The following is a 229602-nucleotide window of genomic DNA, read 5'->3' on the forward strand; positions in this document are numbered from 1 at the left end:
TTCGCGGGGTCTCGCCCAAACTCGCTTCGCTCAAACAAGGGCGAGCCCTGATCCGCGAAACGCTGCGCTCCTCGGCGCAGCCAGAGGGGAGGGGAGAAGTACGGGCCTTTGCTTCGCTCGGCCACCAAGGCACGGCAGGCGCTTCGCTCCCGCCGTGCTTGGAATCGATCGTTGGTTGTTGGGGGCGGATTGAATCCGCGCCGAGCAAAGCGAAGGCCAGTCCAGGCTGTTCAAGAAGCCGAGCGAAGCGATGGCACGGGTCGCTCCCTTCTGGCTGCGCCGAGGAGCGCAGACGTAGGAGGGATAAGGGCCGCAGCTGTTTGAGCGAAGCGAGTTCTGCGGACCCCCTCCTACGTCGAGCACCGCAGGTTGCCCGTAGCGAAGCGAAGGGACGCAGACAGTAGGGTCGCCTTTCTTTTGCCTACGTTTCTTTGGCGAAGCAAAGAAAAGTAGGTCGGCTGCCGGGCCGAGACCCGGCCTCGGGAAGCAAACACTCCGCCTACCGAGGCAAAGCCAAAGCAAACGGCAAACTGACAACCCCCAGCAAGGTAGACAAAGTCACCAGCCCCGCCACATAAGGTCCGTTGTACCCCATGCGAGCAGCCAGCACATAAGCACTCGAAGCAGTAGGCACAGCAGAAAACGCCATCAGCACAGCCCCCTGCGCAGCATCCAGCCGAAGCGCCCGAGCCAGCCCCCAGGCCACCAACGGCAGCAACAGATGCCGTATCGCCAGCACAGACACGGCCAGCACCTTCCCCGCCCCGAGGGTGGAAAACTTCATCCCCGCCCCCGCGGCCAGCAGCCCAAGCGCCAGCGAAGCAGCCCCGATCCGCGTCAGCGTGGGAGTTGCCCAGCCGGGCACGCTCAGCCCCAGCACATTGGCCAGCAACCCCGCCACGGTCGCGACGATCAGCGGGTTGCGCACCAGCTGCCGCACGAACCCCGTCTGCGCATGCCGCGTCATCGGCCACACGGCCGCGATGTTGAAGATGGGCACGCACACGCCGATGAGCACGGCGATCAGCAGCAGGCCCTCGGAGCCTGCGAGCCTTTCGGCGAGCGCCAGGCAGATGAAGGAGTTGAAGCGGAACGCGACCTGCGTGCTGGCGGCGTGGTCACGCCGGTCGATGTGCGTGCGCAGGCCCGGTACGAAGGGCAGGGCATAGGCCAGCGCGATGCCGCAGGCTCCGATGCACAGGCCCGCGGTCAGCAGGTTCGACGTGGCGCCGAAGTCGAGCGGGCTGCGCACGATCGAGTGGAACAGCAGTACGGGAAATAGAAAGTAGTAAACGAGACTCTCGACCTGGTCCCACACGCGGCGGTCGAGGGCGGTGTAGCGGCACAGGAGCCAGCCGATGGCGATGAGGGAGAAGTCGGGGAAGAGCAGCTGCGCGTAATTCACCGCTTCGAGGATAAACCCGCTTGACCATGGGTAATCCAGAGCACGGAGACCGCCGGCTAGCCGCTAGCATCCGGGCTTCGTTTTTCGACATCAGCCAAGTCAGATCAATAAGGAGTTTTCGATGCAACGTCGTCAATGGGGCGCGATGGTGGGAGCCGCGGCACTGGTCGCAGTGGCGGGTCAGAGCTTTGCGCAGGGTTATCCCAACAAGCCCGTCGAACTGAGCGTGCCGTTCGCACCGGGCGGCACGACGGACATCGTGGCGCGCGTGATTTCCGATCCGCTGGGCAAGGTGCTGGGCCAGCCGGTGGTGGTGATCAACCGCGCTGGTGGCGGCGGCATCGTGGGCGCGGCCGAAACCGCCCGTGCCACGCCCGACGGCTACAAGCTGGGCATCGCCACGGTGTCGAGCACGGCGGCCAACCCGGCCATCAACCCGAAGACGCCGTACGACCCGATCAACGACTTCACGCCGATCATCAACATCGCGGCCACGCCGAACATCATCGCGGTCAACCCGAGCTTCCCCGCCAAGAACTACGCCGAGTTCGTGGCCGAGCTGAAGAAGAACCCCGGCAAGTACTCGTACGCCTCGTCGGGCACGGGCGGCATCGGCCACCTGCTGATGGAGCTCTACAAGAGCCTGACCAACACCTTCGTCACGCACATCCCCTACCGCGGCGCGGGCCCGGCGCTCAACGACGTGGTGGCCGGCCAGGTGCCGATCATGTTCGACAACATCCCCTCGGCCATGCCCTTCATCCAGAGCGGCCGGCTGATCCCGATCGTGGTGTCGGCGCCGCAGCGCCTGGCCGCGCTGCCCAACGTGCCGACCTTCAAGGAAGTGGGCCTGGAGCCGGTGAACCGCATGGCCTACTACGGCATCCTCGGCCCGAAGGGCCTGCCCAAGGAGGTGGTCGAGAAGATCAGCGCGGGCGTGAAGAAGGCGGTCGAAGAGCCGGCGGTGCGCAAGCGCATCGAGGACACGGGCTCGCTGATCGTGGCGAACACGCCCGACCAGTTCGCCGCGCAGATCAAGGCCGAGTACGACGTGTACAAGCAGGTCGTGAAGAAGCAGAACCTGAAGCTCGACTGAGGATCGCTCCTCGCACCAGGGAAGCCGCCCGCATGCCGGGCGGCTTTTTCTTTTTGCTATCTTGCAAGGCATGAGCACAGAGGCAGCCACGCAGACGACACCCGAGATCGACGATTTCATCGACGCCCTGTGGCTCGAGGACGGGTTGTCGAAGAACACGCTGGCGGCCTACCGCCGCGACCTGGCGCTGTTCGCGCAGTGGCTCGGGGCGCAGCGCAGCGGCACCGCACTCAACGCCGCGAAGGAGACGGACCTGCAGGCCTACATGGGCGCGCGGCTGTCGACCAAGGGCAAGGCCACGTCGGCCAACCGCCGGCTCACGGTGTTCAAGCGCTACTACCGCTGGGCGCTGCGCGAGCGGCGCATCGCGGCCGATCCGAGCATCCGGCTCGTGCCGGCGCGGCAGATGCCGCGGGCCATCAAGACGCTGTCCGAAAAGCAGGTCGACGACTTGCTGGGGGCACCCGACGTCGAGTCGCCACTCGGCCTGCGCGACCGCGCGATGCTGGAGCTGATGTACGCCAGCGGCCTGCGCGTGAGCGAGCTGGTGGCGCTCAAGGTCACCGACATGAGCCTCAACGACGGCGTGCTGCGCGTGCTCGGCAAGGGCAGCAAGGAGCGGCTGGTGCCTTTCGGCGGCGAGGCGCGGCGCTGGATCGAGCGCTACCTGGAAGAGTCGCGCCCGGCCATCCTCGACGGACAGCAGACGCCCGACCTGTTCGTCACCGCGCGCGGCGCCGGCATGACGCGCGTGATGTTCTGGATCATCGTCAAGAAGCACGCCACCGCGGCAGGCATCCACGTGCCGCTGTCGCCGCACACGCTGCGCCATGCCTTCGCCACGCACCTGCTGAACCACGGCGTCGACCTGCGCGCGGTGCAGCTGCTGCTGGGGCATGCGGACATCTCGACGACGACGATCTACACGCACGTGGCGCGCGAGCGCCTGAAGCAGTTGCATGCCACGCACCACCCGCGCGGTTGAGCCTTCGCAGGACTGGCGCATCGGCTGCGCCGGATGGAGCCTGCCGCGCGCGCTGTGGCCGGTGTTTCCGGCCGAAGGCTCGCACCTGGAGCGCTATGCGCAGCGCTTCGACGCGGTCGAGATCGATACCTCGTTCTACCGGCCGCACCGGCGCGAGACCTACGAGCGCTGGGCCGCGAGCACGCCTGAAGGGTTTCGCTTCGCGGTCAAGCTGCCCAAGGCTGTGACACATGAACGCCGGCTGGTCGATGCGATGCCGGCTTTCGAGGCGTTTGCCGCGCAGGTCGAAGGCCTCGGCTGCAAGCTGGGTGCGCTGGTCGTGCAGTTGCCGCCCAGCCTGGCGTTCGATGCAGAAGCGGTGCGCAGCTTCTTCACCGCGCTGCGGCACAGGCACCGCGGCGCGGTGGTGCTGGAGCCGCGCCATCGCAGCTGGTTCGCGCCGCAGGCCGACGGGCTCCTGTTGGACTTCGAAGTGGCCCGCGTGCTCGCGGACCCGGTGCTGTTCGACGAAGCCGCGGCCCCCGGCGGCTGGGCGGGCCTTGTCTATCTGCGGCTGCACGGTTCGCCGCGGCGCTACTGGTCCGCCTACGACGAAGAACTGCTCGCGCGCCTCGCCCGGCGGCTGCAGCGCGCTAAGGAGGAGGGTGCGCAGTGCTGGTGCGTGTTCGACAACACGGCCGGCGGCGAGGCAACGGGCAACGCGCTGACGCTGCAGCGGCTGCTGGAAAATCAACGATCAACAAGAGGAGACGGAACGTGAAATTCAACAGACTCTGCGCAGGCCTTGGGCTCGGCTTTGCAATGGCCGCAGCCGCCGGCCTCGCCGCCGCCCAGGCATTCCCGAGCGCCAAGCCCATCCGCCTGATCGTCGGCTATCCGCCCGGCGGCGGCATCGACTTCGCGGCGCGCACCGTGCAGGTGCCGCTGCAGGAGGCGCTTAAGCAGCAGCTGGTGGTCGACTACAAGCCCGGCGCGAGCGGCATGATCGCGGCCACCGAGCTCACGCGCCAGCCCGCAGACGGCTACACGCTGCTGCTGGCCAACACGGGGCCCTTCGCCATCGCGCCGTACCTGCAGAGCAAGCCACCCTATGACCCGATCAGGCAGTTCACCTACATCGGCCAGATCAGCCAGGGCAGCTACATCGCGGTGACGCGGCCGGACCATCCGGCGAAGAACCTCAAGGAGTTCGTCGCGTGGGCCAAGGGGCAGCCGGGCAAGGTCAACTTCGCCTCGGGCGGCAACGGCACCTCCACGCACCTCAACGGCGAGCTGATGAACCAGGTGACCGGGCTCGACATGACCCACGTGCCGTACAAGGGGAGCGCGCCCGCAGTGCAGGACCTGATCGGCGGGCAGACGCAGATCCTCATCGACGCGGGCAGCGTGCTGCTGCCGCAGGTGAAGGGCGGCAAGCTCAAGGCACTGGCCGTGACCGGCCCGGCGCGCGATCCGCAGCTGCCCGATGTGCTCACGGTGAAGGAGCTGGGGCTGGCGGGCATGGAGTCGGTCGGCTTCCAGGGGCTGGTCGGGCCGGCGAACATGCCCAAGGAAGTCGTCGACCGGCTTTCGAGCGAGCTGGCCAGGGCGCTGGCGCAGCCCGAGATCAAGGCCAAGTTCGCGACGGCGGGCGCCGAGGTGCATTCGCTCGGGCCGGCCGAGTTCGCGGCATTCGTGAAGGCGGACAATGAGAAGTGGTCCAGGCTGATCAAGGAGCGCAAGCTGCAGCTGGACTGACGCCATCCATCAAGCAAGCAGGCAGACGACACGGGCTGCCACACACGACACCATGAATTTCCTCGCTTCCTCGAAGCCCTCGCGCCGCACGGCGACCCGACTCCTCGTCGCCGCCGCGCTGTGCGCCGCATCCGGCGCCTTCGCGCAAACCGTGCCCAAGACCGTGCGCCTCATCGTCGCCTACCCGGCGGGCGGCGTCAGCGACGTGGTCGCGCGTGCGCTGGGTGACCGGCTCGCGGCGCAGATGGGCGTCACGGTGATCGTCGACAACCGCGCGGGCGCGAGCGGCGCCATCGGCATGGACGCCGTCGCCAAGGCCGCGCCCGACGGTGCGACGCTGGGCTTCTCGGCCATCAGCCCGCTGGTGCTGAGCCCGCACCTGGGCAAGCTGCCCTTCGACCCGCTGAAGGACGTGGCGCCCGTGGCCAGCGTGATGTATTCGCCGGTGCTGCTGATCGCCACGCCGGCAAGCAAGGCCAAGGACTTCAAGGCGCTGATCGACGATGCCAAGGCGCATCCGGGCGCGGTGCGCTGGGCCACCTCGGGGCCGGCCTCGCTCGGCCACATCGTGCTGGAGCAGCTGCGCGCCGCGGCCGGCGTCGACATCACGCACGTGCCCTACAAGGGCGGCGGCCAGCAGCTCAACGACGCGATCGGCGGGCAGTTCGAGATTCTTTCCACCAACGCGAGCCCGACGCTCTCCTCGCACATCCAGTCGGGCAAGCTGCGCCCGCTGGCGGTGGGCGCGCCCGCGCGGCTCGACAGCCTGCCGCAAGTTCCCACGCTGGGCGAGCTGGGCTACAAGGCGGCGAACATCAATTCGCTGTTCGGCGTGTTCGCGCCCGCCGCCACGCCGCCGGCGCTGGTCGCGAAGTACAACGCAGAGATCAACAAGGCGCTGGCCACGCCCGAACTGCGCGCCAAGCTGACGGCCACCGACAACGTGCCCACCGGCGGCACGCCGGCCGCGTTCGCGAAGGAAATCGCCAGCGAGTTCGAGAGCAACGGGCGCATCGTCAAGGCGGCGGGCATCAAGGCCGACTGACGCCTTCATGACACCTCCGCTTGTGGGTTGATCTTCCCTACCTTATAGTAGGTAGATGACCAACGCCACAGCCCTGTCCACCGGCAGCACCCGCGAGCAGATCCTCGCGGTGGCGCGGGGCCTGATCGAAACGCGCTCCTACCTGGGCTTCAGCTTCCAGGACGTGGCCGATGCGGTCGGCGTGCGCAAGGCCAGCCTGTACCACCACTTCCCGACCAAGGAGGCGCTGGGTGTCGCGGTGATCCGCGGGGCCACACAAGGCTTCAAGGACTGGGACGCCGCCCGGTCGCGCGAGCCGAAGGACGCGCTCGAATCGTATTTCCGCATGTACCGCAACACGCTCAGGGCCGGCTCGGCGATGTGTCCCGCAGGGGCGATGGCGCCGGGCTGGGGCGTCGTCAACGACGAACTGCGCCTTGCGGTGCAGGAGTTGCGCAACACGCAGGTGACGTGGCTCACCGGCGTGCTGGGCGCGCTGATGCCGCAGCGCAAGACCGGCGCCTCGGTGGCTTCGCTGGCTGCCTACGTCTTTTCCGTATGCCAGGGCGCGCTGCTGTCGGCGCGCATGACGGGCCGCGTCGAAGATTTCGACGACGCCATCGCCCAACTCAGGAGTTCCTTGCCGGGCTGAGGGCCCGGCGCCGTGCAGGCACGCTTCGGCGTGCTTATTTTTCGACCTCGAAGCCTACCGATTGGAAGGTAGTCAAACCTGCTGGAGAGTATTCATGAAAGCCGTCATTTCCGCCTACGCCCGTTCCCCGTTCCATTTCGCGAAGAAAGGCGCGCTCGCCGAAGTGCGCCCCGACACGCTCGCCGCCGGCGTGGTGCGCGGCCTGCTGCAGCGCTCCGACCTCGATCCCGCGCTGCTCGAGGACGTCATCCTCGGCTGCGCCTACCCCGAGGCCTCGCAGGGCAACAACCTGGCGCGCATCGTCGGGCTGCTGGCCGGCCTTCCGCACGAAGTGGGCGGCATGACGGTCAACCGCTTCTGCGGCTCCTCGATGCAGGCGGTGCACATCGCCGCGGCGCAGATCGAGGCGGGCATGGGCGATGCGTTCCTGTGCGTGGGCGTGGAGTCGATGACGATGGTGCCGCAGGGCGGCTTCAACTTCTCGCCGAGCCCGGAACTCAAGGAGCACACCGACGCCTACATCTCGATGGGCGAGACCGCCGAGAACGTGGCGCAGCGCTGGAACGTGAGCCGCGCCGACCAGGAGGCCTTTGCGGTGGAGTCGCACCGCAAGGCGGCCGAGGCGCGCTCTCATGGGCGGCTCGCCGGCGAGATCGTGCCGGTGCGCCTGGCTTCGGGCGACGTGATCGATGCCGACGGCTGCATCCGCCCGACCACCTCCGCCGAGGCACTGGCGAACCTCAAGCCCGCGTTCCGCCCCGACGGCGTGGTGACGGCCGGCACCTCGTCCCCGCTGACCGACGGCGCGGCGGCAGTGCTCGTCACCAGCGACGAATTCGCGGCGAAGCACGGCCTGAAGACGCTGGCGCGCATCCGCTCGTTCGCGACCGTGGGCGTCGACCCGGCGATCATGGGCATCGGCCCGATCCCGGCCACGCGCAAGGCGCTGGCACGCGCAGGCCTGAGCGCGGCCGATCTCGACGTGATCGAGATCAACGAAGCCTTCTCCTCGCAGGCGCTGGCTTGCATCCGCGACCTGGGGCTCGATCCGTCGAAGATCAACCTCGACGGCGGCGGCCTTGCCATCGGCCATCCGCTGGGCGCGACCGGCGCGCGCATCACCGGCAAGGCGGCGTCGCTGCTGGCGCGCGAGAAGGGCCGCTATGCGCTGGCCACGCAGTGCATCGGCGGAGGGCAGGGCATCGCGACGATCCTCGAGCGCGTCTGAACGCAGCGCCGGGCGCGAGAATGACGATCGCCACTGAAGACAAAGGAGACCCCATGGCCAAGCTGTATCTCGAAGACTTGAAGGTCGGCGACCGCTTCCGCAGCGGCGAGCACGCGCTGGATGTGGCGCAGATCAAGGCCTTCGCGCAGCAGTTCGATCCGCAGCCCTTCCACACCGACGAAGAGGCCGCGAAGAACACCTTCTTCGGCGGCCTTGCCGCGAGCGGCTGGCACACGGCCGCCCTCACGATGAAGCTGCTGGTCGAAAGCGGCATCCCGCTGGCCGACGGCATCATCGGCTCGGGCGGCGAGCTGCAATGGCCCCGGCCGACGCGACCCGGCGACGTGCTGCATGTGGAGGGCGAGGTGACCGCGATCGCGCCTTCTCGCTCCAAGCCCGGGCGCGCGATGGTGACGATGCATTGCCAGACGCTCAACCAGCGCGGCGAGGTGCTCCAGGACTTCTCGCCGAAGCTGGTGGTGCACGCCCGCCCGGCCTGAGCCCAGGAAAGCCCCGGGCGCGGCCTCAGGCCTTGTCCTGCGCTTGCGAGAGCTGGCGAAGCTCTTCGGCGCTGAAGCCGGCCCGGCCGCGTGCCTCGAGGTTGAAAGGCGGCTTGTGGCGCGGCGCGTCGTAGCGCGCGACCAGCGCCGGATAGCTGGCCTCCGGGTCGATGCCAGCGCGCTCGCACAGCCAGCGGTACCAGTGGTTGCCGATGGCCACGTGGCCCACTTCGTCGCGCAGGATGATGTCGAGGATCTCCACCGCGCGCAGCGCGTCGGGCGTGTTCACGCGCTTGAGCTTGCCCTGGATGAGCGGCGTGGCGTCGAGCCCGCGCGCTTCCAGCGTGCGCGGCACCAGCGCCATGCGGGCGAGCACGTCGTCCTTCGTCTTCTCGCACATGTTCCACAGGCCGTCGTGGCCGGGGAAGTCGCCATAGCGCCAGCCCATGTCCTGCAGATGCGCATGCAGCAGCGTGAAGTGCTGCGCCTCTTCGTGGGCCACGCGCAGCCAGTCGCGGTAGTAGGCCTCGGGCATGCCGTCGTAGCGCCAGACGGCGTCGAGCGCGAGATTGATGGCGTTGAACTCGATGTGGCAGATCGAATGGATCAGCGCGGCGCGGCCTTCGGTGGTGAAGGGCGAGCGCTTCTGCACGGCCGTGGCGGCCACGCGCAGCGGACGTTCGGGGCGGCCCGGTACGCCCAGATCGTCGCCCGTGGTGCGGATGGCTTCGGTTGCTATGGAATCGGTAGCGCCGTCCAGAGAGATGGCACTGATGGCACGGGTGGCGGCCACCTTTTCATCGGGATCTGTAAGGCGAAGCGCGGCCAGCGCGCTCATTCGGGGGTGCATCCCTACAATTCTAGGTTTTGACCTTGCAGGGACGGGAAACAATGGCGCTCTACGAACTCGACGGTGTGGCACCCCAGGTGGGCGAAGGTGCATGGGTGGCCGACAGCGCGGAGGTGATGGGCAATGTCAGGCTGGCGGACAACGCCAACGTGTGGTTCGGCGCCGTGCTGCGCGGCGACACCGAGACGCTGAGCATCGGGCGCAACAGCAACATCCAGGACCTGTCGGTGCTGCACGCAGACATCGGCTGCCCCCTGACCGTCGGCGACAACGTGACCGTCGGCCACCAGGTGATGCTGCACGGCTGCACCATCGGCGACAACACGCTGATCGGCATCCAGGCCGTGGTCTTGAATAACGCGAAGATCGGCCGCAATTCGATCGTTGGCGCCGGCAGCGTGGTGACCGAGGGCAAGGAGTTCCCCGACAACTCGCTCATCATGGGATCGCCCGCCAAGGTGGTGCGCACTCTCGACGACGAGGCCGCCGCCAAGCTGCGCCAGGGCGCGGAGAACTACGTATCGAATGCCCGCCGCTTTGCCAAAGGGCTGAAGAAGATAGCCTGACCATCCCGGTCGCAGGCACACACACAGAAAGAAGATGTTTTGAGCGAGCTGCACAAATTCCTGTTCGATGGCCTGCCGGTGCGCGGCATGATCGTGCGCCTGACGGACGCGTGGCAGGAGATCCTCGCGCGGCGCGCCTCCAACACCGCCACCGGCGCCTATCCGCAGCCGGTGGTCGAACTGCTCGGCGAGATGACGGCGGCTGCCACGCTGATGCAGGCCAACATCAAGTTCAACGGCGCGCTGATCCTGCAGATCTTCGGCGACGGGCCTGTCAAGGTGGCGGTGGCCGAATCCAAGCCCGACCTGAGCCTTCGCGCCACCGCCAAGGTGATGGGCGAACTGCCCGCCGACGCGCACCTGCCCGACATGGTCAACGTGAACAACAAGGGCCGCTGCGCCATCACGCTCGACCCCAAGGACAAGCTGCCCGGCACCACCCCCTACCAGGGCGTCGTGCCGCTCTTCGGCGACGACGGCGAGAAGCTGGGCAAGCTCAGCGACGTGCTGCAGCACTACATGCTGCAAAGCGAGCAGCTCGACACCACGCTGGTGCTGGCCGCCGACGACAAGGTGGCCGCGGGCCTGCTGATCCAGCGCCTGCCGGTCAGGGGCGAGGGCAACCTCGAAGGCACCTCCGACAAGGACCACGACCAGGCTAACGAAGACCAGATCGGCCGCAACGAGGACTACAACCGCATCTCGATCCTCGCGTCGAGCCTGACGCGCGACGAGCTGCTCACGCTCGACGTCGAGACCATCCTGCGCCGCCTGTTCTGGGAAGAGAAGCTGCTGCGCTTCGAGCCGCAGGCCGGCATGCTCGGCCCGCGCTTCGCATGCACCTGCGGCCGCGAGCGCGTGGCGCAGATGATCCGCGGCCTCGGCGAGCAGGAAGCCGAGAGCATCCTCGCCGAGCGCGGCAACATCGAGGTGGGCTGCGACTTCTGCGGAAAGCAGTACCGCTTCGACGCGGTGGATGCGGCGCAGCTGTTCACGCCGCTGGGCGACCAGATTCCGGGCAGCCCGGTCGTGCAGTAATCAGACGACAGATGCAGGCAGGCGCAACGCCTGCCTGATGCGGCCGAGCCGCCTGCCCCCCGCCGCGGGGGCCTTTCGAGTTCCAGCTTCCCGTTTCCAGGACATCCGCATCGCCCCTGCCTCAGGCATCGGGGCGAGCCGCTGCCGTGGCGCTCAGGGCAAACCCGAGCTTGCCGCGCGCTGCCGCTTGGCACACATTATGCAAATGGATTTGCGAATTTGATTTTCATGCAAATTCAATTGCACCAATTCGGTGAGCTCTTACTCCGGAAGGATTGTCATGAAGAAACTCGTACTCCGACTGCTCGCGGCCGCGGCCGTCGCCACGTCGTTCATCGCCGCTCCCGCCACGGCGGCCGGCCCGCTGCTGGTGGCGGTCGATACCGCATTCGTCCCCTTCGAATTCAAGGAGGGCGACAAGTACGTGGGCTTCGACATCGACCTGTGGGAGGCCGTCGCCAAGGAACTGAAGCTCGAATACAAGCTGCAGCCGATGGACTTCGCGGGCATCCTGCCCGCGCTGCAGACCAAGAACGTCGACGTGGCGCTGGCCGGCATCACCATCAAGGACGAGCGCAAGAAGGTCATCGACTTCTCCGACGGCTACTACGACAGCGGCTTCATCCTCATGGTGCCCACCGCCAGCAAGATCGCCGGCGTGGCCGACCTGAAGGGCAAGACGCTGGCCATCAAGACCGGCACCTCCGCCGCCGACTACGCCAAGGCCAACTTCGCCGGCACCGAGCTGCGCCAGTTCCCGAACATCGACAACGCCTACCTGGAGCTGATGACCGGCCGCGTCGATGCCGCCATGCACGACACGCCCAACGTCCTGTACTACATCGCCACCGCAGGTGCGGGCAAGGCCAAGGCGGTGGGTCCGCAGATGATGGCGCAGCAGTACGGCATCGGCTTTCCCAAGGGCAGCCCGCTGGTGCCGCAGGTGAACGCGGCGCTCGCGAAGATCAAGGCCGACGGCCGCTACGCCACCATCTACCGCAAGTGGTTCAAGGCCGAACCGCCGAAGTCCTGAGCGGCAGCCACGGAGCCATTCATGGATTTCGATTGGTCAGTGATCGCCGGCGCGCTGCCGGCGCTCTTGAAGGGCGCGCAACTGACGGTGCTCATCACCGTGGCGGGTCTTGCCGGAGGCACTCTTCTGGGCGTGCTGTTCGGCCTGATGCGCGCCTACGGGAACAACCTCGTCACGAGCATCGGCTTCGCCTACGTGGGGCTGGTGCGCGGCACGCCCATCGTGGTGCAGGTCATGTTCATCTACTTCGCCTTGCCCGGCCTGCTGGGCGTGCGCGTGGACCCGATGACGGCGGCCATCGCCTCCATCGTCATCAACTCGGGCGCCTACATCGCGGAAATCGTGCGCGGCGCTTTTCTCTCCGTGCCCCGCGGCCTGAGCGAGGCGGGGCTGGCCATGGGCCTGCCGCGCTGGCGGGTGCTGGCGTTCGTCGTCGGCCCGGTCGCGTTCCGGCGCATGACGCCGGCGCTGGGCAACCAGTTCATCGTGAGCCTGAAGGACACCTCGCTCTTCATCGTCATCGGCGTGGGCGAGCTGACGCGCCAGGGGCAGGAAATCATGGCCGCCAACTTCCGCGCCATCGAGATCTGGAGCGCGGTCGCTGCCATCTACCTGCTGCTGATCGGGCTTCTCACGCTCGGCCTGCGGACCGTCGAAAGAAGGATGCGCATCCTGTGAACATCGTCGAATTCAAGAATGTCGAGAAGCGCTTCGGCGCCAACAAGGTTCTCGACCGCGTGAGCCTGCAGATCCGCAAGGGCGAGGTCGTGGTGCTGATCGGCCCCTCGGGCTCGGGCAAGTCGACGCTTTTGCGCTGCATCAACGCGCTGGAGCAGATCGACGGCGGCGACCTGCTGGTGGACGGTCTCAGCGTGCGCGGCGGCAATGCCGTGGCGCGCGAGATCCGCCAGGAGGCCGGCATGGTGTTCCAGCAGTTCAATCTGTTCCCGCAGATGACCGCGCTGGAGAACGTCGCCTTCGGCCCGCGCCAGGTGCGCGGCGCCTCCAAGTCGCAGGCGCAGGCCCAGGCGGCCGAACTGCTTGCCAAGGTGGGGCTCGCCGAGCGCATGAACCACTACCCGAGCGAGCTCTCCGGCGGACAGCAGCAGCGCGTGGCCATCGCGCGTGCGCTGGCCGTGAGGCCCAAGCTGATGCTGTTCGACGAGCCCACTTCCGCACTCGACCCCGAGCTGCGCCAGGAGGTCCTGCGCGTGATGCAGTCGCTCGCGGAGGAGGGCATGACGATGGTGGTCGTGACCCACGAGATGCAGTTCGCCCGCAAGGTCGGGACGCGGCTGATCTTCATGGAGCACGGCCACATCACGGTCGACGGACCGCCGGCGCAGCTGCTGGACAACCCGCCCAACCAGCGCCTGCGCGACTTTCTTCAGCACGTGGAGTGACATGCCGACATTGAATTACCTCGAGGCCGCAGGCTCGCCCTTCGAGACCGGACGAACGCTGGGCCGCTTCGGCGCCGCGGCGATGCAGGACTACGCGCGGCATTCGCCTGCATGGGCATCGGTGATGCACCATCGTGGCACACCCGCCGCGGTGGCGATGTCCGCCTTGGTGCGTTCGCGCTTCCCGCGCATCTGGGACGAACTCCAGGGCCTGGCCGCAGGGCTGGAGCTGCCCTTCGAAGACGTGTTCCTGTGGAACTGCCGCGGCGACTTGTGGGCCATGGCGCCCGACGGCTGCACCACGGTGCAGGAATCGGCCGGCGCGCTGCGCCGCATCACGCACAACGAAGACGGCGACCCGGCCTTCGCCGGCCATTGCGCGATCGCCGGGTGCGTGGTGGAGGGCGGGGCCTCGTTCGCGTCCTTCGTCTATCCGGGATCGCTGCCGGGCCACACCTTCGCGGTGACCGACGGCGGGCTCGCGATGACGGTGAACAACCTTCGATGCCTGAACGTGCGGCCGGGCGTTCCGCGCATGGTGCTCGCGCGGGCGCTGCTCGAAGCCGCCAGCGTGCAGGATGTGCGCACGCTGCTCGAGTCGAACGAGCGCGCGGGCGGCTTTCACCTCACGGTGGCGCACCGAGCGTCGCCGGGGCTCTTCAGCGTGGAGTTCAGCTCCGAAGCATGCTCCATCGTGGAGATCGACGGGCGGCTGCTGCATGCCAACCATGCGCTGCACGCGTCGTTGCGCGACCTGCCGCAGATCGTCACGGGCTCTTCGCGGCATCGGCAGGAGCGCGGCGATGCACTGCTGGCCGGTGAGGGCGTGGCGGTCGATCCGCTGCACCTGCTGGCCGACGGAAGCAACGCGGAGTTCCCGATCCTGCGTGCCAGTCCGGACGACAGCGACGCGGAGAACACGATGGCGACTGCGGACATCCGCTTCGTCGCCGGTGCTTCGCACATCGAGTGGGCGGTGTATGAGCACCCGGCCCGGCCGCCGCGATTCCATATGATCGACGGCCATGCAAGCACCGAAAAAAGCCAGCGTGCCCGCCCAGCCTGATGCCGATGAACCCGCTGACGCCGGCGCGACCGGCGCCTCACCGCCGCGAACCGTAGAGGAGCTGCGCGCGCTGACGGTGAGCCTCGGGCGCGGCGACGCGCTGATCTCGATGGGCGGCAAGGCGCACAGCGTGCTGGCGCGTCTGGTCGAGCGCCCGGAAGAGGTTGCGGTGCGCACCATCACCGAACTGGCCGATTCGCTGGGCGTGAACGCATCGACGCTCACGCGTCTTGCCACTCGGCTGGGCTATGCCGGCTTCGTCGAGTTCCAGACCGTGTTCCGCGACGGGCTGGCGTCCAGGCATCGCCACTTCTACAGCGAGCAGGCCGGCCGGCTGGTGGCGCATGCATCGGAGCGTTCGCAGTCCGAAGGGCCCGGGCAGCGTCCGGAGATCGACACCATGGTGCAGATCGCCCGCGATTCGATTGCCAACACCGAAGGCTTTCTCGCGCAACTGTCGGCCGACGAATTGCAGCAGGCGGCCCGGCTGCTCGCTAACGCGCCACGGGTGCGCGTGCACGGCCTGCGGCAGTTCAGCGCGCTCGCGAGCTTCCTGGCCTACGGGCTGGCGATGGTGCGCGGCGACGTGGCGCTGCTCGATCCGCACGGGCTCGGCGCGGCCGAAGGACTGGCCCAACTGCAGCCCGGCGACCTGGTGGTGGTGACCAGCGTGGAGCCCTACACACGCAGCATCGCGGAGACGGCCGAGGCAGCGGCCAAGGCCGGCATGGTCGTGATCGCCATCACCGACCATCGCGCCTCGCCGCTCGCGGCCTTCGCGAAGCATTCCTTCTTCGTGCCGCATGGCAGCACCTTCTTCAGCAATTCGATGGGCGCCTACGTGATCTTCTGCGAGGGCCTGCTGAACCTGGTCGCGACCGGCCTGGGCAAGAAGGCGCTGGAAGCGCTCGAGCGGCGCGAGCGCTTCATTGCCGACCTGGGCATCGAGTAGGTCCGGCCGCGCGCGGCCTCATTCGCGGTCGTCGAAGCCGCCGAACGCGATGTCCGGCGCGCTCGTGTTGTGCTTCGACGGCAGGCTGCGCCCGAAGCGCAGTTGCGTGCCCTGCAGGCTCTTCACCTCCGGCAGCGGCAGCACCTGCTGCGCCGCCTGGGGCGATGCCTGCCAGCGCACCTCGCTCACGTCAGCGTTGTCGGGCGTGACGTACATCGAGCGCAGCACCGCGAAGGGCTGGGCGCTCGCGGTGGGCTTCGACAGCGTGACGTCGAGTGCGGTGCGCACGCGGCTGATCTCGTCGACCTTCACCGCGGCGCTGCCGCCATCGGTGAAGCGCACATGGATGGCCAGCGGCCGGGGCACGATGCGGATCGACGCGATGTTCACCACCGGCCGCGCGGCGGCCTCGACCGGGCCGAGCAGGAAGGACGAGCCGTACACCCCGTCGCCGAAGCGCGCCTCGGGCAGCGGCTTGATGCGCCAGTAGCCGTCCGACGGATAGAGCACGATGGCTTCGAGCGGCTTGCCGTTCTCCTTCTTGAACACCTGCAGCAGGTGGAAGCCGCGGTCCTTGCGCTTGCCCACCTGCACGGGCACGCGCTGCGGGCGCCAGAAGCTCGGCAGCGTCATGCCGACGACGCGCCACTGGGCGTTGTCCATCAGCACCACGGTGCGCTTGCGGAAGCGGTAGGCCGGGTCGGTGGGGTGCTCGCCGCCGTCGAAGTTGCAGCCGGAGAAGTCGGGCGCGGTGACGTCGTTGCCGATCTTGTCGAGGTAGTCGGGCTGCAGCGCCTCGATGCGCATGCGGCGGATGCCTTCGCCGCGCAGGGTCAGCGAGACGTTGTCCTCCTCGGCGCAGGCGGTGGTGGTGGTGCCGTTCTCGACGGTGGCTGCGACGGGGGCTGCGTGGGCCGGGCCGGTGGCCGGCAGAAGCAGTGCGGCGGCAGGAAGAAGCGCGATGCGCGCGAGGGTCGAAAGGGGCATCGGGTCTCCGGGTAAGGGGAGGGAAGGCGAGGCGCGTTACTCGCGGCGCGCGATGAGATCGCTGAAGAGCTTATGTTCGCATTCCGGGTCGGAGCATTTCTCGCAAGGCCACGACCAGGAGGCGGGTTTCGCGTCGGACTTGACGCGCGTGCGCGGCCGGCCCTCGTTGCCCGCGATGGAGACGATCGCGTTCCAGGCGTTGGCCAGCCGCTCGGCGCCGCCGCCGTGCACCACGGCGTACGAGACCTTCGCGCGTGCGAGCGCGGCGCGCACCAGCGTGTCGGTCGGCTGCTGCGCGTGTGGGCCGTCGCGCATGTCGTCCGCCACCCAGGGCAGGTCGAGCGCGGTCAGCAGCGTGATGGCGTAGCCGCGCTGGGCGGCCAGGGCGGCTTCGTAGAGTGACGTGTCGGCGAATAGCTGTTCGCTGTAGACGGCCGTCATGAGCGCGGTGGTGTCGGCCACCACCACGCCGGTGGCTGCGGCGGCTGCGATACGGCGCGTCTGTTCGTCGGCGATGGCCTGCTGCTCGTCGGGGCGCGGCGTGCGGTTCTCGCGTTCGCACCATTCGCGCAGGTATTCGCTCACCAAGGCGGTCGGCACGCCGCGGTCCTGCAGGCGCTGCGCGATGGCGCGGGCCAGCTCGGTCTTGCCGGTGCTTTCGGCACCCACGAGGGCAATGACGCAGCCGGTCGGCAGCACGGGTGTCATGCGCGCGCAGCCTCGACTGCGGTGGAGGGCGGCATGCGCTGGCGCCAGGCAAGGTAGCCGGCCACGCTGAGCACGGCGAACACCGCGTACAGCCCCACCGTGAGCCACAGGCCCTTGTGGATGAAGAGGCCCACGCTCACCACGTTCACCGCCAGCCAGATCAGCCAGTTCTCGATGAACTTGCGCCCCAGCAGGAACTGCCCGACCAGGCTCAGGCCGGTGGCGAAACCGTCCCACCAAGGCACGTCGGTGTCGGTGAAGCGGCGCAGGAAGAGGGCGACCGCAGGCCATGCCACTGCGCAGGCCAGCAGCGTGAGCGCGACGCCGCGCGACGAAAGCCGGCTGACGCGCAGAGCGCTGCCGTCGGCGCGATGGCCGCGCAGCCACTGCGCCCATCCCCAGAGGGCGACGAGCGCGAAGAAGACCTGCAGCGAGGCGTCGCCGTAGATGCGCGCTTTGGCAAACACCGCCACGTAGAGCACAGAGCTGACGATGGCCAGCGGCCATCCCCAGTGGATCTCGCGCATGTTGCAGCCCACCATGGCGAGTGCCAGCGTCGACGCGACGAGTTCGAGCCAGCTGACAGGAGAGCCCCAGAGCAGGAATGCGGGGGCCGAGAGAAGCTCGGTCATCAGCAGGCGGAAAGATGAAGAAGGGTCAGTGCGCGATTTGTACGAACACTTCGTTCGGTTTCACCATGCCGAGCTCGGCGCGCGCCCGTTCCTCGACCATCTCGAGGCCGTCCTTGAGGTCGTTGACCTCGGAGCTCAGGCGCTCGTTGTTCAGCGCGGCCTTGGCGTTGGCTTCCTTCTGGTCGGCCAGCTTGGTGCGCAACTGGGCCACGTCGCGCACGCTGCCGCGCCCGTTCCACAGCTGCCACTGCAGGATGGCCAGCAGGAGCAGCAGGACGATCGGAGGAACGAGGCGGGCGCGCATGCCGCGTGGCGTCCGGGCGTTACTTCAGGTTGTAGAACGCGCCGCGGCCGGGGTAGACGGCGATGTCGCCGAGGTCTTCTTCGATGCGCAGCAGCTGGTTGTACTTGGCGATGCGGTCCGAGCGCGAAAGCGAGCCGGTCTTGATCTGGCCGGCGTTGGTGCCCACGGCGATGTCGGCGATGGTGCTGTCTTCCGTCTCTCCCGAGCGGTGCGAGATGACGGCGGTGTAGCCCGCGCGCTTGGCCATTTCGATGGCGGCGAAGGTCTCGGTCAGCGTGCCGATCTGGTTGATCTTGATCAGGATCGAGTTGGCAATGCCTTTGTCGATGCCTTCCTGCAGGATCTTGGTGTTGGTGACGAACAGGTCGTCGCCCACCAGCTGCACGCGCTTGCCCAGGCGTTCGGTCAGGTGCTTCCAGCCGTCCCAGTCGCCTTCGTGCATGCCGTCTTCGATGCTGATGATCGGGTACTTGTCGACCCAGGTCGCGAGCATGTCGGTCCAGCTTTCGGCCGTGAGCGAGAGGTTCTCGCCCGAGAGCACGTACTTGCCGTCCTTGTAGAACTCGCTGGCCGCGCAATCGAGGCCCAGGGCGATCTGCTCGCCTGCCGTGTAGCCGGCCTTGTCGATGGCTTCCAGGATCAGCTGGATGGCAGCCTCATGGCTCTCCACGCTGGGAGCGAAGCCGCCTTCGTCGCCCACCGCCGTGCTGATGCCGCGGTCGCCCAGGATCTTCTTCAGTGCATGGAACACCTCGGCGCCGTAGCGCACGGCCTCGCGGAAGCTCTTGGCGCCCACGGGGATGATCATGAATTCCTGCAGGTCGAGGCTGTTGTTGGCGTGCGCGCCGCCGTTGATGACGTTCATCATCGGCACCGGCAGCTGCATGCCGCCCATGCCGCCGAAGTAGCGGTACAGCGGCAGGCCCGACTCTTCGGCCGCGGCGCGGGCCACGGCCATCGAGACGGCGAGGGTGGCGTTGGCGCCCAGGCGGCCCTTGTTGTCGGTGCCGTCGAGGTCGATCATCGTGCGATCGAGGAAGGCCTGTTCGCTGGCGTCCAGGCCGAGCACGGCTTCCGAGATCTCGGTGTTGATGTTCTCGACGGCCTTCAGCACGCCCTTGCCGAGATAGCGGCTCTTGTCGCCGTCGCGCAGCTCGATGGCTTCGCGCGAACCGGTCGACGCGCCCGAGGGCACGGCCGCGCGGCCCATGGTGCCCGACTCGAGCAGCACGTCGCATTCGACGGTGGGGTTGCCTCGGCTGTCGAGAATTTCGCGGCCGACGATGTCAACGATTGCACTCATCTTCTGTCTTTCTCTTTCTGGTCTCTTTGGGCGGATGAATAGATGGGAAAACGGATCGGACGGCTCAGAGGCCCTCGACGGCGATCATGTTCATGATCGCGGCGCCGGCACGCGCCTCGCGCGCCTTGAGGTACTCGGGCGTCTCGTAGAAGGCCTTGGCCTTCTCGAAGCTGGGGAACTTGAGGATCACGATGCGCGTGGGCTTCCAGTCGCCTTCCAGCGGCTGCACCTGGCCGCCGCGCACGCACACCTCGGCGCCATGCGCCTGCATGGCGACGGTGGACCACTTCTTGTATTCCTCGTACTGCGTCGGGTTCGTGACCTCGACATGCGCGATGACGTAGCCGCTGCTCATGCGACGGCCTTCAGGGTCTTGTTGGTGCTGCCCGAACCCTTTTCCTTGTGCTCGAGCGCAGCCTTGATGAAGGCGTTGAAGAGCGGGTGGCCGCCCCACGGGGTCGACTTGAACTCGGGATGGAACTGCACGCCCATGAACCAGGGGTGCACGTCCTGCGGCAGCTCGACGATCTCGGTCAGGTGCTCGCGCTGCGTGAGCGCGGAGATCACGAGGCCGGCGCTGCGCAGCTGGTCGAGGTAGTTGACGTTGGCTTCGTAGCGGTGGCGGTGGCGCTCGGTGACCACGTCGCCGTAGATGCTGTGGGCCAGCGTGCCCGGAGCCACGTCGGAGCTCTGCGCGCCCAGGCGCATGGTGCCGCCAAGGTCGGACTTCTCGTCGCGCGTCTTCACGGTGCCGTCGGCGTCCTTCCACTCGGTGATCAGGGCGATCACGGGGGTGGGCGTCTCGGGGTCGAACTCGGTGCTGTTGGCGTTCTTCAGGCCAGCCACGTGGCGGGCGTATTCGATGGTGGCCACCTGCATGCCCAGGCAGATGCCGAGGTAGGGCACCTTGCTTTCGCGGGCGAAGCGGGCGGCCGAGATCTTGCCTTCCACGCCGCGCTGGCCGAAGCCGCCCGGCACCAGGATGGCGTCGTACTTGGCCAGGCGAGACACGTCCTGCGCGGAGATGGTCTCGGAGTCGATGTAGTCGATCTTCACGCGGGCATGGTTCTTCATGCCGGCATGGCGCAGCGCCTCGTTGAGCGACTTGTAGCTGTCCGACAGGTCGACGTACTTGCCGACCATGGCAATCGACACTTCCTTCTGCGGATGCTCGACCTCGTAGACCAGGTCGTCCCAGCGCTGCAGCTTGGCGGGCGGGGTGTTGATGCGCAGCTTGTCGCAGATCAGGCCGTCGAGGCCCTGCTCGTGCAGCATGCGGGGCACCTTGTAGATGGTGTCCACGTCCCACATCGAGATCACGCCCCATTCGGGCACGTTCGAGAACAGCGAGATCTTGGCGCGCTCGTCGTCGGGGATGCGGCGGTCGGCGCGGCACAGCAGGGCGTCGGCCTGGATGCCGATCTCGCGCAGCTTCTGCGCGGTGTGCTGCGTGGGCTTGGTCTTGAGCTCGCCGGCGGCGGCGATCCAGGGCACGTAGCTCAGGTGCACGAAGGCCGAGTTGTTCGGGCCCATGCGCAGGCTCATCTGGCGCACGGCCTCCAGGAAGGGCAGCGACTCGATGTCGCCCACGGTGCCGCCGATCTCGACGATGGCCACGTCCACCTCGTGCGCCGTGCCGATGCCGGCGCCGCGCTTGATGTATTCCTGGATCTCGTTGGTGATGTGCGGGATCACCTGCACCGTCTTGCCGAGGTAGTCGCCACGGCGCTCTTTTTCGAGCACGGTCTTGTAGATCTGGCCGGTCGTGAAGTTGTTGGCCTTGCGCATCCGCGTGTCGATGAAGCGCTCGTAGTGGCCGAGGTCGAGGTCGGTCTCTGCGCCGTCATCGGTGACGAACACTTCACCATGCTGGAAGGGCGACATCGTGCCGGGGTCGACATTGATGTACGGATCGAGCTTGATGAGGGTGACTTGGAGGCCGCGCGATTCGAGGATCGCGGCGAGCGAGGCGGAGGCGATTCCCTTGCCAAGGGAAGAAACGACACCACCGGTGACGAAGACAAATTTGGTCATGCCAGTTCCGGACGCTGTGAATCCGGGCAGTGGGAAATTGCGATTATAGGTGTGCCCTTCGCGACACCTCCCGCCAAGGGCTTGTTGCCTTGGGGCCGATGGCATGTGAGCAACAATACAGCCCATGCAAGACCTCGCCGGCAAACACATCGTCCTGGGCCTCACCGGAGGCATCGCCTGCTACAAGTCGGCCGAGCTGTGCCGGCTGTTCGTGAAGGCGGGCGCGACCGTCCAGGTGGTCATGACCGAGGCGGCCGAGCAGTTCATCACGCCCGTGACCATGCAGGCGCTCTCGGGGCGTACCGTCTATACCTCGCAGTGGGACACCCGCGAGCCCAACAACATGCCGCACATCAACCTGAGCCGCGAGGCCGACGCGATCGTGCTGGCGCCCTGCAGCGCCGACTTCATCGCCCGGCTGGTGCAGGGCCGCTCCGACGACCTGCTGAGCCTGATGTGCCTGGCCCGCCCGATGGACCGCGTTCCGCTGCTGATCGCCCCGGCCATGAACCGCGAGATGTGGGTTCATCCCGCCACGCAGCGCAACCTGATGCAGGTGGCCGCCGACGGCGCGACCGTGCTGGGCGTGGGTAACGGTTGGCAGGCCTGCGGCGAGACCGGCGACGGCCGCATGCTGGAGCCGGCACAGCTGCTGGAAGACATCACCGCCTTCTTCAGCCCCAAGCTGCTGGCGGGGCAGAAGGTGCTGGTCACGGCCGGCCCGACCTTCGAGGCGCTGGACCCGATACGCGGCATCACCAACCATTCGTCCGGCAAGATGGGCTTCGCCATCGCCCGGGCTGCCCGCGAGGCGGGCGCCGAGGTCACGTTGGTGGCCGGCCCGGTGCACCTGCCCACCCCGCGCGGCGTGACGCGCGTCGACGTGCTCTCGGCGCAGGACATGCTCGAAGCCACCACGCGCGCTGCGCAGAGTGCTAGCATTTTTGTAGCTACGGCGGCTGTTGCCGACTGGCGCCCGGCCACACAGAGCGATCAGAAGATCAAGAAGGACGGCAGCGGCAGGACGCCGGTGCTCCACTTCACCGAAAACACCGACATCCTCCTTTCCGTCGCGAAGAGCGAGCGGGCGCAGTCGAAGAAGCTCTTCTGCGTGGGCTTCGCCGCCGAGAGCGAGAACCTTGCCGAACACGCCAAGGCCAAGCGCGAGCGCAAGGGCATCCCGCTGCTGGTGGGCAATATCGGCCCGCTGACCTTCGGGCAGGACGACAACGCGCTGCTGCTGGTCGATGCCAACGGCGTGCGCGAACTGCCGCGCGCACCCAAGCTCACGCTGGCGCGCGAGCTCATGACCGAGATCGCAGCGAGGCTTCCCGACTGGAGGGTCTGATGATGAACCCCGAATGGAACACGCCGCCTAACGGCGATTTCGCCCGCTATGTCGAGCGGCTGGCCGCGCAGGCGGCGCTGCCGAAGCGGGCCGCTTCGCCTGGCGAGCACGGCCTCGACGTCGGCATGACGCCGACCGCGGGCCCGCACCAGGGGCAGGGCCCCGTCACGGCCGCGATGCAGCGCGCCGAGCTGCCGCCCGGCGAGGTGCCGAGAAAGCAGCCGGGCTCGTTCGACCCGGCGCTGCTCAAGGTGCTCGGCATCTTCGGCGCGCTGGCATTCCTGGTGCTCTGGGCGGCGGGCGTGCCCTTCGGCGTGCTGATCGTCCTGGCGGCGCTGGCCGCCTGGTTCGGCAAGAAACTGAAGGGCGTGAAGTTCACCCCCGGCGTCGCCAAGTGGCAGCAGGTGCTCGAAGAGGCGGCCCGAAAACAAAGAGAACAGCAACAGAAACAAGGCAACAACTAAGTGAAAGTCGACGTTCGCATCCTCGATCCGCGCATGGTGGATCAACTGCCCGCATACGCCACCCCCGGAAGCGCGGGCCTCGACCTGAGAGCCTGCCTCGACGCCCCCATCACGCTGGAGCCCAACGGCTGGCAGCTGGTGGGCACCGGCATCGCCATCCACCTGGCCGACCCGGCCTATGCGGCGCTCATCCTTCCGCGCTCGGGGCTGGGCCACAAGCACGGTATCGTGCTGGGCAACCTCGTCGGCCTGATCGACAGCGACTACCAGGGCGAGCTGAAGATCAGCGCCTGGAACCGCAGCGACACGCCCTTCGTGCTGAACCCGATGGAGCGGCTGGCGCAACTGGTGATCGTGCCCGTGGTGCAGGCGCAGTTTCGTGTGGTCACGGAATTTGCACCTACGCAACGCGGCGAGGGCGGATACGGCTCCACCGGCAAACATTGAGCGAATCCTGAAGATCGGCTGAGTTTCCGGGCGGTAAAGAGCGGAACCGGCCCGGGCCTTGCGGCCTCGAAGGTTTCAGTGTGTGAACGGCGTCATCGCGGCCGATGCTGCGGCGTTAGTCAGGCACACGCAGGGTGCATGCATTCATCATCCTTGCATCGTTCTTTCCGAGGAGCCTCCAACATGAAGATCTCAATGCGCTTTGTTTCCGTCACCGCTTCCGTGCTGGCCGTGGCCACGCTCACGGCGTGCGTGGCACCGGCGCCCGTCTACCAGACCTCGCGCTATCCCTACCAGGCGCCTCCGCAGGCCATTCCCTATCAGGAAGCTTCCTACGTCGAGTACGGCCACGTGGCCAACATCGAGGTGCTGCGCAGCGAAACCGCCGGCACCGGCACCACGGGTGGCGGTGCCGTCGCCGGTGGCGTCATCGGCGGCGTGGTGGGCAACCAGTTCGGCCGAGGCAATGGCCGCGCCGCGGCGACCGCGCTGGGCATCGTGGGCGGCGCCCTGCTGGGCAACACCATCGAGGCGCAGCAGAACGGTCCGCGCGTCTACGAGATGTACCGGGTGTCGGTGCAGACCGACCGCGGCGGCTACCGCGCCTTCGACGTGCAGAGCCCCGGCGACCTGCGCATCGGCGACCGCGTGCGCATCGACAACGGCCAGATCTCGCGGATGTAAGCGAACCCCCGCTCGTCGGGGAACGAAAAAGCCGGGCATGCCCGGCTTTTTCATGGGTGGCGCATGCCGCCGTCAGTGCAGCGTCTCGTTGCCAGGCGCCATCGGCGCGACCTTGAAGAAGCCCGTGCCTGCCGTGCCGCGGCCGATTTCCTCTTCGGTGGCCTCGCGCACCGAGCGCACCGTGATGTCGAGCCGGATCGCGATGCCGGCCAGCGGATGGTTGCCGTCGAGCACGAGGTGGTCGGGATAGATCTCGGCCACGGTGTAGATCGTGTCCTTCGGAATGTCGGCATTCACGCCCTTGGGCAGGGCGGAGCCGTCGAAGGTCATGCCCTCTTCCGTGCCTTCGGGGAAGAGCGAGCGCGGCTCCAGGAAGAGCAACTGGTCGTTGAAGTCGCCGAAGCCTTGTTCCGGCTCGATCTGCAGTTGCACCCGGGCGCCGGGTTCATGGCCCTGCAGGGCCGCTTCGATCACGTCGAAGAGATCGTCGCCGCCGACCAGGAATTCGACCGGCTCGTCGAGCACGTCAAGCACGTCGCCGAGCGTGTCTTTCATCGTCCAGGTCAGGCCGACCACGCATTGTTCAGAGATTTCCATTGCAGAATTCTCCCATGGAGATCAACAAACCGCTGCCCTTGCTGGGTGGCCTGAGCGCCGCGCAGTTCATGCGGCGGCATTGGCAGAAGAAACCCTTGCTCGTGCGGCAGGCGATACCCGCGATGGTGCCACCGATCGAGCGTTCCGAGTTGTTCGCGCTTGCCGGGCGTGAGGATGTCGAATCGCGCCTCATCCGCCACGGCAAGGCCGGCTGGTCGCTGAAGCACGGGCCGCTCGCCCGGCGCGCACTGCCGCCGCTGAAGCAGCCGGCGTGGACGCTGCTGGTGCAAGGCGTCGACCTGCATCACGAGGGCGTGCACGAACTGATGCGGCAGTTCCGCTTCCTGCCCGACGCCCGCCTCGACGACCTGATGATCAGCTATGCGAGCGACACCGGCGGCGTGGGCGCGCATTTCGACAGCTACGACGTGTTCCTGCTGCAGGCGCAGGGGCGCCGGCGCTGGTCCATCGGCAAGCAGGGCGACCTGCGCCTGCAGCCGGGCCTGCCGCTGAAGATCCTCGAGAACTTCGAGCCCGAGCAGACCTTCGTGCTCGAGCCCGGCGACATGCTCTACCTGCCGCCGCGCTATGCCCATGATGGCGTGGCAGTGGGCGACGACTGCATGACCTGCTCCATCGGCCTGCGTTCGTCGGCACTTGGCGAGTTCGGCGCCGACCTGCTCGCGCGCATGGCGCAGGCCTATGCGGAAGACCTGGAAGACGCCGGCCCGGCCGAGCTGGCGCGCTACCGTGATCCGACGCAGCCGGCGGTCGATGCACCGGCAGCGATGCCCGCCGCGCTGCAGGGCTTTGCGCGCAAGGCCATCGAGGCTGCGCTGCGCGACCCCGACGCCATCGAGCGCGCTCTCGGCGAGTCGCTCACCGAGCCCAAGGCCAACGTCTGGTTCGGCGAAGGCGGCGAGGCGCCCGACGCGATGCAGCACGTGAAGCTCGATCGCCGCACGCGCATGCTCTACGACGCGCGGCACATCTACATCAACGGAGAGAGCTTTCGCGCGGGCGGTGCCGACGCGACGCTGATGCGCAAGCTGGCCGACCGCCGCGAGCTCGGCCCGCGCGAACTCGCGCGTGCCAGCGAGGGCGCTCTTGCATTGCTTGGCGAGTGGTGCGAGGCAGGGTGGCTCCATGCCGGATGAGGCGTCCGGTTCAGCCTTGCCTGAAGGGCGCTTCGACGGCCGCGAAGCCTTCGATGCGCTCCTGCGCAACGCGCTCTCTGCCGCGGCGCGCGAGGGCTGGAAGGAGATCGTCTTCAGCGACGCCGACTTCGTTGACTGGCCCCTCGGCGAGCGCGCGACCATCGAGGCGCTGCAAGCCTGGTCGGCGAGCGGCCGCCGCCTGATGCTGCTCGCGCAGCGCTACGACGTTCTCGAACGCGGCCATGCGCGCTTCGTTGCATGGCGCCGCATGTGGGACCACATCATCGAATGCCGCGCCACCGGCAAGGCCGCGGGCTCGGAAGTGCCGAGCGCCATCTGGACGCCCACATGGTTCGTGCACCGCATCGACCCTGAACGCGGCAGGGGCGTGAGCGGGACCGATTCGCGTGCGCGCCGTGAACTGCGCGAGGCCATCGAAGAGTTCTGGCGCCTCGGGCGCGCCGCGTTTCCGGCATCGACACTCGGCTTGTAAGCCAATGCCGCGAATGCGGCCGCGAGACATATTCGGGCGGATATGCAGGTCTAGAATTTTTTCGTTCCTGACCTTCATTGCCAAAGGAGTTTCCATGAAGAAGTCATCGTCCGTCCTGATCGCCTCGCTGATTGCCGCTGCCGCGCTCGTCGCCTGCGGGAAGAAGGAGGATGCAGCGCCGGCTGTAGTGACGCCGCCTCCTGCGCCTGTGACCGAACCCGCGCCTGCACCCGCCGCTCCGGCTCCTGCACCATCGGCCGATCCGGGCGCATCGTCTTCGTCGTCGACCGCGCCTTCCTCGGGCTCTCAATCAGCGCTCGATGCTGCGAACGCTGCGACCGAGGCCGCGAAGAAGAATGAAGCACCGAAGCAGTAAACAGCAAGCGCTGCATCAGCGATGAAAAAGCCGCCATGAGGCGGCTTTTTTTCTTAGGAGAGCGTGAGGGCCCTGGCGCTCAGACGTCGAGCCAGGGCGAGCCTGCGCTGGCCGTGGCCGTCAGCATCTCCGACTCGTTGCCGCCCAGCGCTTCGGCCATGAGGCGCCGCACGATCTCGGGCCGGTTGTTCTGCTCGCTCAGGTGGGCCGCGACCACGTGCCGCAGCCCGTCGTGGAGAAGCGCGCGTGCGATCTCCGCGGCGGCCGTGTTCGACAGGTGCCCGTAGTTGCCGCCCACGCGGTGCTTGAGAAAGGGCGGGTAGCTCGAGTTCGCCAGCAGATCGCTGTCGTGGTTGAACTCCAGCAGCAGCGAATGCACGCCGCCCAGCCGTGCCAGCACGTGGGCCGTGGCGTGCCCCAGGTCGGTCAGCACGCCCAGGGTGCGGTTGCCGTCGGTGCAGCGCAGCTGCAGCGGTTCGCGCGCATCGTGCGGAACGGTGAAGGGCTGCACGCAGATGTCGCCGACCGTGAACTCGGCATCGTCGCGCGCGAGGTTCAGCAGGCCCTCGAAGTCGCGCCCGCCGGTGGCGAGCCACGTACCTTCGCTCATCCAGACTGGAATGCGGTTGCGCCGCGACAGCGAATGGGCGCAGCCGATGTGGTCGCCGTGCTCGTGTGTCACGAAGACCGCATCGATGTCGCTGGCTGCAAGGCCTGCCTGGGCCAGGCGCAGGTCGAGCTGCTTGATGCCGAAGCCGCAGTCGACGAGGAGGCGGGAGGTGCGGCCGGCGCTGGTCGTCTCGACCAGCGCGGCGTTGCCCGTGCTGCCGCTGCCGAGGCTTCGGAAGCGGAGCATGCGGGTTATCTCAGGTCGTCGGCGATGACCTTGACGATGCGCTCGGCGTTGACCGAGGTCTCGGGCGCGCCGGCTTCGTTGAGCACCGACACGGTGGTGGATTCGCCCTGGCCCTTGACCGAGATGCGGAACTTCGCGGGCGCCTCGGTCTTGCTCGAGCCACCGAACAGCTTGCCGAAGAAGCCGGGCTCCTTCTTGTCGGGGTTCGGCGGCACGTAGCGCACGAAGTAGACGCCGGCGGTGCGGTCGCGGTCTTCCACGGTGAAGCCGGTGCGGTCGAGCGCGAGGCCGACGCGGCGCCATGCACGGTCGAAGCCTTCGCTGATCTGCACGACCGGCTGGTTGCCGACCTTGGAGATCGTCGCGGTCTTGGGCGTCGCGGTGGTCGCGGCCAGGATCTTCGACTGTTCCTGCGACACGCCGAGCTTGACCATCAGGCGGCGCAGGAATTCGGTCTCGAGCTCAGGATCGCTCGGGCGGGGCTGCCACACGGTCTGGTCCTGGCGCGAGTTGTTGTAGACCTCCTGCATGCCGCGGTGGCTGATGAAGATCTCGGTGCCGGTACCGGTGGTGCTGCGCTCCAGGCGGGTGCGGAAGCGGTCGAGTTCGCCGGTCGAGTAGACCGAGTCGACCAGCTTGCCCAGCGTGCCGCGGATGATGTCCTGCGGCAGCTTGGCGCGGTTCTCGGCCCAGTCGGTTTCCATGATGCCCAGGTTGCGCTGGTCGGTGGTCAGCAGGAAGCCGTTTTCCTGCCAGAAGTCCTTCACCGGGTCCCAGAGCTGGTCGGGGGTGCGGTTGACGACGATCCAGCGCTGCGTGCCCGAGCGCTCCATGCGCACGTCGCCGATGTTGGCCACCGCGGTGGGGATGCCCGGGGCGTTGGCGATGCCGGCCTGGTACGAGTTGGCGGTCACGGCGCCGCCGGGGATGGCGTAGCGGTTGTCGCGCGAGAGCTGGGAGAGATCGGGTGGGACTTCGAGCGTCGGGGCCTTGCCTGCGCTCTTGTAGTCGATCTTGTCGCTCTCGAGGACGGAGCAGGCGGCGAGGCTGGCAACGAGGGCCAGCAGTGCAAGTCGCGAAAGGTTCTTCAACGTCGTCTTCCTTGTTGGAATGGTTCGGTCAATCTAGGGGCCGCAGTGCCCGCCGCCATCTCTGAGCGCGGTTCGGGCAAAAGGTTGCTTAACCTTGCTGCGGCCAGGGGAAAGGCGGGTCCGGGACGTGCTGGAGAGGAGTGCTCAGCCCTTCAGCAGGCCGGTGGCGCGCAGGGCGCCCTCGACCGCGGGGCGGCTCGCTTCGCCGAGTTCGGTGAGCGGCAGGCGCAGCGTACCGCCGCACAGGCCGAGCCTTGCCATCGCCCACTTCAGCGGGATCGGGTTGGGCTCCACGAACAGGTTGCGATGCAGCGGCATGAGCTCGAACTGGATCTGCATGGCGCGCTTCACGTCGCCCGCCAGCGCAGCCACGCACAGTTCGTGCATCTTGCGCGGCGCGATGTTGGCCGTGACGCTGATGTTGCCCTGGCCGCCGCAGAGCATGAGCGCGACCGCGGTCGGGTCGTCGCCGGAATAGACGGCAAAGTTCTTCGGCACTTCGCGGATGAGCCACTGGGCCCGTTCGATGTTGCCGGTGGCTTCCTTGATGCCGATGATGCCGGGCACTTGTGCCAGGCGCAGCACGGTGTCGTGCGCCATATCGGCGACCGTGCGGCCGGGCACGTTGTACAGCACGATGGGCAGGTCGCCCACGGCTTCGGCGATGGCCTTGAAGTGCTGGTACTGGCCCTCTTGCGTGGGCTTGTTGTAGTAGGGCACGACCTGGAGCTGCGAGTCGGCGCCCACGCCCTTGGCGAACTTGGCGAGCTCGATGGCTTCCTTGGTGGAGTTCGCGCCGCAGCCGGCCATCACGGGCACCCGGCCCTTGGCCTGCTCGACCGAGACGCGGATGATTTCGCAGTGCTCCTCGACATCGACCGTCGGCGATTCGCCGGTGGTGCCGACCACGCCCAGGCAGTCGGTGCCTTCTTCGATGTGCCAGTCGATGAGTCGCCGCAGGGCGGGGTAGTCGACACTGCCGTCGTCGTGCATCGGCGTGACGAGCGCGACGATGCTGCCTGTCAGTTGCTCCAAGGGGGAATCTCTTTGTCGGTGGACGAAAGCGCCGATTCTACTTACTCCGGCGCCCGGCCAGACAGCGGCGCCGGGCCCCTTAGTTTCCCTTAAGGAAGCGGCGCGCCGGCAGGCCGGAATCGGCCGCGGCCGGGCGAACGGCTGCGATGCGTTGCACGAAGCGTTCGGGCTGTTCGATGAAGCCGTCCTCGTACGCCACCACGCGCAGTCCGGCGCATGCCGCCAGCAGCTCGCCCGGCTGCAGCAGGAAGTCGGGCCGCGAGGGCTTGCCGACGGTCTCGTTGCCCGCGGCGAAGGTCTCGTAGAGCAGCACGCCGCCCGGCGCCACGGCAGCCAAAATGTCGGCCATGCGCGGGCGCCAGAGGTAGTTGGTGACGACCACGGCGCCGAAGGCCCGGCCGGAGAAGGGCCAGGGGCCGGATTCGATGTCGGCCTCGACCACCTTGCCGAACGCGCTTGCCGCCTCGACGGCCTCGGGAGAGCGGTCGACGCCGGTGACCGCGTGCCCGCGTCCGGCGAACCACTTCATGTGCCGCCCCGCGCCGCAGGCCACGTCCAGCACCGACGTGCCGGTCGCAAGCAGGTGCGACCACCGCACGATCCATTCGGAAGGTGCACCCAGGCCGTGCATCGGCGCTATTTCTTTCATAGCAATGAGGCTCAGAAGCAGGACCAGATCTGGTCGACCAGCGTCACCAGGAAGTCCGGATGCACGTACAGCGCGAACACGCCGCCCAGCACCGCCAGCGCGGCGGCCAGCCAGCCTGCGTGGACGATGTGATGTCGCATCCGGGGAGTCATGGCCCTGTTTTACACGCAACCGGCTCGGGATCAGCCCGCGGCGCCCACCGGCTGCGGACCGCGCGGAATGGCGCTTTCCTTCACCGGCAGGTTGACCACCGCCGCGAACACGCCCAGCGCGATCGCGATGTACCAGACGATGTCGTAGCTGCCCGTGGTGTCGTACAGGTAGCCGCCCAGCCACACGCCCAGGAAGGAGCCGACCTGGTGGCTCAGGAACACGAAGCCGCTGAGCATCGAGAGATGCGCCACGCCGAAGATGCCCGCCACGATGGCATTGGTGGCCGGCACCGTGGACAGCCACAGGAAGCCCATCGCCGCGGAGAAGAGGTACACGCTCATCGGAGAGATCGGTGCGATCAGGAAGAGCGCGATCGACACCGCCCGCGCAAAGTAGATGGCCGCCAGGATCTTGCGCTTGGCCAGCTTCTGCCCCAGCAGCCCCACGGTGTAGGTGCCGAACACGTTGAACAGGCCGATCAGCGCCAGCGCGTAGCCCGCCACTTCGGCCGGCAGGCTGCGGTCGCGCAGGTAGGTCGGCATGTGGATGCCGATGAAGGCCAGCTGGAAGCCGCAGACGAAGTAGCCCGCCATCAGCAGGCCGAAGCTCGGGTAGCGGAAGGCCTCGCCCACCGCCTGCATCACCGATTGCTCGCGGTGGCCGGCCTGTGCCGCCGTCTTCGGCTCGCGCAGCCCGAAGGCCAGTGGAACGATCACCAGCGCCAGCACCGCTACCACCGCCAGCGCCGTCTGCCAGCCCAGGCTGCCGATCAGCCGGCCCTCGATGGGCGCCATGAGGAACTGCCCGAACGAGCCGGCCGCCGCCGCCACGCCCATGGCCCACGAGCGCCGCTCGGCCGGGATCTGCCGCCCGATCACGCCGTAGATCACCGCGTAGGTCGAGCCCGCCTGCGCCGCGCCGATCAGGATGCCCGCGCTCAGCGTGAAGAGCAGCGGCGTCGGCGAATGCGCCATGCCGAAGAGCCCCAGCGCATAGAAGATGGAGCCGCCGATCAGCACCTTGAACGCGCCGAACCTGTCGGCCAGCATGCCCGCGAACACGCCGAAGATGCCCCACGAGAGGTTCTGTATCGCCAGCGCGAACGAGAAGGTCTGCCGGCTCCAGTCCTGCGCCTGCGTGATCGGCTGCAGCCAGAGGCCGAAACCGTGGCGTATGCCCATCGACAGCGTGACGATCATCGCCCCGCAGAAAAGGACTTGCTTGACCGAGAGGGCGGGGGCGGCTGGGGATTGCATGACTTCGAATGTAACTATTCGCCTGCTCGAGCAGGTGGCGCACCGGCCAAAGCCATTGATGATTTATCGGGCGGGTTTCAATGCACGCAACGCATTGGTGGCATGCCTTGTCACAAGCCTTTGCTGCGATTCGTTACATTCCGGTGGTTTTCTGTTTTCAAATTCCTCCAGGAAGGATGTCGACGATGAGAAGAACCGCCCTGAAATTCATCGCCATTGCCGCATTGGCGCTGCTGTCGGCGGGTTGCGCCAGTAACGGCGGCACGAAGTACCGTGACATGGCCAACGTCCTTGCCAAGATCAAGCCGGGCGAGGGGCGCATCTTCTTCTTCCGGGCCGACACGCCCTTTGGCTCCGCGCTGCAGCCGGGCGTCCGCCTGGACAAGGTGGCTGTCGGAAAGTCGAGGCCCGGCAGCTTCTTCTTCGTCGACCGTCCTGCGGGCACCTACCTGGCGGCAACCGTGGCCGACCCCCAGAAAACGCTCGGTATTCCGCTCGAGGAAGGCGAAACCAAATACGTGCGCATGTCGCCGTCTTTCGGGCTCGTGACCGGCAGCATCGTGCTGGACTTGGAGACACCCGAAAAGGCGAAGGCCGAATTGGGCTGGCTCGCCTATTCGGGCCAGGCCCTCCTCGACAAGTAGCCGCTCCCGTGCGGGCCGCCGCCTGCCGAGCCCGGCAGGCTCCTGTATGGGTATCCAGTTGTTTGGCGGGTACTGACTACAATCCGCCCCCATGGCGACTCCCCCCAAGACTCCCCCCAGTTCATCGTCCGCATCCTCCGGCTATTCGGAAGGCTCCATCCGCGTGCTCAAGGGCCTCGAGCCCGTCAAGCAGCGCCCGGGCATGTACACCCGCACCGACAACCCGCTGCACATCATCCAGGAAGTGCTCGACAACGCCGCCGACGAGGCGCTCGCGGGCCACGGCAAGAAGATCAAGGTCACGCTGCACGCCGACGGCTCGGTCAGCGTGGAAGACGACGGCCGGGGCATTCCCTTCGGCCTTCATCCGGAAGAGAAGGCGCCCGTGGTCGAGCTGGTCTACACCCGGCTGCATGCCGGCGGCAAGTTCGACAAGGGCTCGGGCGGCGCCTACAGCTTCTCGGGCGGCCTGCACGGCGTGGGCGTGTCGGTGACCAATGCGCTGTCGAAGCGCCTCGAGGTGGCCACGCACCGCGAGGGCTCGGTCGCGAAGCTGGCCTTCAGCGGCGGCGACGTGATCGAGGCGCTGGAGGTCCGCAAGCTCGAGGCCGGCGAGCGCAAGCAGGGCACCACGGTTCGTGCCTGGCCCGACGCCAAGTACTTCGAGACCGCCGCGCTGCCCATGGGCGAACTCACCCACCTGCTGCGCAGCAAGGCCGTGCTGATGCCGGGCGTGAGCGTCACGCTCGTCAACGAGAAGACCAAGGAAACGCAGCAGTGGCTCTACAAGGGCGGCCTGAGCGACTACCTGATGCAGACGCTCAACGGCGACCCGGTCATTCCGCTGTTCGAAGGCAGCGGCCACGCCGACAAGAACGCGGACAACTTCGCCGAGGGCGAGGGTGCCGACTGGGCCGTCGCCTTCACCGAGGAAGGCCAGCCGGTGCGTGAGAGCTACGTCAACCTCATTCCGACCAGCGCCGGCGGCACGCACGAAAGCGGCCTGCGCGACGGCCTGTTCAATGCGGTGAAGAGCTTCATCGAGCTGCACTCGCTGCTGCCCAAGGGCGTGAAGCTGCTGCCCGAGGACGTGTTCGCGCGCGCCTCGTATGTGTTGAGCGCCAAGGTGCTCGACCCGCAGTTCCAGGGCCAGATCAAGGAGCGCCTGAACTCGCGCGACGCAGTGCGCCTCGTGTCGAGCTTCGTGCGCCCCGCGCTGGAGCTGTGGCTCAACCAGCACGTCGACTACGGCCGCAAGCTGGCCGAACTGGCCATCAAGGCCGCCCAGACCCGCCAGCGCGCCGGCCAGAAGGTCGAGAAGCGAAAAGGCTCCGGCGTGGCCGTGCTGCCCGGCAAGCTCACCGATTGCGAGAGCAAGGACATCAGCCACAACGAAGTCTTCCTGGTCGAGGGCGATTCCGCCGGCGGCAGCGCCAAGATGGGCCGCGACAAGGAAAGCCAGGCCATTCTTCCGCTGCGCGGCAAGGTGCTCAACACCTGGGAAGTGGAGCGCGATCGGCTCTTCGCCAACACCGAAATCCACGACATCTCGGTTGCCATCGGCGTCGATCCGCACGGCCCCGGCGATTCGCCCGACCTCAGCGGCCTGCGCTACGGCAAGATCTGCATCCTGAGCGACGCCGACGTGGACGGCTCCCACATCCAGGTGCTGCTGCTCACGCTTTTCTTCCGGCACTTTCCGAAACTCATCGAAGCCGGCCACGTGTATGTCGCGAAGCCGCCATTGTTCCGGGTCGATGCCCCCGCGCGCGGCAAGAAACCGGCCTCCAAGGTCTATGCTCTGGACGAAGGCGAACTGACCGCCACGCTCGACAAGCTCCGCAAGGACGGCGTGCGCGAAGGCGCCTGGAGCATCAGCCGCTTCAAGGGCCTGGGCGAAATGAGCGCGGAACAATTGTGGGAAACCACGCTCAATCCCGACACCCGGCGCCTGATGCAGGTCCAATTGGGCCGCTTCGATTTCACGTCCACCCAGGGCGAAATCACCAAGCTGATGGGCAAGGGCGAAGCGGCGGCGCGGCGCGAGCTCATGGAGTTGCGCGCCGATGACGTCGATATCGACGTCTGATTCCGGCCGGGACATTTCTCACGACAGGGCATGAACGGACACAAGATCATTTGCGGTTCGCTGGCAGGGGCTTGCGTTGCTGGAGCAGCAGGCCTGCTGCTGGCGGAGCGCGACCAGGTCGGGCAGGCCGCGAACATGTTCTTCGCCGGAATCTGCATCCTGCTGGCATTCGTGTTCGTCTGGATGGGTTGGTGGGACGACGCGGTCAACGACAACGCCGAGCCCAGCCGCGTCGAGCGGGTTGTCGCTACCACGTGGCTCTGGACGCGCCGCATCCTTTGCTGGAGCGCTGCGCTCATCTTCCTGGGACTGGCCGTGTCGATGATCTTCACCGGCATCGAGGTCGAACATCTGCCCGTCTTTTTCGCAGTGCTCGCGCTGGGCGGCATGTCGCTCTGGGTCGGACTAAAGGGCGGCGGCCATGCGAAGAGCATGGGCGACGATGCCGCCGTTCACGCCGAGCGCCGCAAGCGCTACGGCTGGTGGTTCTGAAGGCAGGACCCGCATCGCCATGAAACGCTGGTTCCGTCCATTCATGCTGTGTGCAGCGCTCGTGCTGTCGCAGCAGGCTGCGCACGCCACCGACATCTACGGCTACATCGACAGCAAGGGCAACGCGCACTTCGCCTCCGAGAAGCTCGACGAGCGCTACCAGATCTTCTTCCGCGGCGGCCAGAGCTTCGATACCGCCAACGGCATCGCCCCGCTGGGCCGCGGCGTGGGCAAGCTCGACGGCAAGGTGCCGCCGGCCTCGCAGAGCCTGCTGGCGATGTTCGAGGCTTCGCCGAGCTACAAGACCGCCAAGTCGGCGCTGCGCGATGCGGCGAGCAAGCACGCGATCGACTACGAACTGCTGCAGGCGCTGGTGGCCACCGAGTCGGGCTTCGACGCGCAGGCCGTCTCGCCCAAGGGCGCGATGGGCCTGATGCAGCTCATGCCCGCCACCGCGCAGCGCTACGGCGTCGCGGCGGACAAGCGCGCGACCATCGAGAAGAAGCTGTTCGATCCGCGCATCAACATCGCCGCCGGCTCGCGCTACCTGCGCGACCTGATCGCGATGTTCCCGGGGCAGATCGAGCTCGCGCTGGCCGCCTACAACGCGGGCGAGGGTGCGGTGCAGCGCGCGGGCAACAAGATCCCGAACTACAAGGAAACGCAGAACTACGTGCAGACGGTGCTGCAGCTGTATGCGTACCTGAAGCCCTCCGTTGCCACCGGCGGCAGCGCGGTCGCACGCGGTGGCAAGACGCCGGGGCGCATCCGCATGGAGCTGACCGTGCCGCAGGGCGGCGCGCTCGGCCGCGGCAACATGCCGTCGGACGCGCCCCGCAACATGCCGGCCATGCCCGACATCCCCGAGCCGTCGACAGTGCCTACGGGCGCGGCCGATGCGCCACCGGGCACGCCGATGTCCTGATCGACCGGAGCAGGGAGGAGGCCATGGATCGTCGAAGCTTCGTTCTCGCGACCGCTGCCGGCATGGCTGCGGGCGCGGCGCGCGCCCAGCACGCGGCCACGCATGACACGCTGCCGGCCGTGCCTTCCTCGGCTGAGCCCTATGCGCGTCTGCAAGGCGGCGTGCCGCACCACATGACGCCCGAGCAGGAAGCCCAGCGCTTCATCGAGAGCTCCGCGCCGCCCGGCCCGCAGGGCCGCTGGGAGCCGCGCGCTGCATTGCCGATTCCCCGCAGCGAGATGGCCTGGGCCACCGCGGCGATGGAGCGCATGCACGTGGTCGGCGGCTATGGCGAAGGCAAGGTCAACCGCGACTACCACCACATCTACGACCCGAAGGCCGACCGCTGGCTCGACGGCGCGCCGCTGCCGCGCGGTGCCAACCACGTCGCGGTGACGGCCGACGGCGGCCGCGTCTACGCGCTGGGCGGCTTCGTCGAGCAGAACCGGCGCTCCGACACCAACACCTACGTCTACGACATCGCCGCCAACCGCTGGAGCGCCATTGCGCCACTGCCCCGTCCGCGTGGCGCCGCAGCCGCCGTGATGCTCGACGGCGCGCTGCATCTGATCGGCGGCGCGTCCGAGCCCGCCGCGGAGCGCGCGAGCGTGGGCTGGCACGAGGTCTACGACCCGAAGGCCGACCGCTGGTCCGCCCGCAAGCCGCTGCCGGGCGCGCGCGACCACGTGGGCTGCGTGTCGCACGGCGGCCAGATCCATGTGATCGGCGGGCGCTTCAACACCTTCGAATACAACACCGACCTGCACCACGTCTACCTGCCCGCGCGCGACACCTGGGAGCTGCGCTCGCCGCTGCCAACCGCGCGATCGGGCCACGGGCTCGTGGTGTATCGCGGCCGCTTCTTCGCCATGGGCGGGGAGGGCGGCATCCTCGTCGACGGCGTGCCGCGCCAGGCGAAGGTGTTCGGCCAGATGGAAAGCTACAACCCCGTCGACGACACCTGGCAGCGGCACGCCCCGATGACCACGCCGCGCCACGCCGTGGGCGCGGCCGTCATCGGCGACTGGATCTACGTGGCCGGCGGCGGCGCGGTGCTCGGCGGCGCCGTACAGTCCGCAGTCCACGAGGCCTTTACCCTGGGCTGAACGCGCAGCCAGCAACAACAAAAGTTTTTCTCACCAGTTCTTTCATGGATTCCCAACCTCCGCTCGATCTCCAGGGTCCCACCGACGGCGACACGACCCTGACCCTCGCCGACTACGCACAGACCGCCTACCTCGAATACGCGCTGAGCGTGGTCAAGGGCCGCGCGCTGCCCGATGTGTCCGACGGCCAGAAGCCGGTGCAGCGCCGCATCCTGTATTCGATGTCGCGCATGGGCCTGGGCTTCGGTGGCACCAACGGCACCGTGGGCGCCAAGCCCGTGAAGAGCGCGCGCGTGGTCGGCGACGTGCTCGGCCGCTTCCACCCGCACAGCGACCAGGCCGCGTACGACGCGCTGGTGCGCATGGCGCAAGACTTCTCTCAGCGCTATCCGCTGGTCGATGGCCAGGGCAACTTCGGCAGCCGCGACGGCGACGGCGCAGCCGCCATGCGCTACACCGAAGCGCGCCTGGCGCGCATCACCAGCCTGCTGCTCGACGAGATCGACGAAGGCACGGTCGACTTCATTCCCAACTACGACGGCAGCACCGAAGAGCCGCGCCTGCTGCCCGCGCGGCTGCCGTTCACGCTGCTCAATGGCGCCAGCGGCATCGCGGTCGGCCTCGCCACCGAGATCCCGAGCCACAACCTGCGCGAGATTGCCGACGCCTGCGTGGCGCTGATCAAGTCGAACGGCAAGCTCAGCGAGGAAGAACTCTTCGCCATCGTGCCCGGCCCCGACTATCCGGGCGGCGCGCAGATCATCAGCAGCGCGGCGGACATCGCCGACGCCTACCGCACCGGCCGCGGCTCGCTCAAGGTGCGCGCGCGCTGGAAGATCGAGGAACTGGCGCGCGGCCAGTGGCAGCTGGTGGTCAACGAACTGCCGCCGGGCGTCAGCTCGCAGCGCGTGCTGGAAGAAATCGAGGAAATCACCAACCCCAAGGTCAAGGCCGGCAAGAAGGCGTTGAGCGCGGAACAGACGCAGCTCAAGGCCGCGATGCTGTCGGTGCTCGACGTGGTGCGCGACGAGTCGAGCAAGGACGCCGCCGTGCGCCTGGTGTTCGAGCCCAAGACCTCGCGCATCAGCCAGGAAGAGTTCATCACCACGCTGCTCGCGCAGACCTCGCTGGAAACCTCCTCGCCGATCAACCTCACGATGGTCGGCATCGACGGCAAGCCCACGCAGAAGTCGCTGCGCCAGATGCTCAACGAGTGGATCGCGTTCCGCGAGATCACCGTCGAGAAGCGCTCGCGCTTCCGCCTGGGCAAGGTGCAGGACCGCATCCACATCCTCGAAGGCCGGCAGCTGGTGCTGCTGAATATCGATGAAGTGATCGCGATCATCCGCGCGGCGGAAGACCCGAAGGCGGCGCTCATCGCGCGCTTCAATCTGAGCGAGATCCAGGCAGAGGACATTCTTGAAATCCGGCTGCGCCAGCTTGCGCGGCTGGAGGCCATCAAGATCGAGCAGCAGCTCAAGGAACTGCGCGAAGAGCAGAAGAAGCTCGAAGACATCCTCGCCAGCCCCGCGGCGCTGCGTCGCCTGCTGGTGAAGGAAATCGAGGCCGACGCCAAGAGTTTCGAAGACCCGCGCCGCACGCTGATCCAGGCCGAGAAGCGCGCCGTGGCCGAGGTGAAGGTGGTCGACGAGCCCGTCACCGTCATCGTGTCGCAGAAGGGTTGGGTCCGTACGCAGAAGGGCTGGGCCAGCGAGAAGGCGGCGGGCAACGGAAACGGTGCGGCGCCCGAGTACAGCTTCAAGTCGGGCGACTCGCTCTACGGCGCCTTCGAGTGCCGCAGCGTCGACACGCTGCTGGTCTTCGGCAGCGCCAAGGACAAGAGCGTGCGCGTCTACACCGTGCCCGTGGCGTCGCTGCCCGGCGGCCGCGGCGACGGCCAGCCCGTCACCACGCTCATCGACCTGGATGCGGGCACGCACGTCACGCACTTTTTCGCGGGACCGGTGGGCGCGAGCCTGCTGCTGGCCAACACCGGCGGCTACGGCTTCATCGCCACGGTCGAGAACATGATGTCGCGCCAGCGCGGCGGCAAGGCCTTCATCGACGTGGGCGAGGGCGAGCAGCTGTGTCGCCCCTCGCTGGTGGGCGGCGCGAGCGGCGCCGAGCCGATGCCCCTGGCCACGCACGTGGCCTGCGCCTCGACCGGCGGACGCATCCTGACCTTCGACATCGCCGAGCTCAAGAGCCTGCCCAAGGGCGGCCGCGGCCTCACGCTGATCGACCTGGAAGCCAAGGACACCCTGGCCGGCGCGGCCGCCTACACGCGCAGCGTGAAGATCGAAGGCATCGGCCGCGGCGGCAAGGAGCGCGAGGAAACGCTGGAGATCCGCACGCTCAACAACGCACGCGGCAGCCGCGCACGCAAGGGCAAGGCAGCCGACCTGGGCTTCAAGCCGACCAGCATCGTGCGGGTGCAGTAGCCATGGGCGGCATCGACATCAGCGTCATCGGCGTCTTCATCGCCGTGGTCACCGGCATCGGCAGCTACGTGCTGGGCCGGCGCATGCGCGAGAAGCGGGCGGCCAAGAAGCGTGAGAAGGACCGCATCGTCTCGCAGGCGAACGAGACGCGCCAGGTGCGGCGCGCCCGCGAGCGCAAGGAGCGCGGCGGCTGAAGCTTGGCGGTCCAGAGCGATCGATGAATAGAAATCGCATCGCAATCATTCAACGGTGTGCTATTCGCGAGACTGAACGCCATACTTCCCTTTTTGAATATTTTTCTCTCTAAGATTGGTTTGCCAATTTCGGCAAGGGAGAAGAAAAATGTTCGATCACAATCACTACGTGCCTGTGCTTAAGTGGCGCATGGGCGAATACCAAGCTCTCATGCGGTTGGGAGAACTCGTCAAGGACTGGGTTACCCCTCTTTTCGAAATACCAACCGAAGGATGGAACTTCGAAACGGAAGCGCCTCTGCGCTCGCTCGATGATCATTTGGCGGGCTTCGGGGAAAAGCTGTTCTCCAAATGGGGCGCTCGGACCTGTTTTATCGACAGTCCCTATCTGGACGGTGCAAGCGTACTTTCGACAGGTGTGCACCATATGCAGCACATCTTCCTGCAGGCAAGGCAGGCCGGCTGTTCGGCGATTCCCGTGATTGGCCTGCAAAGGCATCCCGCTTATCTGGCGGCTGTCCAATTCATCGTTGGCTGGACGCAAAACGGAGTCTGCGTCCGACTGGAAAGGGATGATTTCGGACCTGGGCTTCAATCAACTCTTCAGTCATTGATTCAGGCTCTCGCCATCCCGGTCCGCTACGTTGACCTTGTCATCGACCTTGAGGCGTCAATTGCCGAGGTCCTGCCAATACAGGTATCGACGTGGTCGACCTGTCTTTCGCAGATTTCAGCGACGCCCTGGCGCACTCTCACCTTGGTCGGTACGTCATTTCCTGCAGCACTCGGTGCCGATCAATATCGCCCGCACGGACGGACTCCCAGAAGCGAATGGCTCGCATACAAGGAGCTTGTTCGGCAACTTGCGGTTTCCGCCAGAAAGCCCACGTTCGGAGACTACGCCACATCGAGTCCAAATACGGGAGAGCTCGATCCGCGCATGGTCGATCCCAATGCCAAGATCAAATACACGTTGAGCGATGAATGGATCGTGCACGTGGGGACGCAGGTCAAGCGCTTTGGAAGAGGGCAATATCAAGCTATGTGTCAAGGCATCATCAATGCAAGTCCCTCGTATTTCCCGGGGCCTGGCTATTCATGGGGGGATGCCTACATTCATGGCTGCGCGCTAGGCTCGGAGGGAACGGGTGGCTCGTCTACCTGGCCCTCCGTTGCTGCAAATCACCATGTTACGAAGGCTGTTCGGGACGTCGCCAGTTTTCACGGGACTTTAGCGCCTCCCTGATTTTCCGCCGGACGTCGCCTGGTTGAAAGGAATCAACGAACAAGCGATACAGGCCAGCGCGATTCAGGCCCATTTCCTTTTGAGTTGCGCCGTTTGCCTTCAGTACCTCGACCACCTCGTGTCGCCACATCAGATGTGCCATGTGAAAGAGCGAAGGGTCGGGGTTGTTGCGCAGTCTCCGATGCGTTTCGAGCTTCAAGGCACCTTTGCTCCCCATATGGACGACCTTGATTCCCCACCATGACGGGATCAAAGCCTGCGCTTCCGGCAAATGCGCACTACCCACGACAAGGGTGGCCCTGTCGAGCGAGCGGGAATAGGCCTCGACCTGCCTGGGCAACCTTGAAAGATTGTCTGCGTCGCTCTTGAGTTCGAACCCGTGCAAGTAACCATTCACGACGGCGATGTCGACGCGACATGAGCCGTGTTCCAAGCCGAGCTCCTGAACTATTCGGGCATTGGCATCGTTGGCATGATCGGCCAGCACGGTTCTCAGCACGAGCGACCGCACGTCGCGATCCCGGGTCTTCGGTGGCTTGATCGGCGTGGGGGAGGCGGACATGGCGGCCGAACTATAGAGCATCGCACTCGCAGTTTGCTCTTGCGACGGAACCATCGTCGAGGTGGCCGCGACAGCCGTATTCGCGGTGAATCGCTTCTATCGCAGGCCGACCCACCACCGCGTGTTGGTCCGCGCCGCTCCCACCGTCACCACTTCGCCGATCACCGGCGTCGCCAGCTCGATCTTCCTGGCTTCCGTGAGGGCCGCGATGCGGTCCAGCGGGTCGTGCCAGTTGTGGAAGGCGAGGTCGAAGGTGCTGTTGTGCACCGAGAAGAACACCTTGCCGCGCAGGTCCTCGAAGGCCTTCACGCTCTGCTCGGGCGTCATGTGCACGGCGGGCCACATGCTGTCGTAGGCGCCGTTCTCCATCAGCGCGATGTCGAAGCCGCCGAAGCGCTCGCCGATCTGCTTGAAGCCCGGGAAGTAGCCCGAGTCGCCGCTGTAGAAGATGCGCTGGTCGCCGCTTTGCACCACCCATGAGGCCCACAGCGTGCGGTCGCGGTCGCCGAGCGTGCGGCCCGAGAAGTGCTGCGCGGGCGTGGCGGTGAGCTTCACGCCGTCGTGTTCGGCCGACTGCCACCAGTCGAGTTCGGTCACGCGGTCGGCCGGCACGCCCATCGCCAGCAGCCGCGAGCGCACGCCCAGCGGCACGAAGTAGCGCTTCACGTCCCTGGCGAGGTATTCGATGGTCGCCACGTCGAGGTGGTCGTAGTGGTCGTGCGAGAGGATCACGCCTTCGACGGGCGGCAGGTCCTCCAGCGCGATCGGCGTCTTGTGGAAGCGCTTCGGCCCGGCCCACTGCACGGGCGACGCGCGGTCGCTGAACACGGGGTCGATCAGCCAGTACTTGTCGCGCAGCTTCAGCAGGTGCGATGAATGGCCCAGGCGCACGACGTGGTTGGTTTGGGTGTCGAGCGCGTCGAGTGTGGGCTTGTCCAGCGGCTTCACGGGGATGGGGTCGACCGGCACCGTGTCGATCTTGCTGCCCACGATGAAGCGCGACCAGATGCGCCACGCGCTGGCCTGCTGGGGCAGGTCGGGGTTGGCCATGTTGTGGAAGCCGCCATCCTTGAACTGGGGCGAGCTCTCGTAGCGCGTCTCGCCGCCGCCGGCGGCGCTGCAGCCCGCCACGAAGGCACAGCCGGCTGCGGCGAGCGCGGTGCCGCGGCGCAGGAGTTGGGGCAGGTAGGAGCCTTGCGAGCCGGGGTCTTCAGCCATGGGAGAGCCTTCTGGATTGTGTTTGTCGGATGGCCTGAGACTATCGAAGGCGCATGTTTCAATGGTTTCAGCGATAGAAACATTCGGGCGGGAGGGGCATTCCGGTGCTATGCCATGTGCCGTATGGCGGGCAGCGACGCGGCCCGGCACACTGCCGGACTTCATCGATTTCCAGGAAGCGGCAGATCCATGAGCAGCAATCGCTACCCCATCATCTACGTGCGCGGCTACGCCATGACCGAATCGGAGCGCGACGAGACGGCGGCCGATCCGTTCTGCGGCTTCAACATCGGCTCCACGGTGTACCGCGCCACCGTGAAGAAGGAGGCGCCGGCGCAGAAGTTCGTCTTCGAGTCGCCGATGGTGCGGCTGCTGGCCGACTTCCAGTACCAGAGCGTCTACCAGAATGGCCTGGACATCCTCGACCCTGACTGGAAGCCTTCGCCCGACGCCAACGGCAACGACGTCGACGGCATTCCCTCTGCCTCGGTCATCATCTACCGCTACTACGACTCGGGCTCCGAGCTGCTGGGCGACGGCAAGGCGAAGGACGTCAAGGTGTACGCGCAGGGCCTGAGCCAGCTCATCCTGCGTGTGCGCGACCTCGTCGTGAAGCGCGAGGGGCCGGCGGGCTTCACGGCCGACGACTTCCGCTGCTACCTCGTCGCGCATTCCATGGGCGGGCTGGTGGTGCGCGCCTTCCTGCAGAACCCCGCGCTTGGCGACGCGGCCGCGCGCGCCTGCGTCGACAAGGTGTTCACCTACGCCACGCCGCACAACGGCATCGACATGGGCGGCATCAACGTGCCGGCCTGGCTCACGCTGAACGAGATGAACACCTTCAACCGCGAGAAGATGTCCGAGTTCCTGGCCACGCCCGCCGTCAACGGCCGCATGGACTACCTGCCTGCGGCGGCCTTTCCGCCCGAGCGCTTCTTCTGCATGGTCGGCACCAACCGTGGCGACTACGAGACCGCCAAGGGCCTCTCGCGCATGTTCGCGGGCCATGGCAGCGATGGCCTCGTGCGCATCGAGAACGCATCGCTCTGGGCCGTCGACGGGGCGGGCAAGACGCAGCCGGTGGCCACCGCGTACACCTACCGCTCGCACTCGGGCTACTTCGGCATCGTCAATTCCGAGGAGGCCTACCAGAACCTCACGCGCTTCCTGTTCGGCGACGTGCGCGTGGACCTGTGGTTCGACGTCGACGGCGTCACCCTGCCGCCCGACCTGCCCAAGGACGCCGACGTCGATGCGCTCTACCAGGTCGAACTGCTGGCCGCGCCGCGCGGCAAGCGCTGGTACCTCAGCCGCCGCATCGCCGAGGAAGACTCGCCCGCCTGCCGCACGCACAAGGAATTGACCGACCCGGCTACCGCCGACCGTCGCTCCATCTATCTATCGACCGTGTTCCTCGCCAACCGGGCGCGCGTGAAGCAGGACCGACCCACGCTGGCCTACGCCATGACGCTGGGCGTGCGCGTGCCCGACTACCAGGTCAACAACAAGTTCTGGCTCGACGGCCACTACGAGGGCAGTTCGCTCTTCCGTGACACGCTGATCATCGAGATCGCGCCGCCGCAGCCGGACGACGCAGCGCAGAACTGGAACGTCAAGTACGGCTGGCAGACCGACACCGCCGGCCGCGCCTCGCTGCCGATGAGCCCCAAGCAGCTCGCGAGCGGCAAGCTGCAGTTCGTGGTGCCGCTGTCGAGCCTGGGCGCAGCGCCGGCCGCGCCGGGCATCAGCGGCAAGGTGCGGCTGGAGGTGAGCGCCTGGCAATAGAGCGCCTGGGGGTTGGCAGTAGGGCGCCGGTCAGGCAGGGTCGGGCACAATCGCGCCGGTCAAGAACCCGCCGATCCGGACCCATGAAAACTGCCGTTCTCGTCATCGATGTCCAGCGTGGCCTTTGCGACGATCCGCCGCGCCCCCATGAGGCCCACGAGGTGATGCAGCGCATCAACGCGCTCACCGAACGCGCCCGCGCTGCCGGCGTGCCGGTGGCCTTCATCCAGCACGAGAACGCCGTCGACCTCGAATTCGACTCGGAGCGCTGGCAGCTTGCGAGCGTGCTCAACACCGATTCGCGCGACGCGCGCATCCGCAAGATCACGCCCGATTCCTTCCTGCGCACGCCCCTGGAAGCCTGGCTCTCCGAGCACGGCGTGAAGCGCGTGGTGGTCTGCGGCTATTCGTCGGAGTTCTGCGTCGACACGACAGTGCGCCGCGCTGCCGCGCTGGGCTACCACGTGGTACTCGCGGCCGATGCGCACACTTCGCACGACAAGCCGCACGCCACGGGCGCGAAGATCCGCGAGCATCACAACGCCACGCTCGCGGACATCACGAGCTTCGGCGTGCCGATCCGCGCAATCGCCAGCGCGGAAGTCGCCTTCGGCGACTGAAGAACACAGCCTGCACGAACCGCACGGAGCACGTGCGCGTTGCCTGAGCGCTCACGCGCTGCGTGACATGGCAACCTTGTGCAGAAGCTCGATCAAGATCATTTGCTCGCCCTTGGAGAGGTTGCCGAGCGCCTGCTGCTCTCCTTCGATGACCGACCGCGTCGCGCTGCTCGCAAGGGTGGCGCCGGTCGGGGTGGTGCGAAGGTGCTGGGCCCTGCGGTCCGTTGCGTGCGGCGTGCGGCGGATCAACTCTCGCCGTTCGAGCCGTTCGAGCCATGCGGCGATGTTGGGTGCCGTGACCGCGAGCGCCTTCGCCAGGCGGGCGGCCGACACGTCGGGGTTTTCGTGGATCAGGCACAGCACCGTGAACTCGACCGGGCGCAGGTCGAAAGGTGCGCCCACTCGCTCGGCGAACACTGCGTCGGTGACGATCGTCGCCTGTGCGAGCTGATAGCCGAGCACGTGATGCAGGGACGCTTCGACCAGCCGGCCGGCTGGTGTGGCGTCTACCGGATTGCTTCTGTTCTTGGGCATTCCGGGCATTGTCGTTCGGCCTCCAAGTGATTCACTGCCTGATCTAACTGAATCAGGGGTCGTGCTGGGAATGCAAACTGCTTAATGGAAAACCATAACTGGTTATCTTTGATAGTTAAGTAGATTAACTAATTGGCGCTGAATCCAGGCGTCAAAGGAGACATTCTTGAAGACCTCTGCATCCCTGATATTTGTCGCTTCGTTGCTGACCGCCTGTGGCGGAGGAAATGGCGGTGGCAGCTTTCTCGCCTCGTTCCCCGCGACCGGCACGCCGACGAGCACCCCGCCGGCCGGCAACGGCAATCCCGTGACGCCTCCTCCCGACAATCCGGCGCCGCCCGTCGAGACACTGCCGGTGCTCGGCGCGGCCACCGGCGCGGCGCTCATCGATTGCGCCTCGCTCGCCGGCTTCACCTTTGCTAACACGACCATCACCGCAGCCAATTCGATTGCCGCCGGCGCTCTGAGCGTCGCAGGCAAGCCGGTAGGGGCGCACTGCCAGGTGCGCGGATCGATGTATCAGCGCACGAGTCCGGTCGATGGCCAGAGCTATGCGATCGGCTTCGAGATGCGTTTGCCGGTGAACTGGAACGGGCGGTATTTCTATCAAGCCAACGGGGGGCTCGACGGCAGCATCGGCACTGCTGCCGGGCCGGTGGGCGGAGGCGGCGTTCTGGACAACGCGCTGAACAAGGGCTTCGCCGTGATCAGCTCCGACGCGGGGCACGCGGCACCCACGCCGTTCTTCGGCATCGACCCGCAGGCCCGCCTCGACTACGGCTACCAGGCGGTCGGCAAGCTCACGCCGATGGCGAAGGCGTTGATCGCGTCGGCCTACGGAAAGGGCCCGGACCGCTCCTACATCGGCGGTTGCTCCAATGGCGGGCGCCACACGATGGTCGCCATGTCGCGCTATGCGGACGACTACGACGGCTTCCTGGTGGGCGACCCCGGCTTCCGGCTTCCCCTTGCGGCCTCCGCCAACATCGTCGGCGCCCAGAACTACAACGCCCTGGCAACCACCCCGGGCGATCCGGGCACGGGCTTCACGCTGGCCGAACGCACCCTGGTCTCCAACGCAGTCCTTGCCAAGTGCGACGCCCTCGACGGCACAACCGACGGCATCGTGCAGGACACCGGCGCATGCCAGGCGGCTTTCTCCATCGACCGCGACGTTCCCACCTGCAGCGGCTCGCGCGATGGCACATGCCTCTCTGCCGACCAGAAGCTTCGCATCGGGCAGCTCTTCGCGGGCGCGCTCGACGGCGGCGGAAAGAAGATCTATGCGAGCTTTCCCTTCGATGCAGGCCTGAACACCACCGGCTGGTCGTCGTGGAAGTTCTCGAATTCATTGAACCTCGATTCGGGCGCGGTCGCCTTCGTCTGGCAGGTGCCGCCCGAGAACCCGTCCGGCTTCAATGGCCCCAACTTCACGCTCACGGCCAACATCGATTCGATCCTCGCGAAGATCACCTCGACCGACGGGCTCTACACCGAGAACTCGCTTTCGTTCATGACGCCGCCGAACCCGACCGATCTGAGCCGCTTGAAGAAGCGCGGCGCCAAGGTCATGGCCTATCACGGGACGAGCGATCCCATCTTCTCGAGCGACGACACGCAGCACTGGTATGACCAGCTGACCGCGGCCAACGGCGGCGATGCATCCAACTTCGCGCGCTTCTATCGGGTGCCCGGAATGAACCACTGCTCCGGCGGCCCGACCACCGACCAGTTCGACATGCTCGCTCCGCTCGTCAACTGGGTGGAGAAGGGCGAGGCCGCCGATTCCGTCGTCGCTTCGGCGCGCGGTGCAGGCAACGCGGGCGGCGTGAACGGGGATGTTCCCGCAGGCTGGTCGCCCACCCGCACCCGGCCGCTCTGCGCTTACCCGAAGGTTGCGCGCTACAAGGGCACGGGCGATATCGAGAAGGCCGAGAGTTTCAGCTGCCAATGAAAGGCTTCGCGGCTGGTAGCACTCGGCCCGTGAGCGAACTGCGTGGCCGTACTGCGCCCGTCACGCCGAATGAGGCGTGATCGGGTTTAGCAGCCCGAAGCAACCTCTGCGACGCAATCGACCCGCTTCGGCGGGTTTTTCTTTGCCCGCCGGCATGTATTCCGCGCGTAGCGTCAACGGCCTCAGGGCATCCGGCCAGTGGCGAGTGCGCTCGCCCAGTCCGGCCTGCCATTGGTCATCGCAAGCGCCGCCATGCTCGCGTGGTCGTAGGGCACTGAGATCAGCGTCACAGCCCAGCTTTCGTTCGCCAGCCGCTCGACGATGGCATAGCGCGCATCGGGCGAGCCCGTCTCGACGACGTGCGGATGCGGGTGGATGTCGTCATAAGCCTGCAGCCCGACGCTGCCCGGATTGACGATCAGCTGCCCGCCAGAAGCGCGAACCACGCGCGGCACGTGCGTGTGCCCGCAGGCGACGAGCCGTACCTGCGCATCGACCGTGCCGAGCCGCGCATCGATCTCGGCCATCGTGGCCGGCCTGAGCAGCGAAGGCTCGACCGTCTCCAGGAAGTAGTGCAGATCGCTGTCGGGCGTGCCGTGGCACAGCAGCACCTCGGCGCTCAATCGCAGGCTGCGTTCGAGCGAGGCCATCCACGCGAACTCCTGAGGGCCTAGTCGCGCGTGCGCGAACTCGTCGGACGCGCCGCGTTTGCCGGCAGGAAGGGTGAGCACCTGGCGCTCGTGGTTGCCCGCGAGATGCGTCCAGTCCTGCGCCATCAGGAAACGTGCGGTTTCCAGCGGCATCAGCGGGCCGGAGAGGCTGTCGCCCAGGTTGACGACGGTATCGACGCCGCGGCGGCCGACGTCATCGACGACGGCTTCGAGTGCGGGAAGGTTTCCGTGGATGTCGGAGACGATGGCAATGCGCATGTGCCGATTCTGAGGGAATCGCGAACCGAGTCGCCGCCACGAACACCAATGCCGAGTCGCACGGCTGCGAGCCAACTGCATGGCTATACTGCGCCCGTCACGCCGAATGAGGCGTGATCGGGTTTAGCAGCCCGAAGCAACCTCTGCGACGCAAGCCGCAGTCTCCGCAGGACCTGCGGCTTTGTCATTCGTGCTTCCAGTTTTGGCGGCTCGGATGGGAGGGCTCGCGCCCTGCCGGTTTCTCGCAAGAGGTTGGCCGGTCTGCTAACCCGTCCGAGCTGCCGCCTCGTTTAGCAGCGGGTGTGGCGGTTTTTGCAAATCGCAACCTCTGGAGGTCTTCCGTGACCAAGTCTGCCCGCGTGCTCAAGCACGCGCCGAAATCCGATACCGCTTCAACGCCGAAGCCGGTTCATCCCCATTCAAACGCAAATGCCGAGTCGGCTGCCCTGCAGGCGGGCGACGACGTCGAGGGCATTCGCCAGGTGCACAGCGCCTACGTGTGCCTCGAAAAGCTCGTCGTTCCGATGCAGGTGAACGAGCGCGAGGAGATCTATCCGACGCGATCCGAATTCGGCGCGCTGTTCCGCCTGGTCAACGAGGAGCTGCAACGGCGAATCGAAGCTGCGGACAGCACGATCAGTTCTCTGCGCGATGCTCTGGGGAAATCAGTCAATCCGCCCCAGGCCGCCACACCTTCGCCAGCGCCGCCAGCTTGCCCCTGAACCCCAGCCTGTCGTTCGACAGCGCATCGATGAAGTCCGAGAGCCGCTGCGACTTCACCATCGTGTAGATCGTGAGCCAGGTCGTGGCGACGAACACCACGCCGAACCACACGGCCTTGCGCCACAGCGGCGCCTCGGCCTCTGCCAGCAGGTTCATGCCGAGGAAGCCGGTGGTGATGGTGCCGATGAGGCCGAAGAGCGTGACAACCGTGAGCCGCACCACGGTGGCGGCTTGGCGGCGCAGGCTGTCGGCGTCGAGGTACGTGTTCATGTCGGCGATGCGCGCCTTGACCTCGTCGTAGAGCGGATCGAGCCCGAGGTGCGTTGCGCACATGTGGGAGAGGGCGCGCACCTGCGCCTGCTCGGAGATCTCGTGGAACCAGTAGCGGTGCGTGAAGCGCAAGAAGCGCTCGAAGCTCGCGCGGATGGCGCGCTTGAACTGCTTCACGCTCGGCGTGCTGCGGATGTCCAGCCGCTTCAGCGCTTCCACCAGCTGGTCGGAGAACATCAGCAGCGAGGCCTTCTGGAAGTGCGCGATGAGGAACAGCAGGAAGTGCTGATGCCTGAACTGCGCGAGCACGCCGCGGTCGCGGCAGCAGAAGAACTCGGAGCGCGCGTCGCCCACCACGATGAGCGCGTGGCCGTTGCACAGGTAGCGCGTGTTGGGTGCGGCGCCCGCGTTCACCCAGAAGCGGTCGTAGCAGTACTTGTGCTCGAAGTCGGCGAGATGATGGTCGGCGTAGGGCAGGTGTGCGTCGGTGGCGCCTGCGCCGGTGACGAGCGCCAGCCGCACGAAGTCGTCGCGCGTGAGGCGGCGCGGATCGTCGAGCGACAGATATGCCATCACCGGCATGCGGTAGTACTCGATCTGCCGGTAGCGCAGAACGCCCGCGTCTTCGGAATGGTCGCTAACGAGCGGCTGCATCAGGTAGGCCCAGTGCGCGGCGATGCGCGGTGCGCGGTGCTGCGCCACGTGCGAGAGAAAGGCCTCGCGCTGCTGCGCGTCGGAGCTCGCGAGCACGCGGCCGTCGACGCCCAGCCATTCGACGCTGGTCATGCAATGCAGCGCCGAACCGTCGGCTTCCCAGCCCGAGGGGTAGGCGCGGCCGAAGCGGTAGAGGATGTCCTGCGCCTGCGCGAGGCTCAGGTCGCTCGCGCCGACTTCGAGGTTGAGCATCACCACGTCGACGTCGAAAAAGAAGTAGAGGTCGCAATGGATCACGTCGAGCGTGACCGGTGCATCGCCCGGCTTCGACACGAGGCGCACGGCTGCGACGTCGTGGCGGCGGAAGATGCGCATGGGCGAGTCGCCGTCGCTCCCGTCGCCGTTGCCGCGCGAGCGGCCCTCGCCGTAGAGGAAGCGCTGCACGTACGGCAGGAAGCTCACGAACTCGTTGTAGTGCCGTTCGTGGAAGCGGCTGCTGTCGCCGGTGTATTCGTCGACCTCCTCGCGCCAGGGCGATGCATCGCCCATCTCGCGCAGCACGTGCCATGGCGCGTGATGGTGGCCGGCGTGCGGCGCGGGCATCAGCCGCAGGGGCCAGAGCAGCGCCTGCCTGAAGTGCTGCACGGTGGGCGCGCCCGTGGGGAGCGCATTCGCCTCTGTGGGCATGTTGGCCGCGGGTGGATTCAGCATGGCATTGAAGTAGGCAGAAGGTGGGACAAAACGACCACCTAGGGGAATCCCTATGAAATCCTGAAACCGGTTTCATATAAGCTGCAAGCATTGCTTTCAGGGTCTGCGCGCGTCTGCGCCGCGCAGCTTCAGGGTCCGCCCACCATGAACTACCAGTTTCAATTCGACGCCGTCTTCGCCGCCTGGCCGCTGCTGCTCAAGGGCACGTGGATCACGATCCAGCTCTCGCTCGTTGCCACGGTGCTGGGGCTGGTGGTGGCCATCTTCTGCGCCTGGGGCAAGACCTCGGGCCCGGGCTGGCTGCGCTTCATCATCAATGCCTACATCGAGGTGATCCGCAACACGCCCTTCCTCGTGCAGCTGTTCTTTTTCTTCTTCGCGCTGCCGGCCATCGGGCTGCGCTGGTCGCCGCAGACGGCCGCGCTGGTGGCCATGGTGGTGAACCTGGGCGCCTACGCCACGGAAATCATCCGCGCGGGCATCGAGTCGATTCCCAAGGGGCAGATCGAGGCGGGCAGGGCGCTGAACCTCAAGCCCTGGGAGATCTTCCGCTTCGTCATCATCAAGCCGGCGCTCAAGGCCATCTACCCGGCGCTCACGAGCCAGTTCATCTTGCTGATGCTGAGCTCGGCGGTGGTGTCGGTCATCTCGGCCGACGACCTGACCTCGGTGGCGGCCAACCTGCAGTCGCAGACCTTCCGCAGCTTCGAGATCTACATCGTCGTGGCCGCCATCTACCTCGCGCTGGCACTGGCCTTCTCGGCCATGTTCAAGCTGATCTACAAGCGCACGCTCAACTACCCGGACCGCCGCTGATCACCCAGAGACACAGACGACGGACGGAGCAACAACACCATGCGCACCTTCGGCTTTCCCGAATTCCTTTTCATCCTCGAAGCGGCCAAGTGGACGCTCGCGCTGTCGGCCATCGCCTTCGTGGGCGGCGCGATCCTGGGCCTGGCGCTGGCGCTGATGCGCACGTCGGAGTCGACGTGGGCGCGCGGCGCGTCGACCACCTTCATCCAGGTCTTCCAGGGCACGCCGCTGCTGCTGCAGCTGTTCCTGGTGTTCTTCGGCGCGCCGGTGCTCGGGCTGGACATCAACCCGTGGATCGCCGCCGGCGTGGCGCTCATCCTCAACAGCGGCGCCTTCCTCGGCGAGATCTGGCGCGGCTGCATCCAGGCCATTCCGCGCGGGCAGTGGGAGGCGGCGCAGGCCCTGAACCTCAAGTACTTCGACCGCATGCGCGACGTGGTGCTGCCGCAGGCCTTGAAGATCGCGCTCGCGCCCACGGTGGGCTACCTGGTGCAGATCATCAAGGGCACCTCGCTGGCGGCCATTATCGGCTTCGTGGAGGTCACGCGCGCGGGGCAGATCGTCAACAACGCCACCTTCCAGCCGCTCATCGTGTTCTCGGTGGTGGCGGCGATCTACTTCGTCATCTGCTGGCCGCTGTCGCTGCTGGCCGCGAGCATGGAGCGCAAGCGCGCCCGGGCCCTGGCCCGCTAAGCCCCTTTCGCTTTCTTGGTTCTTCGTTTTTCGTTCTTCGTTTCTCTTTCTTCCTCAGGAGACATCCAATGACCCGTACCACCTCGCGCCGCGTCGCGCTCGCAGCCCTCGGCCTCGGCGCCGCCCTCACCGTGTTCGCTCCCTTCGCCTCGGCGCAGAGCGTGGCCGACATCAAGAAGAAGGGCGAGATCACCATCGGCATGCTGGTCGACTTTCCGCCCTACGGCACCACCGACGCGAAGAACCAGCCCGACGGCTACGACGCCGACGTGGCCAAGCTGCTGGCCAAGGACTGGGGCGTGAAGGCCAACATCGTTCCCGTGACCGGCCCCAACCGCATTCCCTTCCTGCTGACCAACAAGGTCGACCTGCTGGTGGCCTCGCTGGCCATCACGCCCGAGCGCGCCAAGCAGGTGCAGTTCTCGCAGCCCTACGCGGCCGCCACCATCGTGCTGTACGGCGCGACCAAGACCCCCATCAAGGCCGCTGGCGACCTGAAGGGCCTGCGCGTGGGCGTGGCCCGCGCCTCCACGCAGGACGTGGCCGTGACCAAGGCCGCCCCCGAAGGCACCGAGATCCGCCGCTTCGACGACGACGCCTCCGCCATGCAGGCACTGATCTCCGGCCAGGTCGACGCCATCGGCTGCTCGGTGACCGTCGCAGCCCAGATCGCCAAGCGCGTGCCGGCCAACACCTTCGAGAACAAGTTCACGCTGGTGCAGCAGTCGATGGGCATCGCGATGCGCCCCGGCCAGGAAGAGCTGCACAAGGCGGTGAACGACTTCGTGCAGAAGAACACCGCCAATGGTGAGCTGAACAAGCTGTATCAAAAGTGGCTGCAGGCAGACCTGCCCAAGATGCAATAAGCAACCCCGAGGCTGAAGGAATCCTGGCATGACGACGGAATCGATCATCCGCATGGAAGCGGTCAACAAGTGGTACGGTGAATTCCAGGTGTTGACCGGCATCGATCTGTCGGTGCGCCAGGGCGAGCGCATCGTGATCTGCGGGCCCTCGGGCTCGGGCAAGTCCACGCTGATCCGCTGCATCAACCGGCTGGAGACGGTGCAGAAGGGCCGCATCGTGGTCGACGGCATCGACCTCACGGCCGGCGGCAAGAACGTCGATGCGGTGCGTGCCGAGGTGGGCATGGTGTTCCAGCAGTTCAACCTGTTCCCGCACCTCACCATCCTCGAGAACTGCACGCTCGCGCCGATGCGCTCGCGCGGCATGACGAAGGCGCAGGCCGAGGAGGTGGCAATGAAGTACCTCCAGCGCGTGCGCATTCCGGAGCAGGCCAACAAGTATCCGAGCCAGCTCTCGGGCGGCCAGCAGCAGCGCGTCGCGATCGCGCGGGCGCTGTGCATGGCGCCCAAGATCATGCTGTTCGACGAGCCCACCTCTGCGCTCGACCCCGAGATGGTCAAGGAAGTGCTCGACACCATGATCACGCTGGCCGAAGACGGCATGACCATGCTGTGCGTGACGCACGAAATGGGCTTCGCCCGCAGCGTGGCCGACCGCGTGATCTTCATGGCCGAAGGAAAGATCGTCGAGCAGGCGCCGCCGCAGGAGTTCTTCGGCAACCCGAAGGACGAGCGCACGCGCCAGTTCCTCGGCCAGATACTGAGTTCGCACCAAAACCACTGACCTGCCCACTGATGTCCTTCGAGGTTCTCGTTTCCCTTTCGTCCTTCGGCGCGGCCGAGGTGGGGCGGCACGGCCAGCTCTGGTGCTCGCAGCTCTCTCGCGCGGCGGGCGCCGACTCGGTGGAAGTGCGCGGCGAGATGCTGCGCGACGCCGATGCGGAGCTGCCTGCGCTCAACGGTCTGGCTTCGGTCTACTCCAGCCCCGAGGGCTTGTGGGCCGAGGGCGGCTGGCTCGACAGCGCCGCGCTCAAGCGCGGCATCGCCGCCGCCACGCGCGTGGGCGCGAAGCGGCTCAAGATGTCCATCGGCGACTTCCGGCCCTCGTCTCACGGCTCGCTGTGGGGCCTGAAGGTGGAGCTGGCCGAAACCCGCGTCGAGCTCCTGATCGAGAACGACCAGACCGTGCGCGCCGGCACGCTGCCGGCGCTGCAGGCCTTCTTCGACGCGGCCGACCGCGCCGGCCTGACGCTGGGCATGACCTTCGACATGGGCAACTGGCACTGGCTCGGCGAATGCCCTCTGCTGGCCGCGCAGGCGCTGGGCCATCGCGTGCGCTACGTGCATTGCAAGGGTGCGCAGCGCCTGCCGCACAAGTGGGTGGCGGTGCCGCTGGGCGATTCGGTCGCGCCGTGGCGCTCGGTGTTGCGCGCGCTGCCGGCCGACGTGCCGCACGCCATCGAATACCCTCTGGTGGGCGACGACCTGCTGGCCGTTACCCGCGCACAGATCGACTTCATCCGCGCCGCACGCGCATAGAGACGAATAAAAACATGACAGAACCCACCGCCTTCGACGTCGCGCTCTTCGGCGAGGCCATGCTGCTGCTGGTGGCCGACCGGCCCGGGCCGCTGGAGGAAGCGCAGTCCTTCCACAAGCGCACCGCCGGCGCCGAGACCAACGTGGCCATCGGCCTCTCGCGCCTGGGCCTGAAGGTGGGCTGGGCCAGCCGGCTCGGCACCGACTCCATGGGCCGCGCGCTGCTGGCCGCGATGCGCGCCGAGGGCATCGACTGCTCGCACGTGATCACCGACGCGACGCAGCGCACCGGCTTCCAGTTCAAGGGCCGCGTCACCGACGGCAGCGACCCGCCGATCGAATACCACCGCAAGGGCTCGGCCGCGAGCCACATGGGCCCGGCCGACGTCGACGAAGCATGGCTGCGCTCGGCGCGCCACCTGCACGCCACCGGCGTGTTCGCCGCCATCTCCGACACCAGCCTGCAGGCCGCGCTCAAGAGCATGGACGTGATGCGCGCCGCCGGCCGCACCATCTCCTTCGACACCAACCTGCGCCCCACGCTGTGGTCGTCCACCGAGACCATGCGCCACTGGGTCAACGAACTCGCCTCGCGCGCCGACTGGGTCTTGCCCGGCATCGAAGAAGGCCTGCTGCTCACCGGCCACAGCAAGCCGGAAGACGTGGCGAAGTTCTACCGCGAGCGCGGCGCCAAGCTGGTGGTGGTCAAGCTCGGCGCCGAGGGTGCCTACTACGACAGCGACGTGGCCGGCACCGGCCGCGTCGACGGCTTCCCGGTGAAGGAAGTGATCGACACCGTGGGCGCCGGCGACGGCTTCGCGGCCGGCGTGGTGAGCGCATTGCTCGAAGGCCGCAGCGTGCCCGACGCCGTGCGCCGCGGCGCATGGATCGGGGCGCGCGCCGTGCAGGTGCTGGGCGACACCGAGGGCCTGCCGACGCGGGCGCAACTCGAAGAAGCGGGGCTTTGACGACCATGACGAAGAAGAACGTGCTTGTCTTCCGGCCCTTGCCCGAAGACCAACTGGCTCGCCTGCAGGCCGTGCATCACGTGGTCGTGGCCGATCCGCGCAAGGAGCCCGAGGCCTTCGCCGCCGCGCTGCGTTCCGCGCACGGGCTCATCGGATCGAGCCACCCGGTCGATGCCGCGCTGCTCGACGGCGCGCCGCAGCTCGAAGTGATTTCCAGCGTGTCGGTCGGTGTCGACAACTACCCGCTGGCCGAACTGCACAAGCGCGGCATCGTGCTGTGCCACACGCCCGACGTGCTCACCGAGACGGTGGCCGACACGGTGTTCGCGATCCTCATGGCCACGCAGCGCCGCGTGGTCGAGCTTTCGACCATGGTGCGCGAGGGTCGCTGGACCAAGAACATCGGCGAGGAACTCTTCGGCACCGACGTGCACGGCAAGACGCTGGGCATCCTCGGCTTCGGCCGCATCGGCCAGGCCGTGGCGCGCCGTGCGGCGCTGGGCTTCGGCATGCCGGTGCTGTACCACTCGCGCCGGCCGGTCGATCTGGCAACGCAGGCGCCCGAGCTGCAGGGCCGCGCCACGCATACGCCGCTGGACGACCTGCTGGCGCGCTCCGACATCGTGCTCGCGATGCTGCCGCTGACCGATGCCACACGCGGCATGATCGACGCCGCCTTCTTCGCGCGTATGAAGCCCGGCGCAGCCTTCATCAACGGCGGCCGCGGCGCCACGGTGAACGAAGAGGCGCTGCTGAATGCGCTGGACCACGGCACGCTGCGCGCCGCCGGCCTCGACGTGTTCGCGAAGGAACCGCTGCCTGCCGATTCGCCGCTGCGCACGCATCCGCGCGTGACGCCGCTGCCCCACATCGGCTCGGCCACGCACGAGACGCGGCACGCGATGGCCGAACTGGCGACGACGAACCTGCTGCAGGTGCTGGCGGGCGAGAAGCCGACGGCGCCGTACGACACGGCGAGCGCATGACCTTCGCCGGCTGTTTCTCCCTCCCCCGCTGGGGGAGGGCAGGGGTGGGGGCAAGCGGCGCAACCATTGGGCGCCCTGCTTGCCCCCATCCCAACCTTCCCCCAGAGGGGGAAGGGGCAAGACCATGAAACCCACCGGCCGCGCCACCATCGCCGACGTCGCCGAGGCCGCCGGCGTCTCCAAGGCCACTGTCTCTCGCTTTCTCAACCACCGCGAGCGCCTGCTGAGCCCCGACATCGCCGCGCGCGTCGAAGTCGCCATCGCCAAGCTCGGCTATTCGCCCAGCCCCATGGCGCAGGCGCTGAGCCATGGCCGTTCGCGGCTGGTCGGCCTGATCGTGGCCGACATCACCAACCCCTATTCCGTCGCGGTGCTGCGCGGCGCCGAGAAGGCCTGCCAGGACGCCGGCTACCTCGTGATGCTGTTCAACCTCGGCAACGAGAGCGAACGCGAGCGCGAGGCCATCGACGCGCTGGCGGGCTACCAGGTCGACGGCTTCATCCTCAACACGCTGGGGCGCGGCAGCAACGTGGTCGACGCAGTCACGCTGCACGGCAAGCCGGCGGTGCTGGTGGACCGGCGCCACGCGGGCATGCACACCGACTTCGTCTCGCTCGACAACGATTCCGCGATGGCCGCCACCTGCGGCCATCTGGTCGAAGGCGGCTATCGCGAGCTGCTCTACATCACCGAGCCGCAGAAGGGCGTGAGCTCGCGGCGCGAGCGCACGGCCGCCTTCGGCGCCTGCGTGGCCGCGCACGAGCCGCGCGTGGCGGGCGAGGTGTTCGAGAGCGTGGAAGGCGAGACCGACGCGCTCGACGAGGCCCTGCGCGCCCTGCGCCAGCGCGCCAAGCGCGGCCGCCGTGCGGCGGTGGTCGCGGGCAATGCGGTGGTTACGCTGCGCATCGCGCAGGCGATGGCGCGGCTGGGCTGGCAGTTCGGCACCGATCTCGGCTTCGTGGGCTTCGACGATCCCGAATGGGCCTCGCTCATCGGGCCCGGCCTGAGCACCGTGGCACAGCCCACCGATGCCATCGGCCGCGCGGCCGCTACATGCCTGATCGAACGGCTGCGGGGGCTGGATGCGCCTGCGCGCCAGCTGCTGCTGCCTGGAGAACTGGTGGTGCGTGGCTCGTCGCGGGCCGTCTAGCGTCGAGCTCGGCGCGGTCGAAGGTCAGCGGTCCGCGCATCCATTCGGCGGCACGCTCCGCGATCATGATCGTCGGCGCATTGGTGTTGCCGCCGATCAGCGTCGGCATGACCGATGCATCGACCACGCGCAGGTTGGCAATGCCATGCACGCGCAGCTTCGCATCGACCACTGCCATCGCGTCGGTGCCCATCTTGCAGGTGCCCACGGGGTGGTAGATGGTGTCGGCGCGCGAGCGGATGTGCGAGAGCAGCTCCTCGTCGGTGTTCGCGCCGGCCGTGTAGAGCTCGGCCTGCCGGTATTTCTGCAATGCCGGCGCGCGCAGGATCTCGCGCATCTTCTTCACGCCTGCGAGCAGCCGCGCGACGTCGTCCTCGTGCGAGAGGAACTTCGGATCGATGCGCGGCGGCGTTGCCGGATCGGCGTCGTTCAGCCGCACGTCGCCGCGTCCCTTGGGGCGCAGCACGCAGACATGGCATGAGAAGCCGAAGCCGCCGTGCAGCTTGCGCGCGTGATCGTCGACCAGCGCGATCACGAAGTGCAGCTGCAGGTCGGGCTTGTCGAGTTCGGGCGATGTCCTGATGAAGGCGCCGGCCTCGGCGTAGGGCGTGGCGATCAGGCCCTTGCCGCTGCGCCTCCATTCGGGAATTGCCTTCGCGAAGTTCAGCAGCCCCATCGGGCCGAGCCCGGGCAGGCCCTTCTCCTGCGTGCGATAGGAGAGGATGAAGTCGACGTGGTCCTGCAGGTTGCGTCCCACGCCCGGCAGCGCATGGCGCACCGCGATGCCGTGCCGCACCAGCTCTTCCGGATCGCCGATGCCCGACAGCATCAGCAGCTGCGGCGAGTTGAAGGCGCCGCCGCACAGCACCACTTCGCGGCGCGCGAAGAGGGTGTCGGTTTCGCCGTCGCGGCGTATCTCGACGCCGGTGGCGCGACGCTCGTCGAGCAGCACGCGCTGGGCCTGTACGCCGGTCATCACCGTGAGGTTGGAGCGCGCGTTCATCACCGGGTGCAGGTAGGCAGCCGCCGCGGAGCAGCGCTCGCCGTTCTTCGTGCCGCCGTGGAACTGCGTGACCTGGTAGAGGCCGGCGCCTTCCTGGCGCACGCCGTCGTTGAAGTCGTCGTTGCGCGGAATGCCGCATTCCATGGCCGCGCGCACGAAGGCTTCGCCGATCTCGTGCGGCGACTGCTGGTCGGCCACCTGCAGCGGGCCGCCGGCGCCGTGCATCGCGCTCTCGCCGCGCTGGTTGCCCTCGGCCCGTTTGAAGAAGGGCAGCACGTCGTCGAAGGACCAGCCGGTGCAGCCTGCGCGCTCCCAGTCGTCGTAGTCGTCGGGATGGCCGCGCACGTAGAGCATGGCGTTGATGGCGCTGGAACCGCCCAGGCAGCGCCCGCGCGGCTGGTAGCCGCGGCGCCCGTTCAGGCCGGGCTGCGGCACGGTCTGGTAGGCGTAGTTGTTGATGCGCGGCCGCCCCGAGATCATGGCCGCCGCGCCGGCCGGTGCCCGCACCAGGATGCCGCGCCCGTCGCCGCCGGCCTCGACCAGGCAGACATGCACGGCAGGGTCTTCGCTGAGCCGCCCGGCCAGCGTGGCGCCGCCGGAGCCGCCGCCCACGATCACGTAGTCGAACTCCATGATGTGTCTTCCTCTGTGTTGTCTCGGGTCCCGGTCTTTGCCGGGCGTGCGGCTTTATAACCGCATCTCCGGGGGCGTGGGCAGTGAGCGGGCGCCTTCCTGTTCCTGGAGAGCGAGTTGTCGCAGTGCAGTCGTGCGGCCCTTCGAACGCCTTCTAGAATCGTCCGCGCATTTCCCCTCGCGGCTGTACGCAGCCCGCCCGGAGCGCAACGCTCCCCTTTCTACTTTTCCCCCTTGATGCCTTTCAGATTCCGACTTGCTCTTTCTTCTGTTTTCCTGGCTCTTTCCGTTTCCTGCGTCACCTCTGCCTGCGCCGCATCCTCCGCGCCCCAGCTCGTGCTCGTCCCCGAGTCCGAGCGGGCGCCGGAGGCAGCGCGGGTGCCTGCGCTCGACCGCGCCGTGACCGCCTTCGCCGGCCTGGCCTCCGGCTCCTACTACTGGCCTGAAGGCCTGCTGGCCGAGCAGCTGATCGCGGGGCTGGCATCGTCGCGCCATCGCCGGCAGCAGGCAGTGGCCGGCGGTCGGCGCGTGCTGTCGTCCTACCGCCTGCCCAACGGCGGCGGCGAGCGCGCGGCCCTGCTGGTGGATGACCGCAGCGGCGACGTGCTCGCTGCTGCGCTGGCGCATCGCGAGTGCGGCGTGGGCTCCTCGACAAAAGGCTGCCGCGACGACCAGCATGCCGTGCTCTCGATCTTCCTGCGCCCCGGCATCGATCGCGCGCAGGCACAGCCGCTGCTCGAATGGAGCCGCACGGTCCCGAACGAAGACCTGGACTCCGGCGAGGAAGAGAAGTTCGAGAAGACCGAATACACGACGATGGACGCGGCCCACACCAAGGCCTTGCCCGTGGTGCGCCCGAAGGGCTTCGCTGCGCAGGTGCCGCTGTACCCGAGGGCGGTGATCTATCGCACCGGCCAGGATGCGCTGAGCGACAAGAAGGCCAGGCGCGTGCTGCGCCTGCAGACCGTCGACAGCGTTGCGCAGGTGCTCGCGTTCTACAAGCAGTTGTCGCCGCCGCTCGACGGCATCGAGTCGGAAATGGACGGCGCTTCGGGCTACGTGCTCGGCAGCCGCAACGGCATCGCCTTCTCCGTCAACGCAAAGCCGCCGCGCGACATGCCGGCCATCACCAACATCGAAATCGAGATTGCCGAATGAGCGCGCTGATTCCAGGAAAGACTTTGGCGGTGCTGCTGCTCGCCTGCGCGCTCGGCATGCCGGCGCATGCGGCACCTGTCACGACCGAACTGCCTCCGCCCCGCCTGAAGCTCAGCGAGCAGCCGAAGATCCGCAGCGCCGTGATCGCGATGGTCGGCTATGCGCGCGGCAGCTACACCGATGGCGACAGGCTCATTGCGGCGCAAGTGCTGGACGGCATGCGCTCGCGCTTCGACGTCACGCGCACCGTATGGCCCGACGGGCGCACGGTGATCGCGTCGGTGAGCGGCGAAGGCCACGGCGAAGAGCGCTCGGCGCTGCTGCTCGACGGCGAAGGCCGCCTGCTGGCGCTGGGGCTGGTCAACGGCCACTGCCGCGAGTCCACCAGGCGCGACGAGCCCAAGGTGTGCAACCCCGACCCGCAGGCCGTGCTGACGATCTTCCACCCCGCCGACGCCAAGCCATCGGATGCCGAACCGCTGATCGCGTGGGCCAGGACGCTGCCTTCGTACCACGCGCTCATGGCGCAGAGCGACGATCCCGCGGAAGCCGCGGCCGCGCAGAAGATCGCGAGCGTCGAATACATCGCGGGCCAGCCGACGGCGCCGGGTTGGCGCGATGCGCAGTTGCCGGCGGGCTTTCCGGCTTCGCTGAAGCCGTTGCTGGTGCAGGCGGCGGAAGTGAACAGCACGGCCAGCGCCGGCAAGGTCGTGATGCCCAAGGGGCTGGCCGGCTTGCCGATGTACACCGATCGCGAGAACGCCCGGCTCAAGGGCGCACGCTGGCCCGATGCCGAGGTGACGCTGCGCAGCTACGCGCCCTTCGACGATCTGCTCGCCACCTACCGCGAACTGGCTGCGGGAGCGACCGTGGAGGCCGACAACGGCGAAGCCGTGCTCAGCGGCACCGACGGCGTGGGCCGCTACACCGTCAGGCTGCGCGACGCGAAGGAAACCGGCGTGTTCATCACGGTGTCGAGCTGGAAGCGCAAGTGACGATGCGCAGCCACGGCCAGCGGGCCTGGTAGTCGAGCGCCTTCACGCGAAACATCTCCGGCATCGGCAGCAGCGGGTTCATGCGCAGGATGCCGGCGGCCAGGTCGCCGAGCCCGTCGGGCGCGTAGAGCGAGCCGTCGGCCAGGTCGAGGCCCACGCGGGTGCAGGCGATGAGGTATCGGTCGATGCCTTCTCGCGCGGAGCGCAGGCGCGGGTAGGGCGCCTTGAAGCGCTGTTCGTACCAGAGATGCACGCGGGCCTGGTTCTTGACCTCGATGGCCGCGCCGAGGTCGACGGTGGCTTCGCGCACGCGGCGGATGACGGCGTCTTCGGCTTCCCACGACAGGTCGCTGTCATCGAAGTAGAAGACGTCGTAGTCCTTCACGCCCCAGCCCGGCGGGCGGCCAGCGGTGTGGTTCCAGGCGGCCTGGAAGATGCAGCCGGCCGTGAGGAAGCCCTGCTGCAGCCCGAGGCGGGGAAGGCGGTCTGCCAGCGCCGCGTTGACGGGGTCCTGCATCGCCTGCGCGATGAGGTTGTCGGGCGTCGGCGCCAATGCGGTCAGCCGATCTCGGCGATCAGCTCGATCTCCACGCACGCGCCCATCGGAATCTGCGCCACGCCGAAGGCGCTGCGGGCATGCGCGCCCTTCTCGGGACCGAAGACTTCGGCGAAGAATTCGCTCGCGCCGTTGGTCACCAGGTGCTGTTCGGTGAAGGTGCCGACCGAGTTCACCAGGCTCATCACCTTGACGATGCGCTTGACCTTGTTCAGGTCGCCCACGGCCGCGTGCAGCGTGCCCAGCAGGTCGATGGCGATGGCGCGGGCGGCCTGCTTGCCTTCTTCGGTGCCGATGTCGGCGCCGAGCTGGCCGGTCCAGACCTTGCCGTCCTTCTTGGCGATGTGGCCCGACAGGAACACGAGGTTGCCGGTCTGCACGAAGGGCACGTACGCGGCGGCGGGGGCTGCGACGGGCGGAAGGGTGATGCCGAGGCTGGAAAGTTTGTCGTAGACGCTCATTGGGACTCCTTGTCTTGGGAAGGCGATTGTGTCTGTGTTTGCGGCAGGCCATCGACCACTTCCCCCACCGGCTGCACGGTCACGCCGACGCTCAGCGTGTGCCTTGCGCCGCCATGGAGTACGCCGCGCATCGGCGAGACGTCGGAGTAGTCGCGGCCGATGGCCAGCGTGACGTAGTCCTCGCCGGGCTGGCGGCCGTTGGTGGGGTCGAAGTCGACCCAGTCGCCGGGGCTGCCGCCGGTGCCGTCGTCCTCGCCGGGCAGGTACACCGACACCCACGCGTGCGAGGCGTCGGCGCCCACCAGCCGGGGCTGGCCGGGCGGCGGCTGCGTCAGCAGGTAGCCGCTCACGTAGCGCGCGGGCAGGCCCATGGTGCGGAAGCACGCGATCATGATGTGGGCGAAGTCCTGGCACACGCCCTTGCGCTGCGCGAGGGCCTCGACGGCGGGGGTGTTGATCTCGGTGCTGTCGGCGTCGTAGGCGAAGTCTTCGTAGATGCGCTCGGTGAGGTCCATCGCCACCTCGAAGGTCGGGCGGCCGGGAATGAAGCTGGCGCGCGCGTAGGCCACGAAGTCGTCGTGGCGCGGCACGTAGGGCGAGGGGAAGACGAACTCCGACGCCGCGTCGAAGGTGGCGTCCTTGCGGAAGCGGAAGCGCTCGCGCACGGCCTCCCACGGCAGGTCGCGCGCCACGGCGGGCGAGAGCCCCGGCTGCGAGGTCTCGACCACGCTCTCGGCCGTGACCACCAGCTTGTCGTGCGTGGCCTCCAGCGCGAAGAACGCGCGCGTGTTGCCGTACAGGTCGGCCTGCTCGCTGCGCTGCGCGGGCGCTGGCTCGATGGAGAGCTTGTGGCTCACGAGCTTCTGCGAACCGGTGGCCAGCGGCTTCAGGTGCGCGAGGTGCTGCGCCGTCTCGACAGGCGGCGAGTATTCGTAGCGGGTTTCGTGTGTGACGTGCAGCAGCATGGCCGGTGCCCTCGGGTGGCTTGCGTCGTCCGCCTACTTCGACTCGGAGCCGAAGTACGAGGCGTAGATCTTCGCGTAGGTGCCGTCGGCGCGGATCGCCTCCAGGCCCTGGTTGATCTTCGCGAGCAGTTCGGCGTTGCCCCGCTTCACGGCAATGCCGTACTTCTCGACCGGGAAGCTGGTGTCGCTCACCGTCTTGAAGCCGCCGGCGGTGTTGTTGGCGAGGTAGTGCACCACCACGCCGTTGTCGGCCACCACGGCCTGCACGCCGCCGGCTTCCAGTTCCTTGAGCGCCAGCGGCGTCGACTCGAAGCGCTTGATGGCGGTGCTCGACTTGCCCAGCAGCTTGCCGACCACCTCGTCGCCGGTGGTGCCGTTCTGCACGCCGACCTTCAGGGGCTTGAGGTCCTCGAAGCTCTTGATGGGCGCGTCGTTGCGCACGGCGATGAGCTGGCGCGCGTCGAAGTAGGGCTGCGAGAAGTCCATCGTCTGGCGGCGCTCGTCGGTGATGGTGATGGCCGACACCAGCAGGTCGCGGTCGCCCTGGTCGAGCGAATTGAAGATGCCTTCCCACGGCGTGTTGACGAACTTCACCTCGAAGCCGGCCTTCTGAGCGACCGCCTTCACCACGTCGATGTCGAAGCCCACGATCTCGCCCTTGTCGTTCTGCGATTCGAAGGGCGTGTAGGCGGCGTCGGTGCCCACCACGAGCACGCGCGCGGCGGCGGGCGCCGGCGGTGCCGCAGAAACGGCCGGTGCCGATGCGGGCTCCTGCTTGCCGCAGCCGGCGATGGCCAGGGCCGCGAAGACGCTCGCGGCGGTGAGCGCCAGGCGGCGGTCGATGGTGATATGGCGGGGCATGGCGGTGGTTCTCCTTGAACTTATCGTGGAACGCCGCGGAACCGGCTGTGCCGGGCCGCAGGCGTTGCCCCCGGCGAGGGGGTGTGCGTAGCGACACGAAGTGCGCGAAGCATGGGGGAGTACCTGTTCAGGCTCCGACCGAGCGCAGCGACTCCGAGGTCAGCGTGAAGTAGCGCGTGCCGATGGCGTCGGACACGTGGTAGGCCGCGGTCTCGCAGCCGGCGAGCAGCTTCATCAGCTCCGGGTAGTCGGTGTCGGGCCCGGCGGCGCAAAGGTGCTCGAGCGTCCAGCTTGCAGGGTCGGGCAGCTCGTACGAAAGAGCGGTCAGCTTGCCCGGCGCGCTGCCGGCCAGCCGCGCGATGCGCCCGCGCAGGGTCTGCGTGACCCAGGCCAGCGATCGCGGGTTCTCGGCGTCGAGCACCAGCAGGTCGACCATGGTGGCGACGTCGCGGCGCTGCTGGTAGCGGGCGTGGAAGGTGATGGTGCTGTCGAAGAGTGCCACCATGGCCTCGAAGCCGCTCACCTCGTGCACCGCGCCGTTGTCGAAGCCGGCCTCCAGCGCGTTCGCGAGGAAACCCAGCCGCTCGATGTGGCGGCCGATGGACAAGAGCCGCCAGGCGTCGTCGCGCGTCATGCGGTCGGTCTGGGCGCCGGTCATGGCGGCGAGCGCGTTGCTGGCGGATTCGAGGGCGCGCAGCGCGGCGCTGGCGGCGAAGCTGCCTTCGTCGGCCTGCTCGGCGCAGCGGCGCAGGAAGTCGGCCTCGGTGCGCTCGATCTGGTTCCAGGTGTCCTGCGACAGGCGCTCGCGCACGGCGGCTGCGGCCTGCCGGATGCAGCGCAGGCTGAAGCCCACGCTGCCGCCGCGGGCCACGTCGCCCAGCTCGGCGATGAGCGCGCGCTCGAACACGCGGCGCGACTGCGGCGCGCTCGGCACGCCGGCCGGCACCAGCGCATTGCGCAGCGCCATGCGGTGCAGCCATTCGAGCAGCGGGCGCGAGGACTGGTCTTCGCTGCCCAGCAGGCTCAGCGTGAGGCGGGCGAGGCGCACGGCGTTCTCGGCACGCTCGGTGTAGCGGCCGAGCCAGAACATGTTTTCCGCAGCGCGGCTGGTGACCGGCGCGCGGTGCCGCGCGAGCGATGCCGGCGTGCTGTGCGGCTGCAGCAGCGTGGTGCGGTCGACCTCGCCGTGCGTCTGCACCCACACGTCGGCGCTGCTGCCGCCGCGCTGCATCGACGCGAACTGCGCATCGGGCTCGGTGAGCCGCGCCAGCCCGCCGGGCAGCACGCGCCACGACTGCGCGCCGTCGCTCACCGCGAACACGCGCAGCATCACCGCGCGCGGCGCGATGTGGCCGGGGCCCATGTCGTTGGCCCAGGTGGGCATCTGCGACAGCGCCATGTAGCCCTGCACGGTGTGGACGTCGCCCTCGCGCACGATGCGGCCGGCCCATTCGTCGAGCTCGCGCCGGCCGAGCTGGCTGCCGAGCACCGCGTCGAAGCTCGCGCGGCCATCGAATCCGGGGTAGGTGGGCTTGATGGCGCAGTCGCCGAGCTGCGGCAGCACCGACTCGAGCGCGGCGCGCTCGCCGCACCACCAGGTGGGCAGGGCGGGCAGCATGAGCTTCTCGTCGATCAGCCGGCGTGCCAGCCCCGGCAGGAAGCCCAGCAGCGCGGGCGACTCGAGAAACGCCGAACCCGGCATGTTGGCCACCAGCACGTTGCCCGCGCGGATCGCCTGCAGCAGGCCGGGAACGCCGAGCGTGGAGTCGGGGCGCAGCTCCAGCGGGTCGAGGAACTGGTCGTCCAGCCGCTTGATGAGGCCGTGCACCGGGCGCAGGCCCTGCAGCGTCTTCAGGTAGAGCCGCTGGTCGCGCACCGTGAGGTCGCTGCCCTCGACCAGCGTGATGCCCAGGTAGCGCGCGAGGTAGGCGTGCTCGAAGTAGGTCTCGTTGTACGGGCCGGGTGTGAGCAGCGCGATGTGCGGCGGTACGCCGGCCGGGCACATGCGCTGCAGGCCTTCCATCATGGCGCTGTAGGTGGCGGCCAGGCGCTGCACGTGCAGCGCCTCGAAGGCCTGCGGAAACTGCCGCGTGATGGCGAGGCGGTTCTCCAGCAGGTAGCCCAGGCCCGAAGGCGCCTGGGTGCGCTGCGAGACGACCCACCAGTTGCCGTCAGGGCCGCGCGCGAGGTCGAAGGCGGCGATGTGCAGCCAGGTGTCGCCCGGCGGCTTCACGCCGTGCAGCGCGCGCAGGTAGCCGGGATGGCCGCGCACCAGCGCCGGGGGGATCAGACCCTCGGCCAGCAGCTGCTGCGGCCCGTAGGCGTCGGCCATCACGCGGTCGAGCACGCGCACGCGCTGCAGCACGCCGGCCTCGATCTGGCTCCAGCTCTCGGGCGAGACGATCAGCGGGAACAGGTCGAGCGACCAGGGCCGCTGCGGGCCGTTGGCGTCGGCGTACACGTTGTAGGTGACGCCGTTGTCGCGAATCTGCCGCTCCAGGCTGGCCGCGCGCCGGGGCAGGTCGTTGAAGCCGCCCGGGCCGAGTTGTTCGAAGAAGGCGTTCCAGGCGGGGGTGAGCGAGGGCTGCTCGCCGGCGGGGGCCTGCGTCTGTGCCTGGGATTGCCACTGGGACGCAGCTTGGGAGGAAGCCTGAGAAGAGGGTTGGGAAGAGCCCTGGGACTGCGATTGCCCAGCCGCCGCATCGTAGAGCTGCGGGGCGGCCGGGGCCGGAGCCGCCGAAGGCCCGGGCGCCGGTCGGACGGGCACCGCCGGCGTGGCCCGCCCGCGCAGTTCGTCGAAATGGCCGGGCAGGGCAGGCGGGGCGAGCGCCGACGCCAGGGCCGCCGGAAATTCCAGTGCCTGGGCGTCGAACAGGGATTCGTTCAAAGGTTCCACAGGGGGTGAATTGTCACACTGCCGTCACGGGGTGGCCGTTCGGGCAGTGTGACGGATGTCCCCTCAGCGCCGCAGATCGAGCGTGAACGGGAATTCGCGGCTGCCCGGCAGCTCGATGGTCGCCGGCGGCGTGCGCAGCAGGCCGGGGGTGTGGCCGGTGCGGGTGAAGCGCGAATGGCGGCGGCTTTCGGCCTCGTAGGCATTGACCGGGAAGGTCTCGTAGTTGCGTCCGCCCGGGTGGGCGACGAAGTACTGGCAGCCGCCCAGCGAGCGCTTCATCCAGGTGTCGACCAGGTCGAAGGTCAGCGGCGCATGCGCCTTGATGCTCGGGTGCAGCGCCGAAGGCGGGTTCCAGGCCTTGTAGCGCACGCCGGCCACGAATTCGCCGGTCACGCCGGTGGGCTGCAGCGGCAGCACCTTGCCGTTGACGGTGACGACGTGGCGGCTTTCGTTCAGCCCGGTCACGCGCACCTCGATGCGTTCCAGCGACGAATCGACATAGCGCACCGTGCCGCCGGCCGAGCCTTCCTCGCCCATCACGTGCCAGGGTTCGAGCGCATTGCGCAGCGAGAGCTCGACGCCCATGGCCTGCATCTGGCCCACCAGCGGGAAGCGGAACTCGAAGTGCGGCGCGAACCAGTCGGCGTCGAAAGCGAAGCCGGCCTGGCGCATCTCGCTGATGACGTCGTCGAAGTCCATCTTCACGAAGGTCGGCAGCAGGAAGCGGTCGTGCAGCTCGGTGCCCCAGCGGGTGACGGGTGCCTTGTAGGGCTCGTCCCAGAAGCGGGCGACCAGCGCGCGAATGAGCAGCTGCTGGGCGACGCTCATGCGCGCATGCGGCGGCATTTCGAACGCGCGCAGTTCCAGCAGGCCGAGGCGGCCGGTGCTGGAGTCGGGCGAATACAGCTTGTCGATGCAGAACTCGCTGCGGTGCGTGTTGCCCGACACGTCGATCAGGATGTTGCGCAGCGTGCGGTCGACCAGCCATGCGGGCATGTTCTGGCCGTAGATCTCGCGATTCTTGGCGATTTCCTTGAGCGCGATCTCCAGCTCGTAGACCTGGTCGTTGCGCGCCTCGTCCACGCGCGGGGCCTGGCTCGTCGGGCCGATGAACATGCCCGAGAACAGATAGCTCAGCGACGGGTGGTTGTGCCAGTACAGCAGCAGGCTGGCCAGCAGCTCGGGCCGGCGCAGGAAGGGGCTGTCGGCCGGCGTGGCGCCGCCCAGCACGAAGTGGTTGCCGCCGCCGGTGCCGGTGTGGCGGCCGTCGGTCATGAACTTCTCGGCCGACAGGCGGGTTTCGAAGGCGGCGTTGTAGAGGAACTCGGTGTGGTCGACCAGTTCCTTCCAGTTGTGGGCCGGGTGGATGTTGACTTCGATCACGCCCGGGTCGGGCGTGACGGCCAGCATCTTCAGGCGCGGGTCGCGCGGCGGCGGATAGCCTTCCATCACGATGCGCACGCCCAGGTCGCGCGCTGTGGCTTCCACGGCCGCGACGAGGTCGAGGTAGTCCTCCAGGCGCGCGAGCGGCGGCATGAAGACGTAGAGCACGCCCGAGGCATTGCCCTTCTTCTCGGCGGCAGGGCCGTTGGCGCGTCGCGGATCGCGCACTTCGACGCACAGCGCGGTGCGGGTGATCCAGTGGGCCGATTCGCCGCGCCGGGGCTGGCGGGTGGCGGTGGAATCGGCTGTGTCGTTGTCGTCCGCGGCGTCGCCTTCACCGTCGCTCGCGGCGCCCGGCGTCTGCATGCGCAGCGCGGAGGGCACGACCGGCGGCGTGCCGAAGGCATAGGGCACGGAACCGAGGTCGGCTCCGACGCCGCCGCCCGCTTCACCCGTGCCGCCCACGCCAACGGCGTAGCGCGCGCGGTAGTCGGCCGAGCTAGGCAGCGCACCGCGCGGCGCGGTGGGATCGCGTTCGATCAGGTAGGGATAGTCGCCCTTGCTGGCCCACGGCTGCGAGTCGAGCGGCAGGCGGTAGCCCATGGGCGAGTCGCCCGGAATGAGATAGAGCCTGTCGTCGCGCAGGAACCAGGGGCCGGTCTTCCAGGCCGGGCCCGAGAGGGCGGGAGCATCACCGTTCGCATTGCCGGGCTCGATGGGCAGCATGTAGCCGATCACCGCGTCGAGCTTCTGCGTGAACACGCGACGCAGGCGCACGCGCTCCAGCTCGTCGTCGAGCTTCGAGTCGAAGGGGTCGACGTTGACGGGCAGGCGGCGTTCGCGCCAGAGGTAGTAGTAGATGTCCTCGTAGCCCGGCTGGATGTAGCGCTCGGTCAGGCCGAGCTTGTGCGCGAGCAGGTTCGTGAAGCGGCGCGCGTCCTCGCTCGTGTAGTGCGTGGGAAAGCGCTCGTCGGCGAACAGGTCGGGGTCGTGCCACAGCGGCTGGCCGTCGGCGCGCCAGAAGATCGACAGCGCCCAGCGCGGCAGCTGTTCGCCCGGATACCACTTGCCCTGGCCGAAGTGCAGGAAGCCGCCCTTGCCGTATTCGGCGCGCAGCTTGTGCACGAGCTCGGTGGCGTAGCCGCGTTTGGTGGGGCCGAGGGCGTCGGTGTTCCATTCGGGCGCGTCGCGGTCGGTGGTGGCCACGTAGGTGGGCTCGCCGCCCATGGTCAGGCGCACGTCGCCGGCCTTCAGGCGCGCGTCGACCGCATCGCCCAGCGCCAGCACGTCGGCCCACTGGTCTTCGGTGTAGGGCTTGGTGACGCGCGGCGACTCGTAGATGCGCGTGACCGTCATCTCGTGGCCGAACTCGACCTCGGATTCGTCCACGCCGCCCTCGATGGGGGCGGCGCTCGAAGGCGTTGGCGTGCAGGCCAGCGGGATGTGGCCCTCGCCAGCCAGCAGGCCCGAGGTGGCATCGAGGCCGATCCATCCCGCGCCGGGCAGGAACACCTCGCACCAGGCGTGCAGGTCGGTGAAGTCGACCGTGGTGCCGCTGGGGCCGTCGAGCGCCTTCACGTCGGGCGTGAGCTGGATCAGATAGCCCGAGACGAAGCGCGCGGCCAGCCCGCAGTGGCGCAGCAGCTGCACCAGCAGCCAGCCCGAGTCGCGGCAGGAGCCGCTGCCGTTGGTGAGCGTTTCTTCCGGCGTCTGCACGCCGGGCTCCATGCGGATCAGGTAGTTGACGTCCTTCTGGACCTGCTGGTTGATGCCGACCAGGAAGTCGATGGTGCGCTGTTCCTTGCGGTCGATCTTGTCGAGGTAGGCCTGCAGCAGCGGCGTGACCGGATCGGCCACGAGATAGGGCGCCAGTTCCTCGGCCTGCGAGGGCTTGTACTTGAAGGGGAAGTTCTCGGCCTGTGGCTCGAGGAAGAAGTCGAAGGGGTTGTAGACCGCCATCTCGACCACGAGGTCGACGGTGACCTTGAACTCGCGCGTTTTTTCGGGAAACACGAGCCGCGCCTGGTAGTTGGCGAACGGGTCCTGCATCCAGTTGACGAAGTGCTCGGCCGGCTCGACCCGAAGCGAATACGAGATGACGTTGCTGCGGCAATGCGGCGCGGGCCGCAAGCGCACGACCTGCGGGCCCAGCTGCACCAGGCGGTCGTACTTGTAATGGGTGACGTGGTGGAGAGCGGCGTGAATGGACATGCGTTTTTGTGTGCAGTACTGGCAGATTGCATCGAGAAGATGTCTCTGGTGAGACGCATACTAGCCGAGATGCTTAGCAATTAACGCGCCACTGAGCGTGAGTCTGGGGAGGGTTTGCATCATGGTTTCGGGAGTTGTCCGATGACGCGGAATCGCGCGTCTCGCCGGGCCGTGGGCGCCGCCGGCGCGTTCGCGGCGCTGGGCGGTTCGCTGCTGGGAGCGGCCTTGCAACTGCAGCAGCCGATGCTGTGGCCGGCATGGGTTTATGCCGGTTTGCTATGTGCCGCAACGGCCGGCATGTGGTGGCGGCTGCCGCCGGGCAGGTTGCTCCTGTCGATCGCCCTGGCATGCGGGGCGATGGCCGGCTCGGGGCTCGCGGGATGGCGTGCCGTAGCCTATGCCGAAGGTGCGCTGGCCCCCGAGATCGAAGGGCGCGACCTGCGCGTCACGGGTGTCGTTGCGGAGATGCCCCAGCGCAACGAGGCCGGCACGCGCTTCACGCTGGATGTCGAGTCCGCCCGATGGGCCGATGCCGGCACGCAGGGCCTGCCCGCCGTGCCCGATCGCATCGCGCTTGGCTGGTATGCCGAGGGCTCCAGCCTCTGGAGCCGCTCATCCCGGGTCGCCACCGACGTCGCCTCGCTGCACGCGGGCGAGCGCTGGAGCCTGACGGTGCGGCTGAAGGCGCCCCACGGCAACCGCAACCCGCATGGCTTCGACGGCGAACTCTGGATGTGGGAGCAGGGCCTGCATGCCAGCGGCCATGTACGCAGCGGCACGCGCGACGTGGCGCCGGTGCTGGTGGGCTCCACCTGGCGGCACCCCATCGAGCGGGCTCGCGAGGCCGTGCGCGACGCCATCTTCGAGCGCGTGCCCGACCGCGCCCGCGCCGGCGTGATCGCGGCCCTCGTCACCGGCGACCAGAACGCGATCGACCGCGCGGGCTGGGATGTGTTCCGTGCCACGGGCGTGGCGCACCTGATGTCGATCTCGGGCCTGCACGTCACGATGTTCGCCTGGCTCGCCGCGCATGGGGTCGGCCTGCTCTGGCGCCGCAGCGCCCGGCTGATGCTGCGGCTGCCCGCGCAGCAGGCGGCGCTGGTCGGCGGCGTGCTGCTGGCTGCGCTCTATGCGCTTTTCAGCGGCTGGGGCGTGCCGTCGCAGCGCACGGTGTGGATGCTGGCTACGGTCGCGCTGCTGCGCCTCACCGGGCGGCGCTGGCCCTGGCCGAACGTGTGGCTGCTGACCGCCGCCGTGGTGGTCGCGCTCGATCCTTGGGCGCTGATGCAGGCCGGCTTCTGGCTGAGCTTCGTGGCGGTGGGCGTGCTTTTCGCGACCGATGCCGGAATGCCGGGTGAGCGGCAGGCAGGCGCGGCCGCTCGGCTGCTGCGCCTCTTCCGCGAGCAATGGACCATCACGCTCGCGATCACGCCGCTGAGCCTGCTGCTGTTCCAGCAGGTGTCGCTGATCGGGCTGGTGGCCAATGCGGTGGCGATTCCCTGGGTGACGCTCGTGATCACGCCGCTGGCGATGCTCGGCGTGGCGGTGCCGCCGTTGTGGGACGTGGCGGGCTGGGCCGTGCATGCGCTGGCGCTCCTGCTGCAATGGCTGGCCGGCCTGCCGCATGCCACGCTGTCGATGGCGGCGCCTCCGCTTTGGATGGCCGGCTGCGGCGTGGGCGGCGGCGTGTTGCTGGCGATGCGGCTGCCATGGTCGCTGCGCAGCCTCGGCGTTCCTCTGCTCCTGCCGGTGCTGCTGTGGCAGGCACCGCGGCCTGCGGTGGGTGAGTTCGAGCTGCTCGCCGCCGACATCGGCCAGGGCAACGCCGTGCTCGTGCGCACTGCCACGCACAGCCTGCTCTACGACGCCGGCCCGCGCTACAGCCTCGAGAGCGACGCGGGCCATCGCGTGCTGGTGCCGCTGCTGCGGGCCTATGGCGAGCGGCTCGATACGCTGGTGGTGAGTCATCGCGATGCCGACCACATCGGCGGCGCGCCCGCCGTGCTCGCGATGCAGCCCGGGGCCGAACTGCTGAGTTCCATCGAGGCGGCGCATCCGCTGCAGGCGACGCGCGCGGCAAGGCGATGCGAGGCTGGGCAGTCGTGGACCTGGGACGGCGTGCGCTTCGAGGTGCTGCATCCGTTCGAGAGCGACTACAGGAGCTTCACCAAACCCAACGCCGTCTCGTGCGTGCTGCGCATCGACAACGGACGCGCGGCTGCGCTGCTCGCCGGTGACATCGAGCGGCTGCAGGAAACGGCGCTCGTCCTGCGCACGCCGCAACTGCTGCGCGCCGACGTGCTGCTGGCGCCGCACCATGGCAGCAAGACTTCCTCGGGCGAAGCCTTCCTCGACCAGGTCCGGCCGCGCATCGCGCTCGTGCAGGCGGGGTACCGCAACCGCTTCGGCCATCCGGCCCGGGAAGTGGTCGAGCGCTACCTCGAACGGGGCGTGCGGCTGATCGAGAACACCCGCTGCGGCGCCGCGCACTGGAGCAGCCTGAGCCCCGCCGACGTGGCCTGCGAGCGCGAGCGCCGCGCCCGGTATTGGCAGCACCGCCTGCCCCCTTTGGAGCTTCCGGACCCCTGAAACTGTGAATTAATTGTCAAAAGTAGCTTAAAGGTATTCATTTTCATGAATCCACGCTGATCAATCCTGCGTTGTACTGCTTGACTACAACTCGGCAACAAGGGGGCAACATGTACAACCGTCCACGTTCGCGGTGTGGCGTGACCGCAGGGTGCGTTTCATGACGACAGCGGTTCCGGCCATCACCAGCGCGAGCGCCGCGCCTGCGTCGGGCGCGCGGCTCGAAATGCACCGCGAAGGTCCGGTGCTCATCCTGACGCTGAGCAACCCCGAGGCGCGCAACGCCATCAATCCCTCGGTCTACCGGACCGCAGCCAAGGCGATACGCGCCACCGCGGGCTTCCGCACGGTGCGCGCCATCGTGCTGCGGGGGGAGGGCGATCACTTCAGCGGCGGCGGCGACCTGCGGCGGCTGGCCCGCCAGCGAAAGCTGCCGGCCGCCGAGCAGCGCGGCCACATCGACGCGCTGCACGAATGGCTCATGGCGATCGAGGAGGCGCCGCAGCCCGTGATCGCCGCGGTCGAGGGGGCGGCGATGGGCGGCGGCTTCTCGCTGTGCCTGGCCTGCGACCTCATCGTGGCCGCCGAAGATGCGAAGTTCGCGATGTCGTACATCAACGTCGGCCTCTCGCCCGACGGCGGCGGCACCGATTCGCTGGCCCGTGCGCTGCCGCCGCAGGTCGCGCTGGAAATGCTGCTCGACGGCACGCCCTGCACCGCCGGGCGGCTGCACGAGCTGGGCGTGGTCAACAAGGTGGTGCCGCACGGGGAAGCCTGCGCCGCAGCCCTCGCCTGGGCGCAGCAGCTAGCGCGAGGCCCGTTCGAGGTGCAGGCGCGCATCAAGCAGCTCGTGTATTCGGCGCGCGGGCGCAGCCGGCGCGAGCAGCTGGAGGCCGAACGCGAGTCCTTCCTGGCCAGCCTCTACAGCGACGAGAGCGGCGAGCGCATCAAGGAATTCCTCTCGCCCCGCAAGAAGCAGGAGGCGAGCGAGGCCGGGGGCGAGGAGGGCACCGCCGCCTGAGCGCGGAAAGATCATCCGGCCCGTCTCCGGCCTCGGCATCAGGGGTTCTACTGGCCCTGAACTTGCTAAGCTATGAGTTCAAGGAGATTGGTCGTTCCATGCACAAATTCGACGAGATGTACGAGCAGCTTCCCTACGCTGGAGCTGCGATCCGACAGCACTACAAGCGCTACGACCAATGGCTCGCGAAGCAACCCGGTGAGGTGATGCGTTCGCGGCGTGAAGAGGCGGAAATGATCTTCCGCCGGGTCGGCATCACCTTCGCGGTGTACGGCGCCAAGGACGAGGACGGCTCCGGCACCGAGCGGCTCATACCGTTCGACCTGCTGCCTCGAATCATTCCCGCCCACGAGTGGGCGAGCATGGAAAAAGGACTGGTGCAGCGCGTGACGGCGCTCAACCGCTTCCTTCACGATGTCTACCACGACCAGGAAATCATCAAGGCCGGCATCATCCCGGCCGAGCAGATCCTGAACAACGCCCAGTTCCGCCCCGAGATGATGGGCGTGAACGTGCCGCACAACGTCTACTCGAACATCTCGGGCATCGACATCGTGCGCGCCCCCGATGCCTCGGGCAACGGCGAGTACTACGTGCTCGAAGACAACCTGCGTGTGCCCAGCGGCGTGAGCTACATGCTCGAGAACCGCAAGATGATGATGCGGCTCTTCCCCGAGCTCTTCAACCAGAACCGCATCGCGCCGGTCGCGCATTACCCCGACCTGCTGCTCGAAACGCTTCGCGCCAGCGCGCCGCCGGCCACGGCCGAGCCCACGGTGGTGGTGCTCACGCCGGGCATGTACAACAGCGCCTACTTCGAGCACGCCTTCCTCGCCCAGCAAATGGGCGTGGAGCTGGTCGAGGGGCAGGACCTGTTCGTGAAGGACAACTTCGTCTACATGCGCACCACGCGCGGGCCGAGGCGCGTGGACGTCATCTACCGCCGCGTGGACGACGACTTCCTCGACCCCGAGGTGTTCCGCCCCACCTCGACGCTGGGCTGCGCAGGCCTGATGCGCGCCTACCGCGACGGCAACGTCGTCATCTGCAATGCGGTGGGCACGGGCGTGGCCGACGACAAGTCGATCTACCCCTACGTGCCGAAGATGGTGGAGTTCTACCTCGGCGAGCAGCCGATCCTGAAGAACGTGCCCACCTACATGTGCCGAAACAAGGACGAGCTGCAGTACACGCTCGACAACATGAAGGACCTGGTCGTCAAGGAAGTACACGGCGCCGGCGGCTACGGCATGCTGATCGGCCCCGCCGCCACGCAGGCCGAGATCGAGGACTTCAAGAAGGCCGTGATCGCCAAGCCCGACGGCTACATCGCCCAGCCCACGCTGAGCCTGTCGACCTCGCCCACCTTCGTCGACGCCGGCATCGCGCCGCGCCACATCGACCTGCGCCCCTTCGTGCTCTCGGGCAGCGAAGTGCAGATGGTGCCCGGCGGCCTCACGCGCGTGGCGCTCAAGGAAGGCTCGCTGGTGGTCAATTCGTCGCAGGGCGGCGGCACCAAGGACACCTGGATCCTCGAAGCCGATCGCACACCCAAGCCCAAGGCCGCGGCAGAGCAGTCGCAAAGCCAATCGTAGAAGGACAAGAAAGATGCTGTCACGTACCGCCGACCATCTCTACTGGATGTCCCGCTACACCGAGCGCGCGGAGAACACCGCGCGCATGCTGGACGTCAACTACCAGACCTCGCTGCTGCCGCAGTCCGCCGAAGTCGCCAAGTACGGCTGGCAGGGCGTGCTCTCCATCAGCGAACTGCTGCCCTGGTACAACCAGAAGTACGACCAGATCGCGCCCAAGGAGGTGATGGAGTTCATGGTCAAGGACGAGAGCAACGCCTCGTCCATCGTCTCCTGCCTCAAGGCCGCCCGCGAGAACGCACGCGCCGTGCGCGGCGCGCTCACCACCGAAGCCTGGGAAACGCAGAACACCACCTGGCTTGAAGTCAATCGCATGCTGCGCTCGGGCGACTTCGAGCGCGACCCAGGCCAGTTCTTCGAGTGGGTCAAGTTCCGCTCGCACCTGTCGCGCGGCGTCACGCTGGGCACCATGCTGCAGGACGAGGCCTTCTACTTCTCGCGCCTGGGCACCTTCCTCGAACGCGCCGACAACACCGCGCGCCTGGTCGACGTGAAGTTCCACGCGCTCAACAGCGAGTTCTTCGGCGCCGCCACCGAGGAAGATCAGGAATACGACTTCTACCACTGGAGCGCGATCCTGCGCAGCGTCTCGGCCTTCGAGGTCTACCGCAAGGTGTACCGCGACGTGATCAAGCCGGAGCGCGTGGCGGAACTGCTCATTCTTCGCGCCGACATGCCGCGCTCGCTGCATGCGAGCTTGGTCGAGGTGGTCAACAACCTGGCGAAGGTTCAGAACGAGCAGAGCGCTGAAACGCAGCGCCGTGCCGGAAAGCTCCTGGCCGATCTGCAATATGCGCGCGTCGACGAAATTCTGGCGACGGGGCTGCATGCGTATCTCACGCAATTCCTTGATCGGGTGAATGAGTTGGGGGTGCGGATCAGCCAGGATTTTCTGGTTCCGGCGCATTGAAATGCGAAAGCGTCATCTCCCTTGCGGGAGATGACACCCGCTCCGCTCAGCGCCAACTTTTGACAATTGTTGACGCAACTAAATCAGCAAGGCCAAAAGTAAACAATAAGAATTAACTTGCCGGAATTGAATGTTTTCAGACGTTTAAAAGCGTGAATTAATACCTTGTAAGCAAGCGCCGCGCTCCCATAATCGCGCTCCTCAGTTTTCATTTGGTCACAAATGAAGCTGCGGCATGACAACTGTGAGGGAGCGTAAAAGCGATGAATCGGCACTTGCACCGCGTGGTCTTCAACGCGGCCAGAGGGATGCGCATGGTGGTCCAGGAAACGGCCGCCAGCACTGGGAAAGGCGCTAGCAGGGCGACGACCGCCGCAGGTGCTGCCGCCCTCGCAGGCGTGCTGATCGCAGGAGCCGCACACGCCCAGATCGTCGGTGCCCCGAACGTCCCCGGTAACCTTCGCCCGACCGTGCTGACAGCACCCAATGGCGTGCCGCTGGTCAACATCCAGACGCCTTCCGCCGCGGGTGTCTCGCGCAACGTCTACAACCAGTTCAGCGTCGGTTCGAACGGCGCCATCCTGAACAACAGCCGGGTGAACGTGCAGACCCAGCTGGGTGGGTTCGTTCAGGGCAACCCAAATCTGGCCACGGGCCCGGCGCGCATCATCCTCAACGAGGTCAACGGCGGAACGCCCAGCCAGCTTCGCGGTTACATCGAAGTGGGCGGCCAGCGCGCGGAAGTGATCATCGCGAACCCGGCGGGCATCAGCGTCGACGGCGGTGGCTTCATCAATGCCAGCCGTGCCACGCTCACTACTGGTACGCCGCAGTTCAACGCCGTCGGCGGCCTCGACAGTTTCCTGGTTCGTGGCGGAACCATCACTATCGACGGCGCGGGCCTCGATGCCAGCAAGACCGACTACGCGGCCATCCTTGCGCGTGCAGTGCAGGCCAACGCGGCGATCTATGCCACGGACCTCAAGGTTGTGACTGGCGCGAACCAGATCAACGCCGACCATACGCAGGTCACGCCTACGGCGGGCACCGGCGCCGCACCGACCTTCGCACTCGACGTGGCCGCGCTCGGCGGCATGTACGCCGGAAAGATCGTGCTCGTGGGTACAGAGCAAGGCCTGGGTGTACGCAACGCCGGGAACATCGGCGCGAGCGCCGGCAGCCTCATCGTCACCGCCTCCGGCCGCCTGGAGAACACCGGCACGCTCGAAGGCCGGAGCGTGCAGCTTGCCAGCACTGGCAGCGATATCGTGAACCAGGGCACGATCCGCCAGACCGGCATGACGTCGTTGTCGCTCTCGGCACCGACGATCAGCAACACACAGGGTGGGTGGATCGGCAGCGAGCCGCCGCCTCCGCCTACATCGACTCCAGCAACGGGCAACAGTGACGGCGGCAACTCTGGCGCAGGCACCGCCGCGGGCACGGGATCAAGCGGCTCGACAGGCACTACGACGTCGACGGGCGGAACGGCCCCTGGCGGCGCGTCAGCGCCTGCCGCAACGCCGATCGAACCGGGCATCATCAACGCTGCGGGCGCGTTCCGCAACGACGGCGGCAAGCTCTACGCAGGCGGCCCGATCACGCTGCAGACGGCGAATCTGCTGAACAATGGCGGAACCCTGAGCGTGGCGAGTCTGGCACTCAGCCAGCCCACCTTTTCCAACCGGGGCGGGACCATCAATGTGTCCGGGGCCTTCTTGGCCAATCTCGGCAGTTTCGACAACTCGTCGGGAACGCTGCGCACCGGCAGCTTGGACATCACCACCTCCGGCGACCTGAACAACCAGGACGGCGTGCTGACCAGCGACAGCAATGCAAACTTCACCATCGGCGGTTCGGTCAACAACCTGCGCGGCAACGTTTCGGCTGCAGGGGCGCTTGCAGCCAGCGTCACCGGCGCCACCGTCAATACGTCCGGCACCCTGGCCTCCAATCAAGGCCTGACGCTCCACACCGGCTCGCTGGAAAACACAAAGGGCAGCATTCAATCGGCCCAGGCCGGCGTGCGGATCACGTCGACAGGCCAACTTGTCAATGGCGGCGGTGGTTCGATCAAAGCGGCCACCGACCTGGGAGTCCAGGCGGGAATATTCATGAACGCCGGCACGTTGCGCGGCGAGAACGATGTCAGCGTGGCCGTCGCCGGCACGCTCGTCAATGACGGCAACATCACATCCGCTCGCCACGCAACGATCACGGCCGCGAGCATGCAGAGCAGCAAATCGAGCGTGCTCGGTGCCGGCATCAAGGGCGACGGCACGCTGGGCAGTGCTGGCGATCTGCGCGTTGCCTCCACCGGTGCGCTGGTTGCCAAGGGCACCCATCTTGCCGCAGGCAATGCGACGCTCCAGGGTGCAAGTGTCGATCTGTCGGCCAGCAAGACCAACGGTGGCAACGTGGTCATCACATCCATACAGGGCGATGTCAATACCAACAGTGCGACGGTCACAACTCCCGGCACGTTGAGCATCGCGGCAGCCAGTGCGTTGTCGAACATCGGAGGCACACTGGGCTCCAACAGTGGCACCCTTGTCAATGCCGCGAGCTTGAACAACGCATCCGGAACGATTGCCGCGGTGTCAGGAGACCTTCACGTCACGACCACCGGTGCGACTGACAACACCTCAGGCAGTCTGCTGGCTTCTGGCGCAGTCGTGCTTGGGAACGGCGGCCTGACCAACACGGACGGCAAAGCCAGTGGTAGCAGTCTTGCCGTCGACACGCACGGCGGTGCGGTAGTGAACACGCGAGGCACTCTGAACGCAAGCGGCACGGCTGACGTGAGTTCCGGCGCGATCTCGAATGATGCGGGTCTGATCCAGTCAGGCGGCGCGATGGCCATCGACACGCATGGCGGCGCATTGGGCAATACGAATGCCGCAGGCTACGCGAAGGGCCTGGGCGGCATCGTCAGCGGCGACACCATCACGCTGAAGACCGGTGACGTCAATAACACGGCCGGCCTCATCGGCTCGAAGAATGCGCTGAGCGCCAACACCGGAGAATTCGTCAACGGCAAGTTCGTCAACAGCGATGCAGGGGTGGTGCTGAGTCAATCGACGCTTTCCATCGACACCCACGGGGCCACCTACGACAACCGCGCAGGCCAGACGCTGGCAGCGAGTGACCTTCTGATTGATGCAGGCGCCGGCGACCTCCAGAACACGGGCGGTCTGATACGGTCGGGCGCCAAGACCACGGTGCGCGCCGCAAGCCTCGACAACACTGCCACCTCCGGTGTCGACCAAGGCATTGAAGGTCAGAACGTTGCCATTACGGCAGCGACTGTCAAGAACACGACCGGCGCTGTCCGCGCCGATGTGAACACCATTCTGACGAGTACGGCTCTGGTGGAGAACGGTACCGGTGGCCTGATCTCTGCAGGCGATACCGTCAGCGTCGTCGATCCCAATGCCGTAAATCTCGTCACGAAGACGCTGAACGTGTCCAACTCCGGCGGCACCATGCTCGCTGGCAAGACTCTCAGTGTGGATGCGGCGTCACTCTCCAACACCGGCAAGTTGCTCTCCCGTAGCGATATGCGCCTCAGCCTGACAAAGGACACTGCGTTTGAGCTTGGCAGCGAGACCATCGCCAACCGTGATCTGAGCGTCACCACCAGTGCAAACATCTCTAACAGCGGCCGGATCGCCGCGGGTAGGGGTCTGTCGCTGTCGGCGGCCAACATCGACAACGCCGCGACAGGCGACATCCAGGGCACCACTACTCGCCTGAGTGCCAACGGCACCGTGACCAACCGGGGTGTGATCGACGGCATCGTGACCCGCATAGATGCCAGTACGCTCAAGAACATCGGCACGGGCCGCATCTACGGCGATCAGGTCTCCATTGCGGTCGACACGCTCAACAATCGGGCCGAGACCGTCAATGGTCCCTCGGGGGCCACTACCAGCGCCGCCACCATTGCCGCGCGAGTGCGTTTGGACATCGGCGTAGGCACTCTCAACAACGAGGACGGCGCCCTCATCTTCAGCGACGGCAAGCTTTCCATCGGTCGCAGCCTTGATGCGCTCGGCCGTGCCACCGGGACGGCAACCAGCGTCAACAACCGTGCCGCGACCATCGAGGCTACCGGCGACGTCGCCATCAAGACCACCACGCTCGACAATACCAACGGCGGTGTCACCTGGACCCTGCAGCCGGGCGAGAGCAAGCAGGTCGTTGAGTACACCCTCCCGGGCAGCGGCACGCGCTATAAGGCCGAAGATGTGCTCATCAGCTTCGGGGGCCTCCAGCAGTTCCCCGACACCGGCTGGAACGCATGGACCGCCGCGAGCGCAGCAAATCCCCTGACGGCTGGCAGCAATCCCTATGCGCGATTGCTGGTGCCTTCGCCGGACTACCCGCTGGCCCAGTTCCGCGCCTACTACATGCAGAGCCCGGCCAGCAGCCAGGACCGGAGCTATCAGACGTGCGGCGGCGGCGAAGGCACCGCCTGCGACACTACCAACGTGGCGGGCGCCTGGTACTCGCGCACCGACCCGATCTGGGCGACTTTCGGCGTCACGGCGCCCGGCGTCGATCTCCCCATGGATTTCATTGGCCGGAAGTATCCGGACATGACCGTGGGCCAGGCTGGCGTCATGGTCCGCGATGAAACCAACCACGACCAGTGGATTCCCTTCGACCACCCGGTCACCCAGGCCGAGTACGACCAGTGGCAGGACTACCGCCAGGCCCACGCCGCGCTGGACAAGGCCACGCTGAAATTCATCCACACCATCGCCGGGTATGTCGCGCTCACCGGCACCGAGTACGAGCCCGGACGCATGGCGTCGACCTACGACGCCTACGTCTACACCGTCACCACGTCCACGCCGGTCCTGCAAAGCTCCGCGCCGGGCAAGATCATCGCGGGCGGCGCGATGAACATCGCGGTGGGCAGCGGCGTCAACGACATGAGCCAGATCCTGGCCGGCGGCGCGCTGACGGTCGCGGGCGGCACCATCGTCAACAAGGGGCTGACCGTCGACGCCCCCACCGTGCAGACCGGCACGGTTTCGCACAGCTACGTTGAAGCACACTCCGGCGACGATGTGCGCGTCGACCAGATCGCGCCATACAACCTGACGACCAACTCCACGGTCACGCTGGCCGCAGCTCGCCAGGAGGGCAATGTCGCGGTTGCCGTGAGCAAGCCGGGTACGGGGGCCTTGTCGGTGGGGCAGACCGGAACGGGTCCCCAAGCGGCTGGCGGTGTTGCTGGCAGCGCCATCGTCAACCCCATCATTCAGGTGCCGGCGAACAGTGGCCCTGGCAACACGACGGGCACCTCCGGCGCCACGATCGTTCGCACCAGCGTACCGAACGTCTCGGTCCCCAGTGCGAGCCTGTTCAGGACGCTGGCCGATCCGTCGAGCCGCTACCTGATCGAAACCGATCCCCGGTTCGCCAACTACCGCAACTGGCTGTCCAGCGACTACCTGCTCAACAACCTCGGACTCGATCCGAGCACCACTCTCAAGCGGCTAGGCGACGGCTTCTACGAGGAGCGCCTGATCCGCGAGCAAGTTGCTCAGTTGACCGGCTACCGCTACCTGGATGGGTTCACCAGCGACGACGCCCAGTACGCGGCCCTCATGAACGCCGGGGCCGCATTCGCGCAGCAGTACGGACTGCGCGTGGGCGTGGCGCTGACGGCCGCGCAGATGGCGCAGCTCACGAGCGACATCGTCTGGCTGGTCGAGCAGACGGTGACCTTGCCCGACGGCAGCACGCAGCGCGTGCTGGTGCCGCAGGTCTATGTGCGCGTGAAGCCGGGGGACATCGATGGTTCCGGCGCGGTGCTCTCAGGCGGCAGTGTGGATATGCGCTTCTCGGGCGATCTGACGAACTCGGGAGGCACGATTGCAGGCCGTCACGCGGTCTCACTTTCGGCGGAAAACATCAACAACCTCGCGGGGCGTATCACCGGCGAGGATGTCACGGTGTCCGCCAGGACCGATATCAATGTCATCGGCGCGCAGATCGATGCGAGCAAGAGCCTGACAGCCATCGCGGGGCGCGACATCAACGTCGTGACGACCACCCGCGATTCGAAGAGCGACACGGGGCCGCTGGCGCGTTCGAGCGCCGACAGCGGTGTGAACCTCAGCGCCACGACGCTGGACCGGGTGGCGGGGCTGTACGTCACGAACCCGGGGGGAAGTCTCAACGTTGTAGCGGTGCGCGACGCCAATCTGATCGGCGCCGAGATCAAGAGCGCGGGAGATGCAACGATCGTTGCGGGGCGTGACGTGAATCTGGGTACCGTGACGACCAGTCGCACGGATGACATTCGCTGGAGTTCCGACAACACGCGCAAGGATGAGACAAGCAAGGTAGTCGGAACCACGATCAGTGGCGCGGGCAATGTGGGTATCGGCGCCGGACGCAATCTCACGGCGGTGGCAGGAAACCTGAGCGCTGGCGGGACGCTGAGTTTGAGCGCAGGCGACAAGCTCAGCTTGATCGCGGGGGAGAACTCGGCTTCAGCCTCCACGACGGATGCGCAGAAAGATGGCCTGAGTCATTCCAGCTCGAACGCCGACAGCCAGGAGACCACACTCGCGCGCACCACGCTCACGGGCAAGGACGTCCAGCTCAAGAGCGGTGGCGACATGACGCTCAGCGCCATCGAAGCAAATGCGGACAACCTGAACATCGACGCGGGCGGCAAGCTCAATTTGCTCACCCAGAAGACGACCAGCGCCTTCAGCGGCTCGGAAACCGATGGCGATGGCGCCTGGGTCTCGGCCAAGAGCGCGGGCCACACGGACGAGACCAGCCAGTACAACCTGTTCAATGCACTGAACACGAGCATCAAGGCCGGTGGCGGGGTGACGGCGCAACTGGGGCAGAACGCCAGTCTTTCCGAACTGGCCAAGCAGCCCGGCATGGCATGGGTGAATCAGCTCACTTCCGATCCGGCTCTTGCCAACAGCATCGAGTGGCAGCGGGTGCAGGAGGAACACAAGAAGTGGGCCCAGAGCCAAACCAGCATGGGGCCTGTGGCGGCAGCTATCGTGAGTGTGGTGGTGGGGGTGGCGACCGCAGGAGCCGGCTCCGCAGCAGTCGGGACCGCCGGTACAGCCACGACCACCGGGACCGGCATCGCAGGGGCAATGGGACTGTCGGCAACGACGACCACCATTGCTTCGGCAGCGATGCAGGCCGGTATCACCGCGATTGCAAGCCAGGCGACGGTCTCCTTCGTCAACAACGACGGCGACCTCGGCAAGGTCTTCAAGGAGCTGGGCAGCAGCCAGAGCGTCAAGAACATCCTCACTGCCATGGTTACGGCCGGTGCCATCGAAGGATTGAGCGTCGAGGGTGTACTGCCGGACAACCTCCGGACGGCAACGAATGGCAAGGCGCTCTTCACCGACCAGTTGCAGCGCCAGTTAATCAATGGCACAGCAAGCGCGGTGGTGCGCAGTGCAATCAACGGCACGAGCTTGGAGAACGAACTAGGTACCGCCATCGCGACTGCGCTTCTGAACACCGTCGCGGCGCAAGGAGCCAACGAGATTGGGAATTTGCGGGTCAACGACACCCTGAATGTGTATGGTCAGCAGGTCGCGCACGCCATTCTTGGCTGTTTGGTGGGCGCTGGCCGAGCTTCAGCAGGTGCTGGTGGCAGCAGCGGTGACGGATGTGCGGCAGGGGCCATCGGTGCAGTCGTGGGCGAACTGACGGCCACCGCATTCAATCCCACGGGCGATCCCAGGCTGGCCGAGCAGACGCTCCAGGCGGCAACAGTGATGAGCAGCGTCGTTGGAGCGTTGGTAGGCGGTAGCCCAAGCTCGATCTATATCGCAGCGGCTGCGGGCGCCAACTCGGCCGAGAACAACTTCCTGATGCATGGCCAAGTGCTAGCCATGAAGGGTGATTTTGCTGAGTGCGCGAACAAGCCTGGCGGTTGCTCTGAGAGCGATATGCGGGCCATTACACAGAAGTACCTGGGGCTTTCGAGCGCAAACATCGACGCGGTGCAAAAGTGCATCGCTGCGGGCGATGCGGCCTGTGTGAAAGCGCTCGAATCGAAGGCAGCAACCGCTGCCGAAGTGGATGCCGCGATCCCTGTGGGATATGGGGATATTTCCAGGGTGCTCCAGGGGCGGCAGAACAACGTCAACGACTACAGCTCCGTAAAGGGCGCGCAGAGCTTGTTTGGCACGGATGTTCAGCAGGCACAGGAGGTCGCGGTTTTCAGGCAAGAGTACTGCGTCGGGATGTCGGCTTCTGCCTGCGATGGAGCGGTCGATCAGGCCATCAAGGAACGGGCAAAGCGCGTGGGAATCTTGATGGCGACTGGCGCCGTCACAGCGGCAGGGGTGTCGAAGATTGCCAGCCTGAGAGCGCCCACCACCACGACAGTCAAGGCACCAACGACACCAACGACCACCGGTGTCGTCGATGATCTTCCACCAGGATTCTCGCGGGGCTCCGGTGGAAATGGCGCCGTCATTGGCAACATCGACCCTGTAACGGGCGAATTCGTACCAACAGGTACTACGATAAAAGGGCCGACCAATCCTGTGGTTAGCACCGAACCGCCACAAATCGGATCAATTGGTCGACCCGCACTCAATGGAGGGAATGGCACGCCTTCCGCACCTACCATTGTCCGAGGGAATATGAGTGCGAGCGAGCTCGCACAAGCCTCGCTTTGGACAACGGCTGCCAATGGCTCTGGATGGGAAGGTGTTCGTGCAACCATTCCTGGCGAATCCATAAATGGGATCGTTCACACCGGGACAGACTATCCAGCAATCGATGGCACTTTGATTCTTGCTGACGGCAGCAAGGTCCCAGTAAGCCTGAAAGGAGGCGCAGGTCGATTGGGAAGTCCCAATGCCGTGCTTACCCAGGTTGGTAGTACGGTGGATACTGGCCTTAAATACAACATGAATGGAATTACTGTGGCGGTGGATGCCCCCTTGCTGAACTCCCAGTCCATGATTGATTTCACTCAAAATGGAACAAAGGCTACCACCTTGTTGTCGAGAGGTTCTGTAAATCAGATCATCGTCAATACCAGCGATGGATTTGTAACCATTACACTTGACTCTAATGGCAAGGCAGCCGCCAGTGCAGGTTTGCCAAGTACCTGGAAAAAGCAATGAGCACCTCCTTGAATATTTATCCATTTCGTGAGATCGAAATTTCGAAAATCTCCCATTGCATTGCCGCGTACTTCAAAAAATTAAGTGGATACTCTGGCACCTCCATTGCGATCTCCGTTCATAATGAGTTGGGCGATGGAAAATACAGGTGGGCCGTTGATGAGGATTTTTTTCGCGACAAGGCTGGAGTCTGGTACGGGGTTTGGGAAAATTCTTTTTTAAAACAGTCTATAAATTTGTCAATAATGGACTCAAGCTATTTCTTTTCCGAAGAACAAGAGCGGCCTCCAGTGGTTTCGGTTCCCGATATTAGAATGAAAAACTCGGCGACAACCTTGCTGCAGTTGTCAACAGCCCTCGGAGTGGCTGCCGCGATGAGCGATAAAGATATTTTTCACTCTGGAGAATTCAACTGGTTTCTTGGTGGGTTTCCGGGCAACTCTGATCTGGGTGATTTCTCATTTTCATTGCAACTAGCTGATCGACTGCCAGATGCGGAAGCCGTAGATATTGGAGAGGTTGGCGTCGATTCATTCTTTAGGCGCCATCCTATATATTGAAACCTTCTGGATTGCGTAAGGAGGTGAATTAGAAAATAAACAGGGGGAAATTTTGCAAGTAAATTCGCACGCTGTGCTGGCCGCAGCGCTGCTGGGCAGTCATCTATCTGTGCAAGCCCAAGTGCCGAGCACACCACAGCCCTTTGTCGAGCAGCAACGCCAGCAAGAACGCGAACGCGCTTTGCGTGAGCAGAATGAGCGCACCGTCGATCAGCGTCCACAAGCTGCACCGCCAGTGCCCGCGCAGCGCATCCCCGAATCCGAGTCCCCGTGCTTCCGCATTAACCGTGTGTTGCTGGTCGGCGAGCAGTCCGAACCCTTCCAGTGGGCCGTTGCTGATCTGTCTGGCCCCGAAGGCAACGATTCTCCGGTCGGCCGATGCCTCGGCACGGCCGGCGTCAACGTCGTGCTCGCTCGTGCGCAGCAAGCTGTCATCGCACGCGGCTTCGTCACCACCCGTGTATTAGCCGCGCCGCAAGACTTGTCGACCCGCACGCTGACCCTCTCGTTGGTGCCAGGCCGTATCGCGGCGATTCGGACGACGTCCGATTCTTCATCCACGCTGCTCGGCAGTTCCGCCTTGCTGGCCACGGCCGTTCCCGCGCGCCCAGGTGATCTCCTGAACCTGCGCGACATCGAACAAGGCCTAGAGAACCTCAAGCGCGCCCCCACCGCCGAAGCCGACATCCAGATCGAGCCTTCAACAGCCCCCAACGCCAAGCCCGGCGACAGCGACCTCGTCGTCAAGTACGTTCAATCAAAGAAGTGGCGAGTCACCCTCAGCCTAGACGACAGCGGCACCGAAGCCACCGGCCGCTATCAGGCCGGCGCAACCCTGTCCCTGGACAACCCCTTCGGCCTGAACGACCTGTTCTACGTTAGCGCCAACCACAACATCAACAACCACGTCTTCGGCGACCCGGCCAAGGGCACCGAAGGCCAGACCGTCCACTACTCACTGCCTTATGGCTACTGGCTGCTGGGCCTCACGGCCTCGAACAGTCAGTACCACCAGAGCGTGGCCGGCCTGAACCAGGATTACGTCTACGCCGGCAAGACCAACAACGCCGAGGTCAAGCTCTCGCGCCTCGTCTACCGCGACCAGAGCCGAAAGACCACCGTGGCAATCAAGGGCTGGCGCCGCGAGTCGCGCAACTTCGTCGACGACACCGAGGTCGAGGTCCAGCACCGCGTGGTCGGTGGCTGGGAGCTCAGCCTCAATCACAAGGAGTACATCGGTGAGGCGACGCTCGAAGGCACGCTGGCCTACAAGCGCGGCACCGGCGGCTTCGGCTCGCGCACCGCGCCGGAAGAGGAGTTCGGCGAAGGCACCTCGCGGCTGAAGCTCTACACCGCCGACATCAGCCTCAACGCGCCGTTCAAGCTCGGCGAGCAGAAGATGCGCTACTCCGGCCTGATCCGCGCCCAATGGAACCGCACGCCGCTGACGCCTCAGGATCGTTTCGCCATCGGCGGACGCTATACGGTGCGTGGCTTCGATGGCGAGACGAGCCTGATGGGCGAGCGCGGCTGGCTCATCCGAAACGACATCGGATGGGCCGTGGGTCAAAGCGGGGCGGAGTTGTACGTCGGTGCCGACTATGGCCACGTGGGTGGCCGCTCGACGGTCGACCTGCTCGGCCGCAGCCTGGCCGGGGCCGTCATCGGCATGCGCGGCCAGTGGAGCAAGCTGAGCTACGACTTCTTCGTTGGCGCGCCGATCAGCAAGCCAGAGGGCTATCGCACTGCTAAGGTCACGCTGGGCTTCAATCTCAATGCAAGCTTCTGAATCACATCGCAACAGATCAACTGCTCAGTATTCAGGGAGAAAACTCATGTCCACGAAGATGGTTGCAACGCTGGTCGCAGCAGTTGCATTGACTGCCTGTGTCGCTCCAACGCAATACCGGGAGGCCGGGGCAGGAGGAAACAACTTCGGCTATGCAAGCAGCAAGTTATCCGACCAGCTGTATCGGGTGCGCTTCACGGGTTCGTCACGCACGCCCTTGCGATGGGCCGATGCGTTCGTGCTCTATCGCACCGCGCAGATCGCGAAAGAGGCTGGCGCGCCAGCGTTCAAGATCGTCGAAGGCTCGGTCGACACCACGGTTCTTGCAGGCGACGATGTTTTTGGGCAGATGAGCCCGTTGGCTGATGTTGAAGTCAGTCAGGTGGCGCCGTATCCGCAGCGCGAAGGCGACCAGATCGTTGCAGCCCATGACCCCCACATGCAGCGAACCGCAGGTGCGGTGCCCATGTTCCGGGCGCCGCCGGCGCCGACGATGGTGAAGAGCCAGGCACCCTTGTTCATCTACATCCCGTCCAGTGGCCCGGGGCCTGCGCAGCCGGTGCGCTCGATACTCGTCGAGTTGCGATCCGATCCCAAGAACATGGATGCGCAGACATTCGTCACCGAAGAAGTACTCAGTCGCCTGGGGCCGCGGATCAAACATGCGGAGATGTCGGTGAAGATGACTCGCGCGTCGCAATCTTCCTCGGCCTTTTGAACCTTGATCGCAAGATGAGTTCGCCTGCAGTCGTTCGACCGTCAAGACCTAGCGCGAGAACGACTCAACAGCCACTGGAATCCCCGGCGCCTCCCACCGATAGGCATCCCCCAGCACATCCCGCTCCGGCTTCTGCCCATTCCACCGGACATTGAGCAGGTCCATCAGGGTCCACCCCGCCCAGTCCGCCCGAAACGGCTGCAGCGCCGCATCCCGCGGCAGCGGCTGCCGGTTGCGCCACACCACGGCGGGAATGCGGTAGCCCGATGCGGTCGACGGACTATGTCCCGCGCGGTCGCTCACGTGGCCGACCTCCTGTCCGTGGTCCGACAGATACATCCACGCGCGGTACTCGCCCGGCTTACCGGGAGCGCGCGTCTGCTGCAGCAGCTCCGACACCACGAAGTCGTGATACAGCAGCGCCGCGTCGTATTCCTGCCTGAAGCGCCGCACCCAGGCCGAGCGGCCGTCCTTCACCAGGCCGTTCTCCACCGCATCGACGTTGTCGTCGAAAGGGTTGGCGTTCGCGGGAAAGCGCAGGCTGTAGTGCGGGTGCGCGCCCATCAGGTGGACGACGATGAGCTTGCGATCGGTGCTGGTGTCCGCCATTGCTTCCTGCACGCAGTCGAGGATCTCGCCGTCCAGCGACGCGCTGGCACGGCCGGGGGTGCGGTTGACCATGTCGACCACGTCGGCGAGGCGTGCGTGCTGCTGTTCGATGGCGAGGTCGTCGTGGTTGCTGATCCACCAGACCTTGTAGCCGGCGGCGCGTGCGAGTGCCAGCACGTGCGGCGGGTTCTCTGCGTCGGGCAGGCCGAAGTGGAACATGTTGCGCAGCGCGGGCAGGGTGCTGGCGTCCACCGACCATGCGTTCTTCAGCACCGCCATCTGGTCGCCGGTCTGGGCCTTGTGCGCGAGCAGGCGCGGCGTGGTCGGGCGGCCGTAGCCGTAGAGGGCCATGTTGTCGCGGTTGATGCTGTCGGTGATGACCAGCACCACGGTGGAGGGGCCCGACTGCGTCATGGCGGGCGCGATGGCCTTGGCCTGCGCCATCAGGCGGTCGCGCTGCTTCTGCTGGTCGGCCCAGGCGGAGCGCAGCGCATGGAGGGAATCGACCCACTGGGTCCAGAAGATCGCCGGATGCAGCCTGCGCCAGGGCTTGCTGGCATAGGCCACGCAAGAGAGCAGGAGCAGCAGCGCGACGAGGGCCACCATCCATCGCGAAGGCCGAGCCGACGGCGCCGCGCCCGCCGCGGCACCGCGCCGCGCGAACATGCCCACGAGCACGCCCGCCACCACCAGCACCGCACCCCACACGGCGGCAGAGCGCCAGTGCATCCACAGGTATTCGGCGCCTTCGCGTGCGTTGGTGTTGGCCGCGGCGCCGAGCACCATCGTGCCGTCTGGTGCGGCCTGGTAGGTGTCGAGCAGGTAGGCGCGCACCGCGCCGTCGATCGCGAAGCCCATCGCCCAGAGCCACACGAGCGCGGTGCGCACGTGCCGCATGCGGGCGCTGCGCAAGGGCCATGCGAGCCACAGCACCATCGGCAGGGCGAGCACCGCGAGTTGCGCAATGCGGCGGCCGTCGTGGCCCAGCGCGATGAGGGCCAGGAGCGTGGCTCCGACCACGCCGCAGGCGAGCAGCGCGTTGCGCGACGGGGAGATTTCGTTGGTTGAAGTGGTCAAGCAGGCAGCGCAACAGATCGGAAGCGGGCGAATTCTGCCCCCGGGCTCGTGCTGCCGACCTCAGTGCCCCGACGGTGGCGGGGTCTTTGGAATCAGGTCGCCGTAGCCTGGCGCACGGCGCGCTCCCAGCGCGCCATCGATTCCTCGGCCTGCGCGCGACCCATGGTCGGCATGAAGCGCCGCTCGATCTTCCACAGCTTCGACAGCTGTCGTGCGTCGGTGTAGACCCCGGTCGAAAGGCCCGCGAGGTACGCGGCGCCGAGCGCAGTGGTCTCGATGACTTCGGGCCGCACCACCGGAATTCCGAGCAAGTCGGCCTGGAACTGCATCAGCAGGTCGTTCACGCTCGCGCCGCCGTCCACGCGCAGTTCGGCCACGGGCTTGCCGCCGGCGGCCACCGCGTCGCGGCTCATGGCCTGCAGCAGCGCGGCGCTCTGGTAGGCGATGCTCTCCAGCGCGGCGCGCGCGATGTGCGCCACCGTGGTTCCACGCGTGAGGCCGGTGATCGTGCCGCGCGCGTCGGCGTCCCAGTAGGGCGCGCCCAGGCCGGTGAAGGCCGGCACCATCATCACGCCGCCCGCGTCGGGCACGCTCTCGGCGAGCGACTGCACCTCGGCGCTGCCCTTGATGGCCTTGAGGCCGTCGCGCAGCCACTGCACCACGGCGCCGCCGACGAACACGCTGCCTTCCATCGCGTACTGCGGCTTCGCATCGGTCTGCGCCGCGCTGGTTACGAGCAGGCCGTTGTGCGAGGGCTGGAACTCGCCGCCGGTGTGCATCAGCAGGAAGCAGCCGGTGCCGTAGGTGTTCTTGGCCATGCCGGCCTCGAAGCAGGCCTGGCCGAAGAGGGCGCTTTGCTGGTCGCCGGCCACGCCGCCGATGGGCAGTGCGTGGCCCAGCAGCGCCGCGTCGGTATCCGCGAAGTGCGAGCTCGAGGGCTGCACCTTCGGCATCAGCGAGGCGGGAATGTCGAGCGCCTTCAGCAGGTCGGCGTCCCACTCGTTGGCGTGCACGTTGAAGAGCATGGTGCGCGAGGCGTTGCTCACGTCGGTCACGTGCACCTTGCCGCCGGTGAGCTGCCACATGAGCCAGCTGTCGACGGTGCCGAAGGCGAGCTCGCCGCGCGCGGCCTGTTCGCGCGCGCCGGACACGTTGTCGAGCAGCCATCGCAGCTTGGTGCCGGAGAAGTAGGCGTCGATGACGAGGCCGGTCTTCTCGCGGATGGTGTCCGTCATGCCTTCGTCGCGCAGCTGCGCGCACAGCGGCTCGGCGCGACGGTCCTGCCAGACGATGGCGTGGTGCACCGGCTGGCCCGTCTTGCGGTTCCACAGCACGGTGGTCTCGCGCTGGTTGGTGATGCCGATGGCGTGGATGTCGGTGGGCTTGAGCTTCGCCTTTGCGAGCACCTCGCGCGCGGTGGCGAGCTGGCTGCGCCAGATTTCCATCGGGTCGTGCTCGACCCAGCCGGGCTGCGGGTAGATCTGCGTCAGTTCCTTCTGCGCGATGGCGACGATGTGGCCCTCGCGGTCGAACACGATGCTGCGCGAGCTGGAGGTGCCCTGGTCCAGGGCGAGCAGGTAGGTGGTCGTCATTCGTTCTTGTTCCTTCTGTTCGTCTTCAGTTCTCGCGCGCGATCTCCAGGCGCACCTGGGCGGCGTTCAGCAGATCGCTGAAGGGCGCGGGCGGCTCGGCATCGGTGAAGAGCCGGTCGATCTGCGAGAGGGTGCCCAGCTGGATCATTGCCGGCCGGTTGAACTTGCTGGCGTCGGCGGCCAGCCACACCTCGCGCGCCTGCGCGATGATGGTTTGCGCCACCTTCACCTCGCGCAGGTCGAAGTCGCGCAGCGAGCCGTCGGCCTCGATGCTCGACACGCCGATGAGGGCGATGTCGACCTTGAACTGGCGGATGAAGTCGATGGTGGCCTCGCCCACGATGGCGCGGTCGCGCGGGCGCACCGAGCCACCCGCCACGATCACCTCGCACGAGGTGTTGCCGCTGAGGATGGTGGCCACGTTCAGGTTGTTGGTGATCACGCGCAGGCCGGTGTGGCGCAGCAACGCCTTGGCGATGGCCTCGGTGGTGGTGCCGATGTTCAGGATCAGCGAGCAGTCGTTGGGCACCAGCTGCGCCACGCGGCGCGCGATTCGCGCCTTGCCTTCGGCGTGCAGCGTCTCGCGCTGCTGGTAGCCGATGTTCTCCGTGGTCGAGCTGGGCACGCGCACGCCGCCGTGGAACCGGGTGAGCAGCCCCGCGTCGGCCAGCCGCTGCACGTCGCGCCGCACGGTCTGCAGGGTCACGCCGAGCATGTCGGCGAGTTGCTCGACGGTGACGGAGCCGCGCGCGCGCACGGTGTCCAGGAGGTTGATCTGGCGGGGATTGGAGTTCACGGAGGCGTCTTGGAATGCGGGAAGACTGAGGCCGAGAGTACTCGGCGCGTCACTTTAAAGCGAACAAAAACGAATCGGCCTAAGGGAAAACTCGTAGGAAAATCGCGCCAAAAGGAATCCAAATGAAAAAACTCGAAAATACAATGGCCGCCGTCAGTGACCAAAGTCACGCTTCAACGGACCCAATTCCTGTGAGCGCTTTTTCTTCCGGTTCGCCCGCGCCAGCCACCGATTGCGACGTGCTGATCGTCGGCGGCGGCATCAACGGCTGCGGCATCGCACGCGATCTCGCGGGCCGCGGCTGGCGCGTGGTGCTGTGCGAAAAGGACGATCTCGCCTCGCACACCTCTTCTTCCTCCACCAAGCTGATCCACGGCGGCCTGCGCTACCTCGAGTACTACGAGTTCTCGCTGGTGCGCAAGGCGCTGCAGGAGCGCGAGGTGCTGCTCAAGAGCGCGCCGCACATCATGTGGCCGCTGCGCTTCGTGATGCCGCACGACCCGTCGATGCGCCCGGCCTGGATGATCCGCATCGGCCTCTTCATGTACGACCACCTCGCCCGCCGCGAGGTGCTGCCGGGTTCCCGCAGCGTCGACCTGCGCGCGCATGCGGCCGGCAAGCCGCTGAAGGCGCAGTACAAGCGCGGCTTCATCTATTCCGACGGCTGGGTGGACGACGCCCGCCTCGTGGTGCTGAACGCGCTCGACGCCCAGGCGCACGGCGCCGAGGTGCTGACCCGCACGCGCTGCGTGAACGCGAAGCGCGACGCCGATGGCTGGACCGCCACGCTGCTGGGCGCCGACGGCAACAAGCGCACGCTGCGCGCCCGCGCGGTGGTCAATGCCGCGGGGCCCTGGGCCGAATCCTTCCTGCGCGGCGTGGCGCAATCGGCCAGGGGCGAGACCCTGGCCACCAAGAGCCTGCGCCTGGTGAAGGGCAGCCACATCGTGGTGCCGCGCCTGTTCGAGCACGACCACGCCTACATCTTCCAGAACCCCGACAAGCGGATTATCTTCGCCATTCCCTACCAGGACGAGTTCACGCTGATCGGCACCACCGACATCGAACTCACCGGCGACGACCCCGGCGCCGCGCGCATCGCGCAGGAAGAGATCGACTACCTCTGCACCCAGGCCAGCCGCTACTTCGAGAAGCCCATCGCGCCTTCCGACGTGGTCTGGACCTACTCGGGCGTGCGCCCGCTGCTGGACGACGATTCGGGCGACCCCTCCGCCGTCACGCGCGACTACCTGCTCGAGTCGAATACCGAGGCCGCGCCGCTGCTGTCGGTGTGGGGCGGCAAGATCACCACCTTCCGCAAGCTGGCGGAGGACGCGGCCGACGAAGTGGGGCGCATGCTGGGCCAGTCGGGCGCGCAACGCCCGGCATGGACCGACGGCGCCTTCCTCGCGGGCGGCGACCTGTCGGACTGGATCGGCGCCGCGAAACGGCCCGACGACGACTTCGAGCGCTTCGTCTCGGCCGTGCAGGCCAGGTACCCCTGGCTCCAGGGCCAGCTGACGCGGCGCCTGGCGCGGGCCTACGGCGCGCGCATCGGGCAGTTGCTCGGCGACGCGAAGTCCCTGGCCGACCTGGGTACCGAAGTGGCGCCTGGCCTGTTCGAGCGCGAACTGCGCTTCCTGCAGGACAACGAGTGGGCCATGAGCGCCGAAGACGTGCTCTGGCGCCGCTCCAAGCTGGGCCTGCACTACACGCCCGAGCAGCGCGAGCAGGTCGCGCGCTGGCTGCAGCAACAGCCGCAACAAGTCCGCGCCGGCGGCAACTAGGCCGGACACACAAGGGAAGAGAAGAGGAAGAGCGCCAATGCAATTGACACTCGAGCGCGTCACCAAGAAGGTGGGTGCGCAGACATGGCTCTACGAGCAGAGCATCGCGCCCAAAAGCGGCGCGGTCACCGTGCTCCTGGGCGCCACGCAGGCGGGCAAGACCAGCCTGATGCGGCTGATGGCGGGGCTCGATACGCCCACCACCGGCAAGGTGCTGGTCGACGGCAAGGACGTGACCGGCATGCCGGTGCGCGAGCGCAACGTCGCGATGGTCTACCAGCAGTTCATCAACTATCCGTCGCTCAAGGTGGCGGACAACATCGCCTCGCCGCTCAAGCTGCGCGGCGAGTCGAACATCGACGCGCGGGTGAAGGCGCTGGCCGACAAGCTGCACATCGGCATGTTCCTCGATCGTTATCCGCAAGAGCTCTCGGGCGGCCAGCAGCAGCGCGTGGCGCTGGCGCGCGCGCTCGCCAAGAACGCGCCGCTGATGCTGCTCGACGAGCCGCTGGTCAACCTCGACTACAAGCTGCGCGAAGGCCTGCGCGAGGAGCTCACGCAGCTCTTCGCCACCGGCGATTCGACCGTGATCTACGCGACCACCGAGCCTGGTGAAGCACTGCTGCTGGGCGGGTACACCGCGGTGATGGATGCCGGCGAGCTGCTGCAGTACGGCCCCACGGCCGAGGTGTTCCACGCGCCGCAGTCGCTGCGCGTGGCGCGCGCCTTCAGCGATCCGCCGATGAACCTGCTGGCCGGCACTGCGACCGCAGGCAAGGTGCAACTGGCCGGTGGCCCCGCGCTGGCGCTGGCCGTGCCCGAAAGCGTCGCAGGCCCCGTCACGGTCGGACTTCGCGCGAGCGCATTGAACGTCGATGCGGGCGAGGGCGACATTGCCTTGCCCGGCAAGGTGGAGCTGGCCGAGATCTCGGGCTCCGACACCTTCGTGCACGTCGAAACCGCAGTCGGCGAACTGGTGGCGCAGCTCACCGGCGTGCACCGCTTCGAACTGGGTGCCTCGCTCACGCTGTACTTCAGCGCGTCGCAAGCCTATGTGTTCGATGCCGGTGAAAAGCTGGCGCTGGCGCCCGCGTGGCGCAAAGGAGACTAGCCATGGCACGCATCGACCTCGACCTCGCCCACGCCTACCGCCCGAACCCCACGCAGGACAGCGACTACGCGCTGCTCCCGCTGAAGATGAGTTTCCGCGACGGCGGCGCCTACGCCTTGCTCGGCCCTTCGGGCTGCGGCAAGACGACCATGCTGAACATCATCTCGGGCCTGCTCGTGCCTTCGCAGGGCACCGTGACCTTCGACGGCCGCGACGTGACGCGCGCCACGCCGCAGGAACGCAACATCGCGCAGGTGTTCCAGTTCCCGGTGATCTACGACACCATGACCGTGGCCGAGAACCTCGCGTTCCCCTTGCGCAACCGCAAGATGCCGGCCGACCAGATCAAGAAGCGCGTGGGCGAGATCGCCGAGATGCTCGACATGAGCGGGCAGCTCAACCAGCGCGCCGCGGGCCTCGCGGCCGACGCCAAGCAGAAGATCTCGCTCGGCCGTGGGCTGGTGCGCAGCGACGTGTCGGCGGTGCTGTTCGACGAGCCGCTCACCGTGATCGATCCGCACCTGAAGTGGCAGCTGCGCCGCAAGCTCAAGCAGATCCACCGCGAGCTGAAGCTCACGCTGATCTACGTGACGCACGATCAGGTCGAGGCGCTCACCTTCGCGGAAGAGGTGGTGGTGATGACGCGCGGCAAGGCCGTGCAGGTGGGCAGCGCCGACGCGCTCTTCGAGCGGCCGGCCCACACCTTCGTCGGGCATTTCATCGGCTCGCCGGGCATGAACTTCCTGTCGGCGCAAAGCGGCAACGGCACCATCGAAGTGGCCGGAACGCCGCTGGTGCCCACGCGCGAACTGCCGCAGGGGCCGCTGAAGATCGGCATCCGCCCCGAGTACCTGCGCCTGTCGAACGCGGGCGCGGCCGGCGCCGTGCCTGCCGTGGCTAAGCAGGTGCAGGACGTGGGCACGCACGTGATGCTGACGGTGGAGGCCGGCGGCAGCCTGCTGAAGGTGCGGCTGCATTCGGACGACCGCCCGCCGGCGGTGGGGGACACGGTGTGGGTGCGGGTGCTCGACACCCACACCTGCTATTACAAGGATGAGGAACTGGTGGCATGAGCGCAGTGCCGGGCCGCCCCAAACAAGCTCGCACCGAAGTGCGAAGCACGGAGGTACTTAAGTGAACGCAGCCAACAAACCGATCAACCAGAAGGCCTGGTGGCTCGTGCTGCCGGTGCTGATCTGCGTGGCCTTCTCGGCCATCGTGCCGCTCATGACGGTGGTCAACTACTCGGTGCAGGACATCATCTCGCCCGAGCGCCGCGTGTTCGTGGGCACCGAATGGTTCGCAGCGGTGATGCGCGACGACGAGCTGCACCAGGCGCTGTGGCGCCAGCTGGGCTTCTCGCTGTCGGTGCTGCTGGTGGAGATTCCGCTGGGCATCGGCCTGGCGCTGTCGATGCCGGCCAAGGGCTGGAAGTCTTCCGCCGTGCTGGTGGTGGTTGCGCTGTCGCTGCTGATCCCGTGGAACGTGGTGGGCACCATCTGGCAGATTTACGGCCGCGCCGACATCGGCCTGCTGGGCCACGCGCTGCAGAAGCTGGGCATCGACTACAACTACACCGGCAGCGCCACCGACGCGTGGCTCACCGTGCTGGTGATGGACGTGTGGCACTGGACGCCGCTGGTGGCGCTGCTGTGCTACGCGGGCCTGCGCTCCATTCCCGACGCCTACTACCAGGCCGCGCGCATCGACGGCGCGAGCAAGTTCGCGGTGTTCCGCTACATCCAGCTGCCCAAGATGCGCGGCGTGCTCATGATCGCTGTGCTGCTGCGCTTCATGGACAGCTTCATGATCTACACCGAGCCCTTCGTCTTGACGGGCGGCGGGCCGGGCAACGCCACCACCTTCCTGAGCCAGTACCTCACGCAGAAGGCCGTGGGCCAGTTCGACCTGGGTCCGGCGGCGGCGTTCTCGCTGATCTATTTCCTCATCATCCTGTTGCTGTGCTTCGTGCTCTACAACTGGATGCAGCGGGTCGGCACGCAGGAAGCGGAGGTGGAGAAATGAACGAGAAGAGATTTCACAAGCGCAGCATCTTCCTGGTGCTGTACATCCTGTTCGCGCTGTTGCCCATCTACTGGATGATCAACATGAGCTTCAAGACGAACGAGGAGATCCTGTCGAGCTTCTCGTTCTTCCCGCAGCAGCTCACCTGGGCGAACTACGCGCGCATCTTCACCGACGAGTCGTGGTACTCGGGCTACATCAACAGCCTGATCTACGTGGCGATCAACACGGTGATCTCGCTCACCGTGGCGCTGCCGGCGGCCTACGCCTTCTCGCGCTATTCGTTCCTGGGCGACAAGCACGTCTTCTTCTGGCTGCTGACCAACCGCATGACGCCGCCCGCGGTGTTCCTGCTGCCGTTCTTCCAGCTCTACAGCACGGTCGGCCTGATGGACACGCACCTGGGCGTGGCGCTCGCGCACCTGTTGTTCAACGTGCCGCTGGCGGTGTGGATCCTGGAAGGCTTCATGAGCGGCATCCCGCGCGAGATCGACGAAACGGCCTACATCGACGGCTACTCCTTCCCGCGCTTCTTCCTCACGATCTTCCTGCCGCTCATCAAGGCCGGCGTGGGCGTGGCGGCGTTCTTCTGCTTCATGTTCAGCTGGGTCGAGCTGCTGCTGGCGCGCACGCTCACCAGCGTGAACGCCAAGCCCATCGTGGCGACCATGACGCGCACCGTGAGCGCGTCGGGCATGGACTGGGCGACGCTGGCCGCGGCCGGCGTGCTCACCATCGTGCCGGGCGCCATCGTGATCTGGTTCGTGCGTCACTACATCGCGAAGGGTTTCGCGATGGGTCGTGTTTGAGGAGGCACGGAAATGTTCGATTGGATGGTCTGGACCACTCCGGTGGCCGTGTTCTTCGTCTGCATCGCGCTGATGCTGGTCGGCATGACGATCTGGGAATTCAAGTCGCCCACCACGCTGCGGCGCGGCTGGCTGCCGATGGCCACCACGCGCGGCGACAGGCTCTTCATCGGGCTGCTGTCGGCGGCCTACGTGAACCTGGTCTTCGTGGGCCTGGCGGGCAAGTTCCAGGAGTGGTTCAGCCTCGAGGCCGAGCCCTCTGTGTGGATCAGCTTCGTGCTGTCGATGGGCCTGCTGGCGCTCATCATGCGCAAGGGCTGAGGGGCGCCGTTCCGCTTCTTTCCTGATTCCAAAAGCGTTCCGGCTCTCCGCCTCCCCGGAGCCGTGATCGGACACAACACCGGGGAAGCAACAACCGAGGAGACAGTTCCATGAAGATGCGCTACACGGCATTGGCACTTGCGGCGGCGATGTTCGCCGCGCATGGTGCGGCAACGGCCGGCGAGGCCGAAGCCAAGAAGTGGATCGACAGCGAGTTCCAGCCATCGACCTTGTCCAAGGACAAGCAGATGGACGAGATGAAGTGGTTCATCGAGGCAGCCAAGAAACTGCAGGCCAAGGGCGTGAAGGAGATTTCCGTCGTCTCCGAGACCCTGACCACCCACGAGTACGAATCGAAGACGCTGGCCAAGGCCTTCGAGGAAATCACCGGCATCAAGGTCAAGCACGACCTGATCCAGGAAGGCGACGTCGTCGAGAAGCTGCAGACCTCGATGCAGTCGGGCAAGTCGATCTACGACGGCTGGGTGTCCGACTCCGACCTGATCGGCACGCACTACCGCTACGGCAAGATCATGTCGCTGACCGAGTACATGGGCGGCGCCGGCAAGGAGTTCACCAACCCCGGCCTCGACCTGAAGGACTTCATCGGCACCAGCTTCACCACCGCGCCTGACGGCCAGCTCTACCAGCTGCCCGACCAGCAGTTCGCCAACCTGTACTGGTTCCGCGCCGACCTGTTCGCGCGCAAGGACCTGCAGGACAAGTTCAAGGCCAAGTACGGCTACGACCTGGGCGTGCCGCTGAACTGGAGCGCCTACGAAGATATCGCCGAGTTCTTCAGCACCGACGTGAAGACCATCGACGGCAAGCCGATCTACGGCCACATGGACTACGGCAAGAAAGACCCGTCGCTGGGCTGGCGCTTCACCGACGCATGGCTGTCGATGGCCGGCGCGGCCGACAAGGGCATTCCCAACGGCATGCCGATCGATGAGTGGGGCATCCGCGTCGCGGCCGACAAGTGCACGCCCACCGGCGCATCGGTCGCCCGCGGCGGCGCGACCAACTCGCCGGCCGCCGTCTACGCGCTGACCAAGTACATCGACTGGATGAAGAAGTACGCGCCCAAGGAAGCCATGGGCATGACCTTCGGCGAATCCGGCCCGGTGCCCGCGCAGGGCCAGATCGCCCAGCAGATCTTCTGGTACACCGCCTTCACCGCCGACATGACCAAGAAGGGCCTGCCCGTGGTGAACGACGACGGCTCGCCCAAGTGGCGCATGGCCCCCGGCCCGAACGGCCCGTACTGGAAGCAGGGCATGCAGAACGGCTACCAGGACGTGGGCTCGTGGACCTTCTTCAAGGGCCACGACGCCAACAAGACGGCCGCCGCATGGCTCTACGCGCAGTTCATCACCGCCAAGACCACCTCGCTGAAGAAGTCGATCACCGGCCTGACCTTCATCCGCGACAGCGACATCCGCTCTGACTACTTCACCCAGAACGCCAACAAGTACGGCGGCCTGATCGAGTTCTACCGCAGCCCCGCGCGCGTGGCCTGGACCCCGACCGGCACCAACGTGCCCGACTACCCCAAGCTGGCCCAGCTGTGGTGGAAGAACGTGGCAGAGGCCGTGACGGGCGAGAAGACGCCGCAGAAGGCCATGGACAACCTGGCCGACGAGATGGACAACGTGATGGCCCGCCTGGAACGCGCCGGCATGGCCAAGTGCGCGCCCAAGCTCAATCCGAAGGGCGACCCGGCCAAGTACCTGAGCGACGACCGCGCGCCGTGGAAGAAGCTGGCCAACGAGAAGCCCAAGGGCGAGACCATCGACTACAACAAGCTGCTGAGCGCCTGGAAGGAAGGCAAGGTGCGCTGAGCGCCCGGCGACTTCCTCATCCGGCAGCAACAGCCGGCAGACAGGGCCGTGCCGCGAGGCGCGGCCCTTTTTTTGCTCGTTTTTTCGCATTGCCGTCCGTTCGAGCGCAATTTGACCGCTTCGAGCGTCTGATTGCCGCGACGCCATGACCATTGGCAGATGCGTTTGCAGGGCGGTTCGCTTACATTCGACGGCCCCCGAAATGCCCTAGCCAGTGAATTCCAGTCTTTCCAGCCCTTCCCACGCGCCTTCGAGCGTCAAGCGCGTCCTGGTCCTGCGCTATTCGCAGTCCGGCCAGCTCGACGAGGTCGCCGACAGGATCGTCGCGCCGCTGAAGGCGGACCCGACCATCCAGGTGCACGAGGAAGTGCTGCGGCCGCTGAAGCCGTATCCCTTTCCCTGGCCCTTCCTGACCTTCTTCGACGCCTTTCCCGAGTCGGCCCACATGAAGCCGCAGCCGCTGGCGCCGCTCTCGCTCACGGGCGACGAAGACTTCGACCTCGTCGTGCTGCCCTACCAGGTGTGGTTCCTGGCGCCTTCGCAGCCGGTGGCGGCCTTCCTCAAGCATCCGGTGGCGGCGCGGCTGCTCAAGGGCAAGCCGGTGGTCACCGTCATCGCCTGCCGCAACATGTGGCTGCTGGCGCAGGAAAAGCTCAAGGGCATGCTCGACGACGTGGGCGCGCGGCTGATCGACAACGTGGTGCTCACCGACCCCGGCCCCACGCTCGCCACCTTCTTCACCACCCCTGCCTGGCTGATCTGGGGCCGCAAGCGCGGCTTCTGGGGCATGCCCGATGCCGGGCTCAGTACCGAGCAGATCGCGGGTACGGCCCGTTTCGGCCGCGCCCTGCGCGACGCGCTTCACCAGGACCTGGAGCGCGGCACGCAGCCGCTGCTTTCCGGCCTCGGCGCGGTGCAGGCCAATGCCAGGCTGCTCATCAGCGAGAAGGCCGGCACCCGCAGCTTCTATCTCTGGGGCAAGCTCATCATGGCTGCGGGCGGGCCCGGCGCTTGGCAGCGCAAGCCGCTGCTGCTGCTGTACGTGCTGTTCCTGCTGGTACTGATCATCACGGTAGTGCCCGTGAGCCTGAGCCTGCAGGCGCTTCTGCGACCTCTGTTCAGGGGGTGGCTGACTAGAATGACGGCCAAATTCGAGTGCCCGTCGGGCTCAGCCACGGACCGCACCCCTCTCTATGACGACTGATGTCTTCCTGACCCGTACTGCCGCTTTCCTGCCCTTTTCTCCGGTCAGCAATGAAGACATCGAAGACGTCCTCGGTCGCATCGGCGGCAAGGCCTCCCGTGCGCGGCGGCTGATCCTTCGCAGCAACGGCATCCAGTCGCGCCACTACGCCATCGACCGCGCCACCGGCAAGCTGGCGATGACCAACGCGCAGCTCACGGCCAGCGCCATCCGCGCGCTGGGCGACGTGGGGCAGGTCGACTGCCTCGTCACCGGCACCTCGCTGCCCGACCAGCTCATGCCCAACCACGCGGTGATGGTGCACGGCGAGCTCGGCTGGCCGCGGCTCGAAGTGGTGGCTTGCGCCGGCATTTGCCTGGCAGGGGCTGCGGCGCTGAAGCACGCGTGGCTCTCGGTGCGCGCAGGCGACGCGCGGCGCGCGGTGGCCACCGGCTCCGAGCTGGCATCGGCCGTGATGCGCGGCTCGCGCTTCGAGGCCGAGTTGGAGCACAAGGTCGAGGCGCTGGAGGCACGGCCGGAACTTGCCTTCGAGAAGGACTTCCTGCGCTGGATGCTCTCCGATGGCGCCGGTGCCGTGCTGCTGGAGAACGCGCCGCGCGGGCCGCTGTCGCTGCGCATCGACTGGATCGACCTGTCCTCGGCCGCGCACGAGCTGCCGGCCTGCATGTACGCTGGCGCCGAGAAGAACGCCGAGGGCGGCCTCGATGGCTGGGCGCGCAAGTCGCCCGACGAGTGGCGCAGCGAATCCACCTTCGCCGTGAAGCAGGACGTGCGCCTGCTCAACGAGAACATCGTGCGCGCCACGTTGGCCGAGCCGCTTGCGGAAGTCATCGAGCGGCGCGGGCTGAAGCCGGCGGACGTCGACTGGTTCCTGCCGCATCTCTCATCGCAATACTTCGTGGAGCCGGTGAGCCGGGCCCTCGAGGAACTGGGCTTTCCGATTCCGCGCGAGCGCTGGTTCAGCAATCTCGCGACCAAGGGCAACACGGGTTCGGCCTCGCCTTACATCATGCTCGACGAGCTGTTCCGATCGGGGCGCATCGAGCCCGGCCAGAAGCTGCTGATGTTCGTGCCCGAGAGCGGCCGCTTCTCGAGCGGCTTCATCCACATGGAGGCTGTGTAGCCATGGATCTGGATGCAGTACCGCAGGAGGGCAACGCGACCCTCGACGGTCATTCGAAGCTGATGTACGCCCGTGACGCGCAGGGCCGTGTGGTCACCACCACCTCGCGCGGCTGGGAGGCGGAAGAGATCGTCACCAGCCACGCGGTCGACGTGCTGGTCGAGCAGGCCCGTGAAGCCAGGGAACGCGTGAAGGCGGGGCTGGCCTCGCCGCTCGAATACTGGATGTACGAGCGCCGCATGGACGTGGCGCTGCTTTCGCAGACCAGCGGCTTCTGGCAGTGGCGCGTGCGCCGCCACCTGCAGCCGCGCCACTTCGCCGCGCTTTCGCCGGCGCAGCTCGCTCGCTATGGCGAGGCGCTGGGCCTGCCCGTTTCCACCTTGCAGGGGCTGCCGTGAACTTCCAGCATCAACAGGCGGCGCATTGCGAAAGCGGCGTCATCTCCAGCCTCATGCGCCACCACGGCGCGCCGATGAGCGAGAGCATGGCGCTGGGGCTGTCGTCGGCTCTTTCGTTCGCGTACCTGCCGTTCATCAAGCTGTCGGGCCTGCCGCTCATTTCGTACCGCATGCCACCCAAGGCCATCATCAAGGGCCTGCTGGCGCCGATGGCCGCGCGCTTCCGCTTCGAGACCTTCGGCAGCGCCGAGGCCGGGCAGAAGCGGCTCGACGCACTGCTGGCCGAGGGCAAGCTCGTGGGCCTGCAGACCTCGGTGTACTGGCTGCCGTACTTTCCGCCGAACATGCGCTTCCACTTCAACGCGCACAACCTGCTGGTGTACGGCAAGGACGGCGACGACTACCTCATCAGCGACCCGGTGTTCGAGGAGCCCGTGCGCTGCCCGAGCGGCGACCTTGCGCGCGCCCGCTTCGCCAAGGGCGTGCTGGCGCCCAAGGGCCTCATGTACTACCCGCAGGCCATCGAGCGCAAGGCGGTGGATGCGGCCTCGGTGGTCAAGGCGATCCGCAAGACGGTGCGCACCATGCTCGCGCCCATTCCCATCGTCGGCGTGCGCGGCATGCGCACGCTGGCCGCGCGCATGCAGAAGCTGTCGCCGGCCGATCCGCGCAGCGTCGACTTCATCGGCCACCTAGTGCGCATGCAGGAAGAAATCGGCACGGGCGGGGCGGGCTTCCGCTTCATCTATGCGGGCTTCCTGCAGGAGGCGGCGCAGCTGCTCGACAAGCCGCAGCTGCAGCAGATGTCGGAACGGCTCATCGCCATCGGCGACGGCTGGCGCGCCTTCGCGCTGAAGGCGGCACGCATGGTGAAGGGGCGCGAGGCGGTCGATCCGGCCGCGCTGGCCGCGAAACTGCGCGAGCAGGCCGAGCAAGAGGAAAGCTTCTTCCGCGACCTGAAGGCCGCCGTCGCCTGATGCTGGAGCTGCGCCGGCTCGGCTACCGCTACCCGCACGCCGACGCGCCCGCGTTGGCCGACGTATCGCTCGCCGTGCCCAAAGGCAGCGTGCTGGGTCTGCTGGGGCCGAACGGCGCGGGCAAGACCACGCTGATCTCGCACCTGTCCGGTGCGCTGGCCGTGCAGTCGGGCGAGATCCGCATCGACGGCCAGCCGCTGAAGGAAGTGCGGGCCAAGGCGCCCACGCGCATCGCGGTCGCGCCGCAGGAGCACGCGTTCTATCCGATGCTGACCGTGGCCGAGAACCTGGCCGTATTCGCGGCGGCCGGCGGCCTTTCGGGCGAACGTAAGAAGCAGCGCATCGAGGCCTGCACGCAGTTCGCGCAGCTGGAGCAGTTCGCTGCCGTGCGGGCCGAGCGGCTTTCGGGCGGCCTCAAGCGCCGGCTCAACCTGGCCATCGCACTGCTGCCCGAGCCCGAGCTGATGCTGTTCGACGAGCCCACGGTGGGCGTCGATCCGCAATCGCGCGCCTTCATCCTCGACGCCATCAAGAGCCTCGCGCAGCAGGGCGCGGCGGTGATCTACGCCTCGCACTACATGGAGGAGATCGAGGCGATCGCCGACCGCGTGGCGATCCTCGACCGCGGCCATGTGCTGCGCGAAGGTTCGCTCGATGAGCTTCTGTCGAAGAGCGCGATGCTGCTCACGCTGGCGACCGACGGGCTCGATGCCGGCATGCTCTCGCGCTTCGGCACGGTGGAGCAGGGGGGCGTGCACTGGCGCATCCACCTGAACCCCGGCAGCGGCCCGGCACCGGTGCTGGCCGCGCTGGAAGCCGAGGGCATCGAGGTGCGCCACGCCGAGTTCGGCCGCCATGACCTGGAGCAGCTCTTCATGGCGCTCACCCACCGCTCGCTGCGCGACTGAACGGACGCCCATGCTCCTCGCGCTCATCAAGAAAGAGCTGATAGCCCTCACGCGCGACATGCACGGCCTGGCCGCGCTGTTCCTGATGCCGATGGTCTTCATCGTGCTGATGTCGCTCACGCTGAAGGACATCTACCGCCCGCCGCTGGCCGAGCTGAGCTACGCGATCGACATGCGCGACACCGCGACGCCCGCGCAATGGCTCAAGCAGCTCTGGCAGCGCGGCCACGGCGCGCCGCAGCCGCTGGGCACCGACTGGCAGGAGCGGCTGCGCAACGGCTCGCTGAAGTACGTGATCGTGATGGAGCCCGGGCTTTCCGAAGAGCTTGAGTCGGCCGCGCTCTCGACCGAGGCGCGCATCCGGCTGCTGACCGAGCCGGGCATCGACGCCAACCTTTTCAATGCGCTGCGCGCCGAGCTCATCGGCGCGTCGGGCGAGCTCAAGGCGCGCCTCGCGCTGGCGGTACCGGGCACGGCGGGGCCGGCGCCGGATGCGTCGATCCAGGCGATGGTGCACGCCGAACGTTTCTCCACCGCCGGGCCTCGACCCACCTCGGTGCAGCAGAACGTGCCGGCCTGGCTGGTGTTCGGCATGTTCTTCGTGGTGGCCTCGCTCTCCAGCCTGTTCGTGCAGGAGCGCAGCTCGGGCGCGCTCGGCCGGCTGCAGAGCCTGGGCGTGTCGCGCGGCATGCTGCTGGCGTCGAAGGCGCTGCCGTACCTGGGCGTGAACGCGCTGCAGGCGGTGCTGATGCTGGCGGCGGGCATCTGGTTCATGCCGCTGATCGGCGGCGATGCGCTGTCGCTCGCGGGCATTCACTGGGGCGCCTTGCTGCTGTCGCTGGCCGCGGTGAGCATGGCGGCCGTGAGCCTGTCGCTGGCGCTGGCCTGCGTGGTGCGAAGCCATGCACAGGCCGCGACCCTGGGGCCGATGGTCAATGTGCTGATGGCGGCGGCAGGCGGCATCATGGTGCCCAAGTTCGTCATGCCGGGCTTCATGCAGCGGCTGGTCGAGGTTTCTCCGATGAACTGGGGGCTTGAGGCCTTGCTCACCGTGCTGCTGCGCGGCGGCGGCGTGGCCGACACCCTGCCGCAGGTCGGCCGGCTGGTCGCGTTCGCGGCGCTGATGTTCGTCGTGGCCGTTCTTCTTTTCCGCAGGCGCGCATCGTGAGCATCACCGTCACCCCCGAATTCATCGCCAGCCTCAAGGCCATGGTGCTCGAAGCCGTAGAGAAGGGCGAGCCGCCCGGCGGCCTGGGCGACGACGAGCCTCTGTTCGGCCCCGAGGCCCGGCTCGACCTCGACTCGCTCGATGCCCTGCAAGTGTCGATGACGATCCAGCAGCGCTTCGGCGTGCGCATGCCCGACAGCAAGGAAACGCGCCGGGCGCTGACCTCCATCGCCCACCTCGCGGAGCACCTTTCGCAAGCTGGTCAAGCTGGTCAAGCTGGCAAGGCATGAACCCTGTCCACCTCGCCGGCACCGGCCTGGCCTGCGTGCTGGGCGAGGACATGCCGTCCGCGCTCGCGTCGCTGCGCCGCGGCGGCGTGCCGCCCGTGACGGTGGACGTGGCTGGAGGCTTCCGCTGGCCGGTCCACGCGCTGGCGCCGAAGGAGGGCGACTGGACGCAGCGCCTGCGCGACACCGTGCGCGGCGTGGCGGCGCAGACGGGCGACTGGGGCGCGCGAATCGCGCCGCTCTTCGTCGCTTCCTCCTCGCTCGACATCGGTTTCATGGAGCACGAGAAGCAGGACCTGCGCCTCGGCGGCGACCTGCAGGACTTCGCCAGCGTCGTGGCCGGCGCGATCGACTGGCGAGGGCCCGTATTCACCGTGTCCTCGGCCTGCACCTCGTCCCTGAACGCCGTGCTGGCGGCCTGCGACCTGATCCGTGCCGGCGATGCCGATCAAGCCCTGGTGATCGGCGCCGAGATGTGCAACCGCTTCACGGTGGCTGGCTTCGGTGCAATGCAGCTGCTGTCGCCCGACAGCGCCCGGCCCTTCGGCGAAGGGCGCAACGGGCTGGTGCTTGGCGAGGCGGTGGCCGCGCTGCGGCTGTCGTCGCGGCCTTCGCGCTGGCAGGTCGCGGGCGGCGCCAACGTGGTCGACGGCCGCAATCCCTCTGGCACCGAGGCCACGGCCGTGCACGCGATGTGCCGCAACGCGCTGGCGCAGGGCGGCCTGCGGCCGGGCGACATCGACCTCGTCAAGGTGCAGGCCGCCGGCAGCCCGGTGAACGACGCCATCGAGGCGGAGGCGCTGAAGCAGGTGTTCGATCCGATGCCGCCGCTGGTGTCGCTCAAGTCGATGCTGGGCCATACGCTCGGCGCGTCGGGAGCGGCGGAGCTGGCCTTGCTGCTCGGCTGCATCGAAGGCGGCGCGTGGCCTGCGGTGGGCTACCCGCTCGATGCCTCGCTTGGCATCGCGCTGTGCGAGGAGGCGCCGCGAAGGCTGCGCAACATCCTGCTGAACTTCGCGGGCTTCGGCGGCGGGCATGCTTCGCTGGTGTTGAAGGACACGGGCCCATGACCGCCTGGTGCACGGTGGCCCACTTCGTCGCGCACCCGCCGCCCGAGGGGTGGCGCGACGATCTGGCGAGTCGCATAGGCCGCCGGCCGCGTCGCGTGGGCGTGTGGACCGAGCTGGCGATGTACGGCGCGCGCTGCTGCCTCGACGCCGCCGGCGAAGCCGCGCTGCCGGCCGCTGCGCGCATCCGCGTCTCCAGCCAGCGCGGCGCGTGGGGCGCCACGCACGCGGGGCTGGCCCAGCTCGATGCCGGGCTGCCGATGCCCTTCACCTTCATGCAGAGCCAGCCGGCGCTGATGCTGGCGGAGGTCGGCCGCTGCCTGGATTGGCAGGGCGACGCCAGCTTCGCGCTGTGCCGCGAACCGGAGCGCGTGCTGCAGCTCGCGAAGCTCGGCGCTTCGCGCGAGGGGCTGCTGTTCGGCATCGTGGAGGAAGAGCGCGACGCAAAGCCTGCGCGCTCGGAGTGGTGGCGGCTGGTGCCGGCCTGAAGCCTCAGCCCGAGATGGAGCGCTGCAGGTTCGCGCGCGCCCGCGCCTCCAGCTGCGCATGCATGCGCGGCGTGGCGTAGATCGCTTCGCGATCCAGGAAGCGCTGCAGGATCGCGCGCCGGCGTGGCAGGCGCACCTCGTCGGGAACGAAGGCGTATTCGGCCTGCACCTGCCGCTCGTATTCGTCGAAGCGCTCGCGCTCGGCGCCGAGGATCGACAGGTCGATGTCGATCAGCAGTTCGGCATCGCGGCCCTGGGGCACGGCGTCGTGGCGCGTGGCCATGACGAGTGCGTGGACCCGATCCGCCGCTGCGGCATCGACACCCGCTTCGAGCAGCGACTGGCGTGCCCAGTCCGCGCTGCGAGCCTCGTTGTCGTGCGCATGCACGTCGTAGATCGCATCGTGGAACCACAGCGCGAGCGCGACTTCACCCGGGCGTTCGGCCAGCGCTTTCTCTCGCTCGAACCACGCAAGGCATTCGCCCAGGTGCTGCATCGTGTGGTAGTGCCGCTGCGGCTCGGCGTAGCGGCGCTGGAGTTCGTCGCACAGCGCGTTGCCGGGCGAGGCGACGCCCAGCGCGCCCCACGCGCCGTTCCAGTTCGCCAGCAGCGCCGCGGGTGTCACTTGGCCGCCTGTTGCTGCTGTTCCATCGCCGCCTTGACCTCCTGCCCCAGGTCGAGCACGGACATGGCGTAGTAGCTGCTCCAGTTGTAGCGGGTGATCACGTAGAAGTTGCGCGTGCCGGCCACGTAGGTCGGCGGCATGTCCAGGCCGTTCTGCAGCTCGACCAGCGCGAACAGGCCCTTGTGGTTGATGCCGTCGCCCTCGGGCACCGCGCCGGCGGCCACGAAGCTGTCTGCGCTGAAGGTCGGCAGGATGTCGGGCGCCAGCAGCATCGCCTTCTGCAGCCGCGCCTCCTCGAAGTGCACGGGATAGATGGCCGGAACGCCCGGCTGCCAGCCGAAGGACTTGAAGTAGTTGGCGACCGATCCGATCACGTCGGCCGGGTTGTTGACGAGGTCGATGCGGCTGTCGCCGTCGAAGTCGACCGCGTACTTGGCGATGCTGCTGGGCATGAACTGCGGCATGCCCATGGCGCCGGCATAGCTGCCCAGCGGCACGAGCGGGTCTTCGGCGGTGCGGCTCTCGGTGCTCAGGAAGCTTTCGAGCTCGCCGCGAAAGAAGGCGCGGCGGTCGGCCGCGCGCGGATGCGCATCGGGAAAGTCGAAGGAGAGCGTGGCCAGCGCGTCGATCACGCGGAAGTTGCCCATATTGCGGCCGTAGATGGTTTCCACGCCGATGATGCCGACGATGATTTCCGGCGGCACGCCGTACACCTGCTCGGCGCGTGCCAGCGTGTCGGCGTTGGCGCGCCAGAAGCGCACACCGGCGGCAATGCGCACCGGGTCGATGAAGCGGCCGCGGTAGGTCTGCCAGTTCTTCACCGTGCCCACCGGTCCCGGCAGCATCAGCCGCGGCACGTTGGGCAGGAAGCGCGCGCTGCCGATGGTGGCGCGCACCCATTCGCGGTCGAGGCCGCGGCGCTCGGCGACGTCGTCGGCGAACTGCATCGCGTCGTCGCGCGTGGCGTAGGACGTGCTGCCGCGAACCGGGCTGGCCGCGGCGCTGCGGCCGTTGGGAGACTTCTGGGCCAGGGCCCCCGTGGACCATGCGAGGCTGCAGGCGGCGAGGAGGGCTGCAGCCGCCGTGGCGGTGCGCGAAGGCTTGGGAAGAAGGAATCGCATGGGCCGATTGTGCCGTCCGCCCGCGCGGCCCCTCTTCAGCGACACATGTGGTTTCAGCCCCTTGCCCGATCGGCACCGGGCCACGCCAGGCGGCGGAACTCCGCGCGCAGGGTGGAAAGCGAATCCGGCGTGGCCGGCGCATAGCGCTGCGCCTCGAGCTTGAGCAGCCAGTCGCGCACCGATTGCGCGGCCGGGCCGAAGCGCGCGTCGGCGGCCTGCGCCATCTGGCGGGGCGGCGCGGTGTCGGGCAGCTTCAGGCCGGCCTTGGCCAGCCGTGCGCGGGCCTGGCCCAGCAGGCGCAGCCACGGGTCGTGCCGGCTGCGCTCCCACAGCGTCCATCCGGCACCGGCCAGGCTCGCGGCCACCAGCAGGTAGAGCAGCACATAGCCCAGGTCTTCCAGGCTGGGGGCATCGAAGCCGATGTTCTTCAGCAGGTTGAGCTGCCGACTCTGCGTGTAGTTGAGCACCCACTGGTTCCAGCCGTTGTTCACCGCCTCCCACACGGCGCGCAGGTTCTGCGCGAGGGTGGGGCTCATCGAGCCGATGGCGCCGGCGAGCAGTCCGGGCTGCGGGGTCAGGCGCTGGAACTGGCCGATGCGCCCCGGCGCGACGGAGCCGGTGGGGTCCACACGCATCCAGCCGGTGCCTTCCTGCCAGACCTCGGCCCAGGCGTGGGCATCGCTCTGGCGCACGATCCAGTAGTTGTCGACGCTGTTGAGCTCGCCGCCCTGGTAGCCGGTGACGATGCGCGACGGAACGCCCAGGTTGCGCATCAGCACCACGAAGGCCGAGGCGATGTGCTCGCAGAAGCCTTCCTTGCGGTCGAACCAGAACTCGTCGGCGGTGTCGTTGCCGTAGACGCCCGGCTCCAGCGTGTAGGTGTAGCCGCCGGTGCGCAGGCGGCGCAGGGCGGCCTGCACGAAGGCCTGCGTGTCGGCCTGGGCCAGCGCGGGGTCGGCGCGCATCTCGGCGGCGAGCGCGGCGGTGCGCGGGTTGGTGCCCGGCGGCAGCGCGAGGTAGGCCTGCAGCTGGCCGCCGGTGCGCCTGAGCGGGCCGCTCTGGAACTGCGTGTAGCTTTCGGCGCTGTAGCGCACCAAGTCGTTGATGGGGCGGCTGGCGAACCACTGCAGGTCGGGCGTGCCACTGACCTCGAAGCCCGGCACCTCCGGCGGCCTCTGCGCGACGTCGAGCGTCAGCAGCCAGGGGCGGTTGCTGGCTTCGAGCGTGACTTCGTAGCGCACAGGCGAGCCGCTCACGCGCAGGTTGGACGCCCACTGCGAGCCGCGTGCCCACGATGGCAGCGCGGTCCACTCGCGGCCGTCGAACTGCGCCAGCACCGGTCCGCGGAAGTACATCTGGCTCTGTGTCGGCGTGCGGCCTTCCTCGAACTTGATGCGCGCCGCGATGCGGTCGTCGAGTGCCAGTTCGGCGATGGTGCCCACGCGCATGGTGTTCGACAGGCCGCTGCGCCCCACCATCGCATCGCTGGGCGTGCCCCACAGCGGCGCGAAGCGCGGGAACAGCAGGAACAGGGCGAGCATGATCGGCGCGCCCGCCAGCGCCATCCAACCCGCGGTGCGCGCGGCCTGCATCAGCGGCGGCCGGCCCACCGGCATGTGCGCGTTGACCAGCGCCGTCAGCAGGCCCAGCAGCGCCAGCAGCATGGTGAAGGCCGTCAGCAGCGACTGCGAGTAGAAGAAGTTCGTGAGCATCGCGAAGAAGCCCAGGAAGAAGATGACGAAGGCGTCGCGACGCGCGCGCAGCTCCAGCGTCTTGAGCGCGAGCAGGCTCACGATCAGCGTGACGCCTGCGTCGCGGCCCAGCAGCGTGCGGTGGGTGGCGTAGGTGGCGGCCAGGATCAGCGCCAGCAGGCCGAGGCGCCACCAGCGGCTCGGAAGCGGCCGCGCCTGCACGGCCAGCGAGGCGCGCCACAGCAGCACCATCGCGGTGAGGGACGAGCACCACCACGGCAGGTTCTCGATCTGCGGCAGCAGGATCAGGCCGATCACGCAGAGAAGGAAAAGCGTGTCCCGCGCGTCGCGGGGCAGGGCGGCGAGTTCGCGCATCACTCGGTTCATGCGGCGCTCCCGTTCAGCACAGTGCCAGGGCCTCGAGGCAGGCCCGGCGGTGGGCCTCGCCTTGCGACGGCTTCACGACGCGGCCGGCCACCCGCAGGCCGTAGTCGACGCCCAGCCTGTCGGCCATCAGCACCCAGGCGCACAGCCGCGAGAGGCGGCCTTCGGTGTCGGCGAGGCCGGTGGCCTGCGCGTCGAGCCAGAGCTCCTCGCGCTGGGTCTGCTGGGTGTCGCGGCTGACGAGGTCTTCCGAGCCCGTTGCCTGCGCGCGCGCGGCCTTCTTCCAGACCACGAGCTTGAGCGGATCGCCGCGGCGGTAGGCGCGCACGCCGTCGTATTCGCCGGCGTTGTGGGCGCGCATCGACGCGGTCAGCGCGGCTGGCCCGGAAAGCGGCTCACCCGGCGGCAACGGTGGCGGGTGCGTCTCGGGCGCGGGATAGACCAGCATCTGCGCGGCCGGCCGCCAGACCGTCCACACGCGGAAGGTGCCGAGCGGAAAGCGCGTCTCGGCCGTGAGCGGCGGCACCGGGTGCAGCCCGCGCCGCTCGGGCTGGAAGGCGATCTCCACGGTGGAGGTTCCTTCGGCCGGCACGTCGGTCCAGGCCCATTGGCCGCTGCCGCGCACGGCCATGCCGATACCGTAGCGCACGCTGCGCCGGGTGTTGTGCAGCACCACGCGGAAGACGGCTGCCGCGCCCGCGTAGTGCGCCTCGGGCTGCACCATGTGCATCGCCAGCCCGCGCAGCGTGCCGTGGCACACATGCATGCCCACGGCCACGCTGCCGGCGAGCAGGAAGGTCAGCAGGTAGCCCAGGTTGAGCTGGTAGTTGATCGACGCGATCAGCAGCACCAGCAGCGTCGCGCCCAGCGTCCAGCCGGCCCGCGTGGGCAGGATGTAGACGTTGCGCTGGGTGAGCTCCAGCGTGTCGGACGGCGCCCGGCGCGACAGGAACCAGCCGTCGATGCGCGAGCGCAGGACGCCCACAGGGTTCACGGCAGCGGCACCGCGGCGATCATGGCGCGCACCTGCTCGACCGCGCCTCGGCCCGCATCGCCCACGGGCGTGAGGCGGTGCGCGATGGTCTGCGGCAGCACGGCCTGCACGTCGTCGGGCGCGACGTAGTTGCGGTTGGCCAGCAGCGCCTGAGCCTTGGCGGCGCGCAGCACCGCGATGCCGGCGCGCGGCGAGAGCCCTTGCAGGAACCATCGGCCGGAGCGGGTGGCGGCGATCAGGTCCTGCACGTAGTTCAGCAGCGGATCGGCCGCGTGCACCTGCTGCACGCGCTGCTGCAGCGCGGTCAGCTCGCCGGCGGTCAGCATCGCGGGCAGGGTGGCGAGCATCTCGCGGCGGTCGATGCCCGCCAGCAATTGGCGCTCGGCGGCGCGGTCGGGGTAGCCGAGCGAGATGCGCATCAGGAAGCGGTCGAGCTGCGATTCGGGCAGGGCGAAGGTGCCGAGCTGGTCCTGCGGGTTCTGGGTGGCGATCACGAAGAAGGGCGAGGGCAGGGGGCGGGTCTCGCCTTCCACGGTGACCTGCTTCTCTTCCATGGCCTCCAGCAGCGCGCTCTGGGTCTTGGGGCTGGCGCGGTTGATCTCGTCGGCCAGCAGCACCTGCGCGAAGATCGGCCCGGGGTGGAAGGTGAAGGCCTGCTGGCCCCGGTCGTAGATCGCCACGCCCGAGAGGTCGCCCGGCATCAGGTCGGCGGTGAATTGCACCCGCGAGAACTGCAGCCCGAAGGTGTGCGAGAGCGCGTGGGCGAGCGTGGTCTTGCCCACGCCCGGCACGTCCTCGATCAGCAGGTGGCCGCCCGCCAGCAGGCAGGCCACGCAGTCGCGAACCTGGGCCTCTTTGCCCACGATCACCGTGTTAAGCTGGGTTAACAAAGTGGCTAGCTTTGCGGCAACGTCCATATTTGTATCCATATGCAAACGATACCGTAAGACCTGCCGGCCCCATGCCGCGTGAGGTCTAGACGTGGCGATAGAGACACATGGGCAAGACAGGCTACTTCACACACCGGGACTTCTGGAAGCACGACATGGGCGGAGGGCATCCCGAGTGCCCCGGCCGGCTCGATGCCATCGAGGACCGCCTTCTGCTCACCGGGGTGGGCGACGCGCTGGAGCACCGCGAGGTGCCGCTGGCCACGTTGGAGCAGCTCACCCGGGCGCACAGCACGGAGCACGTCGAGTACCTGGAGTCGCTGCACCAGCGCCTGGTGGCCGACGAGCCCGCCGGCGGCCCCGATCATGCCCAGGTCGACCCCGACACCACGCTCACCCGCTACACCCTGCTGGCAGCGCGCCGCGCCGCCGGCGCCGCGATTGCCGCCACCGACGCCGTGATCTCCGGCGACCTGGAAAACGCCTTCTGCTCGGTGCGCCCGCCCGGCCACCACGCCTGCCGGGAGCAGGCGATGGGCTTCTGCTTCTTCAACAACGTGGCCATCGCCGCGCGGCACGCCATCGAGGTGCACGGCATCGAGCGCGTGGCGGTCGTCGATTTCGACGTGCACCACGGCAACGGCACCGAGGACATCCTTTCCAACGACCCGCGCGTGCTGATGGTGGGCTTCTTCCAGCATCCGTTCTACCCCTACAGCGGCACCAACCATCCGGCGCCGAACATGCTCAACCTGCCGATCCCGGCGTACACCCGCGGCATGGACGTGCGCGAGATGATCGAGGCCACCTGGATGCCGCGGCTGGAGGAGTTCAGGCCGCAGATGATCTTCGTGAGCGCCGGCTTCGACGCGCACCGCGAGGACGACCTGGGCCAGCTCGGCCTCAACGAGAACGACTTCGCCTGGATCACCGGGCGCATACACGATGTGGCGAAGCGCCATGCCAAGGGCCGTATCGTCTCGATGCTCGAAGGCGGCTACAACCTCGATGCACTGGCGCGCAGCGTGGAAGCCCACATCCGCGTGCTGGCTTCCCTGTGATGTGACCCAGCGGACACGGCCGGCGCCGATGTCCTTTTCCGATAGATGAACTTCAACGATTTCCTCCAACGGCTGAACCAGGTCGACGCGCGCGGCCTGGGCATCGAACTGGTCGCGCTGGTGGCCTGCGTGGCGCTGGCCTGGGCCATCTGCAAATGGTTCGGCCGCGACCAGCCCAAGGACTCGATCTGGTTCGGCGAGAGCACCTTCGACGGGCTGCTCTTCCCGCTGCTGGCCCTTGTCTTCACCGATCTCGCGCGACGCGTGGTGATCGACTTCCAGACCGTGCTGGTGCTGCGCATCGCGGTGCCGGTGTTCCTGTCGCTGGCGGTCATCCGGCTGTTCGCGCGGGTGCTGCGGGCGGTGTTCCCGGCCTCCAATCTCGTCAGGCTGATCGAGCGCACGATCTCGTGGCTGGCCTGGATCGCGGCGGTGCTCTGGATCGTCGGGCTGCTGCCGCCGGTGCTGGCCGAACTCGACGACATCACGCTGGCCTTCGGCAAGACGCGCGTGAGCCTGCAGACCATCTTCCAGGGCGTGCTGTCGGCGGGCGTGGTGCTGATGATCTCGCTGTGGATCTCCAGCACCATCGAGAAGCGCATCCTGCGCGAGGCCGTCACCGACCTGTCGATGCGCAAGGTGGCCTCGAACGCGGTGCGCGCCTTCCTGCTGCTGGTGGGCCTGCTGTTCGCGCTCTCGGCGGTGGGGGTGGACCTGACGGCGCTCTCGGTGCTGGGCGGCGCGCTGGGCGTGGGCCTGGGCTTCGGCCTGCAGAAGCTGGCAGCCAACTACGTGAGCGGCTTCGTGATCCTGCTGGAGCGCTCGATCCGTATCGGAGACAACGTCAAGGTCGACACCTTCGAAGGCCGCATCACCGACATCAAGACCCGCTACACGCTCATCCGCGCGGGCAACGGGCGCGAGGCGATCGTGCCGAACGAATCGCTCATCACAAGCCGGGTCGAAAACCTCTCGCTGGCGGATCGCAAGTTCAACATCACGACCACCATCGTGGTCGGCTACGACAGCGACGTGGCGCAGGTGCAGTCCATCCTCTGCGAGGCCGCCAAGGCCCAGCCGCGCGTGATGACCGACCCGGCCCCGGTCGCCTTCCTCATGAACTTCGCGCCCGACGGGCTGGAGTTCACGCTCAACTTCTGGGTGACCGACCCGGACAAGGGCAAGGACAACCTGCGCTCGGCGATCAACATCGCGATCCTCGACGGGTTGCGCGGGGCGGGGATCGATATTCCTTATCCACAGCGGGTGGTGCGGGTGGAGTCGCTGCCGGCCGGGGCGGAGCCTGCAGGCGTGTCTACTACGGAAAAATAGGCGATCTGGGCCCCCGGAATCTATGGGGGCCCCTTCGCCAGCTTCTCGCCCTCCACTGGCGCGCCGTAGCGAGTTCTCATATGCTGCCGTCGTGTACCAGCCGCACTTCAGCCAGAAGCTCACCGAGATGTTCCGGGCCAAGCCCTATCAAGGGGCCCTACCGGAAAGTGCGGAATTCATCTTTGTGGGACTGGATGCAAACTACGCCGCTGACATCGAAAGTAGCCCTGTCTTCCCTCGTGTGCTGGAGTATCACGACGACGGCGTTGCGTTCTGGCGTCGCCACAAGGTGCATCATCCGTTTCTTCTGGCTGACTACAGGGGAGATGGTCAGCGCTATCACCGCAACTTCGCCCTGACGGGTTTCGAACCGAAGGACGCGTGCCGCGTGTCATTCGTCGAATTGCTGCAAATCCCGACTGTCGGTCGCAGTCAGCTAGTGTTGGAGGACCTCGACCCTGCGCACCTGGAGAGACTGAATGCGCTTATTCAGCGCGGTGCCAGGCGAAACGTCTTTTTGGCAGACAAGGTAGTCAGGCTCATGCGCGTCAGTGGGCATTTCCATTGGTTGCCCAAACCTATTGCGAACCAAGTACTCCCTCGGCTGCACCAGGTTGGAGAAACGACGATCTACCAGCACCTGCACTTCTCCAACTACGGAGCATTTCAGGCACGCATGACGCTTGAGGCGAGCGCTATCGCTCGCATGCGTGCTGACTAGCCGCACGTCGCCTTTTGCGAATGAACGCCAGCCCGCAGACGCAGGCCAACGGCATTCCACAGCTACCCGAGCGTACCCAGCACCTCGTCCAGCCGCTCGACCAGCAGGTCGGCATGCTCGCGCGTGAACACCAGCGGCGGCCTGATCTTGAGCACGTTGCCCTGCGGCCCTGTCGCGCTCAGCAGCACCTGCCGCTGCCGCAGGCCGTTGACCACCTTGGCTGCCTGCGCGGTGGCCGGCGCGCGCGTGGCGCGGTCGGCCACGAGTTCAAGGCCGATGAAGAGACCCGCGCCGCGCGCCTCGCCGACGAGCGCGTGGCGCTGGCCGAGCGCGGCCAGGCGCTCGCGCAGGTAGTTGCCGACCTGCAGTGCGTTGTCCTGCAGGCCGTTGTGCTGGATCACGTCGAGCACGGCGGAGGCCGCGGCCATCGAGACGGGGTTGCCGCCGAAGGTGTTGAAGTAGCGGCTGGCCTGGCCGAAGGCCTTCATGACCTCGGGGCGCACCGCCAGGCCCGCGACCGGATGGCCGTTGCCCATGGGCTTGCCCATGGTCACCATGTCGGGCACCACGCCATGGCGAAGGAAGCCCCAGAAGGCCTCGCCGGTGCGGCCGAAGCCGGGCTGCACCTCGTCGGCGATGAACACGCCGCCGGCCGCATGGATCGCTTCCACCGCCTCGCGCAGGAATCCGGCCGGCGCGGTGAACACGCCGTCGCTGGAGAACACCGTGTCCACGAGCAGCGCGGCGGGCGCGATGCCGTGCGCCTTCAGGTCGGCGATGGCCGCGCGCACGCCGTCGGCGAAGCGCTTGCCCGTCTCGGCATCTTCGCCCGCGGGCGCATCCACCAGCCGCACGTGCTCGCCCAGGCGCACGTACTGTCCCAGCGAGGGTGAGGCGCAGGCGATGGCCGAGGTCACGCCGTGGTAGGCGAAGCGGGTGACGATGAGGCCGGTGCCGCCCGTGTGCGCCGTGGCGATTCGCATGGCCAGGTCGTTGGCCTCGCTGCCGGTGCAGGTGAAGGTGGCGTGGCCGAGTTCGGGCGGCATGGTGGCCAGCAGGCGCTCTGCGTAGTCGAGGATGCCTTCGTGCAGGTAGCGCGTGTGCGTGTTGAGCACCGATGCCTGTCGTGCGATGGCCTCGACCACCTCGGGCCGCGCGTGGCCCAGCGGCACCACGTTGTTGTAGGCGTCGAGCCAGGGCGTGCCGGCGGCGTCGTAGAGCCAGACGCCTTCGCCGCGCACGGGATGGAAGGGCTCGTCATAGAAGAGGCGGTAGGCCGGCCCGAGCAGGCGGGCGCGGCGTTCCAGCAGCTCGGCGGTGGGTTTCTCAGTCATGGATGGGTTCCGTGGGTTACGCGGTTTCAGCGGCGCGGCAGGCGATGCGGATGGCGTCCTGCACCTGTTCGGGCGTCAGCATGGCGCAGGCTTGCAGCCGCGCCCAGGAGACGGCGTTGTTGCGCATGAGGTAAGGGGCGTTGTCGGGCTGACGCGCCGCGCGCCAGCCGCTGATGGCGACCACCATCGCCAGCCGCGCACGCACGAGGTCGAGCAGCGCATGGGTCTCGCCATCGGTCAGCGGCGAGACGGCGTGGTAGTCGGCCGCGAAGCGCGCGATGGTCGCGAGTGCGTCGCCCTGTTCGTCGATGTGGTACGAGGCCGCGACGGCCAGGTCGTCGACGAGCGGCGCATGGACCATGTCGCCGAAGTCGAGGATGCCCGCCACGCGCGCCGGCTCTTCCGGATCGACCAGCAGGTTGTAGAGGTTGAAGTCGTTGTGGATCGGCTGGCGGCGAAGCGCGGCCAGCCGGGGCTTGGTGCGCTGCGCGAAGCCGTCCAGCGCGACCTCGGCCAGCGCGCGGCGGGCGGGGTCGGCCACGTGCACCAGCAGCGCGCGCACGCGGTCGGCGCGCTGGATGTCCCAGGGCAGCTCGCGGGCACCGGCGGGGTGTTCGAAGCCGGCCAGCGCCAGGTCCAGCCGCGCGAGCATGCGGGCGACGCAGGTGCGCTGCGCCGCCGAGCGCGGCGCCTGCGGCATCGGCAGGCCTTCGAGGTAGCTGAAGAGGCGCGCCACGCGCATGCGGCCTTCGGCGTCCTCGATCTGCACCGAGGCTGCGCCGTGGCGATCCGGCAGCAGGCGCTGCACCGGCAGGCCGGGGTCCGTGCGTGCGAGGTGCAGCAGGGCCTGCGTCTGGAAGTCGGCGACCAGCGGATCTTCGTCGGGGTGCGAGAGCTTGAGCATGCAGCGCGCGCCGCCGTCTTCCGGCTCCAGCAGGAAGTTGGCGTCGCGCTCGCCGGTGAGCGGCTTCAGGCGGCCGCGCTTGCCGTACAGGCGCTGCAGCAGGTCCGCCGCCCACTCGGTGGCGACGGGGGCGGGCGGCGATGTCAGCACCGCCGCCTCGGGCAGGGCCGCCTTGATGGCGTCGTCGAGCGCTTGCGTCATCACGCCGCCTTCTCGAAACCGCCGAGCGCGCTGGCGAGGTTGCGGCCCAGGTCCTCCGACAGGTAGCCGCCTTCCTGCACCAGCACCGTGGGCAGCCCCAGGCGCGCGATCTCGCCGAGGATGCGGCCGAAGCCCGCGGTGCTCACGGCCAGCGCCTGGTAGGGGTCATTCTCGTGCGCGTCCAGGCCCAGGGCCACGACCAGCGCGCCAGGCGCGAAGGCGCGGATGGTCGCGTGCGCGGTCGCCAGCGCGGCGAGGAAGCCCTCGTCCTGCGTGCCGCGCGCCAGCGGCAGGTTCAGGTTGTAGCCCAGGCCTTCGCCTTCGCCGGTCTCGTGCGCGTGGCCCGTGAAGAAGGGCGTGCAGAAATGCGGGTCGCCATGCAGCGAGATCGTCAGCACGTCCTTGCGGCGCCAGAAGATGCCCTGCGTGCCGTTGCCGTGATGCACGTCGATGTCGAGGATGGCCACGCGGTCGTGCCTGCTGCGCAGGTGCTGGGCCGCGATGGCCGCGTTGTTGAGGTAGGTGAAGCCGTTGGCGCGGTCGGCATAGGCATGGTGTCCGGGCGGCCGGCACAGTGCGTAGGCCGCGCGTTCGCCGTCCAGCACGAGCTGCGCGGCATGCGTGGCCACGTGGGCAGACCACGTCGCCGCATGCCAGGTGTGGCGGCCGATGGCGCAGGCCATGTCGCCCATGTGGTAGCCGGCCTGGCCGACCAGGCTGTCGGGGTAGGTGAAGGGCTGGCCCGGGAACGGATGCACGTTGGGCATGACCTCCTCCGAAGCGCCCTCGAGCTGCTGCCAGCGCTCCCAGGCGGTTTCCAGGAAGCGCAGGTACTGCGGCGTGTGGATGGCGGCGCGCGGGCCCGGGCCGTGGTCTTCGGGCGCGACGATGTCGTGGCCCTGCGCGCGTGCGGCGTTCAGCAGCAGCGTGCCCCGCTCGGGCTGCTCGTTGCTGCGCTTCATGCGCCCGCGCACGATGAACTGCTGCGGATCGTGGCCGGTGTGCTGGTCGCTGTAGATGACTTTCATGTCGGGCTTTCAATATTGGGGTTCGACGGTCCAGCTGATGGGAATCTCGGCGACGCTGGCCGACGCGGGCAGTTCGAGCACCGTCCGCGCGATGCGGGCCACGTCCTCGGGCCGCGTGGCTTGCCGCTGCTGCTCGGGCGGCAGGGCGGCCGCCATGTCGGTGGCGACGAAGCCCGGGCACAGCGCGGTGCAGCGCACGCGCGATTCGGCGCCGCAATGCCGGATGCCATGGGCCAGCGACAGCACCGCCGCCTTGCTCAGCGCGTAGAGCGAGGCATCGGCCGTGCGCACGCGCTTGGCCGCGAGCGAGGCCATCACCAGCACCTTGCCTTCGTCGGCCGCCAGCAGATGCGGCCAGGCCTTGCGCGTGAGCCGCAGCGGCGACTTGACGTTGACTTCCAGCAGCCGGTCGACCTCCGCGTCGTCCGCATCGATGACCGAGCGCGTGCTGAGGATGCCGGCGTTGTGCACCAGCGCGTCGATGCCCCCGAAGTCGCGCACGGTCGCGGCCACCCAGTCGGTCTCGCTGCGTGCGTCCTCGGCGTCGAAGCGATAGGTGCGCACCTGCGCCGGGTCGTGTCCGTCGAAGGCATCGGTGGCGCTGCGCGTGCCCACGCTCACGCGCCAGCCGTGCGTGAGCAGTTCGCGCACGACGGCAAGGCCGATGCCGCGGTTGCCTCCGCTGACCATGGCGACGCGGGGCAGCGCGCTCATCTCAGGGTTTGGTGAAGAGGCCGCGCACGTGGGCCTTGGCGGTCTCGAGGTGGTAGCGCAGCGCGTGCTCGACGGCACCGACGTCGCGCGCCATCATTGCCTTGGCGATGGGCCTGTGCGTCTCGGCCAGCGCCTTCAGGTCGCCGTAGCTGTCCTCGCTGAGCGCGAGGAACATGCGCACCTCGGTCTGCATGTTGTCGAACAGCCGGTGGAGGTAGTGGTTGCCGGAAAGCGCGCTGATGGCGAAGTGGAAGTCCAGGTCGAGCGCCACCCGCTCGGGCGAGGAGAGCGTCTCGGCGCGCTCCACCATGTCGTCCACGCGCGCGTCGAGCTGGGCCAGTTCGGCGTCGGTGGCGTGCGTGCAGGCCAGCGACGCGCCCAGCAGCTCGAGCTGGATGCGCACCTCGTACAGGTCGTTGACCTGCTTGGGCGAGACGGTGCGCACCGCGAAGCCGTGGCGCGGGCGCGAGATCAGCAGCCCCAGGCTTTCGAGGCGGCGCGCGGCTTCGCGCACGGGCGCGCGGCTAACGCCCATCTGCCGGGCCAGCTCGGCCTCGACGATGCGTTCGCCGGGCGCGATGCGGCCCGACAGGATCGCTTGCTGCAATTGCGCCTCCACCACGCCGACCAGGTCTGGCACCTGGATCGACGAGAAGGCGGGAGGAGTGGCGGCTTCGGGCCGGCTGGTGGTCATCGGAATTCCTTGTCTCGGTCGCTTGTCCGTATCATGCCGGCCCCTTCATGCCGCTCGCCCCGCGCCGGCTGCCGCCCGAACGGGCCAGGTAGACGCCCGCCACCGCGATCAGCGCCATGCCGGCCAGTGCCGGCCCATCAGGCGGGCGCTGGAACCACAGCGTGCTGATCAGTACTGCCAGCAGCAGCTGCACATAGTTCAGAGGAGCCAGCGTGGCCGCGCCGACGCGGCGGAACGCGGCCAGCAGCAACAGCTGGGCGCTGCCGCTGACGGCGCCGCCGGCGACCAGCAGCGCCATCTCCGGCCAGGGCGGTAGCGTGACGTGCGGCATGAACAGCACGGGCAGGTTCGTGATGACCAGGCAGGCCAGCGCCATGTGCGCGAACTGCACGGGCGCCGGCACCAGTCCCGAGAGCCGCCGCGTGAGCACCTGGAAGAGCGCATAGCAGACCGCCGACACCGCCATCAGCAGCGTGCCCGCCAGCGGCAGGCTGCCGCCCGGCCGCACGATGCACAGCATGCCGACGAAGCCCAGCAGCACGGCAGTCCACTGCGCGCGGCCCACGCGCTCCCCGAGCAGCCAGGGCGACAGCGCGACCATGATCAGCGGGGCGGTGAAGTAGATGGCCGTCGCTTCCGCCAGCGGCATGGTGACGAGCGCCGTCATGAAGCAGGTCGCCACGATGGCCAGCGCCACGCTGCGCGCGGCCAGCAGCTTCTGGTGCGGCTGGCGCCACAGGCGCAGGTCGCCGTGGCGCAGCAGCAGCACCAGCGCGATGGCGCCTATCGCGCTGTAGCGGCCCAGGTTGACGACGGCCGGCGCGTGGGTGGCCACCATCTGCTTGGCGAAGGCGTCGTACGCCGCGAACAGCACCAGCGCGCAAAGAAAGAGCGCGATGCTCGCGCCCGCGCTGTTCTCGCCGCGCTCGTCGCGTGCAAGGGGGACGGAGGCGGGTACGGTGCTCATGCCGGCTGCGACCGCGTCGCTTCCGTCACCGCACCGGCACCGCGGCAAGCCGTCGTCGAGACGGTCATGCGCGAAGCCCTTCCAGGAATGCGTCGAGCGCGGCGCCGATGGCCTCGACCATGTAGCCGCCCTCCTGCACCACGACCGTGGGCAGGCCCAGCGCACGCACGCGCTCGCCTGCGAGGCGGAAGGCCTCCATGTCGAACTTGAGCACGCTGATCGGGTCGTCCTTGTAGGTGTCGAAGCCCAGCGGCAGCACCAGCGCCTGCGGCTGGAAGCGCTCGATGGCGGCGGTGGCCCGGTCCAGCGCTTGCGCGAACTCGGCGTTGCCGCTGCCGTGCGCCAGCGGCAGGTTGAGGTTGCAGCCCTCGCCCTCGCCGGTGCCGCGCTCGTGCGCGTAGCCCGTGTACCAGGGGTAGTAGCCGGACGGGTCGGTGTGCGTGGAGACGGTCAGCACGTCGCCGCGCTCGTAGAAGATCTGCTGCGTGCCGTCGCCGTGGTGGGCGTCGATGTCGAGCACGGCCACGCGCGCATGGCGCCGGCGCAGCGTGGCGGCCGCGGCGGCGCTGTTGTTCACGTAGCAGAAACCTCCCGCGCGCGCATGCTGGGCATGATGGCCCGAAGGCCTGCACAGCGCATAGGCGATGCCGCCGCCTTCGAGCACCTTTTCGGCCGCGGCCTGCGCCGCATGGGCCGAGCGCAGCACCGAGCGCCAGGTGTGCGGGCCGATCGGGCAGGCCAGGTCGCCGATGTACCAGCCGGCCTGCGCCACCACCGACGGCGAGGGGCAGGGCCCGGATCGCGCGCCGTGCGGCGAAAGGTTGGGCAGCACCTCGATGCCGGGCTCCAGGCCCGGGCCGCCGAGCTTCTGCCAGCGCGCGTAGGCGCTCTCCAGGAAGTCCAGGTAGTCGACGCTGTGCACCAGTTCCAGCGCGGCGCGGCCGGCCTCGGGCGGTGCGTCGACCGCGATGCCGCGCGCGGCGAGCGTGCCCATCAGCGCCTCGGCGCGCGTGGGCAGGTCGGCGGGCTTGCAGATGCGGCCCAGCCGCATGAACTGCTGCGGGTCGTGCAGCAGCTGGTCGTCGCTGAAGAAGGCCTGCATGCTCATCAGGCCTTCGTTTCCTGGTCGAAGCGGTCCATGGCGCGGCCCAGGCGCGCGAACAGGTCGTCCAGCTCGGACCGCGTGATGATCAGCGGCGGGCACAGGCCGATGCTGTCGCCCATGGCGCGCACGATCAGGCCTTCCTCCAGCGCCAGCGCCGCGAAACGGTAGCCGGCCTTGCGGTCGGTGGCGAAGGGCGTGCGCGCGGCCTTGTCGGCCATGAGTTCGATGGCGCCGATCAGGCCCACGCCGCGCACGTTGCCCACCCAGGGGCGTTCGGCGAAGGCGCGCAGCCCGGCCTGGAAGGCGGGGGCGAGCTCGCGCACGTGGTCGAGGATGCGCTCGTCCTCGTAGACCTTCAGCGTCTCCAGCGCCACCGCGCAGGCGACCGGGTGGCCCGAGTAGGTGTAGCCGTGGCCGAAGCTGCCGAGCTTGCCGCTGTTGGCGGCGATGGCGCTGTGCACCTTCTCGTTGACCATGACGGCCGAGATCGGCACGTAGCCCGAGGACAGCGCCTTGGCGCAGCTCAGGATGTCGGGCTCGATGCCGAAGGTCGTGGAACCGAACATGTTGCCCGTGCGGCCGAAGCCGCAGATCACCTCGTCGGCGATCATGAGCACGCCGTACTTGCGCAGCACGGCCTGCACCTTCTCGAAGTAGCCGGCCGGCGGCACCAGCACGCCGCCCGCGCCCATCACCGGCTCGGCGATGAAGGCGGCCACGGTCTCGGGCCCTTCGGCCAGGATGGTCTGCTCAAGCTGTTGTGCGAGGCGGCTGGAGAAGTCCTGCTCCGTCTCGCCGGGTTCGGCGTAGCGGTAGTGGTGCGGGCAGTCCACGTGCAGGAAGCGCGCGGGCGCGGTGGCAATGGGCAGGTCGAAGTCGCGGTGGTTGCCTTCGAGCCCGCCCATGCTGGCGGCGGCCACGGTCACGCCGTGGTAGGCGTTGCGCCGCGCGATGATCTTCTTGCGCTGCGGCTGGCCGATGGCGTTGTGGTAGTACCAGACCATCTTCACCGCGCTGTCGTTGGCCTCGGAGCCCGAGTTGGCGAAGAACACGCGCGCCATGGGTGATGGCGCGAGCGCCAGCAGCCGCTCGGCCAGGTCGGCCACCGCCACGTTCGTGCGCTGGTTGAAGGTGTGGTAGTAGGGCAGGGTGTTCAGTGCTTTCGCGCCGGCCCCGGCCAGGCGCTTGTTGGAGAAGCCCAGCGAGGCGCACCACAGGCCCGACATGGCCTCCAGGTAGCGCCTGCCCTGCTCGTCGACGACGTGGATGCCGTCGCCTTCGACGATGACCAGCGGCGGCGTCTGCGGCAGCGCCGCCAGGTTGGTGTACGAATGCAGGTGGGTGGCGACGTCCTTGTCGCCGGTGCCGAGGGGTTCTGCCATGGGTGTCCTCTTTGAATGTCGGGCGCTGGAATAAGGCGGCTACAGGCTCGCCAGGTTGTCGTGGGTCTGCCGCGCGATGGCCTCGGGCCGGGTGCGCGTGGCGATGTGTGGCGTGACGATGATGCGCGGATGGCTCCAGAAGGGGTGGGCCGCCGGCAGCGGCTCCTCGATGAAGGCGTCCAGCACGGCCGATGCGATCTGGCCGCTCTCCAGCGCCGCGAGCAGGTCTTCCTGCACGAGGTGGGCGCCGCGCCCGGCGTTGACGAGGCGCGCGCCGCGCGGCAGTTGCGAGAACAGCGACGCGTCGAGGATGCCGCGCGTGTCGTCGGTCAGCGGCAGCAGGCAGACCAGGGTGTCGCAGCCGGCGAGGAACTCGGCGCGTGCCGCGTCGCCGTGGAAGGCCTCGATGCCCTCGGGCAGATCGCTCTTGGGGCTGCGGCTCCAGCCGCGCACCCGGTAGCCGATGGCGAGCAGCGCGCGTGCGACCGACTGGCCCAGCACGCCCAGGCCCGCGATGCCGACGCGGTGGTGCCGGGGTGGCTCGATGGGCGCTTCCTCCCAGGCCGCGCGGCGCTGGCTTTCAAGGTAGGAGCCCATGTGGCGCTGGCCGTGCACCACGGCCCACGCCACATAGGCGTTCATGCCGTCGGCCATGTCCGGGTCGACGATGCGGCGCACCGGCACGTCGGGCAGTGACGCATCGCGCGTGATGTGGTCGGTGCCCGCGCCCACCGACTGCACCAGCCGCAGGCGCGGCATGCGCGCGAGCAGCCCCGGCGGCGGCGACCAGCAGACCACGGCGTCGATCTCGCCGAGCGCGTCCAGCTCCTGCACCTCGGTGTCGATGCGGTGCAGCCGCGCCTGCGGAAAGCGTTCGCGGAAGGCGGGCCGAAGGTAGTCCATGGCGATCTGGTCCGAGACCAGTGCGATGTTCAGCGTCATGCAACCACCGCCTGTTCCGCGGCCGCCGCCGAGAGCCTTGGCTGCGCCTCGATCAGCGTGCGCGTGTACGCATGCTGCGGGTTCGCCAGCACCCTGGCGGTCTCGCCGTATTCGACGATCTCGCCGCGCTGCATCACGGCGATGTGGTCGCACATCTCGCCGGCCACGCGCAGGTCGTGCGTGATGAACACCATGGCCAGCTGGAAGCGCTCGCGCACCTCGGCGAAGAGCTTCAGCACCTGGGCCTGCACCGACACGTCGAGCGCGGAAACGGGCTCGTCGGCCACCAGCAGCTGCGGCTCCATGGCCAGAGCACGCGCGATGCCGATGCGCTGGCGCTGGCCGCCGGAGAACTCGTGCGGAAAGCGCTCCGCCGCGTCGGGCTTGAGGCCCACCAGCTCCAGCAGCTCCATCGCGCGGGCCATGGCCTGTGCCTTGGGCACGCCCTGGGCGATGGGGCCGGCCGCAATGGCCGGGCCGATGCGGTGGCGCGGGTTCAGCGAGGCATACGGGTCCTGGAACACCATCTGTATCTTGCCCTGCGACTGCGCCCGGAACTGCGCGCCCGACTGCAGCGTGCGGCCCTTGAACAGCACGCGGCCGTTATCGAAGGGCGCGAGGCCCACGATGCAGCGGCCCACGGTCGACTTGCCCGAGCCGGACTCTCCGACCAGCCCCAGCGTCTCGCCGCGGCGCAGCTCGAACGACAGGCCCTTGGCCGCCTCCACGCGCCGGCCCTTGCTGAACAGGCCGCCGCCGGTCACGTAGGTCTTGCGCAGCTCCTGCACCTGCAGCACGTGCTCGATGGGGCGCTGCTCGGAAGGCGCGCGCACCTGGCCGTTCGGAATGGCCGCGATGAGCTTGCGCGTGTAGGCATGCTGCGGCCGGGCCAGCACCGCGGCGGCCGGGCCGGCTTCGACCACCTCGCCGGTCTGCATCACGACCACCTGGTCGGCGATCTCGGAGACCACGCCGAAGTCGTGCGTGATGAACAGCACCGCCGTGCCCTTGCGCTGCTGCAGCTCGCGGATGAGCTTCAGGATCTGCGCCTGCGTGGTCACGTCCAGCGCGGTGGTGGGTTCGTCGCAGATCAGCAGGGCCGGCTCCAGCACCAGCGCGCAGGCGATCATCACGCGCTGGCGCTGCCCGCCGGACAGGCGGAACGGATAGCTGTCGATCAGCACCTCGGGCTCGGGCAGGCCGACGTCGGCGAGCGCCGCGAGGATGCGCTGGCGCTTCTGCGCGGCCGACAGCTTCACGTGGGCGTCGAACACCTCGGCGATCTGCTCGCCGATGCGCATGACCGGGTTCAGCGCCGTCATCGGCTCCTGGAACACCATGCCGATGCGCCGGCCGCGCAGGGTGCGAAGCTGCGTCTCGTCGAGCTGCAGCAGGTCCTGTCCGTCGAAGAGGATGCGGCCCGCCACGGGCTCCACGTGCGGCCGCGGCAGCAGGCCCATGATGGCGTTGGCGATCATCGATTTGCCGGAGCCCGATTCGCCGACCACGCACAGCGTCTGGCCCGGCAGCAGCTGCAGCGAAGCGCCCCGCACCGCCAGTTCGCGGTCTGCGCCCTGGGGCAGGCGGATGTCCAGGCCCTGGACGTCGAGCACGGGAAGAACGAGCTTTTCCATCTTCATTTGCCCCTCCCGTCGGCGCGCGCATTGAGGCCGTCGTTCAGGCCTTCGCCCACCAGGTTCAGCGCCAGCACCGTAAGCAGGATGGCCACGCCCGGGAACACCGCCATCCACCACGCCTGGCGCAGCACCGTGCGCGCCGAGCCGACCATGTAGCCCCAGCTCATCTGGTTCGGGTCGCCCAGGCCCAGGAAGCTCAGGCTGGACTCCAGCAGGATGGCCGTGGCCACCATCAGCGAGGCCATCACCACGATGGGCGAGGCGGCATTGGGCAGGATCTGCGTGAGGATGATGCGCGGCGTGGACTGGCCCGCCAGCTGGGCTGCCGCCACGAAGTCGCGCTGGCGCAGCGTGAGGAACTCGCTGCGCACCAGCCGTGCCACCGGCGGCCACGACACGATCGCGATGGCCGTGACGATCGACTGCACCGAGGGCTGGAAGATGGCCACCAGCACGATGGCCAGCGCGAAGCTCGGGATGGCCTGGAACAGCTCGGTGAAGCGCATCAGCGTGGCGTCGATCCAGCCGCCGAAGTAGCCCGAGACGGCGCCGATGCTCACGCCGATCAGCAGCGAGACCACGGTGGAGACCACGCCGATCAGCAGCGACACGCGCGCGCCGGTCACGATGCCCGAAAGGATGTCGCGGCCCATGGTGTCGGTGCCCAGCAGCAGGCCCTGTTCGGCCATGGGCGCCGCGAAGGGCGTGCCGACCATGTCCCAAGGGTTGTTCTGCGCGACGAAGGGCCCGAGGGCCGTGACCAGCGCCACCAGCATCAGCACGATCAGGCCGAAGACCGCGCCCTTGTTGCGGCTGAAGCGCCGCCAGAATTTGCTTTTCATGAGGGGCTCCTTGGCTCAGCTCAGCTCGATGCGGGGATCGACGAGCGTGTAGACGAAGTCGGTGATCAGGTTGAACAGCACGGCCATGGCCGCGGTGAACAGGAAGCAGCCGAGCAGCAGGTTGTAGTCGCGCTGCAGCAGCGCGTCGAACATGAGTCGGCCGATGCCGGGCCAGGCGAACACCGTCTCGGTGAGCACGGCGCCGCCGATCATTCCGCCGGCCTGGATGCCCGCGAGCGTGACCACTGGCAGCAGCGCGTTGCGCAGGATGTGCTTGCGCTGGATGCGCCCGGGCGCCACGCCCTTGGCGCGCGCGGTCTTCACGAAGTCCATCTGCGCGACTTCGAGCATGGAGGCGCGTGTCATGCGCGCATAGACCGCCATGTAGAACAGCGCCAGCGTGAGCGAAGGCAGGATCAGGTGCTTGGCGATGTCGAGCGCCTTGTCGATGCCCGTGAGGTCCGCGCCCACGGTGAAGAAGCCGAATGCGGGCAGCAGGTCGAGCTGCACCGTGAAGAGCAGCACCGCCATCATCGCCAGCCAGTACAGCGGCGTGGCGTAGAAGACCAGCGCGACCACGGTGATGAGGCTGTCCTGCCATTTGCCCGCGTTGCGGCTGGCCAGCGCCCCCAGCACGATGCCGAACAGCAGCGAGAGCCCGAAGGCCGTGCCCGTCAGCAGCAGCGTGGCTGGCAGGCGCTGCAGGATCAGGTCGACCACCGGCTGCTGCTGGCGGTAGGAGAAGCCCAGGTCGAGCTTGAGCACGTGGCCCAGGTAGTTGCCGAGCTGCACGGGCAGCGGCTGGTCGAGGCCGAACTGCTGGCGCAGCTGGGCCACGAACTGCGCGTCGGACGCGCCGGCCTCGCCGGCCATGACGGACACCGGATCGCCCGGCGCCGCGCGAACCAGCAGGAAGTTGACGGTGGCGATCACCAGCAGGGCCATCAGGCCCTGCAGCAGACGCACGGACATGAACTGCAGTCGTTTCATGGCAAGCTCGATTCGGGCATGCGGTGGCCCGGCCCATCAGGTCGGCATGGCCCGGCGCCGCATGCGGGGGAGGGAGGTCAGGCCAGCTTCACGCGGCCCAGGCTGTCGTTCAGGCCGATGCCGGAGGACACCACGTTCTGGATCTTGGTGCGGTACAGCGTCGGGAAGTTGATCTCGTGCAGCCAGGCCACGGGCACCTCGTCGACCAGCAGCTTCTGCACTTCCAGGTAGATCGCACGGCGCTTGGCGGGGTCGCTCTCGCGCGCGCCGGCGGCGAACAGCTCGTCGACCTTGGGGTTGCTGTAGCCCGCCACGTTGTTGAAGGGCGAGCCCTTGGCGATGTTGTCGCTGGTGTAGTTGCGACCCACGCCGAGCGCCGGGTCGCCGTACTGGTAGACGTAGGTGAAGGCCAGGTCGAAGTCCCACTCGCTGTTGCGCTGGTTCCAGCCGGCCACGTCGGTGGCGAGCATCTCGATCTTGATGCCGGCCTGCGTGAGGTTCTGGCGCACGATCTCGGCCTGGCGCTGCCAGGATTCGCCATAGGGCAGCGGCAGCAGGCGCAGCGTCTCGCCCTTGTAGCCCGACTCGGACAGCAGCTTCTTGGCCTTGGCGAGGTCGCGCGGGTACTTGGCGACGTCGTCGCTGGCGTAGGCGATGTGGCTGTTGAAGGGGCCCGTGGCCGGCTTGGCGTAGCCGTACCAGGCGACCTTGGCCATGGCTTCGCGGTCGATGGCGGTCCACACGGCCTGGCGGAACTTCACGTTGTTCATGGGCGCCGTGCGGTTGTTCATCCACAGCCAGCTGTGCGGCGCGAAGAACTCCCAGCCCTTGGTGGTGACGGCCGCGCCCGGCAGCTTGGCCAGCCGGCCCACGTCGAAGTACTCCACCGTGCCGCCCGGTGCGATGTCGACCTTGCCCGACTCGAAAGCCGCGGCGCGCGCTGCCGCGTCGGGGATCACGTGGAAATACACGCTCTCCACGCCCACGACGCCGGGCTGGTGGTAGTTCTCGTTGGCCACGAGGTTGATGTAGGAGCCCTTGACCCATTCCTTGAACTTGAGCGGGCCCGTGCCGATAGGCGTGGCGTTGGCGGGGTTGGTCGCGAAGTCGGTGCCTTCGTAGATGTGCTTGGGCACCATCGGCATGGTGCCGTTCTCGAAGATGCCCATGAAGGGGCCGAAGGGCTGCTTGAGCTTGAACTCCACGGTGAGCGGGTCGAGCGCCTTGATCGATTCCACCTGCGCCAGGCTTGCGCGGAAGCGCGCATGCGTCTTGCGCAGGAACACGTCGCACGAGAACACCACGTCGTCGGCCGAGAAGGGCTTGCCGTCGTGCCACTTGACGTTGGGCTTGAGCTTGAAGACGTAGGTCTTGCTGTCCGCGCTCACGGTCCAGGAGGTGGCGAGCTGCGGCTGCGGCTCGAGCTTCTCGTTGTAGCGCAGCAGGCCTTCGTAGATGTTGCCGGCGATCAGCTGCGTGGGACCGTTCTGCACGATGCCCATCATCAGGCCGGGCGGCTCGGGCTGGACCAGCACGTTGACGACACCCTTCTTGCCTTGCGCCAGGCTGTGCAGGGGCACCCCGGCGATGGACAGGCCTAGGGCGGCGGAGCCGGCTTGGATCAGGTTGCGGCGTTTCATCGGAGCGGACCTTTCGAAGTGGGTAGGGCAGTGAAGAACGGGTGAATCTCAGTCGCGGAACGAGGCCGGGCTGGGCGGGGCCAGGCGCTGAAGGAGCGCGCGCCATTCGCGCGCATAGGGGTCGTTGGGCGCGGAGGCCAGGCGGTTGGTGTCGCCGCTTTCGTACTGGCGCGCGGTCAGCTCGCAGACTTCCTCGGGCACCGGGTGCACGGCCTGGCCGGTGCCCTGGATGGCGACCTGCACGCGGCAGGCGCGCTCCAGGTTGTGCATCAGGATGAAGGCCTCGGCCACGCTGCGGCCCAGCGTGATCAGGCCGTGGTTGCGCAGGATCAGTGCGCGGGAAGTCGGGCCCAGGTCGGCGACCAGGCGCTCGCGCTCCTCATGGTTGAGCGCGATCCCTTCGAACTCGTGATACGTCACGCGGTTGTGAAACTGCAGCGCCCACTGGTTGCACGGCTGCAGCCCGCCGGCCAGCGAAGACACGGCGACGCTGGCGACGGTATGGGTGTGCAGCACGCAGACCGCGTCATGGCGCGCGGCATGCACGGCGCTGTGGATCGTGAAGCCGGCCGGGTTCACGTCGTACTCGGAGGGCTCGACGATGTTGCCGTCCAGGTCGATCTTCACGAGCGAGGACGCCGTGATGTCGCGAAACAGCATGCCGAAGGGGTTGATCAGGAACTGGTCCGTGGTGCCGGGCACGCGGGCGGAGATGTGGGTATAGATGCTGTCGTCCATCCCATAGAGGGCGACGAGCCGGTAGGCGGCTGCCAGGTCCTGCCGGAGCTGGCGCTCCGCTGGCGTCATGGGAGGGCGGGCGCTGCCGCGTACGTCCGGGATGCTTCGTTCTGCTGTTTCCATTGAATCTCCGAAGATCGACTGTCAGCTGTCGACAGTATTCATCTTGCAGGTTGCGTGCCAGCTCAGATATCGGCGAAAACCCGGAAATTGGCGGCAGATGGCGCCTCAGCCGGCCTCGCGTGCACCGCGAGCGGGCGCGGCTATCGATTTGCGTGCAAGCCGTGCAGCGCCGCTGGCACGGATGCGTCCGCGCCAGCGCATTACAAATATCTTGTCGGCCGAAAGGCTCAGTGCTCCGACGCTGCCTTATAATCACGAAAAAGCACGATCGTTCTTTTTTATGGCGCCAGCGCCGGCGGGAAGAATGGAGAGGCGGCAAAGGTCGCGCCCTAGAATGACCGGTTTGCCCTCGAAGCCCCCTTTTTTTGCAATCCAATGGAGTCAAGTCAATGAAGGTTCTTGTGCCTGTCAAACGGGTCGTCGATTACAACGTGAAGGTGCGCGTGAAGAGCGACGGCACCGGAGTGGACATTGCCAACGTCAAGATGAGCATGAACCCCTTCGACGAGATCGCCGTTGAAGAAGCCGTGCGGCTGAAGGAAAAGGGCGTGGTCACCGAAGTCATCGCTGTTTCGTGCGGCGACGCCAAGAGCCAGGAAACCCTGCGCACCGCCATGGCCATCGGCGCCGACCGCGGCATCCTGGTGGAAACCGCCGAAGAACTGCAGCCTCTGGCCGTGGCCAAGCTGCTGAAGGCGCTGGTCGACAAGGAACAGCCCTCGCTCATCATCCTCGGCAAGCAGGCCATCGACGACGACGCCAACCAGACGGGCCAGATGCTGGCTGCGCTGGCCGATCTTCCCCAGGCCACCTTTGCCTCGAAGGTCGAAGTTGCTGGCGACAAGGCCACGGTGACCCGCGAAGTCGACGGCGGCCTGGAGACCGTGGCGCTCACGCTGCCCGCGGTCATCACCACCGACCTGCGCCTGAACGAGCCGCGCTATGTGACGCTGCCGAACATCATGAAGGCCAAGAAGAAGCAGCTCGACACGGTCAAGCCTGAAGACCTGGGCGTGGACGTGAAGCCCCGCCTGAAGACCCTGAAGGTCGCGGAGCCGCCGAAGCGTGGTGCCGGCATCAAGGTGCCGGACGTCGCCACCCTGGTGGACAAGCTGAAGAACGAAGCCAAAGTGATCTGAGGAAGAAAACGAACATGACCGCACTCGTCATTGCCGAACACGACCACGCCAGCATCAAGCCGGCCACCCTCAACACCGTGACCGCAGCCCTGGCCTGCGGCGGCGACGTCCACGTGCTCGTGGCTGGCGCCAATGCAGCAGAAGCAGCCAAGGCAGCCGCCCAGATCGCCGGTGTCTCCAAGGTCATCGCAGCCGACAGCCCCAGCCTCGCTGAAAACCTCGCCGAGAACGTCGCTGCCCAGGTGCTCGCCATCGCCGGCAGCTACAGCCACATCCTGTTCCCCTCGACCGCCAACGGCAAGAACGTCGCTCCGCGCGTGGCCGCCAAGCTGGACGTGGCGCAGATCAGCGACATCACGGCCGTGGTGAGCGCAGACACCTTCGAGCGTCCGATCTACGCCGGCAACGCCATCGCCACCGTGCAGAGCAGCGACGCGACCAAGGTGATCACCGTTCGCACGACCGGTTTCGATGCCGCAGCAGCCACCGGTGGCAGCGCAGCCGTCGAATCGGCGGAAGGCGTGGCAGACAGCGGCAAGAGCAGCTTCGTGGGCCGTGAAGTCACCAAGAGCGAGCGTCCCGAACTGACGGCTGCCAAGATCATCGTCTCCGGCGGCCGTGCCCTGGGCAGCGCCGAGAAGTTCACCGAGGTGATGGCCCCCCTGGCCGACAAGCTCAACGCTGGCCTCGGCGCCAGCCGTGCAGCCGTCGACGCGGGCTACGCCCCCAACGACTGGCAGGTGGGCCAGACGGGCAAGATCGTCGCGCCGCAGCTGTACATCGCAGCGGGCATCTCGGGCGCGATCCAGCATCTGGCCGGCATGAAGGACTCCAAGGTGATCGTGGCGATCAACAAGGACGAAGAAGCGCCGATCTTCTCGGTGGCCGACTACGGCCTCGTGGCCGACCTGTTCACGGCCGTGCCGGAACTGGTGAAGGCGCTCTGATCGCATCGCTGCACTGAGCCAGAGGGCATCGTTCGCGATGCCCTTTTCGTATCCGCTATATCTGGAGACATGAAATGAGCTACACCGCCCCCATCAAGGACATGCTGTTCGACATCGAACACCTGGCCAACATCGGCGAGATCGCGAAGCTGCCGGGCTTCGAGGATGCCGGCCTCGAAACCGCACAGGCCGTGCTCGAAGAATGCGCGCGCTTCAACCAGGACGTGATCGCGCCGCTGAACGTGGCGGGCGACCGCAATCCCTCGTCGTTCAAGGATGGCGCGGTCACCACCACGCCGGGCTTCAAGGAAGCCTTCGCGCAGTACGTGGCGGGCGGGTGGCAGGGCCTGCAGCATCCGGCGGATTTCGGCGGCCAGGGCCTGCCCAAGACCATCGGCGCGGCCTGCGGCGAGATGCTCAACTCGGCCAACATGAGCTTCGCGTTGTGCCCGCTGCTGAGCGACGGCGCCATCGAGGCGCTGCTCACGGCCGGCTCCGACGAACTCAAGGCAACCTACCTCGAGAAGCTCGTGAGCGGCCAGTGGACCGGCACGATGAACCTCACCGAGCCGCAGGCCGGCAGCGACCTCGCCATGGTGCGCAGCCGCGCCGAGCCGCAGCCCGACGGCACTTACAAGGTGTTCGGCACCAAGATCTTCATCACCTACGGCGAGCACGACATGGCGGAGAACATCGTGCACCTGGTGCTCGCCCGCGTGGCCGGCGCGCCAGAAGGCGTGAAGGGCATCAGCCTGTTCGTCGTGCCGAAGTTCCTGGTGAACAAGGACGGCTCGCTCGGCGAGCGCAACGACGTGCACTGCGTGAGCATCGAGCACAAGATGGGCATCAAGGCATCGCCCACGGCCGTTCTGCAATATGGCGACCACGGCGGTGCCATCGGATATCTCGTGGGCCAGGAAAACCGCGGCCTCGAGTACATGTTCATCATGATGAACTCGGCCCGCTACGCGGTGGGCATGCAGGGCATCGCGATCGCCGAGCGCGCTTACCAGCACGCCGTGGCCTACGCGAAGGAGCGCGTGCAGAGCCGCCCGGTGGACGGCTCCATCAACACCAGCGCGCCGATCATCCATCACCCCGACGTCAAGCGCATGCTGATGACGATGCGCGCCTACACCGAAGGCTGCCGCGCGATGTCCAGCGTGGCGGCTGCCGCCTACGACGCCGCGCACCATCACCCTGACGCCGACGCGCGCAAGCAGAACCAGGCCTTCTACGAATTCATGGTGCCGCTGGTGAAGGGCTACAGCACCGAGATGAGCCTCGAAGTGGCCTCGCTGGGCGTGCAGGTGCACGGCGGCATGGGCTTCATCGAGGAGACCGGCGCGGCGCAGTACTACCGCGATGCCAAGATCCTGACGATCTACGAAGGCACCACCGCCATTCAGGCCAACGACCTCGTGGGCCGCAAGACGGCGCGCGACGGTGGCCAGACGGCGAAGGCGATCGCCGCGCAGATCGAGAAGACCGAGGCCGAGCTGGCCAAGCTCGACAACCCCGCTGCGGCGGCCGTGCTCAAGCGCCTGAAGGCCGCGCGCGAGGCCTTCGTCGAGGTGGTCGATTTCGTGGCGGGCCAGACCAAGGCCTCGCCCAACGCGGTGTTCGCGGGCAGCGTGCCCTACCTGATGCTCGCGGGTAACCTCGTGGCCGGCTGGCAGCTCGCGCGCTCGCTGATCATTGCGCAGGACCTCGCCTCGCGCAGCTTCGACACCGACTTCATGCTGGCGAAGATCGCCACCGCGCGCTTCTACGCCGAGCACATCCTCAACAAGGTGCTGGGCATCCGCGACAGCATCGTCGACGGTGCCGAGAGCGTGACGGCGCTGGCGCTCGAGGCTTTCTGATGCACTTGCTGCTGTCGCCCATCTGACGGGCGATGGCGGCTTCTCTCTCTTATAAAACCAATCCATTTCCGGAGACGACATGTCCAAGCTGCCCCCCGTACTGGCGAACCTGCCGCTGCCGATCATCGGCTCGCCGCTGTTCATCATCAGCAACCCCAAGCTCGTGATCGCGCAATGCAAGGCGGGCGTGGTCGGCTCGATGCCGGCGCTCAACGCGCGCCCCGCCGCGCAGCTGGAAGACTGGCTCGCCGAGATCACCGAGGAACTGGCGGCCTACAACAAGGCCAACCCCGACAAGCCCGCGGCACCCTTCGCCATCAACCAGATCGTGCACAAGAGCAATGACCGGCTCGAGCACGACATGGAGATGGTCGTGAAATACAAGGTGCCGATCGTCATCACCTCGCTGGGCGCGCGCACCGACGTGAACGACGCGGTGCACAGCTACGGCGGCGTGACGCTGCACGACATCATCAACAACAAGTTCGCGCAGAAAGCGATCGAGAAGGGCGCCGACGGCATCATCGCCGTGGCGGCCGGTGCCGGCGGCCATGCGGGCGTGAAGAGCCCGTTCGCGCTGGTGCAGGAAATCCGCCAGTGGTTCGACGGCCCGATCGCGCTGTCGGGCTCCATCGCCACCGGCGGCGCGGTGCTGGCTGCGCAGGCCATGGGCGCCGACTTCGCCTACATCGGCACGGCCTTCATCGCCACCGAGGAAGCGCGTGCGAGCGACGACTACAAGCAGGCCATCGTCGACGGCACCTCGGACGACATCGTCTATTCGAGCCTCTTCACCGGTGTGCACGGCAACTACCTGGCACCCAGCATCGTCAAGGCGGGCATGGACCCGAACAACCTGCCCGAAGGTGATGTGAAGACCATGAACTTCGGCGGCGGCGAAGGCAGCAAGGCCAAGGCCTGGAAGGACATCTGGGGCTCGGGCCAGGGCATCGGCGCGGTCACCGAAGTGGCCACCGCCGGCGCATTCATCGAGAAGCTCAAGCGCGAATACCAGGAGGCAAGGCAGCGGCTCGCGCTGTGACTGCCTTGACCAACGGCGCCGCGCCTGCCACGCGCGCGGCGCCGTCGTCTTCCGCGGGGCGCATGCCGCTGCTCGATGCGGCAAAGGGCATCGCGTGCGCCGTGATCGTGGGGCACCATCTCTCGCGCTACGGTCCGATGCCGGCCGGCGCGTACGCGCTCGCGCCCGATTTCTTCGCCTGGCTGGCCGATGAGGGCCGGCTGGCGGTGCAGGTGTTCCTGGTGATCGCCGGCTTCCTGGCGGCCGCCAGCCTCGCGCCCGATGGAACGCTGCGCGTGGAGCGGCCGGTGGCGCGCATTCTGCAGCGCTATGGACGGCTCGTGATGCCGTACCTCGCCGCGCTCACGGTGTGCGTGATCGTCGCTGCCGTCGTGCGGCCGTGGCTCGACGAAGAAGTGGTACCGGCGTCGCCGACCTTCGGTCAACTGGTTGCCCACGGCTTGCTGCTGCAGGACCTGCTGGGCTACGAGTCGCTTTCCACGGGCGTCTGGTACGTGGCCATCGACTTCCAGCTGTTCGCGCTGGCCCTGGCGCTGGTCGGGCTGCCGTCGATGCTGCAGCGCGCGGGTGGTGCCGTGCCGCAGGGCCTGCGGGCGCGATGGCTGCCGGTGGCGCTGGTCTTCGGACTGGCGGTGGCTTCGCTCGTGCTCTTCAACCGCAATGCGGGGCTGGACGACACGGCCTTCTATTTCTTCGGCACCTACGGGCTGGGCATGCTGGTGTTCTGGATCGGACGCGCGACGCGGTTCAGCGTCTGGCAGAGCGGAATCGCATTGCTGGCGCTGATAGGAGCGGGCGCGCTGGCCATCGACTGGCGCAGCCGCATCGCGACGGCGCTGGTCACGGCGCTGCTGATCGCCGTTGCGCAACGGCGGAACTGGCTGTCGCCGAAGCACTGGCCGGCGGCCGCCATGCCTCTGGTGCGGCTGGGGCGCATGTCGTATTCGCTCTTTCTCATCCACTTCCCGGTGCTGCTCGCCATGAACGCGGCGGTTGCGAATGCGGGGCCGCACGGCTCGTGGTTCGATGCTTGCGGCCTCGTCGCGACCTTCGGTCTTTCGGTGGTCGCGGCGGCACTGCTCTACCGCTGGGTGGAGGCGCGCCCGGCTTCCTGGCGGGCGGTGTTCACGCTGTTCGCCGCGCTGCTGGTCAGTGGAATAGTCGTTTCTCATTAAAGGACGGGCGCGCCGGCGCAGGCGCACCGCCCAAATCTTCCTGAACCGGTTGCCTTCGGGCACCGCAGCGTGCAGTCTGCGGGCTCGTCAGTTGCTCCCATCTCCGGTATGATTGTGGAAATTTCAGTAAATACTGAAAATTCACGAAATTTAGGAATGACCAAGCACTCGCCATCCCGATCGCCGCTGCGGGCTTTCGCGTCGCCGGACGCCGGCGGGGTGGTGCAGGGTGCTGCCGCGCTCTTCTGGCTGCCGCAGGCGGCGTTGCTGGCGATCGCGGTGCAGGGATTGGCCTCGGGCCGGGGTTTCGCGGCCGTGATCTGGCCAGCAGGCGTGATCCTGCTGCTCGGACTGCTGCGCGCGGGCTGCGAGGCCTGGGGGGCGCGGCGGACCTTCGCTCGCGCCCGGGCGCAGCTCACTGCGCTGCGTGCGCAAACGGCGGCGGCGCTCGCCGGCGACTCCCCGCTCGACCGCAGCCGGGCCCCCTCCGGGCTCGCGGCCAACGTACTCGCAGAGCAGGCCGAGGCGCTAGTTCCGTACCTCGTGCGCTACCAGCCGGCGCGCTGGCGTGCGACGGTTGTGCCTGTGTTCATCCTCTGCGCAGTGGCCGCGTTCTCGTGGGTGGCTGCGCTGGTGCTGCTGGTGGCGGCACCGCTCATTCCGCTCTTCATGGCCATCGTCGGCTGGCGCGCCAAGGCCGCGAGCGAAGCGCAGATGGTGGAACTCGGCGGCATGAACGCCTTCCTGCTCGATCGGCTTCGCGGACTGGCGACGCTGCGCGCGCTCGGCGCGGTGGAAATCACCGCAAGCCGCCTGGGCGATGCGGCCCAGTCCCTGCGCCGCAGGACGATGGCCGTGCTGCGCATCGCGTTTCTCTCATCGGCCGTGCTGGAGCTGTTCTCGGCGCTGGGCGTGGCGCTGGTCGCCGTCTACATCGGCTTCCACCTGCTGGGCTCGATCGGCTTCGGTGCCTGGGGGCGCACGCTGAGCCTGGGCGAGGGCCTTTTCGTGCTGCTGCTGGCGCCGGCTTTCTTCGAGCCGCTGCGCGAGCTGTCGGCGGTCTGGCACGACCGGGCCGCCGGTGAGGCTGCGCTGGAAGCGCTCGACAGACTGCAGCGCAACGAATTGCCTCTGCCCGGCGCCAGCGCCTCTCTGACGCGCGCCGCGACGGGCGTCCAAGGCGGCCCGCCGGCAGTCTCCATCCACAACCTCCATTTCTCCTGGCCCGGCGAGCGGCAGGAAGTGTTCGATGGCATCGAGCTTCGCATCGCCCCCGGCGAACACGTCGCGCTGACGGGCGCCAGCGGCAGCGGCAAGACCGCCTTGCTGTCCCTGCTGGCGGGGCTCGTGCCTGCGACGCGCGGCGAGATCTCCATCGGCGGCGTGGCGCTCACGGAACACACGGTGGCGTCGCTGCGGCAGCGCATGGGCTGGATGGGGCAGGCGCCGCACGTCTTCGCGGGCTCGGTCGAATCCAACCTGGCGCTGGGACGCGCGGGTGTGAACACCCTGCAGGTCGATGAGGCAGTGCGCGTCGCGTCGCTCGAGGCCGTGGCGCAGGCGCATCCCTCCACGTCGCTGGGCGAAGGCGGCGGCGGGCTGTCCGGCGGAGAGGCCGTGCGGCTCGCGCTGGCCCGCATCGCTGTGCATCCGCAAGCCGACTTGCTGCTGGTGGACGAACCCACGGCGCACCTCGACACCGAGACCGCCGAGCGGGTCGTCGATGCGCTCCTGAAGCTCGCGCAAGGCAAGACCCTCGTCGTCGCGACGCACGACCCCGTCCTCGCTTCGCGCATGGACCGCACCGTGAGCCTCGGCCGCACAGACGCAATGGAGAAGGCCGCATGAGCAAGACGCCGGTTCCACGCGCCGCCGCGAACTGGCGCGACCTGCGCCTGGTCCTGTGCCCCTTCCTCGCGGAACAGCCACGCCCGCTGCTGCTCGGTGGCCTGCTCGCCGCGATCACGGTGCTGGCGGGAATGGCGCTGCTGGGCCTCTCCGGCTGGTTCATCACCGCCACGGCATTGGCTGGCCTGCATGCTGCAACGGCCTTCACCTTCGACGTGTTCATGCCGTCCGCCGGCATCCGCTTGCTCGCGCTCGGCCGCACGGCGTCGCGCTACGGCGAGCGGCTGGTGACTCATGACGCGACCTTCTCCGTGCTCGCCGCACTGCGCGTACGCCTGTTCCGTGGCTGGGCGCAGGCCGAGGCCGCGCGCGCCTTGCTGAAGCGACCGGCGCGCCTGCTGTTCCGCCTGACCTCCGACATCGACGCGCTGGAGTCGCTCTACCTCCGCCTGCTCGTGCCGGCCGCCGCCGCATTGGGCGCCGCATTGCTCGCCGGCACGGTGCTCGGCTTCATGCACGTGGCCATGGGCCTCGTGCTGATGCTCTGGCTCGTGATCGCCGGCTGGGGCATCGCGTTCATCGTCGCGCGGCGCGCACGCCGGCCTGCGGTTCGGCGCGCGCATGCCATCGAGGCGCTGCGGGCGCGCGCGGTCGATCTGGTCGCGGGCCAGACCGACCTGGTGATGGCAGGCCGAATCGACGCACAACGCGACGCGGTGATGAACGCCGACATGCACCTCGCCAAGGCCGACCTCGCGCTGAACAAGCTCGAAGCTGCCGCCGGCATCGCCTATGGCAGCGCAGGCTCCTTGACTCTCGTCGGCGTGCTGCTGGCGGTCGGCTTGCTGGTGGGCGAGGGCGTCATCGGCGCTCCGGCGGCTGCACTGGCGCTGCTGGTGGCGCTCACGGCGACGGAGCCCTTCGCGGCCCTGCGCCGTGGCGCGCTCGACGCGGGCCGCACATGGCTGGCGGTGCGGCGCCTTGCTCCGCGCATGGCGCCGGCCGCGGACGAGCCCACCCCGGCGATGGACGCGTCCGATGGGGCAACCGCGCTGCAGCTCGATGGCATCACGGTGATCCACGACGGCAGCCGCATGCCAGTCTTGCGCGACCTGTCGCTGACCCTGAACGCGGGCGAGCGGGTCGCGCTGATCGGTGCGAGCGGCGCGGGCAAGTCGACGCTGCTTGCCGCCATTGCCGGCGAGATCACGCCGCGCTCCGGCACGGTGCACTCGCAGCCAGCCTGCCTGCTCACCCAGCGCACCGAACTCTTCCAGGACAGCCTGCGCGACAACCTGCGCCTGGCAGCCCCGGAAGCCACCGACGAGCAACTGCACGCCGCGCTGCACGCCGCGGGGCTCGAAGGCGACGTGCGCGCACTCACCTTGGGCCTCGGCACCCGGCTCGGCGAAGGCGGCCTGGGCCTTTCGGGCGGGCAGTCGCGCCGCCTCGCGCTTGCGCGCCTGCTGCTGCGCCCCGTGCCGCTCTGGCTGCTGGACGAACCTACCGAGGCGCTCGATGCCGCCGTCGCGCACGACGTGCTGCAGCGGCTCGCACAACACGCGGGAGGCCGGACCCTGCTGATCGCCACGCATCTGCGCCGCGAGGCCGGGCTTGCCGACCGCCTCTTGTGCATGAAGCAGGGCCGTGTCGTCGCCGACCTGCGGCGCGGCAGCGAAGCCTTCGACGCCGCGCTGCGCAGCCTGCGGCCCGACTGAACCGGAAAGCCAGTCAACAGGGAACACAAGGAAAGAAGGAAGAACCCCATCATGGACTTAGACATCGTCGCGCTATCGCGTCTGCAGTTCGCCGTCACGGCGCTGTACCACTTCCTGTTCGTGCCGTTGACGCTCGGACTCTCGATCATCATCGCCATCATGGAGACGGTCTACGTCATGACCGGCCGCGTGATCTGGCGCGACATGACGAAGTTCTGGGGCGTGCTCTTCGGCATCAACTTCGCGATGGGCGTTGCCACGGGCATCGTGATGGAGTTCCAGTTCGGCATGAACTGGAGCTACTACAGCCACTACGTCGGCGACATCTTCGGCGCGCCGCTGGCCATCGAGGGGCTGATGGCCTTCTTCATGGAGGCCACCTTCGTCGGTCTGTTCTTCTTCGGCTGGGACAAGCTCTCCAAGGTGGGCCACCTGATCTCGACCTGGGCGGTGGCCATCGGCTCCAACTTCTCGGCGCTGTGGATCCTCATCGCGAACGGCTGGATGCAGAACCCGGTAGGCGCGGCCTTCAATCCGCAGACCATGCGCATGGAGGTGACCGACTTCGCGGCAGTGCTGACCAACCCGGTCGCTCAGGCCAAGTTCGTCCACACCGTGTCGGCGGGCTATGTGTGCGCCGCGGTGTTCGTGCTCGGCGTGTCTGCGTGGTACGTGCTCAAGGGGCGCCACCTCGAACTGGCCAAGCGCTCGATGACGGTCGCGGCCTCGTTCGGCCTGGCCGCTGCGCTGTCGGTGGCGGTGCTCGGTGACGAGAGCGGCTATCTCTCGGGCGAGCACCAGAAGATGAAGCTGGCCGCCATCGAGGCCATGTGGGAGACGCAGCCCGCGCCCGCCGCTTTCACGGTGGTCGGCTTCCCCGACCAGGAGGCGCGCGAGACGCACTACGCCATCCACATACCCGGCGTGATGGGCCTGATCGGCACGCGCTCGCTCGACACCGTGATGCCGGGCATCGACGAACTCGTGAAGCGCGCCGAGGCCCGTATCCGCGAAGGCCTGAAGGCCTACGACGCGCTGCAGAAGATCCGCGAGGCCGGCGGCCCCGACAAGGTGACGCAGGGCGTGCGCGGCGACTTCGAGGACAACGGCATCAACATGGGCTACGCGCTGCTGCTCAAGCGCTACGTGGACGATCCGCGCCAGGCCACCGACGAGCAGATCGCCAAGGCCGCGTGGGACACCGTGCCGCAGGTGGCGCCGCTGTTCTGGCTGTTCCGCGTGATGGTGGGCATCGGCATGCTGCTGATCCTTCTGACCGGCACTTTCTTCGTGCTCTCCGCGCGCCGCAGGCTCGACAGCCACCGGTGGCTGCTGAAGCTCGCCGTGTTCGCGATTCCGCTGCCGTGGATCGCCATCGAGTCGGGTTGGCTGGTGGCCGAGTTCGGCCGTCAGCCGTGGGTGATCGAGGGCGTGCTGCCGACCGCGGTGGCCGTGTCGAACCTCGGCGCGAAGACGCTGCTGCTGACGCTCGCGGGCTTCATCGCGATCTACACGACGCTGCTGGTCATCGAGATGAAGCTGATGCTCAAGGCCATCCGCAAGGGGCCCCAGGCCGAGCACGCGCCCGACGAGGGCGACACGCTCTCGCACATTCCGCCGGCCCACGCGGGCGCGGCCATTCCTTCGCCTTCCACCGGGAGCGCAGCATGATCCTCCACACACTCCTCGACTACGACACCCTGCGCTTCATCTGGTGGCTGCTGATCGGCGTGCTGCTGGTGGGCTTCGCCGTGACCGACGGCTTCGACCTGGGTAGCGGCATGTTGCTGCCCTTCGCGGCGCGCAACGACGTGGAGCGCCGCGTCGTCATCAACAGCGTGGGCCCGGTGTGGGAGGGCAACCAGGTGTGGCTGATCCTGGGCGGCGGCGCGGTCTTCGCGGCCTGGCCGCAGCTCTATGCCGTGTCGTTCTCGGGCTTCTACCTGGCGATGTTCGTGATCCTCACGGCGCTGATCCTGCGGCCCGTGGCTTTCAAGTTCCGCAGCAAGCGCGAGTCGCCGCAATGGCGCGCGCGCTGGGACTGGGTGCTGTTCTTCAGCGGCTTCGTGCCCGCGCTGATCTGCGGCGTGGCCGTGGGCAACGTGCTGCAGGGCGTGCCGTTCCGCTTCAACCCCGACATGCACATCTTCTACGACGGCGGCTTCTTCGGCCTGCTGAATCCGTTCGCCGTCCTGTGCGGCCTGGTGTCGGTCGCCATGCTGGTGATGCACGGCGCCGCATGGCTGCTGCTGAAGACCGCCGGGCCGGTGGCCGAGCGTGCGCGCAGCTACGGCATGGTCGCCGCCGTGCTTACCGTCGCGCTCTACGCATTGGCCGGCGTGCTGCTGGCGACGAGCATCGGCGGCTTCCGCATCAGCAGCGCGATCGATGCGACAGGGCCGTCGAACCCGCTGCTGAAGACCGTCGAGCTGCACGCAGGCGCGTGGACCGCCAACTATGCGGCGCATCCGTGGACGCTTGCTGCGCCCGTGGCCGGCTTCGTCGGCGCGCTCGGTGCGCTGCTCGGGCTCGCGCTGCGCCGCCCGGTACTCGCTCTGCTGACGGCTGCGCTGGGCATCGCCGGCATCATCCTCAGCGTGGGTGCCTCGATGTTCCCGTTCATCCTGCCATCGTCCATCGACCCGCGCGCCAGCCTCACGGTGTGGGACTCGTCGTCGAGCCACCTCACCCTGTTCATCATGCTGGTGGTCACGGCCGTCTTCATTCCGCTGATCGTGGCCTACACGAGCTGGGTCTACCGCGTGCTGTGGGGCAAGGTCGACGAACAGGCGATCCGCGACGAGAGCGGACACGCCTACTGAAAGGAGGAAAGAAAGATGTGGTACTTCGCCTGGATCCTCGGCCTGCCGCTGGCAGCCGCATTCGCCGTGCTCAACGCCATGTGGTACGAACTCATGGACGACGAGGCCGTTCGCAAGGCCAAGCTCGGGACGCCCGAGCCGTCATCGGGGCAGGAACGGCTGTAGCCCCGGAGGAGGGCTGCCCGATCTACTCGGCAGCCTTCTTCTTCGACGCCGCGCCGCCGGTGATGCGGTCCTTCAGCGTCAGCACCTTCGTCACGGTTGCGCCCATGCCCATGAGCTTCATGGCTGTCTCGGGTGCGAGCCGCTGCACGTCGTCGAACCATTTCATCAGCCGGTCGATCAGGTCGTGCATCTCGCGCATGCGCTCCTGCGCGTGGCGCTCGGCGTCGCTCGTGGGCGATTCGAGCAGGGCGTTGCGCAGCATGGAGAGCGTGGGTTCGATCTCGCGGCGGCGGCGCTCCTCGGCCAGCACGCGGAAGATTTCCCATACATCGGAAGGCGCCTCGAAGTATTCGCGCCGGTCGCCGGGGTGGTGCCGCAGGTGCACCAGCCGCCAGGCCTGCAGTTCCTTCAGGCCCATGCTGACGTTGGAGCGCGAGAACTCGAGCAGCTCGGCGATCTCGTCGGCGTTGAGTGCGCGCTCCGAGAGAAAGATCAGTGCGTAGATCTGCCCGACTGTGCGGTTGATGCCCCACTTGCTGCCCATCTCGCCGAAGTGGGCGACGAACTGGCGGTTGAGGGGCGGGAGATCGGAAGAGTTGGCCATGCGCCGGATTGTCGCGCGGATGGCTGTAATTCCGGAAAGTCCTGAAAACTCAATCAGCCTGCTGGCGCCGCCTGTACGAGCCAGGCGCGCCGCCGGTCCAGGCCTTGAAGGCGCGCTGGAAGGCCGCGCTGTCGGCAAAGCCCAGTTCCTCGGCCAGCGCCGCGAGCGGCACGGTGCTGGTGTTGAGCCGCACGATGGCGAGGTCGCGCCGCAGTTGGTCCTTCAACGCCTGGAAGGATGTGCCCTCGGTCGCCAGGTGCCGCTGCAACGTGCTGACGGACATGTGCAGCACGCCCGCGGTGGTCGCGAGGTCGGCCCACGCCGGGCGGTGCTGCTGCAGCACCGCGCGCACCTTTGCGCTCACCGCCTGTTCGGCGAGGCGGGGCAGGATCACGTTGGCCGGAGAGGCCGCCAGGAAGGCCTGGATCTCCTGCGCGTCGCGATGCACCGGCGTGTCCAGCGCGCTGGCGTCGAACCACACGGCCGACAGCGGCTGCTCGAACTGCAGCGGGCCCGGGAACACCTTCGCGTAGCCGTCGGCATAGGGCGGCGGCTCGAAACCGAAGTCGAAGCGCCGGGCCGCCAGCCGGCCGCCGTGCAGCCATGCGAAGAGCCGCCAGTACACCCGCAGCATCAGCTCATGCAGGAAGTTCTGGTGCATGGGCGGCTGGATGTTCAGCCGAAGCCCGAAGCCGGCGAGCGGGCCGTCGTGCAGCAGCACCAGCGAGAGATCGTCCTGCAGCAGGTCGAAGGTGCGGGCCACGCGGCGCATCGCCACCTCGAAGGTGCGCGCGCCCAGCGTGGAGCGCGTCATCAGCGCGAAGCTGCCGCAGCGCAGGCGCCGCGTGAGAAAGCCCAGCGCCTCGTCGTCCATGCGCTCCATCAGCAGCGCGAAGAGGGCCACGTACTGCTCGGCGGTGATGCGGGCGGCGGCTTCGTCGAGCAGCGCCGGGGCGATGCCCGCGTCCTCCAGCGCCTTGTCGACGTCCACCAGCGCCTCGCCCGGCCGCGCGCGGATGCCCGACAGCATGCCGAGGACGAAGGCGACCGGGATGGTGACGTGCGGCTGAAGCATGTCTGTGTCGATTGACCTTTTCTGCCATGCGATCGAAGCGAAGTGCAATCGCCGGGCGGCGGCCGGATTTCTACCATGCGCCTGCACAAGAACGAGACGGAGACAAACCCATGTACCTGACCCAGGGCCTTCACCGGGCCGTGCAGCAGCGCCCCGATGCCATCGCCGTGCGTTTCGCCGGCCGCGCACGGACATTCCGCGACTTTGCCGACCGCGTCGCGCGCCTGGCCGGCGCGCTGCAGCGGCTGGGCATGGGCGCGGGCGACCGCGTGGCCATGCTGTCGCTCAACTCCGACCGCTACCTGGAGTACCAGATGGCCGTGCCCTGGGGCGGCGGCGTGCTCAACCCCTGCAACATCCGCTGGTCGCCTGCCGAGATCCTGTACTCGCTGGAAGACTCCGGCTCCGGCGTCCTGCTGGTCGACGAGACCTTCCGCGCGGTGGTCGAGCAGATGCGGGGCCAGTCGAAGAGCCTGCGCGAGGTCGTCTACTGCGGCGATGGCCCCGTGCCCGCCGGCATGCGCAGCTACGAGGGCCTGATCGACGCCGCGGCCCCGGTGCCCGACGCCGTGCGCCGCGGCGAGGACCTGGCCGGCATCTTCTACACCGGCGGCACCACGGGCTTTCCCAAGGGCGTGATGCTCAGCCACACCAACATCTGCAGCTCGGCGCTCGCGGCGCAGGCCGAAGGGCTGGCACCGGCCGACGGCTGCTACCTGCACGCCGCCCCCATGTTCCACCTGGCCGACATGGGCCTGGCCACGCCGCACTGGTTCACAGGCAACACGCACGCCATCATCCCCATGTTCACGCCCGAGGGCGTGCTCGACACCATCGAGCGCGACCGCGTGACCAGCCTACTGCTGGTGCCCACCATGATCCAGATGCTGGTGGACCACCCCGCCATGCGGCAGCCGCGCGACCTGAGCAGCCTGCAGAACATCACCTACGGCGCGTCGCCGATCTCCGAAGCCGTGCTCAACCGCGCGATGGAGGCTTTCCCGGGTGTGGGCTTCGTGCAGGCCTACGGCATGACGGAGCTGTCGCCCATCGCCACGCTCAACCCTGCCTACTTCCACACGGCCGAGGGGCGCAAGCGCGGCAAGCTGCGTGCGGCCGGCCGCGCCAGCGTGTGCATGGAAGTGCGCGTGGTCGATGCGGACGACAACGAAGTGCCGCGCGGCACCGTCGGCGAGGTGGTGGTGCGCGGGCCCAACGTGATGCAGGGCTACTGGAACAAGCCCGAGCAGACGGCTGCCGCGCTGCGCGACGGCTGGATGCACACCGGCGACGGCGCCTACATGGACGACGACGGCTTCATCTTCGTGGTGGACCGCATGAAGGACATGATCATCAGCGGCGGCGAGAACGTCTATTCGGCCGAGGTCGAGAACGCCATCAACCAGCATCCCGCGGTGGCCGCCTGCGCGGTCATCGGCATTCCGAGCGACGAGTGGGGCGAGGCGGTGCATGCCGTGCTGGTGCTCAAGCCGGGGCAGGGCGTGCAGCCGCAGGATCTGATCGCCCACTGCAAGACGCTGATCGCCAGCTACAAGTGCCCGCGCAGCGTGGCCATCGTCGATGCGCTGCCGCTGTCGGGCGCCGGCAAGGTGCTGAAGACCAAGCTGCGCGAGCCCTTCTGGCAGGGCCGGCAGCGCAGCGTGGCCTGAGTCAATTCAATTTCTTTCTTCGAACTTCCAGACAAGGAGCCTTTCATGAGCCAAGACGTTCACGTGGTCGGGGTCGGCATGATCCCCTTCACCAAGCCGGGCGCGAACCAGCCCTATCCCCAGATGGCCGCTCAGGCCACCAACACCGCGCTGAAGGACGCCGGCATCGGCTACGAGCTGGTGCAGCAGGCCTACGTGGGTTACGTCTACGGCGACTCCACCGCCGGCCAGCGCGCGCTGTACGAGGTGGGCATGACCGGCATCCCGGTCGTCAACGTCAACAACAACTGCTCGACCGGCTCGACCGCGCTCTTCCTCGCGCGCCAGGCCGTGGCTAGCGGCGCGGCCGACTGCGTGCTGGCGCTGGGTTTCGAGCACATGAGCCCCGGCGCGCTCGGCGCGGTGTTCAACGACCGGCCCAGCCCCTTCGACCACTTCGAGAACATCACCGACGAGTTGGTCGGCAACGAGCAGGTGCCGCTCGCGCTGCGCTACTTCGGCGGTGCGGGGCTTGCGCACATGCAGCAGTACGGCACGCAGATGTCGACCTTCGCGAAGATCCGCGCCAAGGCCAGCCGCCACGCGGCGAACAACCCCGTGGCGCTGTTCCGCACCGTCGTCACCGAAGACGAAGTGATGGCCGCGCCCGTCATGTGGCCCGGCGTGATGACGCGGCTCATGGCCTGCCCGCCCACCTGCGGCGCGGCGGCGGCCATCGTCTGTTCTCCCCGTTTCGCCGAGCGCCATGGCCTGGACCGCAGCGTGCGCATCAAGGCGCAGGCCATGACCACCGACCGCCCCATCACCTTCGAGAGCCGCGACATGCGCGAGGTGGTCGGCTTCAGCATGGCGCAGGAAGCCGCGCAGAAGGTGTACGACGCGGCCGGCGTCGGCCCGCAGGACGTCGACGTGGTCGAGCTGCACGACTGCTTCGCGCACAACGAACTCATCAGCTACGAGGCGCTGGGCCTGTGCCCGGTGGGCGGTGCGGAGAAGTTCGTGGTTGATGGCGACAACACCTACGGCGGCAAGGTCGTCACCAATCCGTCGGGCGGGCTGCTGTCGAAGGGGCACCCGCTGGGTGCCACGGGGCTGGCGCAGTGCACGGAACTGGTCCAGCAGCTTCGCGGCACGGCCGAGAAGCGGCAGGTGCAAGGCGCGCGGCTTGCGCTGCAGCACAACCTGGGGCTGGGCGGCGCCTGCGTGGTCACGCTCTACGAGCGGGTTTGAGGGAAAGGGCCGCCAGATGATCGACAGGAAATGGATCGGCCACGAGCTGCCGCCCTCGGTGCTGCCCATCGAGCGCAGCCGGCTGCAGTTCTTCGCCAAGGCCATCGGCGAGACCGACCCCGTCTACACCGATGCCGCCGCCGCGCGCGATGCCGGCTACCCCGACCTGCCCGCGCCGCCGACCTTCCTGTTCGCGGCCGAGCTGGACTCGGGCGCGTCGGACCGTCTGCTGGCCGACCTGGGCATTCCGCTGTCGAAGCTGCTGCACGGCGAGCAGGGCTTCAGCTACCACAAGCCCGCCTGCGTGGGCGACACCGTGACGGTGCGCTCCACCATCACCGACATCTACGACAAGAAGAACGGCGCGCTCGAATTCGTCGTCAAGACATCGCGCGCCATCAACCAGCGCGACGAGCTGGTCGCCGAGCTGCGCGCGGTGATCGTCTGCCGCCACTGAAGGAACCCGAACCGATGAATGCACCGACCTACGACGCCGTGAACGTCGGCGACGAGCTGCCCGCGCTGCAGCTGGCGCCCGTGAACCGCACCACGCTCGCGCTGTTCGCGGGCGCCTCGGGCGACCACAACCCCATCCATATCGACACCGACTTCGCCCGCAGGTCGGGCATGCCCGACGTGTTCGCGCAGGGCATGCTGGGCATGGCCTGGCTGGGCCGGCTGCTCACGCAGTGGGCGCCGCAGTCGCAGCTGAGGCGCTTCGACGTCCGCTTTCAGGGCATCACGCACCTGGGGCACGCGGTGCGCTGCAGCGGCCGCGTGATCGAGAAGCTGGAGCACGAAGGCGAGCGCTGCGTGCGCGTGGAGGTGCACAGCGCCAATCAATACGGGCAGACGCGCATCGCCGGCGAGGCGCTGGTCGCGCTGCGTTGAGAACTCACACCAACAAGGAAAGAACTCGGACATGACACCCAAGCTCGACGGCAAGGTCGCCCTCATCACCGGTTCCGGCCGCGGCATCGGCCGGGCCATCGCGCTCAAGCTGGCCTCGGAAGGCGCGCGCATCGTCGTCAACGATCTCGACGCGCAGCCGGCGGAAGAGACGGTGCAGGAAATCCGTGCGGCCGGCGGCCAGGCGGTGGCATGCGCCGGCAGCGTGGCGGCACCCGATTTCGCCGAGCGCTTCGTCGGCACGGCGGTGAGCGAGTTCAAGGGGCTCGACATCATCGTCAACAACGCCGGCTACACCTGGGACAGCGTGGTGCAGAAGATGACCGACGAGCAGTGGTACGCCATGATCGACGTGCACCTGACCGCGCCGTTCCGCATCCTGCGCGCGGCGCAGCCGGTGATCCGCGCGCTGTCGAAGGCCGAGACCGAGGCGGGCCGGCGCGTGGTGCGCAAGGTGGTCAACATCTCGTCGGTGGCGGGGCTCTTCGGCAACGCGGGGCAGGCGAACTACGCGGCGGGCAAGGCGGGCATCGTCGGCCTCACGCAGACGCTGGCCAAGGAGTGGGGCCGCATGAACGTGACGGTCAACTGCGTGGCCTTCGGCTTCATCCAGACGCGGCTCACCGCGAGCACCGCCGAGGCGTCCACCGCGAACATCGAGGGCCGCGAGATCAAGGTCGGCATCAACCCGGGGCTGCTGGCGATGATGGAGCAGTCGATTCCACTGGGACGCGGCGGCACGCCCGAGGAGGCGGCTGGCGCCGTGTACCTGCTGTGCGCGCCCGAGTCGGACTACGTGAGCGGCCAGACGCTGATGTGCAGCGGCGGCCTGACGGGCATCTGAGCATGGAAACCGCCGAAGGCATCGCCTGGGGCGTGGAGGAGGGCATCGGCCGCATCGTGCTGAAGCGGCCGGAGCGCGCCAACGCGATCGGGGTTCGCAGCGGCCACGCGCTGGTGCGGGCCATCGACGACGTGCTGGCGGGCAAGCCGCGCGTCATCCTGCTGACCGGAGAAGGCCGTGTGTTCTGCGCCGGCGGCGACATCGACGAGTTCATGGCGGCCGGCGAAGCGCTGCCGGCGCTGGTCGATGAGATCCTGGACCGTTTGCACCCTGCGCTGCTGCGACTGTCGAACAACCCCGCGCCCCTGGTCGTCGCGGTGAACGGATCCGTCGGCGGCGCAGGCGTGGGGCTGGCGCTGTGCGGCGACTTCGTGCTCGCCGCCGAATCGATGAAGCTGCGGACGGGCTATGCGGCCATCGGGCTCTCGCCGGATGCGGGTGCCTCGTACTTCCTCGCGCGCCGCGTGGGGCCGGTGCGCGCGCAGCAGCTGCTGATGCTCAGCGATGCCATCGACAGCCAGCGCTGCCTTGCGTGGGGTGCGGTCGATGCGCTGCACCCGGACGATGAACTCGCAGCCGCCGCCGAAGCGTTGGTGGCTCGGCTCGCGCATGGTGCGAGCGCATCCTTCGCCGGCATCAAGGAGCTCTGCGCCGGCGCGCCCGGCCGGCCCTTCGAGCAGCACCTGGCGCTGGAACACAGGCTGCTGCGCGAGCGTGCGGGCAGCGCCGATGCGCGGGAGGGCGTGGCTGCCTTCGTGGAAAAGCGCGCGCCCAGGTTCAAGGGAGCCTGAACGCCACGGCCGTCAGCCGTTGCGCTTGAACAGCTTCGCGATGCCCCAGAGCGCCGCGCCGCCTGCCACCACGGCCACCTTCGCGAACTTGGCCAGGAAGGCCGCGACGATCGCGAACAGGCCCAGCTTCTTCACCGCCGCGCCGGCCACCAGCGCGGCCAGGCCATAGGCGGCGACCTTGTCGGTGGACGAGTTGAAGTCGGCGTACTTCTTTCCGTCGTCGTACTGGATCGCGCCGAGCAGCTTGCTCGCGTCGGGCTTGAACTTGTCCAGGTCCTTCGCGTTGGTGATGAGGTTCAGGCTCAGGTAGCCCTCGCGGCCCAGCGCGTAGGTGTTGTAGTTGACGCCCTGGTTGCCGTCGGTGCTGCCTTTGCGCTGCGACAGCGCCGACCACACGAGGCGGTGCGAGGAGGCGTCGTACTGCGGCTTCTGCGCCCAGCCCGTCACCTCGATCGAAGGAATGCCGCGCTTGGAGCGTTCCTCGTTGGCGGCCTCGGTGCCTTCCTTCAGGCTCTTGAGCAGGTCGTCGGCGTTCCAGTCCTTGGCGTCGTCGTCCTTGATGTAGCCCTCTTTCACGAACTTCACCACCGCCATCCAGTCGGCATCGTCGGCGGGGAAGATCGCGCCGACGAAGGTGTCGTCGGTGCGGTTGCCCATGCTGCGCATGAGCTGCGCGGCGGCGGGCGTCGGCACCCACACGTAGCCGGCGGGCAGGTGGAGGTGGGCCTGGTCGCGCAGCGTGATGTCGACGGGGCCGACCTTCTGCACGGCCTTGGCGGCCTTGAACGCGGCATCCTGTTCGGCCTCGAGCGAACTGGCGGTCGAGGCTTGAGTTGATGGAGTGGACGGGGTGGTGGTCGGCGATGCGGCTTGGCTGGTTTGCGCCACGAAAGCGGCGCACGCGAGCAGCACACCGGCCGTCAGGCGGGCGGTTTGAATACGCAAGTTCTCTCTCCTCGGTTGTTATCAGTCTGGTGAGCCCGGGGAGTTTAAAGAACTCAGGTTTCGCTCCACTTCCTCAGAAGGTTGTGATACGTGCCCGTGAGCGTGCGGCGCGCCGATTCGTCGGCGCCGCTCTGGTTGAGGCGCTGGATCGCGTTGTCCATGTCGAACAGGAGCGCGCGGTCGCCGGCGTCGCGCACGAGGCTCTGCACCCAGAAGAAGCATGCGAGCCGCACGCCGCGCGTGATGGGCGTGACCTGATGCAGGCTGGTGGCGGGGTAGAGCACCATGTCGCCGGCCGAGAGCTTCACCGTCTGCATGCCGTGCGTGTCTTCCATCTGCAGCTCGCCGCCGTCGTAGCTGTCGGCCTCCGACAGGAAGATGGTGGCCGAGAGATCGGTGCGCAGCTTGCGGCCGGTGCGCGGGTCGATGCGCACGCCGCCGTCCACGTGCAGGCCGAAGCGCATGCCCTCGCCGTAGCGGTTGAACATCGGCGGGTACAGCAGGTTGGGCAGCGCGGCGCTGATGAAGGTGGGGTGGCGCTCCAGCGCGCTCGCCACGATGGACTGGCATTCGAACGCGACCTGCGAGCCTTCGTCGATCTGCTGGTTGAGCTTGACCGGCGCGCCCTGGTGGCCCGCGGTGACGCGGCCGTCGACCCATGCGTCGCCCGCGGCTTCCAGGCGCGAGCGGATTGCCGCGAGCGCCTCGCGGTCGAGGATGCCGGGAATGCAGACCAGCATGTTGTGTCGAGTGCTCCTCTGAAGCTCAGAGCCGGTAGGTGAACGACAGCGTGGCGGCACGGCCCGAGCCCGGCACCGCGCGGCCGCCGTCCGAGGGGATCAGCGCGTCGTAGTAGCGCCGGTTGGCCAGGTTGAACAGGTTCAGCCGGATGTCGTACTTCGGCTGATGGTAAGCGAGCATCGCGTCCAGCCGCACATAGCCGCCGACCTGCACTAGGTCCGTGTTGTTGGCGAATCGCTTCGCGCTGTAGGTGGTGCCGCCGCCGATCTCCCACTCGGGTGTGATCGCGTAGGTCGCCCACAGGCTGGCCGCGTCCTTCGGCGTGTTGGCGGGCACCTTGCCGAGCGTGCCGGGAGCGATGCCGTCGACGATGGTCGCGTCCAGGTGCGTGTAGGCGCCGAACAGCTGCAGCTTGTCGGTGACACGGCCTGCGACGCCTGCGCGCGCGCCGTTCACGCGCACGGTGCCGGTCGCGCTGTAGGTGCCGTCGCTGTTCTGCGAGCGCGCATTCGTCTGCGTGATCTGGAAGGCCGCGGCGGTCAGCGAGAGGTTGCCGTCGTTGAAGTCCCACTTGCCGCCGAGCTCGTAGGCCTTGTTCTTCTGCGGCGGCAGCGGCTGCGTGGCGCCGGTGGTGGCCACGAGCTGCTCGAGCGGGGGGGTGAACGAGGTGCTGTACGACACGTAGTACGACTGCTCTGGCGTTGGCTGCCAGATCGCGCCGGCGCGCACGCTGGTGAAGTCGACCGTCTGGCTCTCGGTGGCGAGCGTGGTCGCGGTCGGGACGGTGTTGTAGATGCGTGCGCTGTAGTGGTCCTGCCGCACGCCGGCCACCAGTTTCCACTGCGGGGTCAGCTCGATGGTGTCGTTCACATAGCCGGCCACGGTGGTCGCGTGCGCGGTGGCCAGGTTGCCGGGCAGCGAAGGCGCCGTGGCTGGCGTGTCGCCCTGGTAGGGCGCGAGCAGCGGCGAGCATGTCGCGTAGCCGCTGGTGCCGCCGGCCGGGTTCAGCGCCACGCCCGCGCAGCTGCCGTTGCGGTAGTAGGCCTGGTTGGCGTAGGTGTCGTGGCCCAGTTCCAGGCCTGCGAGCAGCGTGTGCTTGACGGAGCCGGTGGCGAACTTCGTGTTGAACTCGGTCAGGTTGAACAGCGACTTGTCGCGGATCCTGCGGTCATGGCTCTGCTGGCGCACCCAGAGGCTGCTCAGCGGCAGCGTCGAGAACGCGGCCCCCGGCGCGGCCGTGGTGCCGGTGGAAAACGGCGTGAACACGCCCTTGGCCGACAGCGTGCCGATGCTCTGCGGCGCGGTCTCGCGCGCATCGGTGGTCACATCGTTGTATTGCGTCTGGTTGCGGATCGAGGTGTCGGGCGTGAGCTTGTGCTGCACCACCGCGCTGAAGGCCTGGATGTCGGAGATCGTGCGGTCGTCGCTGAAGCCGTAGGCCGTGTCGCGGTCGACCTTTGCCGGACGGCCGTTCAGCGGTGGCAGGCCGTAGTCGGGCTGGTCGCGGTTGTGTTGCACCAGCGCCGAGAGCGTGACCTGCGTGGGCGTGTTGATGCCGAACTTCAGCGAGGCGTCGAGGCCGAAGTCCTTCAGCTTCGTCTGCTCGCGCGTGCTGGCGTCGCCCTGCTGGCCCATGGCCGCGATGCGGAAGGCCGAGGTGTCGGACATCGGGCGGTTGACGTCGATGGTCGAGCGCACGAGGCCGGTGGTGCTCGCCGACACCGACACTTCGCCCGCGGGCGTGAGCGAAGGCTTCTTCGTGACCTGGTTGATCACGCCGCCGGTGGAGCCGCGCCCGAACAGCATCGAAGACGGGCCCATCAGCACCTCGACCGATTCGAGCGCGAAGGTGTCGCGGTAGTACTGCGCGCGGTCGCGGGCGCCGTCGAGGTAGATATCGGTGCGCGCCGAGAAGCCGTTGAGGTTGATGTTGGTGCCGATTTGCCCGCCCTCGGCACCGCCGATCGTCAGGCCCGGCACGTTGCGCAACGCACTCGCCAGCGAGGTCGCACCCTGCGACTGCATCACCGCCTGGTTGATCACCGTGATGGACTGCGGCGCATCGCGCAGGTCGGCCGGCAGGCGGCTCAGCGACGAGGCGTTGGCGCCGAAGCTGTCCTTGTCCTGCGTGCCCTGGACCTGGACTTCGCGCAGCGTGCCTGGGACGGAGGTACCCGGGGCCGGGGAGGGCCGGGCAGCTTGTTCCTGTTGTGGCTGCTGCGGTTGTTGCTGGGCGAAGGCGGCGGGAAGGGGAGCGGCGCACAGGCCGATCAGGGCAAGTGCGACCGGCGTGCGGCGACGCGAGGGAAGGGAGGTGCTGGTCATCGTGGAATCTCGGAAGGTGCAGGCAAAAGCGCACCGGCCGGGATTCTGACTGCGAATGACTCTCGTTTGTGGCTTGCGTCTGCGCGGTGTCTGGCCGAGGAGACAGCTTGCCGTCTTTACCTTGTAGGTCAGGTGGAAGACAGGTTTTGGAGTGGTTGCAACGCGCATGGAGAACCGATCGACCTGCGACTTCGGTCGCGCAAAGCCGTTGTGGATGCCTCGTATCTGTGCCACCTTGTAACGGCGCTGCGGCACACTGTCGGCCGACGTTCCGCAAACAGCTTTCTTCGATGACGACGACCACTACTTCGCTCCAGACTTCCGCCGAAAACGTGCGCCAGGCGATCCGCGCAGCCACCACGGGGCTCATCGGCCGTGAGCAGCTGGCGGAGCTGATCGTCCTTTCCGCCGTGGCCCAGGAGCACCTGCTGGTGGTCGGGCCGCCCGGCACTGCGAAAAGTGCTGTGGTGCGGCGGGTGGCGCAGAGCCTGGGTGGCCGGTACTTCGAGTACCTGTTGGGGCGCTTTACCGAGCCGTCCGAGCTTTTCGGTCCGGTGGACCTGAACAAGCTGCGCGCCGGCACGGTCGAGACCGACGTGAGCGGCATGCTGCCCGAGGCCGACGTGGCCTTCCTCGACGAGGTGTTTCTGGGCTCGACCGCCATTCTCAACACGCTCCTCGGGGTGCTCAACGAGCGCCGGTTCCGGCGCGGCCACACCCAGCTGCATTGCCCGTTGCGCGTCTGCGTGGGTGCGGCCAACGCGTTGCCCGACGACGAAGGCCTGGCGGCATTCGGAGACCGTTTTCTGCTGCACGTGTTCATCGAGCCGTTGCCCGATCACCAGCTAGAAGCCATGCTGAGCGGTGGCTGGCAATCGGACCATGCGCCGGTGGCCGCTGGCAGTGCGCTGGCCGATCTCGACGTGCTCTGCCGGCAGCTCAGGCAGGTTGACCTCGGCGGCGTGCAGCCTGCCTTGGCCAATGCCATCCGCAAGCTGCGGCAGGCCGGCGTGCAGTTGTCGGACCGGCGCATCGTCAAGTCGCAGCGGCTGCTGGCTGCCGCCGCCGTCCTGGCCGGCCGGCTTCACACGACGGAGGCCGATCTCTGGCCCCTGCTTTACGTGCTTCCTACGCAGGAGGCTCAGCAGAGCGCTCGCGACGTGCTGCGCGATGCTTTCGCCAACGCCATGCACCCCCATCTGTTGAGCGCGGTGGAAGAGGCAACCTTGCAGCCGCTGTCGCGAGCCGTGCGGTTGGCCGAAACCGCGCGCGCCTGCCTGGATGCCGAACCTGGGGTGGCACGCTCGCAAGCCGAAAGCGTGCTGCGCGAGATCGACGCCAATTTCAGCAGCGAACTGCTGCCGGAGTCCCTGACCGCGCTGCGCGCCCAACTCGTCGACCGCCTGGCCACCGCCGCATGAGCGCCATGGTGCCCATCGAATGGCACTGGCGTCAGCGCGCCGAGCCTTTGCCGGCACGAGCCGCGGTGGCGTGGGGCGCGGCGGCGCGTGCATTGCATGGGAGGCTGTCACAACTCTCGCCGGAGCAGCAATCCGGGCTGTCCGCCATGGCCGCACCCGAGCTGTTGATGGTGACGGGGGCTGCCGATGTCCTGCCTTGGGTCGATGGCATCGCCTATGCCGGGCCGACTCCCGATGCCCCAGGCCTGTGGCTGCCCACGCTGGAAACGCCCGACCTGCCGCTGGACCTGATCGCCCGGAGCCTGTTGCGCGAGCACCCGACGCGGCAACCGTTGCTCTTGTGGCCCCGGCCGGCGCTCGTGCTGCCGCTCGACCGGCTGCTGCCGCTGTCAGCTGCGTTGCTCGTGCGCATTTCCGCACTTTGGGACGGCACCCGCGCATGAGCACGATCACCGAACTTCCGGACGCCTTGAAGCCCTGGAGCTCCTGGCTCGCTTGGTTCTCACCCGAGATGGCCGTCGAGATCGGCGCGTTGGCGCAGCGGATGCAGCCGCTGCTGGGCCGGTTTCGCGGCCAGATGCGCGGAGGCGTGCCGGAGCCCGATGGGCTGGGCGACCTGCGCCGCCGCGGGCCCTACGAGCGCTTGCTGGCCACAGAATGGCTGCTGGCCGACGAACTGCCCGATGAGTTCCTGCGCCGCGCGGCTTCCAGCGAGCATCTGTTCCTGGCGCCGCGCCCGATGGCCCGCGAGGCCGAGAAAAGCATCGTCGCGATCTTCGACGCCGGGCCGCGGCAGTTCGGTGCGCCGCGCTTGGGTCAGCTTGCGCTCTGGATGCTGCTGGCGCGGCGGGCGGCGCAGATCGGCGGCGTGTTCCAGTGGGGCGTCCTGCAACTGCCGGGCGGCCTGGACGGTGCGGACAACGTGAAGCAACTGCGTTCGCTGCTCAAGGCGCGCGACTTCGAGGTCGGCACCTCTGCACATGTGGAAGCCTGGCGCGAAGTGCTTGCCGGGCTGGATCGAGTGCCGGGCGAGAGTTGGCTTGTCGGCGCCGCGCCGGCGGAGCAACCCACCGACGAACGCTGGACCAGCCACCGCGTGTGCCTGCAGCGTGCGGTGCTGGGCGACGTGCTCGAGGTTTCGCTGAGCGACAGCGGCGGATTGCGGCGCGCCCAGTTGCCGCTGCCGTCAGTCAAGGCCGGCGTTGCGCTGCTGCGCGGCGAATTCACGCAGAGGGCGCTGGCCACTCTGCATCGGCGTCACCGTGGCCGTATTTCGTTGCAGCGCCCGCCAGTCATCTCTCCGTCCGGCACGCACGTGGCTGTGCAATTGCTCGACGAGCCGGGGATGTTGGTATTTGCGGTGCCTTCCGACGGGCAGCGCAAGACGGCCAAGCCCAAGTACCAGTACTGGAGCCAGATGCTGGTGCCGTTGGCGGTCCTGCTTCTGGGCAAGCGTACGGGGGCGTTGCTGAGCTACGAGCGTTCGATGTACTTCTGGCAGGTGCCTGGACTGGGCAACTTCGTCGCTCCCGAGGTCGATGAGTTCCGTGCGCCGCCGGGTTTGGCGGTCTGGCTGCCCGCCGCATGGCTGCACGACACGCTGCATCAGCGCGTCTGCATGATCGACCGCGACGGCAGGCTCGTGATGTGGAATGCGGTGCAGGGTGTCAATCCGAACCCCGAAGGCGGTGCGCCGACGCTGGTCGAGCGCAAGGTCGTGGGCATGCTGCAATGGTCCGAACTCGGCGTGGTCTACGCAGCCATCCATGACAACCAGCTTGTGCTGCGACGCCTGGGCGCGACGGACGGGCCGGCGTCGGTTCAGGTGATTGCCACCGGCATCCGCGAACCCCGGGTGCTGTTTGCCAACAGCTGGCAGTGGCGGCACGGCGTCGGTGGCTTGGCCCTGCGCGTTGCGACCGGGCCTCATGATGTCTGGCGCATTCATCAGCCCGATCCGGATTCCACCGGTCGGCAGGGCAATCGGTGCCCACAGAAGTGGAAGATCTTCGAAATACGAGCGCCGCGCGCCGAGGCGCTGATCGACGATGCCGCGCACAACCGCTATGCGCTGTTGAGCCTGTCGCCATCGCTGGACGGGTTGGACCTGCACACGCAGGCCGGCACCGAAACGATCTACAAGGCGCCCGAGCGCATCGAGCGGATCAGCGTGTCGGCCTGCACCGGCGTGGCCGTCATGCTGACGGTGCACAAGAAAATCATCGTCTACGCCGTGCCTCAGCGGGCGCTGCGCGCAGTGATGCATGGCGAAGGAGCGAGCAGCGATGCCAAGCCTGCCTGAATTCCTTGCGATGCCCGCTGCGCAGGTGCGCCATCCTTTGCTCAAGGGGCGGCAGCCGGTGGCCGGGCTCTGGTTTCCGTCGGGCTGGTTCGGCACGGCCGAGCGCGCCCGCCGCATCGTCGAGGCCTGGCATGCCGGTGCCCAGGCGTTCCGTTTCGCCGAGGGTGATCTGTTGCGCTTCGCGGCACCGGTGTCGCTGGACTGCGACGAGGTCATCGGCTGGCCACTGCGCAGGGAAGGACAGGCGCTGTGCTCGGCGGAACTCGATCCCGCCGAGCGCGCTGTATTGCCGCCGGTCGATGTCTGGCTGGTGCATGGCGGCGAGGTGCAGGCTCTGCGGCTCGCGGAAGCGGAACTGCTCGATCCATCGCTCTGGCTGGCCCCCAATCCGGTCTTGCTCGATACCTTCGATTGCCGCGAGATCCTGCCCGAGCCCGTCGTGCTCGATGCCGATGGGCGCACGCTGCGCGAGGTGCTCGGCGATGCCGTGCCGCCTGCCAGCGCTGCGCAGACAGAGTTCCTTCAGGCGATGGCCGAGCGCGCGCGGCGGGAGCAAGCGTTGAGGCAGGTCGACACCGGGCGAGGCACGAGCCTGGGTAGCGGCCATCATCGTCGCGACGGTGGCTCCGGCATCTCGATGCGCGCAGTGGCTTGGTTGGTCGGTATCGCGGCAGCGTTGTTCTTCGCGCGGGCACTGTTCCATGGACTGGAAGGCTCGCCGACCACATCGCTGCCCGGAACGCCGGCGAGAACCCATGTGGCGAGTTCGCAGGTCGATGCATCCGGCTTGTGGCTGTCGCTGATCGTGTTCGGACTGGTGGCGGTGCTTGCGTGGTGGGGGCGTGTCCTGAACGCGCGAGACCCGAGGCGTGCAATGGGGGGCGGGCGACCGAGACCTGTGCCGAAGCCGGTCGCAACGCCAACGAAGCCGCTCATCAAGCAACGCGGCACCGCGCGGCCGAGTCGCTCCCGCTGGCGGGATTGGGCGGCTCGCCTTGCGATTACCTCGCGGTTATCCCGGCTGCTGGGCCGCCAGCAGGCTGCCTACCTGAATCGCATGCTCAAGATGTTCGACGACGGCGACCTCAAGCAGGCGCTGCGCCACGCGATTCCGCTCGGCGGCGGCGCTGAGTCGCTCGGACAAGCCTTTGGCCCGCTGGGCCCGCGCAGCGACCTCTCGCTGAGCGGGTCGCTGGGGCAGACGACCAGCATCGACTTCGGCAACGAGTTCGAGACCCACCTGCGCCAGCTTTACCGCAAGACCTACGAGAAGCTGGATCGCGAAGGCCGTATCGACGAAGCCGTATTCGTGCTGGCGGAGTTGCTGCAGGTGCGCCAGGAGGCGCTCGACTATCTCGAAAAGCATCAGCGCCACTCGCAGGCCGCCGAACTGGCGCTCGCGTGGGACTGGCCGCCGCCCGTCATTGTCCGCCTGCTGTGCCTGTCAGGCGATTGGCGCCGCGCGCTCGCCGTTGCGCGGCGCGACAACGCGTTCGGCAACGCCGTCGTGCAGATGCAGGAACGCTGGCCCGACGCGGCCAACCGCCTGCGCGAGGAATGGGGCCAGGCGCTGGCGCAGCAGGGCGAGTGGCTGAAGGCAGTCGATGCCGTCTGGCCGGTGGTTGCGCTGCGCGAGCAGGCTGCCGCATGGTTGCTGGCCGCCGAGGCAGCGGGGGGGCATCTGGCGGCTCGTGCGCTCGTGCAGCGCGCATTGCTGCTGCCCGACACCCTGCAGGCCTGCACGGCCCGGCTGCAATCGCTGCGTGACGATCCGCTGCTGCACGGCGAGCGCGCCGCGCTGGCTGCCGCGCTGACCGCCGTATCGGAACACACCGAGGCCTCGCGCGGACTGGTGGCTGTGCTGATGCCCGCGCTGCTGGCCGACCAGTCCCAGGGGCGCGGTCGGCTGGACAGGAAGTCGTTGCTGTCGCTGGTGCGGCTGAGCGCCGACACGCTTCTGCAAGCCGATCTTCCAGGAGGCGAACTGCCGGGCGCTGAAGCTAGCCCGCTGGCCCGGAAATCCGCAGTGCTGGCGTTCGAAGCGCCTGCCGCGGGTGCGCATGCGGTGCTCGATGTCGTGCTGCTCGACGAGGGGCGCTACCTCGTCGCGATCGGCGAGGCTGGCGCGCTGATAGTCGACCCGGCGGGTCGGGTTCTGGCCCGCTTTGCCGTGCCGGCCTACCGGCTGGTGGCGGCCCACAGCGCGCAGGTCGTGCTCGCGCTGGCCTCCCGAGACGGCTTGTGGCGGGTGAGCCGGGTCGACCTGGTGCAGCGGGAAATCAGCGACCTCGGACTGAGCGACATCGAACACTTCGCCAGCGAGTTCGACGGCATCGGCTGGACCGTGGCACGCGGGCGGCGCGTCCAGGTGATCGACACCGGCAAGTCGCTGCAGGACGTGCTCTGGCAGGTAAGCGACCTGCCGGGTGTCGTGGCGGCGCTGTCGGCCACGCGGACCATCGAACAGTTCATCGTCGAGGACGACGTTCTGGGGCCGTGCCTGTGGCGCTATCAATGCCCGCAGCGCCGCCTGCTGAGCCGCGAGCCTCTTGCGGTTGCGGGCAGTTCGGTGTCGCTGCGGCTTCTGCATCCGCAACTGGGGGTCGTGAGCCTGCGCGGCGAGCCTCGGGATGACGGGCTGTTCGAGCTGAGCTGGGAGGGCCTGAACGGAATGAATGGTCGGGCCAGCCTGCCCGTCCCGGATCCCAGCGGATTGCAGTCATGGATCGACAGCGACTGGATGCTGCTGCGCCTGCCAGGGCCGACGCACGACGTGTCGGTGCGCCAACTGCGCGGCGGCAGCGTCAAGGCATCGATTTCCTGGCCCGTGGAGGCCGCAGTTCGTGCGCGTGCTGTACCGAACGGCTGGCTGCTCTTCGACGATCAGGGTCGCGTGCTGCACCTCGACACCGAGCGCAGCACGGCGGCGAGCTTCGCCATCCGCTGAGTCACTTCCAGGGCGTAGGCGCCGGCACCTCGCACACCGGCTCCACGTCGACACTCTTGAAATCCGCCGGCGAGACGATCTCCAGGTACTCCATGTCCGGCGAGTAGTCGAACAGGAAGTGCCGGATACCCGGGCGCTGGTGCACCACGTCGCCGGCCTCGACCAGGGTTTCCTTGTCCTCGTACATGAAGCGGGCCCAGCCCTTGACCATGATCACGATCTGGAAGTCCGCCTCATGGCGGTGCCAGCCGGTGCCCGTTTCCGGTGCCATGTTGGCCTTGACCAGATGCGCGATCACCTTGCCGTTGGTGGCTTCTGCCACGCCCAGGTCGCGGTAGAGGAAAAAGTCACGCAAACCACCCGATACGAACTCGGTGTCGCCGGGCTTCACATGGGAGAACTGGGTGGCGGTACGGTCCAGCATGGGGCGCTCCTTCGCAGGTGGTTGGTGTTGCAGTGCAGCACGCATAAAGCGTTCCCGGGCCGGGCCGGCGGCGAGCGATTCAGCGGCTCGCGAAGCCGTCGGTCGCGCGCAGCAGCCGGTCGAGGATGCCGGGCTCCGAGTAGGCATGCCCCGCGCCCTCGATCAGGTGAAACTCCGCCTCGGGCCAGGCCTTGTGCAGCGCCCAGGCGTAGCGCGCGGGGCAGGGCATGTCGTAGCGGCCGTGCACGATCACGCCGGGAATGCCGTGCAGCCGGTGCGCGTCGCGCAGCAGCTGGCCCTGCTCGAGCCAGGCGTCGTGCACGAAGTAGTGGTTCTCCAGCCGCGCGAAGGCCAGTGCGAAATGATCTTCGGCGTGCGCCTGTGCAATCGACGGGCTCGGCAGCAGCGTAATGGTCTCGGCCTCCCACACGCTCCAAGCGCGTGCCGCCTCGATGCGCGCCACCGGGTCGTCTCCGGTGAGCTGCTTGCGGTAGGCGGCGATCATGTCGCCGCGCTCGGCCTCGGGAATGGGCGCCTGGAACTTCTCCCACTTGTCGGGGAACATCTCCGACACGCCGAACTGGTAGTACCACTGCAGCTCCGCACGGGTCACGGTATAGATGCCGCGAAGCACCAGTTCGCTCACGTGCTCGGGGTGCTTCTGTGCGTAGGCGAGGGCGAGCGTGGAGCCCCACGAGCCGCCGAACACCAGCCACTTGTCGACGCCGGCACGCTCGCGCAGGCGCTCGATGTCGGCGACCAGGTGCCAGGTCGTGTTGGCTTCCAGGCCGGCATGCGGCAGCGATCGGCCGCAGCCGCGCTGGTCGAACAGCGTCAGGTCGTAGCGCGCGGGATCGAACAGCCGGCGGTGCTCCGGCGAGATGCCGCCGCCGGGGCCGCCGTGCAGGAACACGGCCGGCTTCGCGCCGGGCGTGCCGCAGCGCTCGTAGTAGATCTGGTGGCCGTCGCCCACGTCGAGCATGCCGCTTTCGTAGGGCTCGATCGGGGGATAGGGCTGGCGCAGTTCGGTCATCGGGTGCTTCCTCTGTCTGATCGTGACGGATCCCGCATCGTCGCATGGCGGGAAATATCGGCTTGACGAGTGCCGGGGCCTTCCAGATACTCAACCACATGGTTCAGTCAACTGCCCAACCCGAAGCCGAAGCCGACGCCGATGCCCTCGACGCAGTCTTCGCCGCGCTCTCCGATTCCACCCGGCGCGCCGTGCTCGAAGCCCTGGGCGAACGCAGCCTCAGCGTGACCGAGTTGGCCGGGCCGCACGACATGTCCCTCACCGGCTTCATGAAGCACCTGCGCGTGCTGGAAGACGCGGGCCTGATCTCCCGCACGAAGGAGGGCCGCATCGTGCGCTGCGAGCTGTCGCCCCGGCCCATGCAGGAGGCCGCCGTGTGGCTGTCGCGGTACGAGAAATTCTGGACCGGGCGCCTCGATGCATTGGCGCGCTTTCTCTATCACCAGGAGGAGACCGAATGGAAAACCCTTCCGCCCGAGGTACCGGGCGTCCCTCGCTCACCCTCAGGCGGCACTTCCGCGTCTCGCCCGACAAGGTCTGGCGCGCGTGGACCGACCCGCAGGCGCTGAAGCTCTGGTTCGGGCCCGAGGAAATCGTCTCGGTGCCGATCGCCGAGGTCGACCTGCGCGTGGGCGGCCGCTTCCGCGTGGCCATGCTGGCCGATGACGGCGAGACGCACGACGTGAGCGGCACGTATCTCGAGATCGTTCCGAACCGCAAGCTGGTCTTCAGCTGGGCCTGGCGCAGCACGCCGGAGCGCGAGTCGCGCGTCACCCTGAGCATCGAGCCCGATGCCGAGGGCTGCGAGCTGGTGCTGCTTCACGAGCAGTTCTTCGACGAAGCCGCGCGCGACGCCCACGAGCACGGCTGGACCGGCGCGCTCGTCAAGCTGCAGACCTGGCTGAGCCTTGCCGCCTGAACCGCCGACAACAAAAGGACGAACGAAGAACGAATGAAGAACACCTCGCCACCGGCTCGCGCCACGATGCGCGAATGGACCGGCCTGGCCGTCATAGCGCTGCCCTGCATGCTCTATTCGATGGATCTCACGGTGCTCAACCTCGCGATCCCGTCGATCAGCGAGGAGCTCAAGCCCACGGCCTCGCAGCTGCTGTGGATCGTCGATATCTACGGCTTCTTCGTGGCCGGACTGCTGGTCACCATGGGAACGCTGGGCGACCGCATCGGCCGGCGTCGCCTGCTGCTGATCGGCGCGGCGGCGTTCGGCACCGCCTCGGTGCTCGCGGCGTTCTCGACCAGCGCCAACATGCTCATCGCGACGCGGGCGCTGCTCGGCGTGGCGGGCGCGACGCTGGCACCGTCCACGCTCTCGCTGATCCGCAACATGTTCCTCGACCCGGGGCAGCGCACCGTCGCCATCGGCGTGTGGATCTCGAGCTATTCGGCCGGCGCCGTCATCGGCCCGGTGCTGGGCGGCGTGCTGCTGCAGTTCTTTCCGTGGGGCTCGGTGTTCCTGATCGGCGTGCCGGTGATGGTGCTGCTGCTGGTGCTCGGACCGCTGCTGCTGCCCGAATACCGCGACCCCGATGCGGCCCGGCTCGACCTGGCCAGCGTGGCGCTCTCTCTGGGCGCGGTGCTGCCGGTGATCTACGGCGTGAAGCAGATCGCGGAGCACGGGCCGCACCTGGTGCCGGCGCTGTCGATCTCGCTGGGCCTGGCCCTGGGCTGGGTGTTCGTGCGCCGGCAGAAACGGCTGGCCGACCCGATGATCGACCTGGGCCTGTTCCGCCTGCCGGCCTTCACCGTCTCGCTCGGCGCCTACATGCTGGCCTGCTTCGTGATGTTCGGCATCTTCCTCTACAACGCCCAGTACCTGCAGCTGGTTCTGGGGCTGTCGCCGCTGCATGCCGGTCTGTGGAGCATGCCCGGGGCGGGGGCTTTCATCGTCGGCTCCATGGTCGTTCCGGCGCTGGTGCGGCGCATGCGCCCGGCCTTCGTGATGGGCGGCGGGCTGGCGGTGGCGGCGCTGGGTTTCGGCATGCTGGTGGTGCTGCCCGCGCAGGACGGGCTGGCCTGGATGGTGGGCAGCGCGGTCATCTCCTCGCTCGGGCTGGCACCGGTTTTCACGCTGGCGACCGACCTGGTCGTGGGCAGCGCGCCGCCGGAGCGCGCGGGCGTGGCCTCGGCGATCTCCGAGACCAGCTCGGAATTCGGCGGGGCGCTGGGCATCGCGATCCTCGGCGCCATCGGGGCCGCCATCTATCGCAATGCCATGGCTGATGCAGCGCCCGCGGGCCTGGTGGGCGCGTCCGAGGTGGAGGCCGCCCGCAGCACGCTGGGCGGGGCGGTCGCGCTGGCCGGGCAGATCGGCGGGAGCGCAGGCGCCGAGTTGCTCGACGCGGGCCGGGTTGCCCTGCTGCGCGGCATTCGGCTCACGGCCGGAGTCAGCGCGGCGGTGCTGCTGTTCGTGGCGGGGCTGGTGGCGATCCGGCTGCGCGGCGCGGGCAGTGCCGGGCAGGCGCACCCTGGGGATGCCCCGGGTGCCGCCGCATTGCCGGAGCGTTGACGAGACCCCATACTGGGGCTCCCACGACGCGACCACCGGAGCCTTCCATGAGCAACGAACTGCGCAAGAAGCTGCATGACCTGGCCGAACTCTGCGACAACACCAGCGACCCGCAGACCAGGGCCATCATCGAGGCGATCCGGCTGCAGACGGCGGTGCTGAACGAGCGGCTGTTCTCCATCGAGCTGCAGGTGGCGGCCCTGTCCAAGCGCCTCGAAAACACGACCGACTGAGGGGCGGCCGCTTTGTTGGGATAATCCCCGCCATGAGCGGCAACACCTTCGGAAATCTCTTCGCGGTCACCAATTTCGGCGAGTCGCATGGCCCGGCCATCGGCTGCGTCATCGACGGCTGCCCCCCGGGCATGGAACTCAGCGAGGCCGACATCCAAGGCGACCTGGACCGCCGCCGCCCAGGCACCAGTCGCCACGTCACCCAGCGCAACGAGCCCGACGCGGTGCAGATCCTTTCGGGCGTATACGAAGGCAAGACCACCGGCACGCCCATCGCGCTGCTGATCCAGAACACCGACCAGCGCAGCAAGGACTACGGGCAGATCGCCCAGCAGTTCCGCCCGGGCCACGCCGACTTCACCTACTTCAAGAAATACGGCATCCGCGACCCGCGCGGCGGCGGGCGCTCTTCGGCGCGGCTGACCGCGCCCATGGTGGCCGCCGGCGCGGTCGCCAAGAAATGGCTGGCCGAGAAGTACGGCATGGTGTTTCGCGGCTGCATGACGCAGATCGGCGAGATCGCCATTCCCTTCGAGAGCTGGGACCACGTGCCCAACAACCCCTTCTTCGCCCCCATCGCCGACGTGAGCGCGCTGGAGGACTACATGGACCGCCTGCGCAAGGCCGGCGACTCGTGCGGCGCGCGACTTCGCGTCACCGCGACGAACGTGCCCGTGGGCCTGGGCGAGCCGCTCTTCGACAAGCTCGACGCCGAGATCGCCTACGCCATGATGGGCATCAACGCGGTGAAGGCGGTGGAGATCGGCGCCGGCTTCGACAGCGTCACCCAGCGCGGCACCACGCACGGCGACTCGATCACGCCCACCGGCTTCGTCACCAACAACGCGGGCGGCATCCTGGGCGGCATCAGCTCGGGGCAAGACCTCGAAGTGAGCATCGCGATCAAGCCCACCAGCTCGATCATCAGCCCGCGCCAGTCCATCGACATCCACAACAACCCCGTCGAGGTCGTCACCAAGGGCCGCCACGACCCGTGCGTGGGCATCCGCGCGACGCCCATTGCCGAGGCCATGCTGGCGCTGGTGGTGATCGAGCACGTGCTGCGCAACCGTGCGCAGTGCGGCGACGTGCCCCAAGGGGCCCTGGGCAGCAAGACGGAAGCCGCTTCGCCGCAGGCGTCTTTCCTCTAGTGTCCGAGCCGCCACCAGTGGCCGCCGCCAGACGCGGCCACCTGCTGGCGTTCGCTGGCCTTTCGGCCAGCTATTTCGCGCACATCGGTTTCTTCAACCCCTACCTGCCGCTCTGGCTGAAGGACCTGGGGCTGCCGATCTTCACCATCAGCCTGCTGGCTTCGGTGCAGTCGATCACGCGCGTGTTCGCGCCCTATGCCTGGGGTGCGCTCAGCGACCACACGGGGCAGCGCGTGAAGCTGCTGCGCTTCAGCGCGGCGGTGGCGCTGGCGAGTTCCTTCGGGCTGTGGTGGAACGGCGGCGCATGGTGGCTCGCGCTGGTGCTGCTGGTGATGTTCACGCACACCAGTTCGATGATGTCGCTCACCGAAGCCGCCATGGCGCAGCTGGTTGCCGGCGACTGGGGGCGCTACGGGCGCATCCGGCTGTGCGGCTCGGCCGGTTTCCTGCTCACCGTGTTCGTGGCGGGCGAGTGGTTCGACCGCTTCGGCATGAAGCACTTTCCGGCATGGGCGGGCGGCACGCTGGCCATCGTGCTGATCGCGACGATGAAGCTGCCCGACGTGCGCGAGCCGCCCGCCGCGCATGACGCGGTGAAGGAGCCCATCGGGCCGGTGCTGCGCAATCCGGCCGTGCAGTGGTTCTTCGCTGCGCTGTTCTTCCAGGTGATGTCGCACTTCTCGGTGTACGCCTTCTTCTCGCTCTACCTCGATTCGATCGGCTACGGCAAGAGCACCATCGGCCTGTTGTGGGCCCTGTCGGTGGTGGCGGAGATCGTTTGGTTCTTCCTGCAGGGCAGGCTCATCGGCCTGATGACGATGCCGCGCTGGATGCTGGTGTGCAGCGTCGCCGCCGTCGCGCGGCTTGGGCTGACGGCCGGGCTGGGCAGCTGGATCGCGGCCCTCGTCCTGGCGCAGTGGCTGCATGCGCTGAGCTTCGCGGCGCATCACACGACCTGCATCGCGGTGGTGTCGCGGCGATTCCCCGGTCATCTGCGCGGGCGAGGGCAGGCGCTGTTCACCGTCATCGGCTACGGCTTCGGGGGAGTGCTGGGCGTCTTGCTTGGCGGTGCTGTTGCGCAGGCCTTCGGCTATCGCACGATGTTTACGGCTGCCACCTTGTTGGCGGTGCTCGGCAGCCTGTGTGCGTGGCGGGTGGTGAAGCTGGATCGGATGGAGCGCGCGGCAAGGGTCTGAGCTGACCTCCCGACAAAGTGTCATGGGCCTTACATGCTCACGTCACCTCGGATTTTTACGCTGCGCGCTCCGTAACCTTTTCTCCTAATTTCTCATGTCCGTTTCCGACGAATCGCGCGGCGCGAATGCGCCGCGCATCTCTTCGCCTGTCCAATCGAACGCTGCCGAACAGAACAACGACAACAACAGCAGCAACACGGCACCGCGCCGCCAGGTGCTCAAGCTCGGCGCCTCGCTTCTTACGGTCGGCGGCAGCGGGGCCTTGCTCGCGGCATGCGGCGGCGGCGGTGGTGGCGGCACGCCTGTTCTCCCGCTTCCAGCTGCGGCTCCGGCTCCGGCTCCGGCGCCCGCGCCGGCCGCAACGCCAGCTCCGCCGGCGGCGGTCGCCAAGATCTCGAGCTTCTCGATCGCCGTGATGCCCGACACCCAGTTCTACGCCCGCTACGCCACGGCAGCCGAGAGCGACCAGTACAACAAGCGCTTCGGCAGCGCGCCCTTCGCCGCGCAGACCAAGTGGATCGCCGACAACGCCAAGGGCCTGAACATCCCGTTCACCATCCACCTCGGCGACGTGGTCGATCAGGTCGGCAAGCCCGACCAGTGGAAGGTGGCCGATGCCGCCATGAAGATCCTCGAGGACGCGAAGCTGCCCTACAGCGTGCTCGCCGGCAACCACGACGTGCTGCGGGACATCGACTACAGCGTCGATCCCTCGGGCGGCACCGACAAGGACCGCACTCCCGCCAACGAGCCCTACATCCAGTGGTTCGGCACCGAGCGCGCGAAGAAGCAGGCAACCTTCGGTGCGCGCGATACCAGCGGTTTCCACGAGTACCACGTGTTCGAAGCTCAGGGCCAGAAGTTCATGGTGCTGTCGCTGTCGTGGCGCATCTCCGACGCCGGCATTGCATGGGCACGCCAGGTGATCGCGAAGAACCCGACGCTGCCCGTAATCTTGGTGAACCACCAGTTGCTCAATATCGCTCCCGACGGCACCAGCCCGCTCGAAACCGACTACGGCAAGATGCTGTGGGACAAGCTGATCCGCGACAACGACCAGATCTTCATGACGCTCAACGGCCATCACCACGGCGCTGCGCATCTCACGAAGATCAACGACTTCGGCCACAAGGTCGAGGAGATGGTGGTCGACTACCAGATGGCCTACCAGGGCGGCAACGGCCTGATGCGCCTCTACGAATTCGACCTGACCAACAAGAAGATCAAGGTGCTGTCGTTCTCGCCCTGGGTTCCGCAGAAGCCGGCGGCCACGCTCAATAGCTTCGACCAGGCGGTGCTCACCACGCCGAACGAAGCCTTCACCATCGACATGGACTTCGCCCAGCGCTTCTCGGGCTTCAACAAGAGCTTCGGTACCGGCAGCGCCACTATCGAGGGCTCGCTGGTCGACAAGGCCCGTTCGATGATCCTTGCCAACTACAAGGAACCGGCGACGACCGTGCAGCGACCCGCAACGAATTCGGATGACTACCCCAAGGTGGCGAATACGCTGGCGCACTGGCGCTTCTTCGGGGGTACGGCTAACCAGCCGGTGCTGCCCGGCACTGTCATCGCCGATGTCACGGGCAACAACCCGCTGCACCGTGATGCGCTCAATCAGGGCGGCGTGGTCGGGGCGACCGATGGCGACATCGTTTGGACCGACGACCGCCACTACCTCTCGGCCGCGCCGGGCTCCGTGCGTTTCCTGAACACCAACAAGAACACGCCGCGCCTGAGCTACTTCCTCACCGAGACGACGGCGTCGATCAATGCGCAGACGCTGGAGAACGGCTACACGATCGAAGCCTTTATCAAGATCGACAAGAGCTGGACCAGCGCCAACCAAGCCTGGATGAACATCATGACGCGTGATGGCAAGCGCGGCGATCTGGCGGGCTTCTCGGGCGGCGATCCGGAGTCGCCGCCGATGCTGTTCGCCATATCGAGCCTGCGCGAAGTGCAGTGGGAGGTGACCCCGAGCCCGGCTGGAACCCGCGCGCCCAAGGCCAACTGGTCGGGCGAAGTCATCGCCGACCGCTGGGTGCACATTGCCATCGTGAACGACTCGGTGTCGCACGACACCACGATGTATGTCGAAGGTGCGCCGGTGCTGCGCAACGCCTCGGCCATTCCTGGCTTGGCCACGCTCTCGGCCACTGCACCGTGGGTCGTTGGCGGTGGGTCGTGGGACGGCGCTCGTGCCGACGGTTTCTTCGGCAACATCGGCGAGATCCGAGTCGTGGCGGCAGCGCTGACCCCGGCTCAGTGGCTCACGGCACGCAAGCCCGCCTGAAGCTTCGGCCCTCCCTCTGACCGCGATGCGGGAAGGCCGGCTGCCTATTTTTTCTTGCCGGTCTTTCCCGCCTTCACTGCCTTCGCTGCACCCTTGCCGTTCTCCTTCTCGAAAATCGCAAAGTACTCCGAAGCCAGTTTCCGCAGCGACCGCCCGATGTTCGCGTAGTCGTATTCGTTGAGGTTCGCCAGCGACACGCGCCCCGACGCATGCTTGCCGCCGAAGCCGCGTCCCGGCAGCAGCACGATGCTGGTCTCCTCCGCGATGCGAAAGAGAGCCTCGTTCGGCTGCAGCTTCGTCACGATCCATTTGCCGAAGCGCTCGCCATGCATCTGCGTGGCGATCTCCTGAAGGTCGAGCAGGTGGTAGTAGCTCACCGAATTGGGGTCGAGCTCCAGCGGCAGGCCAAGCTCGCGGTACAGCGCTTCCTTGCGGCGCAGGACGATGCGCTTCATCGACTTCTTGTACGCCTCGGGCTCGTCCATCAGACAGAACAGCGAGAACATCACCATCTGCGCCTGCACGGGCGTCGAGAGGCCGGCCGTGTGGTTCAGCGCCACGGTGCGGCTGTCGGCCACCAGCCGGTCGATGAACTTCAGCTTGCGCGGCTCGGTGGTGATCGAGCTGTAGCGCGCATCGAGTTCCTTCAGCTGCGCCTCGGGCAATTGCGCGATCCTGCGGTCGATGATGTTGTCCTCGTGCGTGGCCACCACGCCCATGCGCCAGCCGGTCGCACCGAAATACTTGGAGAACGAATACACCAGGATCGTGTTGTGCGGGCAGATCGCGAAGAGCGAGCGGAAGTCGTCGGCGAAGGTGCCGTACACGTCGTCGGTGAGGATGATGAGGTCCGGCCGCTGCTTCACGATGTCCGCGATGTAGCCCAGCACCTCGTCGCTGATCTTCACCGAGGGCGGGTTGCTCGGATTGCACAGGAAGAAGGCCTTGACCTTCGGATCGAGCAGCTTCTGCAGCTCTTTCTTCGTGAACTGCCAGCCGTTCTCCGAAGGCGCGTCGATCAGCGCCTCGATGAGCTGGTAGTCGTTCAGGTGCGGAATCTCGATGTACGGCGTGAAGATCGGCATGCCCAGCGCGATGGTGTCGCCCGCTTGTAGCAGCAGGTTCTCGCGCAGGCTGTTGAACAGGTAGGTCATGGCGGCCGTGCCGCCTTCCACCGCGTACATGTCGAAGTTGCCCACGAAGGGATGCGTGCCGATCATCTCCTGGTGGATGTACTTGCCCACGATGATCTCGCTCAGGCGCAGCATGCGGTCAGGCACCGGGTAGTTGCAGCCGAGGATGGCCTCGCACATCTCGTAGATGAAGTCGCCGGCCGACAGGCCCAGCTGGTCGCGCACGTACGACACGGCCGCCTCGATGAAGCGCACGCCGGGTTCGCCCTCGTGTGCCTTGGTGAAAATCTCGAAGCGCGCCTCGATACCCTCGCGCTGCGGAAAGCCGCCCACGCCGTCCATGTAGATGTAGGAGCGCTCGCTCTCGGTCATCGCGAAGAGGCCGAACTGGAAGAAGCCATGGCGCGGCGTGGTCGCCAGGAAGTTCGGATTGCCGCGCCCTGCGTTCAGCATCAGCCGGTCGCTCTGCCGGGCCACCTGGATGAGGGCATCCTTCAGTTCGAAGGGGCTCAAGCCGCCGAGTTTTTTCACGTCGCTGAAATCCATTGGATGCTCCTGTTTGAAGGGATGAGAAAAAGAAGGAAGGCAGGCCGTCGCATTCAAACGAGCGCGACGATCAGCGGCCCGAGCAGCGTGAGAAACACGTTCGCCAGCGCATAGGTGATGGCGAAGGGCACGGTGGGAATCGAGTTCTCGGCCTTGTCCAGCACCTCGCCGAAGGCCGGGTTGGCGCTGCGGGAGCCGCTCAGCGCACCGGCGAAGACGGCCGTGTTGCCGTAGCGCAGCACGTAGCGGCCGAAGAGCATGGTCAGCAGCATCGGCACGATGGTCACGACCACGCCCACGCCGAAGATGGTCAGGCCCAGCTGCTTGATGGTCTGCACGGCCTGCAGGCCCGACGACAGCCCCACCACCACGACGAAGCCCGCGAGGCCCAGATCCTTCAGCAGTTGCACCGCGCTCGGGGGCAGGGCGCCGAAGGTCTGGCGCTTCGCGCGGTACCAGCCGAAGAGCAGGCCCGACAGCAGCGCGCCGCCGCCCGCGCCCAGCGTCAGCGGGATGCTGCCGATCTTCACGCTCAGCAAGCCGACCAGCAGCCCCACGACGAGGCCGGCCCCGAGGTAGACGAAGTCGGTTTTCGCGCTCGGCACGATCACGTCGCCGACGATGGCGGCCACACGCTTCACGTCCTGTTCGGAGCCAAAGATCGACACAAGGTCGCCGGTCTGCACCACGGTATCGGGCTTCATCGGCAGCACCTTGCCCATGCGGCTCAGCTGCACCACGAAGATGCCGTGGCGCACGCCGCCGGCGGTGGCCTTGCGGATCTCGTCGACCGTCTTCCGGTCGAAATCCTTGTTGGTCAGCACGATCTCGCGCTTGTGCATGGTGAGCTCCATGCCGTCGACCGCGTAGACCTCCTTGCCCAGCAGCGGCGCGCTGGCCACCACCGCGTCGCGCCGGCCGACGGCCAGCACGATGTCGCCCTTGTGCAGCACGAGCTCGGGGCTCACTTCGACGAACTTGCCGTCGCGCTTCACGCGCTCGATGGTGATGGTCGTGGCCGGGTTGGCGTTCTCGATGTCGGCGACGGTGCGCTTCGGCTCGGCCGTGAGTTCGTAGATGCGGCCCACCAGCGAGGGGGCGGCTTCCTCCTGGTCGGGGCCCAGCACCTTCACGCCGGCCTGCTGCGCGGTCTCGGCCGCGATGGCGTCGTCGCGGATGGTGCGGCCCATGAACTTGGGCAGGATGTTGACGCACACGATGATCGCGCCGAAGGAGCCAAACACGTAGGTCACCGCATAGCCGATGGCCACGTTGGCCTGCAGCCGCGCGGTTTCGGCGGCATCGAGCCCGAGCTTGCCGATGGCGTCTCCCGCCGTGCCGATGATGGCCGACTGCGTGAGGCCGCCCGCGGCCACGCCCGCTGCAAGGCCCTTGTCGAGTTCGCAGAGCCTGGCCATCACCACCACGGTGGCGAGGCCCGTGGCCGCCATCACCGCGGCCAGGATGATCTCCTTCACCGATTGCCTGCCGAGCGAACTGAAGAACTGCGGCCCGCTCTCGAAGCCCACCGCGTAGATGAAGAGGGCGAAGAGCACCGCCTTCACGCCGTTGTCGACCTGCACGCCGACCTGGCTCACCAGCACCGCCACCAGCAGCGAGCCGGCCACGCCGCCGAGCTGGAACTTGCCGAACTTGATCTTGCCGATCCAGTAGCCGACGGCCAGCGAGAGAAATAGCGCCATTTCGGGCGACTTCTTGAAGAGTTCGTGCAGCCATTCCATGGGTCGGGTTCCTTTCGGGTTCTTGACGTTGCTCAAGCTCATTTCGCCGCGTGCGCCACCAGTCCGGCCAGTGCCACGATGAGCGGGCCCATCAGCGGCAGCACCACGTTCGAAATCGCGTAGGTGATCGTGTAGCCCAGCAGCGGCGTTGCGTTGCCGGCGGCGTTCTGCACGGCGCTGAGCGCCGGCGTGCTGCACTGCTGGCCTGCGATGGCGCCCAGCAGAACGGGTGCATCGAGCTTGAGCAGCCGGTGGCCGACGAAGAGCGAGATGCACGCCGGCACCACAGCGACGGCCACGCCCACCAGCGGCAGCGCGATGCCGAATTTCTTGACGAGCGCCAGCGCCTGCGGCCCGGAAGCGAGGCCGACGCAGGCGATGAAGGTGGCCAGGCCCAGGTCCTTCATCAGTGCCAGGGCTTCGGGTGGCACGCTCAGGCGATGCGGGTTCTTCGACTGGTACCAGCCGAAGATCAGCCCCGTGAGCAGCGCGCCGCCGCCCGTGCCCAGCGAGAACGGAATGCCGCCCAGCTTGACGCTGAAGCCTCCGATGAACACGCCCAGCAGGATGCCCATGGCCGCGTAGCTGATGTTGCTGTGCGTGGATTCGACGACGCGGTCGCCGATGAGCGGCACCGCCCGCGCCACTTCGAGCACCGGGCCGTAGAGCTTGAGCACGTCGCCGCGCTGCAGCTTCACGTCGTGCAGCAGCGGCATCGCGTTGCCGTCGCGCTCGAGGCCGACGATCTGCACGCCCGGCGGAAGCGGCGCCCCGAGCTCGTGCAGTTCGCGCCCGAACCATTCGCGCCGGCCGACCACCACCTCGGTGGTCTCGACCACCGCATCGAAGGCCGTGGTGTTGGCGAACTCGCGGCCAAGCAGCTCGGCCACGTTCACCAGCACGCTGCGGCGCCCGATGGCGAGCACCTCGTCGAAGGCCTGCAGCCTGAGCGTGGGCTCCACCGCCAGGTTCTGCCCGCGCCGCACGACCTGCTCGATGCTGGCGTGGCCTTCGAAGATGGCCGCCAGCTCGCCCACCGTGCGGCCGCGGCCGACGGTGACGAGGAACACGCGCCCGATCATCTCGGGCGTGGCCGAAGCCGCGTCGGGCTCGTCGCCTCCGCCGCCCATCTCTTTCCAGAGCCGGTCGGCTTCGGCGCGCAGGTCCACCCGCAGCAGCAGCGGAAAGACCTGGCTGGTGGCCACCACGATCGCAATCAGCCCGAACACGTAGGTGATGGAGTAGGCCGTGACCACGTTGGCCTGCAGCTGCCGGATGTCGGACAGCGGCAGCGCTAGCTTGGAGATGGCATCGGTCGCGGTGCCCACCACCGCCGATTCGGTTGCCGCGCCGGCCATGAGGCCGGCGGCGGTGCCCTGGTCGAGCGAGAGGAAGACGGTGGCGCCCAGCACCAGCACCAGCGCCAGCACCGCAACCACTTCGACCAGGCAGAGCAGCCCCAGCCGCAGCCCCTTGGCATCGAGGTTCGCAAAGAACTGGGGGCCGCCCGCATAGCCGAGCGCGAAGATGAAAAGCATGAAGAACACGTTCTTCACGCCGTCGTCGAGATGGATGCCGAGTTGCCCGACGACCAGCGCGGCGATCAAGGTGCCGCAGATGCCCCCGAGCTGGATCGGGCCGAAGCGGATCTGGCCGATCGCGTAGCCGATGGCGAGCACCAGGAATAGCGCGATCTCGGGCTGGCTTTTAAGAATTGCAACCAGATCGTGAAGCACGGTCCGGTCCTTGTCACGGGCGAGCCGGTCGAAGGGGGGCGGCCTTATTGGCCCGGCAATTGAGGCGGGCGTAATTCACGCAACCCCCGTTTCGATGGGGGCGTATGCCGGTGGGCGCAACGCGCAGACTTTATGCTGATTTGAGGAGCCGTCTATTTCTCGCATTGGCTCTTACGATAAATCAACATTTAAAATAATTGTGAAATTGTGTGCTGGGAGGTGAGTGTGAAACTCATGTTTAAAACGATATTCGTATTGTCGAAATTCTTTTTAGGTAATTGGTCGTATAAATCGGCCGTGGCAGCCCAATGACGCGGCGAGTCACGATCCAGACGCCGGCAGGCGAGGCGTTGCAGTTCCGCCAACTCGTAGGCCGCGAGGCACTGAGCCAGCTGTACGCCTTCGACGTCGAACTGCTGGGCACCAGCAACGGCGTGGACCCCAAGACCCTGCTGGGCAAGGCTTCCACCGTGACGGTGGAGACCGAAGGCGGGGTGCGCTACCTGGGCGGCATCGTCACGCGTTTCGGGCTGCAGCAGGAGGATGCGCGGCATTCCTTCTACCGGATGCGCCTGCGGCCATGGCTGTGGCTGGCCACGCGGCGCAGCGACTTCCGCATCTTCCAGGGCAAGAGCGTGCCCGACATCGTGATGGAAGTGCTCGGCCGCTACGGCCACCCCATCGAGAAGAAGCTCACGCGCGGCGACTACCGCGTGTGGGACTACTGCGTGCAGTACCACGAGAGCGACTTCGACTTCGTCTCGCGCCTGTGCGAGCTCGAAGGCATCTACTACCACTTCCGGCACGAGGCCAGCCAGCACGTGCTCGTCTTCGCCGACGACATCGCGCATTCCCACAGCCCGCTGCCCGGCGGCGAGGAAGTGCGCTACCACCCGCTGGAGAAATCCGGCATGGGCCAGCGCGAGCGCATCTACGCCTGGGAGATCGCAGAGGAAGTGCGCTCGGGCCACCACTACAACGACGACTACGATTTCGAGAAGCCCAAGGCCGAGCTCTCGCACCTGAGGCAGATGCCGCCCGGGCACGACCACGACGCCTTCGAGAACTACGAATGGCCCGGCGGCTTCGTGCAACACGGCGACGGCGAGGCCTATGCACGCATCCGCAACGAAGAACAGCTCAGCCAGCGCAGCCGCGTCACCGGCCGCTCCAACCTGCGCGAACTGGCCACCGGCCACACCTTGCGCCTCACCGGCCACCCCAAGGCTGACCAGAACCAGCAATACCTGCTCGTGGGCGTGAGCTACCACCTGCAGGAGAACCTGCAGGCCAGCGAGGGCGTGGAAGGCACCGAGGGCTCGGTGCAGCGCTTCGCCTTCGAGGCGCAGCCCACCAGCTACGCCTGGCGCCCGCCGCGCACCACGACCAAGCCGCGCACGCGCGGGCCGCAGACCGCCATGGTGGTGGGCCCGTCGGGCGAGGAGATCTGGACCGACAAGTACGGGCGCATCAAGGTGCAGTTCCACTGGGACCGCCTCGGCCAGGAGAACGAGCACTCCAGCTGCTGGGTGCGCGTGTCCACCGCGTGGGCAGGCGCCACCTTCGGCATGACCAGCGTGCCGCGCATCGGCATGGAGGTGATCGTCGACTTCCTGAACGGCGACCCCGACTACCCCATCGTCACCGGCTGCGTGCACAACGCCGACACCATGCCGTCGTGGGAGCTGCCGGGCCAGAAGCACCTGTCGGGCATCAGGAGCCGCGAGCTCGGAGGCGGGCGCGGCAACCACATCGTGCTGGACGACACGCAGGGCAAGATCCAGGCGCAGCTGCGCAGCGACCACCAGGCCAGCCAGCTGAGCGTGGGGCACATCGGGCGAATCGAGGACACGGCCGGGCGCAAGGAGCCGCGGGGTCAGGGGTTCGAGCTGCGTACCGATGGCCATGGCGTTTTGCGCTCGGGCAAGGGGCTGCTGGTGACCACCGAGGCGCGCCCGAATGCCCAGGCGCACATCACCGACATGAGCGAGACGGTGGGCCGTCTCACGCAGGCGCGCGACCTGCACGAAGGCCTCAGCGGCGTGGCACAGGGTGCGCAGGCCCACGAGCCTGGCGACCAGGACGAAGTCACAGCGAGCCTCAAGGAGCAGAACGACGCCATCAAGGGGCAGGGCGGCAACCGCGAGCAGGGCGAGTTCCCCGAGTTCCAGGAAGCGCACATGACCCTGGCCAGCGCCAAGGGGCTGCAGACCGTGGCGCAGGGCTCGACGCACATCGTGAGCAACGAGCACAGCGCGCTCACCAGCGGCGGCCACACGAGCCTGAGCGCGGGCAAGAGCCTGCTGGTGAGCGTGCAGAACGCGATCCGCATGTTCGCCTCCAAGGCCGGCATGCGGCTCGTGGCGGCCGGGGCCGACATCGACATCAAGGCGCTGAAGGACAGCGTGAACGTGCTGGCCAAGCTCAACATCACGCAGACGGCCAACAAGATCACCATCCACGCGAAGGAAGAGGTGGTGATCAACGGCGGCTCGAGCTACAGCCGCTGGAGCTCCGGCGGGATCGAGCACGGCACTTCCGGCACCTGGCGCGAACATGCGTCGGTGCACAGCCTCGTCGGGCCCGCCAGCGAAGGCAAGCCTGCGCTGCCCAATCCACCGCAGGTGCCGAAGGGACAGCTCGACCTGTACCACCAGTACATCAAGCCGACCGGAGAAAAGCGCCAGGGCGTGGCGCAGGGCGACTTCACGGTGGTCGATTCGCAGGGCGGCACGCACGCCGGCACCTTCGACCGCAACGGCTTCGCGACCGTGTCGGGCCTGCCCATCGGCACCGCCAAGGTCACGTTCGGCAAGGACCCGCGCGACCCCTGGGAGGAGGGCAGCTACTACGGGACTCCCGAAGACTGGAAGGCGAAAGGTGCGACGGGCGCAGCGGCTGATGGAGCAGGCGGCGGCGTGTCCGGCATTTCAGGCATCTCGGGCATCTCCGGCCTCATGGGCAACGCCGCCGGGCTGACCGGCTCGGCAGGCGGTGCCGCAGGCGCCCTCGCGGGGGTGGCAGGCATGGGCAGCAAGGCGGCGAGTGCGCTGAACCAGGTCACCCAGGCGGCCGGCATCGCGCAACAGGCCGTGGGTGCGGCCCAGGCCATCCAGCAGGGCGGCGCCAAGGCGCTGCTGGGCCAGGCGAGCCAGGCCGCGACCGGCATGGCGATACAGGCAGCGGGGGCCAAGCTCGGGCCGATGGGCGTGCCGATCACCGGCGTGATGAGCGGCATGGCTTCCGGCGGCATGAAGCAGGGCGTTGCAACTGCTGCAGCCAATCCCGCGGTCACAGGTCGAACGCCTGGCTTCGCGGGCTGACCCGCGCGGCGCGCCGCATTCACTTCACCAATACGAAGCACGAGCTCGAAGAGAACAAGAAGAAAAGATGGCAGAACAGGAAGCAGGCGCGAAGCCGCAGGCGGCGGAGCGCGAGCCGCAGACGGCGGTGGCACCGCTGAACACGATCGTGAAGGAGGACGTTGCCGCGGCAAGCAAGGCAGTGGACGACTGGCTGCGCTCGTTCAGCGGCGGCTATGTGACGCTGGAGCGCCTGACGATGGTGCTGGGCAGCATCCCGATCGTCGGGAACATCATGGCGCTGGTGGATGTGTTCCTGGACATCATCAACATCGTCGAGAAGAAGGCCAAGGACGGCGTCGACGCGTTCCTGAACTGGGTGAGCCTGGGCATCAACCTGATCGGGTTGATCCCGATACCACCGAGCATGGCGGCAGCGCGGATGAGCCTGAGGCCCACGCTTCACCTCGTGAAGCAGGAGCTGAAGACGGCGGCGTCGAACCTGGGCGAGGCCATCGTGACCATATTGGTGGGCCACCTGAATGCCACCATCATGGGCGAGCTGGACAAGTTCATCGATGGGGCGATCGCCAAGCTCGACGGCATCCTCAAGAGCTGCGCGGACCTCGCGGACAAGATCATCGACAACCTGGTGGACATCCTGCGGCGGGTGCTGGGCCAGAAGGACCTGTTCACGGTGGGCACGCCTGCGGCGGCGGAAACCAAGGTGCACGACCCGAAGACGCAAAGCACGTGGAGCCGGATGTGGGGCGCGGCGGTTCGCTACTCGAAGCAGTCGGCGAACTACGTGGCGAAGGCGGCAGCGAGCCAGTTGCCGGATGGCGTTGCAGGCCGGGTCAACGGCGTGATCACGCAGATGCTGGACTTCAAGCAGCAGCTGCGCGGGCAGCTGTCGAGGCTGGCGGACAAGGAGGCGCAGGCCAGCATCATGTGGCTGCTGCACAAGCTGCGGGACGCGTTGTTGAAGAAGAAGGGCAAGAGGGCCGCGATCGTGCCGCCGCAGTCGGGGGCGGTGGCCCAGAAGGACAAGCCCGGTGATCAGCTGGGTCACATCAGCAAGCAGGCGCCTGCGAACGGGCGAGGGTGCAGCATCAAGAATGGCCCGGCGCCGGTGCGCAAGGGCGGCTCCATCAGTCTCGCTCTCGGGGATGAGAGCTTCTCCCACACCGACTTCGTTCTTGCAGCGCCGCTGCCGATCGAATGGGCGCGCACTTACGCCAGCGACCTTGACGCCTTCGACCGCGGCAGCCTCGGTGCGCGCTGGATCACCCCCTACAGCATGCGCGTGGACGTCACCACGCCCACGCGAGGCGCACGCCAGGGCCAACCCAGCCTCGTCTACCACGCCGCCGACGGCCGCAGCCACGCCTATCCGGTGCTGGCCGTGGGGCAGGCCTACTTCGACCCGATCGAGGAAGTCCGCGTCTCTCGCCTGAGCGAGAGCCTGCTGGCGCTGGACTTCGGCAAGCCGCTGCCCCAGAGCGAGCAGAGCCAGTGGCGCGAGATCTACGAGTATGTGGACAGCAGGCAGCCGCACTTCCGACTCGTCGCGCAGCAGGCCAAGGACGGCATGGCCATCGGCCTGCGCTACGACCACGTGATCGCGGCAACGGGCGAGCGCGTGCTCAGCGACATCATCAGCAAGCACGGCGAAGCCGTCATGGCGCACGTGGGCACCAAGCCCGATGCGCAGACGGGGCTCATCCAGTCGCTGTGGGAGCTCAAGGACGGCCAGGTCATGCGCCAGTTGGCCGGCTACACGCACGACGATGAACGAGACCTCGTCGCCGCGCAGGACGAGGACGGCGCGAGCTGGAGCTACACCTACAGCCACCACCTCGTGACCCGCTACACCGACCGCACCGGCCGGGGCATGAACCTGGAGTACGACGGCACGGGCCCTGACGCCAAGGCCGTGCGCGAGTGGTCCGACGACGGCAGCTTCGCGCTGAAGCTGGAGTGGGACCGCAACATCCGCCTGACCTACGTGACCGATGCGCTGGGCGGGGAGACCTGGCACTACTACGACATCCAGGGCTACACCTACCGCATCATCCATCCGGACGGGCTGCAGGAGTGGTTCTTCCGCGATGACGCCAAGAACATCACGCGCCACGTGCACACCGACGGCACGACCGACGACTACACGTATGACGCCGACGGCAACCTGCAGACCCACACGCGTGCCGATGGCAGCCGGGTGCACTACGAGTACGACAGGCTGAATCGGCTCACGGGTATCCGCGACGCGGAGGGCGGCGTGTGGAAGCGCGACTACGACGCGCAGGGGCATCTCACGGAAGAGATCGATCCGCTGGGGCACAAGACCGAATACGCCTACGACAAGGCCGGCAGGCCCGTGCGGATCACCGATGCGAAGGGCGGCACGAAGCTGATGAGCTACACGCCTCGCGGCCGGCTCGCGAGCCTCACCGATTGCTCAGGCAAGACCAGCCGCTGGACATACGACGATCGCGGCCGGCTCGCCACGGCTGTCGATCCTGCGGGCAACGTCACGCGCCATCTCTACAGCCTTCCACAGGAAGACGCGGTGCTGCGTGCCCAAGGCAGCGTGCCGGGCCTGCTCCACGAGATCGTGCTGCCCGACGGCACGCGCGAGCAGAAACTGCACGACCCCGAGGGACGCATGCTCGCGCACGTCGATGGGCTCGGGCGGCGCACGCACTACAGCTACAACCGCGCAGGGCTCATCGCCGGCCGCACAGATGCCGAGGGGAATTCGCTCAGGTACCAGTGGGATCTGCTGGGCCGTCTCGTCGAATTGCACAACGAGAACGGCAGCCGCCACAGCCTGCGCTACGACCCGGTGGGCCGACTGCTGGAGAAGACCGACTTCGCTCGGCGGACCACGCGGTACCGCTACGAAGAAAGCACCGGCCGGCTCGTCGAGGTGGCAGCGGGCGGGCGGGTGGTGCAGCTGCAGGCCGATGCGATGGGCAGGATGACCGAGCGGTCCGCCGGCGGCCAGGTCGAACGCTTCGCCTTCGACCGCAACGGGCGGATGGTCGAGGCATCCAACAACGACGCGCGCCTGCAGTGGTTCTACGACCCGGCCGGCAACCTGACACGCGAGCATCAGCACGACCTGCAGGCCGGACGCACGGCGATATGGCAGCACCGCTACGACGCGCTCAACCAGCGCGTCGCCACGATCCGCCCCGACGGCCATACGACCCAGTGGCTCACCTACGGTTCGGGCCACGTCCACGGCCTGCTGCTCGATGGACACGACATCCTCGGCTTCGAGCGCGACGACCTCCATCGCGAAGTGCTGCGCGAGCAGCGCAACGGCCTGACCCAGAAGCTGCGCTACGACAACGCAGGGCGGCGGCTGGAACAGCAGGTCGTGCCGGGCCAGGCCAGCGCACCCGGCGCGCTGCAGCTGCGGCGCACCTACGGCTACGACAAGGCGGGGCAGCTGGTCGCCATCGGCGACAGCCATCATGGCAACCTCGACTACCGCTACGACCCCGTCGGCCGTCTCGTCGAGGCAAACAGCCGGTTCGGACGCGAGACCTTCGCCTTCGATCCGGTGGGCAACATCGCCGAGCCCCACGACGAGGCCGGCGCAAGCCGGGCTCCCATCGCTCCCTTGTTCGACAACCTGCTCAGGGCCTATGCCGGCGTCCGCTATCGGTACGACGAGCACGGCAACATGGTCGAGCGCGTGTGCAACGGCCGGTCGACCACCTTCGCGTGGGACGGCTTCGGGCGCCTGAGCTCCGCCACGGACGAAGACGGCACGCCAACCTCGTTCGCCTACGACCCGCTGGGGCGCCGCATTTCCAAGCGTTCGCGAGACAGCATCACCAGGTTCGGTTGGGATGGCGACACGCTTGCCTTCGAGAGCACGCAGAGCCTCGCCGCAGAGCAGGAAGACGAGGGACGCGGCTGGAGCGTGCACTACGTTCATGAGCCGCGCTCCTTCGCTCCGCTGGTTCAACTGCGCCAGGCGCATGCGATCGTGCCGGGCAGGACGCCCGATGTGCGGGAGCTCATGGCCGCCAACGGTGGCGCCTACGACATCGAGCAAGACCCGCTGTGGAACGGCGAACTCCAGCCGGGGCAACGCAGCTTCGAAGCGGACGAGATCGCCTTCTGTCAGTGCGACCACCTCGGCACGCCGCGGGACCTGACCGATCACGAGGGCCGCGTCGGCTGGTCGGCCCAGTACAAGGCCTGGGGAGAGGCGCGCGAGGTCATCAGCGAGGCGGGACGACGTGCCGGCATCGTGAACCCCATCCGCTTCCAGGGGCAGTACTTCGACGCCGAAACGGGGCTGCACTACAACCGCTACCGCTACTACGATCCGGCGAGCGGCCGGTATGTCTCGCCCGATCCGCTCGGGCTTGCTGGCGGTCTCAATCTGTATGCCTACGTCGGCGGCAACCCCGTGCGCGGCATCGATCCGCTGGGTCTGGTCGACATCAACCTGTTCCCGCACAACGAGGCGATCCGGCAGTCGGCCGACAACATCCCGAGCCCGCCCGGTACGTTCACGGTCGGCTCCCACGGCAACCCGAGCATCATGACCGACACCGCGCTCAAGGGCATCACGCCTGCACAGATGGCAGAGCGGATCAAGGCGCACCCGTCTTATACGGAAGGCCAGAAGGTGCAACTGATGTCGTGCGAGACCGGCAAGGGCACCGACCCCTACGCCCAGAAACTGGCCAACGAGCTCAATGCGCCTGTCGTGGCGCCCGACAAGCTCCTGTGGATCTGGCCCCACGGCGCCTACAAGCCTGCCGGCCGGAAGGCCGACGGCACCATGGACACCGCAGATCCCGGCGTCTGGCATACCTTCAACCCCAAGTCATGAAGAACATCGATCTCAGGTTCGGCGCGAAGCTGGCAGTGCTTCTTCCTCTTCTTCTGAACCTCCCAGTCTCTTACGCAACGGAGAACCAAGCCATGGACAAGCCCGACGCCGCACCGGCCTCTTCTTCTTCGCCCATCTCGGGTGCCCAGTCATATTCACTGACAGATGTGCAGCGAGCCGAACTGGTCACGAAGGCCGAGGCCGGCGACGCCGAGGCTGCGTTCCGTCTCTCGCTGTACTACACCTTCGCGTCTTCTGACGAGGCTCAGCGAACCCGCTGGCTGACGGTCGCGGCCAAGGCCGGGCACGTCGTCGCGCAGCACAACCTGGCCTACGACCTCTACATGAGCGGCAAGGACCTCGCCGAAGCCGCGCATTGGGCGGCAGAGTCATCGAAGAACGGCAATTCGGAGGCGGGCGATCTGCTCAAGGAAATCGAGGCGGCCCGCGCGAAGGCCCGGGGCTCGCGTCCGTGAGTGACGGCCTCGATGGTTCGGTCGCGCCGCTCTTCGAGATCGAGTCGCCGGATCGGCTGGTGCTCAGCACCCCGGTGGTGATCGCATTGGGGAATGCTTTCAGGCTGTTCGAGAAGGCCGCGCAAGACCTGAACAACTTCGACGTCTGCATTGCCGAGAGGCGGAAAGAGCACGGCGAGGGCGAAGACGGAGTCGACACCGTCGGCATCGCCTTCTCGGCCAAGCTGCTGCCCGGACAGAAGGGACTCGGCAACGCCAGCAGGTTGGGGCGGTCGATCCTGTACATCGCATCGAGGACAACAGGAGAGATCTTGCGGGAGCAAGGAAGCAGGTAGTGATCCCGACGCTGGGACTGTTTCAAAAGATGCCGCGACCGACTGAGTACGCGGCTTTCGATTTTGCAAGGGAGAAAAGAATGAAAGAAATCATCGAAGTCGATGGCCTGGTAGCACAGGCAATTGCAGTGGCCTGGGAGGATGGGAAGTCTTCAGGCCTGCTGTTCGAAAACTACAAGCTCGTGCTGTCCGACGCATCCGACGCATTTGACGGCTACCGGGTTGCATGGAAAGCCTCGAACAAGCCGCAGGGTCATCGCGGTGCCCTGCCGGGCTTGGTGGAGCCGCAACTGCCGATCGAAAAGTTCAGCGGCCGAGTCCTTCAGCAGCATCTGTCTCGCTGAAGAGACGGCGAACCGAGGGGCATCGAGTGTCTTCCCAAATCATCATCCTCGCCCACGACATGTGGCGCAAAGGCACAGGCGGTGCTCCCGCCGGGCTCGTCGGCCAGGCCGACAGCTTTGCCTACGCCGGGCTCGACCTGGGCCTTGCACAGTTCGCTGCAACGACTTTCGCAGGCACGAGCTTCACGGCCACCAGCTTCAAGCAGGCGGGCTGGAGCGGTTGCCAGTTCACGGGCTGCAGCTTTACCCAGTGCGACTTCAGCAGCATCTCGATCACCGGCTGCACGTTCATCAACTGCAGCTTCACGCGCGCTAACTTCGACAGCGCGAGCATCGGAAGCAGCACCTTCAGGCAGTGCCAGTGGGACGACATCAGCTTCGCAGGCGGCAGCTGGAACGACGTCGGCGTGCTGGACTGCAGCGGCACCGTGGTGCATGCGCAGGGGCTGCAGGGACGCAGCGTGGACTTCACGGGCAGCACCTTCGAGCAGCTCGAGTTCCAGGGCGCGAACATCAACTGAGCCTTGACCGGCACATATCACTTCATCGATTCCATGTTCATGAAAAACATCAAGACCGTATTCGTCGCCGCTGCTTTCCTCGGCGCTGCTTCCCTGTGTGCCGCACAAGCCGAAATGAAAACCACGCTGACCAAGCTGCACCAGAGCTACGAGAAGCAGGGCCGCCGTGCGCTCGGCATGCCGGAGTACGGCAAGCGCGTGCAGTTCTCGGCGGTGGTTGTCGAGGCATCCGATTCCTTCGGCGGTACGTCGCTGACCCGCGCTGCCGATGTGCGCGGCAACCAGGAGCTGGCGCGCCTGACACCCGCGGACGACGCGCAGAGCCAGAAGATGGGCGAGATGCGCAGCGGTGCGAAGTTCACCGCGAGCTGCGAGGTCGGCTTCGCGATGGGGTCGGCGTTTCTCACGATGAAGGACTGCGTGATCCGGCCCTGAGGAGCACGGATTCAAAGCATCGTCAGAGCATCAGCTAGAGGCAGGGAGAGAAGATGGCAGGAACAGAAGGCTCGCAACAGCAAGGCCAGCAAGGCCAGAAGCCGACCGAGCGCGAACCGCAGACGGCGGTGGCGCCGCTGAACACGATCGTGAAGGAAGACGTCGCCGCGGCAAGCAAGGCAGTGGACGACTGGCTGCGCTCGTTCAGCGGAGGCTACGTGACGCTGGAGCGCCTGACGATGGTGCTTGGCAGCATCCCGATCGTTGGCAACATCATGGCGCTGGTGGATGTGTTCCTGGACATCATCAACATCGTCGAGAAGAAGGCCAAGGACAGTGTCGACGCGTTCCTGAACTGGGTGAGCCTGGGCATCAACCTGATCGGGCTGATCCCCGTTCCGCCGAGCATGGCGGCAGCGCGCATGAGCCTGCGGCCCACGCTGCACCTGGTGAGGCAGCAACTGACGACTGCAGCTTCCAACCTCGGAGAAGCGATCGTTACCACGCTGGTGGGCCACCTGAACGCCACGATCATGGGCGAGCTGGACAAGTTCATCGACGGGGCTATCGCCAAGCTCGACGGCATCCTGAAGAGCTGCGCGGATCTTGCAGACAAGATCATCGACAACCTGGTGGATGTGATGCGCCGCGTTCTGGGCCAGAAGGACCTGTTCACGGTGGGCACGCCTGCAGCGGCAGAGACGAAGGTGCACGACCCGAAGACGCAGAGCACGTGGAGCCGGATGTGGGGAGCGGCGGTTCGCTACTCGAAGCAATCGGCGAACTACGTGGCGAAGGCGGCGGCGAACCAACTGCCCGATGGCGTTGCCAGCCAGGTCAACAGCGTGATCACGCAGATGCTGGACTTCAAGCAGGAGCTGAGGGAGCAGCTGTCGAGGCTGGCGGACAGGGAGGCGCAGGCCAGCATCATGTGGCTGCTGTACAAGCTGCGGGATGCGCTACTGAAGAAGAAGGGCCAGCGTGCCGCGATCGTGTCGCCGCACGCGGGGGCCAAGGCGGAGAAAGAAAATCCGGGCACTCCGCTCGGTCACATCTCCAAGCAGGCCGATGCTCAGGGAACCGGAGGCTGCAAGAACTGCCCCGCACCGGCGCGCAAGGGTGCATCCATCAGCCTGAGTACAGGCAACGAGAGCTTCACCCACACCGACTTCGTTCTCGCAGCGCCGCTGCCGATCGAATGGGCCCGCACCTACGCCAGCGACCTTGATGCCTTCGACCGCGGCAGCTTCGGCGCCCGCTGGATCACCCCCTACAGCATGCGCGTGGATATCACCACGCCCACGCGCGGCGCACGCCAGGGCCAGCCCAGCCTCGTCTACCACGCCGCCGATGGCCGCAGCCATGCCTATCCGACGCTGGCCGTGGGCGAGGCCTATTTCGACCCGATCGAGGAAGTCCGCGTTTCTCGCCTGAGCGAGAGCCTGCTGGCGCTGGACTTCGGCAAACCCCTGCCCGAGGGCGAACAGAGCGAGTGGCGCGAGATCTACGAGTACATCGACAGCAGGCAGCCCCACTTCCGGCTTGTCGCGCAGCAGGCCAAGGACGGCATGGCCATCGGCCTGCGCTATGACCACGTGATCGCGGCAACGGGCGAGCGCGTGCTCAGCGACGTCATCAGCAAGCACGGCGAAGCCGTCATGGCGCACATGGGCACGAAGCCCGATGCGCAGACGGGTCTCATCCAGTCGCTGTGGGAGTTGAAGGACGGCCAGGTCGTGCGCCAACTGGCCGCCTACACCCACGATGCAGAGCGCGACCTTGTCTCTGCCCAGGACGAAGACGGCGCAAGCTGGAGCTACACCTACAGCCACCACCTCGTGACCCGCTATACCGACCGCACCGGCCGGGGCATGAACCTGGAGTACGACGGCACGGGCCCCGACGCCAAGGCCGTGCGCGAGTGGTCCGACGACGGCAGCTTTGCGCTGAAGCTGGAGTGGGACCGCAACATCCGCCTGACCTACGTGACCGATGCCCTGGGCGGTGAGACCTGGCACTACTACGACATCCAGGGCTACACCTACCGCATCATCCATCCGGACGGGCTGCAGGAGTGGTTCTTCCGCGATGACGCCAAGAACATCACCCGCCACGTGCACACAGACGGCACGACCGACGACTACACGTATGACGCCGACGGCAACCTGCAGACGCACACCCGCGCCGACGGCAGCCGGGTGCACTACGAGTACGACAGGCTGCACCGGCTCACGGGTATCCGCGATGCGGAGGGCGGCGTGTGGAAGCGCGACTACGACGCGCAGGGGCATCTCACGGAAGAGATCGATCCGCTGGGGCACAAGACCGAGTACGCCTACGACAAGGCCGGCAGGCCGGTGCGCATCACCGATGCGAAGGGCGGCGTCAAGGCGCTCGCCTATTCCCCGTCCGGCCAGTTGCTGAGCTACACCGACTGTTCCGCAAAGACCAGCCGCTGGGAATACGACGATCGCGGCCGCCTGGTCAAGGCCACCGATGCCGCCGGCAACGCCACCAGCTACCGCTATGCAGCCGGCCAGCTGGAAGAGATCGAACAGCCCGACAGGACGAGCGAACACTTCGAGCACGACGCCGAAGGCCGGCTGCTCGTGCACACCGACGCGCTGGGGCGCGCCACGCGCTACAGCTACACGCGCGCCGGCCTGATCGCCGGCCGCACCGACGCCGCAGGCCGTTCGCTGAGGTACCACTGGGATCTGCTGGGCCGCCTGACCGAACTGCACAACGAGAACGGCAGCCGCTACGACTTCCGCTACGACCCCGTGGGCCGACTGCTCGAAGAAACCGGCTTCGACCGCAAGACCACGCAGTACGTCCACGAAGAAACCACGGGCGTGCTCGCCGAAGTGATCGAGGCGGGCCACCGCACCGAACTCGAATTCGATCCACTCGGCCGCCTGAGCGAACGCCGCGCCGGCGGGCAGTCCGAACGCTTCGCATACGACCGCAACGGCCGCCTGCTGGAGGCGACGAATAGCGATGCGCGCCTGCAGTGGTTCTACGACCCAGCCGGCAACCTGACCCGCGAGCATCACCACTACCTGAAGCGCAGGCGCACGGCAGTCTGGCAACACCGCTACGACGAACTCAACCATCGCATCGCCACCGTGCGGCCCGACGGGCATGTCACCCAGTGGCTGACCTATGGCTCTGGCCATGTGCACGGCCTGATGATCGACGGTCAGGACATCCTGGGCTTCGAGCGGGACGACCTGCATCGGGAGATCGCACGTGAGCAGGGCAACGGACTGAGCCAGCGGCAGAAGTACGACCCGGCGGGCCGGCTGCTCGAACAGCACATCTCCCGTACCAGGCCAGGCGCCATCGAATCGACCACCGGCATCCAGCGCCGCTACACCTACGACAAGGCTGGCCAACTGGTGACCATCGGCGACAGCCGCCGAGGCAGCCTGAACTATCGCTACGACCCCGTGGGCCGCCTGCTCGAGGCCAACAGCCGCCTCGGGCGTGAGACCTTCGCCTTCGACCCCGCAGGCAACATCGTCGACCCGCCCCCGGCCAACGAGCCACTGAGGCACCCGGCCGGCAAGCTGCTGGACAACCTGCTGAAGAACTACGCCGGCACCAGCTACCGCTACGACGAACGCGGCAACATGACCGAGCGCGTACGCAACGGCTGGCGCACCGTCTTCGCATGGGACGGCTTCAACCGCATGACGGCGGCGACCGACCAAAGCGGCATCACCACCAGCTTCAGTTATGACGCACTGGGGCGGCGTCTATCCAAGAGTTCGGGCGACATCACGACGCTGTTCGGCTGGGACGGCGACGTGCTCGCATTCGAGAGCACGCAGAGCAGCTCAGCGATCGAGGAGGGCGGCGAGCACGGCTGGAGCGTGCACTACATCCACGAGCCGAACTCGTTCGTGCCGCTGGTGCAGGTGCGTCGGGCAAGCGCGATGGCGCTGAGTGAGACGACGGATGCGAAGGCGCTGATGGAGGCCAACGGAGGCGTCTACGACATCGAGCAGGACCCGCTGTGGAACGGCGAGCAGAGGCACGTGCCGCGGGCGTTCGACCGGAAGGAGATGGCGTTCTGCCAGTGCGACCACTTGGGCACGCCGCAGGAGCTGACAGACCATGAGGGGAGCATTGCGTGGTCGGCACAGTACAAAGCGTGGGGAGAGGCGCGGGAGGCGATCAGCGAGGCTGGGAGAAGGGCGGGGTTCAGGAATCCGATTCGGTTTCAGGGGCAGTATTGGGATGAAGAGACGGGGTTGCATTACAACCGCTATCGGTATTACGACCCTGTGAACGGTAGATACATCTCCCGTGATCCGATAGGTATTCATGGGGGACTAAACGTATACGCGTACGCCCCTAGCGCGATAAGTTGGATAGACCCACACGGTTTGAGCGGTTTCCAGCCGAAAAAACTCACAAGCGGAAGCGTGTTTAGAGGGGCTTCGGGAACTGCTGACAGTCTTACGCCACGTCCAGGAGTTGACGACACACCCAAAGACTCCCGGCTACCTGGCCTTTCTGCCAATGTCGGCATTGAAGGATTGGGCTCCGGGAAGTATGTAGAAATTGATGTTGCTCATGCTTGCAGTTGTGGGTTGGACGTAATACATGACAAAGCCGATGGACATGTCACCATCCGACCGCAGGGTGATCCAACTAATGAAAAACTGAAAAAATGGGCCGCTACGCGAGGCACTGGGGCTTCGAATTCATATACAGACGGGTTGCTGGAAAGCGTTAGATCTCGAGGCAAAAAATGACGATCGATATTTTTTTTGATTTTTTGTCAAAGTACTTGAAAGAAATTGATGGGGTGGTGCGACAGAAAATTGAAATTGAAAAATCCAACTCGGGATTGAATCGAAATTCTTCGAGTCCTTATGGATTCATAAGTTTTTATCCTTACGAAATTGATTTGATTGTTTCCGCTGAACAAAGAGGCGAATGTTTTGAAATTTCAGTTGAATTGATGAATCAGGAAGGAGGAGATTCGGAGTCGGTCTGGCAGTTTGAAGGAACCCTTTCGGTGGTTTTGGCTGAAATGGAAGCTGACTTTAATTTCGTGATTCCAATGATATGCAATCGACTGAATAAAACTCGGCGCTAAAGTTTGTAGGGAAATTTTGATTGTTCCAAGCGTGGAAAGAAATTATTCCAGTCGCATTGGAATAAAAATGAAGATCGTATGGCGGTGTTTGATCTGATTGATCCATTGCGTTTAAAATTTTTCTTGATGTGGGGGTGATTGGTTTTTATCTATATTGAATATGGAGGTAATTCTTGATGAGTGAAGTCAAAGAAGTCTGGGTTTTTAGCGGGCTGAAAGCAAGATTTCCATCGGCCATTTTTGTGGCCAAGCCAGATGCGCTGGATTGGATAGGGAATTACAAATTGACCGGCACTTTGACCAAGTACCTGTGGGGGTTTCGGTCTATGAGTGGTCGATTGAAAGCGAAAATTTCAAACTGAAGGCGGAAAGAGATTCGACGCCGGACTTCATCGGGAATTTTTCGACTGCAGCGCAGGAGCACATGCATTTCGAGAACGGCGCCATGGCAAGTGTGTCAACCTGAATCAAGTGCGAGTGCTTGGCGCACCGTCTTCACGACTTCGCTTGACAGGAATTTCAAAATTGTCCAGCAAAGCTCAAATTATGAAGAACAATAAGGGGTTGCGAATTGATGGGGAAGAGCTACTGGATGTTCTTCGGGAGGTTGAATACATGCTGATTTCTCTGCATAAAATTGGTGCGTATTACGCGCCCGAACTTCCTGGTAGAAAATCAGAATACAACGCCGAAACAACCAGGTTTATTGATGAGGGAGAGGTGACGAAGCGGCTCGCAGGGATTCGTTCCACTTTGACCAGAGTGTTCGATGAAACGCGGGGCGAAGATGACCTGACGGACATCGAGCGCGCTTTGGAAGGATTGCAATTTTGGAGGCCGGGAAGTAATGGTAAGTGAGTATCTCTGAATCTTGATGAAATTAATCGGAGTTTTATGCTCCAAATGGCAATGCTGACGCTTGAGGCCGTACTTGATGGTTTTTTACTTTGGCCCGCTGAGCAAAAATGAATTAACGATTGATTTCGATGAGAAGGGTGCTGCTGCACTTCACTCGAAACTTTCTGAGTTGTTGAGCGGAGCAAAGAATGTCGAGCACGTGAATTGTCTTCAATCGTTTCGAGGCCACTCTGAAGAGGCGGTAATCGAGGTGCGATTTAGTGTGTTCGATCGCCTCGAAATCAAGAGGAATTATTTGCTCTTGGATATGAGTCCCGATGCTCTGGAGTATGCGGTCCATCAGTTGAGAGATTTTCTGGGAAGAGGCTATTTCTTTCCTTCCGAATTCTGGAGTTTTTCGAGGGCGGGTCGAAAATACGATACGCAGGTGTTCTTCGGAAAGCTCCCCTCGGTAGGGTGACTCCTTGCCTCCAGCTTGAGAGGTCAATCGAACGCTGCGCGGATCTACCCTTCAGGATTGCGCGCACGACAGACGTCCCCCTGCGCAAAACCCGTTCACCTAGCTGCAGTCCGAGCCACAGGCTTCGACACCTCTACCCCCGCTGTCTCCGGGTTTCCGATAACTAAATCACCTTGATTTAGTCCCTCGACTACCCGATAGTCCCCTTGCGCCCGGACGCCCCGCTTCCCCTCACGCGATCCGGATCCAAAACCGCAGGCGCAAACCAACCGCCCGCCCAAGGAGACAACCCATGCACACCAGCCCCCGCTCCGTCCTCGCCCTGGCGGCACTGTCGCTCGCCGCAGTCACTGCGTCGACCGCTGCCTTCGCCGCCGACCAGCCCGTCATCGGCCTCGTGACCAAGACCGAAACCAACCCCTTCTTCGTCAAGATGAAGGAAGGCGCACAAGAGGAGGCCAAGAAGCAGGGCGCCAAGCTGCTGTCCGGCGCGGGCAAGGCCGATGGCGACAACGCCGGGCAGATCACGGCAATGGAGAACATGATCGCCGCCGGCGCCAAGACCATCCTCATCACGCCGAGCGATGCCAAGGCCATCGTTCCTGCGATCAAGAAGGCGCGCGACAAGGGCGTGATGGTGATCGCGCTCGACAGCCCGGCCGATCCGCCGGATGCGACCGACGCGCTCTTCGCAACCAACAACTACACCGCCGGCGTGCTGATCGGCGAATACGCCAAGGCCGCGATGGCGGGCAAGCCGGCGAAGATCGTCGCGCTCGACCTGCTGCCGGGTCACCCCGTGGGCGCTCAGCGCCACAACGGCTTCATGAAGGGCTTCGGCCTGCCGGCCAACGACGCGAAGTCGAACGAGCTGTCGAAGGCGCCCGAGATCCTCTGCATGGCCGACAGCTACGGCGACCAGGCCAAGGCGCAGACGGTGATGGAGAACTGCCTGCAGAAGGCGCCCGACGTGAACCTGGTCTACACCATCAACGAGCCCGCCGCCGCCGGTGCGTACAACGCACTCAAGCGCGCCGGCAAGGAGAAGGGCGTGATGATCGTGTCGGTCGACGGCGGCTGCCAGGGCATCAAGGACACGGCTGCCGGCGTCATCGCCGCGACCTCGCAGCAGTACCCCCTGAAGATGGCCGCCATGGGCGTGGCCGCGGGCGTCGAATACGCCAAGACGGGCAAGAAGGCCTCGGGCTACGTCGACACCGGCGTGACGCTGATCGCGGGCAAGAGCGTGGCGGGCGTCGACAGCAAGGACACCAAGACGGGTGCCGAGCTGTGCTGGGGCAAGAAGTAATCCGGGACTCCGAGGCAAGAAAAAAGAGAAGCCATGGCTAAGTCTCCAACGCACCACATTCCGTGGGGCGCCCTCGGGCCTTGGCTGGCTCTTCTGGGCGCATGCATCTTCTTCGCGACCCAGTCCGACCGCTTTCTCACGGGCGGCAATCTCTCGCTGATCCTGCAGCAGGTGATGGTGGTCGGCGTCATCGCCATCGGCCAGACGCTGGTGATCCTCACGGCGGGCATCGACCTGTCGTGCGGCATGGTGATGGCGCTGGGCGGCATCATCATGAGCAAGTTCGCCACCGAGCTCGGCCTGCCGGCGCCGGTGGCCATCCTCTGCGGCATCGGGGTGACGACGCTGTTCGGCCTGCTCAATGGCCTGCTGGTCACGCGCATCAAGCTGCCGCCCTTCATCGTGACGCTGGGTACGCTGAACATCGCCTTCGCGATCACGCAGCTGTACTCGTCGTCGCAGACCATCACCGACCTGCCCGGCGGCCTCACGGGCCTGGGCACCACCTTCACCATCGGCGGCGCCGAGGTGGCGTGGGGTTCGGTGCTGATGGTGGTGCTCTATTTCCTCGCGTGGTTCGTGCTGCGCGAGACGGCGGCGGGGCGCCACGTCTACGCCGTGGGCAACAACGCCGAGGCCACGCGCCTCGTGGGCATCCCCACCCAGCGCGTGCTGCTGGGCGTGTACGTGATGGCGGGCGTGCTCTACGGCATCGCCTCGCTGCTGTCGGTGGCGCGCACCGGCGTGGGCGACCCGAACGCGGGCCAGACCGAGAACCTCGACGCCATCACGGCCGTGGTGCTCGGCGGCACCAGCCTCTTCGGCGGCCGCGGCATCGTGCTGGGTTCGCTGATCGGCGTGCTGATCGTGGGCGTGTTCCGCAACGGGCTCACGCTGATGGGCGTGTCGTCGATCTATCAGGTGCTGGTGACGGGCATTCTCGTGATTCTTGCGGTGGCGGCCGACCAACTGTCGCGCAGGGGAGCTCGTTGATGACCACCACTGCAAACACCCGCAAGATCGTGATGCAGGCCAAGGGCCTGGTGAAGCGCTACGGCCAGGTCACGGCGCTGGCCGGCGTCGACTTCGAGCTGCGCGAAGGAGAGATCCTCGCGGTGATCGGCGACAACGGCGCGGGCAAGTCCTCGCTCATCAAGGCGCTGTCGGGCGCGATCGTGCCCGACGAGGGGCAGATCCTGCTCGACGGCAAGCCGGTGCACTTCCGCAATCCGCTGGAGGCGCGCCGCGCGGGCATCGAGACGGTCTACCAGGACCTGGCCGTGGCCCCAGCCATGACCATCTACGAGAACCTGTTCCTCGGCCGCGAACTGCGCCGGCCAGGCTTCATGGGCAATGTGCTGCGCATGCTCGACAAGAAGAAGATGCTGAGCGAAAGCACCGCGCGCATGGCCGACCTGAAGGTCGGCATCCAGTCGATGACGCAGGCGGTCGAGACGCTCTCGGGCGGCCAGCGCCAGTGCGTGGCGGTGGCGCGCAGCGCGGCCTTCGCGCGGCACGTGGTCATCATGGACGAGCCCACCGCAGCGCTCGGCGTGAAGGAGGGCAACATGGTGCTGGAGCTGATCCGCCGCGTGCGCGACCGAGGCCTGCCCGTGGTGCTCATCAGCCACAACATGCCGCATGTGTTCGAGGTGGCCGACCGCATCCACGTGGCGCGCCTGGGCCGCCGCGCTGCCGTGCTCGATCCGAAGAAGATCAGCATGAGCGACACGGTCGCGGTGATGACCGGCGCGATGACGGCCGACCAGCTGCCCGCGGAGGCGCATGCCTGATGCGCACGCACCGGCTGCGCGCGCGCCCGACCTGCTGCGGCCCCGCGGCTCCAACCAGGTCGGCATGCGCCAGTTCAACGAGCGCACGGTGCTGCAGGCACTGCGCGTTCACGGCAGCCTGCCCAAGGCCGACCTGGCCCGGCTGACCGGGCTCAGCGCCCAGACCATCGGGCTCATCACGGCGCGGCTGGAGGAAGACGGGCTCATCGTCAAGCAAAGCCGCGTGCGCGGACGCATCGGCCAGCCATCGGTGCCGCTGGCGCTCAACCCCGACGGCGCCTTCGCCATCGGCATCAAGGTGGGTCGGCGCGGCGCCGAGTGGCTGCTGATCGACTTCGCCGCGCAGGTGCGCGAGCGCCACGCCATCGGCTACGACTTTCCCGATGCGGAAGAGCTGCTGCCTGCCATCGCGCAGCACATCCACCGGCTGCGCGACGGGCTGGGGCCGCTTGCCGCGCGCAACGTGGGTGTGGGGCTGGCCGCGCCGTTTTTGCTCGGTGGCTGGCATCGCACGCTGGGGCTGTCGAAGGCGCAATCGGACTTGTGGAACAACATGGACCTGGCCGCCGAGGTGCGCGCGCGCACCGACGTGCCGGTGAGCTTCGCGCGCGACACCGTGGCCGCCTGCGTGGCCGAGCTGGTGGGCGGGCGGGGGCACGACCTGAAGAGCTTTCTCTACATCTTCGTCGACACCTTCGTGGGCGGCGGGCTGGTCATCGACTCGCACCTGCAAACCGGCGCGCACGGCAATGCGGGCGCGTTGGCTTCGCTGCCGATGCAGCCGCCGGGCACCCGCGGGGCGCTGCCGCCGCAGCTGGTCGCGCAGGCGTCGCTGTGGGAACTCGAACAGCGCCTGTCGGCCGAGGGCCTCGACCCCATGGCGGCCTACGACGACCGCGCGCTGCAGCCGCCTTTCGCGCAGACCACGACGGCCTGGCTGGCCACCGCATCGCAGGCGCTGGCGCATGCCATCGTGTGCGGCACCGCCATGCTCGACCTGTCCGACGTGGTGGTGGACGGCTCCATGTCACGTCCGCTGCTGCAGGCGCTGCTCGACCAGACCCGCGACGCGCTCGACCACTGCAACTGGGAAGGCCTCTGGCAGCCGCAGCTGCATGGCGGCAAGGCCGGTGCGCAGGCCTGCGCGCTGGGTGGCGCGATGCTGCCGCTGCACGCGAACTTCGCGCCGGATCACGACGTGTTCCTGAAGGCGGCCTAGGTTGTACGGCGTGATCGCGCAAGGCTCAGTGCCTCGGCGATCAGCGGCTTGACCGTCTCGAAGGTCTTCGCGCTCGGGTTGATCACGCAGACCCAGTACATCTTCGCGTACAGCGGATGCGGCATCAGCTTGTCGAGCGCGCTGTAGTCGGGCGCGGCCGCCTGTTCGCCGAAGAGCGCGCGGAAGGTCTCCTTGCCCACGCCCAGGTTCAGCCGGAACACGCCAGGGCGTTCCAGCTTCGAGGCTTTGTCGAACTCGTTGTCCTTCGTCACGATGGTCGCGAAAGGGAACTTGTCGTCGCCGTCGTGGAAGAAGAAGGTGTTGTCGTCGGCAATCTGGAAATGGCCGCCGGCCAGCATGTCGATGATGTGTTGGGTGATCGCGTCTTCGGTCATGGGCGCGATCTTGCCTGCATTCGTCACGAGGGCCAGCGCCGCAGCCCCAGTTCGTCCGCCAGCCGCCGGTAGGCCTTGAGCTGTGCTTGCACGTAGTCGTCGAGCGCGGGGCCGGTGAGGGCGAAAGGGTAGAGCCCGTGCTGCTCGCGCAGCGCGGCATAGCCGGGCGCGGCGCTCGCCTCGCGGAACGCGTTGGTCCAGGCGCGCACGGCTGCATCGGGCACGTCCGCGCTCAGGTAGAGGCCGCGCACCGTGGGCCAGACCAGGTCCACGCCTTGCTCGCGCGCGGTCGGCACGCCGGTGAGGGCGCCGCCCAGGCGGTTCTCCGACAGCACGGCGAGCAGCCGCACCGCGGCTCCGCCCGCGATGGCCTGCATCGCCTCGGCAGCGTCGCCCGGAAACGCGTCGACATGCCGGCCCTGCAGCGCGCCCAATGCGTCGCCGCCTCCCTCAAAGGAGACGAAGCGCATCGCCTTGTGGTCGCGCCCGGCGGCGCGCACCAGCAGCGCCGCCTTCACCCAGTCCTGGCTGCCCACGGTGCCGCCCGCGCCGAAGGCGATGCGCGACGGGTCCTGCCGCAGCGCGGCGACCAGGTCCTGCAGGCGCTTGAAGGGCGAGTCGCGGTGCACGGCGATCACGCCGTAGTCGGTGCCCAGCGTGGCGATCCAGCGCACGGCCGAAGGCGGATGAGGCCCGAAGCGGCCCTGCGCGAGGTTGAGCAGCGAGCCGCTGGAGAACGCCACCAGCGTGCCCGGCCCGCCGAGCTTGCCTGTGGCGATGCGGTCGAAGGCCACGGCGCCGATGCCACCCGGCAGGTAGCGCTGCGTGAGCGGCGGGCGCGCCGGCCGCACGGCCTGCAGCGCGTCGCGCGCCAGGGCGCAGGTCAGCGCGAAGCCGCCGCCGGCCTTGGCGGGGATCACGCAGTCGGCGGCTTCCTCAGAGGGGTCTCCGGCGGCCATCGCGCGCTTGCCGAGCGACGGCGCGAGCAGCGCGCACAGTGCGCGCAATACTTGGCGTCGGTTGGAAGTGGCAGAGGTGGGAGGCATGGCAGCGGACTTGTCAGGCGGCGGCCGGGGCGGGAGTACGCGGCCACCAGATGATCGCATGCAGCCCCGGCCCGGCCTCGCGCGCTTCGAGCCGCAGCTCGCCCCGGTGCCGCTGCGCGATGGAGCGCGCGATGGCCAGGCCGAGCCCGAATCCGCCCTTGCCGGCACGCGCGCCCCGGCGGAAGCGCTGGCCCAGCGCGGCGCGTTCCTCCTCGTCGATGCCGGGCCCGTTGTCTTCCACGTTGAGGCTCCAGCCCGCCGCGTCGCCGGCGGCGAAGAGCGTGATCGTGCCTTCAGCAGGCGTGTAGGCGATCGCGTTGCTCACCAGGTTGCCCAGCGCCTCGCGCATCAGCGCTCGGTCCGCCACGGCCGTGAATTCGGGCGCGGGCGAATGGATGCCGAGATCGATGCGTTTTGCGCGCGCCAGCGGCAGCAGGTCGACGGCCACTTCGCGCAGCAGCGCCGCAAGATCGAACTCGGCCGGCTCCACCGGCACCGTGTCGCTGCGGCCCAGCGCCAGCAACTGCTGCGCGCTGCGCGTGGCGCGGCCGATCTCGGTGCCGAGCGCGTCGAGCGCCACCTGCACCTGCGCCGGGTCTTCCTCGCGCCGCGCGTAGTCGGCCTGCATCTGCAGCGTGGTCAGGTGCGTGCGCAGCTGGTGCGAGGCGTCGTCGAGAAACTGCCGTTGTTGCGAGACCAGCTCCTGCGTGCGCGACATCTGCTGGTTGACCGCCGCCACCAGCGGCCGCACCTCGGCGGGCAGGTCGGTCTCGGCGATGCGCGTGAGGTCGTCGCTGGTGCGCGCGCCGACCTCGCGCGCCAGCCGCGAGAGCGGCCGCAGCGCCGCCGCGAGCGCCAGGGCGGTGCCGCACAGCAGCATCGCCAGCACCAGCCCGTCGCGCAGCGCCGCGCTGCGCACGAAGCGCGCGCTGAACTCCTGTCGCGAGCGCGTGCTTTCACCGACCTGGATCAGCACGCTGTGCCCGGTGCTGCCGGCCGGTGCCCGGTCGAGGTCGCGCCGGTAGGCCGCAAGCCGCACGGCCTCGCCGAAGTAGGTGGCGTCGTAGAAGGCCGGCACGCCCATCTTCAGCTCGGCGGGCGGAGCGGGCAGGTCCGCGCTGCCGAGTTCGACCAGCCCGTCGGAGGTCGAGACGCGGAAGAACACCTGCCCGCTCGCCGTGAGCTCGAAGAACTCGAACATCGTGTAAGGCAGCTCGACGGAGAGCCCGCCCGACGCGGTCGAGATGTTGGCGTCGATGGACTTGAGCGCGCCCAGCAGCGAGCGGTCGTAGGCTGCGTTGGCGGCGGCCAGCGCGTCGTGCCGTGTCATCCACAGCTCGAGCGCGGTCACCACCAGCAGGGCGGGGAAGAGCAGAAGCGCCAGCCGTTGCCACAGGCTCGCGCGCCGCAGGCGGTGCGCCACGTTGGCCACCACGCTCATTCAGTCGGCTTCCAGCACATAGCCCAGCCCGCGCAGCGTGACGATGCGCACGCCGCTGCCGTCCAGCCGCTTGCGCAGCCGGTAGACGAAGACTTCCACCGCCTCGGGGTGCACTTCCTCGTCGTCGGAGAACACGCGCTCCAGGATCTGCTGCTTCGACAGCGGCTCGCCGCTGCGCTGCACCAGCACGCGCAGCACCGCCAGCTCGCGCGGCGAAAGCGCCAGCGCCTCCCCGTTCAGCGTGAAGTGCCGGCGCGCCCCGTCGTACACCAGCGGGCCGCAGGCCTGGCGCGGATGCTCCACGCCGCGCGCACGGCGCACCAGCGCATGAAGCCGCGCCTCGAGTTCGGCCAGCGCGAAGGGCTTGGCGAGGAAGTCGTCGGCGCCCGCATTGAGCGAGGCCACGCGCTCGTTGAGCGAATCGCGCGCCGTGAGGATCAGCGCCGGCAACCGCTGGTCGCGCTCGCGCAGCCGCTGCAACACCGTATGCCCGTCGAGCCCGGGCAGGCCGAGGTCGAGCACCAGCGCGTCGTGGTCGCGTTGCTGCAGGGCGCGGTCGGCCAGCCGCCCGTCATCCACCCATTCGACCTGGATGCCCGCGTGCTCCAGCGCCTTGCAAAGCCAGGTGCCCAGGGTGTGTTCGTCTTCGGCCAGGAGAATGCGCATGGCCCGATGCTAGAGCCGACGGGACTCAGTCCGGCTTGATGTTTGCCCTTGCGATGACCTTCTGCCAGCGTGCCTGTTCCGAGGCGATGAACTGCGCGAACTGCTCCGGCGTGCCGCCGATGGCTTCGGCCGCGTCGTTGGTCAGCCGCTGCATCGAGTCGGGCGACTTCACGGCCTTCATCGTCTCGGCCGAAAGCTTGGCGAGCTGCGGCGGCGTGATGCTGGCGGGCGCGAGCATGCCGTACCACTGCGTCATCTCGAAGCCGGGGAAGCCCTGTTCGGCCACGGTCGGCACGTCGGGCAGCTGCGGCAGGCGCTTGGCCGAGCCGGTCGCGATGCAGCGCACCTTGCCCGCCTTGATGAACTGCAGCACCGCCGCCGCGCCGATGGCCGATGCGTCGAGCCGGCCCGAGAGCAGGTCGGTCACCATCGGGCCGGTGCCGCGGTAGGGCACGTGCAGCATGAACACGTCGGCCGTCATCTTCAGGTACTCGAAGGCAAGGTGGCCCGCGCTGCCGTTGCCCGCCGAGCCGTAGCTGAGCTTGCCCGGCTTCGACTTGGCGTAGGCGATGAATTCCTTGAGGTTCTTCGCCGGCACGTCGGGGTGCACCACGTACAGGCTGGGCACCTTGGCCAGCAGGCTCACCGGCTTGAAGTCCTTGTTCGCGTCGTAGGGCAGCTTGGCGAAGATGTACGGGTTGACCGCCAGCGTGCCGATGTGGCCCAGGATGATCGTGTGCTGGTCGGTAGCGCGCGCCACCTCGCCCATCGCGATGTTGCCGGCCGCGCCCGGCTTGTTGTCGACGAACACGCTCTGGCCGATGGTGCGCGAGAGCTCCGCGGCGGTCGAGCGCGCGACGATCTCCGAGCTGCCGCCCGGTGCGAAAGGCACCACGAAGCGGATCGACTTGCTGGGCCACGCGTCTTCGGCGAAAGCCATCGAGGGCAGCAGGCCGCCGAGGGCTGCTGCGCCGCCGGCCTGGAGCAGGCCGCGGCGGCTCAGGCGGGTGTCGTCGGGGGAAAAGAGGTCGGACATGGGTTGTCTCCAGCGCTTTTTGGATTGAAAGCGTGCATCGTGCCCGGGGGATGCTGTCGGAATGCTGTCAATCAGTCAGTCAGTGCCGCCGGTCCAGTAATCCCGGCCCAGTTCGCCCGCGAGCCGGGTGATCAGGCGCTCCACGCGCGCCAGCACCGTCCCGACCTGCGCGCGCACCGGCTCGTAGGCGAAGCGCAGGTTGTGGAAGGTCGTGCCTTCGTCGGGGTCGTCGTCTCGCAGGTAGAGCGTGCCGTCGTGCAGCCGCAGGTCGAAGAACCAGCCCTGCTCGTAGTCGGAGAAGACCTCGCCGGGCGTGCCCGTGGCGAGCGATTCGATGAAGGCCCGACCCTCGCTGAAGCGGTCGTGCCACGGGAAGCTCAGCAGGAAGCGGCCGGGTGCATGGACTACGGGCCTGTTCCAGAAGTGGGGGCCGTCGGCTGGGTCCTTTCCGTGCCGCGCGGCCTTGGCCAGCAGGTCGCGGTAGTGGCGGCAGAGTTCGTCCTCGTGGCCGATGCAATCGGCCGACAGCACGAAGCCCTGCGCCGCGCCCGGAATGGCCGGCTGGTACAGCGGCTCGCGCAGCTGCTCCCATTGCGCCGCCGCGATGTTCGAGGGCGGGCCGTAATAGAAGGTGGGCTCGACGATGAATGCGATGTCGATGCGCACGCCCTCCACGGGCTCCGATTGCGCCGCCCAGTCGGGCAATGCGGTCTGGCTCGATGCCCCGGGCGTGTTGGCGGTCACGGCGGCGTCAGATCAGGTTCCGCATCGCCTGCGCCGTCTCCCGGAGCACCGGAAGCACCCGCGTCACCGCATCCTCCGAGCTCTCGTGCCCCATCGGCATCGTGATGTTCAGCGCTCCCACCAGCGTGCCGTGCCGGTCGCGCAGCGGCACCGCGATGCCGCGCGAGTTCAGGTCGAGCTGCTGTTCGGAAAGCGCCCAGCCCTGGGCGCGGATGCGGGCAAGTTCGAGCTTCATCCGCTCCATGCTCGCGATGGTGTGCGAGGTGAAGACTGTTAGCTTGCGCGTGGTGAGCCACTCGTCGAGCTCGGCGTCGCTGCGCAGGGCCAGCATCAGCATGCCGGAGGCGGTGACCTGCGCCGGCACGCGCGCGCCGAGCACGTAGCCGGTGCTCATGCTGCGGTTGGGGCCGTTGCGGGCGATGTAGACCACCTCGTCGCCGTCCATCACGCTGAGGTAGGCGATCTCGTTGGTGCCGGCGGCCACCCGCTGCAGGAAGGGCTGCACCACGCGGGGCAGGCGGGCCGATTCGAGGTACGACTGGCCCAGGCGCAGCACGCGCGGCGTGAGCCAGAACAGCTTGCCGTCGCTGGCGACGTAGCCCATGTGCTGCAGGGTCAGCAGGTAGCGCCGCGCGGCGGTGCGGGTCATGTTGGTGCGCTGGCCGGCCTGGCTGGCGGTGAGGCGCGGGTTGGCGTCGTCGAAGGCTTCGATGATGCTCACGCCGCGCTCGAGGCCGGCGATCCAGTCGCGCTTGTCCAGGCCGGGAGGCGGCGCCGAGTCGTGATTGCTGTCCTTGCTCATGGGCGGAAGTGTGATCTGCGCAGAAGGGTTCGAGTTTGCAATTGGTGCAGGTGAAAACCCTTGAATTGATCGATCATTGAATTCTAAAGATCGATAGTCGCACGTTTTGATGCCCCAAAGGCTGCATGGGTTGGCTGGAGGGACTATAAAGCTCGCCATCCGCCCTCCAAAAGAGCGATTGACGAACGGAAGCACGCACATGAGCCATTCCATCAGCGGCAGCACCCAGGCCTACCTGATCCCCGGTGACCCGGTTCGCAACGTGCGGCTGCCGCGCATGTTCAATGCGGCCTTCGAGCGCTTCGGCATCGACGCGGTGCTGCTGCCCATGCAGGTGCCGGTGCGCGACTTCGCGGTGTTCTTCAAGTCGGCCTTCCTCGCGCGCAACGTGCGCGGCATGGTGATCGCGCCCCCGCACAAGCCGCTGGTGGTCGACCTGCTCGAAGGCTGCGGCCTCTTCGGCCGCGTGGCGGGCTCGGTCAACGTGGTGCGCCGCACCGAGGGCGACCAGCTCGAGGGCGATCTCTTCGACGGCGAGGGCCTGATCGGCGCGCTCGACCACTACAACATTCCCTTCCGCGGCAAGCGCGTGCTGATTTTGGGCGCGGGCGTGAGCGCCGCTGCCATCGGCGTCGCGCTGGCCGAGGGTGGCACGGTGAACGGCGCGGCGCACATCGCCATGTACGACAAGGCCGCGGGCAAGGCGGCCGGCGTGGCGGCCAAGCTCGATGCCTTCTTCGACGCGAACGTGGTGGCGGCTGAAAGCAATGCGCCCGAGGGCTTCGACCTCGTCATCAATGCCACCCAACTCGGGCTGAGCGACGACGACGCCTTGCCTGTCGACGTGACGCGCATGGACAGCCACGCCGCGCTCTTCGACATCCTGCTGCGCAACCAGCCCACGCCGCTGGTGCGCGCCGCCCGCGCGCGCGGGCTCAATGCGCAGGCCGGCTTCGAGATGCTGATCCAGCAGATGCCGCACTACTTCCGCTACTTCGGCCACATGGACGCGGCGGATGCGATGACGGCCGACGCCGGCTTCCTGCGAGAAATCATCTATCCGCCGGCGATGCACGCCGAGATCGCGCAGCCCTTGCGCTACCACTCGCCGAGCGTGGCGTAAATGGCTCACCCCCAGGCTTCGCGCACTTCGTGTCGCTTCGCCAACCCCCTTGCAGGGGGCAATGCCTGCGGCCCGGCAAAGCCGGTTCCGCGGCATTCCTGGAAGAAACCTTCATCGACCTTTGATTGCACAGATTGATTCACCAATGATTTCCGGCAAATCCACCCTCATCGCCCACATCGGCTTTCCCACGGAGGCCTTCAAGGCCCCGATGATCTACAACCCCTGGTTCGACAAGCACGGCATCGACGCCGTGGTCGTGCCCATGGGCGTGAAGCCCGAGGACTATGCGGTGTCGCTGCCGCAGATCTTCAAGTTCAGCAACATCCGCGGCGCTCTGGTGACCATGCCGCACAAGGTGACGACGATGTCGCTGGTCGACGAGGTGACGCCCACCGCGCGCGTGGCCGGTGCCTGCAACGCCATCCTCAAGCGCCCCGACGGCACGCTGCTGGGCGACCAGTTCGACGGCGCCGGCTTCGTGCGCGGCGTGGAGCGCAAGGGGCGGCTCTTCAAGGGCACGCGGGTGCTGGTGTCGGGCGCGGGCGGCGTGGGCTCGCCCATCGCGGCGTCCATTGCCGCGGCGGGTGCCGCCGAGCTGATGCTGTTCGACATGAACGAGGCCTCGGCCGATGCGCTGGCAGCGCGCCTGCGCGAGCACTATCCGCAGATGAAGGTGGCCACCGGCTCGAAGGACCCGGCCGGCTACGACGTGGTGGTCAACGCCACGCCGCTGGGCATGAAGGAGGGCGATCCGCTGCCCTTCGACGTGGACCGCATCGACCCTTCCACCTTCGTCGGCGAGGTGGTCATGAAGACCGAATACACGCCGCTGCTGCAGGCCGCCAAGGCCAAGGGCTGCCAGGTGCAGGTGGGCACCGACATGCTGTTCGAGATGATTCCGGCGTACCTGGAGTTCTTCGGCTTCGGCACTGCCTCGCCCGAGGAACTGCGCGCCGTGGCGCAACTGAAATACTGAACAAGAAAGGAAGGCTCGCCCGATGAGCATTTTCGAAGGCTTCCTCTCCACATCCGAAACGCTGGGCGCCTTCAGCGACCGCGCCTTCGTCGACGCCATGCTGCGCTTCGAGGCCGCGCTGGCGCGCGCGCAGGCGGCCGAGGGGCTGATCCCCGAGAGCGCCGCGAACTCGATCGTCAGCAGCTGCAAGGTCGAGCTGTTCGACGTCGCCAAGATCGTGCGCGAGAGCGGCCGCGCTGGCAGCGTCGCGATCCCGCTGGTGAAGGCGCTGCGCGAGGCCGTGGGCCTCTTCAACGCCGAGGCCGCGTCCTTCGTGCATTTCGGCAGCACCAGCCAGGACGTGATCGACAGCGCGATGGCGCTGGTCACGCGCGAGGCTGTCGCGCTCGTCGAGGCCGACCTCGCCAAGGCCGCCGACGCGCTGCTGCGCCTGGCCGTGACGCACGCCGAGACCCCGATGCTCGCGCGCACGCTGATGCAGCCGGCCTCGGTCACCAGCTTCGGCTTCAAGTGCGCCGGCTGGGCCGCGCCGCTGGTGCGCAGCCGCATCCGTCTGCGCGATGCCGCGAAGCACGCGCTGCAGCTGCAGCTGGGCGGTGCCATCGGCACGCTGGCGCAGATGAAGGGGCAGGGCGCGGCCGTGCGCAAGCGCATGGCCAAGGAACTCGGCCTGGGCGACCCCGGCGCGACCTGGCACACCCAGCGCGACGAATGGGTCGCGCTCGGCTGCGAACTGGGCCTCATGACCGGCAGCCTGGGCAAGATCGCGGTCGACATCTCGCTACTCGGCCAGTACGAAGTCAGCGAAGTCACCGAGCCCAGCGAACCGGGCCGCGGCGGATCGTCGGCCATGCCGCACAAGCGCAACCCGGTGGCCTCGATGGTGGCCATTGCCGCCGCGCACCGCGCGCCGCAGCGCGTGGCCGCGTTGCTCGGCGCCATGCCGCAGCAGCACGAACGCGCACTCGGCGCCTGGCAGGCGGAGCTGGGCGAATGGCCGCAGCTCCTGATGTCGGCGCACGGCAGCGTTCGCGCGATGGCCGGCGCACTGCCCGGCCTGCAGGTCGATGCCGCACGCATGCGCGCCAACATCGATCGGCTGCGCGCCGAACTCCCGCGCGACGCGGCGGACGAATGGTTCGCCCCCGCGCTCGCCCACGAAGCCGGACAGACCGCGCTCGCCGAAGTGAAGGCGCTGCAGGCCCGGCTCGACGCACACAAGGAACTCTCCCAATGACCACCCCCGAAAACCCGCCCGTGGAACCCGGCGCCTATGAAGCCGGCCTCGTCAACCGCCGCCGTGTGCTCGGCGATGCCTGGGTCGACAAGTCGCTGGCCAACCGCAACGGCTTCAACGCCGAGTTCCAGGAACTCATCACGCGCCATGCGTGGAACGACATCTGGGGCCGCCCCGCGCTGGGCGACAAGACGCGCCGCTTCATGGTGCTGTCGATGATGCTGGGCATCCACGCGTACGAAGAATTCGCGATGCACGTGCGCGCCGCGCTCGACGGCCCGCCCGAGTCGCGCCTCACGCCGGACGAGATCAAGGAAGTGATCATGATGGCCGCCATCTACTGCGGCGTGCCCGTGGCCAACCACGCCTTCGGCATCGCGACGGGCATCCTGCGCGAGAAGGGCCTGCTGCCGCCGCTGGCGCAGTGACCGCGCCGCCTGCTCCTAAGAAGGGCCAGAAGAAGGGCCGCTTCGACGTCACCTTCACGCTGCTCCTGCCGCTGCTGCTCGCGGCGCAGCCGGTGGCCACCGACAGTTATCTTCCCGCGCTCCCCGCCATCGCGAAGGAGCTCGGCTCGGCCAGCACCAGCCTCACGCTGTTCGTGCTGGCCTTCGGCTTTGCGCAGCTGCTGTGCGGGCCGCTGGCCGACCGCTTCGGGCGCAGGCCGGTGCTGCTGGGGGGGCTGGGCTGCTACACGCTCGCCGCGCTGGGCGGTGCCTTCGCGGACAGCGTGGCGCTGCTCGCGGGGTGGCGCGCGCTGCAGGGCTTCTCGATGGCGGCCATCCTGGTGTGCGCGCGCGCCGCTGTGCGCGACCTCTATCCCGCGCACGAAGGTCCGCACGTGATGGCGCGCGGGCTCACGGGCCTGGGCATCGTCGGGCTGATGGCCCCGCTGCTCGGCGCGTGGCTTGTGCAGGGCGCCGGCTGGCGCTGGGTGATGGCGGCGATGGCGGCCTATGCCGCGGTGCTGTTCGCGCTGTGCTGGCGCTCGTTCGGCGAAACGCGCCGGCCCCTGGGCGAGGGCGAGTCGTCCGCACCGCGCGGCAGCACGCGCGCCGTGTTCGCGAGCCGTTCCTTCCGTGCCTGGGCTTCGGTCGCGGCCACCACCTACGGCGGCTTGTTCTGCTTCCTGCTGCTTTCGCCGATGGTCTACATCGGCTACCTGGGCTGGTCGCCCGCCTGGTACGGCTGGATCCCGGCCGGCGGCTCGCTGGTCTACATCTTCAGCACCACCATGTGCCGCAGCCTCCTGCGGCGCTACGGCCCCGTGCGCACGGTGAAGCTAGGCGCGTCGCTGAGCCTGGCCGGCGCCACCATCCAGGCGCTGGGCTGCTGGCTGATGCCGCTGAGCGCGGTGCCGCTGCTGTTCGGCCACGCCGTCTACTGCCTGGGCCACGGCATCCACCAGCCCTGCGGGCAGGCCGGCGCGGTGGGCGACCTGCCGCACCTGGCGGGCCGGGCCGTGTCGTGGTCCGGCTTCGGCATGATGATGGTCGCGTTCTGCGCAGGGCAGCTCGCCGCGCGTTTCGTCGATACCGATTACTCCAACGGCGCCTGGCCGATGGTCGTACCGATGCTGCTGGCCGGCGGCGTGCTGGTGGCGATCGCGTTCTTCTGGCTGCCGCGTCTGCAACACCCGAAAAAGGAAACCACACCATGACCCGTTTGAATGTCGTTCGCGAGGGCAACGGCCCCATCGTCGTGCTCAGCCATGCGCTCGGCTGCGACCTGAGCATGTGGGACGGCGTGGCCGCGCACCTGGCGCGCGGCCACACGGTGCTGCGCTACGACCATCGCAACCACGGCGCCTCGGAGGTGCTGCCCGGTGAGCTGCGCGTCGAGACGCTCGCACAGGACGCTGCCGAGCTCATTCGGCGCGAGGCTGGCGGCGAGCCGGTGCACTTCGTCGGCCTGTCGATGGGTGGCATGACAGCGCAGGCGCTGGCGGTGCGCCACCCCGAGCTGCTGAAGACGATCGTGATCGCCAATTCGGCCGCGCACTACCCCGACCAGGCACCCTGGCGCACGCGCGTCGAGACCGTCGGCGCCAAGGGCGTTGCCGCCATCGCGCCCGGGGCGGTGTCGCGCTGGCTCACGCCCGCGTGGGCCGCCACGGCCGAAGGCGCCGAAGCCGCGAAGAAGCTGCACGACGTGCTGGTGCGCACCGACGCGCAGGGCTACATCGAGAGCTGCAACGCTGTCGCGGCCATCGACTTCCGCGAGAGCAACCACCGCATCGCCGTGCCCACGCTGGTGATCGGCGGACTGCAGGACGAAGCCACTCCGATGGCGATGTCGCAGGCCATGGCTGCGGCCATTCCGCATGCCCGGCTGGAAACCATCGACGCCGCGCACCTGAGCGCCGTCGAGCGGCCGGCGGAATTCGCGCAGCTGCTGATCGATTTCTGGCGCAGCCTCTGAGCGGCGATTGCGGGGTGCGCGGCCTAGGTGTATCCCGTATTTCGTGCGAATAACGGTTGAGAGTGATCGATCATCGATCAAAAGGAGCCTGAATAGATTGTGATGGGGCCCGGGTGTTCCTAAAGTCCACCCCCATGCATCGCTCCATCGCCACCGTCTCGCTCAGCGGCACGCTCCGCCAGAAGCTCGAAGCCGTCGCCGACGCCGGTTTCGATGGCATCGAGCTGTTCGAGGCCGACTTCATCAACTTCAAGGGCACGGCCGCCGAGCTCGGCCGCATCGCCGGCGACCTGGGCCTGAGCATCGACCTGTACCAGCCGTTTCGCGACTTCGAAGGCATGCCCGAGGCGCAGTTCCGCCGCAGCCTGGAGCGCGCAGAGCGCAAGTTCGACCTGATGCAGGCCATGGGCGCACCGACGATGCTGTGCTGCTCCAACACCTCGCCGCTGTCCGTCAACGACCCTGCGCTGGCGGCCGCCCAGCTGCACGAGCTGGCCGAGCGCGCCGCGCGCCGCAACCTGCGCGTGGGCTTCGAGGCGCTGGCCTGGGGCCGCCACACCTCGCTGTACGGCCAGGCCTGGGAGATCGTCAAGCAGGCGAACCACTCGCACCTGGGCCTGATCCTCGACAGCTTCCACACGCTCTCGCTGAAGGACGACCCGGCCGGCATCGCCGCCATTCCGGGCGACAAGATCTTCTTCCTGCAGATGGCCGACGCGCCGCTGCTGTCGATGGACGTGATCCAGTGGGCGCGCCACCACCGCTCGTTCCCGGGGCAGGGCGACTTCGATGTGATCGGCTTCTTCGAGCAGGTGCTGCGCGCCGGCTACACCGGGCCGCTGTCGCTGGAGATCTTCAACGACATCTTCCGCGAGACGCCGAACCGCCGCACCGCGGTGGACGCGATGCGCTCGCTGCTGTACCTGGAGAGCGAAGCGCGCCAGCGCCTCGCCAAGCCCGCGGCGCCGCAGCAGGTGACGCTGTTCGACCCGCCGCCGGTGCCGGCGCTGTCGGGCCTGTCGTTCATCGAGTTCGCCGCCGACGAGGCTTCGGCCGCGACGCTGGCAACGCTGGTCGGCCAGCTGGGCTTCCGCCGCATCGGAAGGCACCGCTCCAAGGCGGTGACGCTGTATCGCCAGGGCGACATCAACCTGATCGTCAACGCGCAACCCGACTCCTTCGCGCGCCAGCGCTTCGAGGCGCACGGCACCTCGGTGTGCGCGCTGGGCGTGCGCTGCGACGATCCGCTGGCCGCGGTGGGCCGCGCCACCGCCATGCGCTCGCAGCGGCACGACAGCCCGGTCGGCCCCAACGAGCTGCGCGTGCCGGCCATCGTGGCGCCGGGCGGCAACCTGATCCACTTCGTGCCCGAGATGCTGGGCGCCAACGGCCTGTACGAGACCGACTTCATCCTCGAAGACGAGGGCGCGGGCGCCAACGACACGGGCCTGCAGCGCATCGACCACGTGGCGCTGGGCCTCGCGCTCGACCAGCTCGACACCTGGGTGCTGTTCACGCGCGCAGTGCTCGGCCTGGAGCCCGGCGAGAGCCTGGAGCTGGCCGACCCGTTCGGGCTGATCCGCAGCCGCGGCGTCGCCAACGCCGACCGCAGCCTGCGCCTGGTGCTCAACGTGTCGCTGAGCCAGCGCACCCGCACCGCGCGCACGCTGAGCGTGACCGGCGGCGGCGCGGTGCACCACATCGCGCTGAGCTGCGCCGACATCTTCGAGACGGCCGCGAAGCTGCGCGCCAACGGCACGCGCTTCGTGCCCATTTCCGACAACTACTACGACGATCTCGCCACCCGCATCGACATCGACCCGGCGCTGCTTTCGCGCATGCGCGAGTCGGGCGTGCTCTTCGACCGCTCGCCGGCCGGCGACTACCTGCACATCTACACCGAGAGTTTCGAGGGCGGACTGTTCTTCGAGGTCGCGCAGCGCGTGGGCGGCTACGACGCCTACGGCGCCCTCAACGCACCGGCGCGCATGGCGTCGCAGGCGCAGGACTGACAGGGCCGCAGGCGCACCGGCAGATCGTTTCTTTCGACCGATAGAGAGCTGATTTTTTTCACGTCACCACTGGAGACAACACATGGCAAGCAACACAGCCCGTGAGCCGCAAGGCAGGCACCAGTCGAGGAAGGCCGCGGCAAGCGGCTGGATCGGCTCGGCGCTGGAGTACTACGACTTTTTCATCTACGCCACCGCCGCGGCGCTGATCTTTCCGCAGATCTTCTTCCCCAAGGGCGACCCGACGACGGCCATCGTCGCCTCGCTCGCGACCTACGGCGTGGGCTACGTGGCACGCCCCATCGGCGCCTTCGTGCTCGGCCACTGGGGCGACACGCACGGGCGCAAGCAGGTGCTGGTGCTTTGCATGTTCCTGATGGGCTTCTCGACCGTGGCCGTCGGCCTGCTGCCGACCTACGACCAGGTCGGCCTGCTGGCACCGGTGCTGCTGGTGCTGCTGCGCCTGGTGCAGGGCTTCGCGGTGGCGGGCGAGATCTCGGGCGCGAGCTCGATGATCCTGGAGCACGCTCCGTTCGGCCGACGCGGCTTCTTCGCGAGCTTCACGCTGCAGGGCGTGCAGGCCGGCCAGATCCTGGCGGCAGCCGTGTTCCTGCCGCTCGCGCACTACATGCCGGAGGACGCCTTCAACTCGTGGGGCTGGCGCATTCCATTCCTGCTGAGCTTCCTGGTGATCGTGGCGGGCTACATCATCCGCCGCGAAGTGGACGAGACCCCGGCCTTCGCCGAAGTCGACAAGAAGGGTGAAACGGCCAAGGCGCCGATCGTCCAGGCCTTCACCGACAGCTGGGCCGACATGCTGCGCGTGGTGTGCATGGCGCTGATGAACGTCATTCCGGTGGTGGCCACCGTGTTCGGCGCGGCCTACGCCGTGCAGGCCGCCTACGGCATCGGCTTCCAGAAGGACGTGTACCTGTGGATCCCGGTGCTCGGCAACATCCTGGCCGTGATCGTCATCCCGTTCGTGGGCAACCTGTCGGACCGCATCGGCCGCCGCCCGCCGATCATCGTCGGCGCGCTGGTCTCGGGCCTGCTGTCGTTCGTGTACCTGTACGCCATCAGCATCCGCAACGTGCCGCTGGCCATCGTCATGTCGCTGCTGATGTGGGGCATCGTGTACCAGGGCTACAACGCGACCTTCCCGAGCTTCTATCCGGAGCTGTTCCGCACCCGCAACCGCGTCTCGGCCATGGCCATCTCGCAGAACATCGGCACCACCTTCACCGCGCTGCTGCCGGCCCTGTTCGCCGCCGTCGCGCCTCCCGGCTCGACCAACGTGTGGTTCACCGTGGGTGCCATCACCTTCGCGGTGACGGTGCTGGCCGCCCTGGCCGCCTTCAGCGCCCGCGAAACCTACCGCGTCCACATGCGCGACCTGGGCAACCCGAACGCGGTGCCGGTCGACAAGCAGGAGTACGACCGCCTGCGCGAGCAGACGATGCAGGAAACGCGCGTGGCCCGGGCCGCGGCCTGAGGTCCCGGCGGCAGGCGAAGACCTTTCGCCTGCCAAGGGTTGTGGCGCCGGGAAGAATGGCGCCATGACCTCCACATCTTCCCCCTCCCGCCTCAAGATCGACTTCGTCTCCGACGTGTCCTGTCCCTGGTGCGCCATCGGCCTGAGTTCGCTCGAGGCGGCGCTGGGGAAGGTGGCGCCGGAGATCACCGCGGATCTGCACTTCCAGCCCTTCGAGCTGAACCCGCAGATGCCGCCCGAAGGCCAGGACACCTTCGAGCACCTCAACCAGAAGTACGGCTCCACGCGCGAGCAGCAGGCGCAGTCGCGCGAGATGATCCGCCAGCGCGGCGCGGCGGTGGGCTTCGAGTTCAGCCCCGAAGGCCGTCCGCGCGTCTACAACACCTTCGATGCCCATCGGCTGCTGCACTGGGCCGAGCTGGAAAGCCCCGCCAAGCAGGCGGCGCTCAAGAAGCTGCTGCTGAAGGCCTACTTCACCGACAGCCAGAATCCTTCCGACCACGATGTGCTGGTGCGCGCCGCCACCGAAGCGGGGCTCGACGCGACCCGCGCCAGGCAGATCCTGGACAGCGACGAGTTCGCACAGGAAACCCGCGAACGCGAGCGCATGTACACCGATGCCGGCATCCACTCGGTGCCCGCGATCATCATCAACGACAGGCATCTGATCTCGGGCGGCCAGCCCGTCGAAGTGTTCGAACGGGCCCTGCGCCAGATCGCCGGTGCTGCGCCTTCGAGCCTTGCCACAGCCTGACTTAGCTGGCGCTTAGGCGCCAGCTTTGCCCAGCGTTACGACGGTAAAGACCGTCAACCCGAAGCGGGCTCCGGTGGTTGAGGAGGCGGTTCTCAATCACTGTCACACAGGAGCTCCGAAGATGAAGAAGAAAAGCCTAATCGCCGCACTCGCCCTCATGGCTGCGGCTTCGCTGCCGGCACTGGCGGACGAATACGGCAGGCACCCGTTCTATCTCCACGCCTTGTCCGACCTGCGCACCGCGGCCTGGAAGGTGGAGCACCGCCGTCCCGAGGACGGGCAGGTATCTCGCGACGAGCAGGTAGTGATCGACGAGATCCACGCCGCCATCGGCGACCTGCAGCACGCCGCATGGCTCGACGGCAAGCCCGTCGAGTGGCGCGAGCCCACCGATGCATGGCTGCCGCCGGAAGGCCGCCTGCACGCCGCGGCCGATCTGCTGCGCAAGGTGCGCTCCGACGTGGCGCGCGAAGAGGACGACCCGCGCTCGCGGCCGTATCAGCAGCGCGGCCTCGCGCACGTAGACCTTGCGCTTGCCACCGCGCAACACGCCATCGGCGACGTGCGCCGCCACGACCTGCGCAGGGAGTGAGGGCCGTGACGGCCACCGCTTCGCCGATCTTCTCCACGCGGCGCGCGTCGATGGCGCTCGGCGCCTGCGCGCTGGCGCTGCTCGCGGCCTGCGCGAGCGCGCCGGGGGATCATCGGCCCATGGTTTCGGTGTTGCTGCCCTCGCAGCAGGTGGACGAGGCCACGCGCCTGCGCTGGCTCGACCGCGTGAGCTGGGGCGCCAACGCGAGCAGCGATGCGCAGCTGGCCAAGCGCGGCCTCTCGCTGTGGATGCGCGACCAGCTCAACCCGCGCTCAGCGCTGCTGCCGCCGGCCGCGCAGGCGCAGATCGACGCGATGGAAATCTCGCGCGTGCCGCTCGACCAGCTCGTCACCGGCCTGGAAGCGCAACGCAAGGCGGCCGACGCATTGCCCGACGAAGACCAGAAGAAGGCCGCCCGGCAGGACTACCAGCAGCACCTCAACACGCTGGTGCGCGAGGCGCAGCAGCGCTTCGTGCTGCGCGCGCTCTATTCGCCCAACCAGCTGCAGGAGCAGATGACGTGGTTCTGGATGAACCACTTCAACGTCAACCTGCGCAAGGACAACATCCGCGCGATGGTGGGCGACTACGAGGAGAACGCCATCCGACCGCACGCGCTCGGCAGGTTCCGCGACCTGCTCGGCGCCACGCTGCACCACCCGGCGATGCTGCGCTACCTCGACAACGCGCAGAACGCCGCCAACCGCATCAACGAGAACTACGCGCGAGAACTGATGGAGCTGCACACGCTGGGCGTGGGCAGCGGCTATACGCAGGGCGACGTGCAGGAACTCGCGCGCGTGCTCACCGGCGTGGGCGTGACCAACCAGCCGCTGGACGCGCCGCCGCCGAACGTACGGCCCAACCTGCGTGCCGACTACGTGCGCAAGGGCCTGTTCGAGTTCAACCCGAACCGCCACGACTACGGGCCGAAGACGCTGCTGGGCCAACCCATCCAGAGCCGCGGTCTGGCCGAGGCCGACGAGGCGCTCGACCGCCTCGCTCGCGCTCCGGCCACAGCGCGCTTCGTCTCGCGCAAGCTGGCCGTGTACTTCGTCTCCGACGATCCGCCGCAGGCACTCGTCGACCGAATGGCGGCGGCCTTCACGCGCAGCGATGGCGACATCGCCGTCACGCTGAAGGCGCTGTTCGAATCGCCCGAGTTCTCGGCGTCGCTGGGCCGCAAGTTCCGCGATCCGGTGCACTACGTGATGGCCGGCGTGCGGCTCGCCTACGACGACCGCGTGGTCACCAATGTGAACCCGATGCTCGGCTGGATCAACCGCATGGGCGAGCAGCTGTACGGGCACGAGACGCCCGACGGCTATCCGCTCAACGAGGCCGCCTGGGCCAGCGCTGGCCAGATGAACACGCGCTTCGAGATCGCGCGTGCCATCGGTGCGAACGGCGCGGTGCTGTTCCGTGCGGACGACAAGGCGCCGCTGGAGAAGCCCGCGTTCCCGCCGCTCGCCGATTCGCATGCGGTGCGCACCATGCAGGTCGGCATGAGCGCGGACACGCGCGAGGCGCTGGCGCAGGCGAAGAACCCGCAGGAATGGAACACCTTCCTGCTGGCCTCGCCGGAACTGATGCGGCGCTGAGTGAAGGTATTTCTCCCTCCCCCGCAGGGGAAGGAGCAAGGCGAGAAGAATGAAAGGACAACCGTCATGCAACGCAGAGAAATCCTGAAGCTCGCGGCCGCCGCACCGTTCGCGAGTGCTGCTGCCAAGGTGATGGCCGCGCCTTCCGCCGAAGGCGCCAAGCTGCTGGTCGTGTTCCTGCGCGGCGCCTACGACTGCAGCAACCTGCTCGTGCCCACGAGCAGCGACTTCTACTACGCCTCGCGCCCCAACATCGCCATCGCGCGGCCCGGCACGCCCAACGGCGCGCTGCCGCTGGACGGCAACTGGGGCCTGCACCCCGCGCTGGCGCAGAGCGTGATGCCGATGTTCCAGCAGAAGCAGGCATCCTTCATCGCCTTCGCCGGCACCGACGACCTCACGCGCAGCCACTTCGAGACGCAGGACTCCATCGAGCTCGGCCAGGCCCTCGACAAGCGCCGCGACTACCGCTCGGGCTTTCTCAACCGGCTGGCCAGCGTGCTCGGCGCTGGGCCCGTCACCGACGTGTCTCCCATCGCCTTCACCGACCAGCTGCCGATCTCGATGCGCGGCAGCGCCAAGGCCGCCAACATGGCGCTGGCCGGCAACGCACGCTCGGGCATCGACGCGCGGCAGAGCCAGGTCATAGCCTCCATGTACCGCAACACCGCGCTGGCCCAGCCGGTGGCCGAGGGCTTCCAGGTGCGCGACGAGGTCATGCGCGCGGTGCAGGCCGAGATGGACGCCGCCAGCCGCAACGCCATGTCCGCCAAGGGCTTCGAGCTGGTGGCGCGCCGCATGGCGCTCTTGATGCGCGACCGCTTCGACCTCGGCTTCGTCGACGTCGGCGGCTGGGACACCCACGTGGGGCAGGGCGGCGCCACCGGCTACCTCGCCAACCGTTTCGAAGAGCTGGGACGCGGCGTTGCCGGCTTCGCGCAGGAGATGGGCGACGACGCCTGGCGCCAGACGGTCGTGGTCGTCATCAGCGAGTTCGGCCGCACCTTCCGCGAGAACGGCAACCGCGGCACCGACCACGGCCACGGCACCGTCTACTGGGTGCTCGGCGGCGGCCTCTCGGCGCAAGCCGGCGGGCGCGTGGTGGGCGAGCAGCAGGCGCTGACGCAGGCGACGCTGTTCCAGAACCGCGACTACCCGGTGCTCAACGAGTACCGCGCCGTGTTCGGCGGGCTGTTCCAGCGGATGTACGGGTTGTCGCCGGCGCAGCTGGGGCGGGTGTTCGATGGCGTGGCGCCGAAGGATCTCGGGCTGGTCTGATGTCGATCGGATTGCACATACCCAGTTTCGGCGATGGTGGAGGCGAACTCGCGCGACAACAATGAAACACATAAATCGCGTGGCGTGATAGTTCGACCGCGCCGGATGCAGGTCTTGTCCCTCATCCGATCTGCCAGGAGGAACCCCCGCATGCCGATCTCAGCGGTGAGCGCGCATTTGCTTCTTCGATCGCTTGGCGTCCACGTGGCGATCGCCGATGTGCGCTTGGTCAATATCTGTGCCAACTATCGGGACGCGACTGTCACGGCCGTGAACGGGAGCGTGGCTCGCGTGAACGCGATCGTTTCCATCCTCGCTCCTGGTCCGGTGGCACCGGGCGCTTTTTCGCAGCCTCGTTTCAGCGAGGCCAAGAGGCTTCTCGACTACCTCAATGCGGGAGCGACCGTGGCAGCGGTGCGGACGCTCATCGACGAGGCCGAGACCGTGCTGGACTGGCTTCGCCTGCCTTTTGCAGCAATGACGGCAAACAACGTGCCGCCGACTGCGCCGCTGCGTCAATCGTGGGGAAACGTGCTGGTGCCACAGCAGCAGGGCATCCAGCAGTTCGCGGCATCGCGAAGAGCCAACGCCGTGGTGAGTACTCTGATCGCCTTTGCGAACGTGCCCGGCGCAACCATCGTGACCAATCTGTCGACATTGGGGCAGCTTGCCCAGGCCGTGAATGCTTCTCGGGGACTTGCCGATGCGAACCGTTTCTCGGGCATCACGCCCGCAGCCTTTCCAAGTCTTCGAACGCTCCACGGTTTGCACGGCCCCAACTCCGCCTTCGCGGGGTTTGTGCGCTGGGGGCCGGGTGACCATGACTCCCCCCAGCTGAATCTGAAGTACCACTTCCTAAAACACGTCTGCTACGCGGGTGTCGAATCGGAGCTTCCCAGGGAGTCCGCCTGGTGGTGGGGGGAGCTGAACATTGCCTTGACCTGGGGGCAGATGAGCGCATTCTTTGCCGACAGTGTGTCGCTGCGCGAAAGAAACGTGCTGCAGGCGATGTTCGACGGCACCGGCCTGATCCCCGCAAAGCGGGTTCAATTCCTGATTTCAGGCGTTGTCTCGCAGAACCCCAGATTGCTCAACTACCTCGTGGACAACTACGAAAACGCCTATCGGGACCGGGCGCTGCATCCGGGTGCGGTCCTGACGGACAAGATCGTGCAAAGCAACGGCGAGAAGGTTTTCATCAGCGCTGCAATACGTGATCCGGCTCACGCAACGCGGGGCATCTTCGTTATCGGGCGTCTTGATGGTGCAAACGAACTGGGGGTTTCGGCCTGCTATATGTGTGAAGACATCCAGGAAAAACTGGATGCTGCAGCTAGCAACAAGATCTGGGACCTGGCGTGACGGACGCGCGATAACGGCACCCTGAGCTGTCTTGCATCACGTAAGCCATGATCCGGGCTGAGGAGACAAGATCGAAACATGTCCGTGATCGGCGAACACTTGCGAATGTCCGAGCTGCAGCGGCTCGGCATGTCCACCCCCTTGATGCAGCTGGCTGCCGGCCAGTGCCTCCACGAGGCGTTCCGGGGCTCCTGCCTGGGGCCGCCTTATTACATCTACCACGGCGCCCGTGCGCCCGAGGGGGCCACCCTGGTTCCGCTGTGGGACCACGGCAGCAGCGTCTGCGGCCTCCGTGAGACGGAGGGCGGCCTCGAGTTCATCGAGTTCAGCATCGAAGACCCCTCCGGATTCGAGCGGCTCGCCGGTACAGAGCAGGGTTTCTGGGCGACCCGCTTCGACTTTCTCTACGAATGCGATCTGGCCGACGAGGTGCTGCGTGAAGCCGCCGGGCTGGTCGGCTTTCGCTTTCTGGAGCGGCACCTGACGGCGAGAGAAGCGGCCGAGGAGCAGTCGGGAAGCTTCGGCGCTCACCGGGCGTGGCTTCGGGAACTGGTCGCCGGCATCGACCGGGATGCTGCCGCCTGATTGCAAGGCGTGCAGGGCCGGCGGCGACACCGCCGAGAATCCCCGCATGCCTCACGCTGTTTCCCTTCTTCGCGCCGCCCGCCTGGCACGAAGCGCCAAGCCCTTTCTTGCCCGTGGCGGCTTCAAGCGCGAGCGCTGCGCGGGCTGCCGCCTGGTGCCCAGCCATTGCATGTGCGCGCTGCGTCCCTCGATCGCCACGCGCGCCGGGGTGTGCCTGATCATGGCCGACATCGAGCCGCTCAAGCCCACCAACACCGGCTGGCTGGTCGCCGACGTGGTGGCCGACACCTTCGCCTTCGGCTGGGCCCGCACCGAGACCGATCCGGCGCTGCTGGCGCTCTTGAGCGACCCGCAGTGGCAGCCCTACGTGGTGTTCCCGGGGCAGTACGCGGCGCCCGAGCGGGTGGTCGAGGTAGTTCAGTCGCCCGGCGCTGCCGGGAAGCGCCCGCTCTTCATCCTGTTCGACGCGACATGGGCCGAGGCACGCAAGATGTTCCGCAGGAGCCCCTACCTCGACCGGCTGCCGGTGCTGAGCCTGCAGCCGCAGCAGATCACCCAGTACAAGCTGCGCAATTCCGGCCGCGACGACCATTTCTGCACCAGCGAGGTGGCGGCGATGTGCATGAACCTGGCGGGCGAGCATGTCGCCGAGCAGACGCTGGAGGCCTATCTGACGGTGTTCACGCACCACTACCTGCGCGCGAAGAACCAGCAGCCGGTCGTGTGGGACGGCGCAGCCCACCAGAGGCTGCGCGAGGTGGCCGGCCTGCTGGCCGCTTGACTGCCTGACGGGAGGGGAGCGCCCTCAGGCGATCATCGATTCGAGATCGGCCGCGAGTTCGCGCGGCGCCGGCATTTCCTGGACGATGTCCTCGGTGATGCCGACCGCCATTGCCGACTGGCTCGGCCAGAAGCCGCCGATGTTGCCCAGGTCCACGCCCTGGCGCTCCAGCGCGACGCGCCACACGGCCAGGTGCAGGATGCCGCCGAGCACATCGGGATGCTCCGGGTCGGCCGGGCTCACGAAGCTGGAGAGCGCCCCGACCAGGTCGGGCGCGAAGCCCCAGCGCTGGGCCAGGGAGGCGCTCACGTCGCCGTAGTGATAGCCGAACTCGACGAGCTCGAGCTGCGCGCGTCCCAGTGCCTCGAAGGGGTGGGTGGCGTTCAGGGCCGCAATGCGGGCGGGCATTGCCTGCGCCATGATCAGGTAGCCGATGGCGTGCATGCTGCCCGCGGTGAATGCCAGGTTGGGGTCGACGTGCCGCGTCTTGGAAGCCAGGTACCGCGAGACCGAAGCCACGCGCAGGCTGTGCGCCCAGAAGGCGGGCAGGCCGACGCCGTCCACCTTCCTGAAGGCGCCCGCCAGACCCGAGCTCACGACCATCGAGCGGATGGCGGAGAGCCCCAGCATCAGGATCGCGCCCTGTATCGAAGAAATCTTGCGCCGCAGCCCGAAGAGCGGCGAATTGACCATCTGCAGCACCTTGGCCGCGAGCACCTGGTCGAGCTCGATCCGGTTGGCGATGGCTGCGAAGGACACCTCGTCGTCGCGCAGCATCTCCATCAGATCGGAGACCACCCTCGGCACGGTGGGAAGCGACTTGTCATTGGCAAAGAGTTCGTCGAGTGTCATGGCGCTGGGTTTTGTTGTCTGGCCTATGTATGCAAACAATTGTCCTCCAGCACACCCCCAGGCAAACGCCCGAACAGACACGAAAACGCAATTTCTACGGATTCCGGTGGGCCCGGAAGCCCTCCTGCAGGCGTTCGGCGTCGGCCTCGATGCCGTCGCCCTGCAAGTCCGTTGCGGGTATACCCTGACTCGGCGCCCGCCACGCCTCGTGCCGGGCGCCGCCTGCCTGGCCGTGAGCCTATGAGCGCGCCTGCCGATGTGGCACCATCGCCGCCTGCCGGGCTCTCCCACCGTATGGAGGAAGTCAAGATGTCTGCAGCCATGTTTGCCGCCTTGTTCTTCACGGTGGCGCTTCTCGTCACGACGGCGTACTTCATCATGGGCTCCATCCCGCTCCTGGTGCTGAAGCACGACACGCCGCTCGACGCCCGCTTCGTGCGGGGCTTCTTCAACATCTACTACGTGGCGGCATTCGTCACCGCGTCGGCCACCGCGCTCAGCTTCGCCACCGCCGGCCGCCTGTGGATCGCGGCCGGGGCCGCCGTGCTGGCCGCGATCTCGGTCGTGCTGCGCAAGAAGGTCATCCCGAAGATGGACGCGCTCGGCGCGCAGATCCAGTCGAACTACATGGATGCGATACCGGGGTTCCGCAGGACGCACGTCATCGCGATCCTCATCAACATCGCCCAGCTGGTGGCCATCGTCTGGTGCCTCATCGCGGTGGGGAAGTGAGCCTGAGCCCGAGCCGGCCCGGCGCGGGCGGGGCGGGGCGGGGCGGAGTCGATAGGACAATCGGGGGCAGCCCTCAATTCCGAACACAGCCACGACCATGTCCCGCCTCGACGACCCCCTCCACGACGCCGAAATCGGCTCCCGCGACAGCACCCTCGACACCACCCGCATCGACGACGTGCGCATCGGCGCCGTCCGTCCGCTCATCACCCCGGCGCTGCTGCAGGAGCGCGTGCCCGTCCGCGACAACACGCTGGCGCTGGTCGAGGGCAGCCGCGCCGCCATTGCCGACGTGCTGCACGGCCGCGACGACCGGCTGGTCGTGGTGGTCGGCCCATGCTCCATCCATGACCACGACCAGGCCATCGAGTACGCGCAGCGCCTGAAGAAGGTGGCCGACTCCCTGCAGGACGACCTGCTCATCGTCATGCGCGCCTACTTCGAGAAGCCGCGCACCACCGTCGGCTGGAAGGGCTACATCAACGACCCGCACCTGGACGGCAGCTTCGCGATCAACGAAGGCCTGGAGCGCGCGCGGCGCCTGCTGCTGGAGCTGACCACCCTGGGCCTGCCGACCGGCACCGAGTTCCTCGACCTGCTGAGCCCGCAGTTCATTGCCGACCTGATCGCCTGGGGCGCCATCGGCGCGCGCACCACCGAGAGCCAGAGCCACCGGCAGCTGGCGTCGGGCCTGAGCTGCCCGGTGGGCTTCAAGAACGGCACCGACGGCAGCATCAAGGTCGCGGCCGACGCCATTCTTGCGGCCCGCGCGCCGCATGCCTTCATGGGCATGACCAAGATGGGCATGGCCGCGATCTTCGAGACCCGCGGCAACGACGACTGCCACGTGATCCTGCGCGGCGGCAAGGCGCCCAACTATTCGGCCGCGGACGTTGCGGCCTGCTGCGACACCCTGGCGGCTAGCGGCCTGCGGCCCCAGGTGATGATCGACGTCTCGCACGGCAACAGCAGCAAGCAGCACCAGCGGCAGATCGTGGTCGCCGAGGACGTGGCGGCGCAGATCGCCGGCGGCGAAAGCCGCATCACCGGCATCATGATCGAGAGCCACCTGGAAGAAGGGCGGCAGGACCTGAAGCCCGGCGTCGCGCCGAAGCACGGCGTTTCGATCACCGATGCCTGCATCGGCTTCTCGCAGACGGTGCCGGTGCTGGAGGGGCTGGCCTCGGCGGTGAAGGCGCGGCGGAAGTTGTCGAAGGGCTGACGAGGCTGCGATCGATGGCGCGCTGCGCCATCGCGGACGCTCTCTACCGGGCGAGCACGACGAAAGCCCGCAGCTCGGCCATCTTGCCGTCGCGGAACCGCCAGACGTCGCAGTACGCATGAGACCGCGCGTTGCCCTCCTGGTCGGGCAGGGTGATCTCGCCGAGCGCCGCAACGAAGTCGCCGTCGCCGATCATCTGGTGGACCTGGAAGCGGGGCGGCTCCTTGTACGCCACGGCCATCCACTCACGAACGGCCTGCTTGCCCCGCAGGATCGTGTCGCCCACGAAGTTCCAGACGGCGTCTTCGGTGCAGTACTTCAGGAACCCTTCGAAGTCGCCCTTCATGATCGCGGCGTTGGCGTTCGCGAGGACTGTCTTGTTGTCTTCGGGCATTACGGTGTCTCCTTTGTGCGTGGAGCCCAGGAGGGCGATCAGTGGATCACGGCAGTGACGCGCATCTCGAACCGCATCGCCGGCGCCGCCAGTTCAGCGACGCCCACCTCGGTCCAGATGGGCGCATGGTCCGGCATGTACTGGCGGTACAACCGCGCGATGGTCCGGTTCACCTCGGGAGGAAATCCTCCGACGTGATACGTGTTCACATGCACGACATGGCCCCAGTGCGCGCCGGCGGTCGCCAGTGTCTTCTCGACGTTGCGGAACGCCTGGGCGATCTCTTCCTCGATCGATTCGGGAAATTGCATCTCGTCGTTCCAGCCGCCCTGGCCTGAGATCTCGACACGGTCGCCGATCTTCACGGCTTGCGAGTAGTGCAGCGCCTCGTGCAGGGCGGGCCCATATCCAGGGGTGACAAAGAATTCGGGGCGGGTCATGGCAGTCCTTTGAACGGTTGGTTGGTCGATTGATTGGCGAAGGCGGTTTTCCTTCTGCGTGATCTGTACTCTAGTGATCGGATGTGCGCCGATAAACAGGCAATGCCGGCAATCACAATTTGGCGAGCCCAAACAATCGATCAGGCAGTCGCAAGCCGATTGGCGGGGACGGAACCGCAAGGTCTAAACTGCAGCCCCGCTTCCTGCAGGAGACAAAACCCATGACCCGATTGCTCGTGCGCAGCTTCGGCGTTTCGCTCGACGGTTTCGCAGCCGGCCCCGACCAGAGCCTGGAGCACCCGCTGGGCGTCCGCGGCCCCGAACTCATGAACTGGTTCTTTCCCACGCGCGTCTGGCAGCAGATGCAGAAGACGGGCGAGACCAACGGCGAGACCGGCGTCGACAACGAGATGGCCGAGCAGGGCTTCGCCGAGATGGGCGCCTGGATCCTCGGGCGCAACATGTTCGGGCCGGTGCGCGGCCCCTGGCCCGACGAGAGCTGGAAAGGCTGGTGGGGCGACGAGCCCCCGTACCACGTGCCGGTCTTCGTGCTGACCCACCACGCCCGCGCACCGCTGGCAATGAAAGGCGGCACGACCTTCCACTTCGTCACCGGCGGCATCCACGATGCGCTGGCGCAGGCACGAGCCGCCGCGGGTGGCCGCGATGTGCGCCTGGGCGGCGGCGCGGCCACCGTGCGCGAATACCTGAAGGCCGGCCTGATCGACGAACTGCACCTGGCCGTGCGGCCGGTGCTGCTGGGCAAGGGCGAAGCGCTGTTCGCGGGCCTGGATCTGCCGGCGCTGGGCTACAGCTGCGAACGGCAGGTGGCGGGCGAGCGCGCCACGCACGTGTTCCTGCGGCGCAAGGCGGCCTGACGGCGGGGCGGGCCTGCCAACTGGTGCAACGAGCGGCCCTCCTCGCAGCTATCAGGCTGCCATCAGGCGGTCATCAGCCCGTTCAGGCCCCTTCGACGATCCGCATATCCCGCTCCGCACCGTCTCCCAGGGCCGCAAGCGCCGCCTGGTACGCGGGGCTGTCGTGCACGGTCGTGGCTTGCTCGACGCTGTCGAACTCGATCAGCGTGGTGCGCTCGGCAAGGCCGTGCTCGTAGACCTTGGCCGGCAGGCCGCGTGCCAGGAAGCGACCGCCGCCGGCGGTGATGGCGGGTGCCGCCAGCTTTGCGTAGGCCGCGAGCTTGTCGGCGTCCTTGATGGCGCGGTATGCGCTGATCCAATAGGCTTTTGCCATGGGGGTTTCACTCCGGTTGTTGGGCGAGCAATATAAAGCGGACACCGCGAGCGCATCAGGGCCATGAGCAGAAAGCCCCATGCCTGAACTGTCTGAAGGAGTCCGATCGATGCTCAGAGGAAGCTGTCTCTGCCAAGGCGTGGCGTTCGAGATCGACGGCGCGCTGAAAGACCCGCTCTACTGCCATTGCGCGATGTGCCGGAAGGCGCATGGCACCGCCTTCCGCGCGCGGGCCAAGGTGCTGGCGAAGGAGTTCCGCTGGAGCAGGGGCGAAGAACTGGTCCGCTTCTACGAGTCGTCACCCGGCGAATACCGCGGGTTCTGCTCGGTGTGCGGCTCCAGCCTCATCAGCAAGTTCGACGTGAAGCCCGATGTCTACGGCGTGGCACTCGGCGTGCTCGACGATGACCCGCAGGTCAGGCCGCTGTGCCACGTGTTCGTCGGGTCGAAGGCGCCGTGGTTCGAGATCACGGACTCGCTGCCTCGATACGAGACGCTGCCTCCCGGTGCCGGCCAGGGCACCAGGCCTCGCGATCAGACCGACGGATAAGTCCCCGTGCCCCCGGGCCATGGCGTGAGCACCTCGTAGCCCTCGGGCGTCACGGCCACCATGTGTTCCCACTGGGCCGACAGCGAGCGGTCCTTCGTGACCACCGTCCAGCCGTCGGACAACTGCCGGGTCTCGCTCCTGCCGGCGTTGAGCATCGGCTCGATGGTGAAGATCATCCCCGGCACCAGCCTGAGCCCTTCGCCGCGCCGGCCGAAGTGCAGCACCTGCAGGTCCTCGTGGTAGACCTGCCCGATGCCGTGCCCGCAGTATTCGCGCACCACGCTGAAATGCTCGCGATGGGCAACCGACTGGATGGCATGGCCCACATCGCCGAGAGTCGCTCCGGGCCTGACCTCGCGGATGCCGGCCAGCATGGCCTCGTACGTGGTCTCCACCAGGCGCCGGGCCAGCTGGCTGGGCTCTCCCACGAAGAACATGCGGCTGGTGTCGCCGAACCAGCCGTCCTTGATGACGGCGACGTCGATGTTGACGATGTCGCCCTTCTTCAAAATCTTGCCGGGCGAGGGAATGCCGTGGCACACCACCTCGTTGACGGAGGTGAGGATGGTCTTGGGATACCCCAGGTACCCCACGTTGGCTGGAACGGTGCCCTGCACGTTCACGATGTAGTCGTTGCAGATCCGGTCGAGCTCTTCGGTGCTCACGCCGGGCACGACGTGGGGCTCGATCATGCCCAGCACCTCCGCGGCCAGCCTGCCGGCGCGCCGCGCCATTTCGATCTGCTCGGCCGACTTGATGACGATGCCGCGTGCCATCAGCGTTTTCCTGCAGAAGAAGACGACCGGGCTTTCGCAGGCTCGGCCGTGGCCGCGGCGACGATGTCCAGGCCGCCCGAGAGTTCGGCCTGTATCAGCAGCTGGCAGATTTCCCGGTGGTCCAGCTCCGGGTGCAGTTCGGCCAGCATGCCGACGCGCATCCAGTGCTCGGCCTGGCCGTTGATGGACCTGCCCAGGGCGTTGCCTGCCACGCGCAGGTTTTCGTGCATGAGGTCGGAGATCTTGACGATGCCCATCAGTTGGCCTTGTATGAAACGTAAGCGAAGTATATATGTTTCGTATGTTCCAACGCCGTCGTGAGGCATCGCGCGGCTAGTCCCCCTCCAGGCGATCCCGCCGCATGGCGCGCCAGAGCGCGAGGTCGTAGGTGATCTTCAGCAGCCCGCACGCGATGAGCGGCAGCGAGATCCATCCGGCCGCGAACAGCGCGCCGCTGATCGTCGGGCTGATGGCCGCGGCCAGGCTTCGCGGCACGGCGGTGAAGCTCGCGGCCGCGCTGCGTTCGGCCGGCGTCACCACCGCCATCACATAGGCCGTTCGCGTGGGCACGTCCATCGAAGACAGCGAGCTGCGGATCATCAGCAGGCCCAGCGCCACGGGCAGGCTCGGCGCCAGCGCGGCGAGCACGAGGCAGACGTTGGCCGGCAGGTGCGTGAAGACCATCGTGTTGAGCAGCCCGATGCGCTGCGCAACCACGGGCGCCGCCAGCTGCGATGCCGCGCCCAGCAGACCTGTCCAGAAGAAGAACACGCCGGCCTGGGTCAGCGAGAAGCCGAACCGCTCCAGCAGCCACAGCGACATCAGCGCATTGACCGTGAGCCCGCCCGCGAAGGCGTCGACGCTGAAGAGCGCCGCCAGTCGCATCACCACGCGGCGCGAGGGCCCCAGAGGCGCGGGCGCAACCGGCAGGCTGTCGGCGCTGCCGGCGCCCGAATGCGCGGGCAGGTTCCGGTAGAGCCAGAAGACGGCCAGCCCGATCGCGGCGTAGACCACGAACATCCCGCGCAGCGCGTCGAGCCGACCGAACCCTGTGTGCCGCACCAGCCAGTCCGGCACTGCCGCGGCCAGCGCGCCCAGCGCTGCGCACAAGGCGCCGAGCAGGCTGTAGCGGGCGAAGAGCGCGGTCCGCGCATGGCCTTGCGCCGCGCCGGCCAGCCGGGCGTGCTCCAGGGGAAGGAACACGCTGACGTCACCCGAGCTGGGGTTGAGCGTGCCGACCAGCGCCACGACCAGCAACGGCCAGAACGAGGAGAGTCCCGCGAAGCCGATGCCGGTCGCGGCCATCAGCAGGGCCGCGCCGCGAAGCAGCCGCCCCGCCGCGAAGCGATAGCCCCAGGCACCGACCGCGAGCGTCGCGAGCGCCGAGCCCAGCATCGTTGCCGTACTGACGATGCCGACTTCCAGCGTTCCGAGCCCGATCGACAGCAGGTACGCCGGCAGCAGCACGGCCATGTAGCCGTCGGCGAAGGCGCGAAGCCCTCGCGCGATGAGCAGGGGCAGGGCGCCCGGATCGACCCCGGAGGGCAGCAGGCGCATGAGGCCGGAGCGCGAGCGGGGCATGGAAGAGGTGCTCATGCTGCGGCGTGGGAAGGCTGCAGTCGATCGGGGCGTTTCCCGCTGAGCCGGGGCTGCCTATGGGGCAGCTGGACGGGTGCGAAAGATGCGAAAGATGCGGGTGGGGCGCAGGGCAAGGCGGTGTCCACGGAAAACTCCGTTGTGAGTCACCAGCGCTTGGACGGGAGACCGTCTTGCTTTGCAGCCCGGGAGGCTGTTTTCCCGGGGACGGGCATCGTATCAGGCCAAAAGGCGCTTTGGAATGCGCGCTGTGGGGCCAACCTTGACGCTCGCCATCGGCACCGCTTACATTGCCCTCCGCCTCGTGATGAGCGGGGCCGGGTTTGGAAGCCCGCTGACATCCTGCGACGAAAGCCGCCGCAGGTGAACTGCACCCCAAAAGTTGGACACCGATCCAATCCTTGGGGTGTTTTTCATGGCGAAGTACGACGAGAAGTTCAAGCT

The 229602-nt window shown here is 67.4% G+C and carries 207 protein-coding genes; 133 read left to right on the plus strand and 74 right to left on the minus strand.

Features of this window, described 5'->3' with window-relative positions; translation table 11 throughout:
* Positions 1-499: 499 nt before the first annotated feature.
* Complete coding sequence (locus FHT32_RS29750; protein ID WP_371132281.1) at positions 500-1405, minus strand: AEC family transporter; 906 nt, start codon at positions 1403-1405, stop codon at positions 500-502.
* A 121-nt stretch (positions 1406-1526) separates the two neighbouring features.
* Here FHT32_RS29750 and FHT32_RS29755 point away from each other — a divergent pair, with 121 nt between their 5' ends.
* The 8 genes from FHT32_RS29755 (at position 1527) to FHT32_RS29790 (ending at position 8627) form a co-directional block, all read left to right on the plus strand.
* Entirely contained in the window at positions 1527-2501 is a 975-nt protein-coding gene (locus FHT32_RS29755; protein ID WP_176668161.1) for a tripartite tricarboxylate transporter substrate binding protein BugE, read from the plus strand.
* 70 nt (positions 2502-2571) lie between these two features.
* Entirely contained in the window at positions 2572-3486 is a 915-nt protein-coding gene (gene xerD, locus FHT32_RS29760) for a site-specific tyrosine recombinase XerD (RefSeq protein ID WP_176668162.1), read from the plus strand.
* Complete coding sequence (locus FHT32_RS29765) at positions 3461-4246, plus strand: DUF72 domain-containing protein (RefSeq protein WP_176668163.1); 786 nt, start codon at positions 3461-3463, stop codon at positions 4244-4246. Before xerD ends, FHT32_RS29765 begins: the two co-directional genes overlap by 26 nt.
* Positions 4243-5223 carry a Bug family tripartite tricarboxylate transporter substrate binding protein gene (locus FHT32_RS29770; RefSeq protein WP_371132283.1) on the plus strand — a complete coding sequence of 327 codons (981 nt, stop codon included), beginning with the start codon at positions 4243-4245 and terminating at the stop codon, positions 5221-5223. Before FHT32_RS29765 ends, FHT32_RS29770 begins: the two co-directional genes overlap by 4 nt.
* 52 nt (positions 5224-5275) lie before the next feature.
* The gene (locus tag FHT32_RS29775) at positions 5276-6268 is read left to right on the plus strand and encodes a tripartite tricarboxylate transporter substrate binding protein (protein WP_176668164.1); all 993 of its coding nucleotides are present in this window, start codon (positions 5276-5278) and stop codon (positions 6266-6268) included.
* A 55-nt stretch (positions 6269-6323) separates the two neighbouring features.
* Complete coding sequence (locus FHT32_RS29780) at positions 6324-6899, plus strand: TetR/AcrR family transcriptional regulator (RefSeq protein WP_176668165.1); 576 nt, start codon at positions 6324-6326, stop codon at positions 6897-6899.
* Between the two features lie 94 nt (positions 6900-6993).
* Positions 6994-8127: a thiolase family protein gene (locus FHT32_RS29785; protein WP_176668166.1), complete on the plus strand. Its 1134-nt coding sequence runs from the start codon at positions 6994-6996 to the stop codon at positions 8125-8127.
* A 53-nt stretch (positions 8128-8180) separates the two neighbouring features.
* Complete coding sequence (locus FHT32_RS29790) at positions 8181-8627, plus strand: MaoC family dehydratase (RefSeq protein WP_176668167.1); 447 nt, start codon at positions 8181-8183, stop codon at positions 8625-8627.
* Between the two features lie 25 nt (positions 8628-8652).
* Here the strand turns inward: FHT32_RS29790 and FHT32_RS29795 are convergent, their stop codons facing one another.
* Positions 8653-9477, minus strand: coding sequence for a ferritin-like domain-containing protein (locus tag FHT32_RS29795; protein ID WP_176668168.1), 825 nt, complete (start codon positions 9475-9477; stop codon positions 8653-8655).
* Positions 9478-9518: 41 nt separating this feature from the next.
* Between FHT32_RS29795 and FHT32_RS29800 the strand changes: the two genes are divergently transcribed.
* The 7 genes from FHT32_RS29800 (at position 9519) to FHT32_RS29830 (ending at position 15535) form a co-directional block, all read left to right on the plus strand.
* The gene (locus FHT32_RS29800; RefSeq protein WP_176668169.1) at positions 9519-10043 is read left to right on the plus strand and encodes a gamma carbonic anhydrase family protein; all 525 of its coding nucleotides are present in this window, start codon (positions 9519-9521) and stop codon (positions 10041-10043) included.
* A 39-nt stretch (positions 10044-10082) separates the two neighbouring features.
* A complete protein-coding gene (locus tag FHT32_RS29805; protein ID WP_176668170.1) occupies positions 10083-11081 on the plus strand; it encodes an Hsp33 family molecular chaperone HslO in 999 nt (332 codons plus the stop codon).
* 280 nt (positions 11082-11361) lie between these two features.
* The gene (gene glnH / locus FHT32_RS29810) at positions 11362-12114 is read left to right on the plus strand and encodes a glutamine ABC transporter substrate-binding protein GlnH (protein ID WP_176668171.1); all 753 of its coding nucleotides are present in this window, start codon (positions 11362-11364) and stop codon (positions 12112-12114) included.
* Positions 12115-12135: 21 nt separating this feature from the next.
* Positions 12136-12792 carry a glutamine ABC transporter permease GlnP gene (gene glnP / locus FHT32_RS29815; protein ID WP_176668172.1) on the plus strand — a complete coding sequence of 219 codons (657 nt, stop codon included), beginning with the start codon at positions 12136-12138 and terminating at the stop codon, positions 12790-12792.
* Entirely contained in the window at positions 12789-13517 is a 729-nt protein-coding gene (glnQ, locus tag FHT32_RS29820; protein WP_371132285.1) for a glutamine ABC transporter ATP-binding protein GlnQ, read from the plus strand. Before glnP ends, glnQ begins: the two co-directional genes overlap by 4 nt.
* 1 nt (position 13518) lies before the next feature.
* A complete protein-coding gene (locus FHT32_RS29825) occupies positions 13519-14583 on the plus strand; it encodes a C45 family peptidase (protein WP_176668173.1) in 1065 nt (354 codons plus the stop codon).
* Entirely contained in the window at positions 14543-15535 is a 993-nt protein-coding gene (locus FHT32_RS29830; protein ID WP_176668174.1) for a MurR/RpiR family transcriptional regulator, read from the plus strand. Before FHT32_RS29825 ends, FHT32_RS29830 begins: the two co-directional genes overlap by 41 nt.
* A gap of 18 nt (positions 15536-15553) precedes the next feature.
* Here the strand turns inward: FHT32_RS29830 and FHT32_RS29835 are convergent, their stop codons facing one another.
* The 7 genes from FHT32_RS29835 to FHT32_RS29865 form a co-directional block, all read right to left on the minus strand.
* Positions 15554-16522 carry a hypothetical protein gene (locus FHT32_RS29835; RefSeq protein ID WP_176668175.1) on the minus strand — a complete coding sequence of 323 codons (969 nt, stop codon included), beginning with the start codon at positions 16520-16522 and terminating at the stop codon, positions 15554-15556.
* A 36-nt stretch (positions 16523-16558) separates the two neighbouring features.
* Positions 16559-17230: an AAA family ATPase gene (locus FHT32_RS29840; protein WP_176668176.1), complete on the minus strand. Its 672-nt coding sequence runs from the start codon at positions 17228-17230 to the stop codon at positions 16559-16561.
* A complete protein-coding gene (pnuC, locus tag FHT32_RS29845) occupies positions 17227-17862 on the minus strand; it encodes a nicotinamide riboside transporter PnuC (protein ID WP_176668177.1) in 636 nt (211 codons plus the stop codon). The genes FHT32_RS29840 and pnuC overlap by 4 nt, the downstream gene beginning before the upstream one ends.
* A 25-nt stretch (positions 17863-17887) precedes the next feature.
* On the minus strand, positions 17888-18166 hold the full coding sequence (ftsB, locus tag FHT32_RS29850; RefSeq protein ID WP_093203189.1) for a cell division protein FtsB: 279 nt from the start codon (positions 18164-18166) through the stop codon (positions 17888-17890).
* A gap of 19 nt (positions 18167-18185) precedes the next feature.
* A complete protein-coding gene (eno, locus tag FHT32_RS29855) occupies positions 18186-19469 on the minus strand; it encodes a phosphopyruvate hydratase (RefSeq protein ID WP_125951808.1) in 1284 nt (427 codons plus the stop codon).
* Between the two features lie 64 nt (positions 19470-19533).
* Complete coding sequence (locus FHT32_RS29860) at positions 19534-19824, minus strand: DUF1330 domain-containing protein (protein WP_176668178.1); 291 nt, start codon at positions 19822-19824, stop codon at positions 19534-19536.
* The gene (locus FHT32_RS29865; RefSeq protein ID WP_176668179.1) at positions 19821-21503 is read right to left on the minus strand and encodes a CTP synthase; all 1683 of its coding nucleotides are present in this window, start codon (positions 21501-21503) and stop codon (positions 19821-19823) included. The genes FHT32_RS29860 and FHT32_RS29865 overlap by 4 nt, the downstream gene beginning before the upstream one ends.
* 124 nt (positions 21504-21627) lie before the next feature.
* Between FHT32_RS29865 and coaBC the strand changes: the two genes are divergently transcribed.
* The 4 genes from coaBC to FHT32_RS29885 all read left to right on the plus strand — a co-directional run bounded on the left by coaBC (position 21628) and on the right by FHT32_RS29885 (position 24446).
* Entirely contained in the window at positions 21628-22851 is a 1224-nt protein-coding gene (gene coaBC, locus FHT32_RS29870; RefSeq protein ID WP_176668180.1) for a bifunctional phosphopantothenoylcysteine decarboxylase/phosphopantothenate--cysteine ligase CoaBC, read from the plus strand.
* Positions 22851-23315 carry a hypothetical protein gene (locus FHT32_RS29875; protein ID WP_256099217.1) on the plus strand — a complete coding sequence of 155 codons (465 nt, stop codon included), beginning with the start codon at positions 22851-22853 and terminating at the stop codon, positions 23313-23315. Before coaBC ends, FHT32_RS29875 begins: the two co-directional genes overlap by 1 nt.
* Positions 23316-23762 carry a dUTP diphosphatase gene (dut, locus tag FHT32_RS29880; RefSeq protein WP_019655978.1) on the plus strand — a complete coding sequence of 149 codons (447 nt, stop codon included), beginning with the start codon at positions 23316-23318 and terminating at the stop codon, positions 23760-23762.
* 183 nt (positions 23763-23945) lie between these two features.
* The gene (locus FHT32_RS29885) at positions 23946-24446 is read left to right on the plus strand and encodes a glycine zipper 2TM domain-containing protein (protein ID WP_126021744.1); all 501 of its coding nucleotides are present in this window, start codon (positions 23946-23948) and stop codon (positions 24444-24446) included.
* 72 nt (positions 24447-24518) lie between these two features.
* Here the strand turns inward: FHT32_RS29885 and FHT32_RS29890 are convergent, their stop codons facing one another.
* Positions 24519-25043, minus strand: coding sequence for a peptidylprolyl isomerase (locus tag FHT32_RS29890; RefSeq protein WP_176668181.1), 525 nt, complete (start codon positions 25041-25043; stop codon positions 24519-24521).
* Positions 25044-25057: 14 nt separating this feature from the next.
* Between FHT32_RS29890 and FHT32_RS29895 the strand changes: the two genes are divergently transcribed.
* From FHT32_RS29895 to FHT32_RS29905, 3 genes are all read left to right on the plus strand, one after another.
* Positions 25058-26200 (plus strand): cupin domain-containing protein, encoded by a 1143-nt coding sequence (locus FHT32_RS29895; RefSeq protein ID WP_176668182.1) that lies wholly within the window; start codon positions 25058-25060, stop codon positions 26198-26200.
* Entirely contained in the window at positions 26190-26693 is a 504-nt protein-coding gene (locus FHT32_RS29900) for a hypothetical protein (RefSeq protein WP_176668183.1), read from the plus strand. The genes FHT32_RS29895 and FHT32_RS29900 overlap by 11 nt, the downstream gene beginning before the upstream one ends.
* 94 nt (positions 26694-26787) lie before the next feature.
* Positions 26788-27069, plus strand: coding sequence for a hypothetical protein (locus FHT32_RS29905; RefSeq protein WP_019655983.1), 282 nt, complete (start codon positions 26788-26790; stop codon positions 27067-27069).
* Between the two features lie 79 nt (positions 27070-27148).
* Here the strand turns inward: FHT32_RS29905 and FHT32_RS29910 are convergent, their stop codons facing one another.
* From FHT32_RS29910 to FHT32_RS29930, 6 genes are all read right to left on the minus strand, one after another.
* Positions 27149-27925: an MBL fold metallo-hydrolase gene (locus FHT32_RS29910; protein WP_176668184.1), complete on the minus strand. Its 777-nt coding sequence runs from the start codon at positions 27923-27925 to the stop codon at positions 27149-27151.
* Positions 27926-27930: 5 nt separating this feature from the next.
* Complete coding sequence (gene bamC, locus FHT32_RS29915) at positions 27931-29016, minus strand: outer membrane protein assembly factor BamC (RefSeq protein WP_176668185.1); 1086 nt, start codon at positions 29014-29016, stop codon at positions 27931-27933.
* A gap of 144 nt (positions 29017-29160) precedes the next feature.
* Positions 29161-30087, minus strand: a complete 927-nt coding sequence (gene dapA / locus FHT32_RS29920; RefSeq protein ID WP_371132293.1) for a 4-hydroxy-tetrahydrodipicolinate synthase — start codon at positions 30085-30087, stop codon at positions 29161-29163.
* Between the two features lie 43 nt (positions 30088-30130).
* Complete coding sequence (locus tag FHT32_RS29925) at positions 30131-30700, minus strand: bifunctional 2-polyprenyl-6-hydroxyphenol methylase/3-demethylubiquinol 3-O-methyltransferase UbiG (protein WP_176668187.1); 570 nt, start codon at positions 30698-30700, stop codon at positions 30131-30133.
* 11 nt (positions 30701-30711) lie between these two features.
* Entirely contained in the window at positions 30712-30840 is a 129-nt protein-coding gene (locus FHT32_RS35165; RefSeq protein ID WP_256099218.1) for a hypothetical protein, read from the minus strand.
* 42 nt (positions 30841-30882) lie between these two features.
* Positions 30883-32109 carry an MFS transporter gene (locus tag FHT32_RS29930; RefSeq protein WP_176668188.1) on the minus strand — a complete coding sequence of 409 codons (1227 nt, stop codon included), beginning with the start codon at positions 32107-32109 and terminating at the stop codon, positions 30883-30885.
* A gap of 185 nt (positions 32110-32294) precedes the next feature.
* Between FHT32_RS29930 and FHT32_RS29935 the strand changes: the two genes are divergently transcribed.
* The 8 genes from FHT32_RS29935 to FHT32_RS29970 all read left to right on the plus strand — a co-directional run bounded on the left by FHT32_RS29935 (position 32295) and on the right by FHT32_RS29970 (position 41285).
* Positions 32295-32753, plus strand: a complete 459-nt coding sequence (locus FHT32_RS29935) for a hypothetical protein (protein ID WP_176668189.1) — start codon at positions 32295-32297, stop codon at positions 32751-32753.
* Positions 32754-32844: 91 nt separating this feature from the next.
* Entirely contained in the window at positions 32845-34842 is a 1998-nt protein-coding gene (locus tag FHT32_RS29940) for a DNA topoisomerase IV subunit B (protein WP_176668190.1), read from the plus strand.
* Between the two features lie 30 nt (positions 34843-34872).
* Complete coding sequence (locus FHT32_RS29945; RefSeq protein ID WP_176668191.1) at positions 34873-35334, plus strand: hypothetical protein; 462 nt, start codon at positions 34873-34875, stop codon at positions 35332-35334.
* 19 nt (positions 35335-35353) lie between these two features.
* Positions 35354-36259: a lytic transglycosylase domain-containing protein gene (locus FHT32_RS29950; RefSeq protein WP_256099219.1), complete on the plus strand. Its 906-nt coding sequence runs from the start codon at positions 35354-35356 to the stop codon at positions 36257-36259.
* A 23-nt stretch (positions 36260-36282) separates the two neighbouring features.
* The gene (locus FHT32_RS29955; protein WP_176668192.1) at positions 36283-37404 is read left to right on the plus strand and encodes a kelch repeat-containing protein; all 1122 of its coding nucleotides are present in this window, start codon (positions 36283-36285) and stop codon (positions 37402-37404) included.
* Positions 37405-37448: 44 nt separating this feature from the next.
* Positions 37449-39845, plus strand: coding sequence for a DNA topoisomerase IV subunit A (gene parC, locus FHT32_RS29960; protein ID WP_176668193.1), 2397 nt, complete (start codon positions 37449-37451; stop codon positions 39843-39845).
* A gap of 2 nt (positions 39846-39847) precedes the next feature.
* Positions 39848-40039 (plus strand): hypothetical protein, encoded by a 192-nt coding sequence (locus FHT32_RS29965; RefSeq protein WP_176668194.1) that lies wholly within the window; start codon positions 39848-39850, stop codon positions 40037-40039.
* 148 nt (positions 40040-40187) lie between these two features.
* Positions 40188-41285 (plus strand): beta family protein, encoded by a 1098-nt coding sequence (locus tag FHT32_RS29970; RefSeq protein ID WP_176668195.1) that lies wholly within the window; start codon positions 40188-40190, stop codon positions 41283-41285.
* Here FHT32_RS29970 and FHT32_RS29975 read toward each other — a convergent pair.
* Both FHT32_RS29975 and FHT32_RS29980 read right to left on the minus strand, forming a co-directional pair.
* Positions 41230-41847 (minus strand): sce7726 family protein, encoded by a 618-nt coding sequence (locus FHT32_RS29975; protein WP_176668196.1) that lies wholly within the window; start codon positions 41845-41847, stop codon positions 41230-41232. The two genes, FHT32_RS29970 and FHT32_RS29975, sit on opposite strands and share 56 nt — an antisense overlap.
* Positions 41848-41943: 96 nt before the next feature.
* Positions 41944-43065, minus strand: a complete 1122-nt coding sequence (locus tag FHT32_RS29980) for an MBL fold metallo-hydrolase (protein WP_176668197.1) — start codon at positions 43063-43065, stop codon at positions 41944-41946.
* A 189-nt stretch (positions 43066-43254) separates the two neighbouring features.
* Between FHT32_RS29980 and FHT32_RS29985 the strand changes: the two genes are divergently transcribed.
* Together FHT32_RS29985 and FHT32_RS29990 are read left to right on the plus strand one after the other, a co-directional pair.
* Positions 43255-44850: a triacylglycerol lipase gene (locus FHT32_RS29985; RefSeq protein WP_176668198.1), complete on the plus strand. Its 1596-nt coding sequence runs from the start codon at positions 43255-43257 to the stop codon at positions 44848-44850.
* Positions 44851-44933: 83 nt separating this feature from the next.
* Positions 44934-45470, plus strand: coding sequence for a cysteine hydrolase family protein (locus FHT32_RS29990; RefSeq protein ID WP_176668199.1), 537 nt, complete (start codon positions 44934-44936; stop codon positions 45468-45470).
* 51 nt (positions 45471-45521) lie between these two features.
* On the opposite strand, the gene FHT32_RS29995 is transcribed toward FHT32_RS29990, so the two are convergent.
* The gene (locus tag FHT32_RS29995; RefSeq protein WP_176668200.1) at positions 45522-46004 is read right to left on the minus strand and encodes a MarR family winged helix-turn-helix transcriptional regulator; all 483 of its coding nucleotides are present in this window, start codon (positions 46002-46004) and stop codon (positions 45522-45524) included.
* Between the two features lie 166 nt (positions 46005-46170).
* Between FHT32_RS29995 and FHT32_RS30000 the strand changes: the two genes are divergently transcribed.
* Positions 46171-47958: a tannase/feruloyl esterase family alpha/beta hydrolase gene (locus FHT32_RS30000; RefSeq protein ID WP_176668201.1), complete on the plus strand. Its 1788-nt coding sequence runs from the start codon at positions 46171-46173 to the stop codon at positions 47956-47958.
* A 182-nt stretch (positions 47959-48140) separates the two neighbouring features.
* On the opposite strand, the gene FHT32_RS30005 is transcribed toward FHT32_RS30000, so the two are convergent.
* Positions 48141-48887, minus strand: coding sequence for a metallophosphoesterase (locus FHT32_RS30005; protein WP_176668202.1), 747 nt, complete (start codon positions 48885-48887; stop codon positions 48141-48143).
* A gap of 341 nt (positions 48888-49228) precedes the next feature.
* Between FHT32_RS30005 and FHT32_RS30010 the strand changes: the two genes are divergently transcribed.
* Positions 49229-49609 carry a hypothetical protein gene (locus FHT32_RS30010; protein WP_371132286.1) on the plus strand — a complete coding sequence of 127 codons (381 nt, stop codon included), beginning with the start codon at positions 49229-49231 and terminating at the stop codon, positions 49607-49609.
* On the opposite strand, the gene FHT32_RS30015 is transcribed toward FHT32_RS30010, so the two are convergent.
* Positions 49557-51245: a CorA family divalent cation transporter gene (locus tag FHT32_RS30015; protein ID WP_256099220.1), complete on the minus strand. Its 1689-nt coding sequence runs from the start codon at positions 51243-51245 to the stop codon at positions 49557-49559. The two genes, FHT32_RS30010 and FHT32_RS30015, sit on opposite strands and share 53 nt — an antisense overlap.
* A gap of 144 nt (positions 51246-51389) precedes the next feature.
* Here FHT32_RS30015 and FHT32_RS30020 point away from each other — a divergent pair, with 144 nt between their 5' ends.
* The 8 genes from FHT32_RS30020 (at position 51390) to FHT32_RS30055 (ending at position 58263) form a co-directional block, all read left to right on the plus strand.
* Positions 51390-52061, plus strand: coding sequence for an amino acid ABC transporter permease (locus FHT32_RS30020; protein ID WP_126021763.1), 672 nt, complete (start codon positions 51390-51392; stop codon positions 52059-52061).
* 39 nt (positions 52062-52100) lie between these two features.
* Positions 52101-52754 carry an amino acid ABC transporter permease gene (locus tag FHT32_RS30025; protein ID WP_176668203.1) on the plus strand — a complete coding sequence of 218 codons (654 nt, stop codon included), beginning with the start codon at positions 52101-52103 and terminating at the stop codon, positions 52752-52754.
* A gap of 68 nt (positions 52755-52822) precedes the next feature.
* Positions 52823-53620 carry a transporter substrate-binding domain-containing protein gene (locus FHT32_RS30030; RefSeq protein ID WP_176668204.1) on the plus strand — a complete coding sequence of 266 codons (798 nt, stop codon included), beginning with the start codon at positions 52823-52825 and terminating at the stop codon, positions 53618-53620.
* A 28-nt stretch (positions 53621-53648) separates the two neighbouring features.
* Positions 53649-54404 carry an amino acid ABC transporter ATP-binding protein gene (locus FHT32_RS30035; protein ID WP_176668205.1) on the plus strand — a complete coding sequence of 252 codons (756 nt, stop codon included), beginning with the start codon at positions 53649-53651 and terminating at the stop codon, positions 54402-54404.
* A gap of 11 nt (positions 54405-54415) precedes the next feature.
* Positions 54416-55159, plus strand: a complete 744-nt coding sequence (locus tag FHT32_RS30040; RefSeq protein WP_176668206.1) for a sugar phosphate isomerase/epimerase — start codon at positions 54416-54418, stop codon at positions 55157-55159.
* Positions 55160-55173: 14 nt separating this feature from the next.
* Entirely contained in the window at positions 55174-56127 is a 954-nt protein-coding gene (locus FHT32_RS30045; protein WP_176668207.1) for a sugar kinase, read from the plus strand.
* 5 nt (positions 56128-56132) lie between these two features.
* Positions 56133-57113: a D-glycerate dehydrogenase gene (locus FHT32_RS30050; RefSeq protein WP_176668208.1), complete on the plus strand. Its 981-nt coding sequence runs from the start codon at positions 56133-56135 to the stop codon at positions 57111-57113.
* Positions 57114-57237: 124 nt separating this feature from the next.
* Positions 57238-58263, plus strand: coding sequence for a LacI family DNA-binding transcriptional regulator (locus tag FHT32_RS30055; protein ID WP_176668209.1), 1026 nt, complete (start codon positions 57238-57240; stop codon positions 58261-58263).
* Here FHT32_RS30055 and FHT32_RS30060 read toward each other — a convergent pair.
* Positions 58163-59899: a GMC family oxidoreductase gene (locus FHT32_RS30060; RefSeq protein ID WP_176668210.1), complete on the minus strand. Its 1737-nt coding sequence runs from the start codon at positions 59897-59899 to the stop codon at positions 58163-58165. The genes FHT32_RS30055 and FHT32_RS30060 overlap by 101 nt on opposite strands.
* 378 nt (positions 59900-60277) lie before the next feature.
* Here FHT32_RS30060 and FHT32_RS30065 point away from each other — a divergent pair, with 378 nt between their 5' ends.
* Positions 60278-61057 (plus strand): hypothetical protein, encoded by a 780-nt coding sequence (locus tag FHT32_RS30065; protein ID WP_371132287.1) that lies wholly within the window; start codon positions 60278-60280, stop codon positions 61055-61057.
* Positions 61054-62052: a hypothetical protein gene (locus FHT32_RS30070; protein WP_176668211.1), complete on the plus strand. Its 999-nt coding sequence runs from the start codon at positions 61054-61056 to the stop codon at positions 62050-62052. Before FHT32_RS30065 ends, FHT32_RS30070 begins: the two co-directional genes overlap by 4 nt.
* On the opposite strand, the gene FHT32_RS30075 is transcribed toward FHT32_RS30070, so the two are convergent.
* The 6 genes from FHT32_RS30075 to FHT32_RS30100 all read right to left on the minus strand — a co-directional run bounded on the left by FHT32_RS30075 (position 62024) and on the right by FHT32_RS30100 (position 71385).
* Complete coding sequence (locus FHT32_RS30075; RefSeq protein ID WP_256099221.1) at positions 62024-62605, minus strand: nucleotidyltransferase family protein; 582 nt, start codon at positions 62603-62605, stop codon at positions 62024-62026. The genes FHT32_RS30070 and FHT32_RS30075 overlap by 29 nt on opposite strands.
* Before the next feature lie 5 nt (positions 62606-62610).
* On the minus strand, positions 62611-63069 hold the full coding sequence (locus tag FHT32_RS30080) for a RidA family protein (protein ID WP_176668212.1): 459 nt from the start codon (positions 63067-63069) through the stop codon (positions 62611-62613).
* On the minus strand, positions 63066-64034 hold the full coding sequence (locus FHT32_RS30085; protein WP_176668213.1) for a transglutaminase family protein: 969 nt from the start codon (positions 64032-64034) through the stop codon (positions 63066-63068). The genes FHT32_RS30080 and FHT32_RS30085 overlap by 4 nt, the downstream gene beginning before the upstream one ends.
* Before the next feature lie 33 nt (positions 64035-64067).
* Entirely contained in the window at positions 64068-64895 is an 828-nt protein-coding gene (locus tag FHT32_RS30090; protein ID WP_176668214.1) for a basic amino acid ABC transporter substrate-binding protein, read from the minus strand.
* Between the two features lie 127 nt (positions 64896-65022).
* A complete protein-coding gene (locus FHT32_RS30095; RefSeq protein WP_176668215.1) occupies positions 65023-67791 on the minus strand; it encodes a circularly permuted type 2 ATP-grasp protein in 2769 nt (922 codons plus the stop codon).
* A gap of 63 nt (positions 67792-67854) precedes the next feature.
* Positions 67855-71385, minus strand: coding sequence for a DUF2126 domain-containing protein (locus tag FHT32_RS30100; protein ID WP_176668216.1), 3531 nt, complete (start codon positions 71383-71385; stop codon positions 67855-67857).
* 141 nt (positions 71386-71526) lie between these two features.
* Here FHT32_RS30100 and FHT32_RS30105 point away from each other — a divergent pair, with 141 nt between their 5' ends.
* The 8 genes from FHT32_RS30105 (at position 71527) to FHT32_RS30140 (ending at position 89776) form a co-directional block, all read left to right on the plus strand.
* Positions 71527-73974, plus strand: a complete 2448-nt coding sequence (locus tag FHT32_RS30105; RefSeq protein ID WP_176668217.1) for a DNA internalization-related competence protein ComEC/Rec2 — start codon at positions 71527-71529, stop codon at positions 73972-73974.
* Positions 73975-74134: 160 nt separating this feature from the next.
* The gene (locus FHT32_RS30110) at positions 74135-74995 is read left to right on the plus strand and encodes an oxepin-CoA hydrolase, alternative type (RefSeq protein ID WP_176668218.1); all 861 of its coding nucleotides are present in this window, start codon (positions 74135-74137) and stop codon (positions 74993-74995) included.
* 98 nt (positions 74996-75093) lie between these two features.
* Positions 75094-76590, plus strand: coding sequence for a circularly permuted type 2 ATP-grasp protein (locus tag FHT32_RS30115; RefSeq protein ID WP_176668219.1), 1497 nt, complete (start codon positions 75094-75096; stop codon positions 76588-76590).
* A 13-nt stretch (positions 76591-76603) separates the two neighbouring features.
* Positions 76604-77560, plus strand: coding sequence for an alpha-E domain-containing protein (locus FHT32_RS30120; RefSeq protein ID WP_019656032.1), 957 nt, complete (start codon positions 76604-76606; stop codon positions 77558-77560).
* Between the two features lie 275 nt (positions 77561-77835).
* Complete coding sequence (locus tag FHT32_RS30125) at positions 77836-86709, plus strand: filamentous hemagglutinin N-terminal domain-containing protein (protein WP_256099222.1); 8874 nt, start codon at positions 77836-77838, stop codon at positions 86707-86709.
* Positions 86706-87269, plus strand: a complete 564-nt coding sequence (locus tag FHT32_RS30130) for a hypothetical protein (RefSeq protein WP_176668221.1) — start codon at positions 86706-86708, stop codon at positions 87267-87269. Before FHT32_RS30125 ends, FHT32_RS30130 begins: the two co-directional genes overlap by 4 nt.
* 73 nt (positions 87270-87342) lie before the next feature.
* Entirely contained in the window at positions 87343-89058 is a 1716-nt protein-coding gene (locus FHT32_RS30135; protein ID WP_176668222.1) for a ShlB/FhaC/HecB family hemolysin secretion/activation protein, read from the plus strand.
* Between the two features lie 46 nt (positions 89059-89104).
* Positions 89105-89776 carry a hypothetical protein gene (locus tag FHT32_RS30140; protein WP_176668223.1) on the plus strand — a complete coding sequence of 224 codons (672 nt, stop codon included), beginning with the start codon at positions 89105-89107 and terminating at the stop codon, positions 89774-89776.
* Positions 89777-89824: 48 nt separating this feature from the next.
* Here FHT32_RS30140 and FHT32_RS30145 read toward each other — a convergent pair whose 3' ends face one another.
* The 3 genes from FHT32_RS30145 to FHT32_RS30155 form a co-directional block, all read right to left on the minus strand.
* Complete coding sequence (locus FHT32_RS30145) at positions 89825-91462, minus strand: phosphoethanolamine transferase (protein WP_176668224.1); 1638 nt, start codon at positions 91460-91462, stop codon at positions 89825-89827.
* A 92-nt stretch (positions 91463-91554) separates the two neighbouring features.
* Positions 91555-93054 carry a glycerol kinase GlpK gene (gene glpK / locus FHT32_RS30150; RefSeq protein ID WP_176668225.1) on the minus strand — a complete coding sequence of 500 codons (1500 nt, stop codon included), beginning with the start codon at positions 93052-93054 and terminating at the stop codon, positions 91555-91557.
* Between the two features lie 25 nt (positions 93055-93079).
* The gene (locus tag FHT32_RS30155; RefSeq protein ID WP_176668226.1) at positions 93080-93850 is read right to left on the minus strand and encodes a DeoR/GlpR family DNA-binding transcription regulator; all 771 of its coding nucleotides are present in this window, start codon (positions 93848-93850) and stop codon (positions 93080-93082) included.
* A 122-nt stretch (positions 93851-93972) separates the two neighbouring features.
* On the opposite strand from FHT32_RS30155, the gene glpD reads away from it, so the two are divergent.
* The 16 genes from glpD (at position 93973) to FHT32_RS30235 (ending at position 109367) form a co-directional block, all read left to right on the plus strand.
* Entirely contained in the window at positions 93973-95637 is a 1665-nt protein-coding gene (gene glpD / locus FHT32_RS30160) for a glycerol-3-phosphate dehydrogenase (RefSeq protein WP_176668227.1), read from the plus strand.
* A 37-nt stretch (positions 95638-95674) separates the two neighbouring features.
* Positions 95675-96748, plus strand: coding sequence for an ABC transporter ATP-binding protein (locus FHT32_RS30165; RefSeq protein WP_176668228.1), 1074 nt, complete (start codon positions 95675-95677; stop codon positions 96746-96748).
* Positions 96749-96750: 2 nt separating this feature from the next.
* The gene (locus FHT32_RS30170; protein ID WP_176668229.1) at positions 96751-97821 is read left to right on the plus strand and encodes an ABC transporter ATP-binding protein; all 1071 of its coding nucleotides are present in this window, start codon (positions 96751-96753) and stop codon (positions 97819-97821) included.
* Positions 97822-97882: 61 nt separating this feature from the next.
* Positions 97883-98773 (plus strand): carbohydrate ABC transporter permease, encoded by an 891-nt coding sequence (locus FHT32_RS30175; protein WP_176668230.1) that lies wholly within the window; start codon positions 97883-97885, stop codon positions 98771-98773.
* Entirely contained in the window at positions 98770-99582 is an 813-nt protein-coding gene (locus tag FHT32_RS30180) for a carbohydrate ABC transporter permease (RefSeq protein WP_019656045.1), read from the plus strand. The genes FHT32_RS30175 and FHT32_RS30180 overlap by 4 nt, the downstream gene beginning before the upstream one ends.
* A 12-nt stretch (positions 99583-99594) precedes the next feature.
* Positions 99595-99903: a DUF2160 domain-containing protein gene (locus FHT32_RS30185; protein ID WP_176668231.1), complete on the plus strand. Its 309-nt coding sequence runs from the start codon at positions 99595-99597 to the stop codon at positions 99901-99903.
* Between the two features lie 110 nt (positions 99904-100013).
* Complete coding sequence (locus FHT32_RS30190) at positions 100014-101747, plus strand: ABC transporter substrate-binding protein (RefSeq protein ID WP_176668232.1); 1734 nt, start codon at positions 100014-100016, stop codon at positions 101745-101747.
* Positions 101748-101961: 214 nt separating this feature from the next.
* The gene (locus FHT32_RS30195; RefSeq protein WP_176668233.1) at positions 101962-102951 is read left to right on the plus strand and encodes a dialkylrecorsinol condensing enzyme; all 990 of its coding nucleotides are present in this window, start codon (positions 101962-101964) and stop codon (positions 102949-102951) included.
* Positions 102941-104074 (plus strand): beta-ketoacyl-ACP synthase III, encoded by a 1134-nt coding sequence (locus tag FHT32_RS30200; protein WP_176668234.1) that lies wholly within the window; start codon positions 102941-102943, stop codon positions 104072-104074. Before FHT32_RS30195 ends, FHT32_RS30200 begins: the two co-directional genes overlap by 11 nt.
* A gap of 2 nt (positions 104075-104076) precedes the next feature.
* Positions 104077-104472: a hypothetical protein gene (locus FHT32_RS30205; protein WP_176668235.1), complete on the plus strand. Its 396-nt coding sequence runs from the start codon at positions 104077-104079 to the stop codon at positions 104470-104472.
* On the plus strand, positions 104469-105449 hold the full coding sequence (locus FHT32_RS30210; RefSeq protein ID WP_176668236.1) for a BtrH N-terminal domain-containing protein: 981 nt from the start codon (positions 104469-104471) through the stop codon (positions 105447-105449). Before FHT32_RS30205 ends, FHT32_RS30210 begins: the two co-directional genes overlap by 4 nt.
* Positions 105449-106357: an ABC transporter ATP-binding protein gene (locus tag FHT32_RS30215; protein WP_176668237.1), complete on the plus strand. Its 909-nt coding sequence runs from the start codon at positions 105449-105451 to the stop codon at positions 106355-106357. Before FHT32_RS30210 ends, FHT32_RS30215 begins: the two co-directional genes overlap by 1 nt.
* Before the next feature lie 10 nt (positions 106358-106367).
* The gene (locus FHT32_RS30220; protein WP_176668238.1) at positions 106368-107525 is read left to right on the plus strand and encodes an ABC transporter permease; all 1158 of its coding nucleotides are present in this window, start codon (positions 106368-106370) and stop codon (positions 107523-107525) included.
* A complete protein-coding gene (locus FHT32_RS30225) occupies positions 107522-107815 on the plus strand; it encodes an acyl carrier protein (protein ID WP_371132288.1) in 294 nt (97 codons plus the stop codon). The genes FHT32_RS30220 and FHT32_RS30225 overlap by 4 nt, the downstream gene beginning before the upstream one ends.
* Entirely contained in the window at positions 107812-108882 is a 1071-nt protein-coding gene (locus FHT32_RS30230) for a beta-ketoacyl synthase N-terminal-like domain-containing protein (RefSeq protein WP_176668239.1), read from the plus strand. Before FHT32_RS30225 ends, FHT32_RS30230 begins: the two co-directional genes overlap by 4 nt.
* Positions 108879-109367, plus strand: a complete 489-nt coding sequence (locus tag FHT32_RS30235) for a hypothetical protein (RefSeq protein ID WP_176668240.1) — start codon at positions 108879-108881, stop codon at positions 109365-109367. The genes FHT32_RS30230 and FHT32_RS30235 overlap by 4 nt, the downstream gene beginning before the upstream one ends.
* A 4-nt stretch (positions 109368-109371) precedes the next feature.
* Here the strand turns inward: FHT32_RS30235 and FHT32_RS30240 are convergent, their stop codons facing one another.
* From FHT32_RS30240 to FHT32_RS30260, 5 genes are read right to left on the minus strand one after another with little or no spacing between them, the layout of a single operon-like run.
* Positions 109372-109992, minus strand: a complete 621-nt coding sequence (locus tag FHT32_RS30240; RefSeq protein ID WP_176668241.1) for an N-methyl-D-aspartate receptor NMDAR2C subunit — start codon at positions 109990-109992, stop codon at positions 109372-109374.
* Positions 109989-111113, minus strand: a complete 1125-nt coding sequence (gene mltB, locus FHT32_RS30245) for a lytic murein transglycosylase B (RefSeq protein ID WP_176668242.1) — start codon at positions 111111-111113, stop codon at positions 109989-109991. The genes FHT32_RS30240 and mltB overlap by 4 nt, the downstream gene beginning before the upstream one ends.
* Before the next feature lie 53 nt (positions 111114-111166).
* Positions 111167-113191, minus strand: a complete 2025-nt coding sequence (locus FHT32_RS30250) for a DUF3488 and transglutaminase-like domain-containing protein (RefSeq protein WP_176668243.1) — start codon at positions 113189-113191, stop codon at positions 111167-111169.
* Between the two features lie 13 nt (positions 113192-113204).
* Entirely contained in the window at positions 113205-114182 is a 978-nt protein-coding gene (locus FHT32_RS30255; RefSeq protein WP_176668244.1) for a DUF58 domain-containing protein, read from the minus strand.
* Positions 114179-115099, minus strand: coding sequence for a MoxR family ATPase (locus tag FHT32_RS30260; protein ID WP_176668245.1), 921 nt, complete (start codon positions 115097-115099; stop codon positions 114179-114181). The genes FHT32_RS30255 and FHT32_RS30260 overlap by 4 nt, the downstream gene beginning before the upstream one ends.
* 80 nt (positions 115100-115179) lie before the next feature.
* Between FHT32_RS30260 and FHT32_RS30265 the strand changes: the two genes are divergently transcribed.
* From FHT32_RS30265 to FHT32_RS30275, 3 genes are all read left to right on the plus strand, one after another.
* On the plus strand, positions 115180-116133 hold the full coding sequence (locus FHT32_RS30265; RefSeq protein WP_176668246.1) for a histone deacetylase family protein: 954 nt from the start codon (positions 115180-115182) through the stop codon (positions 116131-116133).
* A 45-nt stretch (positions 116134-116178) separates the two neighbouring features.
* On the plus strand, positions 116179-117465 hold the full coding sequence (locus FHT32_RS30270) for a mechanosensitive ion channel family protein (RefSeq protein WP_176668247.1): 1287 nt from the start codon (positions 116179-116181) through the stop codon (positions 117463-117465).
* Between the two features lie 91 nt (positions 117466-117556).
* Positions 117557-118186, plus strand: a complete 630-nt coding sequence (locus FHT32_RS30275; RefSeq protein ID WP_371132289.1) for a hypothetical protein — start codon at positions 117557-117559, stop codon at positions 118184-118186.
* Between the two features lie 62 nt (positions 118187-118248).
* Here FHT32_RS30275 and FHT32_RS30280 read toward each other — a convergent pair whose 3' ends face one another.
* From FHT32_RS30280 to FHT32_RS30345, 14 genes are all read right to left on the minus strand, one after another.
* A complete protein-coding gene (locus FHT32_RS30280) occupies positions 118249-119520 on the minus strand; it encodes an aspartate aminotransferase family protein (protein WP_176668248.1) in 1272 nt (423 codons plus the stop codon).
* Between the two features lie 16 nt (positions 119521-119536).
* Positions 119537-120625, minus strand: a complete 1089-nt coding sequence (locus tag FHT32_RS30285; RefSeq protein WP_176668249.1) for a phosphotransferase — start codon at positions 120623-120625, stop codon at positions 119537-119539.
* A complete protein-coding gene (locus FHT32_RS30290; protein WP_176668250.1) occupies positions 120625-121653 on the minus strand; it encodes a histone deacetylase family protein in 1029 nt (342 codons plus the stop codon). Before FHT32_RS30290 ends, FHT32_RS30285 begins: the two co-directional genes overlap by 1 nt.
* Before the next feature lie 9 nt (positions 121654-121662).
* Entirely contained in the window at positions 121663-122367 is a 705-nt protein-coding gene (locus FHT32_RS30295; RefSeq protein WP_176668251.1) for an SDR family NAD(P)-dependent oxidoreductase, read from the minus strand.
* Between the two features lies 1 nt (position 122368).
* Positions 122369-123061, minus strand: a complete 693-nt coding sequence (locus FHT32_RS30300) for a GntR family transcriptional regulator (protein ID WP_176668252.1) — start codon at positions 123059-123061, stop codon at positions 122369-122371.
* A gap of 31 nt (positions 123062-123092) precedes the next feature.
* On the minus strand, positions 123093-124028 hold the full coding sequence (locus tag FHT32_RS30305) for a DMT family transporter (RefSeq protein ID WP_176668253.1): 936 nt from the start codon (positions 124026-124028) through the stop codon (positions 123093-123095).
* A gap of 64 nt (positions 124029-124092) precedes the next feature.
* Complete coding sequence (locus FHT32_RS30310) at positions 124093-125130, minus strand: histone deacetylase family protein (RefSeq protein ID WP_176668346.1); 1038 nt, start codon at positions 125128-125130, stop codon at positions 124093-124095.
* Between the two features lie 5 nt (positions 125131-125135).
* Positions 125136-126515: an aminotransferase gene (locus FHT32_RS30315; RefSeq protein WP_176668254.1), complete on the minus strand. Its 1380-nt coding sequence runs from the start codon at positions 126513-126515 to the stop codon at positions 125136-125138.
* Between the two features lie 39 nt (positions 126516-126554).
* Positions 126555-127457 carry a glyoxylate/hydroxypyruvate reductase A gene (locus tag FHT32_RS30320; RefSeq protein ID WP_176668255.1) on the minus strand — a complete coding sequence of 301 codons (903 nt, stop codon included), beginning with the start codon at positions 127455-127457 and terminating at the stop codon, positions 126555-126557.
* Complete coding sequence (locus tag FHT32_RS30325; protein WP_176668347.1) at positions 127454-129091, minus strand: ABC transporter ATP-binding protein; 1638 nt, start codon at positions 129089-129091, stop codon at positions 127454-127456. The genes FHT32_RS30320 and FHT32_RS30325 overlap by 4 nt, the downstream gene beginning before the upstream one ends.
* A gap of 2 nt (positions 129092-129093) precedes the next feature.
* Positions 129094-129936, minus strand: a complete 843-nt coding sequence (locus FHT32_RS30330; RefSeq protein WP_019656076.1) for an ABC transporter permease — start codon at positions 129934-129936, stop codon at positions 129094-129096.
* Between the two features lie 15 nt (positions 129937-129951).
* Positions 129952-130926 carry an ABC transporter permease gene (locus FHT32_RS30335; RefSeq protein WP_019656077.1) on the minus strand — a complete coding sequence of 325 codons (975 nt, stop codon included), beginning with the start codon at positions 130924-130926 and terminating at the stop codon, positions 129952-129954.
* Positions 130927-131003: 77 nt separating this feature from the next.
* Positions 131004-132566 carry an ABC transporter substrate-binding protein gene (locus FHT32_RS30340; protein WP_176668256.1) on the minus strand — a complete coding sequence of 521 codons (1563 nt, stop codon included), beginning with the start codon at positions 132564-132566 and terminating at the stop codon, positions 131004-131006.
* A gap of 48 nt (positions 132567-132614) precedes the next feature.
* Positions 132615-133373 carry a class II aldolase/adducin family protein gene (locus tag FHT32_RS30345; protein ID WP_176668257.1) on the minus strand — a complete coding sequence of 253 codons (759 nt, stop codon included), beginning with the start codon at positions 133371-133373 and terminating at the stop codon, positions 132615-132617.
* 443 nt (positions 133374-133816) lie between these two features.
* Between FHT32_RS30345 and FHT32_RS30350 the strand changes: the two genes are divergently transcribed.
* From FHT32_RS30350 to cydX, 10 genes are all read left to right on the plus strand, one after another.
* Positions 133817-134566 carry an electron transfer flavoprotein subunit beta/FixA family protein gene (locus tag FHT32_RS30350; protein ID WP_145761708.1) on the plus strand — a complete coding sequence of 250 codons (750 nt, stop codon included), beginning with the start codon at positions 133817-133819 and terminating at the stop codon, positions 134564-134566.
* Between the two features lie 14 nt (positions 134567-134580).
* Positions 134581-135513 (plus strand): electron transfer flavoprotein subunit alpha/FixB family protein, encoded by a 933-nt coding sequence (locus FHT32_RS30355; protein WP_176668258.1) that lies wholly within the window; start codon positions 134581-134583, stop codon positions 135511-135513.
* Between the two features lie 74 nt (positions 135514-135587).
* Positions 135588-137378, plus strand: coding sequence for an acyl-CoA dehydrogenase (locus FHT32_RS30360; RefSeq protein ID WP_176668259.1), 1791 nt, complete (start codon positions 135588-135590; stop codon positions 137376-137378).
* 79 nt (positions 137379-137457) lie between these two features.
* Positions 137458-138420, plus strand: a complete 963-nt coding sequence (locus FHT32_RS30365) for a nitronate monooxygenase family protein (protein ID WP_176668260.1) — start codon at positions 137458-137460, stop codon at positions 138418-138420.
* Positions 138421-138482: 62 nt separating this feature from the next.
* Positions 138483-139595, plus strand: coding sequence for an acyltransferase (locus tag FHT32_RS30370; protein WP_176668348.1), 1113 nt, complete (start codon positions 138483-138485; stop codon positions 139593-139595).
* 156 nt (positions 139596-139751) lie between these two features.
* The gene (gene cydD, locus FHT32_RS30375) at positions 139752-141443 is read left to right on the plus strand and encodes a thiol reductant ABC exporter subunit CydD (protein WP_176668261.1); all 1692 of its coding nucleotides are present in this window, start codon (positions 139752-139754) and stop codon (positions 141441-141443) included.
* Positions 141440-143161, plus strand: coding sequence for a thiol reductant ABC exporter subunit CydC (gene cydC, locus FHT32_RS30380; protein WP_176668262.1), 1722 nt, complete (start codon positions 141440-141442; stop codon positions 143159-143161). The genes cydD and cydC overlap by 4 nt, the downstream gene beginning before the upstream one ends.
* A 51-nt stretch (positions 143162-143212) precedes the next feature.
* Complete coding sequence (locus tag FHT32_RS30385; protein ID WP_176668263.1) at positions 143213-144832, plus strand: cytochrome ubiquinol oxidase subunit I; 1620 nt, start codon at positions 143213-143215, stop codon at positions 144830-144832.
* Positions 144829-145983, plus strand: a complete 1155-nt coding sequence (gene cydB, locus FHT32_RS30390) for a cytochrome d ubiquinol oxidase subunit II (RefSeq protein ID WP_176668264.1) — start codon at positions 144829-144831, stop codon at positions 145981-145983. The genes FHT32_RS30385 and cydB overlap by 4 nt, the downstream gene beginning before the upstream one ends.
* 15 nt (positions 145984-145998) lie before the next feature.
* Positions 145999-146148: a cytochrome bd-I oxidase subunit CydX gene (cydX, locus tag FHT32_RS30395; protein WP_093201312.1), complete on the plus strand. Its 150-nt coding sequence runs from the start codon at positions 145999-146001 to the stop codon at positions 146146-146148.
* 22 nt (positions 146149-146170) lie between these two features.
* Here cydX and FHT32_RS30400 read toward each other — a convergent pair whose 3' ends face one another.
* A complete protein-coding gene (locus tag FHT32_RS30400) occupies positions 146171-146752 on the minus strand; it encodes a GbsR/MarR family transcriptional regulator (protein WP_176668265.1) in 582 nt (193 codons plus the stop codon).
* 49 nt (positions 146753-146801) lie between these two features.
* Positions 146802-147827, minus strand: a complete 1026-nt coding sequence (locus FHT32_RS30405; protein WP_176668266.1) for an AraC family transcriptional regulator — start codon at positions 147825-147827, stop codon at positions 146802-146804.
* Between the two features lie 110 nt (positions 147828-147937).
* Here FHT32_RS30405 and FHT32_RS30410 point away from each other — a divergent pair, with 110 nt between their 5' ends.
* The 6 genes from FHT32_RS30410 to FHT32_RS30435 are packed head-to-tail and all read left to right on the plus strand — an operon-like array spanning position 147938 to position 153271.
* Positions 147938-149497 (plus strand): long-chain-fatty-acid--CoA ligase, encoded by a 1560-nt coding sequence (locus tag FHT32_RS30410; RefSeq protein WP_176668267.1) that lies wholly within the window; start codon positions 147938-147940, stop codon positions 149495-149497.
* Between the two features lie 45 nt (positions 149498-149542).
* Positions 149543-150727: a lipid-transfer protein gene (locus FHT32_RS30415; protein ID WP_176668268.1), complete on the plus strand. Its 1185-nt coding sequence runs from the start codon at positions 149543-149545 to the stop codon at positions 150725-150727.
* A 16-nt stretch (positions 150728-150743) separates the two neighbouring features.
* On the plus strand, positions 150744-151184 hold the full coding sequence (locus FHT32_RS30420; RefSeq protein WP_176668269.1) for a MaoC family dehydratase N-terminal domain-containing protein: 441 nt from the start codon (positions 150744-150746) through the stop codon (positions 151182-151184).
* A gap of 14 nt (positions 151185-151198) precedes the next feature.
* A complete protein-coding gene (locus tag FHT32_RS30425) occupies positions 151199-151618 on the plus strand; it encodes a MaoC family dehydratase (RefSeq protein ID WP_176668270.1) in 420 nt (139 codons plus the stop codon).
* A 31-nt stretch (positions 151619-151649) separates the two neighbouring features.
* Complete coding sequence (locus tag FHT32_RS30430) at positions 151650-152480, plus strand: SDR family NAD(P)-dependent oxidoreductase (RefSeq protein ID WP_176668271.1); 831 nt, start codon at positions 151650-151652, stop codon at positions 152478-152480.
* 2 nt (positions 152481-152482) lie between these two features.
* On the plus strand, positions 152483-153271 hold the full coding sequence (locus FHT32_RS30435) for an enoyl-CoA hydratase/isomerase family protein (protein WP_176668272.1): 789 nt from the start codon (positions 152483-152485) through the stop codon (positions 153269-153271).
* Between the two features lie 12 nt (positions 153272-153283).
* Here the strand turns inward: FHT32_RS30435 and FHT32_RS30440 are convergent, their stop codons facing one another.
* Genes FHT32_RS30440 through FHT32_RS30450 form a run of 3 tightly spaced genes read right to left on the minus strand, consistent with a single transcriptional unit; the run spans position 153284 to position 157282 of the window.
* A complete protein-coding gene (locus FHT32_RS30440; RefSeq protein WP_176668273.1) occupies positions 153284-154216 on the minus strand; it encodes a DUF2167 domain-containing protein in 933 nt (310 codons plus the stop codon).
* A gap of 53 nt (positions 154217-154269) precedes the next feature.
* Positions 154270-154956, minus strand: a complete 687-nt coding sequence (locus FHT32_RS30445) for a Fe2+-dependent dioxygenase (RefSeq protein ID WP_176668274.1) — start codon at positions 154954-154956, stop codon at positions 154270-154272.
* 25 nt (positions 154957-154981) lie between these two features.
* Positions 154982-157282 carry a TonB-dependent siderophore receptor gene (locus FHT32_RS30450; protein WP_176668275.1) on the minus strand — a complete coding sequence of 767 codons (2301 nt, stop codon included), beginning with the start codon at positions 157280-157282 and terminating at the stop codon, positions 154982-154984.
* A gap of 290 nt (positions 157283-157572) precedes the next feature.
* Between FHT32_RS30450 and FHT32_RS30455 the strand changes: the two genes are divergently transcribed.
* The 4 genes from FHT32_RS30455 to FHT32_RS30470 are packed head-to-tail and all read left to right on the plus strand — an operon-like array spanning position 157573 to position 163952.
* Entirely contained in the window at positions 157573-158703 is a 1131-nt protein-coding gene (locus tag FHT32_RS30455) for an AAA family ATPase (RefSeq protein WP_176668276.1), read from the plus strand.
* On the plus strand, positions 158700-159146 hold the full coding sequence (locus FHT32_RS30460; protein WP_176668277.1) for a hypothetical protein: 447 nt from the start codon (positions 158700-158702) through the stop codon (positions 159144-159146). Before FHT32_RS30455 ends, FHT32_RS30460 begins: the two co-directional genes overlap by 4 nt.
* Positions 159143-161005: a hypothetical protein gene (locus tag FHT32_RS30465; RefSeq protein ID WP_176668278.1), complete on the plus strand. Its 1863-nt coding sequence runs from the start codon at positions 159143-159145 to the stop codon at positions 161003-161005. Before FHT32_RS30460 ends, FHT32_RS30465 begins: the two co-directional genes overlap by 4 nt.
* Positions 160989-163952, plus strand: a complete 2964-nt coding sequence (locus tag FHT32_RS30470) for a bpX6 domain-containing protein (RefSeq protein WP_176668279.1) — start codon at positions 160989-160991, stop codon at positions 163950-163952. Before FHT32_RS30465 ends, FHT32_RS30470 begins: the two co-directional genes overlap by 17 nt.
* 1 nt (position 163953) lies before the next feature.
* Here the strand turns inward: FHT32_RS30470 and FHT32_RS30475 are convergent, their stop codons facing one another.
* Both FHT32_RS30475 and pip read right to left on the minus strand, forming a co-directional pair.
* Positions 163954-164376 carry a cupin domain-containing protein gene (locus tag FHT32_RS30475; protein WP_093201273.1) on the minus strand — a complete coding sequence of 141 codons (423 nt, stop codon included), beginning with the start codon at positions 164374-164376 and terminating at the stop codon, positions 163954-163956.
* A gap of 79 nt (positions 164377-164455) precedes the next feature.
* On the minus strand, positions 164456-165409 hold the full coding sequence (gene pip / locus FHT32_RS30480; protein ID WP_176668280.1) for a prolyl aminopeptidase: 954 nt from the start codon (positions 165407-165409) through the stop codon (positions 164456-164458).
* 98 nt (positions 165410-165507) lie between these two features.
* On the opposite strand from pip, the gene FHT32_RS30485 reads away from it, so the two are divergent.
* The 7 genes from FHT32_RS30485 to FHT32_RS30515 all read left to right on the plus strand — a co-directional run bounded on the left by FHT32_RS30485 (position 165508) and on the right by FHT32_RS30515 (position 172812).
* Positions 165508-165978: a helix-turn-helix transcriptional regulator gene (locus FHT32_RS30485; protein ID WP_176668281.1), complete on the plus strand. Its 471-nt coding sequence runs from the start codon at positions 165508-165510 to the stop codon at positions 165976-165978.
* Entirely contained in the window at positions 165867-166328 is a 462-nt protein-coding gene (locus FHT32_RS30490; RefSeq protein ID WP_176668282.1) for an SRPBCC domain-containing protein, read from the plus strand. Before FHT32_RS30485 ends, FHT32_RS30490 begins: the two co-directional genes overlap by 112 nt.
* Before the next feature lie 33 nt (positions 166329-166361).
* Positions 166362-167936, plus strand: a complete 1575-nt coding sequence (locus FHT32_RS30495) for an MFS transporter (protein ID WP_176668283.1) — start codon at positions 166362-166364, stop codon at positions 167934-167936.
* Positions 167937-167983: 47 nt separating this feature from the next.
* Positions 167984-168169, plus strand: coding sequence for a hypothetical protein (locus FHT32_RS30500; protein WP_176668284.1), 186 nt, complete (start codon positions 167984-167986; stop codon positions 168167-168169).
* 32 nt (positions 168170-168201) lie between these two features.
* Positions 168202-169320 carry a chorismate synthase gene (gene aroC, locus FHT32_RS30505; protein WP_176668285.1) on the plus strand — a complete coding sequence of 373 codons (1119 nt, stop codon included), beginning with the start codon at positions 168202-168204 and terminating at the stop codon, positions 169318-169320.
* 17 nt (positions 169321-169337) lie between these two features.
* Positions 169338-170516, plus strand: coding sequence for an MFS transporter (locus tag FHT32_RS30510; protein WP_371132290.1), 1179 nt, complete (start codon positions 169338-169340; stop codon positions 170514-170516).
* Between the two features lie 94 nt (positions 170517-170610).
* Complete coding sequence (locus FHT32_RS30515) at positions 170611-172812, plus strand: LamG-like jellyroll fold domain-containing protein (protein ID WP_176668287.1); 2202 nt, start codon at positions 170611-170613, stop codon at positions 172810-172812.
* Between the two features lie 44 nt (positions 172813-172856).
* On the opposite strand, the gene FHT32_RS30520 is transcribed toward FHT32_RS30515, so the two are convergent.
* Genes FHT32_RS30520 through aspT (FHT32_RS30530) form a run of 3 tightly spaced genes read right to left on the minus strand, consistent with a single transcriptional unit; the run spans position 172857 to position 177969 of the window.
* Positions 172857-174491, minus strand: coding sequence for a bifunctional aspartate transaminase/aspartate 4-decarboxylase (locus FHT32_RS30520; RefSeq protein ID WP_176668288.1), 1635 nt, complete (start codon positions 174489-174491; stop codon positions 172857-172859).
* 53 nt (positions 174492-174544) lie between these two features.
* Positions 174545-176233 carry an aspartate-alanine antiporter gene (gene aspT, locus FHT32_RS30525; RefSeq protein ID WP_176668289.1) on the minus strand — a complete coding sequence of 563 codons (1689 nt, stop codon included), beginning with the start codon at positions 176231-176233 and terminating at the stop codon, positions 174545-174547.
* A 38-nt stretch (positions 176234-176271) separates the two neighbouring features.
* Positions 176272-177969 (minus strand): aspartate-alanine antiporter, encoded by a 1698-nt coding sequence (aspT, locus tag FHT32_RS30530; protein WP_176668290.1) that lies wholly within the window; start codon positions 177967-177969, stop codon positions 176272-176274.
* Between the two features lie 308 nt (positions 177970-178277).
* Between aspT (FHT32_RS30530) and FHT32_RS30535 the strand changes: the two genes are divergently transcribed.
* The 16 genes from FHT32_RS30535 (at position 178278) to FHT32_RS30610 (ending at position 198998) form a co-directional block, all read left to right on the plus strand.
* Positions 178278-181292 carry a type VI secretion system Vgr family protein gene (locus tag FHT32_RS30535; RefSeq protein ID WP_176668291.1) on the plus strand — a complete coding sequence of 1005 codons (3015 nt, stop codon included), beginning with the start codon at positions 178278-178280 and terminating at the stop codon, positions 181290-181292.
* 67 nt (positions 181293-181359) lie between these two features.
* Positions 181360-186135 carry an RHS repeat-associated core domain-containing protein gene (locus tag FHT32_RS30540; RefSeq protein ID WP_176668292.1) on the plus strand — a complete coding sequence of 1592 codons (4776 nt, stop codon included), beginning with the start codon at positions 181360-181362 and terminating at the stop codon, positions 186133-186135.
* Positions 186136-186227: 92 nt separating this feature from the next.
* Positions 186228-186611 carry a hypothetical protein gene (locus tag FHT32_RS30545; RefSeq protein ID WP_176668293.1) on the plus strand — a complete coding sequence of 128 codons (384 nt, stop codon included), beginning with the start codon at positions 186228-186230 and terminating at the stop codon, positions 186609-186611.
* Positions 186608-186946 carry a hypothetical protein gene (locus FHT32_RS30550; RefSeq protein ID WP_176668294.1) on the plus strand — a complete coding sequence of 113 codons (339 nt, stop codon included), beginning with the start codon at positions 186608-186610 and terminating at the stop codon, positions 186944-186946. The genes FHT32_RS30545 and FHT32_RS30550 overlap by 4 nt, the downstream gene beginning before the upstream one ends.
* Positions 186946-187290: a hypothetical protein gene (locus FHT32_RS30555; RefSeq protein ID WP_176668295.1), complete on the plus strand. Its 345-nt coding sequence runs from the start codon at positions 186946-186948 to the stop codon at positions 187288-187290. The genes FHT32_RS30550 and FHT32_RS30555 overlap by 1 nt, the downstream gene beginning before the upstream one ends.
* 26 nt (positions 187291-187316) lie before the next feature.
* Positions 187317-187811: a pentapeptide repeat-containing protein gene (locus tag FHT32_RS30560; protein ID WP_176668296.1), complete on the plus strand. Its 495-nt coding sequence runs from the start codon at positions 187317-187319 to the stop codon at positions 187809-187811.
* Between the two features lie 114 nt (positions 187812-187925).
* A complete protein-coding gene (locus FHT32_RS30565) occupies positions 187926-188246 on the plus strand; it encodes a hypothetical protein (RefSeq protein WP_176668297.1) in 321 nt (106 codons plus the stop codon).
* Positions 188247-188299: 53 nt separating this feature from the next.
* Complete coding sequence (locus tag FHT32_RS30570) at positions 188300-193012, plus strand: RHS repeat-associated core domain-containing protein (RefSeq protein ID WP_176668298.1); 4713 nt, start codon at positions 188300-188302, stop codon at positions 193010-193012.
* Positions 193009-193359: a hypothetical protein gene (locus FHT32_RS30575; RefSeq protein ID WP_176668299.1), complete on the plus strand. Its 351-nt coding sequence runs from the start codon at positions 193009-193011 to the stop codon at positions 193357-193359. Before FHT32_RS30570 ends, FHT32_RS30575 begins: the two co-directional genes overlap by 4 nt.
* Positions 193360-193535: 176 nt before the next feature.
* The gene (locus FHT32_RS30580; RefSeq protein ID WP_176668300.1) at positions 193536-193721 is read left to right on the plus strand and encodes a hypothetical protein; all 186 of its coding nucleotides are present in this window, start codon (positions 193536-193538) and stop codon (positions 193719-193721) included.
* A gap of 163 nt (positions 193722-193884) precedes the next feature.
* The gene (locus tag FHT32_RS30585) at positions 193885-194217 is read left to right on the plus strand and encodes a hypothetical protein (protein ID WP_218088478.1); all 333 of its coding nucleotides are present in this window, start codon (positions 193885-193887) and stop codon (positions 194215-194217) included.
* A 73-nt stretch (positions 194218-194290) separates the two neighbouring features.
* Positions 194291-194677, plus strand: a complete 387-nt coding sequence (locus tag FHT32_RS30590) for a hypothetical protein (protein WP_176668301.1) — start codon at positions 194291-194293, stop codon at positions 194675-194677.
* Between the two features lie 292 nt (positions 194678-194969).
* A complete protein-coding gene (locus tag FHT32_RS30595; protein WP_176668302.1) occupies positions 194970-195986 on the plus strand; it encodes a sugar ABC transporter substrate-binding protein in 1017 nt (338 codons plus the stop codon).
* A gap of 33 nt (positions 195987-196019) precedes the next feature.
* Complete coding sequence (locus FHT32_RS30600; RefSeq protein ID WP_176668303.1) at positions 196020-196979, plus strand: ABC transporter permease; 960 nt, start codon at positions 196020-196022, stop codon at positions 196977-196979.
* Positions 196979-197779: an ATP-binding cassette domain-containing protein gene (locus FHT32_RS30605; RefSeq protein WP_176668304.1), complete on the plus strand. Its 801-nt coding sequence runs from the start codon at positions 196979-196981 to the stop codon at positions 197777-197779. Before FHT32_RS30600 ends, FHT32_RS30605 begins: the two co-directional genes overlap by 1 nt.
* The gene (locus FHT32_RS30610; RefSeq protein ID WP_176668305.1) at positions 197772-198998 is read left to right on the plus strand and encodes an ROK family transcriptional regulator; all 1227 of its coding nucleotides are present in this window, start codon (positions 197772-197774) and stop codon (positions 198996-198998) included. The genes FHT32_RS30605 and FHT32_RS30610 overlap by 8 nt, the downstream gene beginning before the upstream one ends.
* Here FHT32_RS30610 and FHT32_RS30615 read toward each other — a convergent pair.
* The 7 genes from FHT32_RS30615 to FHT32_RS30645 all read right to left on the minus strand — a co-directional run bounded on the left by FHT32_RS30615 (position 198995) and on the right by FHT32_RS30645 (position 205128).
* Positions 198995-199393, minus strand: coding sequence for a DUF6194 family protein (locus FHT32_RS30615; RefSeq protein WP_176668306.1), 399 nt, complete (start codon positions 199391-199393; stop codon positions 198995-198997). The two genes, FHT32_RS30610 and FHT32_RS30615, sit on opposite strands and share 4 nt — an antisense overlap.
* Before the next feature lie 23 nt (positions 199394-199416).
* On the minus strand, positions 199417-200439 hold the full coding sequence (locus tag FHT32_RS30620; protein WP_176668307.1) for a tripartite tricarboxylate transporter substrate binding protein: 1023 nt from the start codon (positions 200437-200439) through the stop codon (positions 199417-199419).
* Positions 200440-200452: 13 nt separating this feature from the next.
* Positions 200453-201880, minus strand: a complete 1428-nt coding sequence (locus tag FHT32_RS30625; protein WP_176668308.1) for a sensor histidine kinase — start codon at positions 201878-201880, stop codon at positions 200453-200455.
* On the minus strand, positions 201881-202546 hold the full coding sequence (locus FHT32_RS30630; RefSeq protein WP_176668309.1) for a response regulator: 666 nt from the start codon (positions 202544-202546) through the stop codon (positions 201881-201883).
* Positions 202547-202571: 25 nt separating this feature from the next.
* Positions 202572-203582, minus strand: a complete 1011-nt coding sequence (locus FHT32_RS30635; protein ID WP_176668310.1) for a tripartite tricarboxylate transporter substrate binding protein — start codon at positions 203580-203582, stop codon at positions 202572-202574.
* 75 nt (positions 203583-203657) lie between these two features.
* Entirely contained in the window at positions 203658-204326 is a 669-nt protein-coding gene (locus FHT32_RS30640) for a hypothetical protein (protein ID WP_176668311.1), read from the minus strand.
* A gap of 7 nt (positions 204327-204333) precedes the next feature.
* Positions 204334-205128 (minus strand): IclR family transcriptional regulator C-terminal domain-containing protein, encoded by a 795-nt coding sequence (locus FHT32_RS30645; RefSeq protein WP_176668312.1) that lies wholly within the window; start codon positions 205126-205128, stop codon positions 204334-204336.
* A 199-nt stretch (positions 205129-205327) separates the two neighbouring features.
* On the opposite strand from FHT32_RS30645, the gene FHT32_RS30650 reads away from it, so the two are divergent.
* The 15 genes from FHT32_RS30650 (at position 205328) to FHT32_RS30720 (ending at position 221345) form a co-directional block, all read left to right on the plus strand.
* Entirely contained in the window at positions 205328-206251 is a 924-nt protein-coding gene (locus tag FHT32_RS30650; protein WP_176668313.1) for a shikimate dehydrogenase, read from the plus strand.
* Positions 206252-206396: 145 nt separating this feature from the next.
* Positions 206397-207230 (plus strand): shikimate dehydrogenase, encoded by an 834-nt coding sequence (locus FHT32_RS30655; protein WP_176668314.1) that lies wholly within the window; start codon positions 206397-206399, stop codon positions 207228-207230.
* A 22-nt stretch (positions 207231-207252) separates the two neighbouring features.
* Positions 207253-208467, plus strand: a complete 1215-nt coding sequence (pcaB, locus tag FHT32_RS30660) for a 3-carboxy-cis,cis-muconate cycloisomerase (protein ID WP_176668315.1) — start codon at positions 207253-207255, stop codon at positions 208465-208467.
* On the plus strand, positions 208464-208895 hold the full coding sequence (locus FHT32_RS30665) for a carboxymuconolactone decarboxylase family protein (RefSeq protein WP_126021869.1): 432 nt from the start codon (positions 208464-208466) through the stop codon (positions 208893-208895). The genes pcaB and FHT32_RS30665 overlap by 4 nt, the downstream gene beginning before the upstream one ends.
* Positions 208892-210127: a multidrug effflux MFS transporter gene (locus FHT32_RS30670; protein WP_176668316.1), complete on the plus strand. Its 1236-nt coding sequence runs from the start codon at positions 208892-208894 to the stop codon at positions 210125-210127. The genes FHT32_RS30665 and FHT32_RS30670 overlap by 4 nt, the downstream gene beginning before the upstream one ends.
* Complete coding sequence (locus FHT32_RS30675; protein WP_176668317.1) at positions 210124-210888, plus strand: alpha/beta fold hydrolase; 765 nt, start codon at positions 210124-210126, stop codon at positions 210886-210888. Before FHT32_RS30670 ends, FHT32_RS30675 begins: the two co-directional genes overlap by 4 nt.
* 134 nt (positions 210889-211022) lie before the next feature.
* Positions 211023-212900: a bifunctional sugar phosphate isomerase/epimerase/4-hydroxyphenylpyruvate dioxygenase family protein gene (locus tag FHT32_RS30680; protein ID WP_176668318.1), complete on the plus strand. Its 1878-nt coding sequence runs from the start codon at positions 211023-211025 to the stop codon at positions 212898-212900.
* A gap of 82 nt (positions 212901-212982) precedes the next feature.
* The gene (locus tag FHT32_RS30685) at positions 212983-214392 is read left to right on the plus strand and encodes an MFS transporter (RefSeq protein WP_176668319.1); all 1410 of its coding nucleotides are present in this window, start codon (positions 212983-212985) and stop codon (positions 214390-214392) included.
* A 64-nt stretch (positions 214393-214456) separates the two neighbouring features.
* Positions 214457-215146, plus strand: coding sequence for a DsbA family oxidoreductase (locus tag FHT32_RS30690; protein WP_176668320.1), 690 nt, complete (start codon positions 214457-214459; stop codon positions 215144-215146).
* Between the two features lie 121 nt (positions 215147-215267).
* Positions 215268-215738 (plus strand): hypothetical protein, encoded by a 471-nt coding sequence (locus FHT32_RS30695; protein ID WP_176668321.1) that lies wholly within the window; start codon positions 215268-215270, stop codon positions 215736-215738.
* Positions 215739-215788: 50 nt separating this feature from the next.
* Entirely contained in the window at positions 215789-217339 is a 1551-nt protein-coding gene (locus FHT32_RS30700) for a DUF1800 domain-containing protein (RefSeq protein ID WP_176668350.1), read from the plus strand.
* A gap of 66 nt (positions 217340-217405) precedes the next feature.
* A complete protein-coding gene (locus FHT32_RS30705; protein WP_176668322.1) occupies positions 217406-218617 on the plus strand; it encodes a DUF1501 domain-containing protein in 1212 nt (403 codons plus the stop codon).
* Positions 218618-218767: 150 nt separating this feature from the next.
* Positions 218768-219979, plus strand: coding sequence for a hypothetical protein (locus FHT32_RS30710; RefSeq protein ID WP_176668323.1), 1212 nt, complete (start codon positions 218768-218770; stop codon positions 219977-219979).
* A 78-nt stretch (positions 219980-220057) separates the two neighbouring features.
* A complete protein-coding gene (locus tag FHT32_RS30715; protein WP_176668324.1) occupies positions 220058-220564 on the plus strand; it encodes a hypothetical protein in 507 nt (168 codons plus the stop codon).
* A gap of 46 nt (positions 220565-220610) precedes the next feature.
* Positions 220611-221345 carry a tRNA-uridine aminocarboxypropyltransferase gene (locus FHT32_RS30720; protein WP_176668325.1) on the plus strand — a complete coding sequence of 245 codons (735 nt, stop codon included), beginning with the start codon at positions 220611-220613 and terminating at the stop codon, positions 221343-221345.
* Between the two features lie 24 nt (positions 221346-221369).
* Here FHT32_RS30720 and FHT32_RS30725 read toward each other — a convergent pair whose 3' ends face one another.
* Positions 221370-222197 carry an HDOD domain-containing protein gene (locus FHT32_RS30725; RefSeq protein WP_176668326.1) on the minus strand — a complete coding sequence of 276 codons (828 nt, stop codon included), beginning with the start codon at positions 222195-222197 and terminating at the stop codon, positions 221370-221372.
* Positions 222198-222506: 309 nt separating this feature from the next.
* On the opposite strand from FHT32_RS30725, the gene FHT32_RS30730 reads away from it, so the two are divergent.
* Positions 222507-222929 carry a hypothetical protein gene (locus FHT32_RS30730; RefSeq protein ID WP_176668327.1) on the plus strand — a complete coding sequence of 141 codons (423 nt, stop codon included), beginning with the start codon at positions 222507-222509 and terminating at the stop codon, positions 222927-222929.
* 97 nt (positions 222930-223026) lie between these two features.
* Positions 223027-224151 carry a 3-deoxy-7-phosphoheptulonate synthase gene (locus FHT32_RS30735; RefSeq protein WP_218088479.1) on the plus strand — a complete coding sequence of 375 codons (1125 nt, stop codon included), beginning with the start codon at positions 223027-223029 and terminating at the stop codon, positions 224149-224151.
* Positions 224152-224194: 43 nt separating this feature from the next.
* Here the strand turns inward: FHT32_RS30735 and FHT32_RS30740 are convergent, their stop codons facing one another.
* Positions 224195-224545: a nuclear transport factor 2 family protein gene (locus tag FHT32_RS30740; RefSeq protein WP_176668328.1), complete on the minus strand. Its 351-nt coding sequence runs from the start codon at positions 224543-224545 to the stop codon at positions 224195-224197.
* Between the two features lie 38 nt (positions 224546-224583).
* Complete coding sequence (locus tag FHT32_RS30745) at positions 224584-224985, minus strand: RidA family protein (protein WP_176668329.1); 402 nt, start codon at positions 224983-224985, stop codon at positions 224584-224586.
* 221 nt (positions 224986-225206) lie between these two features.
* Between FHT32_RS30745 and FHT32_RS30750 the strand changes: the two genes are divergently transcribed.
* Positions 225207-225863 (plus strand): dihydrofolate reductase family protein, encoded by a 657-nt coding sequence (locus FHT32_RS30750; RefSeq protein ID WP_176668330.1) that lies wholly within the window; start codon positions 225207-225209, stop codon positions 225861-225863.
* Between the two features lie 82 nt (positions 225864-225945).
* On the opposite strand, the gene FHT32_RS30755 is transcribed toward FHT32_RS30750, so the two are convergent.
* On the minus strand, positions 225946-226236 hold the full coding sequence (locus FHT32_RS30755; protein WP_176668331.1) for a DUF1330 domain-containing protein: 291 nt from the start codon (positions 226234-226236) through the stop codon (positions 225946-225948).
* 109 nt (positions 226237-226345) lie between these two features.
* On the opposite strand from FHT32_RS30755, the gene FHT32_RS30760 reads away from it, so the two are divergent.
* Positions 226346-226786: a GFA family protein gene (locus tag FHT32_RS30760; RefSeq protein WP_176668332.1), complete on the plus strand. Its 441-nt coding sequence runs from the start codon at positions 226346-226348 to the stop codon at positions 226784-226786.
* Here the strand turns inward: FHT32_RS30760 and map are convergent.
* The 3 genes from map to FHT32_RS30775 form a co-directional block, all read right to left on the minus strand.
* Positions 226771-227562 (minus strand): type I methionyl aminopeptidase, encoded by a 792-nt coding sequence (gene map / locus FHT32_RS30765; protein WP_176668333.1) that lies wholly within the window; start codon positions 227560-227562, stop codon positions 226771-226773. The genes FHT32_RS30760 and map overlap by 16 nt on opposite strands.
* The gene (locus FHT32_RS30770) at positions 227562-227819 is read right to left on the minus strand and encodes a ParD-like family protein (protein ID WP_176668334.1); all 258 of its coding nucleotides are present in this window, start codon (positions 227817-227819) and stop codon (positions 227562-227564) included. The genes map and FHT32_RS30770 overlap by 1 nt, the downstream gene beginning before the upstream one ends.
* A 76-nt stretch (positions 227820-227895) precedes the next feature.
* Positions 227896-229158, minus strand: a complete 1263-nt coding sequence (locus FHT32_RS30775) for an MFS transporter (RefSeq protein ID WP_256099223.1) — start codon at positions 229156-229158, stop codon at positions 227896-227898.
* Positions 229159-229602 lie beyond the last annotated feature (444 nt).

This window comes from Variovorax sp. SG517 (genome assembly GCF_013376045.1).
Taxonomy (GTDB): Bacteria; Pseudomonadota; Gammaproteobacteria; order Burkholderiales; family Burkholderiaceae_C; genus Variovorax.

Coding starts and splice junctions, on each gene's coding strand:
- FHT32_RS29755 (WP_176668161.1), top strand. CDS start 1,527: ATGCAACGTCGTCAATGGGGCGCGATGGTGGGAGCCGCGGCACTGGTC.
- xerD (WP_176668162.1), top strand. CDS start 2,572: ATGAGCACAGAGGCAGCCACGCAGACGACACCCGAGATCGACGATTTC.
- FHT32_RS29765 (WP_176668163.1), top strand. CDS start 3,461: ATGCCACGCACCACCCGCGCGGTTGAGCCTTCGCAGGACTGGCGCATC.
- FHT32_RS29775 (WP_176668164.1), top strand. CDS start 5,276: ATGAATTTCCTCGCTTCCTCGAAGCCCTCGCGCCGCACGGCGACCCGA.
- FHT32_RS29780 (WP_176668165.1), top strand. CDS start 6,324: ATGACCAACGCCACAGCCCTGTCCACCGGCAGCACCCGCGAGCAGATC.
- FHT32_RS29785 (WP_176668166.1), top strand. CDS start 6,994: ATGAAAGCCGTCATTTCCGCCTACGCCCGTTCCCCGTTCCATTTCGCG.
- FHT32_RS29790 (WP_176668167.1), top strand. CDS start 8,181: ATGGCCAAGCTGTATCTCGAAGACTTGAAGGTCGGCGACCGCTTCCGC.
- FHT32_RS29795 (WP_176668168.1), bottom strand. CDS start 9,477: ATGCACCCCCGAATGAGCGCGCTGGCCGCGCTTCGCCTTACAGATCCC.
- FHT32_RS29800 (WP_176668169.1), top strand. CDS start 9,519: ATGGCGCTCTACGAACTCGACGGTGTGGCACCCCAGGTGGGCGAAGGT.
- glnH (WP_176668171.1), top strand. CDS start 11,362: ATGAAGAAACTCGTACTCCGACTGCTCGCGGCCGCGGCCGTCGCCACG.
- glnP (WP_176668172.1), top strand. CDS start 12,136: ATGGATTTCGATTGGTCAGTGATCGCCGGCGCGCTGCCGGCGCTCTTG.
- FHT32_RS29825 (WP_176668173.1), top strand. CDS start 13,519: ATGCCGACATTGAATTACCTCGAGGCCGCAGGCTCGCCCTTCGAGACC.
- FHT32_RS29830 (WP_176668174.1), top strand. CDS start 14,543: ATGCAAGCACCGAAAAAAGCCAGCGTGCCCGCCCAGCCTGATGCCGAT.
- FHT32_RS29835 (WP_176668175.1), bottom strand. CDS start 16,522: ATGCCCCTTTCGACCCTCGCGCGCATCGCGCTTCTTCCTGCCGCCGCA.
- FHT32_RS29840 (WP_176668176.1), bottom strand. CDS start 17,230: ATGACACCCGTGCTGCCGACCGGCTGCGTCATTGCCCTCGTGGGTGCC.
- pnuC (WP_176668177.1), bottom strand. CDS start 17,862: ATGACCGAGCTTCTCTCGGCCCCCGCATTCCTGCTCTGGGGCTCTCCT.
- ftsB (WP_093203189.1), bottom strand. CDS start 18,166: ATGCGCGCCCGCCTCGTTCCTCCGATCGTCCTGCTGCTCCTGCTGGCC.
- eno (WP_125951808.1), bottom strand. CDS start 19,469: ATGAGTGCAATCGTTGACATCGTCGGCCGCGAAATTCTCGACAGCCGA.
- FHT32_RS29860 (WP_176668178.1), bottom strand. CDS start 19,824: ATGAGCAGCGGCTACGTCATCGCGCATGTCGAGGTCACGAACCCGACG.
- FHT32_RS29865 (WP_176668179.1), bottom strand. CDS start 21,503: ATGACCAAATTTGTCTTCGTCACCGGTGGTGTCGTTTCTTCCCTTGGC.
- coaBC (WP_176668180.1), top strand. CDS start 21,628: ATGCAAGACCTCGCCGGCAAACACATCGTCCTGGGCCTCACCGGAGGC.
- FHT32_RS29875 (WP_256099217.1), top strand. CDS start 22,851: ATGATGAACCCCGAATGGAACACGCCGCCTAACGGCGATTTCGCCCGC.
- FHT32_RS29885 (WP_126021744.1), top strand. CDS start 23,946: ATGAAGATCTCAATGCGCTTTGTTTCCGTCACCGCTTCCGTGCTGGCC.
- FHT32_RS29890 (WP_176668181.1), bottom strand. CDS start 25,043: ATGGAAATCTCTGAACAATGCGTGGTCGGCCTGACCTGGACGATGAAA.
- FHT32_RS29895 (WP_176668182.1), top strand. CDS start 25,058: ATGGAGATCAACAAACCGCTGCCCTTGCTGGGTGGCCTGAGCGCCGCG.
- FHT32_RS29900 (WP_176668183.1), top strand. CDS start 26,190: ATGCCGGATGAGGCGTCCGGTTCAGCCTTGCCTGAAGGGCGCTTCGAC.
- FHT32_RS29905 (WP_019655983.1), top strand. CDS start 26,788: ATGAAGAAGTCATCGTCCGTCCTGATCGCCTCGCTGATTGCCGCTGCC.
- FHT32_RS29910 (WP_176668184.1), bottom strand. CDS start 27,925: ATGCTCCGCTTCCGAAGCCTCGGCAGCGGCAGCACGGGCAACGCCGCG.
- FHT32_RS29925 (WP_176668187.1), bottom strand. CDS start 30,700: ATGAAAGAAATAGCGCCGATGCACGGCCTGGGTGCACCTTCCGAATGG.
- FHT32_RS35165 (WP_256099218.1), bottom strand. CDS start 30,840: ATGCGACATCACATCGTCCACGCAGGCTGGCTGGCCGCCGCGCTGGCG.
- FHT32_RS29930 (WP_176668188.1), bottom strand. CDS start 32,109: ATGCAATCCCCAGCCGCCCCCGCCCTCTCGGTCAAGCAAGTCCTTTTC.
- FHT32_RS29935 (WP_176668189.1), top strand. CDS start 32,295: ATGAGAAGAACCGCCCTGAAATTCATCGCCATTGCCGCATTGGCGCTG.
- FHT32_RS29940 (WP_176668190.1), top strand. CDS start 32,845: ATGGCGACTCCCCCCAAGACTCCCCCCAGTTCATCGTCCGCATCCTCC.
- FHT32_RS29945 (WP_176668191.1), top strand. CDS start 34,873: ATGAACGGACACAAGATCATTTGCGGTTCGCTGGCAGGGGCTTGCGTT.
- FHT32_RS29950 (WP_256099219.1), top strand. CDS start 35,354: ATGAAACGCTGGTTCCGTCCATTCATGCTGTGTGCAGCGCTCGTGCTG.
- FHT32_RS29955 (WP_176668192.1), top strand. CDS start 36,283: ATGGATCGTCGAAGCTTCGTTCTCGCGACCGCTGCCGGCATGGCTGCG.
- parC (WP_176668193.1), top strand. CDS start 37,449: ATGGATTCCCAACCTCCGCTCGATCTCCAGGGTCCCACCGACGGCGAC.
- FHT32_RS29965 (WP_176668194.1), top strand. CDS start 39,848: ATGGGCGGCATCGACATCAGCGTCATCGGCGTCTTCATCGCCGTGGTC.
- FHT32_RS29970 (WP_176668195.1), top strand. CDS start 40,188: ATGTTCGATCACAATCACTACGTGCCTGTGCTTAAGTGGCGCATGGGC.
- FHT32_RS29975 (WP_176668196.1), bottom strand. CDS start 41,847: ATGTCCGCCTCCCCCACGCCGATCAAGCCACCGAAGACCCGGGATCGC.
- FHT32_RS29980 (WP_176668197.1), bottom strand. CDS start 43,065: ATGGCTGAAGACCCCGGCTCGCAAGGCTCCTACCTGCCCCAACTCCTG.
- FHT32_RS29985 (WP_176668198.1), top strand. CDS start 43,255: ATGAGCAGCAATCGCTACCCCATCATCTACGTGCGCGGCTACGCCATG.
- FHT32_RS29990 (WP_176668199.1), top strand. CDS start 44,934: ATGAAAACTGCCGTTCTCGTCATCGATGTCCAGCGTGGCCTTTGCGAC.
- FHT32_RS29995 (WP_176668200.1), bottom strand. CDS start 46,004: ATGCCCAAGAACAGAAGCAATCCGGTAGACGCCACACCAGCCGGCCGG.
- FHT32_RS30005 (WP_176668202.1), bottom strand. CDS start 48,887: ATGCGCATTGCCATCGTCTCCGACATCCACGGAAACCTTCCCGCACTC.
- FHT32_RS30015 (WP_256099220.1), bottom strand. CDS start 51,245: ATGCTGAATCCACCCGCGGCCAACATGCCCACAGAGGCGAATGCGCTC.
- FHT32_RS30020 (WP_126021763.1), top strand. CDS start 51,390: ATGAACTACCAGTTTCAATTCGACGCCGTCTTCGCCGCCTGGCCGCTG.
- FHT32_RS30025 (WP_176668203.1), top strand. CDS start 52,101: ATGCGCACCTTCGGCTTTCCCGAATTCCTTTTCATCCTCGAAGCGGCC.
- FHT32_RS30030 (WP_176668204.1), top strand. CDS start 52,823: ATGACCCGTACCACCTCGCGCCGCGTCGCGCTCGCAGCCCTCGGCCTC.
- FHT32_RS30035 (WP_176668205.1), top strand. CDS start 53,649: ATGACGACGGAATCGATCATCCGCATGGAAGCGGTCAACAAGTGGTAC.
- FHT32_RS30040 (WP_176668206.1), top strand. CDS start 54,416: ATGTCCTTCGAGGTTCTCGTTTCCCTTTCGTCCTTCGGCGCGGCCGAG.
- FHT32_RS30045 (WP_176668207.1), top strand. CDS start 55,174: ATGACAGAACCCACCGCCTTCGACGTCGCGCTCTTCGGCGAGGCCATG.
- FHT32_RS30050 (WP_176668208.1), top strand. CDS start 56,133: ATGACGAAGAAGAACGTGCTTGTCTTCCGGCCCTTGCCCGAAGACCAA.
- FHT32_RS30055 (WP_176668209.1), top strand. CDS start 57,238: ATGAAACCCACCGGCCGCGCCACCATCGCCGACGTCGCCGAGGCCGCC.
- FHT32_RS30060 (WP_176668210.1), bottom strand. CDS start 59,899: ATGGAGTTCGACTACGTGATCGTGGGCGGCGGCTCCGGCGGCGCCACG.
- FHT32_RS30070 (WP_176668211.1), top strand. CDS start 61,054: ATGAGCGCGCTGATTCCAGGAAAGACTTTGGCGGTGCTGCTGCTCGCC.
- FHT32_RS30080 (WP_176668212.1), bottom strand. CDS start 63,069: ATGAGCGTCTACGACAAACTTTCCAGCCTCGGCATCACCCTTCCGCCC.
- FHT32_RS30085 (WP_176668213.1), bottom strand. CDS start 64,034: ATGCTGCTGCACGTCACACACGAAACCCGCTACGAATACTCGCCGCCT.
- FHT32_RS30090 (WP_176668214.1), bottom strand. CDS start 64,895: ATGCCCCGCCATATCACCATCGACCGCCGCCTGGCGCTCACCGCCGCG.
- FHT32_RS30100 (WP_176668216.1), bottom strand. CDS start 71,385: ATGTCCATTCACGCCGCTCTCCACCACGTCACCCATTACAAGTACGAC.
- FHT32_RS30105 (WP_176668217.1), top strand. CDS start 71,527: ATGACGCGGAATCGCGCGTCTCGCCGGGCCGTGGGCGCCGCCGGCGCG.
- FHT32_RS30110 (WP_176668218.1), top strand. CDS start 74,135: ATGACGACAGCGGTTCCGGCCATCACCAGCGCGAGCGCCGCGCCTGCG.
- FHT32_RS30115 (WP_176668219.1), top strand. CDS start 75,094: ATGCACAAATTCGACGAGATGTACGAGCAGCTTCCCTACGCTGGAGCT.
- FHT32_RS30120 (WP_019656032.1), top strand. CDS start 76,604: ATGCTGTCACGTACCGCCGACCATCTCTACTGGATGTCCCGCTACACC.
- FHT32_RS30130 (WP_176668221.1), top strand. CDS start 86,706: ATGAGCACCTCCTTGAATATTTATCCATTTCGTGAGATCGAAATTTCG.
- FHT32_RS30140 (WP_176668223.1), top strand. CDS start 89,105: ATGTCCACGAAGATGGTTGCAACGCTGGTCGCAGCAGTTGCATTGACT.
- glpK (WP_176668225.1), bottom strand. CDS start 93,054: ATGACGACCACCTACCTGCTCGCCCTGGACCAGGGCACCTCCAGCTCG.
- glpD (WP_176668227.1), top strand. CDS start 93,973: ATGAAAAAACTCGAAAATACAATGGCCGCCGTCAGTGACCAAAGTCAC.
- FHT32_RS30165 (WP_176668228.1), top strand. CDS start 95,675: ATGCAATTGACACTCGAGCGCGTCACCAAGAAGGTGGGTGCGCAGACA.
- FHT32_RS30170 (WP_176668229.1), top strand. CDS start 96,751: ATGGCACGCATCGACCTCGACCTCGCCCACGCCTACCGCCCGAACCCC.
- FHT32_RS30180 (WP_019656045.1), top strand. CDS start 98,770: ATGAACGAGAAGAGATTTCACAAGCGCAGCATCTTCCTGGTGCTGTAC.
- FHT32_RS30185 (WP_176668231.1), top strand. CDS start 99,595: ATGTTCGATTGGATGGTCTGGACCACTCCGGTGGCCGTGTTCTTCGTC.
- FHT32_RS30190 (WP_176668232.1), top strand. CDS start 100,014: ATGAAGATGCGCTACACGGCATTGGCACTTGCGGCGGCGATGTTCGCC.
- FHT32_RS30200 (WP_176668234.1), top strand. CDS start 102,941: ATGACGACTGATGTCTTCCTGACCCGTACTGCCGCTTTCCTGCCCTTT.
- FHT32_RS30205 (WP_176668235.1), top strand. CDS start 104,077: ATGGATCTGGATGCAGTACCGCAGGAGGGCAACGCGACCCTCGACGGT.
- FHT32_RS30215 (WP_176668237.1), top strand. CDS start 105,449: ATGCTGGAGCTGCGCCGGCTCGGCTACCGCTACCCGCACGCCGACGCG.
- FHT32_RS30220 (WP_176668238.1), top strand. CDS start 106,368: ATGCTCCTCGCGCTCATCAAGAAAGAGCTGATAGCCCTCACGCGCGAC.
- FHT32_RS30230 (WP_176668239.1), top strand. CDS start 107,812: ATGAACCCTGTCCACCTCGCCGGCACCGGCCTGGCCTGCGTGCTGGGC.
- FHT32_RS30235 (WP_176668240.1), top strand. CDS start 108,879: ATGACCGCCTGGTGCACGGTGGCCCACTTCGTCGCGCACCCGCCGCCC.
- mltB (WP_176668242.1), bottom strand. CDS start 111,113: ATGCGATTCCTTCTTCCCAAGCCTTCGCGCACCGCCACGGCGGCTGCA.
- FHT32_RS30250 (WP_176668243.1), bottom strand. CDS start 113,191: ATGAACCGAGTGATGCGCGAACTCGCCGCCCTGCCCCGCGACGCGCGG.
- FHT32_RS30260 (WP_176668245.1), bottom strand. CDS start 115,099: ATGGACGTTGCCGCAAAGCTAGCCACTTTGTTAACCCAGCTTAACACG.
- FHT32_RS30265 (WP_176668246.1), top strand. CDS start 115,180: ATGGGCAAGACAGGCTACTTCACACACCGGGACTTCTGGAAGCACGAC.
- FHT32_RS30270 (WP_176668247.1), top strand. CDS start 116,179: ATGAACTTCAACGATTTCCTCCAACGGCTGAACCAGGTCGACGCGCGC.
- FHT32_RS30280 (WP_176668248.1), bottom strand. CDS start 119,520: ATGACTGAGAAACCCACCGCCGAGCTGCTGGAACGCCGCGCCCGCCTG.
- FHT32_RS30285 (WP_176668249.1), bottom strand. CDS start 120,625: ATGACGCAAGCGCTCGACGACGCCATCAAGGCGGCCCTGCCCGAGGCG.
- FHT32_RS30290 (WP_176668250.1), bottom strand. CDS start 121,653: ATGAAAGTCATCTACAGCGACCAGCACACCGGCCACGATCCGCAGCAG.
- FHT32_RS30295 (WP_176668251.1), bottom strand. CDS start 122,367: ATGAGCGCGCTGCCCCGCGTCGCCATGGTCAGCGGAGGCAACCGCGGC.
- FHT32_RS30300 (WP_176668252.1), bottom strand. CDS start 123,061: ATGACCACCAGCCGGCCCGAAGCCGCCACTCCTCCCGCCTTCTCGTCG.
- FHT32_RS30305 (WP_176668253.1), bottom strand. CDS start 124,028: ATGAGCACCGTACCCGCCTCCGTCCCCCTTGCACGCGACGAGCGCGGC.
- FHT32_RS30310 (WP_176668346.1), bottom strand. CDS start 125,130: ATGCAGGCCTTCTTCAGCGACGACCAGCTGCTGCACGACCCGCAGCAG.
- FHT32_RS30315 (WP_176668254.1), bottom strand. CDS start 126,515: ATGGCAGAACCCCTCGGCACCGGCGACAAGGACGTCGCCACCCACCTG.
- FHT32_RS30320 (WP_176668255.1), bottom strand. CDS start 127,457: ATGACGCTGAACATCGCACTGGTCTCGGACCAGATCGCCATGGACTAC.
- FHT32_RS30325 (WP_176668347.1), bottom strand. CDS start 129,091: ATGGAAAAGCTCGTTCTTCCCGTGCTCGACGTCCAGGGCCTGGACATC.
- FHT32_RS30330 (WP_019656076.1), bottom strand. CDS start 129,936: ATGAAAAGCAAATTCTGGCGGCGCTTCAGCCGCAACAAGGGCGCGGTC.
- FHT32_RS30335 (WP_019656077.1), bottom strand. CDS start 130,926: ATGAAACGACTGCAGTTCATGTCCGTGCGTCTGCTGCAGGGCCTGATG.
- FHT32_RS30340 (WP_176668256.1), bottom strand. CDS start 132,566: ATGAAACGCCGCAACCTGATCCAAGCCGGCTCCGCCGCCCTAGGCCTG.
- FHT32_RS30345 (WP_176668257.1), bottom strand. CDS start 133,373: ATGACGCCAGCGGAGCGCCAGCTCCGGCAGGACCTGGCAGCCGCCTAC.
- FHT32_RS30350 (WP_145761708.1), top strand. CDS start 133,817: ATGAAGGTTCTTGTGCCTGTCAAACGGGTCGTCGATTACAACGTGAAG.
- FHT32_RS30355 (WP_176668258.1), top strand. CDS start 134,581: ATGACCGCACTCGTCATTGCCGAACACGACCACGCCAGCATCAAGCCG.
- FHT32_RS30360 (WP_176668259.1), top strand. CDS start 135,588: ATGAGCTACACCGCCCCCATCAAGGACATGCTGTTCGACATCGAACAC.
- FHT32_RS30365 (WP_176668260.1), top strand. CDS start 137,458: ATGTCCAAGCTGCCCCCCGTACTGGCGAACCTGCCGCTGCCGATCATC.
- FHT32_RS30370 (WP_176668348.1), top strand. CDS start 138,483: ATGCCGCTGCTCGATGCGGCAAAGGGCATCGCGTGCGCCGTGATCGTG.
- cydD (WP_176668261.1), top strand. CDS start 139,752: ATGACCAAGCACTCGCCATCCCGATCGCCGCTGCGGGCTTTCGCGTCG.
- cydC (WP_176668262.1), top strand. CDS start 141,440: ATGAGCAAGACGCCGGTTCCACGCGCCGCCGCGAACTGGCGCGACCTG.
- FHT32_RS30385 (WP_176668263.1), top strand. CDS start 143,213: ATGGACTTAGACATCGTCGCGCTATCGCGTCTGCAGTTCGCCGTCACG.
- cydB (WP_176668264.1), top strand. CDS start 144,829: ATGATCCTCCACACACTCCTCGACTACGACACCCTGCGCTTCATCTGG.
- cydX (WP_093201312.1), top strand. CDS start 145,999: ATGTGGTACTTCGCCTGGATCCTCGGCCTGCCGCTGGCAGCCGCATTC.
- FHT32_RS30400 (WP_176668265.1), bottom strand. CDS start 146,752: ATGGCCAACTCTTCCGATCTCCCGCCCCTCAACCGCCAGTTCGTCGCC.
- FHT32_RS30405 (WP_176668266.1), bottom strand. CDS start 147,827: ATGCTTCAGCCGCACGTCACCATCCCGGTCGCCTTCGTCCTCGGCATG.
- FHT32_RS30410 (WP_176668267.1), top strand. CDS start 147,938: ATGTACCTGACCCAGGGCCTTCACCGGGCCGTGCAGCAGCGCCCCGAT.
- FHT32_RS30415 (WP_176668268.1), top strand. CDS start 149,543: ATGAGCCAAGACGTTCACGTGGTCGGGGTCGGCATGATCCCCTTCACC.
- FHT32_RS30420 (WP_176668269.1), top strand. CDS start 150,744: ATGATCGACAGGAAATGGATCGGCCACGAGCTGCCGCCCTCGGTGCTG.
- FHT32_RS30425 (WP_176668270.1), top strand. CDS start 151,199: ATGAATGCACCGACCTACGACGCCGTGAACGTCGGCGACGAGCTGCCC.
- FHT32_RS30430 (WP_176668271.1), top strand. CDS start 151,650: ATGACACCCAAGCTCGACGGCAAGGTCGCCCTCATCACCGGTTCCGGC.
- FHT32_RS30435 (WP_176668272.1), top strand. CDS start 152,483: ATGGAAACCGCCGAAGGCATCGCCTGGGGCGTGGAGGAGGGCATCGGC.
- FHT32_RS30445 (WP_176668274.1), bottom strand. CDS start 154,956: ATGCTGGTCTGCATTCCCGGCATCCTCGACCGCGAGGCGCTCGCGGCA.
- FHT32_RS30450 (WP_176668275.1), bottom strand. CDS start 157,282: ATGACCAGCACCTCCCTTCCCTCGCGTCGCCGCACGCCGGTCGCACTT.
- FHT32_RS30455 (WP_176668276.1), top strand. CDS start 157,573: ATGACGACGACCACTACTTCGCTCCAGACTTCCGCCGAAAACGTGCGC.
- FHT32_RS30460 (WP_176668277.1), top strand. CDS start 158,700: ATGAGCGCCATGGTGCCCATCGAATGGCACTGGCGTCAGCGCGCCGAG.
- FHT32_RS30465 (WP_176668278.1), top strand. CDS start 159,143: ATGAGCACGATCACCGAACTTCCGGACGCCTTGAAGCCCTGGAGCTCC.
- FHT32_RS30470 (WP_176668279.1), top strand. CDS start 160,989: ATGCCAAGCCTGCCTGAATTCCTTGCGATGCCCGCTGCGCAGGTGCGC.
- FHT32_RS30475 (WP_093201273.1), bottom strand. CDS start 164,376: ATGCTGGACCGTACCGCCACCCAGTTCTCCCATGTGAAGCCCGGCGAC.
- pip (WP_176668280.1), bottom strand. CDS start 165,409: ATGACCGAACTGCGCCAGCCCTATCCCCCGATCGAGCCCTACGAAAGC.
- FHT32_RS30485 (WP_176668281.1), top strand. CDS start 165,508: ATGGTTCAGTCAACTGCCCAACCCGAAGCCGAAGCCGACGCCGATGCC.
- FHT32_RS30490 (WP_176668282.1), top strand. CDS start 165,867: ATGGAAAACCCTTCCGCCCGAGGTACCGGGCGTCCCTCGCTCACCCTC.
- FHT32_RS30495 (WP_176668283.1), top strand. CDS start 166,362: ATGAAGAACACCTCGCCACCGGCTCGCGCCACGATGCGCGAATGGACC.
- FHT32_RS30500 (WP_176668284.1), top strand. CDS start 167,984: ATGAGCAACGAACTGCGCAAGAAGCTGCATGACCTGGCCGAACTCTGC.
- aroC (WP_176668285.1), top strand. CDS start 168,202: ATGAGCGGCAACACCTTCGGAAATCTCTTCGCGGTCACCAATTTCGGC.
- FHT32_RS30515 (WP_176668287.1), top strand. CDS start 170,611: ATGTCCGTTTCCGACGAATCGCGCGGCGCGAATGCGCCGCGCATCTCT.
- FHT32_RS30520 (WP_176668288.1), bottom strand. CDS start 174,491: ATGGATTTCAGCGACGTGAAAAAACTCGGCGGCTTGAGCCCCTTCGAA.
- aspT (WP_176668289.1), bottom strand. CDS start 176,233: ATGGAATGGCTGCACGAACTCTTCAAGAAGTCGCCCGAAATGGCGCTA.
- FHT32_RS30535 (WP_176668291.1), top strand. CDS start 178,278: ATGACGCGGCGAGTCACGATCCAGACGCCGGCAGGCGAGGCGTTGCAG.
- FHT32_RS30540 (WP_176668292.1), top strand. CDS start 181,360: ATGGCAGAACAGGAAGCAGGCGCGAAGCCGCAGGCGGCGGAGCGCGAG.
- FHT32_RS30545 (WP_176668293.1), top strand. CDS start 186,228: ATGGACAAGCCCGACGCCGCACCGGCCTCTTCTTCTTCGCCCATCTCG.
- FHT32_RS30565 (WP_176668297.1), top strand. CDS start 187,926: ATGAAAACCACGCTGACCAAGCTGCACCAGAGCTACGAGAAGCAGGGC.
- FHT32_RS30570 (WP_176668298.1), top strand. CDS start 188,300: ATGGCAGGAACAGAAGGCTCGCAACAGCAAGGCCAGCAAGGCCAGAAG.
- FHT32_RS30575 (WP_176668299.1), top strand. CDS start 193,009: ATGACGATCGATATTTTTTTTGATTTTTTGTCAAAGTACTTGAAAGAA.
- FHT32_RS30580 (WP_176668300.1), top strand. CDS start 193,536: ATGAGTGAAGTCAAAGAAGTCTGGGTTTTTAGCGGGCTGAAAGCAAGA.
- FHT32_RS30595 (WP_176668302.1), top strand. CDS start 194,970: ATGCACACCAGCCCCCGCTCCGTCCTCGCCCTGGCGGCACTGTCGCTC.
- FHT32_RS30600 (WP_176668303.1), top strand. CDS start 196,020: ATGGCTAAGTCTCCAACGCACCACATTCCGTGGGGCGCCCTCGGGCCT.
- FHT32_RS30605 (WP_176668304.1), top strand. CDS start 196,979: ATGACCACCACTGCAAACACCCGCAAGATCGTGATGCAGGCCAAGGGC.
- FHT32_RS30610 (WP_176668305.1), top strand. CDS start 197,772: ATGCCTGATGCGCACGCACCGGCTGCGCGCGCGCCCGACCTGCTGCGG.
- FHT32_RS30615 (WP_176668306.1), bottom strand. CDS start 199,393: ATGACCGAAGACGCGATCACCCAACACATCATCGACATGCTGGCCGGC.
- FHT32_RS30620 (WP_176668307.1), bottom strand. CDS start 200,439: ATGCCTCCCACCTCTGCCACTTCCAACCGACGCCAAGTATTGCGCGCA.
- FHT32_RS30625 (WP_176668308.1), bottom strand. CDS start 201,880: ATGAGCGTGGTGGCCAACGTGGCGCACCGCCTGCGGCGCGCGAGCCTG.
- FHT32_RS30630 (WP_176668309.1), bottom strand. CDS start 202,546: ATGCGCATTCTCCTGGCCGAAGACGAACACACCCTGGGCACCTGGCTT.
- FHT32_RS30635 (WP_176668310.1), bottom strand. CDS start 203,582: ATGTCCGACCTCTTTTCCCCCGACGACACCCGCCTGAGCCGCCGCGGC.
- FHT32_RS30645 (WP_176668312.1), bottom strand. CDS start 205,128: ATGAGCAAGGACAGCAATCACGACTCGGCGCCGCCTCCCGGCCTGGAC.
- FHT32_RS30650 (WP_176668313.1), top strand. CDS start 205,328: ATGAGCCATTCCATCAGCGGCAGCACCCAGGCCTACCTGATCCCCGGT.
- FHT32_RS30655 (WP_176668314.1), top strand. CDS start 206,397: ATGATTTCCGGCAAATCCACCCTCATCGCCCACATCGGCTTTCCCACG.
- pcaB (WP_176668315.1), top strand. CDS start 207,253: ATGAGCATTTTCGAAGGCTTCCTCTCCACATCCGAAACGCTGGGCGCC.
- FHT32_RS30665 (WP_126021869.1), top strand. CDS start 208,464: ATGACCACCCCCGAAAACCCGCCCGTGGAACCCGGCGCCTATGAAGCC.
- FHT32_RS30675 (WP_176668317.1), top strand. CDS start 210,124: ATGACCCGTTTGAATGTCGTTCGCGAGGGCAACGGCCCCATCGTCGTG.
- FHT32_RS30680 (WP_176668318.1), top strand. CDS start 211,023: ATGCATCGCTCCATCGCCACCGTCTCGCTCAGCGGCACGCTCCGCCAG.
- FHT32_RS30685 (WP_176668319.1), top strand. CDS start 212,983: ATGGCAAGCAACACAGCCCGTGAGCCGCAAGGCAGGCACCAGTCGAGG.
- FHT32_RS30690 (WP_176668320.1), top strand. CDS start 214,457: ATGACCTCCACATCTTCCCCCTCCCGCCTCAAGATCGACTTCGTCTCC.
- FHT32_RS30695 (WP_176668321.1), top strand. CDS start 215,268: ATGAAGAAGAAAAGCCTAATCGCCGCACTCGCCCTCATGGCTGCGGCT.
- FHT32_RS30700 (WP_176668350.1), top strand. CDS start 215,789: ATGGCGCTCGGCGCCTGCGCGCTGGCGCTGCTCGCGGCCTGCGCGAGC.
- FHT32_RS30705 (WP_176668322.1), top strand. CDS start 217,406: ATGCAACGCAGAGAAATCCTGAAGCTCGCGGCCGCCGCACCGTTCGCG.
- FHT32_RS30710 (WP_176668323.1), top strand. CDS start 218,768: ATGCCGATCTCAGCGGTGAGCGCGCATTTGCTTCTTCGATCGCTTGGC.
- FHT32_RS30715 (WP_176668324.1), top strand. CDS start 220,058: ATGTCCGTGATCGGCGAACACTTGCGAATGTCCGAGCTGCAGCGGCTC.
- FHT32_RS30720 (WP_176668325.1), top strand. CDS start 220,611: ATGCCTCACGCTGTTTCCCTTCTTCGCGCCGCCCGCCTGGCACGAAGC.
- FHT32_RS30725 (WP_176668326.1), bottom strand. CDS start 222,197: ATGACACTCGACGAACTCTTTGCCAATGACAAGTCGCTTCCCACCGTG.
- FHT32_RS30730 (WP_176668327.1), top strand. CDS start 222,507: ATGTCTGCAGCCATGTTTGCCGCCTTGTTCTTCACGGTGGCGCTTCTC.
- FHT32_RS30735 (WP_218088479.1), top strand. CDS start 223,027: ATGTCCCGCCTCGACGACCCCCTCCACGACGCCGAAATCGGCTCCCGC.
- FHT32_RS30740 (WP_176668328.1), bottom strand. CDS start 224,545: ATGCCCGAAGACAACAAGACAGTCCTCGCGAACGCCAACGCCGCGATC.
- FHT32_RS30745 (WP_176668329.1), bottom strand. CDS start 224,985: ATGACCCGCCCCGAATTCTTTGTCACCCCTGGATATGGGCCCGCCCTG.
- FHT32_RS30750 (WP_176668330.1), top strand. CDS start 225,207: ATGACCCGATTGCTCGTGCGCAGCTTCGGCGTTTCGCTCGACGGTTTC.
- FHT32_RS30755 (WP_176668331.1), bottom strand. CDS start 226,236: ATGGCAAAAGCCTATTGGATCAGCGCATACCGCGCCATCAAGGACGCC.
- FHT32_RS30760 (WP_176668332.1), top strand. CDS start 226,346: ATGCTCAGAGGAAGCTGTCTCTGCCAAGGCGTGGCGTTCGAGATCGAC.
- map (WP_176668333.1), bottom strand. CDS start 227,562: ATGGCACGCGGCATCGTCATCAAGTCGGCCGAGCAGATCGAAATGGCG.
- FHT32_RS30770 (WP_176668334.1), bottom strand. CDS start 227,819: ATGGGCATCGTCAAGATCTCCGACCTCATGCACGAAAACCTGCGCGTG.
- FHT32_RS30775 (WP_256099223.1), bottom strand. CDS start 229,158: ATGAGCACCTCTTCCATGCCCCGCTCGCGCTCCGGCCTCATGCGCCTG.